189 protein-coding genes, 4 tRNA genes, 2 rRNA genes and 1 riboswitch are annotated in these 175034 nt (G+C 62.2%); of the genes, 129 read left to right on the top strand and 66 right to left on the bottom strand.

The annotated features are described in order from the left end of the window. The coding region (locus tag ACDA63_RS07765) for a TRAP transporter large permease subunit (protein WP_373662649.1) at nt 1–505 on the top strand (505 nt) is incomplete at its 5' end. 68 nt (nt 506–573) lie between these two features. On the opposite strand, the gene ACDA63_RS07760 is transcribed toward ACDA63_RS07765, so the two are convergent. The 3 genes from ACDA63_RS07760 to ACDA63_RS07750 form a co-directional block, all read right to left on the bottom strand. Next, nucleotides 574–3570 carry a YjbH domain-containing protein gene (locus ACDA63_RS07760; RefSeq protein WP_373662648.1) on the bottom strand — a complete coding sequence of 999 codons (2997 nt, stop codon included), beginning with the start codon at nt 3568–3570 and terminating at the stop codon, nt 574–576. 56 nt (nt 3571–3626) lie between these two features. After that, the gene (locus tag ACDA63_RS07755) at nt 3627–4241 is read right to left on the bottom strand and encodes a hypothetical protein (RefSeq protein WP_373662647.1); all 615 of its coding nucleotides are present in this window, start codon (nt 4239–4241) and stop codon (nt 3627–3629) included. A 134-nt stretch (nt 4242–4375) separates the two neighbouring features. Continuing rightward, nucleotides 4376–4696, bottom strand: coding sequence for a hypothetical protein (locus tag ACDA63_RS07750; protein ID WP_373662646.1), 321 nt, complete (start codon nt 4694–4696; stop codon nt 4376–4378). Between the two features lie 271 nt (nt 4697–4967). Here ACDA63_RS07750 and ACDA63_RS07745 point away from each other — a divergent pair, with 271 nt between their 5' ends. Next, nucleotides 4968–5837 carry an EamA family transporter gene (locus ACDA63_RS07745; protein ID WP_373662645.1) on the top strand — a complete coding sequence of 290 codons (870 nt, stop codon included), beginning with the start codon at nt 4968–4970 and terminating at the stop codon, nt 5835–5837. Between the two features lie 61 nt (nt 5838–5898). Here ACDA63_RS07745 and gcvP read toward each other — a convergent pair whose 3' ends face one another. The 8 genes from gcvP to creB form a co-directional block, all read right to left on the bottom strand. Continuing rightward, nucleotides 5899–8835: an aminomethyl-transferring glycine dehydrogenase gene (gcvP, locus tag ACDA63_RS07740; RefSeq protein WP_373662644.1), complete on the bottom strand. Its 2937-nt coding sequence runs from the start codon at nt 8833–8835 to the stop codon at nt 5899–5901. 118 nt (nt 8836–8953) lie between these two features. After that, a complete protein-coding gene (locus ACDA63_RS07735) occupies nt 8954–9151 on the bottom strand; it encodes a hypothetical protein (RefSeq protein WP_373662643.1) in 198 nt (65 codons plus the stop codon). Between the two features lie 7 nt (nt 9152–9158). Beyond that, nucleotides 9159–9536, bottom strand: a complete 378-nt coding sequence (gene gcvH / locus ACDA63_RS07730) for a glycine cleavage system protein GcvH (RefSeq protein ID WP_373662642.1) — start codon at nt 9534–9536, stop codon at nt 9159–9161. A 131-nt stretch (nt 9537–9667) separates the two neighbouring features. Then, a complete protein-coding gene (gcvT, locus tag ACDA63_RS07725) occupies nt 9668–10753 on the bottom strand; it encodes a glycine cleavage system aminomethyltransferase GcvT (RefSeq protein WP_373662641.1) in 1086 nt (361 codons plus the stop codon). Between the two features lie 159 nt (nt 10754–10912). Further along, a riboswitch (glycine riboswitch) is annotated at nt 10913–11008 on the bottom strand. Nucleotides 11009–11047: 39 nt separating this feature from the next. Further along, nucleotides 11048–12454 carry a cell envelope integrity protein CreD gene (gene creD, locus ACDA63_RS07720; RefSeq protein WP_373662640.1) on the bottom strand — a complete coding sequence of 469 codons (1407 nt, stop codon included), beginning with the start codon at nt 12452–12454 and terminating at the stop codon, nt 11048–11050. Between the two features lie 140 nt (nt 12455–12594). After that, complete coding sequence (locus ACDA63_RS07715; RefSeq protein WP_373662639.1) at nt 12595–13044, bottom strand: GNAT family N-acetyltransferase; 450 nt, start codon at nt 13042–13044, stop codon at nt 12595–12597. A 17-nt stretch (nt 13045–13061) separates the two neighbouring features. Then, the gene (gene creC, locus ACDA63_RS07710) at nt 13062–14498 is read right to left on the bottom strand and encodes a two-component system sensor histidine kinase CreC (protein WP_373662638.1); all 1437 of its coding nucleotides are present in this window, start codon (nt 14496–14498) and stop codon (nt 13062–13064) included. Continuing rightward, nucleotides 14495–15184 (bottom strand): two-component system response regulator CreB, encoded by a 690-nt coding sequence (creB, locus tag ACDA63_RS07705; protein WP_373662637.1) that lies wholly within the window; start codon nt 15182–15184, stop codon nt 14495–14497. The genes creC and creB overlap by 4 nt, the downstream gene beginning before the upstream one ends. A gap of 85 nt (nt 15185–15269) precedes the next feature. On the opposite strand from creB, the gene ACDA63_RS07700 reads away from it, so the two are divergent. Then, nucleotides 15270–16118 carry a 3',5'-nucleoside bisphosphate phosphatase gene (locus ACDA63_RS07700; protein ID WP_373662636.1) on the top strand — a complete coding sequence of 283 codons (849 nt, stop codon included), beginning with the start codon at nt 15270–15272 and terminating at the stop codon, nt 16116–16118. 35 nt (nt 16119–16153) lie between these two features. Here ACDA63_RS07700 and ACDA63_RS07695 read toward each other — a convergent pair whose 3' ends face one another. From ACDA63_RS07695 to ACDA63_RS07680, 4 genes are all read right to left on the bottom strand, one after another. Further along, entirely contained in the window at nt 16154–17173 is a 1020-nt protein-coding gene (locus ACDA63_RS07695; protein WP_373662635.1) for a DUF1615 domain-containing protein, read from the bottom strand. 347 nt (nt 17174–17520) lie between these two features. Next, the gene (locus tag ACDA63_RS07690; RefSeq protein WP_373662634.1) at nt 17521–18822 is read right to left on the bottom strand and encodes a cytosine permease; all 1302 of its coding nucleotides are present in this window, start codon (nt 18820–18822) and stop codon (nt 17521–17523) included. A gap of 116 nt (nt 18823–18938) precedes the next feature. Continuing rightward, on the bottom strand, nt 18939–19862 hold the full coding sequence (locus tag ACDA63_RS07685) for a ZIP family metal transporter (protein ID WP_373662633.1): 924 nt from the start codon (nt 19860–19862) through the stop codon (nt 18939–18941). 36 nt (nt 19863–19898) lie between these two features. Beyond that, nucleotides 19899–20327 carry a hypothetical protein gene (locus ACDA63_RS07680; protein ID WP_373662632.1) on the bottom strand — a complete coding sequence of 143 codons (429 nt, stop codon included), beginning with the start codon at nt 20325–20327 and terminating at the stop codon, nt 19899–19901. Nucleotides 20328–20505: 178 nt separating this feature from the next. On the opposite strand from ACDA63_RS07680, the gene ACDA63_RS07675 reads away from it, so the two are divergent. The 4 genes from ACDA63_RS07675 to ACDA63_RS07660 all read left to right on the top strand — a co-directional run bounded on the left by ACDA63_RS07675 (nt 20506) and on the right by ACDA63_RS07660 (nt 23402). Continuing rightward, complete coding sequence (locus tag ACDA63_RS07675) at nt 20506–21348, top strand: peptidoglycan DD-metalloendopeptidase family protein (RefSeq protein ID WP_373662631.1); 843 nt, start codon at nt 20506–20508, stop codon at nt 21346–21348. Nucleotides 21349–21497: 149 nt separating this feature from the next. Continuing rightward, a complete protein-coding gene (locus ACDA63_RS07670; protein WP_373662630.1) occupies nt 21498–22223 on the top strand; it encodes an energy transducer TonB in 726 nt (241 codons plus the stop codon). 12 nt (nt 22224–22235) lie between these two features. After that, nucleotides 22236–22970 carry a MotA/TolQ/ExbB proton channel family protein gene (locus ACDA63_RS07665; protein ID WP_373662629.1) on the top strand — a complete coding sequence of 245 codons (735 nt, stop codon included), beginning with the start codon at nt 22236–22238 and terminating at the stop codon, nt 22968–22970. A gap of 12 nt (nt 22971–22982) precedes the next feature. Next, a complete protein-coding gene (locus ACDA63_RS07660) occupies nt 22983–23402 on the top strand; it encodes an ExbD/TolR family protein (protein ID WP_373662628.1) in 420 nt (139 codons plus the stop codon). A gap of 99 nt (nt 23403–23501) precedes the next feature. On the opposite strand, the gene ACDA63_RS07655 is transcribed toward ACDA63_RS07660, so the two are convergent. From ACDA63_RS07655 to ACDA63_RS07635, 5 genes are all read right to left on the bottom strand, one after another. Beyond that, the gene (locus ACDA63_RS07655; RefSeq protein ID WP_373662627.1) at nt 23502–24185 is read right to left on the bottom strand and encodes a LuxR C-terminal-related transcriptional regulator; all 684 of its coding nucleotides are present in this window, start codon (nt 24183–24185) and stop codon (nt 23502–23504) included. Nucleotides 24186–24497: 312 nt separating this feature from the next. Next, nucleotides 24498–24926, bottom strand: coding sequence for a hypothetical protein (locus ACDA63_RS07650; RefSeq protein WP_373662626.1), 429 nt, complete (start codon nt 24924–24926; stop codon nt 24498–24500). Between the two features lie 246 nt (nt 24927–25172). Next, nucleotides 25173–25775: a xanthine phosphoribosyltransferase gene (gene xpt, locus ACDA63_RS07645; RefSeq protein ID WP_373662625.1), complete on the bottom strand. Its 603-nt coding sequence runs from the start codon at nt 25773–25775 to the stop codon at nt 25173–25175. A 157-nt stretch (nt 25776–25932) separates the two neighbouring features. After that, nucleotides 25933–27141 (bottom strand): MFS transporter, encoded by a 1209-nt coding sequence (locus tag ACDA63_RS07640; RefSeq protein WP_373662624.1) that lies wholly within the window; start codon nt 27139–27141, stop codon nt 25933–25935. 392 nt (nt 27142–27533) lie between these two features. After that, nucleotides 27534–27740: a hypothetical protein gene (locus ACDA63_RS07635; RefSeq protein ID WP_373662623.1), complete on the bottom strand. Its 207-nt coding sequence runs from the start codon at nt 27738–27740 to the stop codon at nt 27534–27536. A gap of 277 nt (nt 27741–28017) precedes the next feature. Here ACDA63_RS07635 and ACDA63_RS07630 point away from each other — a divergent pair, with 277 nt between their 5' ends. The 6 genes from ACDA63_RS07630 to ACDA63_RS07605 all read left to right on the top strand — a co-directional run bounded on the left by ACDA63_RS07630 (nt 28018) and on the right by ACDA63_RS07605 (nt 37782). Then, nucleotides 28018–29232: an acetylornithine/succinyldiaminopimelate transaminase gene (locus ACDA63_RS07630; protein ID WP_373662622.1), complete on the top strand. Its 1215-nt coding sequence runs from the start codon at nt 28018–28020 to the stop codon at nt 29230–29232. 117 nt (nt 29233–29349) lie between these two features. Then, on the top strand, nt 29350–31938 hold the full coding sequence (locus ACDA63_RS07625; RefSeq protein ID WP_373662621.1) for a response regulator: 2589 nt from the start codon (nt 29350–29352) through the stop codon (nt 31936–31938). Between the two features lie 330 nt (nt 31939–32268). Continuing rightward, the gene (gene carA, locus ACDA63_RS07620; protein WP_373662620.1) at nt 32269–33429 is read left to right on the top strand and encodes a glutamine-hydrolyzing carbamoyl-phosphate synthase small subunit; all 1161 of its coding nucleotides are present in this window, start codon (nt 32269–32271) and stop codon (nt 33427–33429) included. A gap of 149 nt (nt 33430–33578) precedes the next feature. After that, the gene (gene carB, locus ACDA63_RS07615) at nt 33579–36812 is read left to right on the top strand and encodes a carbamoyl-phosphate synthase large subunit (protein ID WP_373662619.1); all 3234 of its coding nucleotides are present in this window, start codon (nt 33579–33581) and stop codon (nt 36810–36812) included. Beyond that, the gene (gene greA, locus ACDA63_RS07610; protein WP_373662618.1) at nt 36809–37285 is read left to right on the top strand and encodes a transcription elongation factor GreA; all 477 of its coding nucleotides are present in this window, start codon (nt 36809–36811) and stop codon (nt 37283–37285) included. The genes carB and greA overlap by 4 nt, the downstream gene beginning before the upstream one ends. Before the next feature lie 41 nt (nt 37286–37326). Continuing rightward, the gene (locus tag ACDA63_RS07605; RefSeq protein ID WP_373662617.1) at nt 37327–37782 is read left to right on the top strand and encodes a DUF4149 domain-containing protein; all 456 of its coding nucleotides are present in this window, start codon (nt 37327–37329) and stop codon (nt 37780–37782) included. Between the two features lie 62 nt (nt 37783–37844). Here the strand turns inward: ACDA63_RS07605 and yhbY are convergent, their stop codons facing one another. Further along, nucleotides 37845–38336, bottom strand: coding sequence for a ribosome assembly RNA-binding protein YhbY (gene yhbY / locus ACDA63_RS07600; protein WP_373662616.1), 492 nt, complete (start codon nt 38334–38336; stop codon nt 37845–37847). A 77-nt stretch (nt 38337–38413) separates the two neighbouring features. Between yhbY and ACDA63_RS07595 the strand changes: the two genes are divergently transcribed. From ACDA63_RS07595 to ACDA63_RS07460, 28 genes are all read left to right on the top strand, one after another. Beyond that, nucleotides 38414–39046, top strand: a complete 633-nt coding sequence (locus ACDA63_RS07595) for an RlmE family RNA methyltransferase (protein ID WP_373662615.1) — start codon at nt 38414–38416, stop codon at nt 39044–39046. A gap of 127 nt (nt 39047–39173) precedes the next feature. After that, nucleotides 39174–41072 carry an ATP-dependent zinc metalloprotease FtsH gene (gene ftsH / locus ACDA63_RS07590; protein ID WP_373662614.1) on the top strand — a complete coding sequence of 633 codons (1899 nt, stop codon included), beginning with the start codon at nt 39174–39176 and terminating at the stop codon, nt 41070–41072. A gap of 67 nt (nt 41073–41139) precedes the next feature. Further along, nucleotides 41140–41970 (top strand): dihydropteroate synthase, encoded by an 831-nt coding sequence (folP, locus tag ACDA63_RS07585; RefSeq protein ID WP_373662613.1) that lies wholly within the window; start codon nt 41140–41142, stop codon nt 41968–41970. A 77-nt stretch (nt 41971–42047) separates the two neighbouring features. Further along, nucleotides 42048–43400 (top strand): phosphoglucosamine mutase, encoded by a 1353-nt coding sequence (gene glmM, locus ACDA63_RS07580; protein ID WP_373662612.1) that lies wholly within the window; start codon nt 42048–42050, stop codon nt 43398–43400. Nucleotides 43401–43536: 136 nt separating this feature from the next. Next, complete coding sequence (gene secG / locus ACDA63_RS07575; RefSeq protein ID WP_373662651.1) at nt 43537–43887, top strand: preprotein translocase subunit SecG; 351 nt, start codon at nt 43537–43539, stop codon at nt 43885–43887. A gap of 58 nt (nt 43888–43945) precedes the next feature. After that, a tRNA-Leu gene (locus ACDA63_RS07570) sits at nt 43946–44030 on the top strand. Between the two features lie 67 nt (nt 44031–44097). Next, a complete protein-coding gene (locus ACDA63_RS07565; protein ID WP_373662611.1) occupies nt 44098–44472 on the top strand; it encodes an NADH-quinone oxidoreductase subunit A in 375 nt (124 codons plus the stop codon). 156 nt (nt 44473–44628) lie between these two features. Beyond that, on the top strand, nt 44629–45105 hold the full coding sequence (locus ACDA63_RS07560; protein ID WP_373662610.1) for an NADH-quinone oxidoreductase subunit B family protein: 477 nt from the start codon (nt 44629–44631) through the stop codon (nt 45103–45105). Between the two features lie 11 nt (nt 45106–45116). Beyond that, on the top strand, nt 45117–45722 hold the full coding sequence (locus tag ACDA63_RS07555) for an NADH-quinone oxidoreductase subunit C (protein ID WP_373662609.1): 606 nt from the start codon (nt 45117–45119) through the stop codon (nt 45720–45722). Continuing rightward, nucleotides 45715–46968, top strand: a complete 1254-nt coding sequence (locus ACDA63_RS07550; protein ID WP_373662608.1) for an NADH-quinone oxidoreductase subunit D — start codon at nt 45715–45717, stop codon at nt 46966–46968. The genes ACDA63_RS07555 and ACDA63_RS07550 overlap by 8 nt, the downstream gene beginning before the upstream one ends. A 71-nt stretch (nt 46969–47039) precedes the next feature. Beyond that, complete coding sequence (nuoE, locus tag ACDA63_RS07545) at nt 47040–47525, top strand: NADH-quinone oxidoreductase subunit NuoE (protein WP_373662607.1); 486 nt, start codon at nt 47040–47042, stop codon at nt 47523–47525. Then, nucleotides 47522–48856, top strand: coding sequence for an NADH-quinone oxidoreductase subunit NuoF (gene nuoF / locus ACDA63_RS07540; RefSeq protein ID WP_373662606.1), 1335 nt, complete (start codon nt 47522–47524; stop codon nt 48854–48856). The genes nuoE and nuoF overlap by 4 nt, the downstream gene beginning before the upstream one ends. Before the next feature lie 11 nt (nt 48857–48867). Then, the gene (gene nuoG / locus ACDA63_RS07535; RefSeq protein ID WP_373662605.1) at nt 48868–51192 is read left to right on the top strand and encodes an NADH-quinone oxidoreductase subunit NuoG; all 2325 of its coding nucleotides are present in this window, start codon (nt 48868–48870) and stop codon (nt 51190–51192) included. Next, nucleotides 51192–52241 carry an NADH-quinone oxidoreductase subunit NuoH gene (gene nuoH, locus ACDA63_RS07530; protein WP_373662604.1) on the top strand — a complete coding sequence of 350 codons (1050 nt, stop codon included), beginning with the start codon at nt 51192–51194 and terminating at the stop codon, nt 52239–52241. The genes nuoG and nuoH overlap by 1 nt, the downstream gene beginning before the upstream one ends. Before the next feature lie 10 nt (nt 52242–52251). After that, nucleotides 52252–52740, top strand: a complete 489-nt coding sequence (gene nuoI / locus ACDA63_RS07525; protein ID WP_373662603.1) for an NADH-quinone oxidoreductase subunit NuoI — start codon at nt 52252–52254, stop codon at nt 52738–52740. Nucleotides 52741–52769: 29 nt separating this feature from the next. Further along, nucleotides 52770–53378 (top strand): NADH-quinone oxidoreductase subunit J, encoded by a 609-nt coding sequence (locus ACDA63_RS07520; RefSeq protein WP_373662602.1) that lies wholly within the window; start codon nt 52770–52772, stop codon nt 53376–53378. 24 nt (nt 53379–53402) lie between these two features. Next, nucleotides 53403–53708 (top strand): NADH-quinone oxidoreductase subunit NuoK, encoded by a 306-nt coding sequence (nuoK, locus tag ACDA63_RS07515; RefSeq protein ID WP_373662601.1) that lies wholly within the window; start codon nt 53403–53405, stop codon nt 53706–53708. 10 nt (nt 53709–53718) lie between these two features. Further along, a complete protein-coding gene (gene nuoL, locus ACDA63_RS07510) occupies nt 53719–55767 on the top strand; it encodes an NADH-quinone oxidoreductase subunit L (RefSeq protein WP_373662600.1) in 2049 nt (682 codons plus the stop codon). 48 nt (nt 55768–55815) lie between these two features. After that, nucleotides 55816–57297 carry an NADH-quinone oxidoreductase subunit M gene (locus ACDA63_RS07505; protein WP_373662599.1) on the top strand — a complete coding sequence of 494 codons (1482 nt, stop codon included), beginning with the start codon at nt 55816–55818 and terminating at the stop codon, nt 57295–57297. A 41-nt stretch (nt 57298–57338) separates the two neighbouring features. Then, nucleotides 57339–58805: an NADH-quinone oxidoreductase subunit NuoN gene (nuoN, locus tag ACDA63_RS07500; RefSeq protein ID WP_373662598.1), complete on the top strand. Its 1467-nt coding sequence runs from the start codon at nt 57339–57341 to the stop codon at nt 58803–58805. A 16-nt stretch (nt 58806–58821) separates the two neighbouring features. Next, on the top strand, nt 58822–59157 hold the full coding sequence (locus tag ACDA63_RS07495) for a DUF2818 family protein (protein WP_373662597.1): 336 nt from the start codon (nt 58822–58824) through the stop codon (nt 59155–59157). Between the two features lie 87 nt (nt 59158–59244). After that, complete coding sequence (locus ACDA63_RS07490) at nt 59245–60567, top strand: class I SAM-dependent methyltransferase (protein ID WP_373662596.1); 1323 nt, start codon at nt 59245–59247, stop codon at nt 60565–60567. Nucleotides 60568–60602: 35 nt separating this feature from the next. Continuing rightward, on the top strand, nt 60603–61139 hold the full coding sequence (locus tag ACDA63_RS07485; protein WP_373662595.1) for an NUDIX domain-containing protein: 537 nt from the start codon (nt 60603–60605) through the stop codon (nt 61137–61139). Nucleotides 61140–61429: 290 nt separating this feature from the next. Continuing rightward, nucleotides 61430–61750 carry a cytochrome c gene (locus ACDA63_RS07480; RefSeq protein WP_373662594.1) on the top strand — a complete coding sequence of 107 codons (321 nt, stop codon included), beginning with the start codon at nt 61430–61432 and terminating at the stop codon, nt 61748–61750. Nucleotides 61751–61758: 8 nt separating this feature from the next. Then, entirely contained in the window at nt 61759–62085 is a 327-nt protein-coding gene (locus ACDA63_RS07475; protein ID WP_373662593.1) for a cytochrome c, read from the top strand. Nucleotides 62086–62167: 82 nt separating this feature from the next. Then, nucleotides 62168–62677 (top strand): N-acetyltransferase family protein, encoded by a 510-nt coding sequence (locus ACDA63_RS07470; RefSeq protein ID WP_373662592.1) that lies wholly within the window; start codon nt 62168–62170, stop codon nt 62675–62677. A 178-nt stretch (nt 62678–62855) separates the two neighbouring features. Further along, the gene (locus tag ACDA63_RS07465) at nt 62856–64004 is read left to right on the top strand and encodes a D-alanyl-D-alanine carboxypeptidase family protein (RefSeq protein WP_373662591.1); all 1149 of its coding nucleotides are present in this window, start codon (nt 62856–62858) and stop codon (nt 64002–64004) included. A gap of 64 nt (nt 64005–64068) precedes the next feature. Next, nucleotides 64069–64404 (top strand): TfoX/Sxy family protein, encoded by a 336-nt coding sequence (locus ACDA63_RS07460; protein WP_373662590.1) that lies wholly within the window; start codon nt 64069–64071, stop codon nt 64402–64404. Between the two features lie 10 nt (nt 64405–64414). Here ACDA63_RS07460 and ACDA63_RS07455 read toward each other — a convergent pair whose 3' ends face one another. Beyond that, nucleotides 64415–64990, bottom strand: coding sequence for a flavin reductase family protein (locus ACDA63_RS07455; RefSeq protein ID WP_373662589.1), 576 nt, complete (start codon nt 64988–64990; stop codon nt 64415–64417). 55 nt (nt 64991–65045) lie between these two features. Continuing rightward, on the bottom strand, nt 65046–65798 hold the full coding sequence (locus ACDA63_RS07450) for a spermidine synthase (protein ID WP_373662588.1): 753 nt from the start codon (nt 65796–65798) through the stop codon (nt 65046–65048). Nucleotides 65799–65983: 185 nt separating this feature from the next. On the opposite strand from ACDA63_RS07450, the gene dctP reads away from it, so the two are divergent. Next, nucleotides 65984–66949, top strand: a complete 966-nt coding sequence (gene dctP, locus ACDA63_RS07445) for a TRAP transporter substrate-binding protein DctP (protein WP_373662587.1) — start codon at nt 65984–65986, stop codon at nt 66947–66949. Between the two features lie 122 nt (nt 66950–67071). Then, complete coding sequence (locus ACDA63_RS07440; RefSeq protein WP_373662586.1) at nt 67072–68118, top strand: LacI family DNA-binding transcriptional regulator; 1047 nt, start codon at nt 67072–67074, stop codon at nt 68116–68118. Nucleotides 68119–68168: 50 nt separating this feature from the next. Here ACDA63_RS07440 and ACDA63_RS07435 read toward each other — a convergent pair whose 3' ends face one another. From ACDA63_RS07435 to ACDA63_RS07350, 18 genes are all read right to left on the bottom strand, one after another. Further along, nucleotides 68169–69572 (bottom strand): amino acid permease, encoded by a 1404-nt coding sequence (locus ACDA63_RS07435; protein ID WP_373662585.1) that lies wholly within the window; start codon nt 69570–69572, stop codon nt 68169–68171. Nucleotides 69573–69706: 134 nt separating this feature from the next. Continuing rightward, the gene (gene mutS / locus ACDA63_RS07430) at nt 69707–72241 is read right to left on the bottom strand and encodes a DNA mismatch repair protein MutS (RefSeq protein WP_373662584.1); all 2535 of its coding nucleotides are present in this window, start codon (nt 72239–72241) and stop codon (nt 69707–69709) included. An 89-nt stretch (nt 72242–72330) separates the two neighbouring features. Beyond that, nucleotides 72331–73155: a tyrosine-type recombinase/integrase gene (locus tag ACDA63_RS07425; RefSeq protein ID WP_373662583.1), complete on the bottom strand. Its 825-nt coding sequence runs from the start codon at nt 73153–73155 to the stop codon at nt 72331–72333. Nucleotides 73156–73321: 166 nt separating this feature from the next. Then, complete coding sequence (locus tag ACDA63_RS07420; RefSeq protein ID WP_373662582.1) at nt 73322–73519, bottom strand: DUF4224 domain-containing protein; 198 nt, start codon at nt 73517–73519, stop codon at nt 73322–73324. Continuing rightward, complete coding sequence (locus ACDA63_RS07415) at nt 73519–73815, bottom strand: hypothetical protein (protein ID WP_373662581.1); 297 nt, start codon at nt 73813–73815, stop codon at nt 73519–73521. The genes ACDA63_RS07420 and ACDA63_RS07415 overlap by 1 nt, the downstream gene beginning before the upstream one ends. Nucleotide 73816: 1 nt before the next feature. Further along, nucleotides 73817–74074: a hypothetical protein gene (locus ACDA63_RS07410; RefSeq protein ID WP_373662580.1), complete on the bottom strand. Its 258-nt coding sequence runs from the start codon at nt 74072–74074 to the stop codon at nt 73817–73819. Next, nucleotides 74071–74376, bottom strand: a complete 306-nt coding sequence (locus ACDA63_RS07405) for a hypothetical protein (RefSeq protein WP_373662579.1) — start codon at nt 74374–74376, stop codon at nt 74071–74073. The genes ACDA63_RS07410 and ACDA63_RS07405 overlap by 4 nt, the downstream gene beginning before the upstream one ends. After that, a complete protein-coding gene (locus tag ACDA63_RS07400; RefSeq protein WP_373662578.1) occupies nt 74373–75821 on the bottom strand; it encodes a hypothetical protein in 1449 nt (482 codons plus the stop codon). Before ACDA63_RS07400 ends, ACDA63_RS07405 begins: the two co-directional genes overlap by 4 nt. Further along, entirely contained in the window at nt 75818–76201 is a 384-nt protein-coding gene (locus ACDA63_RS07395) for a hypothetical protein (RefSeq protein WP_373662577.1), read from the bottom strand. The genes ACDA63_RS07400 and ACDA63_RS07395 overlap by 4 nt, the downstream gene beginning before the upstream one ends. Next, entirely contained in the window at nt 76198–76761 is a 564-nt protein-coding gene (locus ACDA63_RS07390; RefSeq protein WP_373662576.1) for a dATP/dGTP pyrophosphohydrolase domain-containing protein, read from the bottom strand. Before ACDA63_RS07390 ends, ACDA63_RS07395 begins: the two co-directional genes overlap by 4 nt. 48 nt (nt 76762–76809) lie before the next feature. Then, nucleotides 76810–78435, bottom strand: coding sequence for a YqaJ viral recombinase family protein (locus ACDA63_RS07385; RefSeq protein WP_373662575.1), 1626 nt, complete (start codon nt 78433–78435; stop codon nt 76810–76812). Next, on the bottom strand, nt 78435–79235 hold the full coding sequence (gene bet / locus ACDA63_RS07380; RefSeq protein ID WP_373662574.1) for a phage recombination protein Bet: 801 nt from the start codon (nt 79233–79235) through the stop codon (nt 78435–78437). Before bet ends, ACDA63_RS07385 begins: the two co-directional genes overlap by 1 nt. A gap of 7 nt (nt 79236–79242) precedes the next feature. Then, a complete protein-coding gene (locus tag ACDA63_RS07375; protein WP_373662573.1) occupies nt 79243–79392 on the bottom strand; it encodes a hypothetical protein in 150 nt (49 codons plus the stop codon). Further along, a complete protein-coding gene (locus ACDA63_RS07370) occupies nt 79389–80027 on the bottom strand; it encodes a hypothetical protein (RefSeq protein ID WP_373662572.1) in 639 nt (212 codons plus the stop codon). The genes ACDA63_RS07375 and ACDA63_RS07370 overlap by 4 nt, the downstream gene beginning before the upstream one ends. Continuing rightward, nucleotides 80024–80260 carry a hypothetical protein gene (locus ACDA63_RS07365; RefSeq protein ID WP_373662571.1) on the bottom strand — a complete coding sequence of 79 codons (237 nt, stop codon included), beginning with the start codon at nt 80258–80260 and terminating at the stop codon, nt 80024–80026. Before ACDA63_RS07365 ends, ACDA63_RS07370 begins: the two co-directional genes overlap by 4 nt. Continuing rightward, nucleotides 80257–80568 (bottom strand): hypothetical protein, encoded by a 312-nt coding sequence (locus ACDA63_RS07360; protein WP_373662570.1) that lies wholly within the window; start codon nt 80566–80568, stop codon nt 80257–80259. The genes ACDA63_RS07365 and ACDA63_RS07360 overlap by 4 nt, the downstream gene beginning before the upstream one ends. After that, nucleotides 80568–80891: a hypothetical protein gene (locus ACDA63_RS07355; RefSeq protein ID WP_373662569.1), complete on the bottom strand. Its 324-nt coding sequence runs from the start codon at nt 80889–80891 to the stop codon at nt 80568–80570. The genes ACDA63_RS07360 and ACDA63_RS07355 overlap by 1 nt, the downstream gene beginning before the upstream one ends. Beyond that, complete coding sequence (locus tag ACDA63_RS07350) at nt 80888–81829, bottom strand: hypothetical protein (protein ID WP_373662568.1); 942 nt, start codon at nt 81827–81829, stop codon at nt 80888–80890. Before ACDA63_RS07350 ends, ACDA63_RS07355 begins: the two co-directional genes overlap by 4 nt. 276 nt (nt 81830–82105) lie before the next feature. Here ACDA63_RS07350 and ACDA63_RS07345 point away from each other — a divergent pair, with 276 nt between their 5' ends. Continuing rightward, entirely contained in the window at nt 82106–82861 is a 756-nt protein-coding gene (locus tag ACDA63_RS07345) for an SHOCT domain-containing protein (RefSeq protein WP_373662567.1), read from the top strand. Between the two features lie 6 nt (nt 82862–82867). Here the strand turns inward: ACDA63_RS07345 and ACDA63_RS07340 are convergent, their stop codons facing one another. Then, nucleotides 82868–83533, bottom strand: a complete 666-nt coding sequence (locus tag ACDA63_RS07340) for an XRE family transcriptional regulator (protein WP_373662566.1) — start codon at nt 83531–83533, stop codon at nt 82868–82870. Nucleotides 83534–83605: 72 nt separating this feature from the next. Here ACDA63_RS07340 and ACDA63_RS07335 point away from each other — a divergent pair, with 72 nt between their 5' ends. From ACDA63_RS07335 to ACDA63_RS07280, 12 genes are all read left to right on the top strand, one after another. After that, a complete protein-coding gene (locus tag ACDA63_RS07335; protein WP_373662565.1) occupies nt 83606–83827 on the top strand; it encodes a helix-turn-helix domain-containing protein in 222 nt (73 codons plus the stop codon). Beyond that, complete coding sequence (locus tag ACDA63_RS07330) at nt 83824–84309, top strand: hypothetical protein (RefSeq protein ID WP_373662564.1); 486 nt, start codon at nt 83824–83826, stop codon at nt 84307–84309. The genes ACDA63_RS07335 and ACDA63_RS07330 overlap by 4 nt, the downstream gene beginning before the upstream one ends. A 178-nt stretch (nt 84310–84487) precedes the next feature. After that, entirely contained in the window at nt 84488–84826 is a 339-nt protein-coding gene (locus ACDA63_RS07325; protein WP_373662563.1) for a CII family transcriptional regulator, read from the top strand. Then, nucleotides 84823–85173: a hypothetical protein gene (locus tag ACDA63_RS07320; RefSeq protein WP_373662562.1), complete on the top strand. Its 351-nt coding sequence runs from the start codon at nt 84823–84825 to the stop codon at nt 85171–85173. Before ACDA63_RS07325 ends, ACDA63_RS07320 begins: the two co-directional genes overlap by 4 nt. After that, complete coding sequence (locus ACDA63_RS07315) at nt 85170–85556, top strand: hypothetical protein (RefSeq protein WP_373662561.1); 387 nt, start codon at nt 85170–85172, stop codon at nt 85554–85556. The genes ACDA63_RS07320 and ACDA63_RS07315 overlap by 4 nt, the downstream gene beginning before the upstream one ends. After that, a complete protein-coding gene (locus ACDA63_RS07310) occupies nt 85556–85861 on the top strand; it encodes a winged helix-turn-helix domain-containing protein (protein ID WP_373662560.1) in 306 nt (101 codons plus the stop codon). The genes ACDA63_RS07315 and ACDA63_RS07310 overlap by 1 nt, the downstream gene beginning before the upstream one ends. After that, on the top strand, nt 85861–86433 hold the full coding sequence (locus ACDA63_RS07305; RefSeq protein ID WP_373662559.1) for an endonuclease domain-containing protein: 573 nt from the start codon (nt 85861–85863) through the stop codon (nt 86431–86433). Before ACDA63_RS07310 ends, ACDA63_RS07305 begins: the two co-directional genes overlap by 1 nt. After that, nucleotides 86433–87233, top strand: coding sequence for a hypothetical protein (locus tag ACDA63_RS07300; protein ID WP_373662558.1), 801 nt, complete (start codon nt 86433–86435; stop codon nt 87231–87233). The genes ACDA63_RS07305 and ACDA63_RS07300 overlap by 1 nt, the downstream gene beginning before the upstream one ends. Then, nucleotides 87230–88645, top strand: a complete 1416-nt coding sequence (gene dnaB, locus ACDA63_RS07295; protein ID WP_373662557.1) for a replicative DNA helicase — start codon at nt 87230–87232, stop codon at nt 88643–88645. The genes ACDA63_RS07300 and dnaB overlap by 4 nt, the downstream gene beginning before the upstream one ends. A gap of 39 nt (nt 88646–88684) precedes the next feature. Then, entirely contained in the window at nt 88685–88882 is a 198-nt protein-coding gene (locus ACDA63_RS07290) for a hypothetical protein (protein ID WP_373662556.1), read from the top strand. Nucleotides 88883–88884: 2 nt separating this feature from the next. Continuing rightward, nucleotides 88885–89085: a hypothetical protein gene (locus ACDA63_RS07285; protein WP_373662555.1), complete on the top strand. Its 201-nt coding sequence runs from the start codon at nt 88885–88887 to the stop codon at nt 89083–89085. Beyond that, on the top strand, nt 89055–89654 hold the full coding sequence (locus tag ACDA63_RS07280) for a recombination protein NinG (RefSeq protein WP_373662554.1): 600 nt from the start codon (nt 89055–89057) through the stop codon (nt 89652–89654). The genes ACDA63_RS07285 and ACDA63_RS07280 overlap by 31 nt, the downstream gene beginning before the upstream one ends. On the opposite strand, the gene ACDA63_RS07275 is transcribed toward ACDA63_RS07280, so the two are convergent. Both ACDA63_RS07275 and ACDA63_RS07270 read right to left on the bottom strand, forming a co-directional pair. Continuing rightward, nucleotides 89635–89850, bottom strand: a complete 216-nt coding sequence (locus ACDA63_RS07275; protein ID WP_373662553.1) for a helix-turn-helix domain-containing protein — start codon at nt 89848–89850, stop codon at nt 89635–89637. The genes ACDA63_RS07280 and ACDA63_RS07275 overlap by 20 nt on opposite strands. A 34-nt stretch (nt 89851–89884) precedes the next feature. Further along, the gene (locus tag ACDA63_RS07270; protein WP_373662552.1) at nt 89885–90094 is read right to left on the bottom strand and encodes a hypothetical protein; all 210 of its coding nucleotides are present in this window, start codon (nt 90092–90094) and stop codon (nt 89885–89887) included. Nucleotides 90095–90200: 106 nt separating this feature from the next. On the opposite strand from ACDA63_RS07270, the gene ACDA63_RS07265 reads away from it, so the two are divergent. The 3 genes from ACDA63_RS07265 to ACDA63_RS07255 all read left to right on the top strand — a co-directional run bounded on the left by ACDA63_RS07265 (nt 90201) and on the right by ACDA63_RS07255 (nt 91639). Continuing rightward, nucleotides 90201–90671, top strand: coding sequence for a hypothetical protein (locus tag ACDA63_RS07265; protein ID WP_373662551.1), 471 nt, complete (start codon nt 90201–90203; stop codon nt 90669–90671). Between the two features lie 304 nt (nt 90672–90975). Further along, nucleotides 90976–91326, top strand: coding sequence for an antiterminator Q family protein (locus tag ACDA63_RS07260; protein WP_373662550.1), 351 nt, complete (start codon nt 90976–90978; stop codon nt 91324–91326). 67 nt (nt 91327–91393) lie between these two features. Continuing rightward, nucleotides 91394–91639, top strand: coding sequence for a hypothetical protein (locus ACDA63_RS07255; protein ID WP_373662549.1), 246 nt, complete (start codon nt 91394–91396; stop codon nt 91637–91639). A gap of 106 nt (nt 91640–91745) precedes the next feature. On the opposite strand, the gene ACDA63_RS07250 is transcribed toward ACDA63_RS07255, so the two are convergent. Beyond that, nucleotides 91746–92039 carry an addiction module antidote protein gene (locus ACDA63_RS07250; protein WP_373662548.1) on the bottom strand — a complete coding sequence of 98 codons (294 nt, stop codon included), beginning with the start codon at nt 92037–92039 and terminating at the stop codon, nt 91746–91748. A 4-nt stretch (nt 92040–92043) separates the two neighbouring features. Further along, nucleotides 92044–92340 carry a type II toxin-antitoxin system RelE/ParE family toxin gene (locus ACDA63_RS07245; RefSeq protein WP_373662547.1) on the bottom strand — a complete coding sequence of 99 codons (297 nt, stop codon included), beginning with the start codon at nt 92338–92340 and terminating at the stop codon, nt 92044–92046. A gap of 67 nt (nt 92341–92407) precedes the next feature. Here ACDA63_RS07245 and ACDA63_RS07240 point away from each other — a divergent pair, with 67 nt between their 5' ends. The 19 genes from ACDA63_RS07240 to ACDA63_RS07150 all read left to right on the top strand — a co-directional run bounded on the left by ACDA63_RS07240 (nt 92408) and on the right by ACDA63_RS07150 (nt 106274). After that, the gene (locus ACDA63_RS07240; protein ID WP_373662546.1) at nt 92408–92716 is read left to right on the top strand and encodes a hypothetical protein; all 309 of its coding nucleotides are present in this window, start codon (nt 92408–92410) and stop codon (nt 92714–92716) included. After that, nucleotides 92700–93911, top strand: a complete 1212-nt coding sequence (locus ACDA63_RS07235) for a PBSX family phage terminase large subunit (protein ID WP_373662545.1) — start codon at nt 92700–92702, stop codon at nt 93909–93911. Before ACDA63_RS07240 ends, ACDA63_RS07235 begins: the two co-directional genes overlap by 17 nt. Then, nucleotides 93908–95383, top strand: a complete 1476-nt coding sequence (locus ACDA63_RS07230; protein ID WP_373662544.1) for a DUF1073 domain-containing protein — start codon at nt 93908–93910, stop codon at nt 95381–95383. Before ACDA63_RS07235 ends, ACDA63_RS07230 begins: the two co-directional genes overlap by 4 nt. Further along, complete coding sequence (locus ACDA63_RS07225) at nt 95328–96089, top strand: phage minor head protein (RefSeq protein WP_373662543.1); 762 nt, start codon at nt 95328–95330, stop codon at nt 96087–96089. Before ACDA63_RS07230 ends, ACDA63_RS07225 begins: the two co-directional genes overlap by 56 nt. 23 nt (nt 96090–96112) lie before the next feature. Continuing rightward, entirely contained in the window at nt 96113–97417 is a 1305-nt protein-coding gene (locus tag ACDA63_RS07220) for a DUF2213 domain-containing protein (RefSeq protein WP_373662541.1), read from the top strand. Nucleotides 97418–97441: 24 nt separating this feature from the next. Beyond that, nucleotides 97442–97933 carry a hypothetical protein gene (locus ACDA63_RS07215; protein ID WP_373662540.1) on the top strand — a complete coding sequence of 164 codons (492 nt, stop codon included), beginning with the start codon at nt 97442–97444 and terminating at the stop codon, nt 97931–97933. 68 nt (nt 97934–98001) lie between these two features. Further along, nucleotides 98002–99024 carry a DUF2184 domain-containing protein gene (locus ACDA63_RS07210; protein ID WP_373662539.1) on the top strand — a complete coding sequence of 341 codons (1023 nt, stop codon included), beginning with the start codon at nt 98002–98004 and terminating at the stop codon, nt 99022–99024. A gap of 9 nt (nt 99025–99033) precedes the next feature. Then, nucleotides 99034–99219 carry a hypothetical protein gene (locus tag ACDA63_RS07205; RefSeq protein WP_373662538.1) on the top strand — a complete coding sequence of 62 codons (186 nt, stop codon included), beginning with the start codon at nt 99034–99036 and terminating at the stop codon, nt 99217–99219. Nucleotides 99220–99221: 2 nt separating this feature from the next. Then, nucleotides 99222–99605: a DUF4054 domain-containing protein gene (locus tag ACDA63_RS07200; RefSeq protein WP_373662537.1), complete on the top strand. Its 384-nt coding sequence runs from the start codon at nt 99222–99224 to the stop codon at nt 99603–99605. Continuing rightward, nucleotides 99605–100096, top strand: coding sequence for a hypothetical protein (locus ACDA63_RS07195; RefSeq protein WP_373662536.1), 492 nt, complete (start codon nt 99605–99607; stop codon nt 100094–100096). The genes ACDA63_RS07200 and ACDA63_RS07195 overlap by 1 nt, the downstream gene beginning before the upstream one ends. Nucleotides 100097–100143: 47 nt before the next feature. After that, nucleotides 100144–100470, top strand: coding sequence for a hypothetical protein (locus ACDA63_RS07190; RefSeq protein ID WP_373662535.1), 327 nt, complete (start codon nt 100144–100146; stop codon nt 100468–100470). Nucleotides 100471–100472: 2 nt separating this feature from the next. Beyond that, entirely contained in the window at nt 100473–101027 is a 555-nt protein-coding gene (locus ACDA63_RS07185) for a hypothetical protein (protein ID WP_373662534.1), read from the top strand. Nucleotides 101028–101051: 24 nt separating this feature from the next. After that, the gene (locus ACDA63_RS07180) at nt 101052–102536 is read left to right on the top strand and encodes a DUF3383 domain-containing protein (protein WP_373662533.1); all 1485 of its coding nucleotides are present in this window, start codon (nt 101052–101054) and stop codon (nt 102534–102536) included. A gap of 12 nt (nt 102537–102548) precedes the next feature. Continuing rightward, nucleotides 102549–102989 carry a phage protein gene (locus ACDA63_RS07175; RefSeq protein WP_373662532.1) on the top strand — a complete coding sequence of 147 codons (441 nt, stop codon included), beginning with the start codon at nt 102549–102551 and terminating at the stop codon, nt 102987–102989. Nucleotides 102990–102991: 2 nt separating this feature from the next. Then, complete coding sequence (locus ACDA63_RS07170; RefSeq protein WP_373662531.1) at nt 102992–103438, top strand: phage tail assembly chaperone; 447 nt, start codon at nt 102992–102994, stop codon at nt 103436–103438. Nucleotides 103439–103494: 56 nt separating this feature from the next. Continuing rightward, the gene (locus ACDA63_RS07165) at nt 103495–103626 is read left to right on the top strand and encodes a hypothetical protein (protein ID WP_373662530.1); all 132 of its coding nucleotides are present in this window, start codon (nt 103495–103497) and stop codon (nt 103624–103626) included. Then, nucleotides 103619–105379 (top strand): phage tail tip lysozyme, encoded by a 1761-nt coding sequence (locus tag ACDA63_RS07160; RefSeq protein ID WP_373662529.1) that lies wholly within the window; start codon nt 103619–103621, stop codon nt 105377–105379. Before ACDA63_RS07165 ends, ACDA63_RS07160 begins: the two co-directional genes overlap by 8 nt. Then, on the top strand, nt 105379–105966 hold the full coding sequence (locus tag ACDA63_RS07155; RefSeq protein WP_373662528.1) for a phage baseplate protein: 588 nt from the start codon (nt 105379–105381) through the stop codon (nt 105964–105966). Before ACDA63_RS07160 ends, ACDA63_RS07155 begins: the two co-directional genes overlap by 1 nt. Continuing rightward, entirely contained in the window at nt 105963–106274 is a 312-nt protein-coding gene (locus ACDA63_RS07150) for a hypothetical protein (RefSeq protein WP_373662527.1), read from the top strand. The genes ACDA63_RS07155 and ACDA63_RS07150 overlap by 4 nt, the downstream gene beginning before the upstream one ends. Here the strand turns inward: ACDA63_RS07150 and ACDA63_RS07145 are convergent. Further along, complete coding sequence (locus tag ACDA63_RS07145) at nt 106271–106567, bottom strand: HigA family addiction module antitoxin (RefSeq protein ID WP_373662526.1); 297 nt, start codon at nt 106565–106567, stop codon at nt 106271–106273. The two genes, ACDA63_RS07150 and ACDA63_RS07145, sit on opposite strands and share 4 nt — an antisense overlap. Before the next feature lie 12 nt (nt 106568–106579). Further along, a complete protein-coding gene (locus ACDA63_RS07140) occupies nt 106580–106858 on the bottom strand; it encodes a type II toxin-antitoxin system RelE/ParE family toxin (RefSeq protein WP_373662525.1) in 279 nt (92 codons plus the stop codon). 57 nt (nt 106859–106915) lie between these two features. On the opposite strand from ACDA63_RS07140, the gene ACDA63_RS07135 reads away from it, so the two are divergent. Continuing rightward, nucleotides 106916–107890, top strand: a complete 975-nt coding sequence (locus ACDA63_RS07135; protein WP_373662524.1) for a hypothetical protein — start codon at nt 106916–106918, stop codon at nt 107888–107890. On the opposite strand, the gene ACDA63_RS07130 is transcribed toward ACDA63_RS07135, so the two are convergent. Further along, complete coding sequence (locus ACDA63_RS07130; protein ID WP_373662523.1) at nt 107887–108747, bottom strand: hypothetical protein; 861 nt, start codon at nt 108745–108747, stop codon at nt 107887–107889. The genes ACDA63_RS07135 and ACDA63_RS07130 overlap by 4 nt on opposite strands. On the opposite strand from ACDA63_RS07130, the gene ACDA63_RS07125 reads away from it, so the two are divergent. The 13 genes from ACDA63_RS07125 (at nt 108746) to ACDA63_RS07065 (ending at nt 116512) form a co-directional block, all read left to right on the top strand. Then, entirely contained in the window at nt 108746–109447 is a 702-nt protein-coding gene (locus ACDA63_RS07125) for a Gp138 family membrane-puncturing spike protein (protein WP_373662522.1), read from the top strand. The two genes, ACDA63_RS07130 and ACDA63_RS07125, sit on opposite strands and share 2 nt — an antisense overlap. A gap of 42 nt (nt 109448–109489) precedes the next feature. After that, nucleotides 109490–109786, top strand: coding sequence for a hypothetical protein (locus ACDA63_RS07120; protein ID WP_373662521.1), 297 nt, complete (start codon nt 109490–109492; stop codon nt 109784–109786). Between the two features lie 135 nt (nt 109787–109921). Further along, on the top strand, nt 109922–110083 hold the full coding sequence (locus ACDA63_RS07115) for a hypothetical protein (RefSeq protein ID WP_373662520.1): 162 nt from the start codon (nt 109922–109924) through the stop codon (nt 110081–110083). A 3-nt stretch (nt 110084–110086) separates the two neighbouring features. Beyond that, nucleotides 110087–110437 carry a hypothetical protein gene (locus ACDA63_RS07110; protein WP_373662519.1) on the top strand — a complete coding sequence of 117 codons (351 nt, stop codon included), beginning with the start codon at nt 110087–110089 and terminating at the stop codon, nt 110435–110437. Next, nucleotides 110438–111613 carry a baseplate J/gp47 family protein gene (locus ACDA63_RS07105; protein ID WP_373662518.1) on the top strand — a complete coding sequence of 392 codons (1176 nt, stop codon included), beginning with the start codon at nt 110438–110440 and terminating at the stop codon, nt 111611–111613. Nucleotide 111614: 1 nt separating this feature from the next. Next, nucleotides 111615–112385: a DUF2612 domain-containing protein gene (locus tag ACDA63_RS07100; protein WP_373662517.1), complete on the top strand. Its 771-nt coding sequence runs from the start codon at nt 111615–111617 to the stop codon at nt 112383–112385. Between the two features lie 8 nt (nt 112386–112393). Beyond that, nucleotides 112394–112993, top strand: a complete 600-nt coding sequence (locus ACDA63_RS07095) for a hypothetical protein (protein WP_373662516.1) — start codon at nt 112394–112396, stop codon at nt 112991–112993. Between the two features lie 10 nt (nt 112994–113003). Then, the gene (locus ACDA63_RS07090; RefSeq protein ID WP_373662515.1) at nt 113004–113453 is read left to right on the top strand and encodes a hypothetical protein; all 450 of its coding nucleotides are present in this window, start codon (nt 113004–113006) and stop codon (nt 113451–113453) included. Nucleotides 113454–113516: 63 nt separating this feature from the next. Beyond that, nucleotides 113517–115103 (top strand): hypothetical protein, encoded by a 1587-nt coding sequence (locus ACDA63_RS07085; RefSeq protein ID WP_373662514.1) that lies wholly within the window; start codon nt 113517–113519, stop codon nt 115101–115103. Beyond that, a complete protein-coding gene (locus tag ACDA63_RS07080; RefSeq protein ID WP_373662513.1) occupies nt 115093–115434 on the top strand; it encodes a hypothetical protein in 342 nt (113 codons plus the stop codon). The genes ACDA63_RS07085 and ACDA63_RS07080 overlap by 11 nt, the downstream gene beginning before the upstream one ends. Continuing rightward, complete coding sequence (locus tag ACDA63_RS07075; protein WP_373662512.1) at nt 115431–115646, top strand: hypothetical protein; 216 nt, start codon at nt 115431–115433, stop codon at nt 115644–115646. Before ACDA63_RS07080 ends, ACDA63_RS07075 begins: the two co-directional genes overlap by 4 nt. Next, nucleotides 115636–116097, top strand: a complete 462-nt coding sequence (locus ACDA63_RS07070) for a D-Ala-D-Ala carboxypeptidase family metallohydrolase (RefSeq protein WP_373662510.1) — start codon at nt 115636–115638, stop codon at nt 116095–116097. Before ACDA63_RS07075 ends, ACDA63_RS07070 begins: the two co-directional genes overlap by 11 nt. A gap of 19 nt (nt 116098–116116) precedes the next feature. After that, nucleotides 116117–116512: a hypothetical protein gene (locus ACDA63_RS07065; protein ID WP_373662509.1), complete on the top strand. Its 396-nt coding sequence runs from the start codon at nt 116117–116119 to the stop codon at nt 116510–116512. A 524-nt stretch (nt 116513–117036) separates the two neighbouring features. On the opposite strand, the gene ACDA63_RS07060 is transcribed toward ACDA63_RS07065, so the two are convergent. Next, nucleotides 117037–117118, bottom strand: a tRNA-OTHER gene (locus tag ACDA63_RS07060). 1135 nt (nt 117119–118253) lie between these two features. On the opposite strand from ACDA63_RS07060, the gene ACDA63_RS07055 reads away from it, so the two are divergent. The 5 genes from ACDA63_RS07055 (at nt 118254) to ACDA63_RS07035 (ending at nt 123467) form a co-directional block, all read left to right on the top strand. Beyond that, nucleotides 118254–118910, top strand: a complete 657-nt coding sequence (locus tag ACDA63_RS07055) for a peroxiredoxin (RefSeq protein ID WP_373662508.1) — start codon at nt 118254–118256, stop codon at nt 118908–118910. Nucleotides 118911–119305: 395 nt separating this feature from the next. Continuing rightward, nucleotides 119306–120112, top strand: a complete 807-nt coding sequence (locus ACDA63_RS07050; RefSeq protein WP_373662507.1) for an ABC transporter substrate-binding protein — start codon at nt 119306–119308, stop codon at nt 120110–120112. Nucleotides 120113–120174: 62 nt separating this feature from the next. Further along, entirely contained in the window at nt 120175–120894 is a 720-nt protein-coding gene (locus tag ACDA63_RS07045; RefSeq protein WP_373662506.1) for an amino acid ABC transporter permease, read from the top strand. Between the two features lie 9 nt (nt 120895–120903). Next, nucleotides 120904–121590 carry an amino acid ABC transporter permease gene (locus ACDA63_RS07040; RefSeq protein ID WP_373662505.1) on the top strand — a complete coding sequence of 229 codons (687 nt, stop codon included), beginning with the start codon at nt 120904–120906 and terminating at the stop codon, nt 121588–121590. A 221-nt stretch (nt 121591–121811) separates the two neighbouring features. Beyond that, the gene (locus tag ACDA63_RS07035; protein WP_373662504.1) at nt 121812–123467 is read left to right on the top strand and encodes a sulfatase-like hydrolase/transferase; all 1656 of its coding nucleotides are present in this window, start codon (nt 121812–121814) and stop codon (nt 123465–123467) included. A gap of 69 nt (nt 123468–123536) precedes the next feature. Here the strand turns inward: ACDA63_RS07035 and ACDA63_RS07030 are convergent, their stop codons facing one another. Next, nucleotides 123537–124760, bottom strand: coding sequence for an anaerobic sulfatase maturase (locus ACDA63_RS07030; RefSeq protein WP_373662650.1), 1224 nt, complete (start codon nt 124758–124760; stop codon nt 123537–123539). 291 nt (nt 124761–125051) lie between these two features. On the opposite strand from ACDA63_RS07030, the gene ACDA63_RS07025 reads away from it, so the two are divergent. The 6 genes from ACDA63_RS07025 (at nt 125052) to ACDA63_RS07000 (ending at nt 130689) form a co-directional block, all read left to right on the top strand. Next, the gene (locus tag ACDA63_RS07025; RefSeq protein ID WP_373662503.1) at nt 125052–125567 is read left to right on the top strand and encodes a rhodanese-like domain-containing protein; all 516 of its coding nucleotides are present in this window, start codon (nt 125052–125054) and stop codon (nt 125565–125567) included. A gap of 111 nt (nt 125568–125678) precedes the next feature. Next, complete coding sequence (cysK, locus tag ACDA63_RS07020; protein ID WP_373662502.1) at nt 125679–126653, top strand: cysteine synthase A; 975 nt, start codon at nt 125679–125681, stop codon at nt 126651–126653. Next, complete coding sequence (gene epsC, locus ACDA63_RS07015; protein ID WP_373662501.1) at nt 126650–127606, top strand: serine O-acetyltransferase EpsC; 957 nt, start codon at nt 126650–126652, stop codon at nt 127604–127606. The genes cysK and epsC overlap by 4 nt, the downstream gene beginning before the upstream one ends. After that, complete coding sequence (locus ACDA63_RS07010; RefSeq protein WP_373662500.1) at nt 127603–127851, top strand: helix-turn-helix domain-containing protein; 249 nt, start codon at nt 127603–127605, stop codon at nt 127849–127851. Before epsC ends, ACDA63_RS07010 begins: the two co-directional genes overlap by 4 nt. Nucleotides 127852–127973: 122 nt before the next feature. Then, nucleotides 127974–128900 (top strand): family 2A encapsulin nanocompartment shell protein, encoded by a 927-nt coding sequence (locus ACDA63_RS07005; protein WP_373662499.1) that lies wholly within the window; start codon nt 127974–127976, stop codon nt 128898–128900. Continuing rightward, complete coding sequence (locus ACDA63_RS07000; RefSeq protein ID WP_373662498.1) at nt 128875–130689, top strand: family 2A encapsulin nanocompartment cargo protein cysteine desulfurase; 1815 nt, start codon at nt 128875–128877, stop codon at nt 130687–130689. The genes ACDA63_RS07005 and ACDA63_RS07000 overlap by 26 nt, the downstream gene beginning before the upstream one ends. A gap of 152 nt (nt 130690–130841) precedes the next feature. On the opposite strand, the gene ACDA63_RS06995 is transcribed toward ACDA63_RS07000, so the two are convergent. Both ACDA63_RS06995 and ACDA63_RS06990 read right to left on the bottom strand, forming a co-directional pair. Beyond that, nucleotides 130842–131084, bottom strand: coding sequence for a NirD/YgiW/YdeI family stress tolerance protein (locus ACDA63_RS06995; protein WP_373662497.1), 243 nt, complete (start codon nt 131082–131084; stop codon nt 130842–130844). 88 nt (nt 131085–131172) lie between these two features. After that, a complete protein-coding gene (locus ACDA63_RS06990; RefSeq protein WP_373662496.1) occupies nt 131173–132102 on the bottom strand; it encodes an amidohydrolase family protein in 930 nt (309 codons plus the stop codon). A 453-nt stretch (nt 132103–132555) separates the two neighbouring features. Between ACDA63_RS06990 and dctA the strand changes: the two genes are divergently transcribed. Together dctA and ACDA63_RS06980 are read left to right on the top strand one after the other, a co-directional pair. Next, entirely contained in the window at nt 132556–133884 is a 1329-nt protein-coding gene (gene dctA / locus ACDA63_RS06985) for a C4-dicarboxylate transporter DctA (protein ID WP_373662494.1), read from the top strand. A gap of 98 nt (nt 133885–133982) precedes the next feature. Beyond that, nucleotides 133983–134840: a fumarylacetoacetate hydrolase family protein gene (locus ACDA63_RS06980; RefSeq protein ID WP_373662493.1), complete on the top strand. Its 858-nt coding sequence runs from the start codon at nt 133983–133985 to the stop codon at nt 134838–134840. Between the two features lie 48 nt (nt 134841–134888). Here ACDA63_RS06980 and ACDA63_RS06975 read toward each other — a convergent pair whose 3' ends face one another. The 4 genes from ACDA63_RS06975 to ACDA63_RS06960 form a co-directional block, all read right to left on the bottom strand. Beyond that, the gene (locus ACDA63_RS06975; protein WP_373662492.1) at nt 134889–135080 is read right to left on the bottom strand and encodes a hypothetical protein; all 192 of its coding nucleotides are present in this window, start codon (nt 135078–135080) and stop codon (nt 134889–134891) included. Nucleotides 135081–135228: 148 nt separating this feature from the next. Further along, nucleotides 135229–135912, bottom strand: a complete 684-nt coding sequence (gene ligK / locus ACDA63_RS06970) for a 4-carboxy-4-hydroxy-2-oxoadipate aldolase/oxaloacetate decarboxylase (protein ID WP_373662491.1) — start codon at nt 135910–135912, stop codon at nt 135229–135231. Nucleotides 135913–135923: 11 nt separating this feature from the next. Next, entirely contained in the window at nt 135924–136952 is a 1029-nt protein-coding gene (locus tag ACDA63_RS06965) for an amidohydrolase family protein (protein ID WP_373662490.1), read from the bottom strand. A 34-nt stretch (nt 136953–136986) separates the two neighbouring features. Continuing rightward, nucleotides 136987–137700: a substrate-binding domain-containing protein gene (locus ACDA63_RS06960; RefSeq protein WP_373662489.1), complete on the bottom strand. Its 714-nt coding sequence runs from the start codon at nt 137698–137700 to the stop codon at nt 136987–136989. Between the two features lie 120 nt (nt 137701–137820). Here ACDA63_RS06960 and ACDA63_RS06955 point away from each other — a divergent pair, with 120 nt between their 5' ends. Further along, complete coding sequence (locus ACDA63_RS06955; RefSeq protein ID WP_373662488.1) at nt 137821–138705, top strand: LysR family transcriptional regulator; 885 nt, start codon at nt 137821–137823, stop codon at nt 138703–138705. A gap of 1131 nt (nt 138706–139836) precedes the next feature. Here the strand turns inward: ACDA63_RS06955 and ACDA63_RS06950 are convergent. After that, nucleotides 139837–140739, bottom strand: coding sequence for a LysR family transcriptional regulator (locus ACDA63_RS06950; RefSeq protein WP_373662487.1), 903 nt, complete (start codon nt 140737–140739; stop codon nt 139837–139839). A 134-nt stretch (nt 140740–140873) separates the two neighbouring features. Here ACDA63_RS06950 and ACDA63_RS06945 point away from each other — a divergent pair, with 134 nt between their 5' ends. From ACDA63_RS06945 to ACDA63_RS06925, 5 genes are all read left to right on the top strand, one after another. Continuing rightward, nucleotides 140874–141905 (top strand): TRAP transporter substrate-binding protein, encoded by a 1032-nt coding sequence (locus ACDA63_RS06945; protein WP_373662486.1) that lies wholly within the window; start codon nt 140874–140876, stop codon nt 141903–141905. Between the two features lie 71 nt (nt 141906–141976). After that, on the top strand, nt 141977–142513 hold the full coding sequence (locus ACDA63_RS06940; RefSeq protein WP_373662485.1) for a TRAP transporter small permease: 537 nt from the start codon (nt 141977–141979) through the stop codon (nt 142511–142513). Next, nucleotides 142510–143835, top strand: a complete 1326-nt coding sequence (locus ACDA63_RS06935; RefSeq protein ID WP_373662484.1) for a TRAP transporter large permease — start codon at nt 142510–142512, stop codon at nt 143833–143835. Before ACDA63_RS06940 ends, ACDA63_RS06935 begins: the two co-directional genes overlap by 4 nt. Before the next feature lie 39 nt (nt 143836–143874). Continuing rightward, nucleotides 143875–145569 (top strand): tannase/feruloyl esterase family alpha/beta hydrolase, encoded by a 1695-nt coding sequence (locus ACDA63_RS06930; protein WP_373662483.1) that lies wholly within the window; start codon nt 143875–143877, stop codon nt 145567–145569. 91 nt (nt 145570–145660) lie between these two features. Then, the gene (locus tag ACDA63_RS06925; RefSeq protein WP_373662482.1) at nt 145661–146971 is read left to right on the top strand and encodes a gallate dioxygenase; all 1311 of its coding nucleotides are present in this window, start codon (nt 145661–145663) and stop codon (nt 146969–146971) included. 268 nt (nt 146972–147239) lie between these two features. Here ACDA63_RS06925 and ACDA63_RS06920 read toward each other — a convergent pair whose 3' ends face one another. The 6 genes from ACDA63_RS06920 to ACDA63_RS06895 all read right to left on the bottom strand — a co-directional run bounded on the left by ACDA63_RS06920 (nt 147240) and on the right by ACDA63_RS06895 (nt 156385). After that, the gene (locus tag ACDA63_RS06920; RefSeq protein ID WP_373662481.1) at nt 147240–147959 is read right to left on the bottom strand and encodes a GntR family transcriptional regulator; all 720 of its coding nucleotides are present in this window, start codon (nt 147957–147959) and stop codon (nt 147240–147242) included. Between the two features lie 52 nt (nt 147960–148011). Then, a complete protein-coding gene (locus ACDA63_RS06915; protein WP_373662480.1) occupies nt 148012–148665 on the bottom strand; it encodes a hypothetical protein in 654 nt (217 codons plus the stop codon). A gap of 10 nt (nt 148666–148675) precedes the next feature. Beyond that, nucleotides 148676–150802 carry a hydantoinase/oxoprolinase family protein gene (locus ACDA63_RS06910; protein WP_373662479.1) on the bottom strand — a complete coding sequence of 709 codons (2127 nt, stop codon included), beginning with the start codon at nt 150800–150802 and terminating at the stop codon, nt 148676–148678. Nucleotides 150803–150920: 118 nt separating this feature from the next. Then, nucleotides 150921–152222 carry a citrate transporter gene (locus ACDA63_RS06905; protein ID WP_373662478.1) on the bottom strand — a complete coding sequence of 434 codons (1302 nt, stop codon included), beginning with the start codon at nt 152220–152222 and terminating at the stop codon, nt 150921–150923. 461 nt (nt 152223–152683) lie between these two features. Beyond that, nucleotides 152684–154903 (bottom strand): YccS family putative transporter, encoded by a 2220-nt coding sequence (yccS, locus tag ACDA63_RS06900; protein ID WP_373662477.1) that lies wholly within the window; start codon nt 154901–154903, stop codon nt 152684–152686. 147 nt (nt 154904–155050) lie between these two features. Then, complete coding sequence (locus ACDA63_RS06895; RefSeq protein WP_373662476.1) at nt 155051–156385, bottom strand: MFS transporter; 1335 nt, start codon at nt 156383–156385, stop codon at nt 155051–155053. Between the two features lie 237 nt (nt 156386–156622). On the opposite strand from ACDA63_RS06895, the gene cyoA reads away from it, so the two are divergent. The 7 genes from cyoA (at nt 156623) to ACDA63_RS06860 (ending at nt 163456) form a co-directional block, all read left to right on the top strand. Further along, the gene (gene cyoA, locus ACDA63_RS06890) at nt 156623–157684 is read left to right on the top strand and encodes a ubiquinol oxidase subunit II (protein WP_373662475.1); all 1062 of its coding nucleotides are present in this window, start codon (nt 156623–156625) and stop codon (nt 157682–157684) included. A 119-nt stretch (nt 157685–157803) separates the two neighbouring features. Beyond that, nucleotides 157804–159807 carry a cytochrome o ubiquinol oxidase subunit I gene (gene cyoB / locus ACDA63_RS06885; RefSeq protein WP_373662474.1) on the top strand — a complete coding sequence of 668 codons (2004 nt, stop codon included), beginning with the start codon at nt 157804–157806 and terminating at the stop codon, nt 159805–159807. After that, nucleotides 159800–160435, top strand: a complete 636-nt coding sequence (gene cyoC / locus ACDA63_RS06880) for a cytochrome o ubiquinol oxidase subunit III (protein ID WP_373662473.1) — start codon at nt 159800–159802, stop codon at nt 160433–160435. The genes cyoB and cyoC overlap by 8 nt, the downstream gene beginning before the upstream one ends. Continuing rightward, entirely contained in the window at nt 160432–160818 is a 387-nt protein-coding gene (gene cyoD / locus ACDA63_RS06875) for a cytochrome o ubiquinol oxidase subunit IV (protein WP_373662472.1), read from the top strand. The genes cyoC and cyoD overlap by 4 nt, the downstream gene beginning before the upstream one ends. Next, nucleotides 160815–161594, top strand: coding sequence for an SURF1 family protein (locus ACDA63_RS06870; protein ID WP_373662471.1), 780 nt, complete (start codon nt 160815–160817; stop codon nt 161592–161594). Before cyoD ends, ACDA63_RS06870 begins: the two co-directional genes overlap by 4 nt. After that, entirely contained in the window at nt 161581–162930 is a 1350-nt protein-coding gene (locus ACDA63_RS06865) for an ATP-binding protein (protein WP_373662470.1), read from the top strand. Before ACDA63_RS06870 ends, ACDA63_RS06865 begins: the two co-directional genes overlap by 14 nt. After that, a complete protein-coding gene (locus tag ACDA63_RS06860) occupies nt 162920–163456 on the top strand; it encodes a response regulator transcription factor (RefSeq protein WP_373662469.1) in 537 nt (178 codons plus the stop codon). The genes ACDA63_RS06865 and ACDA63_RS06860 overlap by 11 nt, the downstream gene beginning before the upstream one ends. Before the next feature lie 30 nt (nt 163457–163486). On the opposite strand, the gene ACDA63_RS06855 is transcribed toward ACDA63_RS06860, so the two are convergent. Then, nucleotides 163487–163924 (bottom strand): SirB2 family protein, encoded by a 438-nt coding sequence (locus ACDA63_RS06855; RefSeq protein WP_373662468.1) that lies wholly within the window; start codon nt 163922–163924, stop codon nt 163487–163489. A 176-nt stretch (nt 163925–164100) separates the two neighbouring features. Between ACDA63_RS06855 and hutW the strand changes: the two genes are divergently transcribed. From hutW to ACDA63_RS06840, 3 genes are read left to right on the top strand one after another with little or no spacing between them, the layout of a single operon-like run. Further along, entirely contained in the window at nt 164101–165537 is a 1437-nt protein-coding gene (hutW, locus tag ACDA63_RS06850) for a heme anaerobic degradation radical SAM methyltransferase ChuW/HutW (protein WP_373662467.1), read from the top strand. Then, complete coding sequence (gene hutX, locus ACDA63_RS06845; RefSeq protein WP_373662466.1) at nt 165515–166048, top strand: heme utilization cystosolic carrier protein HutX; 534 nt, start codon at nt 165515–165517, stop codon at nt 166046–166048. Before hutW ends, hutX begins: the two co-directional genes overlap by 23 nt. After that, nucleotides 166048–166674, top strand: coding sequence for an NAD(P)-dependent oxidoreductase (locus tag ACDA63_RS06840; protein WP_373662465.1), 627 nt, complete (start codon nt 166048–166050; stop codon nt 166672–166674). Before hutX ends, ACDA63_RS06840 begins: the two co-directional genes overlap by 1 nt. On the opposite strand, the gene ACDA63_RS06835 is transcribed toward ACDA63_RS06840, so the two are convergent. Next, nucleotides 166675–167601 (bottom strand): LysR substrate-binding domain-containing protein, encoded by a 927-nt coding sequence (locus tag ACDA63_RS06835; RefSeq protein ID WP_373662464.1) that lies wholly within the window; start codon nt 167599–167601, stop codon nt 166675–166677. Nucleotides 167602–167714: 113 nt separating this feature from the next. Here ACDA63_RS06835 and ACDA63_RS06830 point away from each other — a divergent pair, with 113 nt between their 5' ends. The 8 genes from ACDA63_RS06830 to ACDA63_RS06795 form a co-directional block, all read left to right on the top strand. Then, nucleotides 167715–168914: an MFS transporter gene (locus ACDA63_RS06830; protein WP_373662463.1), complete on the top strand. Its 1200-nt coding sequence runs from the start codon at nt 167715–167717 to the stop codon at nt 168912–168914. A 41-nt stretch (nt 168915–168955) separates the two neighbouring features. Further along, nucleotides 168956–169771: a 2,5-didehydrogluconate reductase DkgB gene (gene dkgB, locus ACDA63_RS06825; RefSeq protein WP_373662462.1), complete on the top strand. Its 816-nt coding sequence runs from the start codon at nt 168956–168958 to the stop codon at nt 169769–169771. A gap of 82 nt (nt 169772–169853) precedes the next feature. After that, nucleotides 169854–170711, top strand: a complete 858-nt coding sequence (locus tag ACDA63_RS06820; protein ID WP_373662461.1) for a fumarylacetoacetate hydrolase family protein — start codon at nt 169854–169856, stop codon at nt 170709–170711. 53 nt (nt 170712–170764) lie between these two features. After that, nucleotides 170765–171694 (top strand): aldo/keto reductase, encoded by a 930-nt coding sequence (locus ACDA63_RS06815; RefSeq protein WP_373662460.1) that lies wholly within the window; start codon nt 170765–170767, stop codon nt 171692–171694. Between the two features lie 504 nt (nt 171695–172198). Next, nucleotides 172199–173729 (top strand): 16S ribosomal RNA (locus ACDA63_RS06810). Between the two features lie 156 nt (nt 173730–173885). Continuing rightward, nucleotides 173886–173962: transfer RNA gene (locus ACDA63_RS06805), tRNA-Ile, on the top strand. 5 nt (nt 173963–173967) lie between these two features. Continuing rightward, nucleotides 173968–174043: transfer RNA gene (locus tag ACDA63_RS06800), tRNA-Ala, on the top strand. 304 nt (nt 174044–174347) lie between these two features. Further along, nucleotides 174348–175034: ribosomal RNA gene (locus ACDA63_RS06795) — 23S ribosomal RNA — on the top strand; the annotation flags it as partial.

The raw sequence follows: 175034 nt of genomic DNA, 5'->3' as shown, positions 1-175034 counted from the left end.
CCGTCTCGCCAATCTGTATGGATTGATCCTGGCGGGCGCCAAGACGACCGCTGTCGTCATGCTGCTGGTCGCGGCGGCATCGGTATCGGCGTGGTTGGTTACGGCCGTCAATATTCCGCAGCAACTCGGCGAGCTTCTGCAGCCATTCGTCCACAACAAGACATTGCTGATCGCGATCCTGATGGTGCTTGGGTTGTTGATGGGCTGCGTGCTCGATCTGACGCCCAACATTCTCATCATGACGCCCGTGCTGATTCCCATCGTGGTGCAGGCGGGCATCGATCCAGTGTACTTCGGCGTGCTGTACGTGATGAACCAGAGCATCGGGCTGATCACCCCGCCGGTGGGGTCGGTGCTCAACGTCATCAGTTCTATCGGGAAGATGCCCATGAATCGCGTGGTGGGCGGCGTGTGGCCTTTCCTCGTGGCGGAGATCGGTGTGCTGGTGCTGCTGATTCTCTTCCCTTCGCTGGTGCTCGTCCCGCTGCAGTGGATGACGCGATAGCCACAGCGTGTCCACCACGAAAAACGGCTGGCACATGTGCCAGCCGTTTTATTTTCTGCACCGCAGGATCAGGGCTGCGTGGGCGCGAAGATGTCTTCACCCGTGTCGGGCGATTTGTCGCGCTTGTCCTGGGGCGGCGCAAATTGAAAGGCCTCACGGTCGCGCGTGCTGGTGACCGAATACAGCCGTTGCGAACGGCCCAACATCGCACCGCCGTCGCGCAACAGCGGTTGCCACACGAAGGTACCCGACACCGTGCTCGACCGCGGCAACATCGCATCGAACGGAATCGTCAGATAGATGCCCTTGTCGAAACTGCCTTCGCCGAACTGCTCTGCCGACACGTTGGTCTTGGTCGCCCAGGCACCCATGACGACGCCATTGTCGAAGCGGCGGCTGATGTCGACGGTGACGCCGCGATCGCCCGCGAGATACTGGCCCGCTGCCACGCGCGCGAAGATGCCGTTCCAGCCGGTGTCCCAGTACAGCGTGACGTGACCCGTGTTAACGGTGTAGTCCAGCATGCGGAAGTGCTGGTCGTAGTCGCGCTGCCGCACGCGGTTGACATCCACGCCCACCGCCCAGCGGCTGGCGACAGGGCGATACAGCCATTCCGCGCCGACGCCGGCGAACATCGATTCGAGCAGGCCGCCGTACACGCTGACAAAGTTATTGCGCGTGGGCTGTTCCACGTGTGTGAGCTGCAGGTTGGTCAGCGTCAGGCGCGAATTGGTGACGTATTCGCGCACGTGGGTGCGTACGCGCGGCAAATCAGAGTAACCCTCGAACTTGAACTTGTCGTAGTTATCCAGAATGCGCAGGTTGGCTTCGCCGCCTAGCAGCGTTTGGGGCGTGATGCGGTATTCCGCCCAGCCGCGCACGCCGATCTGGTAGAGCATGAACGCGTCCGGCCCGCCGAACGATTGGTAGAAGCTCGGTTGCAGGCCGCCGCGCAGGCGGTCGCGCTCGCTCGTCCAACGCGTGTCGAGCGATGACGGGGCGATGATCGGTGCGTCGGCCGGCGCCGGGCTTGGCACAGTTGCAGGGGCCTGCGCGCCGGGCGAGGCGTCAGCAGTCGGCACGGCCGCGGACGGAACGGTGTCGTCCGAACGCAGACGGTCTACGGCCGTGCCGTAGGCAAGTCCGCGATTGCCGCGAATGGCGGGCGCTTCTGCGGTGGTCTTGCGCGCCACCCAGTCGGCACGGTTGACGATCTGGCTGTCGAGCGCCATGCCATGCCGCACGAAATCGACCGAGAAAGTCCCCACGCCAGCCGGCGCATACAGATTCAACGTGGACACTGCGCGGTCGATGCGCTCTTGTCGGTAGGCCGAACTGGCGTCGTCCACCTTCAGGCGCAGCGTGTCGCCCTGGATGTCGATGCCTTCGACATACCAACCCGTTTGGCGGCTGATTTCGTCCGCAGCGGCTCGCCAGTCGGGCATCGTCTGACGCGCTTGCGCCGGCATCGCGGGGTAGGGCGGGTCGAATACCTTGGGGCTGGTCGAGCGCGACAGGTCGGTGTGCAGGGTGATACCCAGCATGGCCGTCGTGCCACGTTCGAAACCCGCAGTCAGGTCGACGGCGTTCGACAGTTGGTAGGTGGCGCCGAAATTGAACGGAATGCGCTGGCGCTGCGCGCCGAAAGGTTCCGATTGGTAGTCGTTGCCATCGTATTCGAGCTTGAGTACCAGCGGGTCGAACGGCGTGTGCCATTGGACCCCGCCAAACAGGCTCGTGCGGCCACGGAAGTAGTTCGAGGTGTTGGTCTCGCCAGTCGTGGTCGAACGCGTGCGCGTGTCGAATCGATTGCTGATGAAGCTCAGCGGATTGGGCAGGTTCTGCCGTGCACCGACATATCCCCAGCCGAGTCCGAGGCTCCAGTCGAAGTTGCCGAAGCGCTTGTTCGCCACCACGTATTCGCCCGAGAACAAACCCGTGCCGCCCAGGTCGCGGATGCCGACGGCGATCTCAGGCAGGTGCTCCGATTCTTTCCACAGGCGCACGCGGACGTCGATGCTTTTGTCCTTGTACGACTGGTCGCTGATGGTGAAGGTCGGGTCGTAGGGAACATCCTTCACGTCGGTGTAGCGGAAGGCGCCGGAGAGCCAATCGAGCGGCTGCAATACGACCGACACGCGGGTGTACGGTGACACCTTGCTGATGTGTACGCGGATATCGCCCGCGGGTGCCATGCGAGCAGTGGGTGTCTGCAACAGACCGATTTCGCCCCAGTCGTTCGAAGTGATCGGCAGGGCGCGCAGCACCTGGGGTGCGCGCTGAGTGATCACCAACGGGTTGGGAACCTGGAATCCCGCGCCGTCGTCGGCCGCCCCTTGCGTGGCGAGGAAGCGCACCATGTCGGCGGAGAAGGCTTCGTCCAGCCCGCTGTCAGCACGCGGTGCCCAGATCCACGCGCCCGGTGCGGGGGGCGTCTGGGGTTGCGCATTCCAATTGGCGATGCCGAAGCGCTGCTGGCGTCCATCCGGCTGCGCAATCCACACGACTGAACGATGCGCGGCATCTTCCGGTGTCATGCAGGCGCGCAGGTATTCGCCTGCCGATTCGCCCGGCACGTGCGGCACCTGGCAGGCGTCGCCCGTGTCGAGCACGACCGTCACAGTCGTTGGCCGTAACGGCAGGCGCACTTGCTGACCGCTGCGCAAGACCGGGTCCTGCGCCGGCATGCCTTCGAGCCAGCGCGGTTCGCCGATGGCAACCGTGCTACGCCCGGTGACGGGGCGCGCTTCCAGCCACTTTGCCAGCGCTGCGTGCGCGGGGTCGGCGCCCAACGTGTCGAGCAGGCGCGCCTTGATGATCGCCTGGCGCGAGACTTCTTCCGGCACTTGCCACAGCACACCGGGCAGGTAGGCGTGGCCCGCGGCGTATTGCGGCTGGCGCATGAGCCACGCGCTCAGCCGCTCGCCCGGTATCACGGCTGCGGTGTCAGCGTTCTGCGCGGCAGCGATGTTGCAATATCCGGCGAAGAAAAGCGTGCCGGCCGCGCTTGCCAGGCGCTGTACGAGTTGTTTCTGGGGGCAGGGAGGTCTTGTTGCGGGGTGCATCGGCTGCTACGTCGGCGCCACACCGGCGCCTCTCGGAATTGGGGTTGAGGCGCGGATCAGCTCGCGTTCTTGGCGGCGGGCAAGCGCTGAAGCGTCAGACACACGGTCGCCGACAAGCACTGCTCCAGATAGACGACGGCTTCGTTGCCCGTGCGGCCGAGGTCGACACCGTAGATCGCCGCCTGCATCTTGTTGGCGTCGTCAGCGCCGGTTGTCACGCCGGTTTCGCGAAACCACGCGAGCTGTTCGGGTGCAACACCGACGAGCGGTGTCTTTGTCTCGGGGCGGGCAATCGGCGTGATCGTGATCGCGTCTTTCAGGCCGTAGTGATAGCCGGGCATCACATCGCGCGTGCGGTGGTAGAACCACAGGCGGTCGGGCGCGGCGGCAACGCTCTGCCAGCTCGGCAATGCGCCGCTCGCGGTGCTGCGCCAGTCGGCTACTTCGACTCCGCTCGTCGCAACGATGCGTCCGTCGCGGATGCGCACCAGCTCGCCCGAGGCGCTGTACCAGTTTTCGGTTGGGCTGGCGGCTTGGCCGTCCTGAGCCGGTGTCGAATCGATCGATCCGAGCGCCAGTACCACCGGGGCACCGTTGATGACGATCTTCAGGTACCGAAACTGCGGGTTCAGCCGTGAGAGGTCGATCTCGTCCTTGTCCCGGTTCCACATTCCACGGATGGAGTCCATCCAGGCTGACGAGACCGAGGTGCATCCCGATAGCATCAAGGCGGCGGCGCACAGCAAAAGGGCGACGCACCCGGTGCGTCGCCCTTTCTTGTGGCCGGCAAGGAGCGGCCGACGAATCATCTCGTGGCGGTCGAGGTGTTCGTGTTCGTCGGGGTGCTGGAATTGTCGTTGCTGCTGGAGGCAATAGCGACGGCAGCGCCGATGGCTGCCGCAGCGGCGGCACCGATAGCGGCAAGGGTCCCCGCCGTCAAGCCAGCAACGGTGCCAGCGCCAGCGGCGGCGCCTGCTGCGCCAGCACCGGCTGCCGTACTGGCAGCACCCGTACCACCTGCACCAACACCAGCACCCGTACCTTCTGCCTGCGCTTGGGCCAGCAGCGGCATGGTTACCATCGGCACGCTCACGAGCGCGACTGCGAGAATTTTCTTCAAGGACATTGGAACGACTCCGAAACTGGAAGGGGAAAACACCTACAGCGCAAGGATAATAGCATTGTTACTAAATTTGCTGCATCGACCGTTGGTCGTCTCACAAATGGCGATTTTGGCGATATCGGGGCGTCTCGGCGGCATTTTGGCGGCCGCTCCAGCGCGACTGAGAACGGGCCGACAAGGTCCGGTCATCCGATTCAATCGTCATTCCGTTTTTTCGATCCGATTCCACCATGCAAAATAACGGCCCGAGTCATTCGTTCCTGAAGGCTTTTCGATGCATTTGATTGCCCTGAGCGCGTTGTGCAGCGTGCTCGTGTCGGTACTTCTGAAGGTGTCCCGTCGTTTCGATGTCGACGTGGCGCAGGCCGTCACGTGGAATTACCTCGCAGCATCGCTCCTGTGCGCGCTGCTCATGCGCCCGGACCTGTCGAGCCTGTGGCTGGCCGACACGCCCTGGCCGTCGTTGTTGTTGCTGGCGGCCGTACTGCCGTGTCTCTTTCTCGTGCTGGCCCTGAGCGTGCGCACCGCCGGCATCGTCCGGACAGACATCGCCCAGCGCCTGTCGCTGCTGCTCTCGCTGATCGCCGCATTCACATGGTTCGGCGAGCCGGCACCCGCGATGAAACTGGCAGGGCTGGCGCTGGGTCTGGTGGCGGTGGTGGGCATCCTCGCCCGCCCGGGCGTCGGCGGCGGAGAGCGCGCTTCCGGCGCCGGGTGGTGGTCGCTGCTGACGGTGTGGGTCGGGTTCGCGGCGGTGGATGTGATGCTCAAGCACATCGCGGCGGCCGGTACGCCGTTCGCGGCGTCGCTTCAGGTGACTTTCGCGCTGGCCTTCGTCGGGATGCTGGCGTGGCAGGTGTCGCGAGTCGCGTGCGGCGCGACGGCGCTACGCATGCGCAATCTGTCGGCCGGCCTGCTGCTGGGCCTGATCAACTTCGGCAACATCATCTTCTACGTGCAAGCCCATCGCGCATTGCCGGGACAGCCGGCAGTGGTGTTCGCCAGCATGAACATTGGCGTGGTCGTCCTCGGCACGCTGGTGGGTGTGGCGGGTTTCGGCGAACGACTGGCGTGGTTCAACAAGCTCGCGATCGTGCTGGCGGTGGCGGCCATCGCCATCATCGCGCTGGCGCCCCGGGCATGAAAAAGCCGGACGATGCGCGCGCATCGTCCGGCTTGGTCGCAGTCGGATCAGGTCGGCGAGATCAGGCGGCGTAATCGTCCATCGGCACGCAGGCGCAGAACAGGTTGCGGTCGCCGTAGACGTCGTCGATGCGATTCACGCTCGGCCAGAATTTGTTCTCTGCCACGTATGGCAGCGGGAAGACCGCCTCCTCGCGCGAGTAAGGACGATCCCATTCTCCGATGATGTCGGCCTGCGTGTGCGGGGCGTTCTTCAGCGGGTTGGCCTCGGCTGGCAGCACGCCTTGCTCGATGCGGCGGATCTCTTCGCGGATCTGCGTCATCGCGGCGATGAAGCGATCGAGCTCCGCCTTGGATTCCGACTCGGTCGGCTCGACCATGATCGTGCCCGGCACCGGGAAGCTCATGGTCGGAGCGTGGAAGCCGTAGTCCATCAGGCGCTTGGCGATGTCGACTTCGGTGATGCCGGTGGCAGCCTTGATCGGGCGGATATCCAGAATGCACTCGTGCGCCACGCGGCCCTGGCGGCCCGTGTACAGCACCGGGTAGTGCACCGACAGGCGTGCGGCGATGTAGTTGGCGTTGAGGATCGCCACTTCGGTCGCGCGCTTGAGGCCCGTGCCGCCCATCATCGTTATGTACATCCACGAGATCGGCAGGATGCTGGCCGAGCCGAACGGCGCGGCGGACACTGCGCCCTGGCCCTTGTTGGGCCGATTGCTGTCGCCCGTGGCGGCGACCACGTGGTCGGCCATGAACGGAGCCAGATGCGCCGCCAGCCCGATCGGGCCCATGCCGGGGCCGCCACCGCCGTGCGGAATGCAGAAGGTCTTGTGCAGGTTCATGTGGCTGACGTCGGCGCCGATGGTGGCCGGCGAGGTGAGCCCCACCTGCGCATTGAGGTTGGCACCATCCATGTACACCTGGCCGCCGTTGGCGTGGATGATTTCGCAGATTTCCTTGATCGATTCTTCGAACACGCCGTGCGTCGAAGGGTAGGTGATCATCAGCGCGGCCAGCTTGTCGCGGTGTTGCTCGGCGCGGGCCTTGAGGTCGGCCACGTCGACGTTGCCGTTGTCATCGCAGGCCACGACGACCACGTCCATGCCGCACATCTGCGCGGTCGCTGGGTTGGTGCCGTGCGCGGACTTGGGGATCAGGCACACGTTACGGTGCGATTCACCGCGCGAGGCGTGGTAGCGCGCGATGGCGACAAGACCGGCGTACTCGCCCTGCGCGCCGGAATTCGGCTGCATGCAGATGGCATCGAAGCCGGTGACCGCGCGCAGATACGCGGCCAGGCCATCGATCATTTCGGTGTAGCCGACGGCGAGCTTGCGCGGCACGAACGGATGTACGTTGGCGAATTCGGGCCAGGTCACCGGGATCATCTCGGCCGTGGCGTTGAGCTTCATCGTGCACGAGCCCAGCGAGATCATCGAATGGTCGAGCGCGAGGTCGCGGTTCTGCAGCTTTTTCAGGTAGCGCAGCATTTCGTGCTCGGTGTGGTGCATGTTGAACACCGGATGCGTGAGCACTGCGCTGCTACGAACGAGCGCGGCGGGAATGGCGCCCGCTGCGACGCGCGCGTCGAGCGCATCGATGTCGGCTTCGACGTAGCCGTGGCGCACGGTCGGCACGGCCTGACGGTCGCGCTCGAAGTAGCCGGCGAAGATGTCCAGCAGGCGGATCAGATCCTTGCGCGTGGTCGTCTCGTCCAGGGCGACGCCCAGCACGCCTTCGGACACGGGACGCAGCAGATAGCCGGCGGTGAAAGCGGCTTCGAGGATCGATTCGGTCGACGCGCCGGTCTTCACGTGCAGCGTGTCGAAGTAGTTGTCGTTCGCCAGTTGCAGCCCGGCATCCGTCAGCCCCGCGGCGAGGATCGCCGTCAGGCGGTGAATGCGTGTGGCGATGGTCTTGAGGCCTTGCGGACCGTGATACACGGCGTACATGCCCGCCATGTTGGCGAGCAGCACCTGCGAGGTGCAGATATTGGAGTTGGCCTTCTCGCGGCGGATATGTTGCTCGCGCGTCTGAAGTGCCATGCGCAGCGCGGTCTTGCCGCGAACGTCCTTGGACACGCCGATGATGCGGCCGGGCATGGCGCGCACGTTGGCTTCGCGCGTGGCGAAGAACGCGGCGTGCGGGCCACCGAAGCCCATCGGTACGCCAAAGCGCTGCGCCGAACCAAAGGCGATTTCCGCGCCCATCTCACCGGGCGACTTCAACAGCATCAGGGCCATCAGGTCGGTGGCCACTGCCACCACCGCGCCGCGCGCCTTGAAATCGGCGATGACGGCCGACGGATCGATAACTTCACCGCGCTCGTTCGGGTATTGCAGCAGCGCGCCGAACACGTCGTGCGCAGCCGCTTCGGTCAATTCGGCCACTACCAGCTCGAAGCCGAAGTAGGTTGCGCGCGTGCGCACGACGTCCAGCGTCTGCGGGAACACGGCGGCATCGACAAAAAACTTGTTCGACTTGGACTTCGACACGCGGCGCGCCATGGTCATGGCTTCGGCCGCGGCGGTGGCTTCGTCCAGCAGCGAGGCGTTGGCCAGCTCCAGCCCGGTCAGGTCGCACACCATCTGCTGGTAATTGAGCAGCGCTTCGAGTCGGCCCTGGGCGATCTCGGCCTGGTACGGCGTGTACGCGGTGTACCAGCCGGGGTTCTCCATGACGTTGCGCAGGATGACGTTCGGCGTGTGCGTACCGTAGTAACCCATGCCGATGAGCGACTTCTTGTAGCCGTTCTTCTGCGCGATGGTCTTCAGACGCGCCAGCGCTTCCACCTCGGTCGTCGGCTCACCGATGGCCAGTGGCGCCTTCAGGCGGATGGCTGCCGGCACGGTCTGATCGATCAGGGCGTCCAGCGTCGGCACGCCGAGCGCGGCGAGCATGGCGGCCTGTTCTTCGGCATCCGGGCCGATGTGGCGGGCGATGAATTCGTCGCGTTGTTCAAGCGCGGCCAACGGCGCGGTGGAGATGTTCGTCATGGCTGTCAGTTCTTCAAAAATGGGGACGTCGCAAAGTCGACGCGGTTGCCGTTTGCCGGTCTTGTGGTGGCCTGTCGGTGGTGACGGGCGTTTCAGTCCGGCGCCCTGGGGCGCCGGGTCAGCGTGTCGCGCGGCGGCGCTGCCAGGCGCGCTTGAGCCGCACCAGAATGCCCGCGAAGAGCAAGGCCATCAGCAGGGCCACCAGTACCTTGCCGCGCATGAGCAGCAGCACGGTCAGTGCCATGCCGGCCGCCACCACCGCGCCTTCGGCGAGGATCTGCAGCGGCTCTTTCGGCTCGGGCCTGTTCGCGGGCACGGTGGAATCAGCCCACTGCGGCTTCGTACGCCTTGGCGTCCATCAGTGCGCCGACGTCGGCGGCATTGGCCGGCTTGATCTTGAAGAGCCAGGCGGCGTAGGCGTCAGCGTTGATCGATTCGGGGGCGCCCACGGCGTCTTCGTTGCTGGCGATGATCTCGCCGGCGACCGGGGCGTAGATGTCGGAGGCGGCCTTGACCGATTCGACGGTGGCGCATTCTTCCTTGGCTGCGACGGTGCGGCCGGCTTCAGGCAGCTCGAGGAAGACGATGTCGCCGAGCAGTTCCTGCGCGTGGTCGGTGATGCCGACCGTCAGCGTGCCGTCGGCTTCGACGCGCACCCATTCGTGGGATTCGGTGTACTTCAGATTTTCGGGCGTATTCATCAGTGTCGTCTCCGGGTTGGCGGCCGTTGGCGGCGCGCCGGTTCATACGTGCATTGCAGAAATCGAGGCAGAGCGGGTTGAAGCCGCTGCCGGGTTCGTCGGCGATCGAAGGAGTTCCTTCTTGCGTCGCCTTAAACCAATACCTTGCCGTTGCGCACGAACGGCGTTTTTACCACGCGGGCTTTGAGGCGCTTGCCGCGCACGTCGACTTCGACGTTGTCGCCGACGTTCGCACCCAGCGGCACGCGGGCCAGCGCAATGGATGCGTTCATGCTCGGCGCGAAGCTGCCGCTGGTGGTCTCGCCTTCGCCTTGCGCGGTAAAGACCTTCATGTGGCTGCGCAGAACGCCGCGGTCTTCGAGCAGCAGCCCGACCAGCGCGCGTTGTGCTGGGTGCTCTTCGAGCGCGGCGCGGCCGATGAAGTCGCGGCCCACGGACAGGTCGACCGTCCAGGCCAGGCCCGATTCGAGCGGGCCGACGTTCTCGTCCATGTCCTGGCCGTAGAGATTCATGCCGGCTTCCAGACGCAGCGTGTCGCGTGCGCCAAGCCCCGCGGGTGCCACGCCGGCGGCGACGAGCGCTTGCCACGTTGCCACGGCTTTGGCCACGGGCACCATGAGTTCAAAACCTTCTTCACCGGTATAGCCGGTGCGGCAGATAGTGATGTCGTTCCACTGGGCGGCCTGGAAATACTTGAGCGATTCGGACGCGGCCTGCGAGCCGGGCAGGGCGGCCCACACCTTGGCGCGAGCGTTGGGGCCTTGCACGGCAATCATGGCCAGGTCGCGGCGCGACGCGATGGTGACGTTGCCGCCGCCGGGCAGTGCCGAGGCCTGCTTGCGCATCCAGGCCAGATCCTTGTCGGCCGTGCCGGCATTGACCACGATGCGATAGAAGTCGGGGGCGAAGAAGTAGACGATCAGGTCATCGAGCACGCCGCCGTCGGTGGCGAGCAGGCACGAATACAGCGCCTTGCCCGGTTCCTTGAGCTTGTCGACGTTATTGGCCAGCAGGCGGCGCAGGTAGTCGCGCGCGCCCGCGCCGGTGACATCCACGGCCAGCATGTGCGAGACGTCGAACATGCCTGCGTCGCGGCGCACGATATGGTGCTCTTCGAGCTGCGAGCCGTAGTGGATGGGCATGTCCCAGCCGGCGAAGTCGACGATCTTTGCGCCAGCGTCAACGTGGGTCTGGTAGAGCGGGGTCTGTTTGGCCAAGGCCTTGTTCTCCGAATCGACAAATAAAAAAGGGGCCGGGCGCGCCTTGTGCGCCCGGCCCCCATCTGTCCCTTGTACCTGAGAGATTACGGAACCGTATCGACGGCGCCTGCCCCTTCGGTGGATGCGGCCTCGCGCATCGCTCTCCAGATTATGTTCAGTGTCGATTCGGTCCTTTTGCCTGAGCGGTTCCCGGGGGGTTACGCCTTCGGCGGCTGCGGGCGAAGCCCTGCGGCGCTCTCCCGAATGACCGGCGGACTGTACCGGAATCGGCTGTCCGCCGGCAAGTCATATTCACTCGGGTGTCGAAGCCGGTTCCGCGGCCGGTGCGCGGCGTGCCGGGCGACGCGGCAGTTCGATGTGGGTGAGTGCGTGCCAATCGGTGCGACGGGTGGCGATCATGACGGCGGCCAGCACCACGAATACCAGGGTAGATCCCAGCAACAGCGCGTTCTGTTCGCTCTGGAGGATGCCGTACAGCGCGCCGTAGAGCAGGGCCAGCAGCGCGGCAAAGCCGGTACCGCGCCAGGCGCTCTTCAGCACGGCGGCAATGTAGTAGCCGATCAGCCCGACACAGGCCACGGTCGCGGCGAGGTAGGCCGTCGCAAAGCCGATGTGTTCGGACAGCGCCAGGAGCAGCAGGAAGAAGATCAACTGCGCCGCACCCACCAGCAGGTACTGGATGGCGTGCACGCGCATCTGCTTCATCAGCTCGTAGATCATGAAGATGCCGAGTGTGAGCATGATGAACATGAAGGCGTACTTGGTCGCACGATCGGCCAGCGAGTAGATGTCGACCGGTTCGACGAGTTGCACCGAGAACGTGTCCGCGGCATCGCGGACGCCGCGTTCCTCGCTGGCACGCTGGACTGCGTTGAGCCACACCCGGCCTGCGCTGGTAGCCAGCGAACTGGTCTGCCACAGCGCATCGAACCCGGTCTGGCGGATGTTGCGTTCGACGGGCAGGAAATCACCGATGAATGACGGGTGCGCCCACGGCGAGCTGATCGCCATGCGGTTCTGCTGCGCCAGCGGCACGAGATTGAAGCGCCCGGTGCCGCCGATGACCAGCGTGGTGTCGAAGGACAGCGTGCCGCTCTTGAGTGCCTCATCCGGCACGGTCGTCTGCAGGCTGGCGGCCTCGCCCAGCCCTTCGCCGGGTTTGACGGCAAGATCCTTGCCGTCGACGGCGATCTTCACTTCGCGCAGACCACGCGTGTCCGAAAGCGTGAGCATCAGTCGCGGCCGCGCCATGGCGACGATCTGCGAATCGCTCCGGGTGCGTGGCAGGTCGGTGGCGCCGGGCACGCGCAGGCTGCCCTTGAGGTGCCCGTCGAACTGGTACGCCATGATGCGGAACAGGCCGATGCGGCGCTGATCCGGCATGAGCGAGCCAGTGACATCGAGCGATTCGGGCAGCACGATGTAGTCGTGCGTCTGTTCGCGCGTCACCTGCCGGCGCGAGCGCTTGCCAGCCGCGTCGGTGACATCTTCGATGGCGAGGTAGCGCTCGGTATAAGTCTGCACCAGCACCAACCCGGCGATGCGCTGGTCGCGCGGCAGGCTGGCGGTGACCGAGTCGAGCGCCTCTTCGCGATATGACAGGCGTTCGCCGATGGTGCTGCGGACCGACATCACACCGATGCTCAGTGCGACGATGAGCATGATCAGCACAAACGCCTTGCCGAATAAGGTCTTCATGGACTTTCCCCCTTCGTGTTGTTCGAGTGGGGCCCATGATGCAAGCGCCGTATGAGGCGACGATGCATCGGACGTGAAGCGTTTGTGAAGGCCGTGTGAAGTGTTTGGTGACGATCAAGTCGGCCGGTAATGGTCGCGCGCTACGGGTCCGGCCGAAGCTTGCGCACCAGCATGAGCTGCGACTTCAGATCTCTGAAACCCAATGCCCGATAGAACGCATGGGCGGTTTCGCGGATCACGTTCGAGCGCACATGCAAGGCGGTTACGCCCATCCCGTGCGACCACGTGGCCGCCGCTTCGACCAACGCCGCGCCGACACCGGTGCGTCGTGCGGCCCGGCCGACGACAAGGCCGCCGATTTCTGCAAAGTCCGGGGTTTCAAGCAAGTGCATGATGAATATGTGAATCCAGCCCAGCACCTCGCCGTCGCGCACGGCAACGAAGGCGGCGTGTTCCGGATTGTTGTTGGCATAGGCGATGCGATCGCCAATGGCGGTGACGCTGTCCGGATAACCCAGTTCCGTGGAAAGCCGGGTGACAGCTTCGGCGTCGCCAGCCCGCATGCGGCGGATTTCGACCGGTGCGTCCATGGGGTTTTCCTGTGTCTTCAGCCGCCCCGGGCGGGCAGTCGCAAGACCGCCTCGACGCCGCCGTGCGGATGATTGGCAACCTCGACACTGCCGCCATGCAGCGTGGCGATCTGCCGGGCGATCGACAGCCCCAGTCCGCTGCTGCGGGCGCCCGTCCCGGGCCGTGCGAGCGAGTAGAAACGTTCGAACAGGCGAGGCAGGGCGTAGTCGGGAATGGCTTCGCCGCGATTGTGGATACGCACCGCAACATCGGCGCCTTCGCGCGTTGCGCTCAACTGGACGGTGCTGCCAGCGGGCGCGAAATCGATGGCGTTGTCGAGCAGGCTGCCGATGGCGAGTTCGAGCAGGGCGGCGTCGCCTTCGATGACCGGGGGCGATTGGCCCATGTCGATGCTGATCGCGATATCGCGCTGGGAGGCGATCAGTTCGCGCGCGGCGCAGGTCTTGCCCACGACGTTCGCCAGCTCGAGGCGTTCGCGTGTGTCGAGCTGTTCAAGCGACTCCAGCCGCGACAGGCGCAGCAGCCGATCGATCAGCGATTGCATGCGGTGCGTCTGCGCCTGAACCGTCTGTGCGAAGTGGCGCCGATCTTCAGCGGGAAGATCGTCGGCCAGCAACTCGGCCGCGCCTGCCACGGCTGCCAGCGGACTCTTCAGTTCATGCGTGAGCGCTTGCACGTAGCCCTCGACGTATTGTTTGCCGTCGAGTCGGGCGCGCATGTCGGCCATGGCGCGGGCGAGTTCTTCGAGTTCGCGCGCACTCGAGTGTGGCGCGTCCACGTGTTCGCCAGCCGCCACCGCGCGTGCGTAATGCTGCAGCCGTCGGATCGACAATTGCAGGCGCACCGTCATGTACAGGCCGACGGCCAGCGAGGCGAGGATCAACGCCACCCCATAGCGGAAGATCGTGTTCTCGGCGCGGCTGATGATCGGATCGATCCGCGCGACGGGCTTCGATACGGTCAGCGAGCCGATGATGCGCGGTCCGTCCATGATCGGCGCCGCCACGTGGAAGACGGTGCTGGTTTCCTTGCTGGGTTCTTCGCGCGTGGTGCGCGCGCCGTACACACCTTCGAGCGTGCGACGCACGTCGTTCCACTGTGAGTAATCCATGCCGACCGCGCGCCGTTCGGAATCGAACACCACCTTGCCCTGCGCGTCCGTCACGTATACGCGAAAGTCGAGCGTGGTCTTGCGGAAATGCCAGATGCGCGCATCGATGCTGCGCGTGGCGTAGCGATCCACGCTCTGCGCGAAGTTGCCGTCTCCGATGGTGCCGGACTTGAGTTCATCGGTGGCGAGAGCGGCGAGGATATTGGCGGTGTCGACCATCGTCTCTTCGATGGTCTCACGTACGCTGGGCTTCACCTCGGTGATGACGATGTTCAGGATGAACAGTCCCGTCAGTCCGACGACGAGAAAATAGCCGATGAAGATGCGCAGCGAGAGATTCACGATGCGCGCGGCGCCTGCAGCGAATAGCCCATGCCGCGATGAGTCTGGATCGGGTCGTCGTCGGGCGCGACGCTGCGCAGCTTGGCGCGCAGGGTCTTGATGTGCGTGTCGACGGTGCGGTCCGAGCCGTCATGCGCGCCGTTCCACACGGCTTCGAGCAACTGCTCACGCGAGAATACGCGCGAGGGATGCCGGATCAGCCACGCCAGCAGCAGGTACTCGTAGCGGGTGAGCGAAAGCACGGCACCGTGGTAGCGGATGCTCGCGGCCGATGCGTCGTGCTGCCATACGGATGACGTGCCCCCAATTGCTTGCGCGGGCATAGATGTCGTGCGGCGCAGAATGGCACGCACGCGGCCGGCGACTTCGCGCGGCGAGAATGGTTTGACCACGTAATCGTCCGCGCCCACTTCAAAGCCCAGCACACGATCGATCTCGTCGGCGTGCGCGGTGAGGAACATCACCGGGATGGGGTTCGATGACCGGATGCGACGGACCAGTTCAAAGCCGCTGATGTCCGGCAGGCCGACATCGATGATCGCCAATGCGAGATTCCCTTCGGCGAGCCGCGCCAATGCAGCTTGTCCGGTCGCGACATGTGCCGTGGCGTAACCTTCGGCGCGCAAGGCGTAGGCCAGTGTTTCGGCGATGGGCGCCTCGTCTTCAACGATGAGGATGTTCGACATGGCAGGCATTATTGCACCGGGCGCGAGCTGGCGCGGGCCTCTGCTATGATCGATTGATGCACTGCACGAAAGCGCTTTTGAGCCCATGAAGACCCCGTTGAACGCAGACCTCCATTGCCACTCCACGTTTTCCGACGGCTTGATGAGCCCGACGGCGGTGGTCGAGCGTGCCGCAAACAATGGCGTCGATCTGCTGGCCTTGACCGATCACGACGAACTGGCCGGCCTGCCGGAGGCACGCGAAGCGGCGCGCGCGACCGGCGTGGCGTTCGTCGACGGGGTGGAGATTTCGATCTCGTGGCTCGACCAGAGCGTGCACATCGTCGGCTTGGCCGTCGATCCGGCTTCTGCAATGCTCGCCGCGGGGCTCGCTGCGGTGCGCGAAGGGCGCGACACGCGCGCACGGCGCATTGGTGACGAACTGGCGCGCATTGGTATCGAAGGCGCCTACGAAGGCGCGGCGTCGTATGCCGAAAACCCTTCTCTCATCGGCCGCGCGCATTTTGCGCGCTACCTCGTTTCGATCGGCGTTGCACGCGACACGCAACAGGTGTTCGACAACTACCTGGTGCGCGGCAAGCCCGGCTTCGTCGACCACGAGTGGGCCACGCTGGATCAGGCGGTGGAGTGGATCCATAACGCCGGCGGACTGGCCGTGGTGGCGCATCCCGGGCGCTATCGGTTCTCGAAAGCGGAGATGTCCGGATTGTTCGAGCGCTTTGCTGAGCTTGGCGGTGATGGCGTCGAAGTCGTAACCAGTTCGCACACGCGTGCGCAGGTGCTCGAATACGCGCGCGTTGCGCGGCGGTATGGATTCCTTGCCTCGCGCGCGTCGGATTTTCACGGCCCGGGCGAGAGCCAGTTCGATCTCGGTCGCGGCCCGTCGTTGCCACCGGACCTCACCCCGGTGTGGGAGCGCCTCCCGGTCTCCTAGTCCCCTTCACAGCCTCGCGGCAGTCCGAACGAGGACTAGCCGCCCCGCGCCATGCAGGTCTGATAACGGCCCTCCACGCGCTTGGCAAACCACGCCGTGGTGAGCTTGCGCGTGATCTTGGGGCTCACCAGTTCGATGTTCGGCAGTACCGCGCGCGGCATCGTGCGGCCATTCGCCTCGGCCAGTGCGAATACCTTGCGATAGAGCTGTGTCTGTCCGAAGCCGATTGTCTTTTCCGTCAGCAGGTCGCGGCGGATGGCGTCGCGACCCATACCCAGTTTGCCTTCGATGGCGAAAAGCGCCTGTTCGACATCGCTTGGCGTCTTGCTCGCGGTCCCATTCACATAGGCAAGCAGGTCGCCGTCCAGCGCAACCTTCTTGCCGGACACGCGCGCGAGCGCCGACTGGAATGCCGCGTTGCGGCTGGCGTAGCGGCCGGCGTTGTAGTCGGCGAAGCGATACAGCATGTCGCTGTATTGCATGGGGTATTGCAGCAGGATGGCGACGCCGAAGTACACGCCGCCGCGCCGCGTGAAGACGGCGTCGCGGATGGTGCTCTTGAGCGGGTAAGGGTAGGGCGTGGTGCGCGCGTGCGCTTCGGCGAACGCCACGCTCACCTGCATGGGCCCACCGGTGTGGATCGGGTTGCTCATGCTCAGCGGCAAGCCCAGGCGAGCGGCATCGGCCGACAGGTCTTCGAAGATGCTGTTCATCTCGCGCTCGGTGCGCAGGGTATCGATGCGTTCCTTGTAGCTGCGTCCGTCCGGCGAGGTCTTCAGCAACGCGGTCTTCACGGCGATGAGCGGAACGTGCTTCTCCCAGGCCTTTTCGCCGATTTTCTTCCACGCGATGTCGGGCAGGCCGGGCACGGTCGGATCGCCCTGCCAGGTGGACTCCTGTTCGATGATCGAGTTGGCTGCGCAGAAGTATTCCGCCGTGTACGGAATGCGCAGGTGCGTGAATGCGCTCAGGATGTCGTCGGCCCAGCCATTGCGGTCGGATATGCGCGACGGCAGCAATTGCAGCAGCAGTGTCCGCGCCTGTGCTTCGGTCATTGGCGCGCGTGCCGCGGGCGCCGGTGTATTGGCTTCTGGCGCGGCCGGCGTGACAGGTGTCGCCGCCGGCGCAATGGGCGGAAGCGGTTCGGTAGTGACGGCCGTAGGCGGCGGCACAGGTGTTTCGATCGTCGGCGGCGCAGATGGGGCGGGGGGCGCGGACACGACTTGCGTCGCGGACTCCACCGGAGCGGGCCGTGATGTTGCGCACGATACGAGCAGGGCGCTGCACAGTACAGCCAGAGTGAGTCGGTTAGGCACGGACAGCAAAGCGGTCAAAATCAGAGAGCTTAGAGGATTTTTCCTGGTCGACGATTGACACGACTGTGAGCGATTGTGAGCGCGGCTCAGCCTTCCGACGGACGCCGCCCCAGGCTGCCGGCCAGATCCGGACGTGTCAGCCACCCCAGCGCGAAGCTCGTCAGCAGCGACGGCAGTGCCGAGCCCCATTGCGGCGTCCAGACCGCCGCCGCGTGGTAGACGCCGATGCCGAGCAGCCAGATCGTCACTGCGCTGGCGTTGATGCGCTGTGCCCCAATGCGTTCGACAACGTTTTCCAGCCCGGTCAGACGCGCGACGATCACGCCGTACAGCGGCACGAACACCGAACTCAAGGTGAGCAGGAACGGCTCCAGGCTGTGCATCGGCAAGAAGAGCGCCAACGCCGTGCACAAGGCCGCCAACGCCATGCCCCACTGGCGCACGCTCCAGCGTGGCACCAGGCTGTGGGCGGCGACCGAACCGGAGTAGATGTCGCCGTAGGCGTTATCGACCTCATCGATCAGGATCAGCCCCAGCGCAACCAGTCCGCCCTGGGCCAGCAGCAGGGCGCCAAGCAGATCGGCGCTCGGGGTCGTGAGCGCCACCAGCATGCCCAGCGCATAGCACCAGATATTGGCAAGACCGTAGCCCAGCCATGTGCCGCCAAAGGCCCCGGCGCCAGTGCGGCCGTGACGCGCGAAATCGGCCACCAGTGGCAGCCACGACACCGGCATGGCGATCACCAGGTCGAGGGCCGACAACACGCCCATGCTGCCATCGCCGGCGCGATGCCAGATTTCCATCCAGCCCACGTCCCCTGCGCGACGCAGGAACTGCCAGCTCAGCCAGAGCAATGAAGCGATCACCAGCGGCAGGCCGTAGCGGCCGATGAACTTGCGCACCAGCCGCACCATCGAGCCCGCCAGCAACGCGATCAATAGCCCGCCCCACAGCAGGGTCACCAACAACGGCCAGGCATCGGACACGAAGCCGCCCGCTCGCCGCGCGATCGATACCGTTCCGTCGCGCATCACCACCAGCTCGAACGTCGTCCAGCCGATGAGTTGCACCACGTTGAGCAACACGGGCAGGCGGGCGAAGTGACGGCCGAAGGTCGCATGCATCAGCCCTGCGCTCGACAGGCCGCTCTCGCAACCGAGGCGCGCCGTCCATGCCAGCAGGCCGGCGCCCAGCAGGGAGCCGGCGAGAATCGCGGCCAGCGCACCCTGGGTACCCAGTCCCGGCACCAGATACGCGCCGACCTGTATCACCAGCAGTCCCACGCCAAGGCTCAGCCACAGCGCGGCGTGGTCGCGCCAGGAAAAGGTTCGTTCATGCGCAGGCAGAGGAGCCAGCGCCGTGTTCTCGTTGCGGGAGCGGTGGGGCATCGGAGACAGTCTTTCGCCTGCCATTGCGGCAGGACCAGGGTAGGTGCGGGGCGGATTATGGCAAAAGGCGCCGCTCAGTGGGGCAGTACGGCGCTGCCCCGCGTGGGAGTTGTCGATCAGCCCAGCGCCGTATCGAGTGTCATCATCACCACGAAGCCCACCATCAGTCCGCCGGTCGCGAAGGCTTCGTGCCCCTTGCGGTGCGACTCGGGAATCATCTCGTGACTGATCACGAACAGCATGGCTCCGGCGGCAAATGCCAGGCCCCAAGGCAGCAATTGCACGGACAGCGTGATGACCGATGCGCCAAGCACGGCGGCGATCGGCTCGACCAGCCCGGACAGCGCGCCCAGCGTCACGGCAAAGGCGCGTGAATAGCCGGCCGACAGCAAGGCGACGGCAACCACCAGGCCTTCCGGCACGTCCTGGATCGCGATGCCGGTCGCCAGCGCCGAGGCTCGCAGCGCGTCGGTCCCACCGTAGGCGGCGCCAATGGCGAGCCCTTCCGGCACGTTGTGGAGTGCGATGGCGATCACGAACAGCCACGCGCGGCGCAGGCGAAGCGCCATGTGGCCTTCCATGCCCTTGATGAAGTGTTCGTGCGGCACGAAGCGGTCGATCAGATAGATGAGCAGGCCGCCGAGCAAGATGCCGCCGCCCACGATACCGGCCGCCTGCCATGGCCCGGCGCCTTGCGCGGTGGCTGCGGCCACGCCCGGGACGATCAGCGAAAACGAACATGCCGCCAGCATCACCCCCGCGCCGAAACCAAGCAGCGTGTCCTGCACGCGGTCGGAGAGCTGGCGCGAGAGCAGCACCGGAATGGTGCCCAGCGCGGTCGCGCCAGCCGCGATGCTGCCGCCGAGCAGTGCGTCGAACACGCGCTGGTCGCGCTGGATGAAGTGTTCCCATATCTCGCGGCAGATCAGCAGGGCGCCAACGATGAAGATGATCCAGCCGAGCACATGTCGCACGCTTAGCGTGGATACGCTGCGCGGCAGGGCGGTGGATTCGGGGTTGCGTGGCGTAGGTGCTTTCATGGCGATGGCCCGGGTAGCGTTGGCGTTGGGTGCGGATCAGTGCAGCAAGCGCGAGGCCCGCGGACACTGCGCGCAGCGCGATGCCAGTGCGCGTATCACGTCTGGATGGCGGCAGCATTCGCGCGAGAAGCGCTGCAACTCGGCCAGCGTGCGCGGTGTGTGGCGCTTGGCTGCTTCGCGCAGGGCGTCGGGCAGATGCGGGTCGATGATCGCCTGTTGCAGGCAGCGGTGGGCCGAACACAGATGGCTGGCGGCCTCGTCGATGTGACTCATGTGCCGCAGCAGGTCGGCCATGTTGTGGTGGGCGATGATCAGTGCGGCCACCGCTTCGTCGGCGTCCGGCCAATGGGCGAAGAGGCGGCGGGCCACGGCCAGCGCGCGGCGGTAGTGCAGCAATGCCTCGATAAAGTCGCGTGCCTCGAAATCGCGATTGCCAAGCACGATCTCTCGCTTCCATTGTTCCATCCGAACCTCCTGCAGCGATCCGCCGATCCTGTGATGCTCAAATGAGAATAATTATCAATAACGCAGCATTTAGGCGCAAGTGCCCAATGCAGACGCAACGCTTGCTGATACTCCGTCGGCGCTGCGTGGCGCGCCTTTGCTAACCTTGCATCCTTTCGTTGCCCAAACTCGCACGCCCATGTTTCGCCTGATCGCTGCCTGCTTTGCCCTGGTCGTCGTCCCCTTCAGTCTGCCGGCCAGCGCCGAGGGATTTCTGAGCCGTCTTCTCAACAAACCCGTGCCGGGCGGCGTTGCCGTGCTCCCCGTGGGTGATGGCGCCGAGGCACCGCGCGCATTCTTTCAGGATAAGCCGGTGATGGTGATTCGCGAGGATGGCAATCGCTGGATCGCCATCGTGGGCGTGCCGCTCACCGCCAAGGGCTCGCAGCAGGTGCAAGTGCAGGATGCCACCGGCACACACCAGGTCGGTTTCGAGATCGGCGCCAAGCGCTATCCGGAACAGCACATCCGGCTCAAGAACGATCGCATGGTCAATCCGCTGCCCGAGGACAACGTCCGCATCGAGCGCGAGATGGCTGCGCAAGCGCGTGCCTATCGCACTTTCACGCCCGGCGCGCCAAGCAATCTGATGCTCGACAAACCGGTCAACGGCCCGTTGTCCAGCGCCTTCGGCCTGCGCCGCTTCTTCAATGGCGAAGAGCGTGCGCCCCACTCGGGGCTTGACTTTGCCGTGCCGGCGGGCACGCCGGTGAAGGCGCCTGCGGCGGGCCGCGTGATCTTGACGGGCAACCTGTTCTTCAATGGCAACACGGTCTTCATCGATCACGGCCAGGGGCTCATCAGCATGGTGTGTCACCTGTCGCGCATCGACGTGAAGGAGGGGGACGAAGTCGCGCGCGGCGCGGTCGTGGGCGCTGTGGGCTCGACGGGGCGCGCAACCGGCCCGCACATGCACTGGAACGTGAGCCTCAACGACGTTCGCGTGGACCCTGCGATCTTCATCGGCGCATTCAAGCGCTGAGCGCCAGGCGCCTCGGCGGTGGGGCGCGTCTGTTACGGCTATCGACAGTGTCGGTGGCGGGCGGAAAATGAGCGAACGTTGTGGGTGCCAGTCTTGACTTTGCGCCGCCGCAAAATAAAATAGCAACGATTCTCATTTGCAGGTTTCCGATGAACACGCTCGCAGCCCGCAGTGCCAAGCCCGATGTATCGTCGCGCGCACCGGCCTCTTATTACGGAGATTCGGACAAGCTCGGTCGGGGCGTTGCCATTGCGGTCGTGGTGGCGATCCACGTCGTCCTGGCGTGGGGCCTGCTGCAATTGAAGGTCGTGCGCGACACTCTGCAGGAAGCCGCGCCGTTGTTCGTAAGTTTCATCGACGAAGCCAAGCCGGTGGCGCCTGAGCCGCGCCCGCCCGAGCAGCCGAAACCGCGCATCGTGCCCAAGAAGCAGCCGGCGCCCGTGCTGGCCACGCCGGCCCCGACACCGCCCAAGCCCAGCGATTACACGGTGGCGCCGCAGCCCACCGAGCCGGTGAAGGACGCCATTGTCGTGCCGGACGCGACGCCTTCGCCTCCGGCGCCGCCTGCCGCGGCTGTGCAGCCCGTCGCCCCGCCGAAGACAGTGTCCGAGTCGGCCGTGCGCTATCTGCAGCGTCCGGCGCCGGAATACCCGAAGCTTTCGCTCAAGTTGCGAGAAGAGGGCAAGGTCATCATTCGCGTGCTCGTCGACGTCAACGGCAAGCCGCAACAGGCGCTCGTCGCCGAATCTTCCGGTTACTCACGCCTGGACGAGGCAGCGGTCACCGCCGTTCGCAAGGCGCTGTTCGAGCCCTATTCCGAAAACGGCAAGGCACTTGCCGTGTGGGTTCGCGTCCCCATTACTTTCAATTTCTAGGATTCATACGTCATGAACGAAGCAAGCGCCATGGGTTTTGGCCATTTCATCGCGCAAAGCGATATCGTCGGCAAGAGCCTGCTCGGCATCCTGGTGACCATGTCCATCGTCTCGTGGGTCCTGATCGTGATGAAGGGCATCTCGTTCTGGTCGCGCAAGCGCCGCAGCGCGGAGTTTCTCAATTTTTTCTGGAACGCATCGTCGCTCGATGCCGTGGAGGCGGAAATCTCGACGCACGGCGCGCAGTGCCCGTTCTCGCATCTGGCCTCGCACGCCATCCACGCGCACAAGCACCACGCTCGCTTCGGTGCGGCGAAGCTCGAGGAAGCCGGTAGCGCGCAGGATTTCCTCACCCGCACGATGAAGAAGGTGCTCGACGAGGAAACCGCCCGTTTCGAAAACGGCCTGACGATTCTGGCCACCGTCGGTGCGACCGCTCCATTCGTGGGGCTGTTCGGCACAGTGTGGGGCGTGTATCACGCGCTGATCGCCATCGGCATGAGCGGCGCAGGCACACTCGACAAGGTGGCCGGCCCGGTGGGCGAGGCCCTGATCATGACCGGCATCGGTCTGGCTGTCGCGATTCCGGCGGTGATGGGCTACAACTGGCTCACGCGTAGCAATCGCGTGCTGCTGGCCAAGCTCGATTCGTTTGCCTACGACCTCTTCACCTTCCTGTCGCTGGGTCAGCCCATGGCCCGTGCCGACAACGTGCAGCCGATGACGCCGCGCGCCGTATCGGCTTAACGGAGCACCACCATGGCATTCGGAAGCTTCGACAGCAAGAACGCCAGCGCGCCGATGGCGGAGATCAACATGGTTCCGCTGATCGACGTGATGCTGGTGTTGCTGGTGATCTTTATCGTGACCGCGCCGTTGATGACCAACGCGGTGAAGATCGACCTGCCCAAGGTCACGTCACAGCCCAATGACCTCAAGCCCGAGAAGATCGAGTTCGCCATCGACAAGGCTGGCACGATGTTCTGGAACGGCGAAATCGTCGACCGCGCCACGGCGCAGCAGCGCTTTGCCAGCGAGGGCCACCGTCTGCCGCAGCCGGAAATCCACATCCGCGCGGACCAGGACGTCGCCTACAAGTTTGTCGCCGAAGCGATGGCCGATGCGTCCAAGGCCGGGCTGTCGAAGATTGGCTTTGTCAGTCAGCCGGAAGACAACTGATCGGCGACTGCGGGATTGGATGAGTCAAAAAAAGCCGGACGTCATGTCCGGCTTTTCCTTTTGTTGGTGACCCCCGAAATGTCTGATTCGTGGAGCGCCTCAGGCCGCACGGCCGCCCTTGGCGATTTCGACCAGCTCGGCGATGCTGTTGATGCCGAACTTTCGCATGATCTGCATCTTGTACGTGCTTACCGTCTTCGGGCTGACATTGAGGGTGTTGGCGATGTCCTTGTTGCGGCTCCCGGAGAGGATCGCGTTCATTACCTGGCGCTCCCGGCCGGAGAGGCATTGGACGGGATCATTCCGTTCGAATGCCGACGTGGGGACTTCAGGAAAGCACTGGTACCCGGATTTCACCACGAAGAGCGCATTGAGTATCTCGGCCGGGGGGCTGGTCTTGGAGATATAGCCGCTGCATCCGGCGTTGCGCAGGTAACCCGCGTGTCGCCGTGCGTCCGCGGCAGTGAAGATCAGGACGCGGGGGCGCCAGTGCAGGTTGAGAATGGCATCCACGAGACGTTCCCCGTCAGGCAGGACGAAGATGTCTACGACGATGATGTCGGGCTGGTGGGTCTTTACCAGTTGAAGGCCGCTGCTTGAATCGGTGCCTTGCCCCATGACTTTGAATTGTCCCGAGTCATCGATGATCTGTCCCAATGCCAGCCGCATGAGCGGGTGTTTATCGATGATGACGACCGTTGTCGGCCGGGAGCGATCTGCCTCGGTGTTCTTGCTGATGTCGTTGCTTGCCGGGCTGAAGCCATGGATAGGAGGTATGTTCATTTTCTGCGCGCCTGAGTGGTTCAATGCGAGCAGTCTGGCATGTGACATGTCCTAGCCGTCTGAGATCATTCTCAAATTTTGAATCAAGTTAAATCCGGGTTGATGCAACGAAACGTCGATGGAAGGGGGTGAGAAAAATCCCACTTTGCGGTGAAGCGTTGCAGATCAATATATTGGAAATGGATATTCCGGAGACGGCCTGCATGGGAACCGTGCAGGCTGCGCGGGCGGGATCCCGCCGTTCTGCTGGAACCAGAAAGCGGCGAGGCGCCGTCGGTGGCCGGGAGTCGGAGCTACCGGCCACTGAGTACGTCAGAGAACGAAATCGGCAGCGACGCGCTGGAAGGTGAAAGTATTGCCGGACACGACATCTCGGATGGTCCAGTGATCGGCATCGAGACTGCGGAATTCGGACACGTCAGCGTTGCGGCCGAAGGCCTTGGGATCGATGGTCCCGCCGTTGAAGGTCTGGGTCCACGAGGAGAACAATCCGTTCGCGCAACTCCAGCGTCCCTTCATGTGGTTCACTGCGTTGGGCAATTTGACGCTCAGCTCGAAGTCGCCCCCGGCTTTTTGTTCGAGCAGGAAGCGACCGCCCGACAGAACATCGGTGCCGTACCAGCGTCCGACGATGCCGGCAGAGCAGTCGGTGGAAGTCGTCTGCTGCGCCAGTGCGGGCAGGCTCGTGGCAAGCGAGGCTGCGACGATGGTGGCTGCGGCCATGAGGCGGGTTGTCTTCATGTGAATGTCCTTGTCCGTTCATTTTTGGGGGACGGACAGGCGCGTATGACATTGCTCACGTTTGTGAGGCGATGACTGAGCCTGCCGTCAGGGAATGGCACGAGTCTGTCATGCAGAGGAGGAGGTCTATATAAGACGAGTCCTAAAAACCCGGCAGCGATGTGTCGTTGTGTGACTGAGGACTGATGCGAAGGGGGGCGGCGCGCCGGCATGGCGCCAGCGCGACAGGGCTGCTGGAGGGTAGCGTCAGCCGGCCATGATGACCTGGCCGTTTTCGGCGCGCAGGACTTGCGCGAGAACGGCGACGGGGACATTCATCTCTTCGAGGATACGACGGCCGTTCTTGAAACACTTTTCCATGATGAAGCCGGCCGCCACGACTTCGGCATTGGCTTCGCGGACCATTTCGACGAGAGCCTGCGCTGTGCGGCCGTTGGACAGAATATCGTCGATGATCAGCACGCGAGCGCCTTCCCACAGGTACTTCTTGCCGATGACCAGGCGCGTTTCACCGCCCTTGGTCGGCGATGGGACGATTCGCGAGTAAGCCGGCGGCTCGATCATGGGCGCGTACTTCTTCGCGTATACGAGCGGCAGGTTCAGCGCCAGCGAAACGACGAGCCCCGGTGCGATGCCGCTGGCTTCGGCCGTGAGGATGACGTCGGTCTTGTAGCCGCCGAGGCGGCGACCCAGTTCGTCGCCCATGGCGCGCATGAAACGCGGCTCGATACGGTGATTCAGGAAGTGGTCGATCTTGATGATCGCGTCGTCCACCACGGTTGCCTCGCGATGGATGCGTTCTGCCAGTTCCGGGAATGGGGCGCTTAGATCAGCGGGGGAAGGAATCATGACTGCAAAGCCCCGGAGGGGCGCTGTTGCGATGGCGGAATTTATCACATTGGGCCTGGGCCGGCCCATGTCACCGAGAGTTGAAAACTGTTACGCGGCAGGGCCTTCCGACGGGCCTGACGCACGTCAACCTGCGATGGCATGGTTCTGCGGGCGATCAGTGATCGGTCAGCTGCTGGCGCCGCGTCAGGGCAGGAAACAAACGCATCCAGCTACCGACGATGATGAGCGTGCCTACGCCGCCGAGCACGACCGATCCGACGGCGCCGAACCAGCCGGCGGTCATGCCGGATTCAAATTCCCCAAGCTGGTTGGAGGCTCCGATGAAGATCGAATTGACGGCATTGACGCGGCCACGAATCTCGTTGGGCGTCTGCAATTGCACGAGCGACTGGCGGATGACCACGCTGACCATGTCGAACATGCCGCTGGCCAGTAGCGCGGCGAAGGACAGCCAGAACGAGGTCGACAGGCCGAACACAATGGTCGCCACGCCGTAGGCCGCAACGGCACCGAACATGACCTTGCCCACGCTACGTTCGATGGGGCGGGCCGACAGATACACCGACATGAGCAAAGCGCCGACGGCGGGAGCCGAGCGCAGCAAGCCCATGCCCCAGGCGTCGACGTGCAGGATGTCCTTGGCGAAGATCGGCAGCAGCGCGGTTGCGCCACCGAGGAGCACGGCGAAGAGGTCGAGCGACACCGCGCCGAGCACTTCCTTGCGGTTCCAGATGAATGTGAGGCCGGCCAGCAGTGTCTGCATGCTGACGCGTTCGCGCGGGGCCGGTGCATGGTCGAAGCGGACCATCAGGATGAGCACGGCGGCGACGATGAACAACACGCCGCAGATGCCATAGACGGCGTGCGCGCCTGCCACATAAACAAAGCCGCCAATGGCCGGGCCGATGATGGTGGCCGTCTGCGCGCCGGCCGAGCTGAGTGCGAGCGCGCGCGGCAACAGGGTGCCGGGCACCAGCAGCGGGGCGATGGCCTGCTGCGTAGGCATCTGGAATGCCTTGATGACGCCGAGGCAGATCGAGGCGATGAGGATAGCCTCGCGCGAGACCCAGCCGGCAAGCGTGCCCCAGACCAGGACGGCGGTGACGACCATCTGCAAGCCCAGGCAGATTGCCATGATGCGACGGCGGTCATAGCGGTCGGCGACGTGGCCGACAACGAGGATCAGCGCGAGCGACGGGGCGAACTGACACAGGCCGACAAGACCGAGGTCATAGGCGTTGCCGGTGAGTTCGTACATCTGCCAGCCCACCGCGACCATCATCATCTGGCTCGCCATGGTGGTGGCGACGCGGTTGGCAACGAAATACAGGAAAGACGGGAAAGCAAAGAGCGGATTGGCCATGGCGGCGGAATTATGCCACTTTTGTTTATTTTGTCAGACAACTGATTCGTCTGTGGCGTCTATGATTGATACTGCCTATCGGGATCTTTTGATTAAGCAAATAGGAATCATTCCTATTGGTGTGTAAAGTTGAGCCCAGGATATCGAGGAGAACTGCCATGCACACCCATCAACACATGCACAAACACTGGATCCGTAAGGGGTTAGGGCTCGGCTTGGTGGTGCTCGGCTACATCATCCTGCTGGGGTGAGCGCTGGCGCCGGAAGCGCCAGCCAGTCGAAATACTGATGAGCCCAACGGGGCGTCGGAGAACGGGACTCGAACGAGTCCCGTTTTTGTTTGGTGCGAGCTCGGCGGGCCGTCGCGGCATGACAACGCCGACGGCATGAGATCAGATAGGGCCGTAGAGCCCGTCGTCCGGGTTCTCGGTGGCAAAGGCGTAATAGCCCGCCTCCAGGAGGTCATCGTCGACGCCGCGACGCTCGGGCATGTATTCGATGGTGACCTGGGTGTCCATCTGGGCTTCATCGTCACGGCCGTCCGGATTGATGAAAGCCAGCAACTCATGGAGCTGGCGGGCGGTCAGGGTGATGCTCATGGTCGGTCCCTTTCGACGTTGAAATCCTGCTCGCGGCGTTGGCCGCTTCATTGTTCGTGAGTATGCACTCAGCCGCTCGTTCGCGGCGGCGCCTGCGGCAAAGGGGCGGATAAAGGCGGCCAGCCTGGCCGATGTGCTGGCTTGCCCGAATTGCCTGACGTTTATGCTTTACGTAGCGACCGTCAGCCATCAAACTTGATGCCCCGGCGACCTGCCGGGAAATCGGCCCCCGCCCAGCAGGCGGGCCCTTATGAACAAGTTCTGAAAGGATGTATTCGTGACTGCCGCCGTTGAACGTTCCGACTTCGACCGCTACATGGTTCCGTGCTTTGCACCGCTGGCTCCCGTGCCCGTGCGAGGTGAGGGCTCGCGAGTTTGGGACCAGGACGGCCGCGATTACATCGACTTTGGCGCGGGCGTGGCGGTGACTTCGCTCGGCCACGCGCATCCTGCGCTGCTCAAGGCGCTGCGCGACCAGTCCGAGAAGCTGTGGCACGTATCGAACTACTTCACCAATGAGCCGGCCCTGCGTCTGGCCAAGAAGCTGACCGATGCGACCTTCGCCGAGCGCGTCTTCTATTGCAACTCCGGGGCCGAGGCCAACGAGGCGGCGCTGAAGCTCGCGCGCAAACGCGCCATCGACAAGCACGGGCAGGACAAGATCGAGATCGTCGCTTTCAACGGCGCCTTTCACGGCCGCACGTTCTTCACCGTGTCTGTTGGCGGCCAGCCGAAGTACTCCAGCGGATTCGGCCCCAATCCGGCCGGAATCGTGCACGTCGATTTCAATGACATCGAAGCGGTGCGTCGCGTCATCGGTCCGAAGACCTGCGCAGTGATCATCGAGCCGGTGATTGGCGAAAGCGGAGTGGTGCCGGCCAAGCCCGAATTCCTGCGCGAGCTGCGCCAACTGACGCGCGAGCACGATGCCGTGCTGATCTTCGATGAGATCCAGTCCGGCAATGGCCGCACGGGTTCGCTTTTTGCGTACATGAACACCGATGTCGTCCCTGACATCCTCACGACCGCCAAGGGCCTGGGCGGCGGCTTTCCGATCGGCGCGATGCTCACGACGGCCGAGATTGCGAGGAGCTTCACGCTCGGCAGCCATGGCACGACGTTCGGCGGCAACCCCTTGGCGTGTGCCGTGGGTGAGGCGGTAATGGACATCATTACGCGCCCTGAAGTGCTGGCGGGTGTGCGCAGCAAGGCTGCTCATGCGGCGGGGCGCCTGCGCGGCATCGGCGAACGCCTTGGGTGCTTTGCCGACGTGCGTTCGTCGGGGTTGTGGTTCGGTTGCGAACTGACTGGCACCTTCGCCAACCGCGCGAGTGACTTCGTTGCGGCGGCGGCCAAGGAAGGCGTGCTGCTACTTCAGGCAGGCCCTAATGTCGTCCGCATCGCGACCTCGCTGATCATTGCCGACGAGGAGCTGAACGAAGGGCTCGATCGCTTCGAGCGCGCTTGCCAGGCTTTGGCGGCAGCGCGTTGATCGCGCCGGAGCGGGCGCTACGGTGCCCGCTCCTGAATAGGCGGCCCGCCCAGCGGGCCGCCAGGCGGCTGCACACCAGACGGACTTCGCGTCCGCAAAAACTGTAAAGACGACTGCGTGAGCTCACTGCCTGTAACGCCTCCTGTCACCAGAGATGCGGCCCCCAGCGATGCGGGCCTCGCGGCCTTGCTCGCTCATCTGTCTGCACTCGCAACCGCTGCGGGTGCGCCTGATTTCTTTGCCAGTGCACACGACGCGCAATCCCTCGCCGCGCGTGCGGGGGAACTGATCGCCCACCAGATACGCCAGCAGGAGCGCCTGTCGCTTGTGCTGGACAACGCCGGCGACGCGCTATGGGATTGGGACCTGCAGGCCGGCGAGTTCTATCTCTCCGACGCCTGGAAGCGTGCCATGGGTTACGCCCCGCAATCGTTCGGCAACGATCGCTCTGCGTGGGAAGCGCAGATCCATCCCGACGACCTGCCGAGCGTGCGAGAGGCGCTGGCTGCGCACTATTCCGGCGCGACCCCTGTTTTTGACGCCGAGTACCGTTTGCGGGACGCCGAAGGCGAGTGGCGCTGGATCGGTTCGCACGGGCGGGTGGTGGCGCGCGCCGCCGACGGCAAACCCCTGCGCGTGGTCGGCACCCATCGCAATATCACCGAACGCAAGGGCTGGGAACTTCAACTGCTGCGTGCCAAGGACGCGGCGGAATCGGCCAGCAGGGCGAAGAGCGATTTTCTCGCCAACATGAGCCACGAAATCCGTACGCCAATGAACGGGATCATCGGCATGACGGAATTGGCGCTCGATACGCAACTCGACGCTGAACAGCGCGGCTATCTGCAGACGGTGAAGTCGTCTGCGGAATCGCTGCTGTCGATCATCAACGACGTACTGGACTTTTCCAAGATCGAGGCAGGCAAGCTCGATCTGGAAGATATCGAGTTCTCTCTGCCGGCTGTCATCAGCGATACCTTCAAGGGCCTCGCCCTGCGCGCGCACCAGAAGGATCTGGAACTGGTGTTCGGCATCGAACCCGGCACGCCGCACGTACTGCGCGGCGACCCCAACCGCCTGCGACAAGTGCTGATGAATCTCGTCGGCAATGCGATCAAGTTCACCGAACAAGGTGAGATCGAAGTCGTGGCTCGCGCGATCAGCCGCGACGGCGGGGGCGTGGTGCTCCAGTGCGACGTGCGCGACACGGGCATCGGCATTCCGGCCGACAAACTCGACGAAGTCTTTGGTGCTTTTTCGCAGGCGGATACGTCCACGACGCGCCGCTACGGCGGCACCGGCCTGGGGCTGGCAATCTGCCGCCGGCTGGTGGAGTTGATGGGCGGGCGCGTATGGGTGGAAAGCCGGGTCAACGAAGGCAGCACCTTCCATTTCACGGCCCACGTGGGGCTGGTGCGCGAGGAGGTCGCCAGCGAGCCGCAGGACCCGCGCCTGCAAGGCATGCGAGCCTTGTTGGTGGAAGACAGTTGCGCCGTGGCGCGCGTGATGGCCGAGGCCATGCGCCGGTGGGGCATCGACGTAACCATGGCGGCCTCGGGCGACGAAGCCGCTGCCGCGTTGCGACAGGCCCATAAGGCGGGCGACGCGTTCGACCTGATGCTGGTCGACGGCAAGATGCCCGAGCCGGGCGGCTTCGGGCTGCCGTCGCGCTTCCATGGCGATGGGGCGCCGTGCGACCGCATCATCATGATGCTGACCACCGATACGCAGCGGAACGATGCCGCGCGCTGCCGCCAGTTGGGGGTGCGCTCGCATCTGGTCAAACCTGCTTCGTCTGCGGATCTGCTTGACGCGATCCGGCTGGCAATTTCGCCGGCCACTGAAGAAAACGAAGTCGATCTTGGCGAATTCAAGATCGACGAGTCCCTGGCCGAGCACAGCGCATCACGGCGTGGCAAGGAGGTACTGCTGGTCGAAGACAACCCGGTCAACCAGACCGTGGCGACCAAGATCCTGGAGCGCAACGGCTACCTGGTGACCGTGGCCGGCGACGGTCAAGAGGCTATCGAGTGGTTCGAAAAGCGTCGCTTCGACCTGATCCTGATGGATGTGCAGATGCCCGTGCTGGGCGGGCTGGATGCGACCAAGGCGATTCGGGCGCGCGAGGCGCGGCGCAGTTGGGCAATGTCGGGTCGCTGGGAGGCCACGCCGATCATCGCCATGACCGCGCACGTCATGCCGGGCGATCGTGAGCGCTGCCTCGAGGCGGGGATGGATGACTACGTTTCCAAGCCGATCCAGCCGAGCGATCTGTTCGCCGCGATCGATCGCGTGGCGCGGCGCATGGAGGCTACCGCGTTCGACGGGCTCGAATCGCTCAATGCCGAAGCCGGTGGTTACGCCGACGTGGCCGATCTGGCCCAGACGCGGCAATTGCTGGAAGGCGACGAGACAGCCCTGCAGACACTCATCGGTATTTATTTGGCGGACGTCGACAAGACGTGCCGGCAATTGGAATCCGCGGCGGCTAAGCGCGACGCACGTACGCTGGGCTCGATCGCTCACTCGGTCAAGTCGTCGGTGGGCGTTTTTGGCGCCGTGCAGGCGGCCGACGTGGCGCTGAAAGTCGAGATGGCGGGGCGGCGAGACGAACTCAATGCCGCTCTGGACGGCGTGCCTGCCCTGGTGGTTGAACTGAACCGGCTGGCAGACTACCTGCGCACGCAGTTGCGCAGCACTGACTGAAGGCGACTGTCCTAGCCAAGGCAATGGGCGGATGAGGCCGCACGCCTTGGCAGCACAAGCCGCTGCCGCCCGATGTGACAGAAAAAGCTGGCCCGACCCATGGAGCGGCGTTGCCGGGGTGGGCAATTTTGCGTATAATTTCGCAGGTTTACGAGCGGGGTGCGTTGATTGACGTACCCCGCTTTTCACGTCCGCACGGCAGAGGGCGTGTTCTCCGGCAGATCAATCATTTAGCCCTAGTTCCGTTTCCCAGCCATGCGGGGGCGCGCAGCGCCGAAGGATGTCTCGGAAACGAAATCAGAGGCCCAACAAGGTTTAGGAGTTTTTACCGTGACAGACACCCCGAGCGCAGGCAACCTGCACGCCCTTCTCGCACTGGCCGACGGAACGGTCTTCTATGGTCAGGGGCTGGGTATCGTGGGCAAGACGGTGGGTGAAGTGGTGTTCAATACCTCCATCACCGGCTACCAGGAAATCCTCACCGACCCGTCGTACCGCCGCCAGATCGTCACGCTGACCCACCCGCACGTGGGCAACGTGGGTGTGAATGCCGAGGACGCTGAATCGGCAGCCATCCACGCCGCCGGCCTGATCATCCGCGACCTGCCGCTGCGCGTGTCGAACTTCCGCTCAGAGCAGGATCTCGACGGCTATATGCGCGCCGGCAACGTGGTCGGCATCGCCGGCATCGATACCCGCAAGCTGACCCGCATCCTGCGCGAAAAGGGCGCTCAGAGCGGCTGCCTGGTGACCGCGGCCTCGCGGGAAGAGCTCAATGTTGAAGCCGCCATCGCCGATGCGCGCGCCTTCGAAGGCTTGGCCGGCATGGATCTGGCGCAGGTCGTGACCACGCCCAAGTCCTATGAATGGACGCGCGGCGAATGGAAGCTCGGCACGGGTTCCGTCGACAAGACCGACGCGAAATTCCACGTCGTGGCGTATGACTTCGGTGTGAAGTTCAACATCCTGCGCATGCTGGCCGAACGCGGCTGCAAGCTGACCGTGGTGCCTGCCAGGACGCCAGCGAAGGACGTACTGGCCCTGAACCCGGACGGCGTGTTCCTGTCGAACGGCCCCGGCGATCCGGAACCGTGCGATTACGCGATTACCGCGATCCGCGAGTTCCTCGACCGCAAGCTGCCGACTTTCGGCATCTGCCTGGGCCATCAACTGATGGGCCTGGCGGCCGGCGGTAAGACGCTGAAGATGAAGTTCGGTCACCACGGCGCCAACCATCCGGTGAAGGATCTCGAATCGGGTCGCGTGCTGATCACCAGCCAGAACCACGGTTTTGAGGTCGATGCGGCCACGCTGCCGGCCAACGTCAAGGTGACGCACGTCTCGTTGTTCGACGGCAGCCTGCAAGGGCTGGCCTGGACGGATCGCCCGGCGCTGTGCTTCCAGGGCCACCCCGAGGCGAGCCCCGGCCCGCATGACGTGGCGTACCTGTTCGATCGCTTCATCAACATGATGGAAGCGGCGCGCAAGTAAGCACGCCGCTGGGCACACACGGGCACCGCCGGCGACGCCGGCAAGAATTTTCGCGGTAACAACATTCAGACGGAGAAGTGAAGCGCGGTAGATGAAGACGTAGCCGGGCAGTGCAAGCGGCCCGCACCTTTGTCCCCCTTCCGGACCAGATGCCAAAACGTAACGACATCCAATCGATCCTCATCATCGGCGCCGGCCCGATCGTCATCGGTCAGGCCTGCGAGTTCGACTATTCCGGCGCACAGGCCTGCAAGGCGCTGCGCGATGAAGGCTACAAGGTCATCCTGGTCAATTCGAACCCGGCCACGATCATGACCGACCCGGAGACGGCCGACGTTACCTACATCGAGCCGATCACCTGGCAGGTGGTGGAACGCATCATCGAAAAGGAACGCCCGGACGCGATCCTGCCCACGATGGGCGGCCAGACGGCGCTGAACTGCGCGCTCGACCTGTGGCGCCACGGCGTGCTGGATAAGTTCAACGTCGAACTGATCGGCGCCAAGCCCGAAGCCATCGACAAGGCTGAAGACCGCCTGAAGTTCAAGGACGCGATGACCAAGATCGGCCTGGAATCGGCCCGTTCCGGCATTGCTCACAGCATGGAAGACGCGCTGGCCGTGCAGGCCAAGGTCGGCTTTCCCGCGATCATCCGGCCGTCCTTCACGCTCGGTGGCACGGGCGGCGGCATCGCCTACAACATCGAGGAATTCGTCGAGATCTGCACGCGCGGTCTGGACCTGTCGCCGACCAACGAACTGCTGATCGAAGAATCCCTGCTGGGCTGGAAGGAATTCGAGATGGAAGTCGTGCGCGACCGCGCCGACAACTGCATCATCGTGTGCTCCATCGAAAACCTCGACCCGATGGGCGTGCACACCGGTGACTCGATCACCATCGCGCCGGCGCAGACGCTGACCGACAAGGAATACCAGATCATGCGAAACGCATCGATCGCGGTGCTGCGCGAGATCGGTGTGGATACGGGTGGTTCGAACGTACAGTTCGCCGTCAATCCGAAGGACGGTCGCCTGATCGTCATCGAAATGAACCCGCGCGTGTCGCGTTCGTCGGCACTGGCGTCGAAGGCGACCGGCTTCCCGATCGCCAAGGTCGCGGCGAAGCTGGCCGTGGGCTACACGCTGGACGAGCTGAAGAACGAAATCACCGGCGGCGCGACCCCGGCGTCGTTCGAGCCGACGATTGACTACATCGTCACCAAGATTCCGCGCTTCGCGTTCGAGAAATTCCCGACCGCCAACAACCGCCTGACCACGCAGATGAAGTCGGTGGGCGAGGTGATGGCAATGGGCCGCACCTTCCAGGAATCGTTCCAGAAGGCGCTGCGTGGCCTGGAAGTTGGCGTCGATGGCCTGAACCAGAAGACCACCGACCGCGAAACGCTCGAGAAAGAACTGGGCGAGCCCGGCCCGGAGCGTATCTGGTACGTGGGCGATGCCTTCGAAAACGGCTTCTCGCTGGACGAAGTGCACAACCTGACCAAGATCGATCCGTGGTTCCTCGCGCAGATCAAGGACATTGTCGACAAGGAAATGGAACTCGACGATCGCTCGTTGGGTTCCATCGGCGGCGACGAACTGCGCGCGCTCAAGCGCAAGGGTTTCTCGGATCGCCGTCTGGCCAAGTTGCTGAAGACCGATGAATCGACCGTGCGCACTCGCCGCCACGCATTGGGCGTGCGGCCGGTGTTCAAACGCGTCGATACCTGCGCGGCCGAATTCGCCTCGAACACGGCGTACATGTACTCGACGTACGAAGAAGAGTGCGAAGCCCAACCGAGCGACAAGAAGAAAATCATGGTGCTCGGCGGCGGCCCCAACCGCATCGGCCAGGGTATCGAATTCGACTACTGCTGCGTGCATGCCGCGCTCGCACTGCGCGAAGACGGCTATGAAACCATCATGGTCAACTGCAACCCCGAAACCGTGTCGACCGACTACGACACTTCGGACCGTCTGTACTTCGAGCCGCTGACGCTGGAAGACGTGCTTGAAATCGTCGCCATCGAAAAGCCGGTTGGCGTGATCGTGCAGTTCGGCGGGCAGACGCCGCTCAAGCTGGCGCGCGACCTCGAAGCCAACGGCGTGCCCATCATCGGCACCACGCCCGACATGATCGACGCGGCCGAAGACCGCGAGCGCTTCCAGAAGCTGCTGCAGGACCTCGGCCTGCGCCAGCCGCCCAACCGCACCGCGCGCACGCCCGTCGAGGCTGTCGCGCTGGCTGCCGAAATCGGCTACCCGCTGGTCGTGCGTCCGTCTTACGTGCTGGGCGGCCGCGCGATGGAAATCGTCCATGAGCAGGCCGACCTCGAGCGCTACATGCGCGAGGCGGTGAAGGTCTCGAACGATTCGCCGGTGCTGCTCGACCGCTTCCTGAACGACGCCACCGAAGTCGACGTCGATGCCATCTCCGACGGCACGCAGGTGATGATCGGCGGCATCATGGAACACATCGAACAAGCAGGCGTCCACTCGGGTGACTCCGCCTGTTCGCTGCCGCCGTATCGCCTGTCCGCCAAGCTGCAGGACGAACTGCGTCGCCAGACCGAAGCCATGGCGCGCGGTCTGAACGTGGTCGGTCTGATGAACGTACAGTTCGCCATCCAGGGCGAAGGCGATGACGCCGTCGTGTATGTGCTGGAAGTGAATCCACGCGCATCGCGCACCGTGCCGTTCGTGTCCAAGGCGTGCAGCCTGCCGCTGGCCAAGATTGCCGCGCGTTGCATGGCCGGTCGTTCGCTGGTCGACCAGGGCGTGAAGGGCGAGATCGTGCCGCCGTACTACTCGGTGAAGGAAGCCGTCTTCCCGTTCAACAAGTTCCCGGGCGTGGATACCATCCTTGGGCCGGAAATGAAGTCGACCGGTGAAGTCATGGGTGTGGGCCGCAGCTTTGCCGAAGCGTTCGTGAAGAGCCAGATTGCCGCCGGCACGCGCTTGCCGACCGAGGGGCGCGTGTTCATCAGCGTGCGCCCCGCTGATCGCCCCAAGGCGACCGACGTGGCGCGCTCATTGGTGGAACTGGGCTTCGAACTGGTGGCCACCAAGGGCACCGGTGCGCACCTTCAGGAAGCGGGCATCCCTGTTTCGCTGGTCAACAAGGTGACCGAAGGACGCCCGCATATCGTCGACATGATCAAGAACAACGAGATCGCGCTGGTCATCAATACAGTCGATGAGAAGCGCCAGGCGATCCTCGATTCGCGTTCGATCCGGACCAGCGCCCTGGCCGCCAAGGTGACCATTTTCACCACGATCGAAGGCGCCCGCGCAGCCTGCTTGGGCATGCGCCACCTGGCGGGCCTGGAGACCTACTCGCTGCAATCGCTTCACGCGGAACTACAACAAAGACACGCATCATGATGAAAGTACCCTTGACCGTGCGCGGGGCAGAATTGCTGCGCGCCGAACTGCACCAACTCAAGACCGTCGAACGCCCCCGCGTGATCGAGGCGATCGCCGAAGCGCGCTCGCACGGCGATCTTTCGGAAAACGCCGAATACGATGCCGCCAAGGAACGCCAGGGCTTCATCGAAGGGCGCATTGCCGAAGTCGAAGGCAAACTGTCGGTCGCGCAGATCATCGACCCGAAACTGCTGGACGCCGATGGTCGTTGCGTTTTCGGCGCAACCGTCGATCTCGAAGACCTCGAATCGGGCGACCGCGTGGTCTACCAGATCGTCGGCGACGACGAAGCGGACCTGAAGGCGGGCAAGATTTCGATTTCGTCCCCGATCGCCCGGGCGCTGATCGGCAAGTACGCCGGTGACGTGGCCGAAGTGCAGGCGCCCGGTGGCGTGCGCGAATACGAAGTCATCGACGTCAAGTACATCTAACCGAGAGAAGTTGGCCAGGCAGTCTGCTGGCCGCGAACACCATGACGCGTCTGGCCGATTACCTGTTTGCCATTGTCATCGCCATGTGGGTTGGCGCTTTGTGGGCCATCGGTTTCATGGCCGCTCCGGTGCTCTTCCAGCAACTGGCCGATCGCATGCTGGCCGGCGCGATTGCCGGCAAGCTATTCACGATCGTCGCGTGGCTGGGCATCGGCAGCGCTGTTTATGCGCTGCTGTACCTGATGATGCGTGAAGGTGTCGGCGTGCTGCGCAGCGCGGTGTTCTGGATCGTGCTGGTCATGCTGGTGCTGACGCTGGTGGGTCAGTTCGGCGTCACGCCCATCATGGAAGGGCTCAAGTCGCAGGGCGTATCGCGCGACATCATGGCGGGCGTGCTGAGGGACCGGTTCATGATGTGGCACGGAATTTCCAGCGTGTTGTACCTGGCGGTCAGTGTGCTGGGTGTGGCGCTGGTGACCCAGACCTTCCGGCGCTGAAGTCTCAGGCTCACAAATGAAACGGGCTGCCGAAGCAGCCCGTTTTCGTTCCAGAGGCAGACCTAGCGCTTCGGCGCGGTTTTACGCGGAGCAGGGCGTGCGGAAGTCGTAACGCGTGCGGCGCCGCGCGTACCACGGGTGGCAGGTGCACCGGGTTTGCGCGGTGTGTAGTCCGGGCGCTTGGGGGCTGTCCCTGTCGCCGGGCGACGCGGCGCGCTCTTGGGGGCAGCCTTGCCGCCGGTGGGGCGGGCGGGGGCCTTCTTCGGCGCGGGCTTTTTCTCTTCGGGCTTGGGCCGGAACACGATCAGCAACTTGCCGATATGCTGAACGGCGGCGCAACCCAGGGTTTCGCACACAGTTCTGAGGACTTCCTCGCGCAGGGCGCGATCGTCGCCGTACACGCGGATCTTGATCAGCTCGTGCGCTTTGAGCGAGCGTTCAATTTCGGCGAGTACGGATTCGGTCAAACCGTTCGAGGCGACGCTGACGACCGGTTGCAGGTGATGGGCCGCGGCGCGAAGATCGCGGCGCTGCGCGGGGGACAGTTCTAGCATTTCGTATTATTTGGCAAGCAAATCAATATTTTATTCCAAATCGGACGCCGCGACGACTTGCGCGGCGCGATAAACGCATGAAACGGACGAAAACCAGCAAAGGCTGGATGATGGAGCATGTGAACGACCCCTTCGTGCAACGCGCGAAGGCAGAAGGCCTGCGCGCACGCGCTGCCTACAAGCTGCTCGAAATCGACGACAAGGACCACATCTTGCGCCCGGGTATGGTGGTGGCTGAACTGGGTGCCGCGCCGGGGTCGTGGTCGCAGGTGGCGGTGCGCCGGATCCAGCCTGGCGGTAAGCTGGTGGCACTCGATCTGCTGCCGATGGAGCCTGTGCCCGGCGTGGACTTCCTGCAGGGCGATTTCCAGGAAGACACTGTTCTGGAGCAATTTGTGTCCTTGCTTGAAGGTCGCAAGGTGGACCTTGTATTGTCCGATATGGCCCCCAATATTTCGGGTATCGCGACGAGCGATCAGGGGCGGATGATGTACCTGGGCGAATTGGCGCTGGATTTTGCCGCCCACTATCTTCGTCCGGGCGGCGCCATGCTGATCAAACTTTTCCAGGGCGAAGGGTTCATGGAGTATCGCAAGGCCATGCAGGCGGCCTTTCGCGTCGTCCACTCGCGCAAGCCCGCTGCGTCGCGTGATCGCAGCTCAGAGGTCTACCTGCTGGGGCTGGACCACAAAGGTGGTCAGCCAGGTTAGCCATGGGGTAGCCATTGCGTGGCTACCGCACAGTGATAGTTGTCCTTAATTGCCGCTCGGGAACGATCGAGCATAAAATCGATCACACATCGCGTCGCGCCCGCATATTTGGCGCTCAGGAGTTGCCTTGAACAATCTATTCAAGAATCTTGCGATCTGGGTGGTTATCGGCGTCGTCTTGATGACGGTATTCCAGCAGTTCAATAACCGCCAGGTGGCGGCCAATACCATGACGTACTCCGAGTTCATGGACGCCGCCAAGCAAGGGCGCATCGCCAAGGCGACCATCGAACCGCCGCGCACTGTCCGTGCGGTGACGCAGGATGGCCGTGCCGTGGTGGTCTACACCCCGGGCATTGCTGACCCGTGGATGGTGTCCGATCTCATGCGCGACGGCGTGCAGGTGACGGCGGCCAAGCCCGAGGAGGAGCAATCCTTCCTCATGAGCATCTTCGTCTCGTGGTTCCCGATGATTCTGCTCATCGGCGTGTGGATTTTCTTCATGCGCCAGATGCAGGGTGGCGGCCGTGGCGGTGCATTCTCGTTCGGCAAGAGCAAGGCCCGCATGCTGGATGAGTCGGCCAACTCCATCACCTTCGCCGATGTCGCAGGTTGCGACGAGGCGAAGGAAGAAGTCTCCGAACTGGTCGAATTCCTTCGCGACCCCTCCAAATTCCAGAAGCTGGGCGGCCGTATTCCGCGCGGTGTGCTGATGGTGGGCTCGCCCGGTACCGGCAAGACGTTGCTGGCGAAGGCCATCGCGGGCGAAGCCAAGGTGCCGTTCTTCAGCATCTCGGGCTCCGACTTCGTCGAGATGTTCGTCGGCGTGGGCGCGGCGCGCGTGCGCGACATGTTCGAAAATGCCAAGAAGCAGGCGCCCTGCATCATCTTCATCGATGAAATCGATGCTGTCGGTCGCCAGCGTGGCGCCGGCCTGGGTGGTGGCAACGACGAGCGCGAACAGACCCTCAACCAATTGCTGGTAGAGATGGACGGCTTCGAAGGCACTTCGGGTGTCATCGTGATCGCCGCAACCAACCGTCCGGACGTGCTTGACCCGGCGTTGCTGCGTCCTGGCCGTTTCGACCGCCAGGTTGTGGTGCCGCTGCCGGACATCCGTGGCCGCGAACAGATCCTGCGCGTTCACATGCGCAAGGTGCCGATCGCGCCCGACGTCGATGCAACGGTGCTGGCACGCGGCACGCCGGGCTTCTCTGGTGCCGACCTGGCCAACCTGGTCAACGAAGCCGCCCTGTTTGCCGCGCGCTCCAACAAGCGCCTGGTGGACATGGACGATTTCGAAAAGGCCAAGGACAAGATCATGATGGGCGCAGAACGTCGCTCCGTGGTCATGCCTGAAGAAGAGCGCCGCAACACCGCGTACCACGAGTCGGGTCACGCCGTCGTGGCGCGCCTGCTCGACAAGACCGATCCCGTTCACAAGGTCACGATCATTCCGCGTGGTCGCGCACTGGGCGTAACCATGCAACTGCCGACCGAAGATCGCTACAGCCAGGACCGCGAGCGCTTGCTGCAGACAATCGCAGTGCTGTTCGGCGGCCGCATCGCTGAAGAAGTGTTCATGAACCAGATGACCACTGGCGCCTCGAACGACTTCCAGCGTGCGACCGACCTGGCCCGCCGCATGGTGACCCAGTGGGGGATGTCCGATGCGCTCGGCACGATGGTCTATGGCGAAGAAGAGGGCGAAGTGTTCCTCGGTCGTTCGGTGACGCAACACCGCAATGTGTCCGAAGCCACCATGCAGAAGGTCGATGCAGAAATCCGCCGCATCATCGATACGCAATACGCGCTGGCTCGTCGCCTGATCGAAGAAAACCGCGACAAGATGGAAGCCATGACGGCTGCGCTGCTGGAATGGGAAACCATCGACGCCGACCAGATCGAAGACATCATGGAAGGGCGCCCGCCGCGTCCGCCGAAGCCGTCGGCCATGCCGTCGGTGTCCCGGCCCGACAACAACTCTCCGGGCGCCGCGCCTAACGCGCCGGCGCCGGCCGCCTGATCGGCGGAGTTTCTCGCAACACAGGCCGACGCTTCATGCGTCGGCCTTTTTCGTTCTGCAAATCCACATGACCCAGATTCTTCGTTGCGGGCGCTACGAGATTCCCCTCGAACGCCCGCACATCATGGCGATCATCAACGTGACGCCCGACTCGTTTTCCGGTGACGGGCTCGATGGCTCGGTCGATGCAGCATTGCGTCGCGCCGAGCAGGCGTTGCGCGACGGCGCGACTTTTCTCGACATTGGGGGCGAGTCCACTCGGCCGGGCGCCGCACCGGTATCGGAACAAGAGGAACTGGATCGGGTGATTCCGGTTGTCGAAGCGCTGACGTCGCTCGGCGCACCGGTGTCGGTCGATACCTTCAAGCCGGCGGTCATGCGCGCTTCGATCGCGGCGGGCGCCGCAATGGTCAACGATATCAACGCGTTGCGCGGCGACGGGGCGGTAGAGGCGGTTGCAGCGAGCGGAGCAGGCGTGTGCCTCATGCACATGCAGGGCGAGCCGCGCAACATGCAAGTCGCGCCGCACTACGAGGATGTGGTGGCCGAGGTGCGGGAATTCCTGCTGCGGCGTGCCGAATTGCTCCTGTCGGCCGGCGCGCCGCGTGAGACCATTGTGCTCGACCCCGGTTTCGGCTTCGGTAAGACGCTCGAGCATAATGCCGAGTTGTTCCGTGGGCTGCCCAAGCTGTGTGCTCTCGAATACCCAGTGCTGGTTGGTGTGTCGCGCAAGACCATGCTGGGCCAGATCACCGGTCGCGCGGTGGAGGAGCGTCAGTTTGCCAGCACCGCTGCAGCGCTCATGGCGGCGGACGCCGGCGCTGCCATCATTCGCGTTCACGACGTGGCCGCCACGCGCGATGCGCTGATGGTGTGGCGGGCCCTGCGCATCAATTGAATGTCGATTTCGCTCTTGGCTGATACGGCCAGCGGGCTGATAACAAGCCGCCACGAGCGGTGGAGGATGTACCAAATATGAGTCGCAAATACTTCGGCACCGACGGCGTTCGCGGTCGTGTTGGCCTGTCTCCGATCACCCCCGATTTCGTCATGCGCCTTGGCTACGCGGCGGGCACTACGCTTGTGGCACGCGAAAAACTCCGGGACGGCGATCATCCGGCCGTGTTGATCGGCAAGGACACCCGTATTTCCGGGTACATGCTCGAGGCCGCACTCGAAGCCGGCTTTGCCGCGGCCGGCGTGGACGTGATCCTGGCGGGCCCGATCCCGACGCCTGCGGTCGCCTATCTCACCCGGGCGCTGCGCTTGCAGGCGGGCGTGGTGCTTTCGGCTTCACACAACCCGTTCTACGACAATGGCATCAAGTTTTTCTCGGCTGGCGGCGCCAAGTTGCCGGATGCCGTGGAGCGCGAAATCGAAGCGCGCATCGACGAGCCCATGGGGTGCGCCGAATCGGCGCATTTGGGCAAGGCACGTCGCATCGACGATGCCGCGGGGCGTTACATCGAATTCTGCAAAAGCACCTTCCCCAACGATCTTGACCTGCGCGGCCTGCGCATCGTGGTCGATTGCGCCAACGGAGCGGCCTACCACATCGCCCCGAAGGTGTTTCACGAGCTGGGTGCGGAGGTCATTGCCGTCGGCGTCGAGCCGAACGGACGCAACATCAACGATGGCGTCGGCGCTACCCAGCCTGGCCACTTGCGTGAGGCCGTCCTCAAGCATCGTGCCGACATCGGCGTGTCGCTCGATGGCGACGCTGATCGCGTCATGATGTGCGACAGCGAGGGCGAACTCTACGACGGCGACAAGCTGCTGTACGTCATCGCGCGCGCCCAGCATGCGGAAGGGCGTCTCCAGGGCGTGGTCGGTACGCTGATGAGCAATCTCGGCTTCGAGCATGCCATCGCTCGCATGAACGTGCCGTTCTATCGCGCCAAAGTGGGGGATCGGTATGTGCTTGAGATGATGCTGGAGAAGGACTGCAAACTCGGCGGTGAGAACTCGGGTCACATCATCTGCCTGGATCGCCACACCACGGGGGATGGAATCATTTCGGCCCTGCAGGTGCTTGCCGCCCTGCGCCAGAACGAGCTGACGCTCGCAAAGGCGTGTGCGGACCTGGTGTTCTATCCGCAGCGCCTTATCAACGTAAGCCTGCCGGCCGGCTTCGATTGGGCGGGGGATGCTTCGATTCGCGAGTCCGTGACGGCGGCCGAGCGTGAGCTGGGGCAGGAGGGGCGCGTGCTGCTGCGTCCGTCGGGGACTGAGCCCCTGCTGCGCGTAATGGTGGAAGGTGCCGATGGCGAGCAGGTCAATCGCCTGGCCGAGAGCATCGCTACTGCCGTGCGAGTCGCCACCGAGTGATCGGTTTCGTTTCGTGCCGTCCGTGTGGCACGTGCGCGACAGGTGCGAGCCGGATGCCTTTGAGCGGTGCTTGCTTGTGTAATCGTTAGCGGCTACAATCGTCCGTCTTAAATCTTGAATGACTTCCCCTTTTCACATGGGTAGTTTCTGGTTCAATCTCGTTCTGGTTGTGCACATTCTCGTGGGTGTGGCCGTTATCGTCTTTGTGCTCCTGCAGCACGGCAAAGGCGCTGACATGGGTGCATCTTTCGGTGGTGGTTCGGCCGGTAGTCTGTTCGGTTCGTCCGGTTCTGCGAACTTCCTCAGTCGCACGACGGCGATTCTCGCTACGATTTTCTTTATTACGAGCCTGAGCCTGAGTTATCTCTCGTCCGGTGGCCCGCGTGCTCCGCGTTCGGTGATGGAAGGTGTGCATGAGCAATCCGCTCCGGTTTCTGTGCCGGCTGCTCCTGCTCAAGATTCTAAGAATCAGGAAATTCCGAAATAGCCCATATTTGCTTTGCGTCAATTGTGGCGCAGAGTATAATTCGCTCAGTTTTGAGCGTGCCGACGTGGTGAAATTGGTAGACACGCCATCTTGAGGGGGTGGTGGCGAAAGCCGTATGAGTTCGAGTCTCATCGTCGGCACCATGTAATACGAAACGCCCGCAGAAATGCGGGCGTTTTTCCGAGTATTAAAGCGATTGAGTGGGGTTGTATGCTAGAGAACTACTTTCCGGTTCTGCTCTTCATCATAGTCGGGATCGTGGTTGGCATGCTGCCCATCCTCATGGGTTGGGTTATCGCTCCCAATCGTCCCGATGCAGAGAAAAACTCCCCCTACGAGTGCGGCTTCGAGGCCTTCGAAGACGCGCGGATGAAATTCGACGTCCGCTATTACCTCATCGCCATTCTTTTCATTCTGTTTGATCTGGAAGTCGCATTCCTGTTGCCCTGGGCTTCGATTCTCAAGGAAATTGCCGCGACGCCAGCGATTCGCTTGTTTGGTTTCTTCGAAATGCTCATTTTCCTGGGTATTTTGATCGTCGGTTATATCTACGTCTGGAGAAAAGGCGCTCTCGATTGGGAGTGAGTTGCTGAATTAGCCAATATCCTGGCGTAGGGCAGGTCCTTTTGATCGCCCTTTTGTGACTCGCGGATCATTCGTAATTGCTGGTGCAGTTGAATTTCCGCGTGTTTTAAAACGAAGCTCCGGTTTCGTTTGAATTAATCGCTGAGGATTCAGCCAGTGAGTATTGAAGGCGTATTGCGCGAAGGGTTCGTTACCACGACCCTCGATTCGGTCATTAACTGGACGCGCACCGGTTCGCTGTGGCCGATGACTTTTGGTCTGGCCTGTTGTGCAGTCGAAATGATGCACGCAGGGATGTCGCGCTATGACATCGACCGTTTCGGCATCATTTTCCGTCCCAGCCCCCGTCAGTCCGACCTGATGGTGGTTGCCGGCACGCTGTGCAACAAAATGGCGCCGGCGCTGCGCAAGGTCTACGACCAGATGGCCGAGCCGCGCTGGGTCATCTCGATGGGCTCCTGCGCTAACGGCGGCGGCTACTATCACTATTCCTATTCCGTGGTTCGCGGGTGCGATCGCATCGTGCCGGTGGACGTCTATGTTCCGGGTTGCCCTCCGACTGCCGAAGCTCTGCTCTACGGCATCGTGCAACTGCAGAACAAGATCAAGAAAACCTACACCATCGCTCGCTGAGAGGTTCTTTCATGAGTCCCAAGATCGAGCGCCTGGTCGCCACCCTGCAGTCCGTGCTGGGCGAGCGAGTCCATTCGCTGACGCCTGATCGCGGCGAGCTGACGCTTGAAGTCTCCGCTGCCGACTACCTCGAAGTCGCCGAGACTCTGCGTGACCACCCCGAACTGCGCTTCGAGCAATTGATCGACCTGTGCGGCGTCGACTATTCCACCTATGCCGGCAGGCTGCCGCGTAGTGCGCGCTACGCGGCCGTATCGCAACTGTTGTCGGTTACCCACAACTGGCGCCTGCGCCTGCGTGTGTTCGCCCCGGACGATGCTTTCCCCGTGCTGGCTTCCGTCATCGGCATATGGCCGAGCGTCAACTGGTACGAACGCGAGGCGTTCGACCTCGTGGGCATCATGTTCAGTGGTCACCCGGACCTGCGCCGGATCCTGACGGACTATGGCTTCATCGGTCATCCGTTCCGCAAGGATTTTCCGGTGTCGGGCTTCATGGAAATGCGTTACGACCCCGACCAGGCTCGGGTGATTTACCAGCCGGTGACGATCGCGCCGCGCGAAGTGACACCGCGCATCGTGCGCGAAGAGAATTACGGGGACGTCGGCCATGGCTGAGATCCAGAACTACACCATCAACTTCGGTCCGCAGCATCCGGCCGCGCACGGCGTGCTGCGCCTGGTGCTCGAACTCGACGGCGAAGTCGTCGAACGCGCCGATCCGCACATTGGCCTGCTGCACCGCGCGACCGAAAAGCTCGCCGAAACGCGCACGTGGATTCAATCCGTGCCGTACATGGACCGTCTCGACTACGTGTCGATGATGTGCAACGAGCACGCGTACTGCATGGCGATCGAACGTCTGCTCGGCATCGAGGTGCCGGAGCGCGCGCTGTACATCCGCACGATGTTCGACGAAATCACGCGGGTTCTGAACCACCTGATGGGCATCGGCTCGCACGCGTTCGACATCGGCGCGATGACGATGATCCTGTACACCTTCCGCGAGCGCGAAACGCTGATGGACGCCTACGAGGCCGTCTCGGGCGCTCGCATGCATGCGGCGTATTACCGTCCGGGCGGCGTCTATCGCGATCTGCCGGACCAGATGCCGCAATACAAGACGTCGCGCTTCAAGAACGAAGCGACGGTGCGCGAGCTGAACAAGTCGCGCGAAGGCTCGCTGCTCGATTACCTCGACAACTTCTGCGATTACTTTCCGAAAGTCATCGACGAATATCACACGCTGCTGACCGACAACCGTATCTGGAAGCAGCGTACCGTCGGCATCGGCGTGGTCACGCCTGAACGCGCCATGGCGCTGGGCTTTACCGGCCCGATGCTGCGCGGCTCCGGCATTGCGTGGGATCTGCGCAAGAAGCAACCCTACGCGGCCTACGACAAGGTGGACTTCGACGTACCGGTCGGCGTCAACGGCGACTGCTACGACCGCTACCTGTGCCGCATGGAAGAAATGCGCCAGTCGACGAACATCATCCGCCAGTGCGTGCAGTGGCTGCGCGCCAACCCGGGCCCGGTGATCAGCGACAACCACAAGGTGGCTCCGCCTTCGCGCGCGAAGATGAAGGAGAACATGGAAGAGCTGATCCACCACTTCAAGCTCTTTACCGAAGGCATCCACGTGCCCGAGGGCGAGGCCTACGCCGCCGTCGAGCATCCGAAGGGTGAATTCGGCGTGTACGCGATTTCCGATGGCGCCAACAAGCCGTACCGCTTGAAGTTCCGCGCACCGGGCTTCGCGCACCTGTCGGCAATGGACGAGATGGCCCGCGGGCACATGATTGCCGACGTGGTGGCGATCATCGGCACCATGGATATCGTGTTCGGCGAAGTCGACCGCTGATCGACACCCGCGCAAGAGCAGTGGGCGGTCGCCAGCGGCCGCACCAAGACAGAAAGATAAAGTTGATTGCTATGTTGAGTCCTGACTCCCTGCAAAGTATCGACCGGGAAGTGGCCAAGTACCCGGCGGACCAGAAACAGTCCGCCGTCATGGCCGCATTGCGCATTGCCCAGCAGGAGAAGGGCTGGCTGGCGACCGAGACCATCGAATTCGTGGCGCGCTATCTGAGTATTCCGCCGATGGCCGCGATGGAGGTGGCAACCTTCTACAACATGTACGACCTCAAGCCGGTAGGCCGTCACAAGATCACTGTGTGCACCAATCTGCCGTGCGCGTTGTCCGGTGGTGTCGACGCTGCCGAGTACCTCAAGAAAAAGCTCGGTATCGATTTCAACGAGACCACTGCCGATGGCATGTTCACGTTGAAGGAAGGCGAATGCATGGGCGCGTGCGGCGATGCACCTGTCATGCTGCACAACAACCACAAGATGTGCAGTTGGATGACCGAAGAAAAGATCGACGCGTTGATCGATTCATTGAAGGGTGATGCGCAATGACAGAGGCGACCAACCTGACGGGTTTCGGTGTGGTGCTCGACGGCATTGCCGGCGAGAACACCTGGCGCCTGGACGACTACGTCAAGCGCGGCGGCTATGCCGCACTTAAGAAGATCTTCGCCGAAGGCATCACACCCGACACCATCATCGCCGAGGTGAAGAAGTCCTCGTTGCGCGGTCGCGGGGGCGCGGGCTTCCCGACTGGCCTGAAGTGGAGCTTCATGCCGCGTTCGTTCCCCGGCGCCAAGTACGTGTGCTGCAACTCGGACGAAGGCGAACCCGGCACTTTCAAGGATCGCGACATCCTCCGCTACAACCCGCATGCGCTGATCGAAGGCATGATCATCGCCGGCTTCGCCATGGGTTGTGACCGCGGCTACAACTACATCCACGGCGAGATTTTCGAGGTCTACGACCGCTTCGAAGAGGCGCTTGCCGAGGCTCGCAATGCAGGCTTCCTTGGCAAGAACATCCTGGGCAGCGAGTTCAGTTTCGAACTGTTCGCGCACCATGGTTACGGCGCCTATATCTGCGGCGAAGAGACCGCGCTGCTCGAGTCGCTCGAAGGCAAGAAGGGGCAGCCGCGCTTCAAGCCGCCGTTCCCGGCGAGCTTTGGTCTGTACGGTAAGCCGACGACCATCAACAACACCGAAACCTTCGCGTCGATCCCGTACATCATCCGCGAAGGTGGCGAAGCGTTCCTGAACCTGGGCAAGCCCAACAACGGCGGCACCAAGCTGTTCTCGGTGTCGGGCCACGTCAATCGCCCCGGCAACTACGAAATCCCGCTGGGTACGCCGTTCTCGACGCTGCTCGAAATGGCTGGCGGCATGCGTGGTGGCCGCAAGCTCAAGGCGGTGATTCCGGGCGGGTCGTCTGCGCCCGTGCTGCCCGCCAGCATCATGATGGATTGCACGATGGACTATGACGCCATCGCCAAGGCAGGCTCCATGCTGGGCTCGGGTGCTGTCATCGTGATGGACGAGACGACCTGCATGGTGAAGGCGCTCGAACGCCTGTCGTACTTCTACTTCGAAGAGTCATGCGGTCAATGCACGCCGTGCCGTGAAGGCACCGGCTGGCTGTATCGCATGATCCACCGCATTGAGCACGGCGAAGGCCGGGCGGAAGACATGGACGTGCTGGACAACGTTGCGGAAAACATCATGGGCCGCACCATCTGCGCGCTCGGCGATGCCGCCGCCATGCCGGTGCGCAGCTTCATCAAGCACTTCCGCGAAGAATTCCAATATCACATCGACAACAAGTGCTGTGTCGTGCCGCGCGACGTTCAACGCGCCGGCAGCCAGATCTTCGTCGGCCAGAATTAAGTGGACAGAGAATGCTAGAGATCGAGATCGACGGCAAAACGGTTGAAGTCCCCGACGGCAGCACCGTCATGGACGCCGCCAACAAGGCGGGCGCCTATGTGCCGCATTTTTGCTATCACAAGAAATTGTCCATCGCGGCCAACTGCCGCATGTGTCTGGTGGATGTGGAAAAAGCGCCCAAGGCACTGCCGGCTTGCGCGACGCCCGTCACCAACGGCATGAAGGTCGCCACGCACTCCGAAAAGGCCGTCAAGGCCCAGAAGTCCGTGATGGAGTTCCTGCTGATCAATCACCCGCTGGATTGCCCGATCTGCGACCAGGGCGGTGAATGCCAGTTGCAGGATCTGGCTGTCGGCTACGGTGGTGCAGCTTCGCGCTACAAGGAAGAAAAGCGCGTCGTCTTCAACAAGAACCTCGGTCCGCTCATTTCCACCGACATGACGCGCTGCATTCATTGCACGCGATGTGTGCGCTTCGGCCAGGAAGTGGCTGGCGTGATGGAACTGGGCATGGCCAACCGCGGTGAGCATTCCGAAATCATGGCCTTCGTCGGCCAGACCGTGGATTCCGAACTGTCGGGCAACATGATCGACCTGTGCCCGGTCGGCGCGCTGACCTCCAAACCGTTCCGCTTTGCCGCACGTACCTGGGAACTGGTCCGTCGCAAGTCGGTGAGCCCGCACGATTCGCTGGGCTCCAACCTCGTCGTGCAGGTCAAGCACGACGAAGTCAAGCGCGTGCTACCGCTCGAAAACGAAGACGTCAACGAATGCTGGCTGTCCGACAAGGACCGCTTCTCGTACGAAGGCCTCTACGCCGATGACCGTCTGACCACGCCGATGCTCAAGCACGGCGGCGAATGGCACAGCGTCGATTGGCAGACTGCGCTCGACTACGTGGCCAAGAGCCTGCGCGGCGTGGCCGCCGATCATGGCGCCGATGCTATCGGTGCGCTGGTGTCGCCGCATGCCACGGTCGAAGAGATGTTCCTCGTGCAAAAGCTGGTGCGTGCACTGGGCTCGGACAACGTCGACTTCCGCCTGCGCCAGAGCGACTTCTCGCTCGACGGCAAACTCGCCGGCGCACCATGGCTGGGCATGCCGGTGGCCGCACTGTCGGATCTCGACGGCGCGCTGGTGATCGGCAGCTTCCTGCGCAAAGATCACCCGCTGATCGCGCAACGCCTGCGCCAGGCTGGCAAGAAAGGCGGCAAGCTCGCTCGCATCCACGCTTCCGCCGACGACCTGAACATGGTGCTGGCCGCCGATGCCATCGTGGCGCCGAGCGAATTCGTGCGGGTACTCGCTGAAGTGGTCAAGGCTGCGGCCAATGGTGCAGACATCGGCGACGACGCGCGCAATGCAGTGGCTGCCGCCGCCGACAGCGATGCCGCCAAGGCCATCGTCGCAGCGCTCACCAACGGTGAGAAGCGCGCCGTGTTGCTCGGCAACTACGCCGTGCAGCATCCGGACTACGCCGCCATCCACGCACTGGCGCAAGAACTGGCCCGCCTGACCGGCGCCTCTTTTGGTGTCATCGGCGAAGCGGCCAACTCCGTCGGCGGCTATCTTGCCAAAGCCGTGCCGGCCAACGGCAAGAACGCTGCTGCCATGCTGGCATCGCCGCTCAAGGCCTACATCGTCGTGGGCAACGATCCGTTCCTCGACACCGCCGATGGCGCACAAGCGCGCGCGGCTCTGGCACAGGCCGCGACGGTCATCCATCTGGGCAGCTTCGCGGGCGATGCGCCCGAATACGCCGACGCCATGTTGCCGATCGCGCCCTTCACCGAAACCTCCGGCACGTTCGTGAATGCCGAAGGCCGTGCGCAATCGTTCAATGCGGTTGCCAAGCCTGTCGGAGAAACCCGTCCGGCCTGGAAGGTGTTGCGCGTGCTGGGTAACGTGCTGGGCCTCGAAGGCTTTGACTACGAATCGTCCGAAGACGTGCGCCGCGAAGCGCTGCCGGCAGACATCGCCGCTGCACTGGACAACACGGCCAGTGGCGTCGAGATCAAGGCGATCGCTGCGGTCGGCGTGCAACGCGTGGCCGACGTGCCGGTGTACTTCGCCGACCCGCTGGTTCGCCGGGCGCCCTCGCTGCAGAAGACCCGAGACGCCAAGGCGCCCGCGATGCGTGCCAACGCTGCAACGCTGGTATCGCTTGGTCTGCAAGCCGGCGTCGAAGCGCGTGTGCGTTCAAAGATGGGGCAGGTGCAACTGCCCGTGGTGGCCGACGAATCGGTGGCGGGGGGGTGCGTGCGCATCGCCGCCGCACACGCCTCGACTGCGGTACTTGGCGCAATGTTTGCTGAACTCAGCGTGGAGTGTGCCTGATGGATTCGCTGCTGCAACCCGTCGCCACGTTCCTGGGCCCGCTGTGGGTGCCCGTGTGGACCCTGGTGAAGATCATCTGCATCGTGGCGCCGCTGTTCGGTGCCGTGGCCTACATGACGCTGGCCGAACGCAAGATCATCGGTTTCATCCAGGAACGTATCGGCCCCAACCGCCTTGGTCCGTGGGGCCTGCTGCAGCCGCTCGCCGATGGCGTGAAGCTGCTGTTCAAGGAAGTGATCATCCCCAGCAACTCCAGCAAGGGTCTGTTCCTGCTGGCCCCGGTGCTGGCCTTTGCGCCGGCATTGGCTGCCTGGGCGGTGGTGCCGTTCAGTGACACCCTTGTGCTCGCCAACGTCAACGCCGGCTTGCTGTACGTGATGGCCATCGCTTCGATGGGTGTGTATGGCGTGATCGTTGCCGGCTGGGCGTCCAACTCCAAGTACGCGTTCATCGGCGCCATGCGCGCCGCTGCACAGATGGTGTCGTATGAACTCGCCATGGGCTTCGCACTGGTGTGCGTGCTAATGATTTCCGGTTCGCTGAACCTGTCGGAGATCGTGGGCGGGCAGGGCCGGGGCTACTTCGCCAGCATGGGCGTGGGCTTCCTGTCGTGGAACTGGATTCCGCTGTTCCCCATGTTCCTGGTGTATTTCATTTCCGGCCTGGCCGAAACCAACCGGGCACCGTTCGACGTGGTCGAAGGCGAATCCGAAATCGTCGCCGGTCACATGATCGAGTATTCGGGCATGGCGTTCGCGCTGTTCTTCCTGGCCGAATACGCCAACATGATCCTGATCTCGGCGCTGACCGCCACTTTCTTCCTGGGTGGCTGGCTGTCCCCGGTGGGCTTCCTGCCGGATGGCATCGTCTGGCTGTTGGCCAAGACCAGCTTCCTGCTGTTCTGTTTCCTGTGGATCCGCGCGACGTTCCCGCGTTTCCGTTACGACCAGATCATGCGCCTGGGCTGGAAGGTATTCCTGCCGTTGTGCCTGGTGTGGTTGTTGGTGATCGGCGTCTGGATCATGTCGCCGCTGTCGATTTGGAAGTAAGAGGCCGTCAATGGGCGCAGTAAACGAATTTTTCGGCAGCATTCTGCTCAAGGAGCTGGTGAAAGGCCTGGCGCTGACCGGTCGTCACCTCTTCGCGAAGAAGCTGACCATTCAGTTCCCGGAAGAGAAGACGCCGATGTCGCCGCGCTTCCGTGGCCTGCACGCCTTGCGCCGTTATCCCAACGGCGAAGAGCGCTGCATCGCGTGCAAGCTGTGCGAAGCGGTCTGCCCGGCAATGGCGATCACCATCGAGTCCGACCAACGTGATGACGGCACGCGCCGCACGACGCGCTACGACATCGACCTGACCAAGTGCATCTTTTGCGGTTTCTGCGAAGAAGCCTGCCCGGTCGACGCCATCGTCGAGACGCGCGTGCTCGAGTACCACGGCGAGAAGCGCGGTGACCTGTACTACACCAAGCAGATGCTGCTGGCCGTGGGCCAGAAGTACGAAGAAGAAATCGCCCGCGACCGCGAGGTCGAGGCCAAGTACCGCTGATGGCTGAATCGGACCGACGGGTTATCTAAATGGAATTTTCACTTTTCGCCTTTTACGCCTTTGCCGCCGTCGTGCTCTTCGCCGGCATCCGCGTGATCACCTCGCGCAATCCGGTGCACGCGGCGCTGTACCTGGTGCTGGCGTTCTTCACGACCGGCTGCATCTGGATGCTGATGCATGCGGAGTTTCTCGCCATCGCCATCGTGCTCGTGTATGTCGGCGCGGTGATGGTGCTGTTCCTGTTCGTGGTGATGATGCTCGACATCAATCTCGATCGCGTGCGCGAAGGCTTCTGGCAGTACCTGCCGGTGGGCCTCGTGGTCGGCCTGCTGATGGTCGCCGAGATGGTGGTGGTGCTCAACGGCACGTACTTCAAGCTCGACGCCGCTCCGCCCCCGGGTGTGCCGGCCGCATCGTTCTCGAACACGCAGGAACTGGCTCGCGAGCTGTTCACCAACTACGTGTATCCGTTCGAGCTGGCGTCGCTGATCCTGACGTTGGCGATGGTGGCCGCCGTGGCGCTGACGCTGCGCCGCCGCGCCAATACCGCACGCTACATGAAGCCGGACGAACAGATCGCCGTGAAGGCCGCCGACCGCATGCGCATCGTGAAGATGCAGACCGAAAAAGACGAATAACGGACAGGCTCGGAGAATCGATACATGCTTCCGCTCTCACACGTCCTGATCCTTGGGGCACTGCTGTTCGCCATCAGCGTGGTGGGTATCTTCCTGAACCGGAAGAACCTCATCGTGCTGCTGATGGCCATCGAACTCATGCTGCTGTCGGTGAACATGAACTTCGTGGCCTTCTCGACCTACATGGGCGACACGGCCGGCCAACTGTTCGTGTTCTTCATCCTGACCGTGGCAGCGTCCGAGTCGGCGATCGGTCTGGCGATCCTGGTTGTGCTGTTCCGCAACCTGCGCACGATCCACGTCGATGACCTCGACAGCCTGAAGGGTTGAGACCAGAACAATGACAATGCAAAGCCTCTACCTCACCGTGCCCCTGGCGCCGCTCGCCGGCTCCATCCTCGCGGGCCTCTTCGGCAAGACCATCGGTCGCACCGCCTCGCATTGGGTAACGATCCTCGGCGTGGCCATCGCCTTTGTCGCATCGTTCCTGATCTTTCGCGACGTGCAGGCCGGCAATACCTTCAACGGCAGCCTCTACACCTGGGCAGTGGCAGGCGGTCTCAAGCTGGAGGTCGGCTTCCTCATCGACCAGTTGACGGTGATGATGATGCTCGTGGTGACCTTCGTGTCGCTGATGGTGCACATCTACACCATCGGCTACATGTCTGAAGACCCCGGCTACCAGCGTTTCTTCAGCTACATCTCGCTGTTCACGTTCTCGATGCTCATGCTGGTCATGAGCAACAACTTCCTGCAACTGTTCTTCGGTTGGGAAGCGGTGGGCCTGGTGTCGTACCTGCTGATCGGTTTCTGGTACACGCGCCCGACAGCGATCTACGCCAACCTCAAGGCTTTCCTGGTCAACCGCGTCGGTGACTTCGGCTTCCTGCTGGGCATCGGCCTGATCGCCGCCTTCGCCGGCACGCTCAACTACGCTGAAGTTTTTGCCAAGGCTTCGCAATTGGCCACGTTGACGGTGCCGGGTACCGGCTGGCCGATGATGACGGCGATCTGCATCTGTCTGTTCATCGGCGCCATGGGCAAGTCGGCGCAAGTACCGCTGCACGTATGGCTGCCCGATTCGATGGAAGGCCCGACGCCGATCTCCGCGCTGATCCACGCCGCCACCATGGTGACGGCCGGCATCTTCATGGTCACGCGCATGTCGCCGCTGTTCGAGCTGTCCGAAGCTGCGCTGTCGTTCGTGATGGTGATCGGTGCGACCACCGCGCTGTTCATGGGCTTCCTCGGCATCATCCAGAACGACATCAAGCGCGTGGTGGCGTACTCCACGCTCTCGCAGCTCGGCTACATGACGGTGGCGCTCGGCGCTTCCGCTTACTCGGCCGCCGTGTTCCACCTGATGACGCACGCCTTCTTCAAGGCGCTGCTGTTCCTTGGTGCCGGTTCGGTCATCATCGGCATGCACCACGACCAGGACATCCGCAACATGGGTGGCCTGTGGAAGTACATGCCCATCACGTGGTTCACCTCGCTGGTGGGTTCGCTGGCGCTGATCGGCATGCCGTTCCTGTCGGGCTTCTACTCGAAGGATTCGATCATCGAGGCGGTGCAACTGTCGCACCTGTGGGGCGCCAGGTACGCGTACTTCTGCGTCATCGCCGGTGTGTTCGTGACAGCTTTCTACTCGTTCCGCATGTACTTCCTGGTCTTCCACGGCAAGGAGCGCTTCGGTCAGGCTCACGCGCATGACGACCACGCTCACGATGCGCACGACCCGCATGAGTCGAACGAAGAAGAAACGCACGGCGATGAGCATCACCATGGTCTGGCACCGGGGCAGAAGCCGCACGAGTCGCCGTGGGTCGTGTGGCTGCCGCTGGTGCTGCTGGCGATTCCGTCAGTGGTGATCGGCGCCTTCACGATCGAGCCGATGCTGTTCGGCGAATGGTTCAAGGGCGTGGTGTTCGTGGCCGACGCACACAATGTGCTGCACGAGCTGGGCGAAGAATTCCACGGTGCCGCCGCGATGGGCCTGCATGGTCTGACGACCGCGCCGTTCTGGCTGGCGCTGGCCGGCGTCGTGGTGTCGTGGTTCTTCTACATCAAGCGCCCGGACATTCCGGCAGCCATCAAGAACCGCTGTGGCTTCATCTACACGATTCTCGACAACAAGTACTACTTCGATCGCTTCAACGAAATCGTCTTCGCTGGCGGTGCGCGTCTGCTGGGCCGCAGCCTGTGGCGCGCCGGCGACCAGACGCTGATCGATGGCGTAGCGGTCAACGGTACGGCGGGCCTGGTCGGCGCGATTTCGCGCCTGTCGCGCTACATCCAGACCGGTCTCGTGTACCAATACGCGTTCTGGATCATCATCGGGGTGGTGGTGATGCTGTGGGCATTCAAGCCCTGGGGCCTTGGCCTCTAAGCGGCACTCTGTGCGACGAATAAACCAAAGAAAGACGGAAAAATTCAGATGAACGGAGTGCCATACCTCAGTCTTGCAATCTGGGTGCCGATTGTCGGCGGCCTGCTGGCGCTTGCCACGGGGCGGGATCGCGACGCGGCTGCGCGTTGGATCTCCCTGATTGCCGCCGTTGCCGGCTTCCTCGTCACGCTGCCGCTCTACGCGCACTTCAATGCGGCCACGAGCGAGATGCAGTTTGTCGAAGCCAGACAATGGATCCCGTACTTCAACGTCAACTACACGCTGGGCGTGGATGGCATCTCGATGCCGTTCCTGTTGCTCAACAGCTTCATCACGGTGATCGTGGTGCTCGCCGGATGGGAAGTGATCCAGACCAAGGTGTCGCAATACCTGGCGGCCTTCCTGATCATGTCGGGTCTCATGAACGGCATCTTCTCGGCCCTCGATGGCGTGCTGTTCTACGTGTTCTTCGAAGCCTCGCTGATCCCGCTGTACCTGATCATCGGTATCTGGGGCGGCCCGAACCGTGTGTATGCCGCGATCAAGTTCTTCCTCTACACGCTGCTCGGCTCGCTGCTGATGCTGCTGGCGTTCATCTACCTGTTCCAGAACTCGGGTGGCAGTTTCAGCATCCTCGACTGGCACCAGATGCGCATCCCGCAACTGGCGCAGACCTGCATCTTCTTCGCCTTCCTCGCGTCGTTCGCGGTCAAGGTGCCGATGTGGCCGGTGCACACATGGTTGCCGGACGCCCACGTCGAAGCGCCCACCGGCGGTTCAGTGGTGCTGGCTGCCATCGCGCTGAAACTCGGTGCCTACGGTTTCCTGCGGTTCTCGCTGCCCATCGTGCCGGATGCTGCGCGTGAATTTGCTCCGCTCATGATCGGCCTGTCACTCATCGCCGTGATCTACATCGGCTTTGTGGCGCTCGTGCAGACTGACATGAAGAAACTGGTGGCGTACTCGTCGATCTCGCACATGGGCTTCGTGACCCTGGGCTTCTTCATGTTCAACCAGATCGGCGTCGAAGGCGCGCTGGTGCAGATGATCTCCCATGGCTTCGTGTCGGGCGCCATGTTCCTGTGTATCGGCGTGCTGTACGACCGCATGCACAGCCGCAACATCGCCGACTACGGCGGCGTGGTGAACGTCATGCCCAAGTTCGCGGCATTCTTCATGCTGTTCGCGATGGCCAACTCGGGCCTGCCGGCCACCAGCGGTTTCGTCGGCGAGTTCATGGTCATCCTGGGCGCTGTGCAGTTCAACTTCTGGACCGGCTTTGCCGCGGCGACGACGCTGATCCTGGGCGCGGCCTACACGCTGTGGATGTACAAGCGTGTGGTGTTCGGCGCCATTGGCAACTCGCACGTGGCTGAACTGCTCGACATCAATCGCCGCGAGTTTCTTTTCCTGGCGTTGCTGGCGATCTGCGTGCTGGCGATGGGTCTGTACCCGTTCCCCGTCACGGAAGTCATGCATGTCTCGGTGGGCGACCTGCTGAGCCACGTTGCGCAAAGCAAGCTGCAATGAGCGCATATCCGCATCAAGACGAATAAGTACACAGGCGCAAGATGGACTTTCAGATCCCTAACTTCTACCCCGCGATTGCCGAGATCTTCCTGGCCGGCATGACGGTGCTCGTGTTGTTGCTGACTGCGCTGATGAAGCGGGGCGCGGCGAGCATGGCCTACTATCTGGCGCAGTTCGCGGTGCTGGCGACCGGCTTCATCGCTTTCTTCACGAGCGGCGAGGTGGGCTTCACCTTCGGCAACATGTACATCGACGACTCGGTCGGCGATCTGCTCAAGGTTTTCTCCAGTTTCGGCACAGCGCTGGTGTTGCTGTACAACCGTCGCTACATGGCCGATCGCAACCTGGAGACGCCCGAGTACTACATGCTGGTCATGTTCGTGCTGCTCGGTATCTGCGTGCTGATTTCCGCTGGCAGCCTGATCACCGTGTATCTCGGCCTCGAACTGCTGTCGCTCGGGTCCTACGCGCTGGTGGCCATCGATCGTGACTCCCCGCGTGCGACCGAAGCCGCGATGAAGTACTTCGTGCTGGGTGCACTGGCTTCCGGGCTGCTGCTCTACGGTATTTCGATGGTGTACGGCGCGACCGGCACGCTGTCGATCATCGACGTGGCGCGCGCACTGTTCGAAGGCCAGGCCAACCGCACTGTGCTGTTGTTCGGTCTGGTGTTCGTCGTGGCCGGCGTGTGCTTCAAGCTGGGCGTGGTGCCGTTCCACATGTGGATTCCCGACGTCTATCAAGGCGCGCCGACGTCGATCACCTTGCTGGTGGCCTCGGCCCCGAAGGTTGCGGCCTTCGCCATGGCATTCCGTCTGCTGGCGATCGGCATGTGGGATCTGGCCGATCAGTGGCAGACCATGCTGCTGTTCGTGGGCATCTTCTCGATCATCCTGGGCAACCTCGCTGCCATCGCGCAGAGCAACATCAAGCGCATGCTGGCGTACTCGGGCATCTCGCACATGGGCTTCCTGCTGCTGGGTTTTGCCTGCGGCGTGGTCGATGGCGAGCGTCACTTCGTCTACAACGCCTACGGTTCGGCGATGTTCTATTCGCTGACCTACCTGATCTCCACGCTGGCGGGCTTCGGCATCCTGTTGCTGCTGTCGCGTGCCGGTTTCGAAGCCGAGAACATCGACGACCTCAAGGGCCTGAACCGCCGTTCGAGCTGGTGGGCCGCGATGATGGCGATCGTCATGTTCTCGATGGCGGGCATTCCGTTCTTCGTCGGCTTCTTCTCGAAGTTCTTCATCCTGCAATCGGTCATCTCGGCCGGCCACTGGTGGACCGCCGTGGTGGCCGTGGTGTTCTCGCTGATCGGTGCCTACTACTACCTGCGCGTGGTGAAGGTGATGTTCTTCGATGAGCCGACCGAAACCGAATCCATCGGCGGGGGCTGGGGCGTGCGCACGGTCCTGTCGCTGAACGTGCTGGGCCTGGCTGCGCTCGGCCTGTTCCCGGGCTGGCTCATGCAGTTGTGCGTCGTCCTGCTGCGCAACTCCATCTGATCGGCGGGGAAGGGCGATGAGCATCGAAGTCGGGCGCGTGGTTCTGCTCCTTCTGTTCATCGCCGCCGCCAACCTGCCGTTCTTCACGCAGCGCATCTTCGGTCTCGTGCCCCTGCGGCGCGAAACCAAACCCTTCTTCATCATTCTGGCCGAATGGCTGGTGCTGTTCGCGCTCATGGGCGGCATCAGCGCGCTGATCGAAACGCGCCTCTACGGCAGCCTCTACCCGCAGGGCGGGCATTTCTACTTCATCGGCCTGTTCCTGTTCGCGGTCTTCGCCTTTCCCGGCTACGTATTCCGCTACCTGCTGGGCCGCACCCACAAGGGCGGTCGCCAGACGCCGGCGCGCTGACGCGCTTTTCCGGCGTCCGTTCGAGAACTCAGCGCAGCGGTGCGGTATCCTTGTGGCCGCCGTGGCGGCACCCATTCAAGGATATCGATGAGTTCCAACAGCGCCTACCTGCCCGAAGTCCGCGCCCAGTACGAGGCATTGCCATACCCTCCGTGCGATCCGGAAGACGATCGCAAGCGGCTGGCCCGTACCTGGCTGGACGACCTGCCCATGATCAACCACTACTGCTTTGCCGGTCGGCAGAGCTTTGGTGAGGGCTTCCGCGTGCTGGTCGCGGGCGGCGGCACCGGGGATGCGACGATCTTCCTCGCTGAGCAGTTGCGCAGCACCGACGCACGTATCGTGCACGTCGACCTGAGCGAGGCGAGCATTGCCATCGGCCGCCGCCGTGCCGAAATCCGTGGGCTCGACAACATCGAGTGGATTCACGATTCGCTCCTGCGCTTGCCCGAATTGGGGCTTGATGCGTTCGATTACATCAACTGCAGTGGCGTACTCCATCACCTTGCCGACCCGGACGCCGGCCTGCGCGCGTTGCGCTCCGTGCTCAAGCCCGGCGGCGCGCTCGGCATTCTCGTGTACGGCAGCTACGGCCGCACCGGCGTCTACCAGATGCAGTCGCTCATGCGCCTGGTGAATGAGGGGGCAGACGACGTTCAACGCAAGATCGACACCGCGCGCGACATGCTGGCGGCGCTGCCCGACGGCAACTGGTTCAAGCGCGGAGAAGACCTCTACAACGACCACGAGCACGGCGACGCGGGAATCTACGATCTATTGCTGCATTCCCAGGATCGTGCCTATACGGTTAGCGAACTGTTCGCGTGGTTCCACGATCAGCATGGAATGCACCTGTCATTCACTGACGTGCAGCGCGGGCGCGCACCGTACCTGCCGCACCTGGTACTGAAGCCGGGGCAGGGCGGAAAGCTTGCCGAACGTCTGCGTGCATTGCCCGCGCGGCGCCAGTACGAAATCGCCGAACTGATCGGCGGTTCGATCACCCGGCACTGCTTCTACGCGACCTCGGCCGCGACGGACGTGGCGCCCTATGGCGACGCCGACTACGTGCCGTTCTTTTTCCACGACCGACTCAACGGCGGCATGCTGGCCGACATTTTCGACGCGGCCAAGAAGGGCAAGCCAGTGATCCTGCAGCACGCGCCCTCGGGCACGGTGTCGCAGATCGACGCTGGCAAGTTCGCCAGCCGCGTGCTTCGCCAGATCGACGGCAAGCGCAGTTTCGGCGAGATCTTCGAGATCGTCCGCCGAGCGCTGCCGAGCTACGCCGATCGGCCCGATGACGCCACCCTGTTTGCGGACTTCCGCGACACCTTCGACGCGCTCAACGCCATTGATCGCCTGCTGCTGAGACACCGCACCGCCGCGTCGCTCGCCGCGCCGGCCTGAGCCATATACCGACTGCCTGCTTGTGGAATGACGACATGGAATCACTGAACGAAGAGCGCATCGACGGTGCGCGCGTGTACGAAGGCAAGCTGCTCAAGATCGACTGCGACCGCATCCGCCTGCCGGACGGGAGCGAGTCATGGCGCGAATTCGTACGCCATCCGGGCGCGGCCATCGTGATCGCCGAGACGCGCCCGGGCGTGCTGGTCATGGAGCGCCAGTTTCGCTATCCGGTCGGCCGCGTGTTCATCGAACTGCCGGCCGGTAAGCTGGACAGCGATGAAGACCCGATTGTCTGCGCCCAACGCGAACTGCTCGAAGAAACGGGCTATTCCGCCACCGAATGGCGCCATCTCGGCACCATGCATACGTGCATCGGCTATTCGGACGAACGCATCGAGATATTCCTTGCGCGCGGCCTGACCTTGGGCGCCCAGCAACTGGACGAAGGGGAATTCCTCGAAGTCTTCGAGATGTCGCTGGACGAGGCCGAGCAGGCCGTGCTCGATGGCCGCATCACCGATGCCAAGACCATCACCGGCCTGTTCTGGGCCCGCAAGGTGCTGGGCTGACCGACGCCAGTAGACCACTCTCCGACGACGTTCCCGGCTCGAACAGCCGCGCCCGGTGCTGTAAGTCAAGCCGGGCGATCGCCCGCCGCCGCGATGCGAAATCGCCACATTTGTCGGGCGGTCGTGTGTGTCGTTGATGCGCGTCAATAAATGTGTCCTGTAGAATAGGCCCCGATCTGCCGTCCCGGACTTGTGCGAAGCGGACCACCGCCGCGCGAGGGAGACTCCGGCGCCAGATCACGCCGCATTGGCGTCTGCGGACATAACAACAGAACGAACAGAGAGAAGTCATGAAGACATCGGCAGTGCTGTCGGTGGTGGGTCTGGCTCTTACTCTGTCCACGGCTCATGCCGCGGACATGCGGGCGCAGATCGGCCAGAAGAAGATTTCAATGTGCATCGGCTGTCACGGCATCCCCGGATACCGCACGGCCTTCCCCGAGGTCTACTCGGTGCCCAAGCTCGGCGGGCAGCACGCGGCCTATATCGTTGCCGCACTCAAGGCCTACAAATCGGGCGAGCGCGATCACGCAGACATGCGCAGCATCGCCAATTCGCTCTCTGACCGCGACATGGAAGAGATCGCGGCCTACTACGCCAAGGCCAAGTGAGGCGCGCCATGATCCGTACATTCTTCATCGCGCTGACGGCCGCTGCCGTGCTGTTGTCCCAATCCGCCGTCGCCGCTGGTGACCCGGTTCGCGGCAAGGCCAAATCGGCCGCCTGCGCGGCCTGCCACAACGTCGACGGCAACAGCCAGATGCCGATCTACCCGCGGCTGGCCGGACAGAACGCCGACTACCTGGTCCATGCACTCTCGTCCTACCAGAACGGCCGCCGCAAGAACGAGATCATGAAGGGCATGGCCGCGGCGTTGAGCGCGCAGGACATCCAGGACCTGGCCGCCTATTTCTCCGCGCAGAACGGCCTCATCGCCAAGCGCTGATCGCTGTGCGTCCGGCGCCCGCGCCATGGGTGGCGGGTGCCGTGCCTTGGGAGGCTGCGCGGGGCAGGGGTACACTTGCGCGATGACGATCAGACCCGCCACGCCTGCCGACATTCCGGCCATCACTGCCATCTACCGGCACTACGTTCTCAACGACACGGCAACCTTCGAAGAAGAGGCCCCTTCCGACGCTGAAATGCGCGGGCGGTTCGACAAGATCGTCGGGGCTGGCCTGCCTTACGTCGTTGCGGACGACAACGGCCACATCGAAGGCTACGCGTATCTCAACTACTTTCGCACGCGCAGCGCGTATCGCTTCACGCTCGAAGACTCCGTCTACCTCGACCCCGCCGCGACCGGCAAAGGGCTCGGCTCGGCACTGCTGCAACGCTTGCTGGAGGATGGCGAACGTTGGGGCGCGCGACAGATCGTCGCGGTGATCGGCGGCAACAATCCGGCCTCCGTCGCGCTGCATCGTCGCTTCGGATTTGAAGATGTCGGCGTCATGAAAAACGTCGGCCTCAAGTTCGGCCAGTGGCTGGATACGCCGATCCTGCAAAAGCAGCTTGGCGACGGCTCGATCTCTGCCTGAAGTATTCGGGCCATTGCAGGACAGGGTTGCGCCCGAGCGGGCGTAGAATGGCGCCCCGTGCGCCGAACTATCCGCGCGCAGGTCTGTCTGTTGGGCGGAGTGTGTGTCTCACGAGGACGTCACGCTCGCCCCAAGAGGCAACGCCTCATTCGCCAATCCCGCTGTCCAGTGAGCTTCCATGAAAATCTTCTCGCGACTCTTCGCCCTCGTGCTGTGCCTTGCCGTACAGATGCCCGTCCACGCCGCTTCAGCTATGCCGGTCGCGCCCACGCTGGCCGCACGATCGTGGATGCTGTATGACGTCACCAGCGAGCAGGTGCTCGCCGCGGAGAAGCCCGACGAGCGTGCCGAGCCTGCTTCGCTCACCAAGCTGATGACGGCCTACGTGGTCTTCGATGCGCTCAAGAACAAGACCATCACCCTCGAACAGCAAGTGCCGGTGTCGGAGAAGGCATGGCGCATGGTCAAGTCGGGCTCGGCAATGTTCATCGAGCCGCGCCGCCCGGTGACGGTGGATGAACTCATCCACGGCATGATCATCCAGTCGGGCAACGACGCCAGCGTGGCGCTGGCGGAACTCGTGGGCGGCACCGAAGAGAATTTCGCGGCGATGATGAACCGCACCGCCGCGCGTCTGGGGCTGACCGGCACGCACTACAAGAACGCCACCGGGCTGACGGAAGAGGGCCACTACACGACGCCGCGCGACCTGGCCAAGCTGGCTTCGGCGATCATCCACGACTTCCCGCAGTATTTCCCGATCTACTCGCAGAAAGAGTACACGTACAACAAGATCAAGCAGCCCAATCGGAACCGCCTGCTGTGGGCCGATCCGTCCGTCGACGGCATGAAGACTGGCCACACTGACGCTGCAGGCTATTGCCTGGTGTCGACCGCGCATCGCGGCCAGCGTCGCGTCATCTCGGTCGTGATGGGTACCGTGTCGGAGAGCGTGCGCGCCCAGGAATCGATGAAGCTGCTCAACTTCGGGTTCGCTGCGTACGACACACCGCGCCTGTATGCCGCCAATCAGCCGGTGCGTAACGTGCGCGTATGGCAGGGCAAGACCAACGAAGTTGCGGCAGGCTTTGCGCGCGACGTGTTCGTCGCCGCACCGCGCGACGCAGCCAAGGACGTCAAGCAGGAGTTCGTGGTCAATCCGCAACTGGTGGCGCCCATCGCCAAGGGCGCGACGGTCGGCACGCTCAAGCTCAGCCTCGGTGGACAGGTGCTGGGCAGCTATCCGGTCGTGGCCCTGCAGGACGTGCAGCAAGCCGGTTGGTTTGGCCGTGTCTGGGACTCGCTGCGGATGAAAATCGGCAAGTAAGTCGCCCCGGGCGGAGCGCTTCGCCGCGTTCCGCCGCCCAGCCATCATGGATCGGAACAGCCACATGGCCTCGTCGCAGGGTACCGCCGACTACCTGTTGTCACAGATCGCCACTGCGGGGAAGGTCTCGGCGCGCAGAATGTTCGGCGAATACGCGATCTACTGCGACGACAAGACCGTGGCGCTGCTCTGCGACGAGCAGCTCTTCGTCAAGAAGCTGCCCGTCGTGGCCGAATTTCTCGGGCCTTGCGAAGAAGGCTTTCCCTATCCCGGCGCCAAACCGTGGTTCGTCATCTCGGGCGAGCGTTGGGAAGACCACGAATGGATGACGCAGCTCGTCAAGCTGATCGCTGCCGCACTGCCTGCTCCCAAGCAGAAGACCTCGCGCAAGAAACGCTGATTCGTTCGTGTCAGAGCGGCCTGGCCGCGATCGGGCTGGATGAGCGCACGAAGTTGCCGCCGCCCAGATGGTGGATGGTGTGCAGATCGGTGTTTGCGTCGTCGAAGCGCCAGCGTCCGTCGTGGAACACCCGCGCATCGGCCGCGGCAGATACGACTTCCGCAAAGCAGGTGTCGTAGGCATCTTCCGTGTGCGGCTCGCGGACGAGACGACATTCCATCCAGGCCACGCAGCCCTCTTCGATCAGCGGCATGCCCAGTACGGGGCCGCGAGCAGCTTCGATATTGAAGCGGGCGAACTTATCGCCGTCGCGCCCGCTCACGCTGCCGACGGCGTAAGCCAGATCGATTCCCGTCACGCACGGAATGCACACGGCGAACGCGCCACTGGCCGTCATCAGCTCGCGCGTCCAGGTGTGCTTGTCGATCACGATCGCGATACGTGGCGGCGTGAACTCCACCGGCATCGACCATGCTGCCGCCATCACGTTGCGGCGATCGGCGGCGGCACTGGTGACTAATACGGTCGGGCCGTGGTTGATGAGGCGGCTGGCGTGCTCGAGCGCGACGGGCTGAAAGTGCGACATGAAAGCGTATGGCAGGACAGAAGCGACGATTGTACTGCCGTCGCTCCCGGCCGCCTTACAGCACCAGCGCGTCGCCCGGCAGGGACTTGGCCTGCTCCAGTCGCGAGACGGTTGCGCGCAGGTCGAGGTTGATGTCGCGCTTGAGCGTGCTGGCGCGTTCGCGCAGATCGGGCAGGCTGACATTCACTTCATCGCCCGTCGCGGCGAAGGCAATCACGTTGCCGCTGTCGCACGACGGAAATGCCATCGAGCGGCCATCAAAGGCTTGCGCGAGCCGGTCGAGCGCTGGTTTGTACTTGCGTGCGCGGCCAAACAGGTTGGTGGCGAGCAGGCCATCGTCGGCCAGACGCGCGCGGCATGCCTGGTAGAACGGCAGTGAATCGAGTGCGCCGACGCGGGCGTTCTCGTCGTAGCCGTCGATCAGGATGTAGTCGAAACTCGGGCGGCTGCGTTGGATGTACTCGGCGCCGTCGCCGATCACGATGCGCAGACGGGCGTCTTCTTCAGGCAGCTTGAAGAACTGCCGCGCGGCCGCGACAACGCCGGGCGAGATTTCCACGACGGTGATCTTCGCGTCCGGCAGGCGCCAATAGCAGAACTTGGTGAGCGAGGCGGCACCGAGTCCGACGAGCAGGATGCGGCGCGGCGTGCGCTCGCGCATCAGCAGACCCGCCATCATTTCGCGCGTGTAGGCCAGCTCCAGATCGATGGGGCGGCGCACGCGCATCGCGCCCTGTACCCACTCCGAGCCGAAGTGCAGGTAGCGCACGCCGGCTTCTTCGCTGATGTCGATGGCGTACTCAGACATCGGCTCCCCTTGTCGCCGCGAGGTGCCTTCCGTCGTGCAAGGCGCACGCATTTATCATTTTCTGATGCATCTTGATATTGTAGATAACCTGTATTCGTGCGCCGGTGGGGCATTTGCCATGGCGCGCATCGTTCAATCCCCGGCGGCTCCCGCTCCTCATCCGCCGGACGTCGCCCGAGGCCCGCATGCTGGTTCGTTCCGTCGTCACCCTCTTGTCGCTCTTCTACCTGCAGGCTACCGTGGCGGCCGACCTCAAGGGGTGGGTGCTGGAGGACAGCCAGTATCCCACGTACCAGGGCCTGGCTGGTTTCTTCAGCACACTCAACCAGCGTTCCGGCGGCCGCTTTGCCGGCAAGATCGGCGGACGCGACGATGTGGGCAACCAGAAGAAGATCGTGCCGATGCTGCAGAAAGGCGAGCTCGACGTGGCGGTGCTGACCGTGGCGCCGCTGGCCGATGCGCTGCCAGTGCTGGAGGTGCTGCAACTGCCGTTTCTCTTCACCGACAGCGATCACATGCTCAAGGTGCTCGACGGCAACATCGGCAAGGAGCTTGAAGCCAAGCTGGCCGCCAAGGGTTACGTGGTGCTGACGTGGTACGACGGCGGGTCGCGCTCGTTCTATTCGCGCGGCAAGCCGCTGCGCTGGATATCGGACTTCCGCGACAAGAACATCCGCGTGGCCAACCGCGCAGTCATGAAGAGCATGGTCGGCGCGCTCGATGCCAAGCCCAGTACGCAGGATTTCGATGAAGTGGCCGGTCTGCTCGCCAGCGGCCAGCTCGACGCAGCCGAAAACGACCTCATCTCGTATGAGACGACCGGGCACTACAGAATCGCGCCGTACTACACCTTCAGCCACCACACGATCCTGCCGCTGGCGCTGGTGATCTCCACGCAGCGCTGGCAAACCCTTTCGGACTCCGATCGCACATTGTTCCGCGCAGTGGCCCGCGACTCGGCCATCGCCGAACACAGACTGCAGGGACAGCGTGAAGACGCGGTCCGCGTCAAGCTCGAAAAAGAGGGCGTGAAGTTCTTCAAGCTCGACAGTGCCAACGTCATCGCGCGGATGAAGTCGACCTACGCGCCTGTGCTCAAGAGCCCGGACGCCACCGACCTTGCCGTGCAGATCATGGCCTTCCGCAAGTAGGTGGGCCCTGTGGCCGGACGTCGCCCGTTGGCACCCGAAGGCCCGTCCACAAGGCGATCCGGCCGCCAACAAGTGGCCGTGGCGGCATAGAATCGGGTCTCTTGTCTTGCCCGGAATTCCTCATGGCCACCATCCGCGACGTCGCCAATCGCGCGCAGGTATCGAACAGCACGGTATCAAACGTCCTTAACGGACGCACCAGCCGCATGACCAGCGAGACGCTGGCCCGCGTACAGCAAGCGATGGCGGAACTCGGCTACAACCCGAGCTTCGCGGCGCGTTCGCTCAAAACCGGGCAGTCTGCGCTGCTCGGCCTGTTGGTGCCGTCGACCGCCAATCCATGGTTCGGCGAGATCGCCGCGCGAATCGAACAGGTGGCGCGCGACAAGTACGACTGCCACATCTTGCTCGGCAACACGCAGCGCGACGTGCAAAGCGAGGCACGCTTCATCGGCAGCCTGCAATCGTTCGGTGTGCGCGGACTGATCGTCATGTCGGCGCTGGCTGACGAGAGCCATCTGCTCAATGCCGCCCGCCAGGGCATGGCGGTGGTCAGTTATGACCGCCGCGCGGCGGGAGGCGTTGCGCCCATCATTGATCACGTCACGGTCGACAACCACAAGGCCGGCACGTTGGCGGCCCTGCATCTCGTTGCCAAGGGACACACACGGTTGGCCTTCGTCAGCGCGTTCGGGCGCACGGTCAATCGTGTCGAGCGGATTTCGGGTTTTCTCGAAGCGGCTTCCGCTCATGGCGCCGAAACGGTCGTCGTGGAGGCGGATTCGTCGCACGGATTCGCCGACGACCAATGGGCCGCGCTCGGTTCGGAACTGGCGGGCAAACTCTTGCGCGAGCATCCGGATGTCACCGGCATCGTCACCGTCAACGGCACGCTGGCCATCAGTCTCACCAGCGCGCTGCGCGACCGCGGCTTCGAGGTGCCACGCGATTTCTCCGTGGTCGGTATCGATGACATGCCTTTGTCGACGATGGTGTCACCGGCCATGACCTCGATCCGCATCCCCACCGGCGTCATTGCCGAATCGATGGTCGATCGGGTCATGGCGCGGTGCGCCTCGAACGATCTGCCGCCCGGCGAGACGGTGTTCGAGCCCACGCTGATCGAGCGACGTTCGGTCGCCGCGCCGCGCGCGCATTCGTTGCCCTGAAAACAAAACGGGGCGCCGCGCGCCCCGTTTGTCCTTGCCTTGCCCGCTGCTTACGCGGGCACCTGCGCGCGCCGCTTCTTGAGCGTGTAGCACACCCACAGGAGCGCGATCCAGAAGGGGATCGCCAGCACCGAGACGCGCAGCGGCGGAATCGCATACATGATGCCGAGGATCACCACGACGAAGGCCAGGCACAGGTAGTTGCCGAACGGATACCACAATGCCTTGAACGCGGTCGTCGTACCTTCGTGCCGCTTGGCCGCGCGGAACTTGAGGTGAGCCAGCGAGATCATCGCCCAGTTGATCACCAGCGCGGCCACCACCAGCGCCATGAGCAATTCGAGCGCCTTGGCCGGGATGATGTAGTTCACCAGCACGCACAGGCCCGTCACCAGCGCCGACATGCCGATGGCCAGCATCGGCACCCCACGGTCATCGACCTTGGCCAGCGCGCGCGGCGCGTTGCCCTGTTCGGCCAGACCGTAGAGCATGCGGCTGTTGCAGTACACGCAACTGTTGTAGACCGACAGCGCCGCCGTCAGCACAACGAAGTTCAGGACGTCGGCGGCCAGCTCGCTGCCCAGCATCGAAAACACCATCACGAACGGGCTGCCGCCGTATTCGTCGCCCGCAGCGGCGTGCTGGGCCAGGGAGGCCACCAGAGTGTCCCAGGGCGTGAGCGACAGCAGCACAGCCAGCGCGCCGATGTAGAAAATCAGGATGCGGTAGATGACCTGGTTGATTGCCTTGGGGATCGTCTTGCCCGGGTCGGCCGCTTCGGCCGCGGTGATGCCGACCAGTTCCAGCCCCCCGAACGAGAACATGATGATGGGCAGCATCATCGCCAGCCCGCCCCAGCCGTTGGGGAAGAAGCCGCCGCGCTCCCACAGGTTGCGCACCGTGGCGTCCGGCCCGGCGGTGCCCGACAGCAGCAAGTAGCCGCCCAGCACGATCATGCCGATGACGGCCACCACCTTGATGATGGCGAACCAGAATTCGGCTTCGCCGTAGATCTTCACGTTGGCGAGGTTCACCAGGTTGATGATCACGAAGAACGCCGCCGCCGTCGCCCACATGGGAATCCACGGCCACCAGAACTGCACGTACTTGCCGACCGCTGTCAGCTCCGACATGCCGACCAGGATATACAGCACCCAGTAGTTCCAGCCCGACATGAAACCGGGCAGGTCACCCCAGTATTTGTATGCGAAATGGCTGAACGAGCCGGCCACCGGCTCTGCAACGATCATTTCGCCGAGCTGGCGCATGATCAGGAAGGCGATGAACCCGCCAATGGCGTAGCCCAACAACATCGACGGCCCGGCGGACTTCATGACCCCGGCAGAGCCGAGGAAGAGGCCCGTGCCGATGGCGCCGCCCAGCGCGATGAGCTGAATGTGGCGGTTCTTCAAGCCTCGCTTGAGTTCGCCTTCGTGAAGCGGATGGTGATCCATCAGAAAGTTCCTGCGGTCAAGGTAGGATGCAAAGTGCTCTCGTATCTCATACGAGACGGTTCGGGCGTTTGATCGGCGACATGTTCAGGCGCGTGTTGTGCCGATCAGCCGCCGAAAGGTCGGAAGCGTGCCACTCAAAGCTGGCGCCGCAGCGCATACAGGGCTTCGAGAGCCTCGCGCGGGCTCATGTTGTCCGGATCGAGATCGGCCAACTGGACCAGCGCGGGGTGGCTGACCGCGCTCGGCTCCGGCTCGGGCAGGGCGGCGAAAAGGTCGTCCTGCGGGCCCGAGGCGATCTCGCGGTTTTCCAGCGCACGCAGGCGCCGCTTGGCGTCGCGCACCACCGCGCCGGGAATGCCGGCCAGTGCGGCCACTTCGATCCCGTACGACTGCGAAGCCGGTCCTTCTTCCACCGCGTGGAGAAAGACGATGCTATGGCCGTGCTCCACCGCCCCCAAGTGCACGTTGGCGCATTCCGGGTATTCGACGCCCAGCCGGGTCAGCTCGAAGTAGTGCGTCGAGAACAGCGAGAACGAACGGTTCTTGTCCAGCAGGTGACGGGCGATCGAGAACGCCAGCGCCATGCCGTCGAAGGTCGACGTGCCGCGCCCGATCTCATCCATCAATACCAGGCTGCGTTCGGTCGCGCCGTTGAGGATGGCGGCGGCTTCGGTCATTTCGACCATGAAGGTCGAACGGCCCGAGGCCAGGTCGTCCGACGCGCCGATGCGGGTAAAGATCGCATCCACAGGCCCGATGACGGCGGAACTCGCCGGCACGAACGCGCCGCAATGCGCCAGCAGCACGATCAACGCCACCTGGCGCATGTACGTCGACTTACCGCCCATGTTCGGACCGGTCACGAGCAGCATGCGGCGGGTACTGGAAAGCTGCGTGTCGTTGGCGATGAAGTTGTCGACCTGGCGTTCCACCACCGGGTGGCGGCCGCCGCGAATGTCGATGATGGCGTCTTCCACGAGCTGTGGCATCGCGTAGCCATGGCGCGCTGCGATCTGCGCGAACGCGTTCAGCCCGTCGAGCGTGGCGATCGCGCGGGCGATGCGCTGCAATTGCGGCACCTGCGGCAGCAATGCGTCGATCAGGCTGTCATACAGCAGCTTTTCGCGGGCCAGCGCGCGCTCCTGCGCCGACAGCGCCTTGTCCTCGAACGCCTTCAGTTCCGGCGTCACGTAGCGCTCGGCGTTCTTCATCGTCTGGCGACGGCGGTAGTCGTCCGGCACCTTGCTGGTGTGGGCGTGCGTCACTTCGATGTAGAAACCGTGCACGCGATTGAATTCCACCTTCAGGCTTGGGATGCCCGTGCGCTCGCGCTCTCGCGCTTCAAGTTCCAGCAGGAACGCGCCGCAATTGGTCTGGATGGCGCGCAGTTCGTCCAGCTCGGCATCGAAACCGTCCGCAATCACGCCGCCGTCGCGCACCTGTACGCCGGGCTCGGCGGCGACCGCCGCGTGGAGTGTCTCCAGCGTCTGTACCGGCGTTGCCATATCGTCCGCCAGCCGGCGGATCAGATCGGAATCGTGCTGCGGCAGCGGGGCGCGAATACCGTCGAGAGCGGCAAGGCTCTCGCGCAGGCTCGCCAGTTCGCGCGGGCGCACGCTGCGCAACGCAATCCGTGTGGCGATGCGCTCGATGTCCGCTACGGGGCGCAGGGCGGACCTCACCGCTTCCATCGGCCCATCGCCGGCATCACCCAGCAAAGCCGCCACGGCGCCGTGGCGTTGGCGACACGCGTGACGATCGGCCAGCGGATGATGCAGACAATGACGCAGCCAGCGCGAACCCATCGAGGTCTCGCACACGTCCAGCAGCGAAAGCAGGGTGGGCGCGGGTTCGCCGCGCAGCGTTTCGGAGATTTCGAGATTGCGCCGCGTGTGGGCGTCCAGGCGCAGGTAGTCGCCGTCGCGCTCGACCTGGATGCCGGTGACGTGATCCAGTGTCTGGCGTTGCGTGGCCCGCGCGTAATCGAACAAGGCCGCGGCGGCGGCCAGCGCGGTCGGCATGCCTTCCACGCCGAATCCGGACAGATCGCGCACGCCAAAGTGCGAGGTCAGCAGTTGCTCGGCCGTTTTTGCATCGAACTGCCAGTCAGCCAGCCGACGGATGGCTGGCACGCGCACTTCGAGCGCCGGCAGCTTGAGGCTTTCGGGCAGCAGCGCCTCCGCCGGGCGCAGGCGCTCGAGTTGCGCGACGAGGTTTTCCGGCGTGGTTTCGGTCAGTCGGAACTGCCCGTTGGCAAGGTTCAGCCATGCCAGCCCGAGCTGGCCGCGATGAACCTGTACGGCCATGAGCAACGCTTCGGCGCGGTCGTCGAGCAGTGCAGCATCGGTCAGCGTACCGGGCGTCACGATGCGCGCCACCGCGCGCTCGACCGGTCCCTTGGCGGTGGCCGGATCGCCGATCTGCTCGCAGATCACCGCCGACTCACCGAGCTTCACCAGCTTGGCCAGATACGGTTCCAGCGCATGGAAGGGCACGCCCGCCATCTTGATCGGCTGTCCGCCCGACTGGCCGCGCGTCGTCAGCGTGATGTCGAGCAAGCGCGCCGCGCGCTCCGCATCGTCGAAGAAAAGCTCATAGAAATCGCCCATGCGATAGAGCAGCAACGTATCCGGATGCTGCATCTTGAGCCTTAGATACTGCTGCATCATGGGGGTATGCCTAGAAATGGCTTCATAGCTGCCTTTCCACGGCATAGTGTCTAATTGCTGTGTGTCTTGTCTAAAACTCATAGCCACAATTATGCCGACTTCGAAGGCTTCGCGATCATCGCTGGAGAGGTCGCAACGTCAGTTTTTCGGCGCCTGATGTAACGCTCGGTCATCTGCCGTGAGGCATGGCCGCCCAACAGTTGCGCATTCAGTCCTTGGTTGTCGGCGTCCGTGAGCGACTTGGCGCGTAGGTCGTGCAAGTGCGCATCGGCCACACCGGCCTTCTCGCAGGCTGAATCCCATGCGTCACGCACCACCGTATAGTGGCGCCGTTTCCCGCCCCTCCCAGGCAGAAGATAGATTGATCGGACATTTCCGGCGCCAAGCCTCTTTGACTGATCAATGATGTCCTGCATTGCGGCAGACATTTGAACCATAAGCCGCTTTCCGGTCTTCTTCTGCCGAAACGTGATTCCTTCGTTAGAAACGTCTGCCAGCGTGATTCCAAGAACGTCATCGATGCGTTGAGCGGTCAGATAGCACATGTCGACAACGAGGGCGATGCTTGGCGAGCATTGCTGGCGGATTGCCAAGTACTCTCTATCCGTGATGTAGCGGTCTCGTTTCTTCTCTTTGTGAGGCGTGATACTGATAACTGGATTGCTGGCGGCCTCGCCGTGTCGAACAGCTAGATCCATCATCATCTTGAGTACTGACCGACACCGGTTCGCCATGTTAGGCTTGTCTCGCATTGAATCCATCCACTGAGCTACGTCAGTAGGGCGAATATCACTAGGAGAAAACTCGCGGAAGGCCAGTCGTATCTTTGTGATAGCAAGCTTGTATTGGTTGCGAGTAGTCGTGGCCAGATCATCAGATAGCTGAGCCTCCCACCTCGAAGCAAGGTCGTCCATGCTTCCGGTCGTTCCTGAAGCATAGAGCCGCGCGTATTCCTTCAGCGCAGCCGGAAGTAGTGGGCCTAGAGAGACCCACTTGTTCTTTCGAACGTACCAATACGCACCATGCTTCTGATACATGCAGGGTGGCAAATGCCTATTTGTCTTACGCGGACGGATCATTTCACACCAGATGTAGGCGAGGGCGCTTGGGTTCCTTTCGGATTCCTCCAAGTCGTGATTCGACCAGAGAACGCAGTACCTTAGGCCACCCGCGTGCGCTGACCTCGTACGCGTAACCATTTTCCGTCAGCCAGCGGCGAATGGCGTCCGGTCGCTGAAGATCGGTCATCTCCTGCAACTCTTCCTTAGTCAGCCACATCACTCCACCTCCGGCTCTGGCGGATCATCCTTCGGCACGGCGTGCCACTGTCCGACGCCATGCCAATACGAACAGCCTTCAGCAGAAAATCCGCAACTGAATCCTGGCCGATTCCACATGAGTCTCACGGCATCAAAGAACATCGATAGATCGATCTTGTTGCCGGCCGCGCTCAAGAATCGCAGCAGGCTGATGGCCTTTGCTACAGGCGTGAGCAATTCGAACAGAAATACGAGCGCAGCAATACCGACAACCATCGCGCCGACGAATTGCAGTACGAGTCTGAAGTAGTCCATATCACTCCATCTCCGTATCGGGCAGGACGCGCAGGATGTCGTGCAAGTCTTCAACAAGGAAAGCGCCGCCAACTGCGCGATCCTTAATGCGCGCCACTATTAGCGCCCGCTCCCTGCGCAGCAGCTCGCGCACGTCGTCTTCGGTATAGAGGGCTCGACTTCTCGCGCTATCGTTTGGCTCTTCGCTGAAGTAGGCGCCAAGGTCCGGTTCATCCGGCCAATCAACGATGTAGCCCGCCGGCCTGATCTTCTCCGTCATGCCGCGCTCCTGTTGTACGCCTCGATGGCCCTGGCATACCTTCCATCGGAAACAGCCTGAGTCAGAAATCGTTCGGCGGCATCAATGCACTGGCGCCGTGTGAGCGCATACATTCTGCCAATCGAGAGCGCGCCGATACTGCGTCCGGTGTCGTAGTGGTCAACAACCCATGCACCATCTTCGTCTTGACGTACGCAATACCGAACGCCTGTGGTCGAATCGACGGCGTATCCCGTGACTGATTTCTCTGTGCGGCAGTTGTCGTGCCAGTCAATCAGATAGGTGATTTTCTTGAGTCTCATGCCTCGTCACCTCCCTTGGCGCGGGCGGCGTCTATCGCTTTGTCGACAACGGCAAGCCGGCCATGCAAATTCAATTCTTCACAGTCAATCCAGTTTTCACGCAATCTGCGATATCTCTTGGCATCCGCCAGCACGTCGGCAGAGGGGCGGCCGTAGAGCGGGCCGCGATATGCTTTGTTGATCCGGTACTGCTCGACCGAACGACCCGCGTGCCATAGAAGCCGGCCGCTTTCGGCCACGATCGCCACCGGCTCATCCACCACAGGTGCGGGCGCTGCCGTGCTCTCGCCGTGGAACCACAGGAACGCGCAATAGGCAGCGACGTCACGCGGGTCGCCCTTCCCCATATGCTCGATAAGCTTGGCGCGGCATTCGTCCATCCAATCCGGCGAGCGCCACCCGTCCGTGTAGCCATACTTCTTCTCGGCGGACAGAAGTTTGGATGCTAGCGCGCGTGCGAAGCGAACCACGAGGTTCTTTGTGTTCGGGTGTAGCTCTCCGGCTCCAGCGGTCAGCCACAGTTCGAGCCGAGCATCTACGCCATCAGGTGCGGGCGCTGCCGGGGCTTCAGCAATCACCGACAAAATCTTGCCTTCGTCGTCCTGCCGCGTCACAGCAATAATGCGGGTTCGGCCTTGGTCCCAGGTCACAACAACCTCGCCGCGCTCATCGGGCGCTGCCGGGGCGATGTGGTAGCCCTCGCCGAATACCTGTGCCACAAGGCGCTTCAGCATGGACTTGTCCATGACGGGTGCGGGCGCTGCCGGGGCGGCGGCGAGCATCACTTCAATACCCCACGCGTTCAATTCATCAACGTCATCGCTTGTGTAGTTGCAGAGATTCAGTTCCGGGAACCTGTCGAGTAACGCGGTCGGCACCAACAGCCACTCTTCCGGCACCACAGGTGCGGGCGCTGCCCGATCCCGGTACTTCACCGCGTAGCACGTCCCGCAAATGCCGGGGTTGTGAGCAACGATCCCGTCACCGCATTCCTCGCACCAGACGGTGGCATGTGCGGGTGCGGGCGATGACGGGGCGACTTGCGCGGCCTCGCTGGCGGCACGGGCTTCAACAGTCTTGCGTTCGCATTCCGCGTTCATGCCCTCATGCGGATGGGAGCGGCAGCAACCTTGGACAAGACTGGGCGCTGCCGGGGCGGCGGCGAGCATGGCCTTGGCCTCGGCCAGCACGTCACGCACGGTGATGCCGGTCTGCCACATCGGTTCGCCGTCCTCGTCGAGGGTGTTCGTCATTTGCTGGTCGCAAGCAAACAACTCGACGTACAGACGGCGGCACAGCTCGCGCCACTGCTCATCCGGCACCCCGCGCACGCGCTCGGCGACCAGACGTGCGAAGCGCTCGAAGCAATGTTCGCGACCATCGTTCATGTCAGTCTGTGCAAACCCTGCCTCTAGTGCGATCTGCATGTAGTCCGGGCTCATCATTGCACCTTCAGATCGATGTCAGGGACGATGGACTGTGGCTTGAAGATCACTCTGTAGTGATACGTGGTCACGTTGGCCGTAGCGATCTGCTCGGCGAAATAGGTGACGTTGTCCGACAGTCCGAGGAAGTGCTTCTTGTACTCGGAGGGAGACGTCTTGCACGTAACCTCAAGCTGGCTGTCTTGGTTGTCCTTTCGGATCGAGCAACGCCCCTCGATCGACAACATGTATTGGCCCGTGATGCCGTTGTAGAAGACGATACGACGGTCAATCTCGAACTGGTCGGCGGCCGTGGACAGATTGCGCGACGCAATCTGCGCGTCGGTGTCGCATGCCGCGACCGTGAGGGCGGCCAGCGCCAGGATGATTGCGTTCTTCATTGTTTTTGCTCCACGTGTTCGATTGCCTTGTCCGCCGGCGCCGTGCGCCAATCCGGCCAAGTGCGGCCTTCGTTCTTGGTCTGCTTCGCTTCGAGTGCCGCGACGATGCCTTCAGGCGTGGCGCCAGTTCGCCAGGCGCCGTCGAGTGCCAGCAGCACCACATCGATCCACTCCATCACGTCGGTCGGCTTGTGCGCGATCTCGATCAGCTCTTTGCGGATGTGATCGCTGACGCCTGCGGTGCGCAGACCCGGGCCGAAGGTCTTCAGAGAAAAGCCGCGCTGGCGGTGCAGGTGGGCGATCAGGTCGAACGTTGGAGAGTGGGCGCCGGGCTCATCCAGCTCGCGCCAGAACCGCAAGCCGCTCATCTGAGCGGTGGAGCTTTCCGGGTCGCCCATCATGCATAGCCCATCGGGTCTGACGTGGTTGAAGCACGCAGCAAAACCCTGCGAGTTGTAGCCGACGAATACTCGTTCGTCGTCGCATGGGGGTAGGCCGTCGACTTGCACGTCGTGCCAGCGGTTCTGTTCCTTCATTGCGATGTCCTTATTGGTGGTCATGCTGCGGACCTGTGCGTGCACGCCTGCTCTAGACGATGGGTGGGCATGTCAGGCGGCCTCTGCGAGTTGTGCCGAACGGATATGCACGATCAGCGCATGGCACATCAGGCTGAAGTCGGATTCGCGGTAGAGATAGGCTGCGCGATCTCGTGATACGTGCTTGAAGCCGAGCGATTCAAGGAACTGCGCAGTAACGGTGAAGCCCAGGCGGTCGCAGATTTGTCCGAGCTTGATCGTTCGGCCGTCATCGATGGATACCGGCTTAGCCGGTTCGATCTGGTCGACGGATGCCGTGGCGACTGCGGCTGGAGCGGTAGCGGGTTGTGCAACAGCCTGCTGTACCTTGGCCTGCTCTTCGGCGCGGATACGTTCGCGTTCGGCGTCCAGACGCTTCGCTTCAGATTCTTGGTGTTCTGCGATGCGCTGCTTGACAGTCATTTCAACCAATTCCGGGTCGCGAAGTACAAGTTGTGCGCGGTCGGAAAATAGGAATGCAAAGCCGCTTTCTGCATCGACCGTCGCAATGTTCTTCGCAACCGAGTCGTGCAGTGCCTGAACCTCGATCTTTACTCGTGCGACCTCGCTATCGACAGCGTTCTGATAGCTATCGAATGTGCGCAGATTCTTGGTCGCTGCGCTGAAATTGGCGATGATGGCGGGAAGGTACTTTGCGTGCTCCAGTGATTCAATGAAGCTCGTGACAGAGGCTTTGCCGGCCTGCACGATGGCAGCCTTGCGGTTTTCCTTCTCAGTGGCGTGCGCCTTCTCGGCAGCGATGGCGGTCTTGCGAGCCAGCTCCTGCATTTCTTCCATCAGGCTATCTGCCGTTCCCACAGCAACAACTTGGTTACGCATGCTCACGCGCGCCTCGGCCAGCGCCTTCTCCATTCGGCGCATTTCCTTGCCGGCTGCTTCTAGATTTGCGAAGCCCTGATCATCCGTCGGCTTCATGTCGATTTTGGCGACGAATGCGCGCAACTTGTCCTTCAACTCAGGCAAGTTGTCCTTGATAGTCAGGGCACCATCAACCTTGACCAGCACTGCGGGGAGTTGGTCGACCGGCTCTGCAATAGCGGCTGTCTTCGCCTCTTGCGGAACGAAAGCCTCCCGGTCGGCCTGGAGTTGCTTCCACCCGGCGATCAGGGCAGCGCGGCGCTTGGGGCGCGATGAATAGATCAGGCGGGCGAGCAGACTCTCAGTTCCGTCGCTCGTGATGAATACGGCGTGTTCTGCACCAGATACAAGAAGCTGGTGTTCAACTTGGGGCCAATGCGAATCTGGCAAGTCGTCATGCTGAATGATGTAGTGAGACAGCGCTTGGTTGAACAACTTGTGTTCATAGATCACGTCTTCCAGCATCGTGATACCGTCGAAGCTCGCAAGCAGCGGCAGACTGTCAATCGTCGTCGTTCCTACTGCCGGGAAAAGCTCTTCGCCGATCATGCTTTCAGCGATCGATCGTGCAGCGGCTTCGGCTTCGTGTCCTAGATCAAAGCGCGCCTGAGTAGCCGCATCGATTTCCGGCGTGAAGCCGGTCGCCAGTTCTTGAAGCAACTGATTGCGGGTCTTGTATGCAGACGTGCCCATCATTGCCGGCGCATCGCTAGCGCACAGATGTGCAGCGCGCAGGGCGAGCCATTCAGGAGTGCCTTGCTGTACGTTATGCGTTTGCATCAGTTGTTCTCCTCGGCGGATTCGATGGCGGCGACGAACTCGGCATCAATCACGCCGTCGTCATCGATATGGGATTGCGTATCGGGCTCAGTCAGCGCGCGGATGACGGCCTTTTGCTCGTCGTCCAGCGTGTATTTCGTGCTGAGCTTGTTGATGACCTGCTCGGTCGTGGCTTTGCCCGACTGCACGGCGGTTCGCCACGCATCCAGGTTCTTAACGAACTGGTCTTCGGGGTAGATCGGCAAATCGGCGGCACGTGCGGGGCGGCTCGACACGACTTCAGCCGGGCCCATGTCCTTGATGCGCTCTGCCTCGTCCTCGTCGTAAATGCCACCGAACCCGAACGCCAAACGAGCGCACTGGATCATTGCCTTGTGGCGCAGCATGCGGCGTGGGTGGCTACCCCATGGCTGCGTGCCACGCTTGCACTCATCCATGTATTCAGTGACCTTGATGGCGTGGCTGCGGTCCTTCCGATACATCACGCATGTGCAGGACTTATCGTCCTGGTCGAATTCCATGCCATCGAATTGCGCATGCTCGTTGATGATCCGCGCCCAGCCATCAACACCGACTACAGGGACGATGCCGTTGTTCTTGTCGGGGAAGGCGTAGATTTCCTTGGTCCAAGGGTTGAGCCCGTACTGGTTCGCCACGATCAGCAGCGCAGACATCTGCGCATCATTGACCTGGCCCTTGAATGCGGTGGCCTTCAGCACGTCGACCAAATCGCGCGCTTCGACTTGCAGGCCCATCTTTTCGGCCAGCGCGCCAACCTGATGCAAAACGATGTTGCTCATGTCGATCTCACTTGTTCGCAGTAATCGCCGGCCCATGCATGACCGACAGAGGGATGAGGGCGCCGTCTTCAGGTACATAGGTCAGCACCACGACGAAGCCGAGGACGCAGCACCAGAAGACGAGTGCATCGATGGTGATCTTCGGTAAGCGGCTCATTTCGCGGCCCCGTGATTGGCGAGTACAGCGCGAGCCTTCATGGCTGGGTGTTCTGGAAGAACCCTGTCCAGAAGACGCATGCACGCGTCTTTTGCCTCTTCAGCAGAGTCGAACTTCTCGAACCACATCGACCCTTCATATGTGCAGTAGGCGGACCACTTACTTCCGGGCCAGATAATTGCGCTGTACTTTCCGTAGAACTCTTGTCGGCGACATCCATCGATGCCGCTGAAGTCATAGTTACTACTAAACACCACAGTGCCATCGAGCTGAATAGCGTGGGAGTCTTCAATCCACGCGAGGTCGATGGATTCCTTCAGCGCCTCCACCAGCTCCGCCTTGTCCGCCTCAAGCCGGGCGATCATCCGCGCTAACTGTTCTGACACGGATACACTTCCACCATCTGGCGGGTCCATGTAGTACGTGCCCGGCAGCAGGTCGGCGCACTTCTCCAGTTCCGCATTGGCGCTGCCTAACCATTGCATCGCACTGTCGCGTTCGCGGCGCAGCGCTTCCGATCGTCGAGCGGCGTAGGCGCTGGCGTAGTCGGCCATCTGGCCTGCTGAGTAACAGCGGATTCCTGATGTTGGATAGACAACCGGCTCAGGCAGCGCCGGCATGTTCTGGTTGCTCATGACTGCACCTCGCGGGCGCGGAGCATGGCGTCGGCTTGTTGGTATGCCCACGCCGCGCGTTCATCGAATGTAAATCCGTGAGCCCCGACCTCATTGGTGGCGCATGCCTGCATCGCCTTTGCCGCGAAGTAGTCGCGCAGGGTCATACCCGGTTCTCGAAGCTGAAGAATTCCAGTGCCTCCAGCGTCAAGGCACGGGAACGCCGTGCCGCCGTCTTTGATCTGTTCGCTCATGCCACCACCTCCACATACGGCTGACCGATATTCACTGCTGTACCGTCGTCTCGCATGACAGCAAAGTCATAGCCCATCAACGGGATACTTCTGGACGCGTGCCAGTCGCCGCCCTCGAAGTAGAAGTAGCCGCGCTTTGCCGCACTACGTTCTGATGTCAGCGCGAACATGTGAGCGACATGCGCAGCTTCTTCCTTGGTGTCACAGATCGCGTGTCGTGCTGCGCGAAACTTCTCTGCGTCGGCCTCGATCTTGGTAAAGCAGCGGATGGCATCAGCATCGATCCGCAGCGGGTTTGTGTTGAGCATCAGAACTGCTCCTTTGCTTCGTCTTCGATATCGCGCTCAGCTACAACCAGGGCACGCTTGTAGAGGAGGTCGCGCAACGGCTGCGCATCTCTGTGTGATGCAGCGATCAGCGCGGACCGATAGACGGCTGTCGGCTCTAGGCAGCACACATCGCTCATAAGGTCGTCGAGGCGCTGACCATCGTGCATGTACTGATCAGCGCGTTCCTTGATCGCGTATTCACGCGTTTTGGTCTCGTCGACATCGAAGCGACGAGGGTCGCTGTGGTGACGGATAGGGCCGTAGGTCGCCGAATCGCCGTAGCCGTAGTTGACGGCTCTCATTCCGTCACCTCGACGAAATCGCCCGCTTCATTCAGCGAGTACCACGTGTCAGCCTTGATGCCGTTCTCGCCAACAATGGCCGCACCAACTTTGCGGATCACGTATTCGTTGTCCCGATAGACGAGGAACAGTGCATTGCCATCGGCGCCCTTAGCGCGACCCTGATATCCAGATGCCATAGCTGCGCCTCGGGTGCCCGTGCTGCTGGCTGCGCCGTAGTCGCCCGTGCTGCTGGCTGCGCCGTAGTAGCCCGTGCTGCTGGCTGCGCCGTAGTCGCCCGTGCTGCTGGCTGCGCCTTGGTAGCCCGTGCTGCTGGCTGCGCCTCGGGTGCCCGTGCTGCTGGCTGCGCCGTAGTCGCCCGTGCTGCTGGCTGCGCCTTGGTAGCCCGTGCTGCTGGCTGCGCCGTAGTCGCCCGTGCTGCTGGCTGCGCCGTAGTCGCCCGTGCTGCTGGCTGCGCCTTGGTAGCCCGTGCTGCTGGCTGCGCCTCGGGTGCCCGTGCTGCTGGCTGCGCCTTGGTAGCCCGTGCTGCTGGCTGCGCCTCGGTAGCCCGTGCTGTGTTCGCCCTTGATGGGCTTGGCGCGCGAAATCGTGTATTCGATTGCCGCCTTGATGATTCCTGGCAGTGTCAGCTCCGCCTTAACGGTGATGGACGACGACGCAACCTTGCTGTCATCGCCATGGCGGCTGAGCGTTCCTGACTGCTCAACGACTGCGAACTTGCTACCTGCGGGCGGGTAGTACGAGAAGACATCAAGCGGGTATTCGCATGCGTGGAAGCCCGAGCTACAAGCCTCCACAGCACCGTCATGCGCGTAGGTCTTGCCGACCTCGTACGGAAAATCTCGGCACTTCCAGTCTTTGTCGAACCCCTTGTACGAGACGATCGTTTCGTTCGTGGTCTCGCTTGCGAATTCGGCAACCGCCTCGTTCTGAGCCATCACTTACCCCATAGACGTGGTTATGTTCTTCGCCCCTCCCGCGTCGGTTCTCCGTGGATATCCGACTTCACTCTGCCCCGAGGACTGCGCACTAGGCGCCGGGCTGGCGGGCGACGCGGTGTGCTGCGTCGATGGAGTGAATAATACATAAGTAGTAGGTGTTGCGCAATACGAATGTATTTATTTCGACGTACCAACGGGAAGGCTTGCGCTGATTGGCTGGGGACTATTGAACGTCGTGCTATACACGGCGAGCGATCACACCAAGACCGACCAATGATCTCTGTTGCCAATGAAATATCGAAGTTGCACGACCTAGTGCAGCGCGGGATCCTCACTCAAGAGGAGTTCGAGAATCAGAAGTATCGCCTTCTGAAAGGGTCTGAAGAGTCGGCGCCCTTAGAGCCTGATGTTCAGATCGAGGAATTGCAGCTATCCCCAGGTTTGTTTGTCCGGCTACGGGCGTCGATTAGCCGGATTTTTCGTGCGGTCGGTCTCATCGCCGTCGCGGGACTTATCGTCCTCTTCGTCATGGCCGTATCACAGGAAAAGAAACGCTCCGCTACCGACCAGCCTGCTGAGCCAAGCGTGTTATCCGTCCCGGTAATGGCGAACGAGCCGGTCGTTACAGAGGCGCAGACGCTCCGAGATGGACATGAATCTCCTCAGTCGCCACCTCTTGGTGCTGATGAACAACAGTCGATCAACGCGATAGGAACGGCTATAGGAATACGGTCTGCGCAGCGCGGGATGAGTGTTTCAAACTACGTTTCATCGCTAGGGTTTCGGACATTGAATGACCTCGGAAGCACCGTATCCGCCTTCATGAGCTCAGGAGCAAGCCCAAATAGAGCTCTTGATTGGCTGGAGGAATTTTCCAAATCAATGAAGGACCCGGCCAAGCGGAAGGTCATAGAATGCATGGGAGTTAAGATCTATAAAGACCCTCAGCCAGAAGGCCATCCGCCGTCGCAAGAGGAGTGCGACAGCCTATTGAATGCCCGTGATACACCGTCAGAACCGATGGAGTAGAGTGTGCTAAACCACACTGCTCTGTTTGTAGATTGCGCGGCCTACGATTGTCACATCCTCGGTACATCGCTTGTCTGGAAACCGACGCTTGTCGGTATTGTCAGAGGCAAGCCACCATTCCCCGCCATCTCGCTTCAGGCGCTTAATCACTGCTAGCCCCTCATAGTTGGCAGCATAGGCGGCGCCATCTTCGAGGCGAGTGTCATCCAGGTTGATCACTACGATGTCCCCGTCGTACAGAGTCGGCTCCATGCTTGGGCCGCTTACCAACATAGCCAATAGCCGATCCGGTCGGTATCCGTGAGTCCTGAGCCAGTCTGCGCGGAAGTAGATCGGGCGCCCCTCACCGGTCATGTACTCGACACCAAAACCATGGGCGCCGGCGGAAAGCTTTAGCTCTGCCCGCCTGATGGGGACTATCTCCGCCTCTAGACTAGCGGGCTCGGTAGCGCTGTCGCTTAAGTGATGCGGCTTTCCTTTGCCGGTAGCGAGCCAAGCAGCATCAACCCCAAGGGCTTGGGCTATCTGCGCAAGTTTGCGGGATGACTCGTTTCGTCCGCTTTCAAGATGACCAATAGTCCCTTGCGAGACGTTGGCTTCATCCGCCAATTTCTCTTGAGACCAGCCCCTAGCGTTTCGGGTCTGAATGAGACGCTCAGAAAGATTACTCATGTATTGAATCATGCAGGAATGTGCAAGTAGATAGGTATTGCCAAGAAAATACGTATGTATTAGAGTTGGTGCATGAGCACTCTCACTGCACAACAACTTGTCCTAAAGATCCGGTCGCACGGCCTGTCGCAGGCCGAGATTGCGCGGCGCGCCGGCTTGTCTCAGGGCGCAGTAAGTCACATAGAGACCGGGAGAAGGAAGCAGGTCTACGCCCACACGCTCGACTCCCTGCGACGCATCGCTGCAACGCTAGACAGACAGCAGAAACGTGCGCAGACAGGAGTGGCGGCATGAAGTTGCGTGACCAACGCCTTAGCCGCATGCGCGCCAAGCGTCTCGACAGGTCGAGACGCGCCGAACTTGTACTGAGCTTCCAACTCGCCGAAAGCGAACGTTTCATGAAGGAACTCGACGAGAAGTGCAGAGAGTGGAACGTGATCATTTCGCGACTCGACGCACTGGATGATGAGGTTCGCGGCATGACCTATCCATCTGTATCGGCTCGACTGTCTCTCGATACAACGGTGCTGCAACAGCAGGTTGATCAGCTTCGCCAGCTACTTCTTGAAAAGCCCGGAAGCGGAGAGCAAGCGCTCGACTTCGTCGATAGCCTTCTTTCGGATGTCGTCTTCGGTGAGTGCGTAGCCACAACTGGTGCAGATGGCGTCGTTGAGATCCGTCGCTCCGTTCGGATCGGTGAGAGTTTTGAACGTCTTGTGGCCGCAGTTCGGGCACGAGATATCGATGGTCAATGGAGTCCCCTTTCAGGTCGGTGATGACGATGTGGAAATTTGATTCTACTGACATGGCTGGGGTCTCCGCCTATTCGTATGCCGCATGTGTTGCGGCGATGGGTCAATTCTGTGACCCATGTCATGCAAATACCCGCAATACCGCAATGGATCGTGTTGCGCGTCGTTGCGCACCGTTGTTCTGAGTTTCTCGGAGTTGCACATGAGTCCCGAAATTGAAGCACTGGCGCGAGAAAACGAATCTCGAATCCTCCAGCAGCTTGCGCGTCTCGGTCAGAAGACCGTGGCCGATGAGCTGGGCGTGAATAGCTCGACGGTTACTCGGATGAAGGACGCGGACGAGCTGATCCCGAAGGCTGCGCGGCTATTGGCTGCGATGGGCCTGAAGGTGGAAGAGCGCGATTCGTTCTCGATGACCCGAGAGCGCGCCATCTTCCTTAGTGAGACAACTGCCGGCGCGCTGCTCTGGAACGCGAACATGCTGCGTCAGGGCGGCGATGCGATGAAGGAGCTGGAGAACATTCGGGGGGCAGCGCAATGAGCCCTACAAAGAGATGGCTTGCCGCCCTTGGCGGCGATGCTGTGTTCTTCGGATGCCTCTATCTGTGGCAGGCGTATGGCATGGATGGCGCCGGCAACATCGTAGCCTTCATGGCGTGGTTCTTCGGCGTCTTCGGAATCCTATTCGGGTTCTCAAACCCGAGCGAGGTGTCAAGCCGAACGCGCGGGTTCGCCACATACCACTGGATCTCTGAAATCCTGATTGTTGCCAGCCTTATTTGGTATGGGCTGGTGTTCGCCGCGACCGCAAAGGCGCTAGGCGCGCTATTTGTAGAGGCCGCGCGCAACAGGGCTTTGAATGGCAGGAACCCGGGGGCCTCACAATGACAAACGCCGAAACTCTTCTCTGCGCGTGCCGCAAGGCGGTCTTGGCATTGGCACACGCCGCGCGAGCCAATCCCCTTTACGAAAGCGACTACCGGAGTCTGGATGCAGTCATCCGCGCTGCAACGGATGACAAGGGGAATCTGAAGCCTGAAGCAAACGACCCCACCTACACCCGGTCCGAAGTCGACGAGCTGCGCGACATGATCAATGCGAAGGATGCGGAAATCGTTCGGCTGAACGGCGTCCTTGGGCGGATGCGTGAAGCGATCGAGGACGCCTCTGATGAATGGGCTCGCAATGTCGAAGTGGATACAAACCGGCTTCCTTTGACGCTTCACATGCTGCACGCATTCGATGCCGTTGCAAAACAGGAGCGCCAGTAATGTCCTGCCTTGCATACACCGCATTCGGCCTTTGCGCGACTCCGCATCCGCTGCCGAAGAAGAGCGCTATCCGCCGCTTCGAGGCTCCTACTGAAGCACCGGCAGAGAGCAAGAAGTCCGTTCAACGCCGACAAGACATCGTCAATGTCATCCGCGCAATGGGGCAAGCGAAGGTCTCGCAAATTGCCCTGCAACTGAAAGTCGACACAAGCACGATCAGTCACCATCTGCGGGTTCTCGAAGATCGGCTGATCGTTCGCCGCGTCAATCCTGGGCAGTCCCCGAATGTATGGGAGTTGGCGTGATGTCCAGCCGCTACCCATTCGCCGAGATTCGATCCCTATACCGCGAGTATGAGCAAGACATCTTGTCTTCCGTCGATGGCCAATGGGGCATTGATCCATATCAGCTCGACTGGCTGAAGATGTTCACGCCCATAGAAGAAAGCGCCTGGGCATCTATTCGATCCGCTGGACTGGTCCTGTACCCGCAATATCCAGTTGGCCGGTACTTCGCGGACTTCGCATCGCCAAGAAAGAAATTCATTCTCGAATGTGACGGCAAGGATTTCCACGATGCTGATCGCGATGCCGAACGTGATCGGCAAACAGCAGCAATGGGATGGACCGTATTTCGAGTGACCGGGGCTGAGTGCAACCGAGAGAGCCCAGAGATTGGCGACATCCGAGAGCTAATCGCGCAAGGCGAGGTGGAGGAGGCCGAAACTCTCCTGAGCCATTGGGCAAATCGTACGTCCGATGGACTGATTCACGCACTCAATACGCATTACTTCGGAGTGCAGTACTTCGGCGGCCGGTTTGATCATTTGTTGTCGGATACGGTCGTGAAGCATAGGTCTAGATGGGGGGCTCGTTGATGGCTCGTATCAGGTCTATCAAGCCGGAGTTCCCTCAGTCCGAAAGCATGGGCAACGTCTCGCGAGACGCGCGCCTGACGTTCATCGAGCTATGGACTCTTGCCGACGATGAAGGGAGGCTTCGCGGAAATTCGCGAATGCTCGCGAGTCTTCTTTTTCCCTATGACGACGATGCTCCGGCACTGATCGACACGTGGCTGAACGAACTTGAACGCGAGGAATGCATCGTTCGCTACAAGATCGGAAACCAGTCTTACCTGCAAATCTGTAACTGGTTGATTCATCAGAAAATCGACAAGCCATCTAAGTCGAAATTGCCTTGTCCTGATGATTCATCGCGAACATTCGCGAACATTCGCGAAACTTCGTCGGAGGATCAAGGAAGGGATCAAGGAAAGGAAGGGATCAAGGAAGAAGAAAACCCTACCGCCGCTTCTGTCGAAGCGCCGGTGTCGCCAACGTCGCGTGGCGGACAAACTTTTCGCTGCTGGCTTGATGGCCTGAAGGCCAAAGGCGAGAGAGCTGTGCCTGAAGACGATCCGGTTTTCGAGTACGCCGAAGACGCTCGCATGCCAAGCGATTTCGTTGCCCTTGCATGGGACGAGTTCAAGGCTCGGTTTGCCAACGAGGACAAGCGGTACAAGGACTGGCGGCGAGTCTTCCGAAAGGCGGTGCGTGGCAACTGGGGCAAGCTCTGGTGGCTCGACGGTGGCGAATACCGGCTGACGTCGAATGGACAGCAGGCGATGAATGCCCGCCAAGCGCGACTGAGTCGTGAGCAGCATCGGGAGGCCGCATGAACCCGATGGACCTTGTTCCGCACAGCGTTGAGGCCGAACAAGCGCTGCTCGGCGCGTTGCTCATGGACGGCCGGTGCTGGGACGTCGTGTCGGACGTGGTGGCCGCTGCCGACTTCTACCGCGATGACCATCGCACGATCTTCGCGACGATTGGCGTCCTAGCTGCTGAAGGCAAAGGCATCGACGTCGTGTCGGTGTTCGAAGCGCTGCAACGCGCCGGCTCGGATCAATCGATTGGCGGCTTGGCTTACCTCGGAGAGCTTGCGAACGCGTCATTCTCGACTGCTCTGGCAAAGCGCCATGCCGAGATCATCGCCGAGCGCGCCACGATCCGGGCACTGATCACTGCCGGCAGCGACATTCAGTCGATCGCACTGGCGGCTGATGGCGGAACGGTCGAGGAACGCGTGGCAGCAGCATCGTCCCGCATCGCTCAGATCGAAGAGGCGGGGGCGCGTCAGGGCACAGGCCCGGTCGGCGCGCGCGAGGCAGTGCAGCGCACGCTGGTGCAGATCGACAGCCGATTGAGTGACGCAACGCCGCGCCGGTACGCCACCGGCCTTGCGCGCCTGGATGAACAACTCTTCAGCTACGCGCCGTCAGGGCTCGTGATCATCGCTGGACGTCCCGGCATGGGCAAGACGTCTCTGGCCATGGCCTGCGCCGAGGCGGCTGCATTCGACGACAAGCGCGAAGGTGCTGTGATCGTCTTCACGATGGAAATGTCGATCGAAGAACTCACGCAGCGTTCGATATCTCGCCTCGGGCGCATCCCGCTGACGTCTGTCATCGAAGGAAAGTTGAACGACCACGAATGGTCCTGCGTGACGATGGCCACAAGCCAGCTCGCCGAAAGCGCGATTCACATCGACGAGACGCCGGCTCTTCACATCAACCAAGTCCGGGCCAGAACCAACGCAATTCGCCGCCGCCACGGTGTCCGGCTGGTGGTGGTCGACTACCTGCAACTCATGCGCGGTGACGGCGAGAACCGCACGCAACAGATCGGCGCTGTATCCCGTGGCCTGAAAGCGTTGGCCAAGGAATGCCACTGTCCGGTCATCGCGCTCTCGCAGCTCAATCGCAAGGTGGAGGACCGCCCGAACAAGCGCCCGCACATGTCCGATTTGCGCGAGTCCGGCGACATCGAGCAGGACGCCGACTTGATCCTCTTCGCCTACCGAGACGAGGTCTACAACCCCGATAGCCAGGATAAGGGCACTGCTGAACTGATCATCGGAAAGCAACGTAGCGGCCCGGCAGGAGGGATCGTTCGGGTTGCATGGCATGGGCCTACCGCGTCATTCCGTGACCTGGACGAGGACGCATGGCACGAGCAGCAGCGCGCGGCACGCGATGAGGCGGCACGCAACAAGCCGATGCGACGCAACAAGGGCAATGGGTTCGACTAACTGGCATCGCGGGCGCCAATGAGACCGCAGGAGAACAACATGGCTTGGTTTGAGGTGGTAGTACAGACCGTAACCGTATTTGCTGTGGAGGCAGATAGCGACGATGAGGCTCAAGACGTTGCGGTGAACGAAATTGTTGGTGACGGTACGAGTGAGGTTTCGTCGTCATTTATGGCTGAAGACGACATTCAGATCGACAGGTTCAAGCGGCACGCGGACAAGGTTTTGGAAATGTAGCCATGCCCTGCATCGACTACGCGCACCTGGACCTGAAGGCGGTGCCAGAAATGGCCCGCCAGGGCTTCGGCACATGTGAGAGGAAGCGTCATCTGTTCCTCAGCATCAAGCGTGCGACAGGGTGCGAGCAGTTCAAGCAGGCAGATGCCGCAGTAGTCGTGCGGCGGGTTGAGTGGGTACAGAAGGGGGAGAGGAAGTGCTGAGCGTTAAACCCCGCAAGTGCGCCAACAAGGAATGCCGGCAGGAGTTCATTCCTGCTCGGTCGTTCCAGAAGGCACACAGCATCGAATGCGCTATCAAGCTGGCAGAGCAGGACCGGGAGCGCAAGGCGCGTGTCGCGTTGCATCACCAGCGCGCGAACGACCGCAAGCGGGCCGAGGCGATCAAGACCGTCCCGCAGCTCATCAAGGAAGCGCAGATCGCATTCAATGCTTGGATCAGGGCACGAGACGCGGGCAAGCCATGCATCTGCTGTGGCCGCTACTCCTCCGGTGAGACACGCGGTGGAGATTGGGACGCTGGGCACTACCGCAGCCGCGGGGCCGCTCCGCACTTGCGCTTCAACGAAGACAACGTGCACTCGCAACTCAAGCAATGCAACCGCTATGGCGCCGGCCGCGCAGTGGATTACCGCCTCGGACTGATAGCCCGCATCGGCATCGCCAGGGTGGAAGCGCTTGAGGCCAACAACGAGCCGCACAAATGGACGCGCGACGAGCTGCGCGCGATCGCCGCCACTTACAAGGCAAAGCTCAAGGAGTTGAAGTCTTGATACAGAAAAGCTCCCAAAGCCCAGGATGCATTCGCCGGTTGCCGGCCTCCCATTCCTGCCACGCGCGCAGCGTGCCGTGGATGAGTTCTGCCGCTTGCGTTTGTGTGAGCCCGGCCGCTTCGCGAGCGGCACGCACTTCGATGGGATCAGGATTGGCTGAGGGGCCTTTCGGCCCTCGGTTTGGATGGTTTGCCATGATGAGCTGCCTATTCGGCAGTGGAGTATCTGACTTATCGGCCACTGATGATGTTCTGGATCTCACCCAAGAGACGAACCGCATTCGCGCTGTCGTCGTCGGGAATGCAGGTGAAGTCCTCGCGCTCGATATTGAACTCAGCCCCATTCCAGTTGATGTCGCGGAGCGCGACTTCATCCAGGTGCGTTTGGATCTTTGCGACCGTAGCTTCGGGAACTTCGTAAGCAATTTGAATTGTCGTCATTCTCATACTCCAGCCCCCGTAGCCCCGAGGCGCGGTGGTCAGCAATGCGCTGTCCATGGACTAAAGAATACACGCATTGCGTGTAAATGCAATAGGGATAACACTAATGCCGACCGTTAGCTTAGTCCGCGACGAGCGCACCGATCACCTCGTCGGTGCCAGCCCAAAGGACAACCGGGCGTACGCAAAATTCCTGAAGGCGGCGCGCGAACTGAAGAAGGGCTCGATCACATTCAGTTGGAAGGAGCCACGCTCGGGCGCGTACCACCGCAGGCACTTCGCCATTTTGGCTCGCTTGTTCGACGCTCAAGAGCAGTTCGAAGACGAAGACGTGTTCCGAAAGTGGCTCGAAGTAGGGGCGGGCTACGCAGTCTTCGCTCCCGGCACTGATGGCCAGATGGTCGCAATCCCGAAGAGCATTTCATACGAATCGCTAGACCAGGCCGAGTTCGAGCCGATCCACGAAGCTGTCATGGCGTTCGCGCGATCGGCCTACGCCCGGGCCTACCTCTGGCCGCACCTCTCCGACTCGGACTCTTGGGGAATGGTCGAGTCTGTCATGGGGGAGTTCATGTGATGAAGCCGCATATCACCAAGTCATTCTGCATCTGGATCTGCCGCAGCGCCGGCCGCATAGGCGCCGGACTCAGCCCCCGAAGCGCGTACCGCGACTGGAAGGAGGCGCCATAGATGGCTCACCCGCAATGCGCTCTAGGCCGAGTCCAGGTGAACGAAATGGACGCAGAGCAGGTCAAGCGCGACGGCTGGCAGAAGCAACGGATTTTGGTGGTGGCGGAGGATGACCGCCGCCTGGACTTTGTAGAAAGGGAGCTTGTGCGCCGGATTGGAGATCGTTTGTACGGGGAAACAAGGAGGGGCGCATGAGCTTGCCGTATTGGGACGTGATGCTGAACCGTTGGGCGCGGTGGAAGGTCTCGCACCTCCGCGGGGATGTGGGCTGGCCGAAGGTATGCCCAATGTTCATGAACGCTCCACGCTCTGACGCCTACGGCCCCCGCGAACTGGACTTCAACGAAGACGCCCTGTTCGTCGATGCCATCGTCCAGAAGCTACCAGAGGCAGACCGCCAGACCTTGCACGAGTACTACGTCATCGGGGGGAAGACGGTCGAGATAGCGGGGCGGCTAGGTATTGAGAAGCGAGCACTTCATTACCGCATCGATCGCATACACAACGTAATGTTCGGCGAGGCGAACGCCAGTTGTGTCTAATAGGCCTGGCCGACGCTCCATTACCCTAGTATATGTGTTCCGACCTTATCAACCTGGAGACATGGACATGCCCTTGAAGATCGTTTCGCATGACGAATTGGTGTCTATCTTCAATCAGGAACTTCGATCGCGCGAGGGCGGTGATTGCGCAGAATGCGCTGTTGACGCCATACAAAGGCTCGAGAAACCAAATCCCTTTGGCGGGATGTGGGCTCTTCCGAATTATGCGTACCGCGGCCCGAGAGAGTGCGAGGGCACCGTCATGCAGATAGAACAAGATTTGATGCAGCAGTACGATCTGCGCGCAGAGTAATTCTTGTATTGACCCCATTGCACTGTTTTGGTATAAACCAGCTACGCTGTGAATCAGTGACTCCAAAGCCCGCAGGCATATGCCGAGCGGGCTTTTTTGTTGCCCGTCAGGCGGACGGAGAGGCTTCTGCGTGCAGTTGAACACCAAGAGCATTGATCACCTTAAGCACCGTATCAAATCTCGGTTTCGCACCTGGGCGCAGTGTCTTGTACAGGCTCTCGCGCCCGAGCCCTGACGCTTCGGCAAGCTGCGCAATGCCGCGTGCTTTGGCGACCGTTGAGATGGCAACAAGCAGATGCTCGGGGTCGTTCTCTGCAAGCGCTGCGTTGATATAGGCTGCGATAGCTTCGTCGCTATCGAGGTATTCGACGGCATCGAATCGTGTGATGTTGTGGGGCATCTTCTTACTCCTCAATGTTCCGAGCCATTTCCTTGGCGCGCTTGATGTCGCGCTTCTGGCTTGACTTGTCGCCGCCGCACAGCAGCAGATAAATGCGCTTGCCGCGCTGGACGAAGTACACGCGATAACCAGCACCGACGTGAATACGCATCTCGCTGACGCCTTCGCCGACCGGCTCACAGTCGCCGAATGTGCCGGCCTCAGCGCGCTGAACGCGGGTGATGATCGCAGCACGAGCAGCCAAGTCCTTCAGTTCGCGAAGCCATGTACTGAATTCGGATGTCTGGTTGATCGTGTTCATGTGAGTCATTGTATCCGAATGGATACAAAAGGCAAGGCGCCCCAATCAAAAATAGATTGAGATAGATATGGCCGCACCAAAAGGCAGGCCCCGTCCTGCTGGTAGCGGCAGGCAAAAGGGAACTACGAACAAGGCTACGGCCGATATCAAGGCGCTTGCACAGAAGCACGGCCCCGAGGCCATCAAGACGCTACTGGACCTGATGCAGACGTCAGAGAGCGATCAGGCCCGAATTGCGGCGGCCAAAGAGTTGCTTGACCGTGGATTCGGCAAGGCTACTCAGGCCATTGAGGCATCCGGCCCGGGGGGCGTTCCTCTCACGCCGCCAGTAATCAACGTGACATTTGGAGAGCAGGGGGATGGCGAAGCCGGTTGATATCCGGTTTGCGCCCAAGTTCCGGCCGCTCTTCCAGCCTAAGCGTTACAAGGTCTTCCACGGTGGCCGTGGTGGGGCGAAGTCGTGGGAGATTGCCCGCGCGCTTGTCCTTCTGACGGCCACGAAGAAGCTGCGCATCCTCTGCGCACGCGAAGTACAGAACACAATCAAGGACTCGGTCCATAAGCTACTCAAGGATCAGATCGAGTCGCTAGGGCTGATGCCCTGGTTCAGTATCACCGACACGAGCATCAAAAGCTCGTTGGGCTCTGAATTTATCTTCAAGGGCCTGCGCTACGACGTGCAAGGCGTCAAATCCACGGAAGGCATAGACATATGCTGGGTGGAGGAAGCGCAGACGGTGAGTACGGATTCGTGGGACGTACTGATCCCTACGATCCGCAAGGAAGGCTCGGAGATCTGGATTTCCTTCAACCCGAAGGAAGAGACAGACCCGACATACCAGCGTTTCGTCGCAAATCCGCCTGATGACGCTTGCGTCGTTGAGGTGAATTACTGCGACAACCCCTGGTTTCCTGAAGTGCTCCGCAAGGAAATGGAGTACTGCAAGCGTGTCGATTACGAGGCGTACGAACACATCTGGCTAGGGAAGCCGCGCAAGATCAGCGCCGCGGTGATCTTCTCTGGCAAGTACGAGGTCCGGGCCTTCCCCGACGATCTCTGGCTTAAGGCGGATCGCTTGCACTTCGGCGCCGATTTCGGCTTTGCGCAAGACCCGAGCACGCTGATTCGGTCGTTCATCCTCGACAACACGCTATACATCGAGCATGAAGCCTATGGCGTCGGGGTTGAGTTGGACGAGATGTACCAGCTCTACGACAGCGTACCTGGGGCGCGGGACTGGCCGATCAAGGCCGACAACAGCCGCCCCGAGACGATTAGCTACATGGGGCGCCAGGGCTTCAACATCAGCGCCGCTGACAAGTGGCCCGGTAGCGTAGAAGACGGCATCGCGCATCTGCGAGGCTTCGAGAAAATCATCATCCACGAGCAGTGCAAGCACACTGCCGACGAGGCGCGGCTGTACTCGTACAAGGTCGACAAGCAGACCAACGAGGTTTTGCCAGTCATCGTGGATAAACACAATCACTGCTGGGACGCAGTCCGCTACAGCCTGGATGGGTACATCCAAGCGCGCGGAGGCGCCGGCGTTTGGTCAAGGCTTGCTGGATGACGAAGAGACACGCACTGCGAAAGATGGCGGAGCGTGTCACCCGAGATACGTCCGCAGCCATGCAAGGGCAGCAGGCGCAGCGCAAGAGCTTTGCCACGGGCGACAGCTTCCAGAACTTCGCCTCACGCGTAGGCCTGGGAACGGCGAACCAATCGTCGTTCGGCTCGTATGGATTCGACTTTGTCTCGCGCAACCGCGTGCAGATGGAGGCGGCATACCGGTCAAGCTGGATCTGCGGCATGGCCGTCGACGTGGTTGCCGACGACATGACACGCGCCGGCATCGAGATCCATTCGGAACTCGACCCGGACAACATCGAGAAGCTTGAACAAGGCTTCGAGCGCATGCGCATCTGGAATTGCCTGTGCGCTACGGCCAAGTGGGCACGCCTATATGGCGGTGCTGTGGCCGTGATCATGGTGGACGGACAGAAGTCCGATACTCCGCTGCGCATCGAGACGATCAGCAAAGACCAGTTCAAAGGCTTGCTGGTACTGGATCGTTGGTTGGTCCAGCCGTCTCTGGAGAACCTCGTCCAAGAGATGGGGCCTGACGTCGGTATGCCGAAATACTACGACGTCGTCGCCGATTCGATGGCGTTGCCGAACATGCGCATTCATCACTCGCGCTTGATCCGCATTGATGGTGTTGAGTTGCCGTACTGGCAGCGCATCAGCGAGAACCTGTGGGGCCAGTCTGTTCTGGAGCGCCTGTGGGATCGACTGCTTGCGTTTGACAGCACGACTCAGGGCGCGGCGCAGCTAGTGCACAAGGCGCATCTGCGCACGTACAAGGTCGAAGGCCTGCGCGACATCATCGCTTCGGGTGGCAAGGCATTTGAAGGCCTGGTGAAGCAGATCGATCACATCCGCATGTGGCAGACCAACGAGGGCATGACCCTCATGGATACCAAGGACGAATTCGACGCCCACAGCTACACGTTCTCCGGGCTGGACGCCGTTCTGCTGCAGTTTGGTCAGCAGGTATCCGGCGCGCTGCAAATCCCGTTGGTGCGACTCTTCGGTCAATCGCCGGCAGGGATGAACGCCACGGGCGAATCTGACCTTCGCACGTACTACGACAACGTCGCGCAACAGCAGGATCAGTTGCTGCGTCCAGGCATCCACAAGCTTCTGCAGGTGATGGCCAGATCAATCCTCGGCGTTGATCTGCCCAGTGGTACGGACTTCGCATTCCGCCCGCTGTGGCAAATGACGGACGAGCAGAAGGCGACTGTTGCCAAGACTGGAACGGAGACGGTTACCACGGCGTTTGATGCCGGGCTCATCTCGGCACAGACCGCGCTGAAGGAGCTACGCCAGCACTCACGCGTGACGGGCTTCTTCACAAACATCACCGACGAAGATATCGAGGCGGCAGAAAGCGAACCGCCGCCGCCCGTCGAGGAAGTGACCAATGCGCTCGCCAACGAGACGGAACAAGAGCAATCCGGTCAAGACGAGCAGGGCTGAGCGGGAATACGCAGGCGCTCTCAAGAAGGTTGCTGAGCAGGTTGGTGCGGTCATCAATGGGTTCCCCGCAGGAGACCCGGAGAGCGCAGGCCCGATCAGCAACATCTTGAGCAGGTATGCAGACGCCATCGATCCGTGGGCACGCCGTATTGCCGCTCGGATGCTCGCCGATGTCGACCTGAGTGACCGCAAGGCGTGGCTCGGGGCCAGCGAGGAAATATCGCGGATATTGGGCCAGGAGATCCGGCACGCGCCGACCGGCGCAGCCATGCAGGATTTGCTGGAAGAGCAGGTTGTACTGATCAAGTCCATACCGCGCGATGCGGCAGACCGCGTGCATCGCCTGACGCTTGAGGGCCTTGAGGACAGTACCCGAGCTTCGACAGTAGCAAAGGAAATCCAGCGCAGTACCGAAGTATCGAAGAGCAAAGCGACACTCATCGCTCGCACTGAGGTGGCGCGATCGGCGTCAGTTCTCACTCAGGTGCGCGCAGAGTCGGCAGGATCAACGCACTACCGGTGGCATACCGCTGGTGACAGCGACGTGCGCCATAGCCACAAGGCGCTAAACGGAAAGATATTCGCCTGGACCGACCCGCCATTGATCAACGAGGGCAGTGACGACAGCCCCAAATGGATGCGTCATCACCCCGGACAAGTCTGGAACTGCCGCTGCTGGGCTGAACCGATATTCCCCGACGACTGAGCGACCCCGCTCAGGAGATACCAATGCCACAAACCATGAAGCGCATCCGCTCGGGTGACCGCGCGGCGTTCTTCACGACTGAAAAGCTCGGAGATCGCAGGGAGCTGACGCCCGAGGGCTTCTTGCTCTGCAAGGGCGTCGCCATTGCTCGCACGGGGCAGCAACTGTACTCGTCTGGCGAGATTCCCATTGAAGACACCGGCAACGGCGAGGTGCGCATCCAGCGTGACGCAGATGAGGTGTTCCGCGACGAGACGATTGCGAGCTTCGAAGGCAAGCCCGTCACTGTTACGCACCCGGATGAATTCGTCACGCCGCAAAACTGGAATCGCCTAGCCGTTGGCGTTGTGCAGAACGTGCGCCGCGGCGATGGAATTTCCGATGACCTGTTGGTGGCCGATCTGTTGATCACCAGCGCAGACGCAATCGAGTACGTGAATCGTGAGCTGCCGGAGTTGTCGGCTGGCTACGAGGCGGACTACGAGCAAACCGAACCAGGACACGGGGTCCAGCGCAACATCATTGGGAACCACGTAGCCCTTGTTGAGCGTGGCCGGGCTGGGCCGCGTTGTTCAATTCTTGACCATGAAGGAAGTACCGACATGAAGACGAAAGACGCAAAGCCGGCCGGCAAGCAATCTTTCCGCGAACGCCTGCGTGCGTTCTTGGACGCCGAGCCGGACGAAAAGGAAGACCCCAAGGCCATGATCGGCGACGAAGACGGTGATGACGACGAAGACGACAAGGAAAAGGCCAAGACAGGCGATGCGATTGCAACGCTTACCAAGACCGTCGACGCCCTGACCAAGACCGTCGCCAAGCTCGTCAAGGACGCCGAAGCGAAGGCGATCACCAAGACGGATGATGAGGACGAAGACGATCCCGACAACGTCGAGACTGATGACGACCTCCTGGAGGCCGAAACAGCAGGAAAGGCCGATACCGGTACGACCTATACCGGTGATGCGCTGGCGCAGATCTTCAGCCGTGCCGAGATCCTGTCCCCGGGTATCTCCATTCCGACCGGCGATGCCGCCAAGGGCAAGGACGTGGGCATCAAGCTCATGCGCAAAGCCATCGGTGACGCAATGAAGACGGAAGACGGCAAGAAGGCCATCGACGTCTTCTTGATGGGCCGTGACGCTGCGAAGCTCTCGGCCGTCGATGTTCCGGGCGTCTTCAACGGCGCAGCAGAACTCATTCGCGTGCGCAACAACGATCGTGGCACTCGCGCCGGCATCACTACCAAGGACTTCGGCCGCCAAACCAATGTGGCTGATATCAACGCGGCCAACCGCAAATACTGGGCCTCTCGGTCGGCCCAATAACCAAGCCAAGAGAGGTAAATCACCATGGTTGCATACGTGACCCGCATGCCGTACGGCATCCCCGGCGACGTGACCCGTCAATCGACGACGACGATCGAAGCCCAAGTGTTCGACAGCTCGAATGCGTTCAGCGCCTACGGCCTGTTCGGCAAGATCAGCTCCAACAAATTCATCCCGGTAGGCGCGGGCGACGCTGCGACGGCAGTCTATGGCCTGTTGGTTCGCCCGTACCCGATCACCGGGGCCAATGCCAGCGATCCGCTGGGCACGAGCGTACCACCGACCAAGGGCGTAGCCGATGTCCTCAAGCGTGGCTACGTTGCCGTCAAGGTCAATGCAGGCACGGCAGCCATTAATGGCGCGGTCTATATCCGTGTGGCGAACGCGGCGGCAGGCAAGCCCATCGGCGGTATCGAAGCAGCGGCCGATAGCACCAACACCATCGCGGTGACGGGCGCTTACTTCACTGGTGCTGCCGATGCTGGCGGCAACGCGGAAATCGCCTACAACATCTGACCACCATCACGGAATGCAATGAGGCCGCCTACGGGCGGCTTTTTTGTACCCGGAACCTGGAGCAAACCATGAACCACAGCAAGAAAGAAGTGGCTGCCGTGATGGATGCCGCGTACCCGCGCATCATCCGCGCCCGAACCACGGACGGTCTGATGACGTTCGATCAGCGCACCGTCGATTCGTCGGGCGCGTTCCTCCTCGGCGAGTTGGAGCGGCTCGATCCGCGCCTGCATGAACCGCTGGCCGCAGTCACGTGGTCGCGCGACATCGATCTTCGTGAGGACGTGTCGATCGCTGACGAGTATTCGTCCTTCACCAACTCGTCGTTTGCCGCTGCGCCCGGCGTCCCTGGGAGCGGTAAGGCGTGGGTGGGCAAGGACGCTAACGCGATCACCGGCATCGGCCTGGACATCGGCAAAACGACTACTCCGCTGCCCTTGTGGGCGATGCAACTCGGCTGGACCATTCCCGAGTTGGAATCCGCGCAGAAGTTGGGTCGCCCCGTCGATCAGCAGAAGTTCGCCGGCATGCAACTCAAGTACCAGATGGACATCGATGAGCAGGTCTACATCGGTGACACGGCGCTCGGTCTGACCGGCCTGGTGAATTCGACCGTTGGCACCACTGCCAATGCGCAGACCGGCACGTGGTCGACGGCCACGCCTCAGCAGATGCTGGACGATGTGAATGAGCTGCTCAACAGCGTGTGGGCGAACACTGGCTATGCCGTGTGCCCGGACCGTCTGCTGCTGCCGCCTGTTCAGTACAGCAAGATCCTCGGCACGCTGGTGTCCAGCGCCGGCAACATCTCGGTGCTGGAATTCCTGCGTCAGAACAGTCTGAGCAATGGCATCAATGGCCGTCCGCTGGACATTCTTCCGCTGAAGTGGCTGACCAATCGCGGCACGTCCAACTCGCAGCGCATGGTGGCCTACGTCAAGGACCCGCTGCGTGTGCGCTTCCCGCTGGTGCCGCTGCAACGCACGCCGCTGGAATTCCGCGACCTGCGGCAATTGACGACCTACTTCGGTCGCCTGGGCGCCGTCGAGTTCGTCTATCCCGAGACGCTCGGCTACCGCGATGGCATCTAAGGAGGGGCTATGAAGATCAACGTCACCAAAGCCTTTTCGCTCATCGGCAAGGACGGCACGAAGAAGGACTTCGAAGCAGGCATCCACGAGGTCGATAAGGATGTCGCTGCGCACTGGTATGTCCAGGCGCACAGCGAGCCGGTCGAAGACGAGAAGCCGGCCAAGAAGTCCAAGGATGGCGAGAAGTCGGAGTAAGCATGGACGCGGCACAGTTTCGTCTCGACTTCCCGGAGTTCGCTGACACGTCGGTCTATCCGGATGCGCAGGTGAATTTCTGGCTGTCGCTCGGGGCGAAGCTGTTGCCGCCCTGCCGGTGGGGCGATCTGCTTGACTATGGCTTGGAGCTTTTCACAGCTCACAACCTTGTCATTCAGACGCGCAACCAGCAGATAGCCGACGCAGGTGGTACGCCGGGCGCAGTAACTGGTCCGGCTACCAGCAAGGCTGTCGATAAGGTGTCTGTGTCCTATGATGCCGCTTCCGTCCTGAATGCCGATGCCGGCGATTGGAACATGACGACGTACGGTATCCAGTTCTATCGCCTGATGATGATGGTCGGCGCTGGTGGGGTGCAGCTCTGATGGCGACGGTCAAAGTCGTGAAGGACTCCACGTCGGCGGTGATGGATGCAATCCAGAAGATCGCTTCTCGGGTGGTGCTGGTTGGCATCCCGTCCGAATCGACCGAACGTCAAGACGGCGAGCCGATCAACAATGCGACGATTGGCTACATCCAGGAGAACGGCGCTCCAGCAATGAACATCCCGCCGCGGGCGTTCCTCGTTCCTGGCGTGGCCTCCGAGTCCGATCGCATTACCTCTCAGCTCAAGAAGGCTAGCCAGGCGCAACTTGATGGCAATGATGCGCAGGCGACTCAGGCGCTCAATCGTGCCGGGTTGATTGGCCAGTCTGGTGCTCGCAAGAAGATCAACGATGGCCCGTTCGTACCGCTAAAGCCGACCACGCTTGCAGCGCGGCGCGCTCGCGGGCGAGAAGGGGACAAGCCCCTGATCGATACGGGGCAGCTTCGCAACTCGCTGACCTACGTCATCCGCGACAAGAAGAAGGGCTGATTGTGCCGCTGCTCGACGTATCCGATGTGCTCTTTGATCCCATGTTCATGAGCAAGGGATTGGTATGCACTCGTTCAGCGCAGACCATTGGCGACGATGGCATCGCGGTCGTGTCGCAGACCGCCAGCACGTTTTCCGGCGTGGTGACGAGTGACAACGGCGACCTGCTGCAACGGCAGGGTAACAGTGAGCGCATCGTCGGCTCGATCACGATTCATACCACGTTCCGGCTCATCGACGGCACGCCGGACGAAACAGCCGACGTGGTCACTTGGCAGGGCCGCGACTACACGGTGACTGCCGTGAATGACTACTCGCACTTCGGGCGCGGATTCGTCTGTGCCAAGTGCGAGCTTATTCCCCTGACAGGCTGACCATGGCGAACACCTCTGCGACGGGCGGTCCTCTGACGCCTGCGGGGACGCCTGCGCCCGCTCAGGACAAAGACCTGGACGCGATCATCCAGACGCTTATCAAGGGCGTCTCTGGTTTGCCCGGGAACATGGTGCGTCCGGCATGGCAGGGCGTCGTGCCCAAGCAGCCGGCCTCGGATCAGGACTGGTGCGCGTTCCACATCAGCGGCATTCGCGCAGATGCGAATCCGTGGATTGGCCACAACGGCCAAGGCGATGGGTCGGACGAATACGTGCGCCACGAGGATATTGACGTCCTTTGCACGTTCTACGGCCCGAACGCCATGCGCAACGCATCGCTGGCGCGCGACGGCATCTACGTGACGCAGAACAGCGAGGGCATCACTTCGCACGATATGGCGGTGGTCGGCAGTACCGACCTGACGGCGGTGCCAGAGTTCGTCAATCAGCAATGGATCAGGCGCTACGACTTGCCCATTCGACTGCGTCGCAAGGTTTCTCGCGCCTACCCGGTGCTCAACATTCTGTCGGTGCCGACGAACATCGTCATCGACTAACCCTCCATCCTCGGAGAAATACACATGTCCCAAGGACTCGCAGTATCGGACGTGGTCAACGTCCAGGTGGTCATTGCGCCCAAGGCGGCGGCGACCCGCAATTTCGGCGCACTGCTCATCGTCGGGGCTAGTCCCGTCATCGATGTTGTCGAGCGCCTCCGCCAGTATTCGAACCTGGATGGAGTGGTAGCCGACTTTGGCACTTCCGCCGAAGAGTACAAGGCTGCAAACCTGTTCTTCAGCCAGTCGCCACAACCGTCGATTCTCTACGTCGGCCGGTGGGCGAAAACGGTGACCACCGCGTTGCTGAAGGGTGGAGTTCTGTCTGAGGCGGAGCAGGCCATCGACAACTTCACCGCGGTGACTGCTGGTGGCATGAAGATCACCATCGACGGGACGCTCAAGACACTGAGTGCGATCAACCTGTCGGGCGTGACGAACCTCAACGGCGTGGCCTCGGCGATCACCGCTAAGCTCTCCACGTCGGGCCTGTGCATTTGGAATGCCACGCACAACCGATTCGAGATCACCAGCGGCACGACTGGGGCGACGTCGACCATTACGTACGCCGAACCCCCGTCCAGCGGAACCGACGTATCCGCACTGCTCGGGCTTCAGTCGACGCAAGCATCGCCGCCCGTCAATGGCGTGGATGCCGAAACGATCCTCGACGCTGTGACCGACATGGCCGACATGTCGAACGACTGGTATGGCCTGCAAATCGCCGATACGTCACTGAACGCGGATAACGTCAAGGACGTCGCCGCCTTCATCGAAGGCACTGGCCAGTCCCGTATCTTTGGATACACAACCCAGGTGTCCCAGGTGCTGGACGGCTCGATCACCACAGACATTGCAAGCCAACTCAAGGCACTGAACTACAAGCGCACGTTCGTGCAGTACTCGTCGTCGAACCCGTATGCGTCGGCATCGATCTTCGGTCGGGCCTTCACGGTCAATTTCCAGGGATCGAATACGACCATCACCCTGAAGTTCAAGCAGGAGCCCGGCGTTGCTGCCGAATCGCTGACCGAGACACAGGCCGCGGCGCTGAAGGCGAAGAACTGCAACGTCTTCGTGAACTACAACAACGACACCGCCATCATCCAGGAAGGTGTGATGGCCAATGGCTACTTCTTCGACGAAGTCCATGGCCTGGACTGGTTGCAGAACGACCTGCAAACGGCGGTGTGGAATCTGCTCTACACCAGCACGACCAAGATTCCGCAGACCGATGCCGGTGTCGCTCGTATCGTCGCCACGCTCGAAGCTCGGATGGACCAATCTGTGACCAACGGTCTCGTTGCTCCTGGAGTCTGGAACTCGGACGGCTTCGGCGCTCTGGTGTCTGGTCAGACGCTCTCCAAGGGCTACTACGTGTATGCGCCGCCGATTGCCACGCAGTCGCAAGCGGACCGCGAAGCGCGCAAATCGCCCGTCCTTCAGATCGCCGCCAAACTGGCCGGCGCTATCCACTTCGTTGACGTAGTGGTTTCCGTTAACCGGTAATCGGAGTCCTGCATGCCCACCTATTCGTTTGTTGAAGTCAACGCGACTCTGGTTGCGTCTGGCGCAGTACTGGACCTCGGTGCCGGCTCGGCGAACTCCGAGGAAGGCATCACCGTTGTTGCCGCTGGCGACAAGAACACCATGACGGTCGGCGCTGACGGTGAAGTGATGCACAGCCTGCACGCCGACAAGTCCGGTCAGGTCACGCTGCGCTACCTGAAGACCTCGCCGACCAATGCCAAGCTCATGGCGATCTACGACGCCCAGGGCGAGAGCGCGGCGCTGTGGGGCTCCAACGTCATCGCCATCACGCTACCGAGCACGGGCGAGGTTATCTCGTGCCGCTCCTGCGCATTCAAGAAGGTGCCGGACATCAACTACCAGAAGGACGGCGGGACCGTCGAATGGGTATTCGATGCCGGGAAAATCGATCGCATCATGGGGACGTTCTGAAAATGGCCTACGTAGAAATCAATCAAGGCGAGCAAACCTACCGCTTGGGAAAGCTCAGCGCCATTCAGCAGTTCCACCTGACGCGCAAGATCGCGCCCGTGGTCCCGGCAATGGTCCCGGTATTTCTGCGGCTGGCCAATAGCAAGACGCCTCTGCTCGATGATCCCGACTCGCTGACCGCGTTGTTGGCCCCGTTCGCCGACGCTATGGCCAAGATGCCCGATGAGGATGCGAACTATCTTCTTGGCACCTGCCTTAGCGTCGTGGCGCGAAAGCAGGGCGACGCGTGGAAGTCGGTGTGGGATACGACGCACGGCACGATTCTGTTCGACGACATAGACCTGTCGCAGATGATGCCGATCGTCATTCGGGTGCTGCGTGAGAACCTGGGAAATTTTATCTCCGGCCTGCTTACCAACCCGTCGATCGGTCAGGCGGAGCAGGCATAGACTCGCGGTCGCTGCCTGACGGCAAGGAGTACCTGTACATCCCGGTGATGAAAGGGATGTGCAGGTATGAGTCGCTTAAGGACGGCTCGCTCGACCTAGCTGACATTGCCGAGATGCATGACATGCTGACCTTGCAGAACGACTACGACTACCTGCTGAACGAGTACGCAAAGAACCAACATGGCTGAGCCAACCGTCATCAAAGAGTTCCTGGTAGCCCTTGGCTTCAAGGTCGATCAGAAGGAACTGAAAAAGTTCACGGACGGTATTGCTGACGCCTCGAAGCAGGTAACGAAGCTCGTAAGGAACATTACCGGCGCATCGCTCGCAATCAGCGCTGGCGTGACGGCATTCGCGTCATCTCTGGAAGGGCTGTACTTCGCGTCTCAACGGACTGGCGCCGCGGCGGGCAACATCAAGGCGGCAGAGCAGGCCGCTCGGGGGCTGGGCGCTTCGGCTCAGTCTGCGCGTTCTGCTATCGAGTCCATGGCGGCCAAGATGCGGGAGAACCCCGCAAACGAAAGCCTGTTCAAGATGATGGGCGCGCAGACCCGCGATGCCAACGGGCAACTGCGAGACACCAGCCTTTGGCTGGAGGGCATCAGCAAGAAATTCCAGTCGTCCCCGATGTGGCTGGCGAAGCAATACGCTAGCCAAGCCGGGTTCAGCGACGAGATGATGCTGGCGCTTCGGTCGCCAGATTTCATCGAACGCTTTCGGCAGGCCCAACAGAAAGACAAGGGCTTTGATCAAGCCACGAAGGATGCGCATGCGTTTATGGAGCGCGTCCGACAAGCCAGTCAGGAGCTTGAACGGTTCGCCGCAAAATTCGAATCTGCCCTGCTGCAAAAGGCCGGCCCTGTCATGGATCGGTTCTCTGTGTGGTGGGACAAGAATGCCGATCGTGTGGCAGACCGCCTCGCAGGCCTGCTTACGGCCGTACTTGAGTTTGGCGAGAAAGCAATTCCGTGGGTGGAGAAGTTCTTTGACTGGCTCGTTAAGCTGGATGACGCCACGGACGGATGGTCAACCGCAATCATCGGATTGACGACGGCAATTGTCGCGCTCGGTGGCGCCCCGGTAATCGGCGCTGTTCTCGGGCTGGCGGGGGCATTCCTGAAGCTCGGAGCGGCAGCATCCGGTGCAGGAGCATCTACGGCGGGGGTGCTGTCATTTCTCGGTAAGGCCGGCATTGCCGGCGCGGCCGCTTGGGGCGGTCTTCAGATCGCGCGCGCCGCTGGGCTGCCCGATACCGACGAGGCGAAGGGATGGGAAGCCATCAAGAACGGTGATTGGCTCAAGGCATCCATGTATCTGCCCGCCGCAGATTTCCTTGGGGCATCGTGGCGTCGCATGACGGGCGGTGACCCCAACAAGCCGCAAGAGGCAGCGGGCCCAAATGGCGGTGGATCAAAGAAATTGAGTCCTCGCGATGTTGCCATGAACTTCTTCCGCTCAATGGGATGGAGTCATGAGCAGGCGGCGGGCTTGGTTGCTAATCTGACCCACGAAAGCCAGCTCAACCCAGGCGCGGTAGGTGACAACGGGCGCGCGTACGGCATTGCCCAGTGGCACCCTGACCGGCAATCCGCCTTTGCAAAATGGGCGGGGAAGAACATCCAAGGATCGACGTTGGACGAACAACTTCGATTCATGCAGTTCGAGCTGACGCAGGGCGCGGAGAAGCGGGCAGGAGACCTGTTGCGGGCCTCCACGAATGCACGCGCCGCAGCAGAGGTCGTGAGCAAGTACTACGAACGTCCGTTGGACGCCATGGGCGAAGCAAAGCGGCGTGGTGATTCCGCAGTCCAGATCGCGCAAAAGGTCGATATAAACATCGTTAGCAATGACAACGCGCAGGATATTGGTGCCGCAGCCGGCAAGTCTGTGCGGCAAGCCAACGACGAATTGACGCGTACAGCACAGGGGGCTTTCGGGTAATGCCGACCTTCGCAGGACTGATCACCATCGCGCCCAAGCGCTCGATTGGAGCCTTTACTGCCCAAGTGACCATGGAGGAAGTCCATCAGGATGATCTCCAGATCACGGAGCATCCAGTCGAGACCGGCGCGAGCATCACGGACCATGCATTCAAGAGGCCTGCCCAGGTGACGATTCGATGTGGTTGGACGAACTCCAGCATGACATCGTTGATCGGTGCGGCTCAGGGGCTGCTGTCTGCTATCACTGGCGGCTCAGCGGTTGGCAAGGACTACGTGTCGGGCATCTACGAGCAGTTGCTTGCGCTGCAAGCCTCGCGGGTACTGTTCGACATCGTCACGGGCAAGCGCGACTACCAGAACATGCTGATTCAGTCGCTCGCGGTGACAACCGACGTGGCGACCGAGAATGCCCTGATGGTCACGATGACCTGCCGCGAGGTGATCATCGTCAAGACGCAGAGCACTACGCTGCCGGATGTGTCGCAGCAGGCTACGCCATGGAAGACGGCGGGGACGGTGGATATGGGGACGAAGAGCGCTATCCCTGCAACCCCGTCTCCTGGCGGCTCGGTACCGATTCAATGAGCACGTTTGAGATCCCGCTGACCAGCCAGCCGCAGCGCTTCACGATCACGCTGTCCGGCGTCGACTACATCGTCACGGTGCGATACCGCGATGCTCAGTACGGCGGGTGGGTCGTCGACATTGCCGACGCACAGCAGAACCCTATGGTCTCAGGCATTCCGCTCGTGACCGGCATCGACCTGCTGGCGCAGTACAAGTACATGGGTTTCGGTGGCCGCCTCTGGGCGCAGACCACGGATGACCCTGACGCAGTGCCGACGTTCGCAAATCTCGGCACCGGATCAAGGGTGTATTGGGTGACCGACTAGGCCGCCAGCCGTTGCTTGATGTGGCTCAGTTGATCGTGCATGGCCTCTTCAGTCACGGCTAAGTCGTAGCCGGTCTGAAGGTTGAGCCAGCTTTGCGCATCCGTACCGAAGAAGCGGGCCAGACGCAGAGCAGTGTCAGCCGTGATTGCACGGTTGCCCTTGACGATCTCATTGATGCGACGGGGCGGCACGTCGATGGCCTTGGCCAGGGCGTACTGAGTGATGCCTAGCGGGCCGAGCCATTCCTCTTGCAGGATCTCGCCCGGATGAGGCCAAGCTACTTGTCGGGTCATGATGATCTCCTTTCAGTGGTAATCGACGATTTCAACTCGGCTGGCGTTGCCGTTCGACCACACAAAACACACACGCCACTGATCATTGATTCGGATGCTGTGCTGCCCGGCACGGTTACCTGCCAGGGCTTCCAGACGGTTGCCCGGGGGCACGCGCAGGAAGTCCAGCGTTGCAGCAGCATGGAGCTGAGTCAGCTTGCGCATTGCCACCTTCTCGATGTTGGCGAAGCGAGCGATGCGCTTGCCTTTGAAGAGCGCTTCGGTGTCGGGGCAATGGAAGTCAGTGATCATGGATGTAATAGTAACGCCCGGCGTTAATAACGTCAAGCGTTATTAGGAACGATTGTTATGTCGACACCTCAATACCTCCGCAAAGCCTCCCTCATCGTCGGCGACGATCAAGAAGCGATCGACCTGTCCGAGCTGCGGTTTCGGTTCGTGGTCCGGCGCGGCGATATCTCGACGCCGAACACGGCCGAGATACGCGTGTACAACGTCGCTCCGAACACGGCTCAGAAGCTCCAGAAGGAGTTTCAGCGCGTGGTCTTGCAGGCCGGCTATGGCGGGAATTACGGGCTCATCTTCGACGGGTCGGTGATCCAGATTCGTCGCGGGCGTGAGAGCCAGACGGACACGTACGTCGATATCCGGGCAGCGTCGGGGGATGCTGCGTACAACTTCGCCTTTGCCAACTGCACCGTGGCGGCAGGGACGACGTTTGAACAGCAGATCGACAAGATGCTCACGTACGCCAAGCCGTTCAACGTGTCGAAGGGCTACGTTCCCGATCTGCCCCAGACGAGGCTTCCTCGCGGAAAGGTCGTGTTCGACCTCATCCGCGAGAGCTTCGACAACCTGCAATCGACATTGCATGGCAAGTGGTCAATTCAGGATCGGCACTTCAACTTCATCCCTCTTAACTCGTACATCCCCGGTGATCCGATTGAGATCAATGCAGAAACCGGGATGGTGGGGATGCCTGAGCAGACCATCGGCGGCCTGAACGTGCGCACGCTGCTCAATCCAAGCGTGAAGATTGGGCACACCATCCGCATCAACAATGCGTCGATCCAGGATTACAGGCTTAGTCTCAGCCCTGGCGACAAATCCAACAATGACGCGGCTCTCAACGGTGTTGCCCGCAAAGATGCAGACGGCCTGTACTACGTCATGATGGCCGACCACTATGGCGACACGCGAGGGAATGATTGGTACTCAGATCTCATCTGCTTGGCCGTAGATGCCACGTATTACACGGAGGAGTTCACTCGCCGCGGCGTAATTCGAGAGCTAGACACTGGTCCAGTCAAACCCTACGGCTAAGGAATCAAGTAGTGGCTAGATTCCCCCATAGGTCCGACGACCACGGGGTCTGCGCTTTCTGACGATATCCGGATCTTGAGACCGCTATAGGTGCCGGCAGTGAAGCCCTTGCCATCACGCAAAACTATGAAGATTCGACCATCAGTAAGAGGCGCCCAGCACCCATCGGAGTTAGTGGAGGCGTCAGAAAATCTTCGGTAGGACTCTGAGTTTTCGAATTCCAGCGGGCATGGGATATACATCGAATACACCTTCTTAACATCTTGCCTCTTCAGGGTGTCGCCATCTCTGTACTTTTTATCCCCATTGGGTTCTACGAATACGTCATACGGAAATGAAATTTTATCTGGCTGAATGCCGGGGTCGTCTGGACCGCCATAAGCGTCTTCAAACGATCTAAGAACCATTGGTCGAGGCGCTTTCTCTTTTTGCTGCTTCTCTCTTAGCTGTGCGGTTAGGGGGTTCATCACGCCAACGACTGTGGCCGGGAAGGTCTCATCCTTCGACTTGACCCGAAATACGCTAATGTCTGATCGGACATCCTGGCTGCCGCTTTCGTAAATGAAGACGATCTTGTCTGGATAGGCATGAAACCAGCATCCTCGTCCCGAGGCAGGTTGAGTTCGCAGTGCCAATGGCATCTCGAATTTCCGGTATTTCGAGGCATCGACAAGGGGTAGATCGCACTTTTTCTTCGTATAGAAAATGAAAACCGGTTGTCGGTCACTTTGGACGACATATCCATCCGGGAAGTCGACCCCGTTTAACCATACGAAGAACTCCGTATCCGCGCTCCATGCGGACATTGAGGCGACAAGCAGCGCTGCGGCAACAACACTTTTCATCAGGATCACCATGAGACAGATTGAACGAACGGGCGACACTTTGGCCGCCATGAAGGCGCTTGTGCGCGGCGACCGCGCCCGGCTTTGGACAGCTCTCCCCGGGATTATCCAGTCTTTCGATGCTGTTGCCATGACCTGTACGGTACAGCCGGCTTTGCGCGAGAACGTGCGTCAGGAGGATGGCTCGACGCAGAGCCTACAGCTCCCGCTCCTGGTCGATGTGCCCGTGGTGTTTCCGGGCGGTGGCAGCTGCACGCTGACGTTTCCGGTGAAGGAGGGCGATGAGTGCCTTGTGGTGTTCGCATCGCGCTGCATTGACGCGTGGTGGCAGCAAGGCGGCATCCAGCAGCAGGCTGAGTTCCGCATGCACGACCTGTCGGACGGCTTTGCGTTCGTGGGCGTCCGCAGCCAGCCGCGCAAGTTCAACGTGAGCACTGAGGCGGTACAGCTCCGCAAAGACGACGGCTCGGCCTTTGTTCAGATCGATGTGGCCACGGGCGGCATTCTCGCAACGACGCCGAGCGACATCATTGCCAATGCGGGCACTTCGGCCCGGGTCGTCGCGCCCGAGATTTTCATAACCGGCCACGTGACCATCAACGGCGACGTGGATGTGAATGGCGAGGTAACCGCCAATGGCATCCCGCTGTCGGACCACAAGCACAAGGACGTGGTGCCGGGTGGCGGCGTGTCTGGCGTGCCTGTGGTGTGACGGAGACGTAGAATGATGGCTCCAATACTACTGATGCCGGCCATGACTACCGAACAGCAATTTGAGTACATCGGGCGCTACACCGTAGCCAAGAAGGACGTACAGCGGCTTGTTGCGCAGCGCCACGCGCTGGCAGGAAACCTGTCCGTTCTGCTTCAGCGGGCCAGCTTGGTGAATAGCAGCGCCGTAACGGTAGATCGCATCTACACATTGGACGCGGCGGCGGCAGAGGCCAAGTTGAAGGAGTTGATTGACATCAACACCCAGCTTGAGATGGCTATCGATGAGATGAACCGGTATGCCGATGCTGCCGGGGAATCCCCCGCGAAGAGGATTTAGCCAGCACATCACGTTGATAAAGCCCGCCGAGCGCGGGCTTTTTTGTGCCTGTAGAAAAGCGAAAGGCCCGGCTGCTAGCAACAGTCCGGGCCTTTCTGTTTTCAACCCCTTGAAGGAGCAAGAGGAAGAACCTGAATGAAGATTACCAAAATGAACGTTGAAGGCAAGCTGGATGAACAGGGCTCGGCCAAGTTCGCCGGGCGTATTGGGGTCTCATACGTCATCGCGAGCATCTTGGGCGGCGCGGCAGCGCTCATCTATGCGCTGGCCAAGCTGCTGGAAGTGGTTCGGTTCTGAGCCATGAGATATCGGCGACTCGACGCCAACGGCGACTACACCTTCGGCACTGGCGGTGACTTCCTCCGCGACTCACCCGAGACGGTAGCGCAGGCCGTGCGCACGCGCCTGGACTTGTGGCGCGGCGAGTGGTTCGTGGATACCTCGGATGGCACTCCGTGGCAGACAGAAGTACTCGGCAAGAACACCGCGGCGACCTACGAAGCAGCCATCAAGCGTCGCATCGTGGGAACCGAAGGCGTGACGCAACTCGTCGACTTCTCAAGCAGCTACGACGGCGACACGCGTCGGCTGACAGTCACGGCCACGATCGACACCGCCTACGGGCAAACAACCATCACCGAGACCCTGTAAATGGCTTCTCCCGTCGCAGTAACCATTGACGCGAACGGCATCAGCGCGCCGACGTTTGCCGAGATTCAGGACTGGCTCAAGGCACAGTACCGGTCGATTTATGGCTCTGACGTCTATCTGGAGAACGACAGCCAGGACGGTCAGTTCCTTGGGGTGCTGGCCTCGGCCCTGAACGACAACAATGCCGCGACTATTGCCGCGTACAACAGCTTCAGCCCGGCCACCGCTCAAGGCGTGCCACTGTCGAATGTGGTCAAGATCAATGGCATTGCGCGAGATGTGGCGACGTACTCGACCGTCGATCTGCGCGTCGTGGGAGTGGCCGGCACGGTCATCACGAACGGTGTCGCACGGGATGGCAATGGCAACCTGTGGGCGCTCCCGGCCTCGGTAACGATTCCGCCTGCGGGCGAGATCACTGTGACGGCTACCTGCACAACCGTGGGCGCGATCATGGCGCAGCCGCATGCGATCACGACGATCCAGACGCCCACGCTCGGATGGCAGTCGGTCGACAACGCATCCGCGGCGGCAGCCGGCGCACCCGTTGAGACCGACGCGGCTCTGCGCAACCGGCAGACGATCTCGACAGCGATTCCCTCGCGCACGGTGCTGGATGGCATCGTCGGAGCCGTAGCAGCACAAACTGGCGTGGAGCGATATCAGGCCTACGAGAACGACACGGATACGACGGACAGCAACGGAATCCCGTCGCACTCTATATCTCTGGTGGTGGAGGGCGGTGACGCCCACGACATCGCCGCAGCGATCGCGCTGAAGAAGACGCCCGGAGCAGGCACCTACGGTACGACCGAAGAGACCGTGCCTGATGCCTATGGGCGTCCCATGAAGATCCGGTTCTTCCGGCCGACATTCGACGGCATCAAGCTGGCAATCACAATCAAGGCGCTCTCCGGATACACGACAGTCATCGGTGACGAGATCAAGCAGGCCGTTGCTGACTACATCAATGCACTCGGCATCGGTGATTCGGTCATCTACTCGCGGCTCTATGTGCCTGCGAACCTTGGTGGGTCAGCCGATGGCATGACCTACGAAATCACCGCATTGACGGTCGGGCTCGTAAGCGGATCGCTGGGTACTAGTGATGTCGTGATCGACTTCAACCACGCCGCGACTTGTGACGTTGCCAACATTGCCCTAACGGTGGTCTGACATGGCGACTGCTGACGACTACGTTGGGCTCATCACATCGGAGCACAACGACAAGCCGAAGTACGTCGCCATGGTGCGAGCGCTGGCCAGTGCAATCGCTGACCAGAACAACGTCACATCGAGCTTGCCGGATCTATTCAGCCTTGATTCCGCCGTTGGCGTGCAGCTTGATGCTGTGGGGCTGTGGGTCGGGATTTCGCGCATCGTCGCAGTGCCGATCGACAACGTCTATTTCTCGTTCGACATCGACGGCCTGGGCTTTGACCTGGGTGTGTGGAAAGGACCATACGACCCGGACTCGGGACTGACTCACCTTGATGACGACACCTACCGTCTATTTCTGCGCGCGAAGATCGGGGCGAACAACTGGGATGGAACGCTTGGACAATCCAAGGCGATTCTCGACCTGATCTTCAACGGCGGGACATACGTCTTCATCCAAGACAACCAGGACATGTCCATGGACATCGTCGTGTCGGGCGACATCCCGTCGCCCGTATTCATGGCGATCTTGTTCGGCGGCTACCTGCCGCTCAAGCCCGAAGGCGTACGCGTCAATGGCTACTACTCGACGTCCGCCTATGGCGCGCCTGTATTCGGATTCGATGTCGACAACCAGTACATCGGTGGTTTCGACCGTGGCGCTTGGGCGACTTCCGATCTGACCCTTATCAATCAACTGATGGCGCTCACGCAGCAAGTCGTCGCTGTGGCGCCAGACGTTCATCACCTTGTCCATGTGCTTCTTCCTGAAGCGCTTACGTATCCCTAGGAGTACGCATGCCCACCAACGACTTCCGCGCGTTCGCTTCGTCGAGCGGCGCGAACGTTCTGACTCAGGCCGACTACGTCGCACTCAGTGATCTGATCGCGAATGGATTTCTGTCTGGCACGGCGAAGAGCGAACAACTCAACAAGGTCTGGCGCCAGGGATCGATCATGGCAGCCGTGATCGGTCAGTTCATCTGCGATAAGACCGGGCAGGACGCTGTCGATGACGGGACGACCGCGGTTCTGGTCGCAGCCTTGGGTACCGCGGTCAAAGTGGCAGCCCAAGAAATGTTCTCCGGGTCGAATCAGAACCTAGTGGCCAATGGCTACCAACGATTGCCGGGGGGCCTGATTCTTCAGTGGGGCAACGCAGTCATCGGATCGGGGACTAGCGTCACGTTCCCAATCACTTTTGGGGGCGGCTGCTTTGGTGTCTGGCTAACGCCCAACACCTCTGCGCTTCTTCCGGCAAATAAGGTCGGCATCGTCGACATGACGAGCGCCCCGACTGGTACGGGCTTCATTGCCTACAGCTCTAGCCAAGACAACGCAGGCGGCGGCTGGTACCCATATAGCGCTCAGACATTCTGGCTCGCAATTGGCAAGTGAAAGGAATCCCGTGTTCGCTCTCTACGTAGAACAAGACAAGCGCTTTGCATTCTCTGATGTCGACAACGGCGGCAAGAAGATCACGACCGAGGCCTACAAGGAACTGTTCGATGCCCAGGCAGAAGGGAAGATCATCGTCCGCGGCGCTGACGGCATGCCGTCAATCGCAACGCCGCCCGCGCCTACGGATGATGAGGTCGTGGCCAGACAGATTTCCTTCGTGCAATCGCTCCTCGACGAAGCTGCACGCGAGCTTGGATACGACAGCATTGCTTCTGCCATCTCATATGCCGACGAGCCGAGCGTCGCCAAGTTCCAGGAAGAAGGGATTGCGTTTCGTCGCTGGCGGTCGATGGTCTGGGCGCATTGCTACCAAGTTCTCGCGGATGTGAAGGCAGGGAAGCGGACGACGCCGAGCCCTGATGAACTGCGCGCAGAGCTTCCCAAACTCGCCCTGTAACGCCAAACGAGACCAACCACAGCCGCCTTCGGGCGGCTTTTTATTGCCCGAGAGAACCACGCAATGGCCTCCAGCACACTACCTGATGCAGTCAATCAGTTCATCGATGACGCCAACATCGCGCATCAGATCGTTCAAGGCGACGAAAACACGGACGTGCCGACAGAAAGCGGTCCATGCCCAACATTCCGTAAAGCAACGAAGAACGTACAGGCCGTACTGGTCAATCTTTCCGGCACTGGCGACGGACAAGGCTCCGAGATGGTCGGCTTCATCCAGGCCGGCACGGGAGCAGTGCCGAGGACTGTGCAGGGCAAGAATCAAGAGCCCGTAAGCGTTGAAGATTTTGGCGCTGTTGATGGATCGCTGTCCGATGCCGCGCCTGCATTCACGAAAGCCTTTGCGACAGGCAAGGCGGTGCTTGTCCCAGGGAAATATGTCATCGCCTCAACGGTCACAGTTGATCGTGACGACGCGGTGATGATCGGGTCGAATCCGGGCTATTCGCAGATCACCTCGACCGTGCCGAGCGGCTACACCTTTGTGATGGGCACTACGGCGGTGCCAGCGAAGGGCGGCTTGGTGGTGCGCGGAATCCGGTTCATCCGCTCGTCCGGCACCACGAGCTGTCTGCGTATCACCGAGAACCTAGACGCCTTGATTGAGGGGAATTACTTCTCTGGTTTCTCCGACTATGCAATCGAGGCAAATCAATCTGACGGCCTGATTATTCGCAAGAATCTCATCTTCGGCTGCTCCGTGAAATGCTATTCGGAGATGGACCGGCTGGTCATTGCCGAGAACGATATCCAGGCCGCTCCCAACCACCCGAATATTGAAGTGTATGGCGGCGCCGCCATCGCCATCGAGAAGAACTTCCTCAACTGGTCGAATCACGAAGCAATCGTCCTGGGGTATGACTCCGTGCGCGGCGACTACCAGCGCTGCCCGACCATTCGCAACAACTACATCGAGCGCTGCTGCCAAACCGACACCGGGTCAACGGATCGTCCATTCATCCACGTCGGCAAGCCAGTCGATCAGACTGGCGCGGCGTATGGCGGGCCTGATGTTGTGCTGTGGGCCAGCGTCACGAACAACTACATCAATGCGGATGCCGGCAATGCCAACTTGGCGAATGTGATCCCGGCGCTGTTTGAGCGCGTGACGGAAGTGTTTTGGGACTGCAACCGCCCGATCAACTTCACCAAAGGTGGGGCCGGCAACGGAATTCAGCCGCGCATCAAATACCCGATGAAAAATTTCCGCGCCGGAAATCACAACACCAAATACGTGGATATCTCCACGGGCGGCACTGGCGCATATCAGCAGTTCTCGTACCCTGCGTTGTCACCGTACCGGGAGATGACTGTGTTCCTCGGCACGGTAATTGTGCCCACCGATGCCGGTGGATCTGGCGCGTACAACTTCACGAACGTCGACACTGGCGCCAATCCGCTGGACACAGGCCGCATGATCATTCTTTGCACTCCGCAGAATGACTGTCGCGTCTTTACGAGCAACTACGCAGTGAGTTCGGGGACGTCTATCGACGGCACCGATCAAATCAGTTGGCGAGTAAACGTCGCTGGCGGCCCGGTATCTTCGTCTGTTGGCGTCGTTGTCTCGGCACTCGTTCTTGTTCCATAAAAACGGTGATCTCGCGAGTATGAAAAATGGAGGCGACGAAGTGGCCAACCGATCAACTGATGACCCTACCGTGAAGCCAGTCCGCACATACCCGTCATGGGCCGTGGTCGTGACCGTATCTACGTGGGTGTTTTCCGCGGGCGTCCTTTACAGCGGTATGCAGGAGCAGACGCGCGCGATGGCCCGTCTCGATGGCACCGTCGCTGCGCTTGCTGCGCAGGTTGCCGGCAAGGACATCAAAGATGCGCAGCACGATGCGCGGCTTGATGAACACGAGCGGCGCATGACCGAGTTCGGCGCGCGCATCAGTAACCTGGAGAGCAGGCGATGATTGAGCTTGTTGAAGAGGCGCGTCAATGGTGGCGCCTATGGTCAGTGCGGATCCTCGGTTTGATCCTGCTGTTTCCCGACATCTACAACGGTGTTGCGGCGCTCGGATGGGTCGAGCAGTTGCCGGCGCCTGCAATGTGGAGCGTGCGCGCCTTGGCTGCCGCTGGCATCGCGGCGCGGATCGTCAAGCAGCGAGGACTGAATGCGTCCTGACGACCGTCTCTCTCCGCACTTCAGCCTGCGTGAGCTGATGCGCAGCGAATACGCGGCACGCCACGATCTGGACAACACGCCGCCCGATGCGGTGGTCGACAAGCTCATTGTCGTGGCAGAAGGCCTCGAACGCATCCGCTTCGTCATCGGTACGCCGATCAACGTGCAGAGCGGCTATCGGTCGCCTCGGGTGAATGCCGGCGTCGGCGGTGCGGCTACGTCACAGCACCTCAAGGGCGAGGCGGCGGACATCAACGCTGTCGGCTACAAGCCGCGCGAGCTTGCTGCGAAGATCCTGAAATGCCAGGACGCTATCCGCTTTGACCAACTGCTGCTCGAATATCCAGACGTCGGCGGATGGGTGCATGTGTCGTTTGTCGAAGGTCGTGAGCCTCGCGGTCAGGTGCTGACGAAGCTCACGGGGAAGCCGTATCAGATTGGGCTGGCGTGATGGGTGAGGCGATATCAGCATGAGTCTGGTTAATTTCACCCCGCCCCAATTCCGTGCTGTTGTGGTAGCTGCCCTCGTGTTGGCACTAGCCGCGCTGGCATTCGGCGCTGGCTGGACTGCGCAGGGTTGGCGCAAAGACCGTGAGATTGCCGATATCAAAGAGGCCATCGCCACGGATCGCGCCCAGGCCGCAGAGCGGGCAGCCAGCGATATGCAGTCGGCGGCACTTGCGATGCGCACTTCTGCTGATGATGTGCGCCGGTCGAGCGCTAACCTGAAGGCCAGCATGGCCGCCATTACCAAGGAACTGAAGAATGCGCCGGCTCTGCCTGCTGATTGCAAGCCTGATGCTGTCCGCGTGCGCGGGCTACGGGACGCCTACGACGCTGCCCGTCGTTCCGCCGCTGGACAGTGAGCTAGCCCGCGATTGCGTGGTGCCGGATGCGCCGGAGTCCGACGATTACGACGCGTGGCAGGCTGCACATCAGGCCGTACTGGCAGAGCTTGCCGACTGCGCGCTGAGGCACCGGAAGACGGTGCATGCGTGGCCTAATAATTCGACGAGCGAGTAGAAGAGATTGGAGTGGGTGGCCGGCAGGCAGTTGCCGGCTTCGGGCCGGCATCGAAACCGGCGTCTCTCGCGTGTCGCGGTAAGCATATCCACTCTGCCACCGATCAACGCCCGCCGATTGCCACCGGCAGACGCTGACGCGCATCGCCACTGCGCATTCACCCACAAGCCAAGGCAACTGGCGCGGCTAACGCGCTCCTGTTGGTTGCGCCCCGTGACCGCACTCCGGGTTATCCAGCAGCCTTGCTTCTGGGTGCCGTCTTTCCGGCTGCCATGCCATTTGTCGCCCTGCGACCCATCACGGATTCGAACCGCCCCCCGTCGCCCCGCCCTCGGCAAACGACCCGGAGTTGAACCGGGCTTTTTGTAGTGGATGGTAGGGTTCGAACCTACGCCTAGCGGCCGTCGCCGCGATCCGTCGATCTGCTCTGCCAACTGAGCTACACCCACACGGCTGGCGACTCCCGGCTATTCGTCTAAGGTCGGCTGCTGCGGGAGACAGCAAGTCATAGCCTATTCAATCGCCATGCGTGTGAGTACCGCTGATTCGTCAGACTGGCTCAGCGGTCAAGCCTTGATAGCTTGCCTACCTCTGGTAGGAAAGTCTGCTTCCAGAATAGCACCTTGGCATAGCGTTCACAAGCCGAAAATCTGTCTAAAACTCATGTACAACAATCCGTGTAAACAACCACTTATGCAGAGCTTTCGGTACGAAAACAATTAGACGAATTTCGTCATTGTTCGTTTGAAATCAAGGCTGTACTTCATAATCAAATACTGATGCTGCATCATCGGCGTGTGCCGAGCAATTTCTTCTTCAGTGAACATGCGAATAGTGCGGGGATATCGTGTCTGGTTGGCGTTGCAGAATCAGTCGGAGCAGCGCGTCTTGGCGCCGGAGCCATCGGGCTGCTTCGGAGGACATGCATCTTACCAGTCTCGGCCGGCCGCCGATCTGCCTGTCCGGTTGGCAGGGGTGGAACTCGCCGCACTTAGGGGCGATGCCGGGCACCAGAAGGCCGATGACGATAGGCGGGAGCACCGGTTGCCAAGCCGCGGCACCGGAGAGGGGCGGGAAAGGCGTCGGTGCATTAGTGTGAAAGTGCCGTCCAACTGCTGCAGATCGCGCGGGAAAAAAAGCTGCCTTGCCCGGGGATGGGCTCTTTTTTCGTCCAGCGACCGGAAAACGCGGGGGAGCCGAGTGTCTCGCCCAGCGCAACGGCGCATCGGCCGCCAGGACATTGCAGGGCGAACCAATGCGCGACGGGAAATGTCGCGGATGGATGTGTTCTGGCAAATACATCCAGACCGGGCCCCCGTGACACGACTGCGAAACCGGACCGCGCGGCCAAGGAGGCCAGACGCATGGACCGTTCGGTCTGTCCCGCTCCAATCGGTCGATACGTCTTGCCCCTTGCGCTGATATACGATGTGGTGTTGCGAACGCGGCAACGTACCGATATTTCGCACAACGGAAAGTCGAAGGTGCTCGCCCGGACGGCGAGCGATGGGTGCCTTCGGCGATTCCAGGACAGATTCGATTCCTACGCGTGACCAACAACGCAACACCTCACAGGAGAGCAAGATGTCACTTCGCATCAACGACGTAGCGCCCAACTTCACCGCGCACACCACGCAGGGCGTGATCGATTTCCACGAGTGGATCGGTGACCAATGGGCGATCTTGTTTTCGCACCCGAAGGACTTCACCCCGGTGTGCACCACCGAGCTGGGCTACATGGCCAGGATCGAGCCCGAGTTCACCAAGCGCAACGCCAAACTGATCGGCCTGTCGGTCGACTCGGTCGACAACCATGACAAGTGGGCCGTCGACATCGAAGAAACCCAAGGCGCAGCCGTGAAGTACCCGATGATCGGCGATACCGACCTGGCCGTGGCCAAGCTCTACAACATGCTTCCGGCCGAAGAGACCGGCACCTCCGAAGGCCGCACGCCCGCAACCAACGCGACAGTGCGCTCGGTGTTCATCATCGGCCCGGATAAGCGCATCAAGCTGATGCTGACCTATCCGATGACCACCGGCCGCAACTTCGACGAAATCCTTCGCGTGCTCGACTCCATGCAACTGACGGCCAAGCACAAGGTCGCCACGCCAGTGAACTGGAAGCAGGGCGATGACGTCATCATTACGTCGGCCGTCACCAACGAAGAAGCCGAGCAGCGTTTCCCCGGCTACAAGACGATCAAGCCTTACCTGCGGACTACGCCGCAGCCCAAGTAGCCCCGAACGGCGCAAAGCGTAATGGGCCGCTCTTTTGCGGCCCATCTTTCGTTGCAGGGCTGTCATGCGAAGCCGGGTGCATTGCTTAGGTCGTGTGGACTGCCGGCCGCCATGTCGCGCATTTCGGCCGTCGCGGCGAAACACATGCCGAGCGCTCCCCCGACTGACTCCACGCATTTGATTAGCATCAATTTCAAATATTCCACACTGGTCGCGCGGGTTTCGTCGAATCCCGCGCCCTGCGGTGTATTGCGCTGGCCGTGAATAAGCAAGGCAGAAAAGGATATTTAGTTCGCATGAGGCGGCTGGCTAGCATGGCTGGACATCGAGGTTGCCGCCCACATCGACTGCGCGGCGTACCTCGCCTGATCACACACTAGGCAAGGATGACCACCATGAAATTCCGCTTCGCAGCGATCGCCGCGCTGGCACTGTTTGCCGCCAACGTCGCCCATGCAGACCGTCTCGACGACATCAAGCGCGCAGGGGTTCTGCGCGTGGCCGCGTTCGACAGCAATCCTCCGTTCGGCTTCATCGATCCGCAGTCCAAGAAGATCGAAGGGCTGGACGTGGACTACGGCAAGGCTTTCGCCGCCAAGCTGGGCGTCAAGCTCGAAATCATCCCCACCAACCCGGCCAACCGGATTCCGCTGCTGACTGCCAACAAGGTCGACATTGTGCTGGCCAACTTCACGATCACTGAAGAGCGCGCCAAGCAGATCAACTTCAGCATTCCGTACTTTGCCTCGGGTCAGCAGTTCATCGCCAAGAAAGGCGTGCTGACGTCGCCCGACCAGATCAACAAGCTGCGCGTCGGCGTGGACAAGGGCACGACCAACGAGATCGTGCTGCGCGAGAAATTCCCCGGCGCTACGCTGGTGGCCTACGACGACACGCCGTTTGCCTTCACCGCGCTGCGCAACGGCAACGTCCAGGCGATCACGCAGGACGGGCCCAAGCTCATTGGCCTGCTGGCCAATGTGCCGGACAAGGATAAGTACGAGATCCCGCCGTTCTCGGTATCGGATGACCTGATCGGCGTGGGCATTCCGAAAGGCGAAACACGCCTGACCGATTTCGTGAATACCACGCTGCGCGAGCTGGAAGCCTCCGGCCAGGCGCAGAAGATCTATGACACCTGGTTCGGCCCCACCACCCGCACACCGCTCAAGCGCATCTTCAAGATCGGCGACAAGAGCTGATTGTCCACATACGCCCGAGATGAGGGATGCCTCCGCACCGCACGTGCGGAGGCGTGCATTCGATGATCGATGAACTGCTCGCGCCAAGATACCTGGGCTGGTTGCTCCACGGCTTCTTCAACACTGTCGTGCTCGCCGCCGTCGTGTGCGCATGCGCAACCTTGGTCGGGTTCGTGTTGTGCGTGCTGCGCGCGGTCGATCGCGGCGGCGTTTCGGTCGCGGTGCGCGCATACCTGAGCGTCTTCCGCAACACACCGCTGCTGGTGCAGTTGTTCTTCTGGTATTTCGGCGTGTCCAGTCTGTTCCCCGAAGGCTGGCTCGAATGGCTGAATACGCCACACACGTGGCGCGTTGTTGCGCTGCACGTGATGTGGCCGCCGTTTGAATATCTCGCGGGCTTCGTCGGCCTGACGCTCTACACCTCGGCCTTCATCGCCGAAGAACTCCGTGCCGGCGTGCGCGCCGTGCCCGCGGGGCAAGTGGCGGCAGGGCTGGCGCAGGGTTTCACGCCGGCTCAGGTGTGGCGTCACATCGTCATGCCGCAGGCGCTGCGCATCGCGCTCGGACCGGTACTCGGGCAATACATGAATGCGATCAAGAACTCGTCGCTCACCATGGCGATCGGATTGGCCGAACTGTCGTATGCATCACGGCAGGTCGAAACCGAAACCTTCAAGACCTTCCAGGCTTTTGGCGTGGCGACCGCGCTCTACATTGCGATGATCGTGCTGATCGAGTGGGGCGGCCAGTACCTGCGGCGCCGTGTCGCGTACCCGCACTGAGCGTTGCGCATGGATTTCTCAGTCATTGGCGACAACCTGTCGTACCTGATGCTTGGCGCGTGGCCGGAGGGGCCGCTCGGGGGCGCGGCGCTCACGCTCGTGCTCAGCGTGTCCTCGGCGCTGGCCTCCAGCGCGATCGGCCTTGCTTTAGGCGTGGCACTGGCCGTCACGCAGGGCGCGACGCATCGGGCGCTGCTGGCGTTCGTCGGGTTCTTCCGCGCGATTCCCGTGATCATGCTGATCTTCTGGGCGTACTTCCTGCTGCCCATCGTGCTGCATATCGATGCGCCCGCGCTGGGCACGGTGGTGTGTTCGCTGTCGCTGATCGGCGGTGCCTACCTTGCACATTCGGTGTGGGCCGGCATCAGCAGCCTGCCGCGCGGGCAATGGCATGCGGCCCGCGCGCTGGGCATGCGGCCGTGGCAGGTCATGCGCTGGGTGATCCTGCCGCAGGCGCTGCCGATCATGGCGCCGTCGTTCGTGAATCAATGGATATCGCTCACCAAGGACACCTCGCTGGCCTACGTCATCGGCGTGGGAGAACTATCGTTCGTGGCGGCGCAGGTGAGTAATCGCGTGATGGTGCACCCGACCGAGATCTTTCTCTTCGTCGGCGCGGTGTATTACCTCGTCTGCGCATCGCTCGAACTGTGCGCGAACCGGCTCGCCCGGCGGTACGCCGTGCCGGTGCGCTGACAAATGTGCGAGCGCGCTGGCGGAAATATGTGAGGGTATTCTGTTTGATGCCTCAGCCACGCGCCGAATGTTGTCGGAGGCACGGCCATCCGTTCGTTTGCGTCATGAAATCACTCAGTGCGCATATGTTCGGATGACGCACTTGGCGCGGAGTCAACGGCGTCGGCACAGGGCCGACTCACCATTTTCAACTTTTCTGGTCGTCATAAGAGGAGTTGGAAATGAGCAAGAGTACATTGCCTCGTCCGCTGGTGCTGGCGCTGTCGGCGGTATTTCCTGTCATTGCCGGCGCTGCGGCGGACACGCCCACCGCACCCACACAGCGAAATGGTTTTGCAGGCTACGACCATCCAAACCAATACATGGTCCGATCGACCACGAAGCTGGCCGACAACATGATGCCGGTCATCGTTCATGCCGAACAGGACAGGGTGGCCCGGCAGAAACTGGCGGACCTCCAGAAGAGGACCGGCAAGAAGCCCAATGTGTTGATCTTCATCCTCGATGATGTGGGCTGGATGGATGTGGGCTTCAATGGCGGCGGCACGACGGTGGGCAACCCCACGCCGGATATCGATGCCGTGGCAAGCCAGGGCCTGATCCTGACCTCGGCGTATTCGCAACCGAGTTCATCGCCGACACGGGCGACCATCATGACCGGCCAGTATCCGGTCCACCACGGCATTCTCCGCCCGCCCATGTATGGCGAGCCCGGTGGCCTGGAGGGGGCAACGACCGTGGCGCAGCTCATGCGCGATCAAGGCTATGTGACGCAGGCCATCGGCAAGTGGCACATGGGCGAGAACGATGCCTCTCTGCCGCAGAACGTCGGCTTCGACGATTTCCGCGGTTTCAATTCGGTGTCGGACATGTACACCGAATGGCGCGACGCCAACGTCAATCCGGAAGTGGCGCTGAGCCCCGATCGTTCCGAATACGTGAGCAAGCTGCCGTTCAACAAGAGTGACGTCCACGCAGTGCGTGGCGGCAAGCTGGAGAACCTCGCCGACATCACGCCGAAGTACATGGAAGACCTCGACCAGCGCTGGATGCAGTATGGCGTTGAGTTCATCGAGAAGATGTCGAAGAGCGACAAGCCGTTCTTCTTGTATTACGGCACGCGCGGCTGTCACTTCGACAATTATCCGAATGCGCGTTACGCCGGGCGCTCTCCGGCGCGGACAAGCTATGGCGACTGCATGGTCGAGATGAACGACATCTTCGCCTCGCTCTACAAGTCGCTCGAAAAAACCAATCAGCTCGACAACACGCTGATCATATTCACCTCGGACAACGGCCCGGAACAAGAAGTCCCGCCGCATGGACGCACGGCGTTCCGTGGCGGCAAGGGTTCGACCTGGGAGGGCGGCGTCCGCGTGCCGACGTTCGCATACTGGAAGGGCATGATCGAGCCGCGCAAGTCTGACGGGCTCTTCGAGCTTGCCGACCTGTTCAACACCAGCCTTTCGGTTGCCGGCAAACCGGGCGCCGATGTCGCCAAGTTGGTGCCGCAGAAAACCTATATCGACGGCGTTGACCAGACATCGTTCCTGCTGGGCAAGGACGGGCAATCCAACCGAAAGGCGGTCTACTACTTCTGGAATGACAAGCTCTCGGCCATTCGAGTAGATGAGTTCAAGTTCTTCACGCTTCTTCAGCAACCGGATGCGTTCACGCAAAAGGGGTACAAGGGCGGTTTCTCGGGCGCCATCATGCAATCGGCCGGATCGATGATGTTCAACCTGTACACCAATCCGCAGGAAGACGACGCCGTCGGCATCCGCCACATTCCGCTGGGCGTGCCGCTCGAGGCCGAGATGAGGGCCTATGCACAAGTCCTGAAGGAGTACCCGCCCAAGGTACAGATCGGCTTCTAAGCCAGGCCGCCCCTCGTGCGGGGGCGGTCTCCTGCAGCCGCGCCGGCCGGCGCGGCTGCTGTTCCCGCATCAACGTGGCTTTTGGAAAACCAAGGTCGCCTGCATGATGTCGCTGGCCGGACGGCCTTGTGCGAGCAATCGGGACATGCCAGCCATGTACGGCGTGACGTGCTCGAAAAAGCGGCGCAGGCCGACACACAGGTAATTGAGTCGCCGGCTGTCGTCGGTCGGTATGAACCGATGCCGCGGGCATCCGCCCCAGCACGCCTTCAGCACCTTGCAGCGCCTGCATTCATCCGGCAACAGTGCGAACTTGTCCCGGCCGAACTGTTCCTGGGACGGTGCGTCGGCCATGGCGGAAAGCGGCTGATTGGTGATATTGCCGAGCAGGTAGTCTGGATAGGCGTAGTGATCGCAGGCGTAGACGTCGCCGTTATGCTCCATCACGAGTGAGCGTCCGCACGTAGGGCGATGGTGGCAGACCGCGCCGGGGCGATCCATGTAGTTGGCCAGCGCCCACTCGATATTCATCACGAACACGCGGCCCACATCGCGCTTGATCCATTCATCGAATATCGCATTCAGAAAGTGGCCGTAATCTGCCGGCCCGACCGACCATGGCGTGACGAGCCCCTCGCGCTGCGGCAGATCGTGCGCCGAGCCGGCGGGCGGTGGAGCGAGCTGAATTTTCGCCGTGCTGCCGACGGTCGGCTGCGTGCGTTCCACCACCGGCAGGAACTGGATATACCGCGCGCCGGCGTCACGCAGAAAGCGGTACACCTCGAGAGGTTCGGTGGCGCTGCGCCGATTCACGCAGGCCAGCACGTTGTAGCGCACGCCATGCTTCTGCAGCAGACGCAGCGCACGCAGCACGAGATCGTGACTCGGGTTGCCACCGCGCGTCACGCGGTATTCGTCGTGAATGGCCGCAGGGCCGTCGAGCGACAATCCGACCAGAAAATCGTGCTCGGCGAGAAAACTGCACCAGTCTTCGTCGATCAGCAGCCCATTGGTCTGGAAACTGTTGGTGATGTGGCGCCCACGCCCGTGCTCAGCCTGGAGCGCCACCGCTCTGCGGTAAAAATCCAGGCCCTGCAATGTGGGCTCGCCGCCTTGCCACGTGAAGGCGACTTCTTCGTCTTCATGAATGGCGCCGATGTAGTCGACGACATACTGCTCCAGGATTTCGTCGCTCATGCGATGACGCGCCCCGTCCGGATACAACGCAGCTCTTTCCAGGTAGTAGCAGTACGCGCAATGCAGGTTGCAGTCTGAGCCACAGGGCTTGGCCATAACGTGAAAAGCGCGCGTGGGAGAGGCAGAGCCTTGCATGCAGATTTCCTTCCGTGTGGGCCACTTGGCCGGTAAGCAGAGTCAGGATCATGCCTTCGCCTCGCTCGTCCGGCCTTGCGCTGACGCTTGCCGCGCCCGCATTGGCGCCATCGCGGATGCCAGGGTCTTAAGCAGGGACAGATCTCGCCCTTATCTGTTTGCGGAATAAGTTGCCTAGTTTTTATTCGTTCGCTTACCTGGCCTGCACTCATATCCTGTCTTCATCCAATCGCTTTCAAAGGATGAACGACCATGACGCTCGCACTGCTCCGCACGCCGCCGCTTGCGGCGACCCCCGACCCGGCATCGAATGCCGGCGGCGAGTCCGGTGACGCCATCCTCGTCCGCGCGCGCCAGCGTGCAGTGGAAGAAGGGCTGCTGTACGCCGGGGGGGTGACGCCCACCGAAGCGTGGGCGCTGCATCGCGACGGCGTTGGCCAGATCGTTGACGTACGTACGGGCGAGGAACGCAAGTTCGTCGGACACGTACCGGGCGTGGCGCACGTGGCGTGGGCGACGGGGACGTCGATGACGCGCAATCCGCGCTTCGTGCGCGAAGTGGAAGCCAAGTTTGCCAAGGACGACGTGCTGCTCCTGCTGTGCCGTAGCGGCAAGCGCTCGGCAGCCGCCGGGGAGGCGTTGGCCAAGGCGGGTTTCACGCAGGTCTTCAATGTGCTGGAAGGCTTCGAGGGCGATCACAACGATCGACAGCAACGCGGCGAGCTGGGCGGATGGCGCCGCCACGGGTTGCCGTGGATTCAGGACTGAGTTCCGCGCGGCACCCGGTGTACGACACGGCGAAGACCGTGCGATGACAATCAAGGTCTGGATTCCCCAACGACACGCATCCAATTTTTCGTCCACGTACAGGGGAATGACATGCCCATTTTTGCAGACAACGCGCAATCCATCGGCCACACACCGCTGATCCGCCTGAACCGAATCGTGCCGGGCGCGCATGCCACGGTGCTGGCCAAGATCGAAGGGCGCAATCCGGCGTATTCGGTCAAGTGCCGCATCGGTGCGGCGCTGGTGTGGGACGCCGAAAAGCGTGGCCTGCTCGGGCCGGGAAAGGAACTGGTCGAGCCCACCAGCGGCAACACCGGCATCGCGCTGGCGTTCGTCGCGGCGGCCAGGGGTATTCCGCTCACGCTGACCATGCCCGAGACGATGAGCATCGAGCGGCGCAAGCTGCTGACCGCTTATGGCGCCCGGCTGGTGCTGACCGAAGGCGCCAAGGGCATGGGCGGGGCGATTGCCAAGGCCGAAGAGATCGCCGCATCCGACCCCGACAAGTACGTGCTCCTCCAGCAGTTCAAGAACCCGGCCAACCCTGCGATCCACGAGAGCACCACGGGGCCGGAAATCTGGGACGACACCCAAGGCGCCATCGACATTTTCGTGTCCGGCGTGGGCACGGGTGGGACCATCACCGGAGTCTCGCGCTACATCAAGCGCACGCGAGGCAAGGCGATCACTTCGGTGGCCGTCGAGCCGACCGCCAGCCCGGTGCTCACGCAGGCGCGTGCAGGCCAACCGATACAGCCCGGTCCCCACAAGATCCAGGGCATCGGCGCCGGCTTCGTGCCGCAGGTGCTCGACTTGTCGCTGGTCGACGCGGTGGAACAGGTCAGTAACGAAGAGGCCGTCGACTACGCCCGCCGGCTGGCGCGCGATGAGGGAATCATCTCCGGCATTTCCAGCGGTGCAGCCGTCGCCGCCGCCGCGCGCCTGGCACAGCGCCCGGAAAACGAAGGCAAGACCATCGTCGTGGTGTTGCCGGATTCCGGCGAACGCTATCTCAGTTCGATCCTGTTCGAGGGCATCTTCGACGAGAAAGGCCTGCCTGTATGAGCGCGGAAGAGCACTTCGCCGGCGCGGGCTACACCGCCGCGCAATGGGATCTCGGAGCAGTCGTGGCCGAGTTGCGTGCAGCACGTACGCGCTGGCGCGCGGCGCAACGACGGCGCGAATCCGGGGGGAGAGAGCTGCCGTCGTCCGAGGCGTTGAGTGCGATTGCCCGATCCCTGTGCGGAGTGCTCTTCCCGATGCGGCTGGGGCCGTCCGACCTGCGGCAGGAGAGCGAGGACTTCTACGTCGGGCACACGCTGGACGCCGCGCTCAACGCGCTGTTGGCGCAGGTGCGGCTCGAACTGCGCTATGCCTTGCGCGCCGGTGAGCCGGAACACGCGCTGATCGAAGCGCAGGCGGTCGGCATCGTGCGCGATTTCGCCGCGCGTTTGCCGGTGTTGCGCGGCATTCTCGATGCCGACGTGCTGGCCGCCTACCAGGGCGACCCGGCCGCGCGTTCGGTCGACGAGGTGCTGCTGTGCTATCCCGGCATCACCGCCATCATCCATTACCGGCTGGCGCACGAGCTGTATGTGCGTGGCGTACCGCTGATCGCGCGCATCGTGTCCGAGACCGCTCATTCGCTCACCGGTATCGACATCCACCCCGGCGCGCAGATCGGTGCCGGGTTCTTCATCGATCACGGCACGGGCGTGGTGATCGGCGAAACCGCCGTGATCGGCGAGCGGGTGCGCATCTATCAGGCCGTCACGCTGGGCGCCAAGCGTTTTCCGGCGGGGGAGGACGGCAGTCTGCAAAAAGGCCTTCCGCGCCACCCGGTCATCGAAGACGACGTCGTCATCTACGCCGGCGCCACGCTGCTCGGGCGCATCACCATCGGCAAGGGCTCGACCATCGGCGGCAATGTGTGGCTGACGCACAGCGTCGACCCGGGCAGTCACGTGTCGCAGGCGGGCGTGCGCAGTGAATCGCGTGGAGATGGCGCTGGCATATGAAGCGGCTGTGCGCACAGTTCGGCTTGGTCGTACGCACCCAGCGTGAGGCGTTGGCGCTCTCGCAGGAGCAACTGGCCGAGCGCGCCGATCTCAATCGCTCGTATCTGGGCGAGATCGAACGCGGCGTGGCCATGCCCTCGCTGGCGACGGTCATCAAGCTGGCCGCAGCACTGGGCGTGACCCCCAGCTTTCTGCTCGCACGCTACGAAGAAAGCGCGCCGTCCGCCGCATCCGTTCGCCCTTAGGGGCATGCGTCCCGATGAGTTTTTGATGGCTATAGCATGTTGAGTCGTGCGGACCGCTCGCCGAGACTCGCTTTGCTGAATTTCTGATTTTCATTTTCGCTTTTTGCATAAAGGAGTCGAACGTGGCTGAATCCGTTCCCCAATCGGCGTTGAGTGACAACGCCGCCCGGCAGCTTGCCAACGCGACCAAGACCGCACCGGTCCTGTCGACCATTTCACCGCGCTGGCTGGTGCATCTGCTGCAATGGTTGCCGGTCGAAGCAGGCATCTACCGCCTGAACAAGGTCAAGAACCCGCGCGACGTGCGCGTAGCGTGCGCGCAGCGCGATGAATCCGAACTGCCGCAGACCTTCGTTGACTACGACGAGCAGCCGCGCGAGTACTTCCTCAACGCGGTGTCGACGGTGCTGGATGTTCACACGCGCGTGTCGGACCTCTACAGCAGCCCGCACGACCAGATCAAGGAACAGCTTCGCCTGACGATCGAGACGATCAAGGAGCGCCAGGAATCCGAACTCATCAACAACCCGGACTACGGCCTGCTTGCCAACGTTGCCGATGAGCAACGCATTTTTCCGCTGACTGGCGCGCCGACGCCGGACGACCTGGATGAACTGCTCACCAAGGTGTGGAAGGAGCCCGCGTTTTTCCTTGCCCATCCGTTAGCCATCGCCGCGTTCGGCCGTGAGTGCACGCGCCGTGGCGTGCCGCCGCCCACGGTCAGCCTGTTCGGTTCCCAGTTCCTCACCTGGCGCGGCGTTCCGCTGATCCCGTCCGACAAGGTGCCGGTCGATGATGGCAAGACCAAGATCCTGCTGCTGCGCGTGGGCGACAAGCGCCAGGGCGTGGTGGGGCTGTTCCAGCCGGGGCTGGCGGGCGAGCAGAGCCCGGGCCTGTCGGTGCGCTTCATGGGCATCAATCGCAACGCGATCGCGTCCTATCTGATTTCGCTGTATTGCTCGCTGGCCGTTCAGAGCGACGACGCGCTGGCGGTGCTCGATGACGTGGAGATCGGCAAGTACCATGACTACCCCGACACCTACAAGTGATCTGAGCGCGGGCGGAAACGTGCCGGCGGGTCTGCCCGACGTGGCGACGCTGGCCCGGCTGGCCGGGCAGTTCTTTGCTGCCTTGCCGGGCGATCCATCGCCGGCGGATCTGCCGTCCAACGCTGCATCGGCCGCTCCGGTCCTGCATGTCGGCGCGCAGCCGCAGGCGCCTGATCCGATCGTGTCGCTGGGCAATCGTGCTCCCGCTCTGGTGCCGGCCACAGCCGAAGCGCCTCTGGCGGGTCTGCCGTCTGGCGGTGTCGCGCAAGGAGTGCCGCTGGATTACGCCGCGGCGTTGCCTGCCATCGATGCGCCGCAAGCGGCAACGGGGGGGCAGTCGTATTACTTCCTCGAATCGGCGCACGAGTCATTGCCGGCCCGCTCCGGGCCGCATGAAGATCGCATCGTCGCGCGCAGCTTCGGTCTGCCCGGCGAAGACAGCCTGCGCGTCGGGCTGCCTGTGGCAACGCAGGCCCCCGCGACCGAGCCGGATCGCCAGCAGTGGTTCTACTTTACCGATCTCGTGACGGGCGAGAACGGACGCAGTGCGCAGGCGGCACCGCAGGGCGGGGCGTTCGATGTGCATGCGGTGCGTCGCGACTTTCCGATCCTGCAGGAACGCGTCAACGGCAAGCCGTTGGTGTGGCTCGACAACGCCGCCACCACGCACAAACCGCAGGCGGTGATCGATCGGCTGGCGTATTTCTACGCGCACGAAAACTCCAACATCCATCGCGCTGCGCATGAGCTCGCCGCCCGCGCAACGGATGCCTACGAGGGCGCGCGCAGTGCGGTGGCGCGCTTCATCGGGGCGGCTTCTGCTGAAGAGATCATCTTCGTGCGCGGCGCCACGGAGGCCATCAATCTGGTGGCGCGCACCTGGGGTGTGCAGAACATCGAGGCGGGCGACGAGATCATCGTGTCGCACCTGGAGCACCACGCCAACATCGTGCCGTGGCAGCAGTTGGCGGCAGAGAAGGGCGCCCGGCTGCGCGTGATTCCGGTCGATGAAGACGGCCAGTTGCGGCTCGATGAGTTCCGCAAGCTGTTGTGCAGCAAGACGCGCCTCGTTGCCGTCACGCAGGTATCGAACGCGCTCGGCACGGTCACGCCCATTGCCGAAGTCATTGGCATGGCGCATGCCGTCGGTGCGCGAGTGCTGGTCGATGGCGCCCAGTCGGTGTCGCACATGCGAGTGAATGTGCGTGCGCTGGATGCGGATTTCTTCGTGTTCTCCGGCCACAAGATCTTTGGGCCGACCGGTATCGGCGTGGTCTACGGCAAGCGCGACATTCTCGAACAGATGCCGCCCTGGCAAGGCGGCGGCAACATGATCGCGGACGTCACTTTCGAGCGCACCGTCTACCAGCCGCCGCCCAACCGCTTCGAAGCCGGCACCGGCAACATCGCGGACGCCGTGGGTCTGGGCGCGGCGCTCGACTATGTCGACGGTATCGGGCTCGAACGCATTGCCGCGTACGAACACTCGCTGCTCGAATACGCCACGCGTGCGCTACGCAGTATCGGCGGGGTGCGCCTGATTGGCACCGCTGCTGACAAGGCGAGCGTGATTTCTTTCGTGCTGGCAGGCTATAGCACCGAGGAGGTCGGCAAGGCGCTCAACCGCGAAGGCGTGGCGGTGCGCACCGGGCATCACTGCGCACAACCGATCCTGCGCCGCTTTGGGCTGGAGACATCAGTGCGCCCCTCGCTCGCGTTCTACAACACCTGCGAGGAGATCGATCTGCTTGCCCGCGTGGTGCGCAGACTCGCCGGGCAACGGCACTAGGGCAAGCAGGAGCGGCGGCCGCCGTGTCGGTTGGCAGTGGCGAACGGGGAGCAAGCGGCTCCCCGTTTTTTCTTGCACGTCGTGCGGCAAGCATGAGGTCTGCGGACGAGCATCGAGGCCATCGATCTCGACCCTTGCCACGAGCGCGTGCTTCAGTTGGCCGGGCGGATGTCGATGACTTTGATCTTGTCGAAACCGACGAACTCGCGGTCGAACTTGCCGACGATTTCGACCTTGGTTTTGTCATCCACCGTCAGGTTGCGCGGCCAGTTCTTACGGTTGATCTTGATGAACACCGTGGCCGTGCTGTCGGACAAATTGTAGAGATCCTTGTAGGCCGTGCGGCGGGTGATATGACCCGTCAACATCACTGGGGTCATGGTTGCGGCTCGCATCGCAACGCGAGGCTGCCACCGGCCGTGGCGTGCGTCTCGACGAGAGCACGCCCGGCAGTGGGCTGTGCGCGACGCTGCGCCTGCAGCGTCACGAGTGCGCGGCTGCGTACTGCTCCGGCCAGTACAGACGCATCGGATTGTCGACCAGCAACTTGCGCTGCAATTCGGCAGTCGTCGCAATGTGCGGAATGAAGTCCACCAGCAAACCGTCGTCCGGCATGTGGTCCTTGAGGTTCGGGTGCGGCCAGTCAGTGCCCCACAGGACGCGGTCGGGGAAGGTCTCGACGACGCGCCGCGCGAAGGGCACCACGTCGCGATAGGCATCGCGCTCGCCGTCCAATGCTGGCGGGCCGCTGTGCGTGAGTCGTTCCGGGCAGGTCACCTTCGACCACACGTTGGGGTGACGACGCATGAATTCCATGAACAGTGCGAACTCCGGCCCGTCGACTGGTTTGCTTACGTCGGGCCGGCCCATGTGGTCGACCACCACGATGGTGGGCAAGGCCGAGAAAAAATCCCACAACTCGGGCAGATCGACCGCTTCGAAATACACCACGACGTGCCAGCCCAGCGGCGCGATGCGCTCGGCGATTTCCATCAACTCTTCGCGCGGGGTGAAGTCCACCAGCCGCTTGACGAAGTTGAAGCGCACGCCGCGCACGCCAGCCGCGTGCAGCGATTGCAGGTCGGCATCGCTGATGTCGCGACGCACGGTGGCCACGCCGCGCGCACGTCCCGCCGAATGCGTCAGCGCATCGACCAGCGCGCGATTGTCGGCGCCATGGCAGGTCGCCTGCACGATCACGTTGCGCGAAAAGCCGAGCCGGTCGCGCAGGGCAAAAAGCTGTTCGCGCGAGGCGTCGCACGGCGTGTACTTGCGCTCCGGTGCGTACGGAAAGATCGCGCCGGGTCCGAATACGTGGCAGTGCGCATCCACTGCGCCGGCCGGCGGAACGAAATGCGGCCGGGCGGGATCAGGATGGTACGGTAGCCATCCGGGCGTGACGGGAAACTCCATTTCTTGTTCTCCTGTGTCTCTGGTGTGTCGCAGCGCGGGGCGCATTGTGCCGTGTGCCGCACGCTGAGCGCATTGTCGGCGCAGGGGGCGCGTCACGCCTAGGCGGCATTCGGCCTAGTAGCTATTACGAGTCGTTATGGGTTGGAGCGCGTGGGGTCGTATCGATGGCTGTGAAGAGGCGGGGGCCTTCGGCTTGTAAGGGCGACACGCTACCTGCCGCACAACGTTGGTGTAGATACATATGTGACGGCGGTGTCGCAGCATGCGTGCACGCAGGGGCAGGGGGACTGGCTGTGACCGCGAGCCATATCAAGCTGCTATAGCTGCTAGTGCGCGCCCTGCATTGGAGGGCGACACGGCCTGCGGCCAGAATCCGTGTCACCACGTTGCCGCCCATGAGCGACGACGGGAAAAAGAGAGATTCCTACCAAGGTGGAGACGAAGGAGAATCAGATGTATCAGAGTCAAGTGGCAAACGACGCCACCGTCAGCCAGCCGCCCCGCCGCAGGGCTCGCTGGTACAAGCAGTTGTGGTTCCACGTGCTGGCCGCGATGCTGCTGGGCGTGGTGCTGGGGCATTGGTTCCCGGCCATCGGCGAACAGATGCAGCCGTTCGGCGACGCCTTCATCAAGGCCATCCGGATGCTCATCGCACCGATCATCTTCTGTACGGTGATCCTCGGCATCGCGGGCATGGGCGACATGGCCAAGGTGGGGCGCGTGGCGGTCAAGTCGATCATCTACTTCGAGATCATGACCACCATCGCGTTGATCCTCGGGCTGGTGGCGGTCAACTACATGAAGCCCGGCGTCGGCATGAACATCGACATCGCAAGCTTCGACACGAGCGCGGCCAAGAACGTGGTCAGCCAGGCGCAGCACACGGGCGGCACGGTGCAGTTCCTCATGAACATCATCCCGAGCGCAGTGTTCGGCGCGCTGGCTGAAGGCAACGTGCTGCAGGTGCTGTTCATGTCGGTGATCTTCGGCTTCTCGCTGTCCGCGCTGGGCGATGCCGGCAAGCCGCTGCTGCACCTGTTCGAGCTGGCGTCCAAGACGCTGTTCGGCGCGGTGTCGATCGTGATGTGGGCGGCACCCATCGGCGCGTTCGGCGCCATCGCCTTCACCGTGGGCAAATACGGCGTGGGCTCGCTCGCGACGCTGGGCAAGCTGCTGGGCGGTTTCTACGTGGTGTGCGTGTTCTTCATCATCGTCGTGCTCGGAGCGGTGTCGCGCTACTGCGGCTTCAGCATCTTCAAGCTGATGCGCTACTTCCGCGAAGAGCTGCTGATGTGCCTGGCGACGACCTCTTCCGAAGTGGTGCTGCCGCGCGCGCTCGACAAGCTCGAAAAGCTCGGTTGCAAGAAGAGCGTGGTGGGGCTGGTGATCCCGACAGGGTACTCGTTCAACCTCGACGGCACGTGCCTCTACCTGGCCTTCGCAGCGGTGTTCCTGGCACAGGCGACCAATACGCAGCTCGATCTGTCACACCAGATCGGCCTGCTGCTGGTGCTGCTGCTGACTTCGAAGGGCGCGGCCGGTGTGTCGGGCGCGGCATTCGTGGTGCTGGCGGCGACCTTGTCGACGGTGGGCACGATCCCCGTTACGAGCGTGGCGCTGATTCTTGGCGTGCATCGCTTGATGGCCGAAGGGCTGGTGCCCACCAATTTCATCGGCAACGCCGTGGCCACCATTTTCGTTTCGAAGTGGGAGAACTCTCTCGACAAGGCACAGCTCGACCGCGAACTGGACCGCAAGCCCGCGGCAAGCGTCGCGTCCTGATCCCGCTCTTCCGGTGCGCATGGCGTTCGCCGTGCGCACCCCTCAGCTAGTCATGCGGCCACCTTCGCGCCGCGTACGTATCGTTCAGGAGTGAATCCATGAAACTGGCAAGTTATGTCGTCCGGACAGGGCGGCGCACGAGCTTCGGCATCGTCACGGCGACCGGGCTCATCGATCTGGGGCGCCACTTTGCCGGGCGCTTTGACGACATCAAGAGTGTACTGGCCGCCGGTGCGCTGGGCGAATTGCGCGAGCTGGCCGCGCGCGCAGACGATCTTCGCGCCGACGAGGTGATGTTCCGTCCGGTGATCGAGCGACCCGACAAGATTTTCTGCGTCGGCATGAACTACCAGGACAAGCGGGTCGAGTTCAACGCCACCGACAGCGCGCCGACCCTGTTCGTGCGCTTTCCCGATTCGCAGACGGGTCACGGCTGCGCCGTGCTCAAGCCGGCGATGACGCAGGAGTTCGACTACGAAGGCGAACTGGCCGTGGTGATCGGGCGCGAGGGTTCGCACATCCGCCGCGAGGACGCCGACGCCTACATCGCCGGCTACAGCTGCTACATGGACGGATCGGTGCGCGACTGGCAGCACTCGTGGTTCACTGCCGGCAAGAACTGGCCGCAGACCGGCAGCTTCGGCCCGTGGCTGGTGACGCGCGACGAAATCGGCGACCCCCATCAACTGGGTATCCGCACCTATGTGAATGGCATGAAGGTGCAGGACGATAACACGCGGAACATGATCCACTCGATCCCGTCGCTGATCGAGTACATCAGCACTTTCAGCGCGCTATCGCCGGGCGACGTGATCATCACCGGCTCGCCGGGCGGTGTCGGCAAGAAGCGCACGCCACCGTTGTTCCTCAAGGACGGCGATACCGTATCGGTGGAAATCGACCGCATCGGCACGCTGCGCAATCCGATCGTGCAGGGAGAAGCTGCGGCGGCGTGAGGCGGGGCGGTGTGTTGTGACGACGGGGCCATTGGCCCCGTTATGCGTCTACGACTTCTTTTCGCCGAGATATGCAAGCAGTCGATTGGTGTCGATCCGCGCGGCGGTGACGGCACAGATGGCCAGATCACTCATCCCGGCAAGCGCAGCAGCGGAGGCGAAGACGCGTGCGCCCGTGGCGTTGGCGTGCCGGCGCAAGGCGTCGTCCGCTTCGACACCGTCGAGCCTGCCGTCGTACATGCCAACGGCCAGTCCTAGCGCAGGTCTTCGGCGAGGATACGGCCGACCTCACCGTAACCGAACAAGCCCATTCTCCATTGGCGGGGATCGTTCATGGTGGGGCTCCGTGCGAAGCGAGCGAAGGGCGACATGTGCCGCCCCTCATCCGTCAGTCGATGTAACGCAGGCCAGCTTTTTCCAGCGGTTCGCGCATCTTGTACATATCGAGTCCGAGCACGCCGGAGGCGAGTTTTTCGCGCTTGGCGCCCTCGTTGGCTTCGCGCGCGGCGGCGGCTTCGAGCGTATGTGCAGCCGTGCCAGATGGCACGCACACGACGCCGTCGTCATCCGCGACGATCACATCCCCCGGATGCACCAGCGCGCCCGCGCATACGACAGGAATGTTCACCGAGCCCACTGTGGCCTTGATGGTGCCCTTGGACGAGATCGCGCGGCTCCACACGGGGAAGTTCATCTCCTTGAGCGTGCGCACGTCGCGCACGCCGGCATCGATGATCAGCGCGCGCGCGCCGCGTGCCTTGAATGAAGTCGCCAGCAGGTCACCGAAGTAACCGTCGGTGCATTCTGCGGTGATTGCTGCGACCACCACGTCGCCCGGCCGAATCTGTTCGGCCACGACGTGCATCATCCAGTTGTCGCCGGGGTGCAGCAGCACCGTGACAGCGGTGCCCGACACCTGCGCGCCGTCGTAGATCGGGCGCATGTAAGGCTTGAGCAGGCCGACGCGGCCCATGGCCTCATGGACCGTGGCCGAGCCGTACTGTGCCAGCGCATCGGCAATGGCAGCGTCGGTGCGCGTGATGTTGCGATAGACAACGCCAAGTTCGTACATGTGAGTCTCCTTTACTTGCCCTTGGCCTTGAGTGCGGCGTCGAGTCGCGTGAACACGCGGCGGGCGTTGCCTTCGTAGACGAGGAAGCGTTCTTCTTCGGTCAGGTTGACGGTGGCTTCGATGTAGCGCTTCGTGTCGTCGTAGTAGTGGCCTGTCTGCGGGTCGATGCCGCGCACGGCGCCGATCATCTCGGACGCGAACAGCACGTTGCGCACGGGGATCACCTTGGTCAGCAGGTCGATGCCCGGCTGGTGGTACACGCAGGTGTCGAAGAAGATGTTGTTCAGCAGATGCTCATCGAGCAGCGGCTTTTTCAGCTCCTGCGCCAGGCCACGGAAACGCCCCCAGTGATAGGGCACCGCGCCGCCACCGTGCGGGATCAGGAACTTGAGCGTGGGAAAGTCGCGGAACAGATCACCCGTGAGGCACTGCATGAAGGCCGTGGTGTCGGCATTCAGATAGTGCGAGCCGGTGGTGTGGAAGCACGCATTGCAGCTCGTCGACACATGGATCATTGCTGGCACGTCGTACTCGACCATCTTCTCGAAGATGGGGTACCAGTAGCGGTCGGTCAGCGGCGGGCTCGTCCAGTGGCCGCCCGATGGGTCCGGGTTGAGATTGATGCCGACGAAGCCGTAGTCCTTGATGCAGCGCTCGAACTCGGGAATGCAGGTTTCGATGGGCACGCCCGGCGACTGCGGCAGCATGGCCGCGCCGATGAAGTGATCCGGAAAGAGTTCGCTCACGCGATGGCACAGTTCGTTGCAGATCGCCGCCCACGTGCTCGACGTGTTGAAGTCGCCGATGTGGTGCGCCATGAAACTCGCGCGCGGACTGAAGATGGTGAGGTCGCTCCCGCGCTCACGCATCTTGGCGAGCTGGTTGGTCTCGATGGATTCGCGCAACTCGTCGTCGCTGATCTTCAGATCGCTCGCGCGGGGCGTTTTGCCCGGGTCCTTGAGGGAAGCGACCTGCAGGTCGCGCCATGCGCCCAGTGCCGCGGGCGCGGTGGTGTAGTGGCCGTGTACGTCGATGATCATGTCGAGGCGTGTCCTTTGGTGATGTGCTGCGTCGTTATCGAGCGCCGCCATGCAGCGCAGGGGCGTTCATTCCGTTTTGGGTCTTGCATGTGGCGGTGCCGGGGCCGGTCATGAAGTCGAGCAGGGCCTGTACCGCGTTGGCGCGTGTCGAGGTGGCGACGACGGCGCCAGTAAAGGTGGTGACGATGGTGCATGTCGATGGCATTCCGCCGACAACGCGGACGCCCGCCACATGCATCAGTTCGCTGAGCTGCTGGAAGGCAATGTCGACGTCGCCTCGCGCGAGCAGATTGCCGACGGGCGTGCCGGCTGGCGCTTGCACCAGACGATCGGAGATCGACTCCCGAATGCCCCAGCGATCGAATATCTTCAACAGCGCCGTGCCGCTAGGGCCGGTGGAGTAGCCAATGCGGCCAGCATTCAACACGGTGGTGCGCAACGCGTCTTCGCTATCGATGGCTGGCAGTGGCGTGCCTTCTCGTACGGCGATGGCAACGTTCGAATCGACGATGGGCCGCTTTGTGTCACTGCGCACGTGGCCGGAAGCGACCAGCTTGTCGATGGCATCACTGGCCAGCACCACGAAGTCGAATGGCTCGTCGTTCTGGATGCGACGTGCGGCATCCACGCCGCCGACCGATTCGATGTGCACTGCAACACCCGTTGCGCGCTCGAAATCGCTCGCCAATGCGGCAAGCACGGCGCGCGTTGCCATGGATGAAATACCGGTAAGAGGAAGGGTGCTCATGTCGTCCGTTGTGCCTCCAATGTCCTGCGAGGCATTCTGCGGAGCGTGGCCCATGCAACCTAGGTTTCGTTGCGGCTAGCTGCTATTTAAATCTGGCATGGCTCATGCCAATATCCGCGCATGAACCTGAATCAGCTGCAAACGTTTGTTCACGTCGCCGAGCACGGCAGCTTCAGCAAAGCCGCGCTCGTACTGGGTGTTGCGCAGCCCGCCCTGAGCCGCCAGGTGCGCGCGCTGGAGATCGAACTGCACGAGACGTTGCTGCTTCGACACGGTCGTGGCGTGCGGCTCACGGATGCCGGCCAGCGCTTGCTCGAACACTGCCAGGACATCCTCCACATGGTCACGCGCGCCAAGGAGGACCTGCTCGCGCAACGCAACGAACCGGTCGGGCAGGTCACCGTGGCGATGCCGCCAACGCTCGCCCGCTTGCACACGCTGGCCCTGATCCGCGCCTTTCAGGCCGAAATGCCGCGCGCGCGGTTGGCGGTGGTGGAGGGCTTTTCGGTTCACCTGACCGAATGGCTGCTCACCGGTCGCAGCGACATGGCGCTGATGTACAGCCCTGAAGCGATTCCCGCGCTCGACATCCTGCCGCTGCGGCAGGAGCGCCTGTGCCTGATCAGCCCGGTCGGTCAGTCGCCAGGCAAGCCCGTCACCCTGCAGCAACTCGCGCGCTACCCGCTGGTGATGCCGCAGCGCGGGCAGACCTTCCGCAACCTGATGGAGTCCGCGGCCGCGATGGCGGGTGTGCAGCTCAATGTGGTGTGGGAGGTCTCGAGCGTGCCGGTGATCCTCGATCTGGTGGCGGCGGGGATGGGGCACGCTGCGTTGGGCGAGGAGGCGATCCGCTCCTACGATCATCCGGAGCGGCTGGCGCTGGCGCCGTTTGCCGATGCGGGGATTCTTAATACGCTGTGTCTGGTGACGCCGGCGCAGAAGCGGACGACGCCGCTGATCTTGCGGACGGCAGGGTTGTTGAGGCGGATCATCGAGGCGTCCTGAGGTCGGACGTGGGGCCTTGGGGTGAAGCCCTTTCCTGCCTGGCTTTCGCCGCTATGCGAGCGTTGGCGCGACTGCAAATGCTCGGCGGCCGGGGGGTCGCCCGGGCGGGTGAGTGACTTCTTTGTCATCGAACTAGAAGCCCTTTCTTGCTTTCTGGTTGGTTGTTCGAACTTGGTCGCGACTGCTTAGGTGCGTTGGCCGGGAGTTCGCCCCGGCGGGCGAGTAACTTCTTTGTTATCGACAAAGAAGTCACCAAGAAAGCGACCCCTACATCGCCGCCAGCCTGCGGCTGGTCCCCTGCGCTACTCGTCAAGTCAGGCGGCTGCGGAACTCGCCCTTCGGGCTCAGACAGTCCTCGCCGACCCGCTACGCGGGCAGCCTGACTTGTCTGCGTTGCTCGGCGGCTCAGAAGGGGCCGGCCATAGCAAACACCTCGAAGTGCATGGAGCTAAAGCCTCTTCATTGTGTGTGGCACGTCGTGCGTGTACCGCAAAGTGCATGCAGCATGCGCAGCGAGATTCCAGATGTCGCGGGTAGTGCGTCGGGCGGAGAAGTGAAGCGCCATCCGCCGTTCGCGAACTGACGACATCGCTCCATCAGTGATGATGTTGAATTGGTACAAGCTCTAGCGAGAGCACGAAGAAGTAGAAGCGAGGAGTTTTTTGCCTTTCGCCCGAACAACCATGCTGCGTGGTGTGGGCACCCCATTCAGCGTCGCCGAGCAGCACAGGGCGAAAAGGTTGCGGCGAAGCCGTCGGCGAGGACTGTTTGAGGAGCGTAGCGACGAGTTCCGCAGCCGCCTTCTCGACCGCGCAGCGCAGGGGATCGGCCGTAGGCCGACGACGCTGTGGGGTCGCTTTCTTGGTGACTTCTTTGTCGATAACAAAGAAGTTACTCGCCCGCCGGGGCGAACTCCCGGCCAACGTACCCAAGTAGTCGCGACCAAGCTAGAACAACCGACCAGAAAGCAAGAAAGGGCTTTTTCGAGGAAGCCTCCGCGCAGGAACGCAAGTCCGGTTGGGGCGAACACCCCTCCGTCGACCATCAGTAGTCGCCGCTACCGTTGATAGACCAGCACCCAAGCAAGAAAGGGCTTCTCAAAAAAGCCCGCAAGCGCGGAATCCCCGCCTTTTATGTTCCATGACTCAAGTAATGCGCCGCCCGATGCAAATGCGCCAAAAAGTGCCGCACGCTCGGCTTGAGCGCCGAATCCGCCCGCGCCAGCGCGCCGAGCGTCAGCCGTAGCGGCCCCTCGGCCACGGACACGATCTCCAGATGCTGCATGGCAAACGGGTGAACGGCGATCTGACGGGGGAGCAGGCCGACGCAGTTTCCGCTGCCCACGATCGACAACAGCCCGAGCGTCGAATTGACCAGGGCGCCGGCCGGGGGCGGAGTCATGCCGTGCGATTCGTAGAGCGTCTTGGCGTAGCCCGTATCCGGCGTGGAACCCGTATAGACCCAGCGCGCTTCGGCCAGGTCGGCCAATTTGCGGGCGCGGGCCAGAGGGTTGCCACGGCGGACGACGATGACCATGTCGATGGGCATCAGCGTTTCGACGGCAAATTCGCCTGGCGGCAGGTGTTCGGGGAGCGGCCCCAGGGCGATGTCGACTTCGCCTTTGCGCAGGCGCGTGAGCTGCGCGATGTAGAGCTCTTCGGTAATGCGGAGCTGGATTTCGGGGAATTCGCGGCCGAAGGTGCGCAGCGTCTCGGGGATCAGCAACATCACCGCCAGCGGCACGGCGCCGATGGCGAGCGACCCCGACATGCGCCCGCCAAGCTGGCGGATCTGGTCGACGGCGTGTTCGAGTTCGCGGTCGGCGGCCAGGGCGCGTTCGTACAAAACCATGCCCTGGGCGGTGGCGAGGACACCGGTGGTGGAGCGCAGGAGCAGGGTGGCGGAGAGCTCCCGCTCCAGTTCGCGGATCATTTTGGTCAGCGCCGGCTGGGAGACGCCGAGCCGTTTGGCGGCCGAACGCAGGCTGCCTTCTTCGATGGCCGCGACCAGGGCTTTCAGGCTTGTGAGCTTCATGCGGCGAATGATAACGCAGAGTTATCGCGCCCCGCGCGGCGGCATCTTATAGCAGCGTTTTGTCATTTCTACACTGCGCTACATCAATAGAGAGTGCCGCAACCTCGCGGACAACAACCAACGGGAGACATGCAATGACGCTTTTCCGACGCGCTGCCCTGGCGGCGACCTTCATCATGACCATGCTGCCAGCAGCGCGCGCGGCCGATGAGGTCGTGCTGAAAGTCCATCACTTCCTGCCTGCCAATTCGTACGCACAGCAAATGTTCATCCAGCCCTGGTGCGACAAGATCGCAGCGGAGTCGAACAAGCGCATTCGCTGCCAGATCTATCCGTCCATGCAGCTCGGCGGTACGCCGCCACAACTGGTGGACCAGTTGCGCGATGGCATTGTCGATGTCATCTGGACGTTGCCCGGCTACACGCCGGGGCGGTATCCGAAGGTAGAGGCCTTCGAGCTGCCGTTCATGATGCAGAACGCCGAGAGCACCAGTCGCGCGCTGTGGGACTACGTTCAGCAATACGCATCGGACGAGTTCAAGGGCATGCATCCGATGGCATTCCATGTGCATGGCCGCGGCGTGTTCCACATGGTCAACAAGCCGATCACCAGGATGACCGACTTCCAGGGCATGAAGCTGCGCGCTCCGACGCGGCAGACGACCAAGCTGCTCGCCGCACTGGGCGCGACGCCCGTGGCGATGCCGGTGCCGGCGGTGAGCGATGCGCTCGCCAAGGGCGTGATCGACGGTGCGCTGGTGCCGTATGAAGTGGTGCCTTCGGTGAAGATCCAGGAACTGGTCAAGTACCACTCCGAGACGGACCCGTCCGAGCGCGCCATCTACACGTCGACCTTCGTGTTTGCGATGAACCAGCAACGCTATGACAGCCTGCCGCCGGACCTGAAGAAAGTCATCGATGCCAACAGCGGCGCAGACTTCTCGGCGCATATCGGCGCGGTGTTCATCCAGGCCGATGCCGAAGGCAAGAAGCTCACCACGGGCAACACCACCAACGTCATTCCGGCCTCGGAACTTGCCAACTGGAAGAAGGCCGCCCAGAGCGTCACCGACGCGTGGGTCAAGGAGATGGATGCCAAGGGCCTTGGGGGCAAGAAGCTGTACGACGGAGCGCGTGCGCTGATCGACAAGTACGCGTCGCGCTAGACCCGCGCACCTTTCTCTCGCATCCCATCTACGTTCTCCGCCGGCCTCGCGCCGGCGGTGCAGGAGTTGTCATGTCCGATTCTGTTGCGATGGCTGAGCCGTCGCTGCCCGAGGGCGCCTACGGGCGCGCCTTGCGCGCGGTCTGCCGCGTGTTCGCGATCGCCGGTTCGCTGGTGTTCGTGGCGATCGTGGTGATGAGCGTGGTGTCCATCACCGGCCGCAAGTTGTTTTCCAGCCCCGTCATGGGCGACGTTGAAATGCTGCAGATGTGCGCAGCATTCGCATCCGCTTCATTCTTTGCCTGGTGCCATATGGCGGGCGGCGACGTGAAGGTCGACTTCTTCACCACCAGGCTGTCGCCGCGCAAGATCCACGCGCTCGACGCTTTCGGTTCGTTCCTGGTTGCGCTGTTCGGCGCACTCATCGCATGGCGTTCGGCTGCCGGCGCGTGGGCGGTGCGCGAGGCCGGCGAGCGCAGCATGCTGCTCGATTGGCCGATGTGGGTTCCGCAGATGGCGATGGTGCCCGGCTTTGCCTTGCTGGCGCTGGCCGGTGCGTATCGCTCGTGGCAGCACCTGTGCGCGGCGGCGAAGGGAGGTCGCGCATGACCGGTATTCAGATCGGCGCGATGATCTTCGCGCTGTTGATGGTCCTGCTGGTGCTTCGCGTGCCGATCGGCATCGCGATGTTCTTCATGGGGGCGTCGGGCTATTGGGCGCTGTCCGCGTTCGACACGACGCGGCTGCTTGCCGCGCTCAAGATGGTCGCCTACGCGCGTCTGTCCAACTATGACATCGCGGTGATTCCGCTCTTTCTGCTGATGGGGCAGTTCGCCACGCACGGTGGATTGTCGGCGGCATTGTTCCGCTTCGTCACGGCGTTCCTGGGGCATTTGCGTGGCGGCGTGGCGATGGCGGCGGTGGGGGCGTGCGCGGGTTTCGGCGCGATCTGCGGCTCGTCGCTCGCCACTGCGGCCACCATGGGGCAGGTGGCGTTGCCGGAGCTGCGCCGCTTCGGCTATGCCGGCAGCCTGTCGACCGGCGCACTGGCCGCCGGTGGCACGCTGGGCATCCTGATTCCGCCGTCTGTGCCGCTGGTCATCTACGCCATCCTCACGCAGGAGTCGATCGGCAAGCTGTTCATGGCCGCCGTGTTGCCGGGGATCATCGCCATGCTCGGCTACATGCTGGTGGTGCGGATCTTCGTGATCCTGCGTCCGGCCTCGGCCCCCGCGGGCGAAGTTGCGTCGTGGTCCGAAAGGCTGCGCGCACTCGCCCAGGTGCTGCCCGTTCTCGGTGTGTTCTTCGTGGTGATCGTGGGCATCTACGGCGGCTGGGCCAATCCGACCGAAGCGGCGGCCATCGGCGCGGCGGCGTGCGGGATTCTGGGCGTGCTGCGCGGCATGCGATGGAGCGCGTTCCAGGCAAGTCTGGTCGGCACGGCGCAGGGCACCGCCATGATCTACCTGGTGCTGATGGGGGCGGACATGCTCAACACCGCGCTGGCGTTGTCGCAGATGCCGGTGGAACTGGCCGCCTGGGTGCAGGCCAGCCACCTGTCGCCGATGCTGGTGCTGATCGCCATTCTCGGCATCTACATCGTACTCGGCTGCGTCATGGACAGCCTGGCGATGATCCTACTCACGATTCCGATCTTCTATCCGATCGTCATGGGCCTGGATTTCTACGGCATGAACGCGACCGACAAGAGTGTGTGGTTCGGCATCCTCGCGCTGATGGTGGTGGAGATCGGGCTGGTGCATCCGCCAGTGGGCATGAACGTATACATCATCAACCGGCTGGCGCGTGACGTGCCGCTGTCCGAAACGTTCAAGGGGGTGATTCCCTTCCTCGCGTCGGACTTCGTGCGCATTGCGCTGCTGCTTGCATTCCCTTCGATTGCTTTGGTCCTGGTGCGGACGTTTGGATAGGTCCGCACCTCATGTAGCCCACCGAAGAGAGGAGACACCATGAAGATGCGGACATGGCAGGCGACTGCCGCATGCGTCATCAGCCTTGCGCTGTACGCCTGCGGCGACGATAACAACGGCAGCGACACCTCCGGCGACACGGGCCAGCCGCCGGCATCGGCCACGCTCGACGTGGTCAAGCCTGTGGCCAGTTGCGACAGTCTGAAGTCGGTCGATCTGACCGAGGTCGGCGGCGCGGGCAGCACCATCACGTCGGCGACCGAAGGCACGGTCACCGTCAATGGCGCTGCCATCAAATTCTGCACCGTGGAGGGCACGCTGGCGCCCACGGTGGGCTTCCGCGTGAGGTTGCCCATCGAGAGCTGGACGCAGCGCTCGCTCGACATGGGTTGTGGCGGCCTGTGCGGCAACATCAGCGCGTCGGCCGATCCGGGGCAGGCGTACGGCTGCCCGCTGGTGCAGTCGGGCGGATTCGTGTTGTCTTCCACCAACATGGGCCACACCAACGCCGACGCGACGTGGACGCAGGATGCTCAGAAGCGCGCCGATTTTGCCTACCGCGGTGTGCACGTGACCACGCTGGCCGCGCGCAAGCTGATCCAGGCCTACTACGGGCAGGCGCAGAAGTATGCGTATTTCGTCGGATGTTCGGATGGTGGGCGGGAGGCGCTGATGGCGGCGCAACGCTACCCGGACGACTATGACGGAATCATCGCGGGTGCGCCGGCCTTTCTCTTTCAGATCCAAAACTCGCTGCTGCACGGCTGGGAAGCGCGCTCCAATCGCGACAACGGGCTATCCACGGGCAACGTGGTGCTGTATCCGTCCAAGGCGGCGGTGCTGCACAAGGCGGTGGTGGCAGCATGCGATGCGCTCGACGGGCAGACCGACGGATTGCTGACCGACCCGCGCCAATGCAGGTTCGACCCGGCGTCGATCCAGTGCGCCGCCGGGGCAACCGATACCAGTAATTGCCTCACGGCGGCCGAGGTCGCGACGGCCAGCAAACTGTACAACGGCCCGCGCGATCCATCGACCAACCGGCGCATCCTGGCAGGCGGACCGCAGTTCGGCTCGGAGTTGAACTGGGCGGGAGTGTTCATTCCGCCGAGCGACGTGCCGGTTGCTTCGGTGTTCAGCGACAACATCGTGAGCGGTGCGCGCTATCTCATCTTTACCGATGCCACGCCGCCGACGATGGATCAGTTCGAGTTTACCGAGGCGTTCTACAGCAAGCTGCGTCCGCGCCACCCGTTCAACGACGCAACCAATCCGGACCTGTCGGCGTTCAAGGATTCGGGCGGCAAGTTGATCCTGTGGCATGGCTGGGCCGACCAGCACATCTCGCCGATCGGCACCATCGCGTACTACGAGGCCATGCAACGCGCGATGGGGCAGACCACCATGGATGCCTTCATGCGCATGTACCTGGCGCCCGGCGTTGCCCACTGCGGCAGCGGCGAAGGGCTGCCCAGCATGGACATGGTCTCGGCCATGGTCGCGTGGGTCGAACAAGGCACGGCGCCCGACGCGATCACCACGTATCGCACGGACGCCTCCAACAACGTCACCGCGTCGCGGCCGCTGTATCCATATCCGGCGGTGGCGAAATACAACGGTACGGGCGATGTGAATGCCACCGCCAGTTACAGCCGTGCGTCGGCGCTCTACACCGACCTTGTGCCGGACTGGGCAGGCGCGGACTGGTACGTGCCGTACGCGCCGACGCTATAGCGACACTACGGACGGTCGATTCCATCACTTAACGAAGCAAGACGGCCCCGGCCCGTGAGGACCGGGCGGGGGCGGTATTTCAGGACTCATCATGGCTACCATCATCGGCGGCATTGCCGCATCGCATACGCCCACCATCGGTTTCGCCTACGACCGCGACAAGCGGGGCGACCCGGCATGGGCTCCGGTGTTCGAAGCATTCGACCCGGTGCGCCAGTGGCTCGACGTGCAAAAGCCCGACGTGCTGCTGTTCATCTACAACGATCACATCACGTCGTTTTTCTTCGATCACTACTCTGCGTTCGCGTTGGGTGTGGGGCAAAAATGGGCGGTGGCCGACGAGGGGGGCGGTGCGCGGCAACTGCCGGCCATTGGCGGCGACCCGGCATTTGCCGCGCATCTGGGTCGGTCGCTGATGGCCGACGAGTTCGACATGTCGTTCTTCCAGGAGCGCGCGCTCGACCACGGTTGCTTCTCGCCGCTGTCGATGCTGTGTCCGCACGGCGAGGACGGATGGCCGGTGCGCATCGTGCCGCTGCAGATCGGCGTGCTGCAGTTCCCGATCCCGACGGCGCGTCGCTGCTATCGACTCGGGCAGTCCCTGAGGCGCGCCATCGAGAGTTATCCCGAACCGCTGCGCGTGGTGATCGTCGCCACCGGTGGCTTGTCGCATCAGGTGCACGGCGAGCGCGCCGGCTTCAACAATACGGAGTGGGATGCGCGCTTCATGGAGCTCTTCGAGAATGATCCTGAAACGCTGGCCTCGATGACCCATGCGGAATATGCCGAGCTGGGCGGCATGGAAGGATCGGAAGTCATCATGTGGCTGGTCATGCGTGGTGCGCTCGCCTCGCGCGTGCGCTGCCAGCACAGCGCGTACTACTTGCCGTCGATGACCGGTATCGCCACTGCCATCTACGAAAACACCGCAGCGCCTCCGCCGCCGTCTGAACGCGAGCGTCGGCAGAGGCACGGCGCCGAGCAACTGGCCGGGGCGGAGCAACTCGCCGGAACGTACCCGTTTACCATCGAGCGCAGCGTGAAGGCGTATCGGTTGAACGAATTCCTGCACGCACTGGTGCGCCCGGAAGTACGCGCGGCGTTCCTGGCCGATGAAGAGTCGGCCTTCGAACGGGCAGGGCTGACCGAAACCGAGCGCGATCTCGTCCGCCGCCGCGACTGGCGAGGGATGATCCACTACGGTGTGATCTTCTTCATGCTGGAGAAGCTGGGCGCGGTCATCGGTGTTTCCAACCTGCATATCTACGCAGCGATGCGAGGACAGTCGCTGGAGGATTTCCAGCGCACGCGCAACGCGCCGGGGGCGCTGTACTCGGTGGCGGGGAGGGACGCGGGCAAGCTTGACTGGAATCGCGAAGGGGGCGCGCAGAAGGCGCCCTGAAGAAAGCCCCTGTCTTGCTGGCTGGTTGTTCGGGCTTGGTCTCGATGACTTGAGTGCGTGGGCCGGGAGTTCGTCCCGGCCGGCGGGGCCGATCTTTCCGACCCGTGCCGCTCGGCGACGCAGCGTGTTCATTCAAGCGAAAAGCCAAGCCCCTGCTGCGTTTATCTCAGTTGCCGCCTGTTTGATCGAGCAATCGGCAAGCGGCCGCCAAGCGTTGGCAGATGGTGTCGAGAAGGAAGTACAGGGTATGGCCAGGAAACGGGTCGCACTACCACTCGCGCGGCGACTCGTCGACGAAGTAGTCGGGGTATTTTTCGGCGACGCGGCGGGCGGCGTCGAGGATCTTGGCAAGGTGCTTTTCCATGACGCGGACGGCCGTCTTGGCGTCGCGCGCTTCGATCGCATCGATCATCGCCGTGTGGTCATCGACGAGCTCGTCGACCTGCGAGGAAATCGTGTACGAGAGGTAGCAGACACGATCCATCTGTGCCTTGGCGCCGTCGATGACTTTCCAGGCGAATTCGCGGTTGGCGAGCAGCGCGAGCGTGTGGTGGAACTCCTGGTCGAGTGCGAGGAAGGCTTCGTTGTCACCCGGCGCGATGAGTTTCTGCTGCGCGACGAGCGCACGTAACTGCGCAATGGTCTGCGCATCGTGCTTCTTTGTGATCTGGCGGACGATCGAAACCTCGATCGGCTCCCGCACATGCCAAGCGTCGATGACTTCGTTCATCGAGATGAGGCGCACGTAGGTGCCGCGGCTCGGGCGCACGTCGACCAACTGCTCGCGCGCGAGTGAGATGAAGGCTTCGCGCACTGGCTGCCGGCCGATCTCGAAGCGCTTGCTCATTTCGATTTCGGAAATCAGTTGCCCGGGCAAGAGTTCGGCGCGGACGATCGCCGCGCGCAGAAACTGGCGGATCTTGTTGCCGAGCGAGGGGGCTTCCTGCAAGGCAAACGACGCTGCGAGTGAAGGGGTAGCAGTATTCATTTCGTTATTTTCGACGGTAGTCTTTGAATCTTAGATTTTTTTCCCCGGTTTTTTAGTGCGGCAGCGCATCGAGTTCAGCGCTTCCCGTCGCGAAGAGCAGGTAGTACTCGAAAATCCGCGGGCAGTAGCTTATTCCGGCCATCAGGCGCGAGAAATGCACGGCACCGATTTCGCTCGCGCTGGCCACGGTCCGCCGTGTTGGCAGGAATCCGAACAGCCGGCGCTCGAGCATTGCGCTGCGCGTATAGATGCCGGGCGTGTCATCTTCGAGCGCGTGAAAGACCTCATGATAGAGCACGCAACGCCTGAGGTCGGCGGCCGGCGTCAGCGCTTCGAGGCCATTTTCTGCAATGAAGCTTTCGACGCGGGCGAGCGTCGAAAGGTTCAGCAAGACCCGGCGCCCGCCCGGCTGATACTGGCCAAGCAGCGGGATGCTCCCAAAGCCGGCGTCATCGCCGAGCGTGCCGATCTGTAGCCCCTGCGCGTGGGCGAGCTGGTCCGCCGACAGTGCCGGGTGAGTCGCATGGGCCTGCTGTGCGAGCGCGGCGGCGGCGCCGACGGCGCCATGCAGAATGGCTGCCGCCTCGGCTTCGGAGAGTGCGCCGGCGCCGACGTCGCTGTTCAGCAGTCCTCGATACCAGAGCGCGTCCGGGCAGGCGAGCGCGCGCGCTACGTTCGCCTGGATTTCGTCCCGACTCGCTTGCATCGTCGGCGCCCTACAACTCGTTGCGCGCGAGCACGAGAATGAGGGGATCGTTGCGCCCCCAGTCGCCGAGTTCGGCCTCAATCAGCCCCGAGACCTGCTTGAGCTCCGGAATCCCCGAGTAGTCCATGACGCGCGAACCGGCGACGACGTAGACGTCGGGATTGATACGGATCTCGCTCGAGAAGTTGCTCGTTCCGTTCCAGAGCTTTTCGAGGACGTCGGCGACACCCTCCATCGTCGTTGTTTCGACAAGGCCGTTAGCGCGCTGCACCTTGACGAAGCCTTTCCTGTCGATGACGCGGATCGGCTGCTTGCCGTTGCGGTTGGCGGAAACGACATAGACCTGGCCGTTCTCGGCGGCGAGCCTGGTCTGTTCTTTGTCGAGCCCGATCGACGCGGCGGCGATCTCGACGGCCTCGTCGCGGTTGCAGTTCTTCATCAGGTCGGTCGTCTTGACTTCGGTCGACCCCATCGCGATGGCGGTGACGCGTTGCGCCTGATCGTCGATCTCGACGTAGATCTCGATCGAGTCCTCGACCGCGCCGCTGTTGATGGCGAGTTCCTTGGCTTCCTTCTTCAGGGCGGCAATGTCGGCGGCGGTCGGGTTCGGGATCGTGCGTTCGACCATTTCGCGAACGAGCGCGAGCGCGACGCCGATCGACGAAATGACTTCGGCATTCTCGGGAATCTGGTACTTGAAGCCCATCGTGTTGGCGGTGAAGGTCAACAGTGTTCCCGCTCCGCCGCCGGCTCCGACGAGGACGATCTGCTCGCGCTCGATCTTGTACTTGGCGATCAGGTCCTCGATCACCGGGATGATTTTCTCGCTGCTCTTGGTGAGGATTGCGGTTGCGGTTTCTTCGATCGACAGGCCGACTTCGGCCGCGAGCAGCGCAATCGCCTTGCGCGCGGACTCGACGTTGCCGCGCGCGAAGTCGTTCTCGGCGAGGATGCCGAGGACGTTGGCGGCGCAGGTGTTGGTGATCGTCACGCTCTCGCCGTTCGTAAGGCGCAGCGCGACGTAGTCGGCCGGGTCGTTCTTGCGCGGCTGCACGTGGTAGAGCGTCGCGCCGTCCAGGAGCGCCGGGTCGGTGAAGCACGCATAGCCCATGCCGGCGATGTGGGCAGAGCGCGGGCCGACGTCGATGACTTCGCCTTTCTTGGCGCGCACCATACTGCCGCCGGCGACGCCGAGGACGCGCACGTCCAGGCTGTTCACGTAGGTGCGGTGGCCGCCGATGATCGAGTAGTCGACGGCGGGGCGGCCGTTCTTGATGACGCCGATGTTGGTCGAGGTGCCGCCGACCTCGAAGTAGATTCCGTTCGAAGCGCGCAGATACATCAACGCGCCGATGACGCTTGCAGCCGGCCCCGAGAGCATCGTCAGGATGGGCCGCTTCTTCATTTCATTGATTTCCATGACGCCGCCGTCGCCGCGCATGATCATCAGCGGCACGTCGATGCCGGCGCTGCGCACGCTCCTTTCGGTCGAGTTCGCGGTGTCGAGCATCTTGGGCAGGATGGACGCATTGAGCGCGGCGGTGCGCGTGCGTGTCGTCAGGCCGTAGAGCTTGGTGATGTCGGAGGCGAGCGTACAGGGGACATCCTGCCGCCCGCATTCTTCAGCGACCAGACGCTCTTCGCGCATGTTGTCGACGCCGAAGGCCTTGCTTGCGACGATGACACCGCTGCCTCTGGCCACGAGATTGCCCACGATCGCCTGCAGTTTTTCCGGGGTCAGGTCCTTGGCGTCTACGTGAACGTGGTCGGTATCGATGAACTTGCCGGTGCCCAGATCGATCGGCGGAATCCGGGTCTGGCGCTTGGCGAAGAAGCCTTCGAAAAAGCCGCTGCTGATGCCGACGACGCCGACGCGCGCGACGTCGCCTTCGAGCAGTGCGTTGGTCGCCTGCGTCGTGCTGTGTGCGATGAAGATCACTTCTTCGGGTTTGATGCCGTGCTCGTCGAGACACTTGTGAAACGCCGCCACGACCCCGGCGGCGACGCCGCTCTCGTGGTGGTGCGTGGTCATGACCGAACCTTTGCCGACGATCTCGTTGGTTTCATTGTCGATCGCGACGGCCTTGGTGTGGGTTCCGCCCACGTCGATACCGATACGAACAGCCCTGCCGGACATAGTGCAGACTCCAAATGGTGAGAATCAGAGTTCCGCCATTCCGGCGAAGGCCGGAATCCAGAGTCATCACGATCTGGGCCCCGGCTTTCGCCGGGGCGGCGGATGTCTCGAGCCCTCGTCAGAGAGCGATCTTGCCGAGCATCGCGCAGGCGATGATCTCGGTGACGATGAACGCTGCCCACGCGAAAGGCAGATTGGTCTTGATGTAGAGCTTGGGTTCGAGCTTGGCGTAGGACAGGCCCCACATTGTCCACGACTGCGTCGGGCAGGCGCTCGCGACCATCGCGACCGGCGGAACCAGGAACAGCGCGAAGAGGAACATTTCGTTGAAGGTTCCCATCGCCTGCAGGATCGTGACGAGCGCGATCCCCGAACCCCAGATCATCAGCGGGCCGCGGAACAGCGCGAGCGGCGCGAGGATGCAAAAGCCGATCAGGATTGCCGTCGGCGAGGTCGGGATGACACCGCCCAAGAGGCTCTGCAGATAGGGCGCGACCTGTTTCGCCGCAGCCTGGAAGATGTTCACGCTGTACAGCATGCCGATCAGCAGGCCGCTGTCGGCGACGCCGTCATAGAGCGTCTTCTGCAGCTTCTCGACACCGAGCGAGTACGAACTGAGGTTGTGCGTCGTCCACAAGCCAGCAACGATGCCGAGCAGGAACGACGGCACCGGCTGCCACTTGAAGAACGAGACCATGACGATCGGCAGGAAAGGAACGAAGACGCAGTGCCAGGACAGCGGCTTGATCTCGCTGATCGTCGCTGCGCTCGCCGGTGTCCAGGCACGGGCACGGCCGCCGCGGTGGTCGCGGAAATAGTAGAAGAGAATGAAAGCGACCATCGCAGCCATGTGCACACCGGTCGCGACGACGGCGAACTGGATGTAGGCGTCGTCGTACTTGACGTTCTTGAAGACGACGAAGAACTGATTCACGTAGGCGATGTTGAGGTACATCCCCGCAGCGACGGCGAAGAGGTAGGCCCCGAGCGCGGTCTTCTTGTCGATGCCGAGCGAGAACAGGATCGGCAGGACGATCATGCCGATCGCCATCACTGAGCCGACCCCGAAGGCGCTCGTGAAGATCAGCGCGCAGACGACGCTCAGGAGCAGCATCGTGACCAGCGGCTTGTCACCGGCCAGTTCGACCGTTTTCTTGATGATGTAGCCGGCGATGCCGGTGTCGACCAAGACGCGGCCGAACCAGGCGCCAAAGACGATGATCGCGATCGTCTTGCCGTAGGTATCGACCGAAGTCTGGAAGACGTCGTTGACGACTTTTTCCATCGGCACCATGCCGATGACGCACCAGATGATCGCCGTGACGATGAAGCCGACGAGCAAATTCCCGCCCTTCATGCAGTAAGCGATCATCGCGATGAACGTGATGACCAATAAGACCCCTACAAACGCTTCCATCATGCTCCCCCTTTTTTTTCTTCCGGTAAAAAAACGGCTGCAGCGAAATCGTCATGCGCGGGCGAGTGCGCGAATTCGTCTCCTCCCCTATTGGCGCCAGATCGTAATCCAGCAACCGATCTACTGCAATACCAGTAGATCGGTTGCTGGGTCGAGGACAGAATTGGGGCCATCTGCCGTGAGTCCATGCATTGATGCGGAAAGCGCATTCGGGCAGCAAAGTCCCGCATGGGACTCGGCAAACGGACGGCTCTGGACGCGATCAGCAAGGACGGCCAGAGCGTCGGCAATGGCTGTTTGACGATGTCGGGCGGGGCGGGTAGGCGACGATGAGGTCCGGCGATGGGGGCTTTGGCACGTTGGATAGTGCCGGCGGTTCAGATGTGTTGGATGCCTGCCGAACCTGGGTTACGCGCGTGGTACGGAAATCACCGGTTGTGGCAGTGTGGTGACCGGGGCGTGAGTCAAAGCGCCTTCTGCGCTTCTGCCTCATTACCCGCAAAAGCGTCGGCCAACGTCGCCAGCTCCGGCGTCAGTTGGCTGATGAGCGACAACTGCCGCACGACCCGACGTTCCGCCGGAACCGCATCGGCCGGCACGCTTTCCAGTTGTGCCCCGAGATCCGGCGCGATGGCAGCGGCATCTCCGATGCGCTCGCGCCTTGTAAGGCTGCGGGTGATCGCGTCCAACCGACGTTGCACGTCGCTCACCGCCGTGTCGATGAGCGGCGCGTAGTGCCAGGTTTCAACACGCTCGCGATGCGCACCGAGTGCCGAGATGTACCCCAGCAAGGTGTGGCTGGCGCAGAGAAAGCGGAAGGCGAACTCCGGCGACAGCCGATGCCGCCCCGGTTCGCCGAGCATGGCCGAGAGTGCGCCGGAGAGATCCGCGTCGGCATTGTGGGCGTCGCGTCGCGCGATGCGATAGGGCAGGTCGTCGTGCTTGGCGCTGCGGTACTGATCGAGGATGACGCCCAGGTAGATGCCGGACGTCTCGATGGCACGTGCCATCACCAGATGCAGCCTGCGGCTCTGCCAGTCGGGCAGGATGATGGCGACGGCGGCGCCCGCGATGATCGCGCCGAGAACGGTGTCGGCCAGCCGCGGCCAGATGAGCGCATAGCCGCTGCCGATCTGGTTGAAGCACACCAGCACGAGGATGGTGATGCAGGCCGTGGCTGCCGGGTAGCGGTCGCTGCGCAGGATGAAGAAAGCCACGCCCGCCACGACGGCCAGCGCCAGTTGCGCGGTGGGGTTGGGGAAGAGTGTGATGAACAGGCCCGCCGCGACGAGGCCGACGACCGTGCCGCCGACGCGCTCGCCTAGCCGCCGCCACGTTCCGCTGTAGGTGGGCTGGCAGACGAAGACGGTGGTCAGCAGTACCCAATATCCCTGGGTCAGGTCGAACAGATGCAGCAGTCCGTAGCCGGTGGCCAGTGCGAGCGATAGCCGCAGGCCGTGGCGGAAGCGCCCCGACGCCGGAGTCAGATCGAGCCGGATGCGCCGCCACATTTCGCGCAGCGTGCGCGGATTGCTGTCGCGCAGGCTTGTGTCGGCATTGGCTTCCAGCGCATCGGGGTTGCCGGCGTTGGCCAGCAGGCGCTCGATGGTGGTGATGTTGCGGCACAGGTCGGCGAGGGTTTCGCTCAGCGGCGCGTTGCTCTGTTCCGGATGTGCCTGGATGTGGGCAAGCGCGGCGGCGAGCTCGTCGAGTGCGACCACACCCGTCTGGCCGTAGTCGAAGCGCGTGCCAGCCATGATTTTGTCGGCGAGCCGCGTGCAGGCCTGCGCCTGCAGGCGCATCAAGCGGCTGGCGCGGAACAGAATGTCGCTGCGGGCGAAAGCACTGGAAAGTGTCTTGTACGGATAGTGCGCAGAACTGGCGCGCTCATGTACGTCCTGCGCGAGGAAGTACCACTTGAGGTGCCGTGCGCCGCTGGCGGTGGGGCGGTTGCCTTGCACCCAGCGGATGAGCACTTCGCGCGCGCGGTTCAGTTGGCGCACCAGCCGTGCGTTCTGTTCGGCCAGTGCCAGCCGCTGGGCATTTTCGTCGCGCCCTCCGACGGGTTCGAGCAGTTCGGCCTTGAGTGCCAGGTATTGCGACAGTGCATTGAATACTCGCGACAATGACTGCCGTGCTGCGCGGGTGGAAAACAACGCCGCCGCGAGGATCGAGATCAGCCCGTACCACGCTGCGCCCGCCAGCAACAGGATCGATTGCCGCCAGAACGGCAGGATGGTCGCCAACGGACCGGCGTCGCGCGTGGCGCCGATGGCGGTCTGGTGATCGACACTCAGCATGGTATAGACCGCCAGCACCAGCGAGGCGACGGCGATGGTGCCATAACGTTCGCCCGCCGCGCCCAGCATGACGAATCCGAAGGTCGACACCGTCAGCCCGACGACGAACACCCACGGGTAGGGGAACAGCGCCTGTACCGAGAAGGTGACGACCGCGAAGCAGACCAACGTCATGGCCAAGGCCTGGACCCGGCCGATGACGCGGTCTTCGGTCTCGGCCAGGGCCGAAGCGATCACGCCGAGGATCAGGCTGATCATCCAGTGCTCATCGCCCAGCCAGACACTTGCCGCCACCACACCGACCAGTGCGGCGGTGATCTTGATGGCATCTACGGTCTTGTCATGCGTCCAGATGCGACGCAGGGCCGAGAGCGGATTGTTCATGGACGACGTTAGCCGGAATGGGAAACGCGCATTATCCCGTAGCCGCAGAGCGGGCGGCTTGTGGTGCCATCAATTTGGCTGATGCCAATGGGAACAATCCGACAAAAGGATGCGGGGTGAGTCGACTCACCCCGTGGGCGGCGGATTTCAGTCGTCGCGCGTGAGCAGCGTGCGGTTGATGATGAGCGCGGCCAGCGTGCAGAAGGCGCCGGACAACAGGTACAGGCCGACGTAGGCCAGACCGAAGTGGGCCGACAGGCCCAGCGCCACCAGCGGAGCGAAAGCCGCGCCGATCAGCCAGGCCAGATCGGCCGTGAGCGCCGAGCCGGTGTAGCGGTAGCGGGGCGAGAAGTTCGACGCCACCGCGCCCGACGATTGCCCGTACGAGAGCCCCAGCAGGATGAAGCCGACGAGGATGAACACGTCCTGCCCCACCTTGCCGCTATCCAGCAGGGTGGGGGCGAAGCCGCTGAAGATGGCGATCAGGATCGCCAGCGCGCCCAGCGTATTGCGCCGGCCGAAGTGGTCGGCGATCTTGCCCGACATGACGATTGCCCCGGCGGCGAGGAAGCCGCCGACGATCTGCACGAGCAAGAAGCCGGTGATCGGTTGCTTGGCGAAGATCTGGATCCACGACAGCGGGAAGACCGTGACGATGTGGAACAGGGCGTAGCTGGCCAGCGGGGCGAAAGCGCCGATCCATAGGTTGGTGCCTTCTGCGCGGGCCAGTTCCTTGACCGGAACGGGGTCCAGTTCCTGTTCCTCAAGCAGCCGTTCATATTCGTGGGTGACGACCAGCCGAAGGCGCGCAAAGAGCGCCACCACATTGATCGCAAAGGCCACGAAGAAGGCGTAGCGCCAACCCCAGGCCAGGAAATCCTCGAATGGCACGGCCGAATGCAGGAAGGCGAACAGCGCCGTGGCGATGATGAAGCCGACGGGCGCGCCCAACTGGCCCAGCATCGCGTACCATCCGCGCCGCTCGGGCGGGGCGTTGAGCGCCAGCAGCGACGGCAGCCCGTCCCATGAACCGCCGAGCGCCAGCCCCTGGCTGATGCGGAACAGCGTCAGCAGCGCGATCGAAATGGCGCCGGCCGTCTCGTACCCGGGCAGGAAGGCGATGCCGACCGTCGATGTACCGAGCAGGAATAGTGCGATGGTCAGCTTGGTGCCGCGCCCCCAGCGCCGCTGGATGCTCATCGAAACGACAGTACCGATGGGGCGGGCGATGAACGCCAGTGAAAAGATCGCGAAGGCCAGCAGCGTGCCTTCGAGTGGTGAAGCAAAGGGGAAGAACAGGGTCGGGAAAACCAGGCAGGAGGCGATCCCGTAGACGAAAAAGTCGAAATACTCCGACGCTCTGCCGATGACGACGCCGACGGCGATTTCTCCGGGTGCGACCTTGCTGTGATCGGCGGTCGTGAGGCGCGCGTCCCGTTCGAGGATGGACGAGTTCAGTTCCGAATGTGCAAGCGTGGCCATTGGGATTTGATCCAGGTCTGTCTATTGGGTAATGACATCGTAACGCTAAGTGTGCATTTGCCATAGGACAAAACGCCCAATCGCAAAATATGGTCGCAGCACTTACATTGACGGGTGGCTGCGCACCCCCAACAGGTTGCGTGCCGGTGTCGCAGGAGTCCTTCCCCGCGCTCGGGAGCGGCGTCCAGGGGCGCCGCCCTTGCGGCTTGAGCCGCTTCAAATGATCAATTCAGGCAAATGCTCGTTCACAAGTATCTTCGCGCGCTCGCACTGGCCGTGTTCGCCATCATGCTCGGTGGCTGCAACATGGTGGTGCTCAACCCGTCCGGTGACATCGCCGTCCAGCAGGGCCGGCTGATCGTCATCTCCACCATGCTCATGCTGATCATCATCGTTCCGGTGATCGTGCTGACACTGTTCTTTGCCTGGAAGTACCGCGAGTCGAACAAGGCCGCCACGTACAAGCCCGATTGGGACCACTCCACGCAGCTCGAACTGGTCATCTGGTCCGCACCGCTGCTGATCATCATCGCGCTGGGTGCGCTGACCTGGATCACCACGCACACCCTCGACCCGTATCGCCCGCTGTCGCGCATCGACGCGCAGCGCCCGATCGTCGAAGAGGTCAAGCCGCTGGTGGTGGAAGTGGTGGCGCTGGACTGGAAGTGGCTGTTCCTCTACCCGGAGCAGGGCATCGCCACGGTCAACGAACTGGCCGCTCCGGTGGATCGCCCGATCCAGTTCCGGATCACCGCGTCGTCGGTGATGAACGCATTCTACGTGCCCGCCCTGGCCGGCATGATCTACGCCATGCCCAGCATGGAAACCCGGCTGCATGCCGTGATCAACAAGCCGGGCGAATACGACGGCCTGTCCGCGAACTACAGCGGCGCCGGTTTTTCGGGGATGCGTTTCAAGTTCCACGGCCTGTCGGATGCCGACTTCGCCGCCTGGATCGAGCGCAGCAAGAAAGAGGGCGAAGTGCTCACGCGCGAGGCCTATCTGAAACTGGAAAAACCCAGCGAGCGCGAGCCGGTGCGTCGCTTCGCTTCGGTGGCCGACGGTCTGTACCAGGCGATCCTGAATCGCTGCGTGGAACCTGGCCGCATGTGCGTCCACCAGATGATGGCCATCGACGAGCAGGGCGGCATGGGCCGCGTGGGCCTGTCGCCGGACGCCACCATGTTCATCACGCGCGGCGAGCAGCGCGTTCCCGTGTCGACGCTGGCCAGCAACCTGTGCACGCCGTCGAACCTGACGGGCGCGCCGCAAGCCACGCCGACCCGTACGCAGCTCTGAGGAATTCCCGCGGCAGGCGGCATTCATCCTTCGGCGGTGTTCGCCTGCGCGTACCGCCACCGAATTCCGCTCTGCTGCATTCGGGCTACGCCACGTAAATCTGTCATCCGAGACCCACGATGTTCAATCATCCTGACCTTGCAAGGCTCATCTTCGGTCGCCTGACCTGGGAAGCCTTCCCGTATCACGAGCCGATCCTTGTCGCCACCTTCATCGGGGTGGTCCTGGGCGGCATCGCCGTTCTTGGCGCGATCACTTACTTCAAGCTGTGGGGCACGTTGTGGCGTGACTGGTTCACCAGCATCGACCACAAGAAGATCGGCATCATGTACATCGTGCTCGGTCTGGTGATGCTGCTGCGCGGCTTTGCCGATGCGCTGATGATGCGCCTGCAACAGGCCATCGCCTTCGGCGACAACCTCGGTTACCTGCCGCCGCACCACTATGACCAGGTGTTCACGGCGCACGGCGTGATCATGATTTTCTTCGTGGCCATGCCGCTGGTGACGGGCCTGATGAACTACATCGTGCCGTTGCAGATCGGTGCGCGCGACGTGGCTTTCCCGTTCCTGAACAACTTCAGTTTCTGGATGACGGCCTGCGGTGCGGGGCTGGTGATGATGTCGCTGTTCGTGGGCGAATTCGCCAAGACCGGCTGGTTGGCCTATCCGCCGCTGTCGGGCATCGCCTACAGCCCTGACGTCGGCGTCGACTACTACATATGGGCCTTGCAGATAGCGGGTGTGGGGACATTGCTATCGGGCGTGAACCTGGTGGTGACCATCGTGAAGATGCGCGCGCCCGGCATGTCGCTGATGAAAATGCCGGTGTTCACCTGGACGTCGCTGTGCACCAACGTGCTGATCGTCGCGGCCTTCCCGGTGCTGACCGCCGTGCTGGCGCTGCTGGCGATGGATCGTTACGTGGGGACCAACTTCTTCACGAACGAGCTCGGCGGCAACCCGATGATGTACGTGAACCTGATCTGGATCTGGGGCCACCCCGAGGTCTACATCCTGGTGCTGCCGGTGTTCGGCATTTTCTCTGAAGTGGTGTCGACGTTCAGCCGCAAGAGGTTGTTCGGCTACGCCTCGATGGTGTATGCCACCGTCGTGATCACCATTCTGTCGTACCTGGTGTGGCTGCATCACTTCTTCACCATGGGTTCGGGCGCGAGCGTGAACTCGTTCTTCGGCATCACGACGATGATCATTTCGATCCCGACCGGGGCGAAGATATTCAACTGGCTGTTCACGATGTATCGCGGACGCATCAAGTTCGAAGTGCCGATGCTGTGGACGGTGGGTTTCATGGTCACCTTCGTGATCGGCGGCATGACGGGCGTGCTGCTGGCGGTGCCGCCGGCGGACTTCGTGCTGCACAACAGCCTGTTCCTGATCGCGCACTTCCATAACGTGATCATCGGCGGCGTGCTGTTCGGCCTGATGGCGGGCATCAACTACTGGTTCCCCAAGGCCATCGGCTATCGTCTCGATCCGTTCTGGGGCAAGTGCTCGTTCTGGTTCTGGCAGATCGGCTTCTTCTTCGCCTTCATGCCGCTGTACGTGCTGGGCCTGATGGGCGTGACGCGCCGCGTGTCGCACTTCGATGACTCGTCGCTGCAGATCTGGTTCGTGATCGCCGCTTTCGGCGCCGGCCTGATCGCCATCGGCATCGGCTGCTTCCTGGTTCAACTGGTGGTCAGCTACCTGCGCCGCGAGCAGTTGCGCGACGTGACGGGCGACCCGTGGCACGGCCGTACGCTGGAGTGGTCGACCTCGTCGCCGCCGCCGGACTACAACTTTGCTTTCACGCCGCGCGTGCACGAAGGCGACGCGTGGTGGGACATGAAGCACCGGGGCTATGACCGTCCGACGCAGGGCTTCATCCCCATTCACATGCCGAAGAATACCGCCGCCGGCGTGGTGCTGGCCGTGCTCAGCACGATCTGCGGCTTTGGCCTGATCTGGCATATCTGGTGGATGGTGGTCGTGTCGTTCGCCGCGCTCATCGTTGCCACCATCGTGCATACCTTCAACTACAAGCGCGATTACTACGTCTCCGCGGAAGAAGTGATCCGCACGGAAAACGCGCGTACCCAACTGCTGGCCAGCCATGTCTGATTCCGTCGCACTCCAAGCCGGCGCGTCCGGCGCCGAAGCGGTCCGTTTCTACGAGACCGAAGAGCATCATCCGCAGAACGGAACCCTGCTGGGGTTCTGGATCTACCTGATGAGCGATTGCCTGATCTTCGCCTGCCTGTTCGCGGTGTATGGCGTGCTGGGCCGCAGTTTTGCGGCCGGCCCTTCGGGCGCTGACCTGTTCGATCTGCCGCTGGTGGCGATCAACACTTCGATGCTGCTGCTGTCGTCCATCACGTATGGCTTTGCCATGCTCGAGATGCAGAAGAACCGCACGCGCGGCACGCTGGTGTGGCTTGCCATCACGGGGCTTTTCGGCGCAGCCTTCATCGGACTTGAAATCTATGAGTTCGTGCACCTCATCCGCGAAGGCGCCGGCCCGCAGCGCAGCGCGTTCCTGTCATCGTTCTTCACGCTGGTGGGGACGCACGGCCTGCACGTGACTTTCGGCATCGTATGGCTGGTCACGCTGATGGTGCAGGTCACCAAGTACGGTCTGGTCGCTCAGAACCGCCGCCGCCTGATGTGCCTGTCGATGTTCTGGCACTTCCTCGACGTCGTGTGGATCGGCGTCTTCACCTTTGTCTATCTGATGGGGACGCTGGTATGAGCGAACATCACGCCACTCACGCACACGATCATCACGATCACGACGATGGTGCCACGCACGGCAGCCTGTCGGACTACGTCAAGGGTTTTGCGCTGTCGGTCGTCCTGACGGCCATTCCGTTCTGGCTGGTCATGACCAATGTCATCGGAAAGCCGAACCTCACGGCGCTGGTGATCCTCGGCTTCGCCGCGGTCCAGATCGTCGTGCACATGATCTACTTTCTGCACATGAACGCGCGTTCCGAAGGAGGCTGGAATATGCTGGCGCTGATCTTCACGCTGGTGCTGGTGGTGATCACGCTGGCTGGATCGTTGTGGGTCATGTATCACATGAACGCCAACATGATGCCGCCGTCCATGCATGAGATGCGCAACCAGCCGTGACCTGGCAACGCACGTACCGGGGTTGGCTGCTGGTCTGGACGATCGCGGGCGCATTGCTGTTTGCCTTGTTCGTTGCGCTGGGTACCTGGCAGATCGAACGCCGTGCGTGGAAGCTGGACTTGATCGCCCGCGTTGACCAGCGCGTGCATGCCGCCCCGCAACCCGCGCCCGCCCCGGGCGAGTGGGGCGGCATCAACGCCGAAGCCGACGCCTATCGGCACGTATCGGTGCGGGGTACGTTCATGAATGAGCGCGAGACGCTGGTGCAGGCCTCGACCGCGCTCGGCCCCGGCTTCTGGGTGCTCACGCCGCTGCGCACCGATGACGGTCATTACGTTCTCATCAATCGCGGCTACGTGCCCGACAATCGCCGCGAGCGCAACACGCGTGCGGCCACCGAACCGGCTGGCGAACAGACGGTGACCGGGCTGCTGCGCATCACCGAGCCGCACGGCGGCTTTCTGCGCAGCAACGATGCTGCCGCCAACCGCTGGTATTCGCGCGATGTGGCCGCCATGGCTGCCGCACGCGACCTGCCGGCGGGCTCCGTGGCACCCTATTTCATTGATGCAGAATCGGGCGGCAATGCCGACGTCGACCGCTGGCCGGTCGGCGGGCTGACCGTGGTGTCGTTTCACAACAGCCACCTCGTCTATGTCATCACGTGGTATACGCTCGCCCTGATGGTGGCGGGCGCCGTGGTCTATCTGTGGCGTCTCGAAGGCCGGCGCAAGGCGTCGGCGCGTAGGCACGGACAGGTGGATGACGAGCATTGATAACGGAAGTCTGATCAGGTTGGACCGGCCCCGGGAGAATCGGGGCGACGACGCCACGGGCGCCAAGAACATGCAGCAGCTCATCCAGCTGCGCTGGTTTGCCGTGCTGGGCCAGGTGCTGGCGATCGCCGTCGTCCACTTTGCGTTCGAGATCCGCTTGCCGCTCGGGCCGATGGTGCTCGCGCTGGGCTTTCTGATTCTCTTCAATCTCGCTTGCCTGTGGCGCTGGCGCGGCGATCGGCCGGTCAGCGATCCGGCGATGTTCCTCGGGCTGTTGGTGGACGTGGCCGTGTTGACGGTGCAGTTGTACCTGTCCGGTGGCGCATCGAACCCATTCATCTTTCTCTACCTGCTGCAGGTGATCATCGCTGCGGTGCTGCTCCGGCGCAGCTATAGCTGGAGCGTGGTCGTCGTGACCGTGCTGTGCTTTGCCGGGCTGACGCAGTTCCACATGCCGATCGATCTTTCGCCCAATCCGAGCGACGGCCTGGCGGACCATTACGTGCAAGGCATGATGATCTGCTTTGCGCTCAATGCGGCCCTGCTCGTGACGGTGGTCACGCGCATCAACCGCAACCTGCGTGCGCGCGACGCGCGCCTGGCCGATCTGCGCCAGCGTGCGGCGGAAGAAGAACACATCGTGCGAATGGGTTTGCTGGCGTCGGGCGCGGCGCATGAGCTGAGCACGCCGCTGTCGACGCTGGCGGTGATTCTGGGCGACTGGCGTCGCATGCCTTTTTTTGCGTCCGATCCCGAACTGCTGCGCGAGGTGGAGGAAATGCAGGCACAGGTCCTGCGATGCAAGAGCATCGTCACCGGCATCCTGCTATCGGCGGGCGAGGATCGCGGTGAGGCGCCCGTTGCGACCACAGTGACTGAGTTTCTCGACGATCTTGTGGAGGAATGGCGTGCCACGCGCTCGGCCACCGCGCTCACGTTCGAGAATGCGTTCGGCGAGGACGTCGACATCGTCTCGGACTCGGCCTTGCGGCAGACGATCCACAACGTGCTGGACAACGCCATTGAGGCTTCGCCGATCGGCGTCACCTTGCGCGCCCTGCGCGAAGGCGATCGATTGATCATCGAAGTGACCGACGTGGGCCATGGTTTTGACCCGGACATGCTCGAACAGCTCGGCAAGCCGTACCAGTCGAGCAAGGGCCGGCCAGGTGGCGGGCTCGGTTTGTTCCTGGTGGTGAACGTGCTACGCAAGCTCGGGGGCACGGTGTCGGCAGGCAATCGGCCGGAGGGCGGCGCCATCGTGACGTTGAGCCTGCCGCTGACCTCGATACAATTGGAGCCTGAAGAGCTTATGGGTACTGAGGATGGACACTGAGCGACTGTTGCTGATCGTCGAAGACGACGAAGCCTTCGCCCGCACGCTGGGCCGCTCCTTCGAGCGGCGCGATTACCAGGTCATCCACGCCAGTCAGGCGGAGCAGGTGGCCGAGTTGCTGAAGACGCACAACCCCGCGTTCGCGGTGGTCGATCTCAAACTGGCAGGCAACGCTTCGGGGCTGGCGTGCGTGAAGCAACTGCACGCCCGTGATCCGGAGATGGTCATCGTGGTGCTGACCGGCTATGCCAGCATCGCGACGGCGGTCGAGGCGATCAAGCTCGGCGCGCGGCATTACCTCGTCAAACCGTCCAACACGGATGACATCGAACAGGCCTTTGGCCGCGACACTGGCGATGCCGGCGTGGCACTGACCGAGCGCACCACGTCGATCAAGACGCTGGAGTGGGAGCGCATCCACCAGACGCTGGCGGAGACTGATTTCAATATTTCCGAGACGGCCCGCCGTCTCGGCATGCATCGCCGCACGCTTGCGCGAAAGCTCGACAAGCAGCGCGTCAAATAGCACGGACAGGCGGCCGTTCGGCCGCTGCGCTCACATCAGATACCGCCAGAACCCGGCCGGGTCGTGAAGGCGGGCAATCGAATACATGGTGATGAAGCAAAGCAGGGCGGCGAAGTAAGCCGCCACGCGGATGGCCGGTGTGCGCCCGCGCTTAAGCGCCAGCGTGCCGAGCACGACGTACACCACCAGCAGCCCCAGCTTGGCCATCAGCCACGGCACTTCGAACGGATTCAGCCGCAGCGCGGTGAGCAACAGGATCGCCGCGGTCAGCAATGCGGTGTCGATGGTGTAGCTCAGATAGCGTACCGGTGCGCGCATGGCGATCGATGCGCCCGCCAGGCGCGCTGCGCCGCGCAATGCGAACAGCGAACCGCTGGTGATGGCGAGCCCGATGTGGGCGCTTTTGATGGCGAGGTAATGCTCGACGAGGGCCATGTAGTGTTCGCGCAGGGGGAGGGGTTCGATCATACCTGTCGTTGTGGGCGCTTCGTCGAGCGCAGGAAGCGCGCTCGCTAGCAGTTCGGGGATTGATGCAGATCATGCAAAAATAGTAATGATTCTTAATAATGAACGAGAATTGATATCAATGACGATCAGAAATGACGGTCTCCAATCCGACAGAACCCGGCGACGCGCCACCACCCATGGATGCCGCATTGCGTCCGCTCGACGTCCTGCCGACGGCTTTCGACACCCGGCAGGCGCTCATGCCCATGTGGGGCGCCACGCCTCTGCCGCCCGATACGTGGCGTGAGCGTTGGGTTGCGGTGGCCGGCCAGCCGCTGGGTACACCGGCGCTGGCCTACCTGCATATCCCTTTCTGCGCCAATCGCTGTGTGTTCTGCGGCTTCTATCGCAACGCGTGGCGTGAAGAACATGGCCCGGTTTACGTGGATCGGCTGATCGCCGAACTGGAGCATGAAGCCGCTGCGCGACCCGACGGCGGGCGCATCGATGCGGTGTACTTTGGCGGAGGCACGCCGACAGCGCTTTCCGCGCACGACCTCTCGCGCCTGATCCGCGCGGTGCGGGGGAGCCTGCCTTTGTCCGACGACTGCGAGATCACGATCGAAGGACGTATCTCGCATTTCGACGACGCCAAGATCGCGGCTTGCCTCGAAGCGGGGGCAAATCGCTTTTCGATCGGCATCCAGACTTTCGACAGCCCGCTGCGTCGCAGGCTTGGCCGTCAGCACGGCGGCGAAGAGGCGGCCGCGTACATGCGGCATCTGGCGCAATACGATGCGGTTGTCGTCGCCGACCTGATCTTCGGTCTGCCGGGACAGGACGATGCGCGCTGGATGCGTGACGTAGACATCGCCTTGTCGCTGGGCCTCGACGGGCTCGACGTGTACGCCTTCAACTGCTACCCCGGCCTGCCAATCAACCGGATGATCGAAAAGGGCGCCTTGCCGGCGATGAGCGATCTACCCACGCAGGCTCGCCACTACGCATGGGCTGTGCGTCGCCTCGAAGAGGCGGGCTGGAAGCAATTGAGCAACAGTCACTTCGGCAGCCCCAGCGGTACCGAGCGCAATCGCTACAACAGCGCGGTGAAGTCCGGCCTCGATTGCTTGGCCTTCGGCGCTGGTGCGGGTGGTCAGCGTGGCGGCTTGAGTTACCAGGTGCAGGGGGAGTTCGACGCCTATCTGGCTACTCCGACGCAGGCCAAGCCGCTGGGTTTCGTCGCGCAGGCGAGCGCCAACAAGGCGCTGTTCGGCGCGCTCCAGGGCCGGCTCGAACGTGGCGAACTGCCGCTCGCGTTGATCGCAGGCAACGTGGCCGCGGAGGCGCTTGTTTCCGAATGGGCCATGCGCGGGCTGCTCGAATGCGCGGAGGGCGTTGCTCGCCTGAGCGTAGGCGGTCGCTTCTGGGCGCCGACCATGATCCGAGCGCTGGCGCTCACGCTGGAGCCTTACCCGGATGCCGCCATCGGGCGCCCCGGTGGCGCGCGCGCGATGCACCCGCATGCCCGCCCCGGCGCCACGCCCCATGGTCACGGCGGCCAGCCGCCCCATGGGCATCCCGATTCCCACACGCAAGCTCAAGGACATACGCATGTCGCAAAACCGTCTGACTGAAGAACAACGCCGCCAACTGCAGGAACGCATGGCGCGTCATCCTGGGGGCATCCTCGAGCAGGTCGCACACAAGGAAAACTGTTCGCTTGCCGACGTGATCGAGTCTTTGCCGACCAGTGCATGGACGCGAGCAAGCGGCGAACACTTCATGGATGTGCTGGGCGCGATCAGTGCGTGGGGCACGCCGGTGACGGTGATCGTGCACACCGCTGATGTGATCATGGAATTCACGGGGCCGCTGCCAGCTGGCAATGTCGGGCATGGCTTTTACAACCTGTCCGGTAGCTCCGGGCTGCACGGGCATCTGTCCTACCAGAACTGCGGTGCGATCTATTTCCTTGAGCGCCCATTCATGGGCAAGGCCACGGCGAGCCTCGTGTTTGCCAATCGCGACGGGCAGGCGATGTTCAAGGTCTATGCGGGCCGCGACGAATCGGGCTCGCTGCTGGCCGATCAGGTGAATGGCATGCGTGAGCTGATCCGCCACGCTGCCACGCGCGAGCTTGCGTAATGGACGCCCCCCACGATCTGCTGGTCTTTGGCGGCACTGGCAAGACCGGCGCGCTCCTTGTTGGCAAGGCGCGTGCGCGCGGTTTGCGGGTCGCCGTCATGGCGCGCCGTGATGCACCGGGGCTGGCCGATACGCGGGTGCGAGGCGACGCGTTCATTGCCGAGGACTGCATCCGCGCCATCAAGGCAACGCAACCCAGGGCTGTGGTAAGCCTGCTTGGCGGACGCAACGACAAGGGGGCGCGCGTGGATGCCGCCGGCAACATCAATGTCATTGAGGCGGCTCGTGTTCATCAGCCAGGCGGGCGACTGATCCTGCTGACTTCGATGGGGTGTGGCGAGCAGTACGACGCCATGCCCACACAAGTTCGGCAGATGCTGGGCGAGGCCTTGCGTGCCAAGACGGAGGCCGAACAGTTGTTGCGCACGAGCGCTCTGGCGTGGACCATCGTGCGCCCCGGCGGTCTGACGAACGATGAAGGGGCGGGGCGCTATGCGCTCAGCGAAGGTCCGCCGCCGTGGCCGGCACCGTACATTGCGCGCGCCGACGTGGCTCTGGCAGTGCTCGACGTGCTGGCCGATCCTGCCAGCACGGGCCGGGTCTACACGGTTGTCGGCGCAGCCTGATCAGGATTGTTCGCGCCGGGGCGGGTGGATGCCCGTGCCCGGTTTCAGCAGTTCGACCGCAAGCCAATCCAGAAAGCACCCGACGCGGGCCGACAGCGCTGTATTGCGGTAATAGACCGCGTGGATGGCCTGACGCGTATCGAGCGTATCGGCCGCCAGCACCTGCACGAAGTCGCCGCGCGCGCGATCGGCTTCGGTCATGAAGTCTGCCAGGCAGACGATGCCAGCGCCTTCCAGAGCGAGCTGACGCAGCGTCTCGCCACTGGATGCGTGCAACTGCGCACGGATATGCAGGCTGTCGCCATCGGCATGGCGGAGCGGCCATTGATTGAGCGAATCCCGCTGGCTGAAGCCGAGCAGCGTGTGCGCGGCGAGATCCTCTACGCGAGCCGGCGTGCCGTGTCTGACGAGGTATTCCGGGCTTGCCAGGATGCGCCGCCCGCTGCCGCCCAGCGCACGCGCCGTCAGCGTTGAGTCGCGCAACGGGCCGATGCGGATTGCGACGTCGGTGTCTTCTTCGAGCAGGTCGATGATCAGATCGTCGCTGTTCAGTTCCAGATCGATGGCTGGGAAGGCACGCCTGAATGCGTCGATGCGTGGCACCAGCACATGGAGCATGAACGGGCTCGCGGCATTGATGCGCAGGCGCCCCGAGGGTGTCTGTCGTCGCCGCGCGAGCTGGTCTTCGGCTTCGTCCATGGCGGCCAGAATGCGCCGCGCATGGGCGAGCAGGAGTTCGCCTTCGTCAGTCAGCGAAATCCGCCGGGTTGTGCGACGAAGCAAAGTGGTGTCGAGCTTTTCTTCGAGCCGCGCCAGGGTGCGGCTCACGCCGGACGTGGTCTGGCCGAGTTGCTCTGCAGCAGCCGTGATCGAGCCGGTGTCGACGATGGCGCGGAATGCGATCAGTTCTTCCAGCGAGCTTTTCATGTCTGGATTGTTGATGACTGGTCAAATATGTTTCGAGTTTACTTGTCTTTTTCGGCAATAGTTGAGCGCGCACACTGCAGTCTCGTTTTTTCGATTCCGCGGAGTGCATTGAAATGCCCATCGCTCTACTGGCGCTGACCATCAGCGCTTTTGCCATCGGCACGACCGAGTTCGTCATCGTCGGGCTGATTCCCACCGTGGCCGCCGACCTCTCGGTGAGCCTGCCTTCCGCCGGCCTGCTGGTCAGCCTCTACGCACTGGGGGTGGCCGTCGGCGCGCCCGTGCTCACTGCACTGACCGGCCGCATGCCGCGCAAGGCCTTGCTGCTGTCGCTGATGGCGCTGTTTACGCTGGGCAACCTGCTTGCCTGGCTGGCACCCGGCTATGGCTCGCTGATCGTGGCGCGCATCCTCACCGGGCTCGCGCACGGCGTGTTCTTTTCGGTCGGCTCGACCATCGCGACGGGGCTGGTGCCGAAAGAACGAGCGGCGAGCGCCATCGCCATCATGTTTACCGGCCTCACCGTGGCGTTGGTGACCGGCGTGCCGCTGGGCACCTTCATCGGTCAGCACTTTGGCTGGCGCGAGACCTTTTTTGCCGTCGCCGGGCTGGGCGTGATCGCCTTCGCTGGCAGCGCCCTGTTCGTGCCCGCTTCGATTCCGCGAGGCACGCCCGCATCGCTCGCCAGCCAGTTGCGCGTGCTGACGCAGCCGCGCCTGCTGCTTGTATATGCGATGACGGCGGTGGGGTACGGCGGCTCCTTCATCGCGTTCACCTTTCTTGCGCCGATTCTTCAGGACGTGGCGGGTTTCAGTGCTTCGGCTGTGGGCTGGGCGATGCTGTTGTATGGCGTGTCGGTGTCGGTCGGCAACCTGTGGGGCGGACGCCTGGCCGATCAGCACGGGCCGATTCCGGCGCTGAAGCTGATTTTCCTGGTGCTGGCGGCGGTGCTGCTTGCGCTGACCTTCACTGCGAGCAGCAAGCTGTTGGTGATCATCACCGTGTTGGCCTGGGGCGCGGTGGCGTTCGGCAATGTGCCGGGCCTGCAGGTGCTGGTGGTGAAGGAGGCCGAGGCGTCGGTGCCGCATGCAGTCGATGTGGCGTCGGGGCTGAACATTGCCGCTTTCAACGTGGGCATTGCGGGCGGCGCGTGGGGCGGCGGCCTGATCGTGCAGCACGCCGGCCTGATGAACACACCGTGGGTGGGCGCACTGGTTGTGCTGGGCGCGTTCGGACTGACCGCGCTGTGCGGCCGCATGCAACGCGCCACACCTGTACTGCCGGAAGCGCTCGCGGTGGAAGCCTGCCGCTGACCGAAGTCCGCACCCTCTACACCTGTTCGAAAGAAAACAACATGCAACGTCGCAACAATGTCATCCCCTCCATCGGCCTCGGCACATTCCGCCTTCAGGGCCAGGCCGTCGTCGATTCGGTCCGCAGCGGCATCGCGCTGGGCTACCGCCATATCGACACGGCGCAGATCTACGGCAACGAGGCTGAAGTGGGGCAGGCGATTGCCGAGAGCGGCATCAAGCGCGACGAGCTGTTCGTGACCACCAAGGTCTGGATCGACAACCTGTCGCACGAACGGCTGATTCCGAGCTTGCGCGAGAGTCTGGACAAAATGCGCATGGACAAGGTCGATCTGGCGCTCATCCACTGGCCGTCGCCGGGCGATGCGCTGCCGGTCGAGCAATACATGACGGCGCTCGCCGAAGCCAGAGAGTTGGGGCTGACACGCCTGATCGGTGTGTCGAACTTCACCATCGCGCATCTGGACCGCGCTATCGATGCGGTCGGAGCGAGTCAGATCGCCACACAGCAAGTGGAAGTCCATCCGTTCCTGCAGAACCGCAAATTGATCGAACATGTGCAGTGCAAGGGCATTCACGTTACGGCCTATATGCCGTTGGCTTACGGCAAAGTGATGAGCGATCCGGTGCTGCTCGAGATCGCACGGCGTCGCGGCGTCAGCCCGGCGCAGGTCGCATTGGCGTGGTCGTTGCAGCAAGGGCGTGCGGTGATTCCGTCATCGACCCGGCCCGACAATCAGCGTGCCAACCTGGCATCATCGTCGGTGAGATTGGCCGAAGAGGACATGGCCGCGATCACCTTGCTCGACAGAGGCGAACGTCTGGCGAGCCCGGACTTTGCTCCGGACTGGGATTAAGCCCAGGTACCCCTCGGAAAGCACGGCTGGTATCGATGCAGATTCGATGCCAAGCTGGCACTTTTGCCGTCGAGGGGGAGAGATGCGCTTCATGACGTTCGAGCGGGCCGATGGCTGCCGCGGTCTGGCGGTTCACGGTGCGGGCCAGTGGCGAGGTTTGTGCGATGGTGATGCCGGCTATCCGGGCGACCTCGACGGCCTTCTCGCGACTGGGGCCGATCTTGCTGCGGTCGCCGAGCGTTTGTCGCGCGGAGAGGTCATCGACGTCGCAACGGTGCGTCATCTACCGCCGCTCGGACGGCCGGGCAAGATTCTGTGCATCGGACTGAATTACGTCGATCACAGCAACGAAGCCGGTTTCGAGCCGCCATCCTACCCGACCGTCTTTGCGCGTTTCGCGTCGAGTCTCGTCGGGCATGGCGCGCCGATGATTCGCCCGCGCCAATCGCAGCAGCTCGACTACGAAGGCGAACTGGTTGCCGTGATCGGACGCGGCGGCCGCAACATTCCGCGCGATCTGGCGCTGAATCACGTCGCGGGGTACTCGATCTTCAATGACGGTTCGGTGCGGGATTACCAGTTCAAGTCGCCGCAGTGGACCATGGGCAAGAACTTCGACACCACTGGCGCCTTCGGCCCGTGTTTCGTGTCTGCGGATGAACTGCCGCCAGGTGCGCGCGGGCTGCGCTTGCAGACGCGCTTGAATGGGCGCGCCGTGCAGGACGCGACGACCGCCGACATGCTCTTCGACGTGCCGACATTGGTGTCGCTGCTGAGCGAGGTCATGACGCTGTCGGCCGGCGACATCATCGTAACCGGGACGCCGGGCGGCGTCGGCATGGCGCGCAAGCCGCCCCTCTATATGCAGCCGGGCGATGTGTGCGAAGTGGAAATCGAATCGATCGGCGTGTTGCGGACGCCGGTCGTGCAAGGCGAATAGCAGCGGAACTCGCCATATGCGGGGGCGTCCCAAGCACGAAGGAGGGCGCCCCGATGGCCTCGATCGAAGACCTCGCATCCTTGCCCATGAGTCGTGGGCAATTTCTCAAACTGACAACTGCCGCCTGCGCCTTGATGGCAACCGGAGCGGGTGCGCAGACGAGCCCACCCATCATGCATCGGCGCCCTATCCCCGTGAGTGGCGGAACGCTGCCGGTCGTGGGCTGTGGCACCTGGCAGACATTCGATGACGACCCGAAGCGGCAGGACGAACTGGCCGAAGTGCTGCGGACCCTGTTCGCGTCGGGAGGCTCGCTCATTGATAGCTCGCCCATGTACGGCGCCGCAGAGGCTGTGGCCGGTCGCCTACTGACCCGGATCGATGGTCACGCCAAGGCATTTGTCGCGACCAAGGTCTGGACGCGCGGGCGACAGGCCGGCATCGACCAGATGGAAGAGTCGGAACGACTTCTTCAGCATCGTCCTATCGATCTCATGCAGATCCACAACCTTGTCGACTGGCGCACCCAACTGGCGACATTGCGCGACTGGAAGGCGCAAGGGCGCATCCGCTATCTCGGGGTGACGCATTACACGCCCAGCGCGTATGCGGAACTCGAATCCGTCATGCGAGCGGAGGCGCTGGACTTCGTGCAGATCAACTACTCCATGGACGACCGGGAGGCTGAAAGGCGGATACTTCCGCTCGCGGCTGAACGGCGCGTTGCCGTCATCATCAATCGTCCGTTCGGCGGCGGAGGTCTGATCCGGAGTCTGCAAGGCAGGGCATTGCCAGCCTGGGCGGCCGACATCGGCTGCACGAGCTGGGCGCAGGTACTGCTGAAATTCGTGCTGGGTCATCACGCCGTGACGGCCGTCATCCCAGGGACGGGACAGGTGCGGCACATGGCCGATAATGTCCGGGCCGGGTTTGGCGAGTACCCGGACGATGCGCTGCGACGGCGCATGATGGCGGAACTGTGATCCGATTGATTACAAATGTTCAGAAAGAGCTTGACGGCCCCTTCTACGCTATCCATAATCTCGCCTCTCTGCTGCTGACGCAACGAAAGGCGCGAAGGCGGCAGGTCAAGTCGGCGAAAGCGGTCTTGAGTGGTTCGTAGCTTGAATGGCTCGGCAGTTTTTGCAGGCGGTTTTAAAAGTCGTGCCGAGTGTTTTGGCCACTTTTGAATCGCCGGAACGATCGGATAAAAAAGATTGTTCAACAGGCTTGACGCAGTAAATAAGGTGTGTAGAATGCGCACCTCTCGCAGACAACGCAACGCAGCAATGCAGCGAAATCTGTGAGATAAATCAGGTAGTTAAGTGACCTGAACGCTCTTTAAAAAAATAGACAACCGATAGGTGTGGGTGCTTCGGTGGCTCGCTAAATTAAGCAGCATTTCGGTGCTGCGAAAGCGAAGTAATTGAAGTGCCAATACTTTGAATCATAGATTCGTCAGTGAATTTAGAGTTTGGCCAAGCATTGAACTTAAGAGTTTGATTCTGGCTCAGATTGAACGCTGGCGGCATGCCTTACACATGCAAGTCGAACGGGTCTTTGGGGCTTGCTCCAAAGATTAGTGGCGAACGGGTGAGTAATGCATCGGAACGTACCCAGTCGTGGGGGATAACGTAGCGAAAGTTACGCTAATACCGCATACGTCCTGAGGGAGAAAGCGGGGGATCTTCGGACCTCGCGCGATTGGAGCGGCCGATGTCGGATTAGCTAGTTGGTAGGGTAAAAGCCTACCAAGGCGACGATCCGTAGCTGGTCTGAGAGGATGATCAGCCACACTGGGACTGAGACACGGCCCAGACTCCTACGGGAGGCAGCAGTGGGGAATTTTGGACAATGGGGGCAACCCTGATCCAGCCATGCCGCGTGAGTGAAGAAGGCCTTCGGGTTGTAAAGCTCTTTCAGACGGAAAGAAAAGGCTTCGGTGAATAATCGGAGTCGATGACGGTACCGTCAGAAGAAGCACCGGCTAACTACGTGCCAGCAGCCGCGGTAATACGTAGGGTGCAAGCGTTAATCGGAATTACTGGGCGTAAAGCGTGCGCAGGCGGTTGTGCAAGACAGGTGTGAAATCCCCGGGCTTAACCTGGGAACTGCGCTTGTGACTGCACGACTAGAGTACGGCAGAGGGGGGTGGAATTCCTGGTGTAGCAGTGAAATGCGTAGAGATCAGGAGGAACATCGATGGCGAAGGCAGCCCCCTGGGCCTGTACTGACGCTCATGCACGAAAGCGTGGGGAGCAAACAGGATTAGATACCCTGGTAGTCCACGCCCTAAACGATGTCGACTAGTTGTTCGGGAAGGTGACTTCTTGAGTAACGTAGCTAACGCGTGAAGTCGACCGCCTGGGGAGTACGGCCGCAAGGTTAAAACTCAAAGAAATTGACGGGGACCCGCACAAGCGGTGGATGATGTGGATTAATTCGATGCAACGCGAAAAACCTTACCTAGCCTTGACATGCCAGGAATCCTGCAGAGATGTGGGAGTGCCTTCGGGAACCTGGACACAGGTGCTGCATGGCTGTCGTCAGCTCGTGTCGTGAGATGTTGGGTTAAGTCCCGCAACGAGCGCAACCCTTGTCACTAGTTGCTACGCAAGGGCACTCTAGTGATACTGCCGGTGACAAACCGGAGGAAGGTGGGGATGACGTCAAGTCCTCATGGCCCTTATGGCTAGGGCTTCACACGTCATACAATGGTCGGTACAGAGGGTTGCCAACCCGCGAGGGGGAGCTAATCTCAGAAAGCCGATCGTAGTCCGGATCGTAGTCTGCAACTCGACTGCGTGAAGTCGGAATCGCTAGTAATCGCGGATCAGCATGCCGCGGTGAATACGTTCCCGGGTCTTGTACACACCGCCCGTCACACCATGGGAGTGGGTTCTACCAGAAGCAGGTAGCCTAACCGTAAGGAGGGCGCCTACCACGGTAGGGTTCATGACTGGGGTGAAGTCGTAACAAGGTAGCCGTATCGGAAGGTGCGGCTGGATCACCTCCTTTCTAGAGCAAGCGCAGCTTGCCGCAAGTACCCACAACCTATCGGTTGTTTGGCAGCAACAAGGGCGAGGAGCCCGGATGGTCGCGCGACGCGAACGAGCGAGAGTGGCGTTTGTGTTGAGTGAGGATTCTGGAGCGGCCCTTACCGTGAAACGATAAGGGTCAGTAGCTCAGTCGGTTAGAGCACCGTCTTGATAAGGCGGGGGTCGTAGGTTCGATTCCTACCTGACCCACCAGTATCGGGGGATTAGCTCAGCTGGGAGAGCACCTGCTTTGCAAGCAGGGGGTCGTCGGTTCGATCCCGTCATCCTCCACCAAAATCCCTTGTAGATCGCGGACGTGACGCAAAGCGTCATTCGTCAGAGCAGTGAGTGGTTTCACTGTCTTGACGAATGAATCTTCGCAAGAAGGTTTATCGGTTGTTGCTCTTTAACAAAGTGGAAGGTAAAGACAATCATGGCAAACATGCCAGGGCGCAGAAGTCCTCGTGTGTTTGACATGGGTTGTGATTGCATCGATTTGTACTGTTTGCGAACCAGCGGCAGTGCAACTCAAACGAGTGTACTTCGAGCTCTGTAGCGGTGGCTTGATGGAGCGATTCATCAGGACTCAACGTTATAGGATCAAGCGACTAAGTGCACGTGGTGGATGCCTTGGCGATCACAGGCGATGAAGGACGTGCAAGCCTGCGAAAAGCGACGGGGAGCTGGCAATGGAGCTTTGATCCGTCGATATCCGAATGGGGAAACCCCCCTCGCAAGAGGGATCCCACACTGAATTCATAGGTGTGGGAGGCGAACCGAGCGAACTGAAACATCTAAGTAGCTCGAGGAAAAGAAATCAACCGAGATTCCCATAGTAGTGGCGAGCGAATTGGGAGCAGCCTGTACGTGATAGTCGGGTCGTTAATAGAACAGTCTGGAAAGGCTGGCCATAGTGGGTGATAGCCCCGTATATGAAAGCGATCCGGTGGTACTGAGCGTACGACAAGTAGGGCGGGGCACGAGAAACCCTGTCTGAACATGGGGGGACCATCCTCCAAGGCTAAATACTCGTGATCGACCGATAGTGAACCAGTACCGTGAGGGAAAGGCGAAAAGAACCCCGGGAGGGGAGTGAAATAGATCCTGAAACCGCGTGCATACAAACAGTGGGAGCCTCTTCGGGGGTGACTGCGTACCTTTTGTATAATGGGTCAGCGACTTACGTTGTGTGGCGAGCTTAACCGAATAGGGGAGGCGTAGCGAAAGCGAGTCTGATAAGGGCGACATAGTCGCACGGCGTAGACCCGAAACCAGATGATCTATC

It is taken from the genome of Uliginosibacterium sp. sgz301328 (assembly GCF_041807905.1).
GTDB lineage: Bacteria > Pseudomonadota > Gammaproteobacteria > Burkholderiales > Rhodocyclaceae > JBGVSA01.
Note: the sequence above shows the minus strand (reverse complement) of the source record. Positions and strands in the feature narration are given on the sequence as shown.

Coding starts and splice junctions, on each gene's coding strand:
- ACDA63_RS07760 (WP_373662648.1), bottom strand. CDS start 3,570: ATGCACCCCGCAACAAGACCTCCCTGCCCCCAGAAACAACTCGTACAG.
- ACDA63_RS07755 (WP_373662647.1), bottom strand. CDS start 4,241: ATGTGGAACCGGGACAAGGACGAGATCGACCTCTCACGGCTGAACCCG.
- ACDA63_RS07750 (WP_373662646.1), bottom strand. CDS start 4,696: ATGTCCTTGAAGAAAATTCTCGCAGTCGCGCTCGTGAGCGTGCCGATG.
- ACDA63_RS07745 (WP_373662645.1), top strand. CDS start 4,968: ATGCATTTGATTGCCCTGAGCGCGTTGTGCAGCGTGCTCGTGTCGGTA.
- gcvP (WP_373662644.1), bottom strand. CDS start 8,835: ATGACGAACATCTCCACCGCGCCGTTGGCCGCGCTTGAACAACGCGAC.
- gcvH (WP_373662642.1), bottom strand. CDS start 9,536: ATGAATACGCCCGAAAATCTGAAGTACACCGAATCCCACGAATGGGTG.
- creD (WP_373662640.1), bottom strand. CDS start 12,454: ATGAAGACCTTATTCGGCAAGGCGTTTGTGCTGATCATGCTCATCGTC.
- ACDA63_RS07715 (WP_373662639.1), bottom strand. CDS start 13,044: ATGGACGCACCGGTCGAAATCCGCCGCATGCGGGCTGGCGACGCCGAA.
- creB (WP_373662637.1), bottom strand. CDS start 15,184: ATGTCGAACATCCTCATCGTTGAAGACGAGGCGCCCATCGCCGAAACA.
- ACDA63_RS07700 (WP_373662636.1), top strand. CDS start 15,270: ATGAAGACCCCGTTGAACGCAGACCTCCATTGCCACTCCACGTTTTCC.
- ACDA63_RS07695 (WP_373662635.1), bottom strand. CDS start 17,173: ATGACCGAAGCACAGGCGCGGACACTGCTGCTGCAATTGCTGCCGTCG.
- ACDA63_RS07690 (WP_373662634.1), bottom strand. CDS start 18,822: ATGCCCCACCGCTCCCGCAACGAGAACACGGCGCTGGCTCCTCTGCCT.
- ACDA63_RS07685 (WP_373662633.1), bottom strand. CDS start 19,862: ATGAAAGCACCTACGCCACGCAACCCCGAATCCACCGCCCTGCCGCGC.
- ACDA63_RS07680 (WP_373662632.1), bottom strand. CDS start 20,327: ATGGAACAATGGAAGCGAGAGATCGTGCTTGGCAATCGCGATTTCGAG.
- ACDA63_RS07675 (WP_373662631.1), top strand. CDS start 20,506: ATGTTTCGCCTGATCGCTGCCTGCTTTGCCCTGGTCGTCGTCCCCTTC.
- ACDA63_RS07670 (WP_373662630.1), top strand. CDS start 21,498: ATGAACACGCTCGCAGCCCGCAGTGCCAAGCCCGATGTATCGTCGCGC.
- ACDA63_RS07665 (WP_373662629.1), top strand. CDS start 22,236: ATGAACGAAGCAAGCGCCATGGGTTTTGGCCATTTCATCGCGCAAAGC.
- ACDA63_RS07660 (WP_373662628.1), top strand. CDS start 22,983: ATGGCATTCGGAAGCTTCGACAGCAAGAACGCCAGCGCGCCGATGGCG.
- ACDA63_RS07655 (WP_373662627.1), bottom strand. CDS start 24,185: ATGAACATACCTCCTATCCATGGCTTCAGCCCGGCAAGCAACGACATC.
- ACDA63_RS07650 (WP_373662626.1), bottom strand. CDS start 24,926: ATGAAGACAACCCGCCTCATGGCCGCAGCCACCATCGTCGCAGCCTCG.
- xpt (WP_373662625.1), bottom strand. CDS start 25,775: ATGATTCCTTCCCCCGCTGATCTAAGCGCCCCATTCCCGGAACTGGCA.
- ACDA63_RS07640 (WP_373662624.1), bottom strand. CDS start 27,141: ATGGCCAATCCGCTCTTTGCTTTCCCGTCTTTCCTGTATTTCGTTGCC.
- ACDA63_RS07635 (WP_373662623.1), bottom strand. CDS start 27,740: ATGAGCATCACCCTGACCGCCCGCCAGCTCCATGAGTTGCTGGCTTTC.
- carB (WP_373662619.1), top strand. CDS start 33,579: ATGCCAAAACGTAACGACATCCAATCGATCCTCATCATCGGCGCCGGC.
- greA (WP_373662618.1), top strand. CDS start 36,809: ATGATGAAAGTACCCTTGACCGTGCGCGGGGCAGAATTGCTGCGCGCC.
- ACDA63_RS07605 (WP_373662617.1), top strand. CDS start 37,327: ATGACGCGTCTGGCCGATTACCTGTTTGCCATTGTCATCGCCATGTGG.
- yhbY (WP_373662616.1), bottom strand. CDS start 38,336: ATGCTAGAACTGTCCCCCGCGCAGCGCCGCGATCTTCGCGCCGCGGCC.
- ACDA63_RS07595 (WP_373662615.1), top strand. CDS start 38,414: ATGAAACGGACGAAAACCAGCAAAGGCTGGATGATGGAGCATGTGAAC.
- folP (WP_373662613.1), top strand. CDS start 41,140: ATGACCCAGATTCTTCGTTGCGGGCGCTACGAGATTCCCCTCGAACGC.
- glmM (WP_373662612.1), top strand. CDS start 42,048: ATGAGTCGCAAATACTTCGGCACCGACGGCGTTCGCGGTCGTGTTGGC.
- secG (WP_373662651.1), top strand. CDS start 43,537: ATGGGTAGTTTCTGGTTCAATCTCGTTCTGGTTGTGCACATTCTCGTG.
- ACDA63_RS07565 (WP_373662611.1), top strand. CDS start 44,098: ATGCTAGAGAACTACTTTCCGGTTCTGCTCTTCATCATAGTCGGGATC.
- ACDA63_RS07555 (WP_373662609.1), top strand. CDS start 45,117: ATGAGTCCCAAGATCGAGCGCCTGGTCGCCACCCTGCAGTCCGTGCTG.
- ACDA63_RS07550 (WP_373662608.1), top strand. CDS start 45,715: ATGGCTGAGATCCAGAACTACACCATCAACTTCGGTCCGCAGCATCCG.
- nuoE (WP_373662607.1), top strand. CDS start 47,040: ATGTTGAGTCCTGACTCCCTGCAAAGTATCGACCGGGAAGTGGCCAAG.
- nuoF (WP_373662606.1), top strand. CDS start 47,522: ATGACAGAGGCGACCAACCTGACGGGTTTCGGTGTGGTGCTCGACGGC.
- nuoG (WP_373662605.1), top strand. CDS start 48,868: ATGCTAGAGATCGAGATCGACGGCAAAACGGTTGAAGTCCCCGACGGC.
- nuoH (WP_373662604.1), top strand. CDS start 51,192: ATGGATTCGCTGCTGCAACCCGTCGCCACGTTCCTGGGCCCGCTGTGG.
- nuoI (WP_373662603.1), top strand. CDS start 52,252: ATGGGCGCAGTAAACGAATTTTTCGGCAGCATTCTGCTCAAGGAGCTG.
- ACDA63_RS07520 (WP_373662602.1), top strand. CDS start 52,770: ATGGAATTTTCACTTTTCGCCTTTTACGCCTTTGCCGCCGTCGTGCTC.
- nuoK (WP_373662601.1), top strand. CDS start 53,403: ATGCTTCCGCTCTCACACGTCCTGATCCTTGGGGCACTGCTGTTCGCC.
- nuoL (WP_373662600.1), top strand. CDS start 53,719: ATGACAATGCAAAGCCTCTACCTCACCGTGCCCCTGGCGCCGCTCGCC.
- ACDA63_RS07505 (WP_373662599.1), top strand. CDS start 55,816: ATGAACGGAGTGCCATACCTCAGTCTTGCAATCTGGGTGCCGATTGTC.
- nuoN (WP_373662598.1), top strand. CDS start 57,339: ATGGACTTTCAGATCCCTAACTTCTACCCCGCGATTGCCGAGATCTTC.
- ACDA63_RS07495 (WP_373662597.1), top strand. CDS start 58,822: ATGAGCATCGAAGTCGGGCGCGTGGTTCTGCTCCTTCTGTTCATCGCC.
- ACDA63_RS07490 (WP_373662596.1), top strand. CDS start 59,245: ATGAGTTCCAACAGCGCCTACCTGCCCGAAGTCCGCGCCCAGTACGAG.
- ACDA63_RS07485 (WP_373662595.1), top strand. CDS start 60,603: ATGGAATCACTGAACGAAGAGCGCATCGACGGTGCGCGCGTGTACGAA.
- ACDA63_RS07480 (WP_373662594.1), top strand. CDS start 61,430: ATGAAGACATCGGCAGTGCTGTCGGTGGTGGGTCTGGCTCTTACTCTG.
- ACDA63_RS07475 (WP_373662593.1), top strand. CDS start 61,759: ATGATCCGTACATTCTTCATCGCGCTGACGGCCGCTGCCGTGCTGTTG.
- ACDA63_RS07470 (WP_373662592.1), top strand. CDS start 62,168: ATGACGATCAGACCCGCCACGCCTGCCGACATTCCGGCCATCACTGCC.
- ACDA63_RS07465 (WP_373662591.1), top strand. CDS start 62,856: ATGAAAATCTTCTCGCGACTCTTCGCCCTCGTGCTGTGCCTTGCCGTA.
- ACDA63_RS07460 (WP_373662590.1), top strand. CDS start 64,069: ATGGCCTCGTCGCAGGGTACCGCCGACTACCTGTTGTCACAGATCGCC.
- ACDA63_RS07455 (WP_373662589.1), bottom strand. CDS start 64,990: ATGTCGCACTTTCAGCCCGTCGCGCTCGAGCACGCCAGCCGCCTCATC.
- ACDA63_RS07450 (WP_373662588.1), bottom strand. CDS start 65,798: ATGTCTGAGTACGCCATCGACATCAGCGAAGAAGCCGGCGTGCGCTAC.
- dctP (WP_373662587.1), top strand. CDS start 65,984: ATGCTGGTTCGTTCCGTCGTCACCCTCTTGTCGCTCTTCTACCTGCAG.
- ACDA63_RS07440 (WP_373662586.1), top strand. CDS start 67,072: ATGGCCACCATCCGCGACGTCGCCAATCGCGCGCAGGTATCGAACAGC.
- ACDA63_RS07435 (WP_373662585.1), bottom strand. CDS start 69,572: ATGGATCACCATCCGCTTCACGAAGGCGAACTCAAGCGAGGCTTGAAG.
- mutS (WP_373662584.1), bottom strand. CDS start 72,241: ATGATGCAGCAGTATCTAAGGCTCAAGATGCAGCATCCGGATACGTTG.
- ACDA63_RS07425 (WP_373662583.1), bottom strand. CDS start 73,155: ATGGACGACCTTGCTTCGAGGTGGGAGGCTCAGCTATCTGATGATCTG.
- ACDA63_RS07420 (WP_373662582.1), bottom strand. CDS start 73,519: ATGTGGCTGACTAAGGAAGAGTTGCAGGAGATGACCGATCTTCAGCGA.
- ACDA63_RS07415 (WP_373662581.1), bottom strand. CDS start 73,815: ATGGACTACTTCAGACTCGTACTGCAATTCGTCGGCGCGATGGTTGTC.
- ACDA63_RS07410 (WP_373662580.1), bottom strand. CDS start 74,074: ATGACGGAGAAGATCAGGCCGGCGGGCTACATCGTTGATTGGCCGGAT.
- ACDA63_RS07405 (WP_373662579.1), bottom strand. CDS start 74,376: ATGAGACTCAAGAAAATCACCTATCTGATTGACTGGCACGACAACTGC.
- ACDA63_RS07400 (WP_373662578.1), bottom strand. CDS start 75,821: ATGATGAGCCCGGACTACATGCAGATCGCACTAGAGGCAGGGTTTGCA.
- ACDA63_RS07395 (WP_373662577.1), bottom strand. CDS start 76,201: ATGAAGAACGCAATCATCCTGGCGCTGGCCGCCCTCACGGTCGCGGCA.
- ACDA63_RS07390 (WP_373662576.1), bottom strand. CDS start 76,761: ATGACCACCAATAAGGACATCGCAATGAAGGAACAGAACCGCTGGCAC.
- ACDA63_RS07385 (WP_373662575.1), bottom strand. CDS start 78,435: ATGCAAACGCATAACGTACAGCAAGGCACTCCTGAATGGCTCGCCCTG.
- bet (WP_373662574.1), bottom strand. CDS start 79,235: ATGAGCAACATCGTTTTGCATCAGGTTGGCGCGCTGGCCGAAAAGATG.
- ACDA63_RS07375 (WP_373662573.1), bottom strand. CDS start 79,392: ATGAGCCGCTTACCGAAGATCACCATCGATGCACTCGTCTTCTGGTGC.
- ACDA63_RS07370 (WP_373662572.1), bottom strand. CDS start 80,027: ATGAGCAACCAGAACATGCCGGCGCTGCCTGAGCCGGTTGTCTATCCA.
- ACDA63_RS07365 (WP_373662571.1), bottom strand. CDS start 80,260: ATGAGCGAACAGATCAAAGACGGCGGCACGGCGTTCCCGTGCCTTGAC.
- ACDA63_RS07360 (WP_373662570.1), bottom strand. CDS start 80,568: ATGCTCAACACAAACCCGCTGCGGATCGATGCTGATGCCATCCGCTGC.
- ACDA63_RS07355 (WP_373662569.1), bottom strand. CDS start 80,891: ATGAGAGCCGTCAACTACGGCTACGGCGATTCGGCGACCTACGGCCCT.
- ACDA63_RS07350 (WP_373662568.1), bottom strand. CDS start 81,829: ATGGCTCAGAACGAGGCGGTTGCCGAATTCGCAAGCGAGACCACGAAC.
- ACDA63_RS07345 (WP_373662567.1), top strand. CDS start 82,106: ATGATCTCTGTTGCCAATGAAATATCGAAGTTGCACGACCTAGTGCAG.
- ACDA63_RS07340 (WP_373662566.1), bottom strand. CDS start 83,533: ATGAGTAATCTTTCTGAGCGTCTCATTCAGACCCGAAACGCTAGGGGC.
- ACDA63_RS07335 (WP_373662565.1), top strand. CDS start 83,606: ATGAGCACTCTCACTGCACAACAACTTGTCCTAAAGATCCGGTCGCAC.
- ACDA63_RS07330 (WP_373662564.1), top strand. CDS start 83,824: ATGAAGTTGCGTGACCAACGCCTTAGCCGCATGCGCGCCAAGCGTCTC.
- ACDA63_RS07325 (WP_373662563.1), top strand. CDS start 84,488: ATGAGTCCCGAAATTGAAGCACTGGCGCGAGAAAACGAATCTCGAATC.
- ACDA63_RS07320 (WP_373662562.1), top strand. CDS start 84,823: ATGAGCCCTACAAAGAGATGGCTTGCCGCCCTTGGCGGCGATGCTGTG.
- ACDA63_RS07315 (WP_373662561.1), top strand. CDS start 85,170: ATGACAAACGCCGAAACTCTTCTCTGCGCGTGCCGCAAGGCGGTCTTG.
- ACDA63_RS07310 (WP_373662560.1), top strand. CDS start 85,556: ATGTCCTGCCTTGCATACACCGCATTCGGCCTTTGCGCGACTCCGCAT.
- ACDA63_RS07305 (WP_373662559.1), top strand. CDS start 85,861: ATGTCCAGCCGCTACCCATTCGCCGAGATTCGATCCCTATACCGCGAG.
- ACDA63_RS07300 (WP_373662558.1), top strand. CDS start 86,433: ATGGCTCGTATCAGGTCTATCAAGCCGGAGTTCCCTCAGTCCGAAAGC.
- dnaB (WP_373662557.1), top strand. CDS start 87,230: ATGAACCCGATGGACCTTGTTCCGCACAGCGTTGAGGCCGAACAAGCG.
- ACDA63_RS07290 (WP_373662556.1), top strand. CDS start 88,685: ATGGCTTGGTTTGAGGTGGTAGTACAGACCGTAACCGTATTTGCTGTG.
- ACDA63_RS07285 (WP_373662555.1), top strand. CDS start 88,885: ATGCCCTGCATCGACTACGCGCACCTGGACCTGAAGGCGGTGCCAGAA.
- ACDA63_RS07275 (WP_373662553.1), bottom strand. CDS start 89,850: ATGGCAAACCATCCAAACCGAGGGCCGAAAGGCCCCTCAGCCAATCCT.
- ACDA63_RS07270 (WP_373662552.1), bottom strand. CDS start 90,094: ATGACGACAATTCAAATTGCTTACGAAGTTCCCGAAGCTACGGTCGCA.
- ACDA63_RS07265 (WP_373662551.1), top strand. CDS start 90,201: ATGCCGACCGTTAGCTTAGTCCGCGACGAGCGCACCGATCACCTCGTC.
- ACDA63_RS07260 (WP_373662550.1), top strand. CDS start 90,976: ATGAGCTTGCCGTATTGGGACGTGATGCTGAACCGTTGGGCGCGGTGG.
- ACDA63_RS07255 (WP_373662549.1), top strand. CDS start 91,394: ATGCCCTTGAAGATCGTTTCGCATGACGAATTGGTGTCTATCTTCAAT.
- ACDA63_RS07250 (WP_373662548.1), bottom strand. CDS start 92,039: ATGCCCCACAACATCACACGATTCGATGCCGTCGAATACCTCGATAGC.
- ACDA63_RS07245 (WP_373662547.1), bottom strand. CDS start 92,340: ATGAACACGATCAACCAGACATCCGAATTCAGTACATGGCTTCGCGAA.
- ACDA63_RS07240 (WP_373662546.1), top strand. CDS start 92,408: ATGGCCGCACCAAAAGGCAGGCCCCGTCCTGCTGGTAGCGGCAGGCAA.
- ACDA63_RS07235 (WP_373662545.1), top strand. CDS start 92,700: ATGGCGAAGCCGGTTGATATCCGGTTTGCGCCCAAGTTCCGGCCGCTC.
- ACDA63_RS07230 (WP_373662544.1), top strand. CDS start 93,908: ATGACGAAGAGACACGCACTGCGAAAGATGGCGGAGCGTGTCACCCGA.
- ACDA63_RS07225 (WP_373662543.1), top strand. CDS start 95,328: ATGCGCTCGCCAACGAGACGGAACAAGAGCAATCCGGTCAAGACGAGC.
- ACDA63_RS07220 (WP_373662541.1), top strand. CDS start 96,113: ATGCCACAAACCATGAAGCGCATCCGCTCGGGTGACCGCGCGGCGTTC.
- ACDA63_RS07215 (WP_373662540.1), top strand. CDS start 97,442: ATGGTTGCATACGTGACCCGCATGCCGTACGGCATCCCCGGCGACGTG.
- ACDA63_RS07210 (WP_373662539.1), top strand. CDS start 98,002: ATGAACCACAGCAAGAAAGAAGTGGCTGCCGTGATGGATGCCGCGTAC.
- ACDA63_RS07205 (WP_373662538.1), top strand. CDS start 99,034: ATGAAGATCAACGTCACCAAAGCCTTTTCGCTCATCGGCAAGGACGGC.
- ACDA63_RS07200 (WP_373662537.1), top strand. CDS start 99,222: ATGGACGCGGCACAGTTTCGTCTCGACTTCCCGGAGTTCGCTGACACG.
- ACDA63_RS07195 (WP_373662536.1), top strand. CDS start 99,605: ATGGCGACGGTCAAAGTCGTGAAGGACTCCACGTCGGCGGTGATGGAT.
- ACDA63_RS07190 (WP_373662535.1), top strand. CDS start 100,144: ATGAGCAAGGGATTGGTATGCACTCGTTCAGCGCAGACCATTGGCGAC.
- ACDA63_RS07185 (WP_373662534.1), top strand. CDS start 100,473: ATGGCGAACACCTCTGCGACGGGCGGTCCTCTGACGCCTGCGGGGACG.
- ACDA63_RS07180 (WP_373662533.1), top strand. CDS start 101,052: ATGTCCCAAGGACTCGCAGTATCGGACGTGGTCAACGTCCAGGTGGTC.
- ACDA63_RS07175 (WP_373662532.1), top strand. CDS start 102,549: ATGCCCACCTATTCGTTTGTTGAAGTCAACGCGACTCTGGTTGCGTCT.
- ACDA63_RS07170 (WP_373662531.1), top strand. CDS start 102,992: ATGGCCTACGTAGAAATCAATCAAGGCGAGCAAACCTACCGCTTGGGA.
- ACDA63_RS07165 (WP_373662530.1), top strand. CDS start 103,495: ATGTGCAGGTATGAGTCGCTTAAGGACGGCTCGCTCGACCTAGCTGAC.
- ACDA63_RS07160 (WP_373662529.1), top strand. CDS start 103,619: ATGGCTGAGCCAACCGTCATCAAAGAGTTCCTGGTAGCCCTTGGCTTC.
- ACDA63_RS07155 (WP_373662528.1), top strand. CDS start 105,379: ATGCCGACCTTCGCAGGACTGATCACCATCGCGCCCAAGCGCTCGATT.
- ACDA63_RS07150 (WP_373662527.1), top strand. CDS start 105,963: ATGAGCACGTTTGAGATCCCGCTGACCAGCCAGCCGCAGCGCTTCACG.
- ACDA63_RS07145 (WP_373662526.1), bottom strand. CDS start 106,567: ATGACCCGACAAGTAGCTTGGCCTCATCCGGGCGAGATCCTGCAAGAG.
- ACDA63_RS07140 (WP_373662525.1), bottom strand. CDS start 106,858: ATGATCACTGACTTCCATTGCCCCGACACCGAAGCGCTCTTCAAAGGC.
- ACDA63_RS07135 (WP_373662524.1), top strand. CDS start 106,916: ATGTCGACACCTCAATACCTCCGCAAAGCCTCCCTCATCGTCGGCGAC.
- ACDA63_RS07125 (WP_373662522.1), top strand. CDS start 108,746: ATGAGACAGATTGAACGAACGGGCGACACTTTGGCCGCCATGAAGGCG.
- ACDA63_RS07130 (WP_373662523.1), bottom strand. CDS start 108,747: ATGGTGATCCTGATGAAAAGTGTTGTTGCCGCAGCGCTGCTTGTCGCC.
- ACDA63_RS07120 (WP_373662521.1), top strand. CDS start 109,490: ATGACTACCGAACAGCAATTTGAGTACATCGGGCGCTACACCGTAGCC.
- ACDA63_RS07115 (WP_373662520.1), top strand. CDS start 109,922: ATGAAGATTACCAAAATGAACGTTGAAGGCAAGCTGGATGAACAGGGC.
- ACDA63_RS07110 (WP_373662519.1), top strand. CDS start 110,087: ATGAGATATCGGCGACTCGACGCCAACGGCGACTACACCTTCGGCACT.
- ACDA63_RS07105 (WP_373662518.1), top strand. CDS start 110,438: ATGGCTTCTCCCGTCGCAGTAACCATTGACGCGAACGGCATCAGCGCG.
- ACDA63_RS07100 (WP_373662517.1), top strand. CDS start 111,615: ATGGCGACTGCTGACGACTACGTTGGGCTCATCACATCGGAGCACAAC.
- ACDA63_RS07095 (WP_373662516.1), top strand. CDS start 112,394: ATGCCCACCAACGACTTCCGCGCGTTCGCTTCGTCGAGCGGCGCGAAC.
- ACDA63_RS07085 (WP_373662514.1), top strand. CDS start 113,517: ATGGCCTCCAGCACACTACCTGATGCAGTCAATCAGTTCATCGATGAC.
- ACDA63_RS07075 (WP_373662512.1), top strand. CDS start 115,431: ATGATTGAGCTTGTTGAAGAGGCGCGTCAATGGTGGCGCCTATGGTCA.
- ACDA63_RS07070 (WP_373662510.1), top strand. CDS start 115,636: ATGCGTCCTGACGACCGTCTCTCTCCGCACTTCAGCCTGCGTGAGCTG.
- ACDA63_RS07065 (WP_373662509.1), top strand. CDS start 116,117: ATGAGTCTGGTTAATTTCACCCCGCCCCAATTCCGTGCTGTTGTGGTA.
- ACDA63_RS07055 (WP_373662508.1), top strand. CDS start 118,254: ATGTCACTTCGCATCAACGACGTAGCGCCCAACTTCACCGCGCACACC.
- ACDA63_RS07050 (WP_373662507.1), top strand. CDS start 119,306: ATGAAATTCCGCTTCGCAGCGATCGCCGCGCTGGCACTGTTTGCCGCC.
- ACDA63_RS07045 (WP_373662506.1), top strand. CDS start 120,175: ATGATCGATGAACTGCTCGCGCCAAGATACCTGGGCTGGTTGCTCCAC.
- ACDA63_RS07040 (WP_373662505.1), top strand. CDS start 120,904: ATGGATTTCTCAGTCATTGGCGACAACCTGTCGTACCTGATGCTTGGC.
- ACDA63_RS07035 (WP_373662504.1), top strand. CDS start 121,812: ATGAGCAAGAGTACATTGCCTCGTCCGCTGGTGCTGGCGCTGTCGGCG.
- ACDA63_RS07030 (WP_373662650.1), bottom strand. CDS start 124,760: ATGGCCAAGCCCTGTGGCTCAGACTGCAACCTGCATTGCGCGTACTGC.
- ACDA63_RS07025 (WP_373662503.1), top strand. CDS start 125,052: ATGACGCTCGCACTGCTCCGCACGCCGCCGCTTGCGGCGACCCCCGAC.
- cysK (WP_373662502.1), top strand. CDS start 125,679: ATGCCCATTTTTGCAGACAACGCGCAATCCATCGGCCACACACCGCTG.
- epsC (WP_373662501.1), top strand. CDS start 126,650: ATGAGCGCGGAAGAGCACTTCGCCGGCGCGGGCTACACCGCCGCGCAA.
- ACDA63_RS07010 (WP_373662500.1), top strand. CDS start 127,603: ATGAAGCGGCTGTGCGCACAGTTCGGCTTGGTCGTACGCACCCAGCGT.
- ACDA63_RS07000 (WP_373662498.1), top strand. CDS start 128,875: ATGACTACCCCGACACCTACAAGTGATCTGAGCGCGGGCGGAAACGTG.
- ACDA63_RS06995 (WP_373662497.1), bottom strand. CDS start 131,084: ATGCGAGCCGCAACCATGACCCCAGTGATGTTGACGGGTCATATCACC.
- ACDA63_RS06990 (WP_373662496.1), bottom strand. CDS start 132,102: ATGGAGTTTCCCGTCACGCCCGGATGGCTACCGTACCATCCTGATCCC.
- dctA (WP_373662494.1), top strand. CDS start 132,556: ATGTATCAGAGTCAAGTGGCAAACGACGCCACCGTCAGCCAGCCGCCC.
- ACDA63_RS06980 (WP_373662493.1), top strand. CDS start 133,983: ATGAAACTGGCAAGTTATGTCGTCCGGACAGGGCGGCGCACGAGCTTC.
- ACDA63_RS06975 (WP_373662492.1), bottom strand. CDS start 135,080: ATGTACGACGGCAGGCTCGACGGTGTCGAAGCGGACGACGCCTTGCGC.
- ligK (WP_373662491.1), bottom strand. CDS start 135,912: ATGTACGAACTTGGCGTTGTCTATCGCAACATCACGCGCACCGACGCT.
- ACDA63_RS06965 (WP_373662490.1), bottom strand. CDS start 136,952: ATGATCATCGACGTACACGGCCACTACACCACCGCGCCCGCGGCACTG.
- ACDA63_RS06960 (WP_373662489.1), bottom strand. CDS start 137,700: ATGAGCACCCTTCCTCTTACCGGTATTTCATCCATGGCAACGCGCGCC.
- ACDA63_RS06955 (WP_373662488.1), top strand. CDS start 137,821: ATGAACCTGAATCAGCTGCAAACGTTTGTTCACGTCGCCGAGCACGGC.
- ACDA63_RS06950 (WP_373662487.1), bottom strand. CDS start 140,739: ATGAAGCTCACAAGCCTGAAAGCCCTGGTCGCGGCCATCGAAGAAGGC.
- ACDA63_RS06945 (WP_373662486.1), top strand. CDS start 140,874: ATGACGCTTTTCCGACGCGCTGCCCTGGCGGCGACCTTCATCATGACC.
- ACDA63_RS06940 (WP_373662485.1), top strand. CDS start 141,977: ATGTCCGATTCTGTTGCGATGGCTGAGCCGTCGCTGCCCGAGGGCGCC.
- ACDA63_RS06935 (WP_373662484.1), top strand. CDS start 142,510: ATGACCGGTATTCAGATCGGCGCGATGATCTTCGCGCTGTTGATGGTC.
- ACDA63_RS06930 (WP_373662483.1), top strand. CDS start 143,875: ATGAAGATGCGGACATGGCAGGCGACTGCCGCATGCGTCATCAGCCTT.
- ACDA63_RS06925 (WP_373662482.1), top strand. CDS start 145,661: ATGGCTACCATCATCGGCGGCATTGCCGCATCGCATACGCCCACCATC.
- ACDA63_RS06920 (WP_373662481.1), bottom strand. CDS start 147,959: ATGAATACTGCTACCCCTTCACTCGCAGCGTCGTTTGCCTTGCAGGAA.
- ACDA63_RS06915 (WP_373662480.1), bottom strand. CDS start 148,665: ATGCAAGCGAGTCGGGACGAAATCCAGGCGAACGTAGCGCGCGCGCTC.
- ACDA63_RS06910 (WP_373662479.1), bottom strand. CDS start 150,802: ATGTCCGGCAGGGCTGTTCGTATCGGTATCGACGTGGGCGGAACCCAC.
- ACDA63_RS06905 (WP_373662478.1), bottom strand. CDS start 152,222: ATGATGGAAGCGTTTGTAGGGGTCTTATTGGTCATCACGTTCATCGCG.
- yccS (WP_373662477.1), bottom strand. CDS start 154,903: ATGAACAATCCGCTCTCGGCCCTGCGTCGCATCTGGACGCATGACAAG.
- ACDA63_RS06895 (WP_373662476.1), bottom strand. CDS start 156,385: ATGGCCACGCTTGCACATTCGGAACTGAACTCGTCCATCCTCGAACGG.
- cyoA (WP_373662475.1), top strand. CDS start 156,623: ATGCTCGTTCACAAGTATCTTCGCGCGCTCGCACTGGCCGTGTTCGCC.
- cyoB (WP_373662474.1), top strand. CDS start 157,804: ATGTTCAATCATCCTGACCTTGCAAGGCTCATCTTCGGTCGCCTGACC.
- cyoC (WP_373662473.1), top strand. CDS start 159,800: ATGTCTGATTCCGTCGCACTCCAAGCCGGCGCGTCCGGCGCCGAAGCG.
- cyoD (WP_373662472.1), top strand. CDS start 160,432: ATGAGCGAACATCACGCCACTCACGCACACGATCATCACGATCACGAC.
- ACDA63_RS06865 (WP_373662470.1), top strand. CDS start 161,581: ATGACGAGCATTGATAACGGAAGTCTGATCAGGTTGGACCGGCCCCGG.
- ACDA63_RS06860 (WP_373662469.1), top strand. CDS start 162,920: ATGGACACTGAGCGACTGTTGCTGATCGTCGAAGACGACGAAGCCTTC.
- ACDA63_RS06855 (WP_373662468.1), bottom strand. CDS start 163,924: ATGATCGAACCCCTCCCCCTGCGCGAACACTACATGGCCCTCGTCGAG.
- hutW (WP_373662467.1), top strand. CDS start 164,101: ATGGATGCCGCATTGCGTCCGCTCGACGTCCTGCCGACGGCTTTCGAC.
- hutX (WP_373662466.1), top strand. CDS start 165,515: ATGTCGCAAAACCGTCTGACTGAAGAACAACGCCGCCAACTGCAGGAA.
- ACDA63_RS06840 (WP_373662465.1), top strand. CDS start 166,048: ATGGACGCCCCCCACGATCTGCTGGTCTTTGGCGGCACTGGCAAGACC.
- ACDA63_RS06835 (WP_373662464.1), bottom strand. CDS start 167,601: ATGAAAAGCTCGCTGGAAGAACTGATCGCATTCCGCGCCATCGTCGAC.
- ACDA63_RS06830 (WP_373662463.1), top strand. CDS start 167,715: ATGCCCATCGCTCTACTGGCGCTGACCATCAGCGCTTTTGCCATCGGC.
- dkgB (WP_373662462.1), top strand. CDS start 168,956: ATGCAACGTCGCAACAATGTCATCCCCTCCATCGGCCTCGGCACATTC.
- ACDA63_RS06820 (WP_373662461.1), top strand. CDS start 169,854: ATGCGCTTCATGACGTTCGAGCGGGCCGATGGCTGCCGCGGTCTGGCG.
- ACDA63_RS06815 (WP_373662460.1), top strand. CDS start 170,765: ATGGCCTCGATCGAAGACCTCGCATCCTTGCCCATGAGTCGTGGGCAA.